Source organism: Pseudomonas fungipugnans, from assembly GCF_029955235.1.
GTDB classification, from domain to species: domain Bacteria; phylum Pseudomonadota; class Gammaproteobacteria; order Pseudomonadales; family Pseudomonadaceae; genus Aquipseudomonas; species Aquipseudomonas fungipugnans.
Genome location: NZ_JARBWL010000001.1, coordinates 170,004 through 400,689, shown reverse-complemented (window position 1 = coordinate 400,689; position 230,686 = coordinate 170,004). Strand labels below are relative to the sequence as shown.

The 230,686-nt window shown below is 58.1% G+C and carries 204 protein-coding genes, 1 tRNA gene and 6 pseudogenes (2 of these 211 only partly in view); 79 read left to right on the top strand and 132 right to left on the bottom strand.

All coding sequences use genetic code 11. The features are described 5' to 3' along the window. On the bottom strand, positions 1–473 hold the start of the coding sequence (locus POF45_RS01885; protein ID WP_282314896.1) for a restriction endonuclease. Its footprint begins 715 nt before the window's first position; the window shows 473 of its 1,188 coding nt (coding positions 1–473); its start codon is at positions 471–473; its stop codon lies off the left edge, out of view. A 225-nt stretch (positions 474–698) separates the two neighbouring features. Between POF45_RS01885 and POF45_RS01880 the strand changes: the two genes are divergently transcribed. Beyond that, a complete protein-coding gene (locus tag POF45_RS01880) occupies positions 699–3,674 on the top strand; it encodes a TrlF family AAA-like ATPase (protein WP_282314895.1) in 2,976 nt (991 codons plus the stop codon). Positions 3,675–3,819: 145 nt separating this feature from the next. Here POF45_RS01880 and POF45_RS01875 read toward each other — a convergent pair whose 3' ends face one another. Further along, positions 3,820–4,122 (bottom strand): hypothetical protein, encoded by a 303-nt coding sequence (locus POF45_RS01875; protein WP_282314894.1) that lies wholly within the window; start codon positions 4,120–4,122, stop codon positions 3,820–3,822. Positions 4,123–4,377: 255 nt separating this feature from the next. On the opposite strand from POF45_RS01875, the gene POF45_RS01870 reads away from it, so the two are divergent. Continuing rightward, positions 4,378–5,409, top strand: a complete 1,032-nt coding sequence (locus tag POF45_RS01870) for a hypothetical protein (RefSeq protein ID WP_282314893.1) — start codon at positions 4,378–4,380, stop codon at positions 5,407–5,409. 531 nt (positions 5,410–5,940) lie between these two features. Here POF45_RS01870 and POF45_RS01865 read toward each other — a convergent pair. The 3 genes from POF45_RS01865 to POF45_RS01855 form a co-directional block, all read right to left on the bottom strand. Beyond that, entirely contained in the window at positions 5,941–7,005 is a 1,065-nt protein-coding gene (locus POF45_RS01865) for a serine/threonine protein kinase (RefSeq protein ID WP_282314892.1), read from the bottom strand. 95 nt (positions 7,006–7,100) lie between these two features. Beyond that, on the bottom strand, positions 7,101–8,954 hold the full coding sequence (locus POF45_RS01860; protein WP_431978582.1) for a DUF7380 domain-containing protein: 1,854 nt from the start codon (positions 8,952–8,954) through the stop codon (positions 7,101–7,103). A 402-nt stretch (positions 8,955–9,356) separates the two neighbouring features. Further along, a protein-coding gene (locus POF45_RS01855; protein WP_431978581.1) for an IS3 family transposase occupies positions 9,357–10,576 on the bottom strand; the annotation gives its coding sequence in 2 pieces (ribosomal slippage) (positions 9,357–10,231 and positions 10,231–10,576; 1,221 coding nt in all). Between the two features lie 298 nt (positions 10,577–10,874). On the opposite strand from POF45_RS01855, the gene POF45_RS01850 reads away from it, so the two are divergent. Continuing rightward, a complete protein-coding gene (locus POF45_RS01850) occupies positions 10,875–11,675 on the top strand; it encodes a Shedu immune nuclease family protein (RefSeq protein ID WP_282314889.1) in 801 nt (266 codons plus the stop codon). A gap of 845 nt (positions 11,676–12,520) precedes the next feature. Then, a complete protein-coding gene (locus POF45_RS01845; RefSeq protein ID WP_282314888.1) occupies positions 12,521–14,572 on the top strand; it encodes a ComEC/Rec2 family competence protein in 2,052 nt (683 codons plus the stop codon). Positions 14,573–14,875: 303 nt separating this feature from the next. Here POF45_RS01845 and POF45_RS01840 read toward each other — a convergent pair whose 3' ends face one another. From POF45_RS01840 to POF45_RS01830, 3 genes are all read right to left on the bottom strand, one after another. Further along, on the bottom strand, positions 14,876–15,835 hold the full coding sequence (locus POF45_RS01840; RefSeq protein WP_282314887.1) for a hypothetical protein: 960 nt from the start codon (positions 15,833–15,835) through the stop codon (positions 14,876–14,878). Positions 15,836–16,919: 1,084 nt separating this feature from the next. Next, the gene (locus POF45_RS01835) at positions 16,920–21,524 is read right to left on the bottom strand and encodes an AAA domain-containing protein (protein ID WP_282314886.1); all 4,605 of its coding nucleotides are present in this window, start codon (positions 21,522–21,524) and stop codon (positions 16,920–16,922) included. Positions 21,525–21,874: 350 nt separating this feature from the next. Next, positions 21,875–23,094, bottom strand: a protein-coding gene (locus tag POF45_RS01830) for an IS3 family transposase (protein WP_431978580.1) whose coding sequence is annotated in 2 segments (ribosomal slippage) — positions 21,875–22,749 and positions 22,749–23,094 — 1,221 coding nt in all. Because the reading frame shifts where the segments join, the coding sequence is not laid out codon by codon here. Between the two features lie 112 nt (positions 23,095–23,206). Here POF45_RS01830 and POF45_RS01825 point away from each other — a divergent pair. Both POF45_RS01825 and POF45_RS01820 read left to right on the top strand, forming a co-directional pair. Next, positions 23,207–23,629, top strand: a complete 423-nt coding sequence (locus POF45_RS01825) for a hypothetical protein (RefSeq protein ID WP_282314884.1) — start codon at positions 23,207–23,209, stop codon at positions 23,627–23,629. Positions 23,630–24,004: 375 nt separating this feature from the next. Continuing rightward, the gene (locus POF45_RS01820; protein WP_282314883.1) at positions 24,005–24,499 is read left to right on the top strand and encodes an ImmA/IrrE family metallo-endopeptidase; all 495 of its coding nucleotides are present in this window, start codon (positions 24,005–24,007) and stop codon (positions 24,497–24,499) included. 248 nt (positions 24,500–24,747) lie between these two features. Here POF45_RS01820 and qatD read toward each other — a convergent pair whose 3' ends face one another. Genes qatD through POF45_RS01800 form a run of 4 tightly spaced genes read right to left on the bottom strand, consistent with a single transcriptional unit; the run spans position 24,748 to position 29,517 of the window. After that, positions 24,748–25,488: a Qat anti-phage system TatD family nuclease QatD gene (gene qatD, locus POF45_RS01815; RefSeq protein ID WP_282314882.1), complete on the bottom strand. Its 741-nt coding sequence runs from the start codon at positions 25,486–25,488 to the stop codon at positions 24,748–24,750. Then, positions 25,488–26,753, bottom strand: a complete 1,266-nt coding sequence (gene qatC / locus POF45_RS01810) for a Qat anti-phage system QueC-like protein QatC (RefSeq protein WP_282314881.1) — start codon at positions 26,751–26,753, stop codon at positions 25,488–25,490. Before qatC ends, qatD begins: the two co-directional genes overlap by 1 nt. After that, positions 26,750–27,589 (bottom strand): hypothetical protein, encoded by an 840-nt coding sequence (locus POF45_RS01805; RefSeq protein ID WP_282314880.1) that lies wholly within the window; start codon positions 27,587–27,589, stop codon positions 26,750–26,752. The genes qatC and POF45_RS01805 overlap by 4 nt, the downstream gene beginning before the upstream one ends. Then, entirely contained in the window at positions 27,589–29,517 is a 1,929-nt protein-coding gene (locus POF45_RS01800; protein ID WP_282314879.1) for a KAP family P-loop NTPase fold protein, read from the bottom strand. Before POF45_RS01800 ends, POF45_RS01805 begins: the two co-directional genes overlap by 1 nt. Positions 29,518–30,278: 761 nt before the next feature. On the opposite strand from POF45_RS01800, the gene POF45_RS01795 reads away from it, so the two are divergent. The 3 genes from POF45_RS01795 (at position 30,279) to POF45_RS01785 (ending at position 33,130) form a co-directional block, all read left to right on the top strand. After that, positions 30,279–31,418 (top strand): AAA family ATPase, encoded by a 1,140-nt coding sequence (locus POF45_RS01795; protein WP_282314878.1) that lies wholly within the window; start codon positions 30,279–30,281, stop codon positions 31,416–31,418. Positions 31,419–31,864: 446 nt separating this feature from the next. Next, positions 31,865–32,473 (top strand): 3'-5' exonuclease, encoded by a 609-nt coding sequence (locus POF45_RS01790; protein WP_282314877.1) that lies wholly within the window; start codon positions 31,865–31,867, stop codon positions 32,471–32,473. A gap of 312 nt (positions 32,474–32,785) precedes the next feature. Beyond that, positions 32,786–33,130 (top strand): hypothetical protein, encoded by a 345-nt coding sequence (locus POF45_RS01785; RefSeq protein ID WP_282314876.1) that lies wholly within the window; start codon positions 32,786–32,788, stop codon positions 33,128–33,130. 149 nt (positions 33,131–33,279) lie between these two features. Here POF45_RS01785 and POF45_RS01780 read toward each other — a convergent pair. The 15 genes and pseudogenes from POF45_RS01780 to POF45_RS01710 form a co-directional block, all read right to left on the bottom strand. Next, positions 33,280–33,495 (bottom strand): annotated as a pseudogene (locus tag POF45_RS01780) (UvrD-helicase domain-containing protein); the annotation flags it as partial. A 127-nt stretch (positions 33,496–33,622) separates the two neighbouring features. Continuing rightward, complete coding sequence (locus POF45_RS01775) at positions 33,623–37,186, bottom strand: NACHT domain-containing protein (RefSeq protein ID WP_282314875.1); 3,564 nt, start codon at positions 37,184–37,186, stop codon at positions 33,623–33,625. Positions 37,187–38,293: 1,107 nt separating this feature from the next. Then, positions 38,294–39,163 (bottom strand): AraC family transcriptional regulator, encoded by an 870-nt coding sequence (locus POF45_RS01770; protein WP_259494118.1) that lies wholly within the window; start codon positions 39,161–39,163, stop codon positions 38,294–38,296. Between the two features lie 272 nt (positions 39,164–39,435). Further along, positions 39,436–40,104, bottom strand: a complete 669-nt coding sequence (locus POF45_RS01765; protein ID WP_282314874.1) for a dTMP kinase — start codon at positions 40,102–40,104, stop codon at positions 39,436–39,438. A 245-nt stretch (positions 40,105–40,349) separates the two neighbouring features. Further along, positions 40,350–40,598 (bottom strand): annotated as a pseudogene (locus POF45_RS01760) (peroxidase-related enzyme); the annotation flags it as partial. 325 nt (positions 40,599–40,923) lie between these two features. After that, complete coding sequence (locus POF45_RS01755; RefSeq protein ID WP_282314873.1) at positions 40,924–42,519, bottom strand: M28 family peptidase; 1,596 nt, start codon at positions 42,517–42,519, stop codon at positions 40,924–40,926. A 12-nt stretch (positions 42,520–42,531) separates the two neighbouring features. Further along, on the bottom strand, positions 42,532–43,305 hold the full coding sequence (locus POF45_RS01750; protein WP_282314872.1) for an amidohydrolase family protein: 774 nt from the start codon (positions 43,303–43,305) through the stop codon (positions 42,532–42,534). Between the two features lie 63 nt (positions 43,306–43,368). Next, entirely contained in the window at positions 43,369–44,157 is a 789-nt protein-coding gene (locus tag POF45_RS01745; protein WP_259494122.1) for an ABC transporter permease, read from the bottom strand. Further along, positions 44,154–44,957 (bottom strand): ABC transporter permease, encoded by an 804-nt coding sequence (locus tag POF45_RS01740; protein ID WP_259494124.1) that lies wholly within the window; start codon positions 44,955–44,957, stop codon positions 44,154–44,156. Before POF45_RS01740 ends, POF45_RS01745 begins: the two co-directional genes overlap by 4 nt. Further along, complete coding sequence (locus tag POF45_RS01735; RefSeq protein ID WP_259494126.1) at positions 44,957–45,943, bottom strand: ABC transporter ATP-binding protein; 987 nt, start codon at positions 45,941–45,943, stop codon at positions 44,957–44,959. The genes POF45_RS01740 and POF45_RS01735 overlap by 1 nt, the downstream gene beginning before the upstream one ends. Before the next feature lie 82 nt (positions 45,944–46,025). After that, entirely contained in the window at positions 46,026–46,859 is an 834-nt protein-coding gene (locus POF45_RS01730; protein WP_259494127.1) for a hypothetical protein, read from the bottom strand. A gap of 69 nt (positions 46,860–46,928) precedes the next feature. Continuing rightward, positions 46,929–47,576, bottom strand: coding sequence for a class I SAM-dependent methyltransferase (locus tag POF45_RS01725; protein ID WP_259494128.1), 648 nt, complete (start codon positions 47,574–47,576; stop codon positions 46,929–46,931). After that, positions 47,573–48,736, bottom strand: coding sequence for an outer membrane protein assembly factor BamB family protein (locus POF45_RS01720; protein ID WP_259494130.1), 1,164 nt, complete (start codon positions 48,734–48,736; stop codon positions 47,573–47,575). The genes POF45_RS01725 and POF45_RS01720 overlap by 4 nt, the downstream gene beginning before the upstream one ends. Continuing rightward, positions 48,727–49,164: a VOC family protein gene (locus tag POF45_RS01715; protein WP_259494131.1), complete on the bottom strand. Its 438-nt coding sequence runs from the start codon at positions 49,162–49,164 to the stop codon at positions 48,727–48,729. The genes POF45_RS01720 and POF45_RS01715 overlap by 10 nt, the downstream gene beginning before the upstream one ends. Next, positions 49,161–50,414: a tetratricopeptide repeat protein gene (locus tag POF45_RS01710; RefSeq protein WP_259494132.1), complete on the bottom strand. Its 1,254-nt coding sequence runs from the start codon at positions 50,412–50,414 to the stop codon at positions 49,161–49,163. Before POF45_RS01710 ends, POF45_RS01715 begins: the two co-directional genes overlap by 4 nt. A 771-nt stretch (positions 50,415–51,185) precedes the next feature. Between POF45_RS01710 and POF45_RS01705 the strand changes: the two genes are divergently transcribed. Next, positions 51,186–53,159, top strand: coding sequence for an elongation factor G (locus tag POF45_RS01705; RefSeq protein WP_259494134.1), 1,974 nt, complete (start codon positions 51,186–51,188; stop codon positions 53,157–53,159). Positions 53,160–53,175: 16 nt separating this feature from the next. Here the strand turns inward: POF45_RS01705 and POF45_RS01700 are convergent, their stop codons facing one another. The 20 genes from POF45_RS01700 to POF45_RS01605 form a co-directional block, all read right to left on the bottom strand. Continuing rightward, the gene (locus POF45_RS01700) at positions 53,176–54,144 is read right to left on the bottom strand and encodes an aldo/keto reductase (protein ID WP_259494135.1); all 969 of its coding nucleotides are present in this window, start codon (positions 54,142–54,144) and stop codon (positions 53,176–53,178) included. An 825-nt stretch (positions 54,145–54,969) separates the two neighbouring features. Beyond that, positions 54,970–55,065: transfer RNA gene (locus POF45_RS01695), tRNA-Sec, on the bottom strand. A gap of 6 nt (positions 55,066–55,071) precedes the next feature. Further along, on the bottom strand, positions 55,072–56,979 hold the full coding sequence (selB, locus tag POF45_RS01690; RefSeq protein ID WP_282314871.1) for a selenocysteine-specific translation elongation factor: 1,908 nt from the start codon (positions 56,977–56,979) through the stop codon (positions 55,072–55,074). 139 nt (positions 56,980–57,118) lie between these two features. Beyond that, on the bottom strand, positions 57,119–58,528 hold the full coding sequence (gene selA, locus POF45_RS01685) for an L-seryl-tRNA(Sec) selenium transferase (protein ID WP_282314870.1): 1,410 nt from the start codon (positions 58,526–58,528) through the stop codon (positions 57,119–57,121). 39 nt (positions 58,529–58,567) lie between these two features. Next, positions 58,568–59,497 carry a formate dehydrogenase accessory protein FdhE gene (gene fdhE / locus POF45_RS01680; protein ID WP_282314869.1) on the bottom strand — a complete coding sequence of 310 codons (930 nt, stop codon included), beginning with the start codon at positions 59,495–59,497 and terminating at the stop codon, positions 58,568–58,570. A gap of 1 nt (position 59,498) precedes the next feature. Beyond that, complete coding sequence (locus POF45_RS01675; RefSeq protein ID WP_282314867.1) at positions 59,499–60,155, bottom strand: formate dehydrogenase subunit gamma; 657 nt, start codon at positions 60,153–60,155, stop codon at positions 59,499–59,501. Beyond that, the gene (gene fdxH / locus POF45_RS01670; protein WP_259494141.1) at positions 60,152–61,087 is read right to left on the bottom strand and encodes a formate dehydrogenase subunit beta; all 936 of its coding nucleotides are present in this window, start codon (positions 61,085–61,087) and stop codon (positions 60,152–60,154) included. Before fdxH ends, POF45_RS01675 begins: the two co-directional genes overlap by 4 nt. Continuing rightward, positions 61,088–64,153, bottom strand: coding sequence for a formate dehydrogenase-N subunit alpha (fdnG, locus tag POF45_RS01665; protein WP_282314866.1), 3,066 nt, complete (start codon positions 64,151–64,153; stop codon positions 61,088–61,090). A 173-nt stretch (positions 64,154–64,326) separates the two neighbouring features. Further along, positions 64,327–64,584 (bottom strand): hypothetical protein, encoded by a 258-nt coding sequence (locus POF45_RS01660; protein ID WP_259494145.1) that lies wholly within the window; start codon positions 64,582–64,584, stop codon positions 64,327–64,329. A 2-nt stretch (positions 64,585–64,586) separates the two neighbouring features. Further along, complete coding sequence (locus POF45_RS01655; RefSeq protein WP_282314865.1) at positions 64,587–65,237, bottom strand: cytochrome c oxidase subunit 3; 651 nt, start codon at positions 65,235–65,237, stop codon at positions 64,587–64,589. Further along, positions 65,224–66,822, bottom strand: a complete 1,599-nt coding sequence (locus tag POF45_RS01650) for a cytochrome c oxidase subunit I (protein ID WP_259494148.1) — start codon at positions 66,820–66,822, stop codon at positions 65,224–65,226. Before POF45_RS01650 ends, POF45_RS01655 begins: the two co-directional genes overlap by 14 nt. Next, positions 66,819–67,763, bottom strand: coding sequence for a cytochrome c oxidase subunit II (coxB, locus tag POF45_RS01645; protein ID WP_282314864.1), 945 nt, complete (start codon positions 67,761–67,763; stop codon positions 66,819–66,821). The genes POF45_RS01650 and coxB overlap by 4 nt, the downstream gene beginning before the upstream one ends. Then, on the bottom strand, positions 67,760–68,560 hold the full coding sequence (locus POF45_RS01640; protein ID WP_282314863.1) for an SCO family protein: 801 nt from the start codon (positions 68,558–68,560) through the stop codon (positions 67,760–67,762). Before POF45_RS01640 ends, coxB begins: the two co-directional genes overlap by 4 nt. After that, complete coding sequence (locus tag POF45_RS01635) at positions 68,550–68,927, bottom strand: hypothetical protein (protein ID WP_282314862.1); 378 nt, start codon at positions 68,925–68,927, stop codon at positions 68,550–68,552. The genes POF45_RS01640 and POF45_RS01635 overlap by 11 nt, the downstream gene beginning before the upstream one ends. Next, positions 68,917–69,927 (bottom strand): hypothetical protein, encoded by a 1,011-nt coding sequence (locus POF45_RS01630; RefSeq protein WP_282314861.1) that lies wholly within the window; start codon positions 69,925–69,927, stop codon positions 68,917–68,919. The genes POF45_RS01635 and POF45_RS01630 overlap by 11 nt, the downstream gene beginning before the upstream one ends. Then, positions 69,924–70,457 (bottom strand): c-type cytochrome, encoded by a 534-nt coding sequence (locus POF45_RS01625; protein WP_282314860.1) that lies wholly within the window; start codon positions 70,455–70,457, stop codon positions 69,924–69,926. The genes POF45_RS01630 and POF45_RS01625 overlap by 4 nt, the downstream gene beginning before the upstream one ends. After that, a complete protein-coding gene (locus POF45_RS01620; protein ID WP_282314859.1) occupies positions 70,454–70,978 on the bottom strand; it encodes a DUF3341 domain-containing protein in 525 nt (174 codons plus the stop codon). The genes POF45_RS01625 and POF45_RS01620 overlap by 4 nt, the downstream gene beginning before the upstream one ends. Then, entirely contained in the window at positions 70,971–72,335 is a 1,365-nt protein-coding gene (gene nrfD / locus POF45_RS01615) for an NrfD/PsrC family molybdoenzyme membrane anchor subunit (RefSeq protein ID WP_259494157.1), read from the bottom strand. Before nrfD ends, POF45_RS01620 begins: the two co-directional genes overlap by 8 nt. Next, positions 72,325–75,231 carry a TAT-variant-translocated molybdopterin oxidoreductase gene (locus POF45_RS01610; RefSeq protein WP_282314858.1) on the bottom strand — a complete coding sequence of 969 codons (2,907 nt, stop codon included), beginning with the start codon at positions 75,229–75,231 and terminating at the stop codon, positions 72,325–72,327. The genes nrfD and POF45_RS01610 overlap by 11 nt, the downstream gene beginning before the upstream one ends. After that, on the bottom strand, positions 75,228–75,884 hold the full coding sequence (locus tag POF45_RS01605) for a cytochrome c3 family protein (protein WP_282314857.1): 657 nt from the start codon (positions 75,882–75,884) through the stop codon (positions 75,228–75,230). Before POF45_RS01605 ends, POF45_RS01610 begins: the two co-directional genes overlap by 4 nt. A gap of 147 nt (positions 75,885–76,031) precedes the next feature. Here POF45_RS01605 and POF45_RS01600 point away from each other — a divergent pair, with 147 nt between their 5' ends. From POF45_RS01600 to POF45_RS01590, 3 genes are all read left to right on the top strand, one after another. Then, entirely contained in the window at positions 76,032–77,180 is a 1,149-nt protein-coding gene (locus tag POF45_RS01600; RefSeq protein ID WP_282314856.1) for a MalY/PatB family protein, read from the top strand. Between the two features lie 238 nt (positions 77,181–77,418). Then, positions 77,419–78,318, top strand: a complete 900-nt coding sequence (locus POF45_RS01595) for a DMT family transporter (RefSeq protein WP_259494165.1) — start codon at positions 77,419–77,421, stop codon at positions 78,316–78,318. A gap of 63 nt (positions 78,319–78,381) precedes the next feature. Beyond that, positions 78,382–78,999 carry a class I SAM-dependent methyltransferase gene (locus POF45_RS01590; protein ID WP_259494166.1) on the top strand — a complete coding sequence of 206 codons (618 nt, stop codon included), beginning with the start codon at positions 78,382–78,384 and terminating at the stop codon, positions 78,997–78,999. 37 nt (positions 79,000–79,036) lie between these two features. Here POF45_RS01590 and POF45_RS01585 read toward each other — a convergent pair whose 3' ends face one another. Next, positions 79,037–79,393, bottom strand: coding sequence for a glyoxalase superfamily protein (locus tag POF45_RS01585; protein ID WP_259494167.1), 357 nt, complete (start codon positions 79,391–79,393; stop codon positions 79,037–79,039). Positions 79,394–79,570: 177 nt separating this feature from the next. Between POF45_RS01585 and POF45_RS01580 the strand changes: the two are divergent. The 4 genes and pseudogenes from POF45_RS01580 to POF45_RS01565 form a co-directional block, all read left to right on the top strand. Further along, a pseudogene (locus tag POF45_RS01580) lies at positions 79,571–79,867 on the top strand (SDR family oxidoreductase); the annotation flags it as partial. A gap of 80 nt (positions 79,868–79,947) precedes the next feature. Continuing rightward, positions 79,948–80,559, top strand: a complete 612-nt coding sequence (locus tag POF45_RS01575; protein ID WP_282314855.1) for a Yip1 family protein — start codon at positions 79,948–79,950, stop codon at positions 80,557–80,559. 34 nt (positions 80,560–80,593) lie between these two features. Further along, the gene (locus POF45_RS01570) at positions 80,594–81,937 is read left to right on the top strand and encodes a cation:proton antiporter (RefSeq protein ID WP_282314854.1); all 1,344 of its coding nucleotides are present in this window, start codon (positions 80,594–80,596) and stop codon (positions 81,935–81,937) included. Between the two features lie 174 nt (positions 81,938–82,111). Further along, complete coding sequence (locus tag POF45_RS01565; protein WP_259494173.1) at positions 82,112–82,408, top strand: hypothetical protein; 297 nt, start codon at positions 82,112–82,114, stop codon at positions 82,406–82,408. 171 nt (positions 82,409–82,579) lie between these two features. Here the strand turns inward: POF45_RS01565 and POF45_RS01560 are convergent, their stop codons facing one another. Both POF45_RS01560 and POF45_RS01555 read right to left on the bottom strand, forming a co-directional pair. Then, positions 82,580–83,116 carry a hypothetical protein gene (locus POF45_RS01560; protein WP_259494175.1) on the bottom strand — a complete coding sequence of 179 codons (537 nt, stop codon included), beginning with the start codon at positions 83,114–83,116 and terminating at the stop codon, positions 82,580–82,582. 75 nt (positions 83,117–83,191) lie between these two features. After that, positions 83,192–85,114: a hybrid sensor histidine kinase/response regulator gene (locus POF45_RS01555; RefSeq protein ID WP_259494177.1), complete on the bottom strand. Its 1,923-nt coding sequence runs from the start codon at positions 85,112–85,114 to the stop codon at positions 83,192–83,194. A 135-nt stretch (positions 85,115–85,249) separates the two neighbouring features. Between POF45_RS01555 and POF45_RS01550 the strand changes: the two genes are divergently transcribed. Beyond that, complete coding sequence (locus POF45_RS01550; RefSeq protein WP_259503185.1) at positions 85,250–86,002, top strand: DJ-1/PfpI family protein; 753 nt, start codon at positions 85,250–85,252, stop codon at positions 86,000–86,002. Between the two features lie 175 nt (positions 86,003–86,177). Here the strand turns inward: POF45_RS01550 and POF45_RS01545 are convergent. Together POF45_RS01545 and POF45_RS01540 are read right to left on the bottom strand one after the other, a co-directional pair. Further along, positions 86,178–88,433: pseudogene (locus tag POF45_RS01545) on the bottom strand (ATP-dependent DNA helicase); the annotation flags it as partial. Further along, positions 88,430–90,088 (bottom strand): VRR-NUC domain-containing protein, encoded by a 1,659-nt coding sequence (locus POF45_RS01540; RefSeq protein WP_349016862.1) that lies wholly within the window; start codon positions 90,086–90,088, stop codon positions 88,430–88,432. The pseudogene POF45_RS01545 and the gene POF45_RS01540, both read right to left, overlap by 4 nt. A 181-nt stretch (positions 90,089–90,269) precedes the next feature. Here POF45_RS01540 and POF45_RS01535 point away from each other — a divergent pair, with 181 nt between their 5' ends. After that, positions 90,270–90,494 (top strand): YgdI/YgdR family lipoprotein, encoded by a 225-nt coding sequence (locus POF45_RS01535; protein ID WP_259494181.1) that lies wholly within the window; start codon positions 90,270–90,272, stop codon positions 90,492–90,494. A 523-nt stretch (positions 90,495–91,017) separates the two neighbouring features. Here POF45_RS01535 and POF45_RS01530 read toward each other — a convergent pair. From POF45_RS01530 to POF45_RS01465, 14 genes are all read right to left on the bottom strand, one after another. Further along, positions 91,018–91,383, bottom strand: a complete 366-nt coding sequence (locus POF45_RS01530) for a hypothetical protein (RefSeq protein WP_259494183.1) — start codon at positions 91,381–91,383, stop codon at positions 91,018–91,020. 287 nt (positions 91,384–91,670) lie between these two features. Continuing rightward, positions 91,671–93,524 carry a polyurethane esterase gene (locus POF45_RS01525; protein WP_282314851.1) on the bottom strand — a complete coding sequence of 618 codons (1,854 nt, stop codon included), beginning with the start codon at positions 93,522–93,524 and terminating at the stop codon, positions 91,671–91,673. A 100-nt stretch (positions 93,525–93,624) separates the two neighbouring features. Beyond that, positions 93,625–95,331 (bottom strand): polyurethane esterase, encoded by a 1,707-nt coding sequence (locus POF45_RS01520; protein ID WP_259494187.1) that lies wholly within the window; start codon positions 95,329–95,331, stop codon positions 93,625–93,627. A 24-nt stretch (positions 95,332–95,355) separates the two neighbouring features. Then, positions 95,356–98,463, bottom strand: a complete 3,108-nt coding sequence (locus POF45_RS01515; RefSeq protein WP_282314850.1) for an autotransporter serine protease — start codon at positions 98,461–98,463, stop codon at positions 95,356–95,358. A 163-nt stretch (positions 98,464–98,626) separates the two neighbouring features. Further along, positions 98,627–101,593, bottom strand: a complete 2,967-nt coding sequence (gene eprS / locus POF45_RS01510) for an autotransporter serine peptidase EprS (RefSeq protein ID WP_282314849.1) — start codon at positions 101,591–101,593, stop codon at positions 98,627–98,629. A 117-nt stretch (positions 101,594–101,710) separates the two neighbouring features. Beyond that, positions 101,711–103,075, bottom strand: a complete 1,365-nt coding sequence (locus POF45_RS01505) for a TolC family outer membrane protein (protein ID WP_259494192.1) — start codon at positions 103,073–103,075, stop codon at positions 101,711–101,713. Between the two features lie 2 nt (positions 103,076–103,077). After that, positions 103,078–104,427, bottom strand: a complete 1,350-nt coding sequence (locus POF45_RS01500; protein WP_259494194.1) for an HlyD family type I secretion periplasmic adaptor subunit — start codon at positions 104,425–104,427, stop codon at positions 103,078–103,080. Then, a complete protein-coding gene (locus POF45_RS01495; protein ID WP_259494196.1) occupies positions 104,424–106,217 on the bottom strand; it encodes a type I secretion system permease/ATPase in 1,794 nt (597 codons plus the stop codon). Before POF45_RS01495 ends, POF45_RS01500 begins: the two co-directional genes overlap by 4 nt. A gap of 225 nt (positions 106,218–106,442) precedes the next feature. Then, positions 106,443–106,865: a protease inhibitor Inh/omp19 family protein gene (locus tag POF45_RS01490; RefSeq protein ID WP_259494198.1), complete on the bottom strand. Its 423-nt coding sequence runs from the start codon at positions 106,863–106,865 to the stop codon at positions 106,443–106,445. 96 nt (positions 106,866–106,961) lie between these two features. After that, a complete protein-coding gene (locus tag POF45_RS01485) occupies positions 106,962–108,419 on the bottom strand; it encodes a serralysin family metalloprotease (RefSeq protein WP_259494200.1) in 1,458 nt (485 codons plus the stop codon). 417 nt (positions 108,420–108,836) lie between these two features. Then, on the bottom strand, positions 108,837–109,922 hold the full coding sequence (locus POF45_RS01480) for a polyamine ABC transporter substrate-binding protein (protein WP_259494202.1): 1,086 nt from the start codon (positions 109,920–109,922) through the stop codon (positions 108,837–108,839). A 44-nt stretch (positions 109,923–109,966) separates the two neighbouring features. Further along, positions 109,967–110,308: a cupin domain-containing protein gene (locus tag POF45_RS01475; RefSeq protein WP_259494204.1), complete on the bottom strand. Its 342-nt coding sequence runs from the start codon at positions 110,306–110,308 to the stop codon at positions 109,967–109,969. Between the two features lie 30 nt (positions 110,309–110,338). Continuing rightward, a complete protein-coding gene (locus POF45_RS01470; protein ID WP_259494206.1) occupies positions 110,339–111,745 on the bottom strand; it encodes an NAD(P)/FAD-dependent oxidoreductase in 1,407 nt (468 codons plus the stop codon). A gap of 50 nt (positions 111,746–111,795) precedes the next feature. Continuing rightward, positions 111,796–112,611: an AraC family transcriptional regulator gene (locus POF45_RS01465; RefSeq protein ID WP_259494207.1), complete on the bottom strand. Its 816-nt coding sequence runs from the start codon at positions 112,609–112,611 to the stop codon at positions 111,796–111,798. Between the two features lie 264 nt (positions 112,612–112,875). Here POF45_RS01465 and POF45_RS01460 point away from each other — a divergent pair, with 264 nt between their 5' ends. After that, the gene (locus POF45_RS01460; protein ID WP_259494208.1) at positions 112,876–113,151 is read left to right on the top strand and encodes a DUF1652 domain-containing protein; all 276 of its coding nucleotides are present in this window, start codon (positions 112,876–112,878) and stop codon (positions 113,149–113,151) included. A 169-nt stretch (positions 113,152–113,320) separates the two neighbouring features. Here the strand turns inward: POF45_RS01460 and POF45_RS01455 are convergent, their stop codons facing one another. Then, complete coding sequence (locus tag POF45_RS01455; protein WP_282314848.1) at positions 113,321–115,795, bottom strand: UvrD-helicase domain-containing protein; 2,475 nt, start codon at positions 115,793–115,795, stop codon at positions 113,321–113,323. Between the two features lie 272 nt (positions 115,796–116,067). On the opposite strand from POF45_RS01455, the gene POF45_RS01450 reads away from it, so the two are divergent. Continuing rightward, positions 116,068–116,763 (top strand): pirin family protein, encoded by a 696-nt coding sequence (locus POF45_RS01450; RefSeq protein WP_259494210.1) that lies wholly within the window; start codon positions 116,068–116,070, stop codon positions 116,761–116,763. A gap of 325 nt (positions 116,764–117,088) precedes the next feature. Here POF45_RS01450 and pgm read toward each other — a convergent pair whose 3' ends face one another. From pgm to POF45_RS01430, 4 genes are all read right to left on the bottom strand, one after another. Further along, a complete protein-coding gene (pgm, locus tag POF45_RS01445) occupies positions 117,089–118,735 on the bottom strand; it encodes a phosphoglucomutase (alpha-D-glucose-1,6-bisphosphate-dependent) (RefSeq protein WP_282314847.1) in 1,647 nt (548 codons plus the stop codon). Positions 118,736–118,850: 115 nt separating this feature from the next. Beyond that, entirely contained in the window at positions 118,851–120,251 is a 1,401-nt protein-coding gene (locus tag POF45_RS01440) for an aminotransferase-like domain-containing protein (protein ID WP_259494212.1), read from the bottom strand. Positions 120,252–120,336: 85 nt separating this feature from the next. After that, positions 120,337–121,809 (bottom strand): hypothetical protein, encoded by a 1,473-nt coding sequence (locus POF45_RS01435; RefSeq protein WP_282314846.1) that lies wholly within the window; start codon positions 121,807–121,809, stop codon positions 120,337–120,339. 568 nt (positions 121,810–122,377) lie between these two features. Next, positions 122,378–123,400, bottom strand: coding sequence for a zinc-dependent alcohol dehydrogenase family protein (locus POF45_RS01430; protein WP_282314845.1), 1,023 nt, complete (start codon positions 123,398–123,400; stop codon positions 122,378–122,380). A gap of 268 nt (positions 123,401–123,668) precedes the next feature. Here POF45_RS01430 and POF45_RS01425 point away from each other — a divergent pair, with 268 nt between their 5' ends. From POF45_RS01425 to POF45_RS01380, 10 genes are all read left to right on the top strand, one after another. Further along, positions 123,669–124,604, top strand: a complete 936-nt coding sequence (locus POF45_RS01425; protein WP_259494218.1) for a LysR family transcriptional regulator — start codon at positions 123,669–123,671, stop codon at positions 124,602–124,604. A gap of 59 nt (positions 124,605–124,663) precedes the next feature. Further along, positions 124,664–124,834: a YhfG family protein gene (locus tag POF45_RS01420; protein WP_259494219.1), complete on the top strand. Its 171-nt coding sequence runs from the start codon at positions 124,664–124,666 to the stop codon at positions 124,832–124,834. Next, the gene (locus POF45_RS01415; RefSeq protein WP_282314844.1) at positions 124,831–125,445 is read left to right on the top strand and encodes a Fic/DOC family protein; all 615 of its coding nucleotides are present in this window, start codon (positions 124,831–124,833) and stop codon (positions 125,443–125,445) included. Before POF45_RS01420 ends, POF45_RS01415 begins: the two co-directional genes overlap by 4 nt. 235 nt (positions 125,446–125,680) lie before the next feature. Beyond that, complete coding sequence (mexE, locus tag POF45_RS01410; RefSeq protein WP_259494221.1) at positions 125,681–126,934, top strand: multidrug efflux RND transporter periplasmic adaptor subunit MexE; 1,254 nt, start codon at positions 125,681–125,683, stop codon at positions 126,932–126,934. 16 nt (positions 126,935–126,950) lie between these two features. Beyond that, positions 126,951–130,130: an efflux RND transporter permease subunit gene (locus POF45_RS01405; protein ID WP_282314843.1), complete on the top strand. Its 3,180-nt coding sequence runs from the start codon at positions 126,951–126,953 to the stop codon at positions 130,128–130,130. Continuing rightward, positions 130,127–131,548 (top strand): efflux transporter outer membrane subunit, encoded by a 1,422-nt coding sequence (locus tag POF45_RS01400; RefSeq protein ID WP_259494223.1) that lies wholly within the window; start codon positions 130,127–130,129, stop codon positions 131,546–131,548. The genes POF45_RS01405 and POF45_RS01400 overlap by 4 nt, the downstream gene beginning before the upstream one ends. A 269-nt stretch (positions 131,549–131,817) precedes the next feature. After that, positions 131,818–132,714, top strand: a complete 897-nt coding sequence (locus tag POF45_RS01395) for a bestrophin family protein (RefSeq protein WP_259494224.1) — start codon at positions 131,818–131,820, stop codon at positions 132,712–132,714. Positions 132,715–132,791: 77 nt separating this feature from the next. Beyond that, entirely contained in the window at positions 132,792–133,847 is a 1,056-nt protein-coding gene (locus POF45_RS01390) for a tetratricopeptide repeat protein (RefSeq protein WP_282314842.1), read from the top strand. Between the two features lie 209 nt (positions 133,848–134,056). Continuing rightward, on the top strand, positions 134,057–135,559 hold the full coding sequence (locus tag POF45_RS01385; protein ID WP_259494226.1) for an ATPase domain-containing protein: 1,503 nt from the start codon (positions 134,057–134,059) through the stop codon (positions 135,557–135,559). Positions 135,560–135,630: 71 nt separating this feature from the next. Then, entirely contained in the window at positions 135,631–137,226 is a 1,596-nt protein-coding gene (locus POF45_RS01380; RefSeq protein WP_431978599.1) for an ATP-binding protein, read from the top strand. A 276-nt stretch (positions 137,227–137,502) separates the two neighbouring features. Here the strand turns inward: POF45_RS01380 and POF45_RS01375 are convergent, their stop codons facing one another. The 5 genes from POF45_RS01375 to POF45_RS01355 form a co-directional block, all read right to left on the bottom strand. Further along, positions 137,503–137,880: a response regulator gene (locus POF45_RS01375; RefSeq protein ID WP_034146554.1), complete on the bottom strand. Its 378-nt coding sequence runs from the start codon at positions 137,878–137,880 to the stop codon at positions 137,503–137,505. A gap of 77 nt (positions 137,881–137,957) precedes the next feature. Further along, a complete protein-coding gene (locus tag POF45_RS01370) occupies positions 137,958–139,139 on the bottom strand; it encodes a hybrid sensor histidine kinase/response regulator (protein WP_259494229.1) in 1,182 nt (393 codons plus the stop codon). Beyond that, the gene (locus tag POF45_RS01365; RefSeq protein WP_259494231.1) at positions 139,133–139,726 is read right to left on the bottom strand and encodes a chemotaxis protein CheB; all 594 of its coding nucleotides are present in this window, start codon (positions 139,724–139,726) and stop codon (positions 139,133–139,135) included. Before POF45_RS01365 ends, POF45_RS01370 begins: the two co-directional genes overlap by 7 nt. Next, a complete protein-coding gene (locus POF45_RS01360; RefSeq protein WP_259494232.1) occupies positions 139,723–140,556 on the bottom strand; it encodes a CheR family methyltransferase in 834 nt (277 codons plus the stop codon). Before POF45_RS01360 ends, POF45_RS01365 begins: the two co-directional genes overlap by 4 nt. Next, on the bottom strand, positions 140,556–144,047 hold the full coding sequence (locus tag POF45_RS01355) for a response regulator (protein ID WP_282314841.1): 3,492 nt from the start codon (positions 144,045–144,047) through the stop codon (positions 140,556–140,558). The genes POF45_RS01360 and POF45_RS01355 overlap by 1 nt, the downstream gene beginning before the upstream one ends. Positions 144,048–144,299: 252 nt before the next feature. On the opposite strand from POF45_RS01355, the gene POF45_RS01350 reads away from it, so the two are divergent. From POF45_RS01350 to POF45_RS01260, 19 genes are all read left to right on the top strand, one after another. Beyond that, the gene (locus POF45_RS01350) at positions 144,300–144,659 is read left to right on the top strand and encodes a response regulator (protein ID WP_259494234.1); all 360 of its coding nucleotides are present in this window, start codon (positions 144,300–144,302) and stop codon (positions 144,657–144,659) included. An 87-nt stretch (positions 144,660–144,746) separates the two neighbouring features. Continuing rightward, positions 144,747–146,066, top strand: coding sequence for a glycosyltransferase (locus POF45_RS01345; protein ID WP_259494235.1), 1,320 nt, complete (start codon positions 144,747–144,749; stop codon positions 146,064–146,066). Between the two features lie 184 nt (positions 146,067–146,250). Further along, the gene (locus POF45_RS01340) at positions 146,251–147,123 is read left to right on the top strand and encodes a phosphatidylinositol-specific phospholipase C domain-containing protein (RefSeq protein ID WP_259494236.1); all 873 of its coding nucleotides are present in this window, start codon (positions 146,251–146,253) and stop codon (positions 147,121–147,123) included. A gap of 65 nt (positions 147,124–147,188) precedes the next feature. Next, positions 147,189–148,094 (top strand): AraC family transcriptional regulator, encoded by a 906-nt coding sequence (locus tag POF45_RS01335; RefSeq protein ID WP_259494238.1) that lies wholly within the window; start codon positions 147,189–147,191, stop codon positions 148,092–148,094. Positions 148,095–148,319: 225 nt separating this feature from the next. Then, a complete protein-coding gene (locus POF45_RS01330) occupies positions 148,320–149,630 on the top strand; it encodes an ABC transporter substrate-binding protein (RefSeq protein WP_259494239.1) in 1,311 nt (436 codons plus the stop codon). 170 nt (positions 149,631–149,800) lie between these two features. Continuing rightward, positions 149,801–150,727: a carbohydrate ABC transporter permease gene (locus POF45_RS01325; RefSeq protein ID WP_431978579.1), complete on the top strand. Its 927-nt coding sequence runs from the start codon at positions 149,801–149,803 to the stop codon at positions 150,725–150,727. 10 nt (positions 150,728–150,737) lie between these two features. Beyond that, the gene (locus tag POF45_RS01320) at positions 150,738–151,568 is read left to right on the top strand and encodes a carbohydrate ABC transporter permease (RefSeq protein ID WP_259494241.1); all 831 of its coding nucleotides are present in this window, start codon (positions 150,738–150,740) and stop codon (positions 151,566–151,568) included. A gap of 110 nt (positions 151,569–151,678) precedes the next feature. Then, entirely contained in the window at positions 151,679–152,782 is a 1,104-nt protein-coding gene (locus POF45_RS01315) for an ABC transporter ATP-binding protein (protein WP_259494243.1), read from the top strand. A 14-nt stretch (positions 152,783–152,796) separates the two neighbouring features. Continuing rightward, positions 152,797–154,269 carry a mannitol dehydrogenase family protein gene (locus tag POF45_RS01310; RefSeq protein WP_282314840.1) on the top strand — a complete coding sequence of 491 codons (1,473 nt, stop codon included), beginning with the start codon at positions 152,797–152,799 and terminating at the stop codon, positions 154,267–154,269. Between the two features lie 147 nt (positions 154,270–154,416). Beyond that, on the top strand, positions 154,417–155,913 hold the full coding sequence (gene xylB, locus POF45_RS01305) for a xylulokinase (protein WP_282314839.1): 1,497 nt from the start codon (positions 154,417–154,419) through the stop codon (positions 155,911–155,913). Positions 155,914–155,926: 13 nt separating this feature from the next. After that, positions 155,927–156,865 (top strand): carbohydrate kinase family protein, encoded by a 939-nt coding sequence (locus POF45_RS01300; protein WP_282314838.1) that lies wholly within the window; start codon positions 155,927–155,929, stop codon positions 156,863–156,865. Positions 156,866–156,913: 48 nt separating this feature from the next. Beyond that, entirely contained in the window at positions 156,914–157,534 is a 621-nt protein-coding gene (locus POF45_RS01295; RefSeq protein ID WP_259494250.1) for a transglycosylase SLT domain-containing protein, read from the top strand. Positions 157,535–157,925: 391 nt separating this feature from the next. Continuing rightward, entirely contained in the window at positions 157,926–159,998 is a 2,073-nt protein-coding gene (locus tag POF45_RS01290; RefSeq protein WP_282314836.1) for a type VI secretion system Vgr family protein, read from the top strand. Further along, the gene (locus POF45_RS01285) at positions 159,995–160,843 is read left to right on the top strand and encodes a DUF4123 domain-containing protein (RefSeq protein WP_259494253.1); all 849 of its coding nucleotides are present in this window, start codon (positions 159,995–159,997) and stop codon (positions 160,841–160,843) included. Before POF45_RS01290 ends, POF45_RS01285 begins: the two co-directional genes overlap by 4 nt. Next, a complete protein-coding gene (locus POF45_RS01280) occupies positions 160,840–161,700 on the top strand; it encodes a hypothetical protein (protein ID WP_282314835.1) in 861 nt (286 codons plus the stop codon). Before POF45_RS01285 ends, POF45_RS01280 begins: the two co-directional genes overlap by 4 nt. Beyond that, a complete protein-coding gene (locus POF45_RS01275) occupies positions 161,693–162,550 on the top strand; it encodes a hypothetical protein (protein ID WP_282314834.1) in 858 nt (285 codons plus the stop codon). The genes POF45_RS01280 and POF45_RS01275 overlap by 8 nt, the downstream gene beginning before the upstream one ends. A 10-nt stretch (positions 162,551–162,560) precedes the next feature. Further along, entirely contained in the window at positions 162,561–164,801 is a 2,241-nt protein-coding gene (locus POF45_RS01270; RefSeq protein WP_282314833.1) for a lipase family protein, read from the top strand. A 397-nt stretch (positions 164,802–165,198) separates the two neighbouring features. After that, positions 165,199–165,462 (top strand): DUF2790 domain-containing protein, encoded by a 264-nt coding sequence (locus POF45_RS01265; RefSeq protein WP_259494258.1) that lies wholly within the window; start codon positions 165,199–165,201, stop codon positions 165,460–165,462. Positions 165,463–165,553: 91 nt separating this feature from the next. Further along, positions 165,554–165,949 carry a hypothetical protein gene (locus tag POF45_RS01260; RefSeq protein WP_259494259.1) on the top strand — a complete coding sequence of 132 codons (396 nt, stop codon included), beginning with the start codon at positions 165,554–165,556 and terminating at the stop codon, positions 165,947–165,949. Here the strand turns inward: POF45_RS01260 and POF45_RS01255 are convergent. Further along, positions 165,946–166,215 carry a DUF1652 domain-containing protein gene (locus tag POF45_RS01255; RefSeq protein ID WP_259494260.1) on the bottom strand — a complete coding sequence of 90 codons (270 nt, stop codon included), beginning with the start codon at positions 166,213–166,215 and terminating at the stop codon, positions 165,946–165,948. The two genes, POF45_RS01260 and POF45_RS01255, sit on opposite strands and share 4 nt — an antisense overlap. Positions 166,216–166,602: 387 nt before the next feature. On the opposite strand from POF45_RS01255, the gene eco reads away from it, so the two are divergent. Continuing rightward, positions 166,603–167,085, top strand: coding sequence for a serine protease inhibitor ecotin (eco, locus tag POF45_RS01250; RefSeq protein WP_282314832.1), 483 nt, complete (start codon positions 166,603–166,605; stop codon positions 167,083–167,085). A gap of 21 nt (positions 167,086–167,106) precedes the next feature. Continuing rightward, on the top strand, positions 167,107–167,412 hold the full coding sequence (locus POF45_RS01245) for an NIPSNAP family protein (RefSeq protein ID WP_259494262.1): 306 nt from the start codon (positions 167,107–167,109) through the stop codon (positions 167,410–167,412). 24 nt (positions 167,413–167,436) lie between these two features. Here POF45_RS01245 and ilvA read toward each other — a convergent pair. Both ilvA and POF45_RS01235 read right to left on the bottom strand, forming a co-directional pair. Continuing rightward, positions 167,437–168,438 (bottom strand): annotated as a pseudogene (ilvA, locus tag POF45_RS01240) (threonine ammonia-lyase, biosynthetic); the annotation flags it as partial. Between the two features lie 404 nt (positions 168,439–168,842). After that, positions 168,843–170,429, bottom strand: coding sequence for a RimK family ATP-grasp domain-containing protein (locus POF45_RS01235; RefSeq protein WP_282314831.1), 1,587 nt, complete (start codon positions 170,427–170,429; stop codon positions 168,843–168,845). Between the two features lie 92 nt (positions 170,430–170,521). Between POF45_RS01235 and POF45_RS01230 the strand changes: the two genes are divergently transcribed. Beyond that, positions 170,522–171,619: a GNAT family N-acetyltransferase/peptidase C39 family protein gene (locus POF45_RS01230; protein ID WP_259494266.1), complete on the top strand. Its 1,098-nt coding sequence runs from the start codon at positions 170,522–170,524 to the stop codon at positions 171,617–171,619. Positions 171,620–171,753: 134 nt separating this feature from the next. On the opposite strand, the gene POF45_RS01225 is transcribed toward POF45_RS01230, so the two are convergent. Further along, the gene (locus POF45_RS01225; protein WP_282314830.1) at positions 171,754–172,905 is read right to left on the bottom strand and encodes a PQQ-dependent sugar dehydrogenase; all 1,152 of its coding nucleotides are present in this window, start codon (positions 172,903–172,905) and stop codon (positions 171,754–171,756) included. 51 nt (positions 172,906–172,956) lie between these two features. Further along, the gene (locus POF45_RS01220) at positions 172,957–173,304 is read right to left on the bottom strand and encodes a hypothetical protein (RefSeq protein WP_259494270.1); all 348 of its coding nucleotides are present in this window, start codon (positions 173,302–173,304) and stop codon (positions 172,957–172,959) included. A 203-nt stretch (positions 173,305–173,507) separates the two neighbouring features. Here POF45_RS01220 and ku point away from each other — a divergent pair, with 203 nt between their 5' ends. Together ku and ligD are read left to right on the top strand one after the other, a co-directional pair. After that, positions 173,508–174,380, top strand: a complete 873-nt coding sequence (gene ku / locus POF45_RS01215; RefSeq protein WP_259494271.1) for a non-homologous end joining protein Ku — start codon at positions 173,508–173,510, stop codon at positions 174,378–174,380. A 36-nt stretch (positions 174,381–174,416) separates the two neighbouring features. Continuing rightward, positions 174,417–176,969, top strand: a complete 2,553-nt coding sequence (gene ligD, locus POF45_RS01210; RefSeq protein ID WP_282314829.1) for a DNA ligase D — start codon at positions 174,417–174,419, stop codon at positions 176,967–176,969. A gap of 115 nt (positions 176,970–177,084) precedes the next feature. On the opposite strand, the gene lpxO is transcribed toward ligD, so the two are convergent. Next, entirely contained in the window at positions 177,085–177,984 is a 900-nt protein-coding gene (lpxO, locus tag POF45_RS01205) for a lipid A hydroxylase LpxO (protein ID WP_259494273.1), read from the bottom strand. Positions 177,985–178,684: 700 nt separating this feature from the next. On the opposite strand from lpxO, the gene POF45_RS01200 reads away from it, so the two are divergent. From POF45_RS01200 to POF45_RS01185, 4 genes are all read left to right on the top strand, one after another. Then, on the top strand, positions 178,685–178,894 hold the full coding sequence (locus tag POF45_RS01200; RefSeq protein WP_282314828.1) for a hypothetical protein: 210 nt from the start codon (positions 178,685–178,687) through the stop codon (positions 178,892–178,894). Between the two features lie 100 nt (positions 178,895–178,994). After that, entirely contained in the window at positions 178,995–179,252 is a 258-nt protein-coding gene (locus POF45_RS01195; protein ID WP_282314827.1) for a hypothetical protein, read from the top strand. A gap of 118 nt (positions 179,253–179,370) precedes the next feature. Continuing rightward, complete coding sequence (locus tag POF45_RS01190; RefSeq protein WP_282314826.1) at positions 179,371–179,721, top strand: hypothetical protein; 351 nt, start codon at positions 179,371–179,373, stop codon at positions 179,719–179,721. A gap of 56 nt (positions 179,722–179,777) precedes the next feature. Then, positions 179,778–180,479 carry an SOS response-associated peptidase gene (locus tag POF45_RS01185; protein WP_282314825.1) on the top strand — a complete coding sequence of 234 codons (702 nt, stop codon included), beginning with the start codon at positions 179,778–179,780 and terminating at the stop codon, positions 180,477–180,479. On the opposite strand, the gene POF45_RS01180 is transcribed toward POF45_RS01185, so the two are convergent. From POF45_RS01180 to POF45_RS01170, 3 genes are all read right to left on the bottom strand, one after another. Then, positions 180,476–180,706: a hypothetical protein gene (locus POF45_RS01180; protein WP_282314824.1), complete on the bottom strand. Its 231-nt coding sequence runs from the start codon at positions 180,704–180,706 to the stop codon at positions 180,476–180,478. The genes POF45_RS01185 and POF45_RS01180 overlap by 4 nt on opposite strands. Positions 180,707–180,884: 178 nt before the next feature. Beyond that, complete coding sequence (locus POF45_RS01175; protein WP_282314823.1) at positions 180,885–181,394, bottom strand: lysis system spanin subunit; 510 nt, start codon at positions 181,392–181,394, stop codon at positions 180,885–180,887. Continuing rightward, the gene (locus POF45_RS01170) at positions 181,391–181,924 is read right to left on the bottom strand and encodes a glycoside hydrolase family 19 protein (RefSeq protein ID WP_282314822.1); all 534 of its coding nucleotides are present in this window, start codon (positions 181,922–181,924) and stop codon (positions 181,391–181,393) included. Before POF45_RS01170 ends, POF45_RS01175 begins: the two co-directional genes overlap by 4 nt. A gap of 147 nt (positions 181,925–182,071) precedes the next feature. Between POF45_RS01170 and POF45_RS01165 the strand changes: the two genes are divergently transcribed. Continuing rightward, a complete protein-coding gene (locus POF45_RS01165) occupies positions 182,072–183,058 on the top strand; it encodes a BstA C-terminal domain-containing protein (RefSeq protein WP_282314821.1) in 987 nt (328 codons plus the stop codon). Positions 183,059–183,186: 128 nt separating this feature from the next. On the opposite strand, the gene POF45_RS01160 is transcribed toward POF45_RS01165, so the two are convergent. From POF45_RS01160 to POF45_RS01035, 26 genes are all read right to left on the bottom strand, one after another. Then, a complete protein-coding gene (locus POF45_RS01160) occupies positions 183,187–183,516 on the bottom strand; it encodes a phage tail protein (protein WP_282315984.1) in 330 nt (109 codons plus the stop codon). A gap of 374 nt (positions 183,517–183,890) precedes the next feature. Beyond that, entirely contained in the window at positions 183,891–184,670 is a 780-nt protein-coding gene (locus tag POF45_RS01155) for a phage tail protein (protein ID WP_282314820.1), read from the bottom strand. A 58-nt stretch (positions 184,671–184,728) separates the two neighbouring features. Then, complete coding sequence (locus tag POF45_RS01150; RefSeq protein WP_282314819.1) at positions 184,729–185,454, bottom strand: hypothetical protein; 726 nt, start codon at positions 185,452–185,454, stop codon at positions 184,729–184,731. 8 nt (positions 185,455–185,462) lie between these two features. Further along, complete coding sequence (locus tag POF45_RS01145) at positions 185,463–185,759, bottom strand: hypothetical protein (protein WP_282314818.1); 297 nt, start codon at positions 185,757–185,759, stop codon at positions 185,463–185,465. Beyond that, on the bottom strand, positions 185,759–189,625 hold the full coding sequence (locus POF45_RS01140; protein WP_282314817.1) for a TipJ family phage tail tip protein: 3,867 nt from the start codon (positions 189,623–189,625) through the stop codon (positions 185,759–185,761). Before POF45_RS01140 ends, POF45_RS01145 begins: the two co-directional genes overlap by 1 nt. A 58-nt stretch (positions 189,626–189,683) precedes the next feature. Next, on the bottom strand, positions 189,684–190,283 hold the full coding sequence (locus POF45_RS01135) for a tail assembly protein (RefSeq protein ID WP_282314816.1): 600 nt from the start codon (positions 190,281–190,283) through the stop codon (positions 189,684–189,686). Between the two features lie 421 nt (positions 190,284–190,704). After that, on the bottom strand, positions 190,705–191,460 hold the full coding sequence (locus tag POF45_RS01130; RefSeq protein ID WP_282314815.1) for a C40 family peptidase: 756 nt from the start codon (positions 191,458–191,460) through the stop codon (positions 190,705–190,707). Positions 191,461–191,462: 2 nt separating this feature from the next. Next, entirely contained in the window at positions 191,463–192,215 is a 753-nt protein-coding gene (locus POF45_RS01125) for a phage minor tail protein L (protein WP_282314813.1), read from the bottom strand. Between the two features lie 11 nt (positions 192,216–192,226). Continuing rightward, positions 192,227–192,568 (bottom strand): phage tail protein, encoded by a 342-nt coding sequence (locus POF45_RS01120; protein ID WP_282314812.1) that lies wholly within the window; start codon positions 192,566–192,568, stop codon positions 192,227–192,229. Between the two features lie 3 nt (positions 192,569–192,571). Continuing rightward, positions 192,572–195,811: a phage tail tape measure protein gene (locus POF45_RS01115; protein WP_282314811.1), complete on the bottom strand. Its 3,240-nt coding sequence runs from the start codon at positions 195,809–195,811 to the stop codon at positions 192,572–192,574. Then, entirely contained in the window at positions 195,808–196,110 is a 303-nt protein-coding gene (locus POF45_RS01110; protein WP_431978598.1) for a DUF1799 domain-containing protein, read from the bottom strand. Before POF45_RS01110 ends, POF45_RS01115 begins: the two co-directional genes overlap by 4 nt. Before the next feature lie 14 nt (positions 196,111–196,124). Beyond that, on the bottom strand, positions 196,125–196,511 hold the full coding sequence (locus tag POF45_RS01105) for a phage tail assembly chaperone (protein WP_282314810.1): 387 nt from the start codon (positions 196,509–196,511) through the stop codon (positions 196,125–196,127). Between the two features lie 9 nt (positions 196,512–196,520). After that, positions 196,521–197,177: a phage tail protein gene (locus POF45_RS01100; RefSeq protein WP_282314809.1), complete on the bottom strand. Its 657-nt coding sequence runs from the start codon at positions 197,175–197,177 to the stop codon at positions 196,521–196,523. 70 nt (positions 197,178–197,247) lie between these two features. Beyond that, on the bottom strand, positions 197,248–197,664 hold the full coding sequence (locus POF45_RS01095) for a phage tail terminator-like protein (protein WP_282314807.1): 417 nt from the start codon (positions 197,662–197,664) through the stop codon (positions 197,248–197,250). Then, on the bottom strand, positions 197,661–198,314 hold the full coding sequence (locus POF45_RS01090; protein WP_282314806.1) for a hypothetical protein: 654 nt from the start codon (positions 198,312–198,314) through the stop codon (positions 197,661–197,663). Before POF45_RS01090 ends, POF45_RS01095 begins: the two co-directional genes overlap by 4 nt. Continuing rightward, positions 198,311–198,676, bottom strand: coding sequence for a hypothetical protein (locus POF45_RS01085; protein ID WP_282314805.1), 366 nt, complete (start codon positions 198,674–198,676; stop codon positions 198,311–198,313). Before POF45_RS01085 ends, POF45_RS01090 begins: the two co-directional genes overlap by 4 nt. Before the next feature lie 50 nt (positions 198,677–198,726). Continuing rightward, entirely contained in the window at positions 198,727–198,975 is a 249-nt protein-coding gene (locus tag POF45_RS01080; RefSeq protein WP_282314804.1) for a hypothetical protein, read from the bottom strand. 38 nt (positions 198,976–199,013) lie between these two features. Then, positions 199,014–199,517, bottom strand: a complete 504-nt coding sequence (locus POF45_RS01075; RefSeq protein ID WP_282314803.1) for a DnaT-like ssDNA-binding protein — start codon at positions 199,515–199,517, stop codon at positions 199,014–199,016. A 62-nt stretch (positions 199,518–199,579) separates the two neighbouring features. Next, positions 199,580–200,152, bottom strand: coding sequence for a hypothetical protein (locus POF45_RS01070; protein ID WP_282314802.1), 573 nt, complete (start codon positions 200,150–200,152; stop codon positions 199,580–199,582). A gap of 46 nt (positions 200,153–200,198) precedes the next feature. Further along, complete coding sequence (locus POF45_RS01065; protein WP_123580849.1) at positions 200,199–201,164, bottom strand: major capsid protein; 966 nt, start codon at positions 201,162–201,164, stop codon at positions 200,199–200,201. Between the two features lie 12 nt (positions 201,165–201,176). Then, positions 201,177–201,905 (bottom strand): hypothetical protein, encoded by a 729-nt coding sequence (locus POF45_RS01060; RefSeq protein WP_282314801.1) that lies wholly within the window; start codon positions 201,903–201,905, stop codon positions 201,177–201,179. An 82-nt stretch (positions 201,906–201,987) separates the two neighbouring features. After that, positions 201,988–203,073 (bottom strand): minor capsid protein, encoded by a 1,086-nt coding sequence (locus tag POF45_RS01055; protein ID WP_282314800.1) that lies wholly within the window; start codon positions 203,071–203,073, stop codon positions 201,988–201,990. Continuing rightward, entirely contained in the window at positions 203,048–204,463 is a 1,416-nt protein-coding gene (locus tag POF45_RS01050; protein WP_282314799.1) for a DUF4055 domain-containing protein, read from the bottom strand. Before POF45_RS01050 ends, POF45_RS01055 begins: the two co-directional genes overlap by 26 nt. After that, on the bottom strand, positions 204,460–205,782 hold the full coding sequence (locus POF45_RS01045; protein ID WP_282314798.1) for a phage terminase large subunit family protein: 1,323 nt from the start codon (positions 205,780–205,782) through the stop codon (positions 204,460–204,462). The genes POF45_RS01050 and POF45_RS01045 overlap by 4 nt, the downstream gene beginning before the upstream one ends. Then, on the bottom strand, positions 205,757–206,233 hold the full coding sequence (locus POF45_RS01040) for a DUF2280 domain-containing protein (RefSeq protein ID WP_259494425.1): 477 nt from the start codon (positions 206,231–206,233) through the stop codon (positions 205,757–205,759). The genes POF45_RS01045 and POF45_RS01040 overlap by 26 nt, the downstream gene beginning before the upstream one ends. A gap of 32 nt (positions 206,234–206,265) precedes the next feature. Further along, complete coding sequence (locus tag POF45_RS01035) at positions 206,266–206,889, bottom strand: putative metallopeptidase (RefSeq protein ID WP_282314797.1); 624 nt, start codon at positions 206,887–206,889, stop codon at positions 206,266–206,268. A 71-nt stretch (positions 206,890–206,960) separates the two neighbouring features. On the opposite strand from POF45_RS01035, the gene POF45_RS01030 reads away from it, so the two are divergent. After that, entirely contained in the window at positions 206,961–207,149 is a 189-nt protein-coding gene (locus POF45_RS01030) for a hypothetical protein (RefSeq protein ID WP_259494429.1), read from the top strand. Between the two features lie 6 nt (positions 207,150–207,155). Here POF45_RS01030 and POF45_RS01025 read toward each other — a convergent pair whose 3' ends face one another. The 6 genes from POF45_RS01025 to POF45_RS01000 all read right to left on the bottom strand — a co-directional run bounded on the left by POF45_RS01025 (position 207,156) and on the right by POF45_RS01000 (position 210,111). Further along, entirely contained in the window at positions 207,156–207,344 is a 189-nt protein-coding gene (locus POF45_RS01025) for a hypothetical protein (RefSeq protein WP_282314796.1), read from the bottom strand. A gap of 413 nt (positions 207,345–207,757) precedes the next feature. Next, positions 207,758–208,105 (bottom strand): hypothetical protein, encoded by a 348-nt coding sequence (locus POF45_RS01020; protein WP_282314795.1) that lies wholly within the window; start codon positions 208,103–208,105, stop codon positions 207,758–207,760. Continuing rightward, a complete protein-coding gene (locus POF45_RS01015; RefSeq protein WP_282314705.1) occupies positions 208,102–208,431 on the bottom strand; it encodes an MFS transporter in 330 nt (109 codons plus the stop codon). Before POF45_RS01015 ends, POF45_RS01020 begins: the two co-directional genes overlap by 4 nt. Positions 208,432–208,608: 177 nt before the next feature. Beyond that, entirely contained in the window at positions 208,609–209,013 is a 405-nt protein-coding gene (locus POF45_RS01010; protein WP_282314794.1) for a hypothetical protein, read from the bottom strand. Between the two features lie 108 nt (positions 209,014–209,121). Then, the gene (locus POF45_RS01005) at positions 209,122–209,961 is read right to left on the bottom strand and encodes a putidacin L1 family lectin-like bacteriocin (RefSeq protein ID WP_282314793.1); all 840 of its coding nucleotides are present in this window, start codon (positions 209,959–209,961) and stop codon (positions 209,122–209,124) included. A gap of 9 nt (positions 209,962–209,970) precedes the next feature. Beyond that, positions 209,971–210,111 (bottom strand): Com family DNA-binding transcriptional regulator, encoded by a 141-nt coding sequence (locus POF45_RS01000; RefSeq protein ID WP_282315982.1) that lies wholly within the window; start codon positions 210,109–210,111, stop codon positions 209,971–209,973. Here POF45_RS01000 and POF45_RS00995 point away from each other — a divergent pair. Further along, the gene (locus POF45_RS00995) at positions 210,055–210,300 is read left to right on the top strand and encodes a hypothetical protein (RefSeq protein WP_282316044.1); all 246 of its coding nucleotides are present in this window, start codon (positions 210,055–210,057) and stop codon (positions 210,298–210,300) included. The genes POF45_RS01000 and POF45_RS00995 overlap by 57 nt on opposite strands. Before the next feature lie 35 nt (positions 210,301–210,335). On the opposite strand, the gene POF45_RS00990 is transcribed toward POF45_RS00995, so the two are convergent. The 12 genes and pseudogenes from POF45_RS00990 to POF45_RS00935 form a co-directional block, all read right to left on the bottom strand. Beyond that, positions 210,336–210,917 carry a hypothetical protein gene (locus POF45_RS00990; RefSeq protein WP_282314792.1) on the bottom strand — a complete coding sequence of 194 codons (582 nt, stop codon included), beginning with the start codon at positions 210,915–210,917 and terminating at the stop codon, positions 210,336–210,338. After that, positions 210,914–211,523: pseudogene (locus tag POF45_RS00985) on the bottom strand (recombination protein NinG). The gene POF45_RS00990 and the pseudogene POF45_RS00985 overlap by 4 nt, the downstream one beginning before the upstream one ends. After that, positions 211,520–212,107 (bottom strand): DUF1367 family protein, encoded by a 588-nt coding sequence (locus POF45_RS00980; protein ID WP_282314791.1) that lies wholly within the window; start codon positions 212,105–212,107, stop codon positions 211,520–211,522. Before POF45_RS00980 ends, POF45_RS00985 begins: the two are co-directional and overlap by 4 nt. After that, positions 212,100–212,282 carry a DUF1382 family protein gene (locus tag POF45_RS00975; protein ID WP_282314790.1) on the bottom strand — a complete coding sequence of 61 codons (183 nt, stop codon included), beginning with the start codon at positions 212,280–212,282 and terminating at the stop codon, positions 212,100–212,102. The genes POF45_RS00980 and POF45_RS00975 overlap by 8 nt, the downstream gene beginning before the upstream one ends. Then, positions 212,279–212,839 (bottom strand): hypothetical protein, encoded by a 561-nt coding sequence (locus tag POF45_RS00970; RefSeq protein ID WP_282314789.1) that lies wholly within the window; start codon positions 212,837–212,839, stop codon positions 212,279–212,281. Before POF45_RS00970 ends, POF45_RS00975 begins: the two co-directional genes overlap by 4 nt. Next, positions 212,836–213,339, bottom strand: coding sequence for a hypothetical protein (locus POF45_RS00965; protein ID WP_259494444.1), 504 nt, complete (start codon positions 213,337–213,339; stop codon positions 212,836–212,838). The genes POF45_RS00970 and POF45_RS00965 overlap by 4 nt, the downstream gene beginning before the upstream one ends. Continuing rightward, the gene (locus POF45_RS00960; RefSeq protein WP_259494445.1) at positions 213,339–214,160 is read right to left on the bottom strand and encodes an ATP-binding protein; all 822 of its coding nucleotides are present in this window, start codon (positions 214,158–214,160) and stop codon (positions 213,339–213,341) included. The genes POF45_RS00965 and POF45_RS00960 overlap by 1 nt, the downstream gene beginning before the upstream one ends. Next, entirely contained in the window at positions 214,141–214,938 is a 798-nt protein-coding gene (locus POF45_RS00955) for an LvrA C-terminal domain-related protein (protein WP_259494447.1), read from the bottom strand. Before POF45_RS00955 ends, POF45_RS00960 begins: the two co-directional genes overlap by 20 nt. Beyond that, on the bottom strand, positions 214,938–215,270 hold the full coding sequence (locus POF45_RS00950) for a hypothetical protein (protein WP_282314788.1): 333 nt from the start codon (positions 215,268–215,270) through the stop codon (positions 214,938–214,940). Before POF45_RS00950 ends, POF45_RS00955 begins: the two co-directional genes overlap by 1 nt. Beyond that, positions 215,267–216,112, bottom strand: a complete 846-nt coding sequence (locus POF45_RS00945) for a phage antirepressor KilAC domain-containing protein (protein ID WP_282314787.1) — start codon at positions 216,110–216,112, stop codon at positions 215,267–215,269. The genes POF45_RS00950 and POF45_RS00945 overlap by 4 nt, the downstream gene beginning before the upstream one ends. A 70-nt stretch (positions 216,113–216,182) precedes the next feature. Beyond that, positions 216,183–216,785, bottom strand: a complete 603-nt coding sequence (locus POF45_RS00940; protein ID WP_259494451.1) for a DUF8585 domain-containing protein — start codon at positions 216,783–216,785, stop codon at positions 216,183–216,185. A gap of 54 nt (positions 216,786–216,839) precedes the next feature. Next, positions 216,840–217,055, bottom strand: a complete 216-nt coding sequence (locus POF45_RS00935) for a helix-turn-helix domain-containing protein (RefSeq protein WP_025804620.1) — start codon at positions 217,053–217,055, stop codon at positions 216,840–216,842. 87 nt (positions 217,056–217,142) lie between these two features. On the opposite strand from POF45_RS00935, the gene POF45_RS00930 reads away from it, so the two are divergent. Continuing rightward, on the top strand, positions 217,143–217,871 hold the full coding sequence (locus tag POF45_RS00930; protein WP_259494453.1) for an XRE family transcriptional regulator: 729 nt from the start codon (positions 217,143–217,145) through the stop codon (positions 217,869–217,871). 36 nt (positions 217,872–217,907) lie between these two features. Beyond that, positions 217,908–218,306: a hypothetical protein gene (locus tag POF45_RS00925; RefSeq protein WP_259494454.1), complete on the top strand. Its 399-nt coding sequence runs from the start codon at positions 217,908–217,910 to the stop codon at positions 218,304–218,306. Between the two features lie 53 nt (positions 218,307–218,359). On the opposite strand, the gene POF45_RS00920 is transcribed toward POF45_RS00925, so the two are convergent. Further along, on the bottom strand, positions 218,360–218,512 hold the full coding sequence (locus tag POF45_RS00920) for a hypothetical protein (RefSeq protein WP_259494455.1): 153 nt from the start codon (positions 218,510–218,512) through the stop codon (positions 218,360–218,362). A 206-nt stretch (positions 218,513–218,718) separates the two neighbouring features. On the opposite strand from POF45_RS00920, the gene POF45_RS00915 reads away from it, so the two are divergent. From POF45_RS00915 to POF45_RS00875, 9 genes are all read left to right on the top strand, one after another. Next, positions 218,719–219,231 carry a hypothetical protein gene (locus tag POF45_RS00915; protein ID WP_259494456.1) on the top strand — a complete coding sequence of 171 codons (513 nt, stop codon included), beginning with the start codon at positions 218,719–218,721 and terminating at the stop codon, positions 219,229–219,231. A 441-nt stretch (positions 219,232–219,672) separates the two neighbouring features. Next, positions 219,673–219,834: a hypothetical protein gene (locus POF45_RS00910; protein WP_282314786.1), complete on the top strand. Its 162-nt coding sequence runs from the start codon at positions 219,673–219,675 to the stop codon at positions 219,832–219,834. 152 nt (positions 219,835–219,986) lie between these two features. Continuing rightward, positions 219,987–220,424 (top strand): hypothetical protein, encoded by a 438-nt coding sequence (locus POF45_RS00905; RefSeq protein WP_282314785.1) that lies wholly within the window; start codon positions 219,987–219,989, stop codon positions 220,422–220,424. Then, complete coding sequence (locus POF45_RS00900; RefSeq protein ID WP_201194765.1) at positions 220,421–220,612, top strand: hypothetical protein; 192 nt, start codon at positions 220,421–220,423, stop codon at positions 220,610–220,612. The genes POF45_RS00905 and POF45_RS00900 overlap by 4 nt, the downstream gene beginning before the upstream one ends. Next, entirely contained in the window at positions 220,609–220,809 is a 201-nt protein-coding gene (locus POF45_RS00895; RefSeq protein WP_282314784.1) for a hypothetical protein, read from the top strand. Before POF45_RS00900 ends, POF45_RS00895 begins: the two co-directional genes overlap by 4 nt. Before the next feature lie 110 nt (positions 220,810–220,919). After that, entirely contained in the window at positions 220,920–221,429 is a 510-nt protein-coding gene (locus POF45_RS00890) for a zinc-finger-containing protein (RefSeq protein WP_282314783.1), read from the top strand. A 42-nt stretch (positions 221,430–221,471) separates the two neighbouring features. Beyond that, the gene (locus POF45_RS00885) at positions 221,472–222,329 is read left to right on the top strand and encodes an ERF family protein (RefSeq protein WP_282314782.1); all 858 of its coding nucleotides are present in this window, start codon (positions 221,472–221,474) and stop codon (positions 222,327–222,329) included. Then, complete coding sequence (locus POF45_RS00880; protein ID WP_282314781.1) at positions 222,326–223,963, top strand: YqaJ viral recombinase family protein; 1,638 nt, start codon at positions 222,326–222,328, stop codon at positions 223,961–223,963. Before POF45_RS00885 ends, POF45_RS00880 begins: the two co-directional genes overlap by 4 nt. Before the next feature lie 81 nt (positions 223,964–224,044). After that, positions 224,045–224,509, top strand: coding sequence for a hypothetical protein (locus POF45_RS00875; protein WP_282314780.1), 465 nt, complete (start codon positions 224,045–224,047; stop codon positions 224,507–224,509). A gap of 4 nt (positions 224,510–224,513) precedes the next feature. Here the strand turns inward: POF45_RS00875 and POF45_RS00870 are convergent, their stop codons facing one another. Both POF45_RS00870 and POF45_RS00865 read right to left on the bottom strand, forming a co-directional pair. Further along, positions 224,514–225,182 (bottom strand): hypothetical protein, encoded by a 669-nt coding sequence (locus POF45_RS00870; protein ID WP_282314779.1) that lies wholly within the window; start codon positions 225,180–225,182, stop codon positions 224,514–224,516. A gap of 58 nt (positions 225,183–225,240) precedes the next feature. Next, positions 225,241–226,011, bottom strand: coding sequence for a hypothetical protein (locus POF45_RS00865; protein ID WP_282314778.1), 771 nt, complete (start codon positions 226,009–226,011; stop codon positions 225,241–225,243). A gap of 95 nt (positions 226,012–226,106) precedes the next feature. Here POF45_RS00865 and POF45_RS00860 point away from each other — a divergent pair, with 95 nt between their 5' ends. From POF45_RS00860 to POF45_RS00835, 6 genes are all read left to right on the top strand, one after another. Further along, complete coding sequence (locus POF45_RS00860; protein WP_259494476.1) at positions 226,107–226,418, top strand: hypothetical protein; 312 nt, start codon at positions 226,107–226,109, stop codon at positions 226,416–226,418. Between the two features lie 4 nt (positions 226,419–226,422). After that, entirely contained in the window at positions 226,423–226,785 is a 363-nt protein-coding gene (locus tag POF45_RS00855; protein WP_259494477.1) for a hypothetical protein, read from the top strand. 39 nt (positions 226,786–226,824) lie between these two features. Then, entirely contained in the window at positions 226,825–228,519 is a 1,695-nt protein-coding gene (locus POF45_RS00850; protein WP_282314777.1) for a DNA cytosine methyltransferase, read from the top strand. Between the two features lie 178 nt (positions 228,520–228,697). Next, entirely contained in the window at positions 228,698–229,657 is a 960-nt protein-coding gene (locus POF45_RS00845) for a GAF domain-containing protein (protein WP_282314776.1), read from the top strand. Between the two features lie 667 nt (positions 229,658–230,324). Then, positions 230,325–230,594 (top strand): hypothetical protein, encoded by a 270-nt coding sequence (locus POF45_RS00840; protein ID WP_282315981.1) that lies wholly within the window; start codon positions 230,325–230,327, stop codon positions 230,592–230,594. A 49-nt stretch (positions 230,595–230,643) separates the two neighbouring features. Continuing rightward, positions 230,644–230,686 carry the start of a hypothetical protein gene (locus POF45_RS00835; protein WP_282314775.1) on the top strand. Its footprint extends 383 nt past the window's final position, so 43 of the gene's 426 nt are visible here — the first part of the coding sequence; the start codon lies at positions 230,644–230,646; its stop codon lies off the right edge, out of view.

Sequence of the window (230,686 nt, the reverse complement as noted above, 5' to 3'; positions counted from 1 at the left end):
CGGTAGAGCAGTATTTCAAATTCGCGATGATGTAGGCTGTATAGCCGCTCCGGGCGCGCCTGAAAATACTGATAGAGTTCAGCGTATACGTCGCCGAAATCTTCGATGATCAGGCTGCAGACCCACTTCCAATGAAAGAATTGGTCGTAGGCTTTCTGCAGTTCTTCGGTAGTAGCGTAAAAGTAGTAGGAGCAGCCGTCATAGTTGTCATACCAGAAGCCATGCGAGTCAGCGATTGCATCAAACTCCGCCCGCAGCTTTGGATCTAGATCTTCATCAAGCAGGCGGGCAAGCTCCCCACTGCTGTAGAGGATGAAAGTCACCGCCTCTTCGCCAGGCTCGCCTTGTACGCGCTTCGCATAGGACGTGAAACCGCTATCGCCCCAAAGGTCGTTGCTGACAGCCCAGACTTGCAAATCCTTCTGGGCAGCTACAATTTTCCGCTCCAGGTCTCTATCCGTATATGTGCTCAATTGATCTCCCTCTTGGTCAGATTAGACGCTCCCTCGCATGGCCTAAAAATGATTACTGAGCATACAGGGTGATCGAGCAGTCAGCTTCAAGTCGGCATCCCCAAGAATCTACCTCGAGAGCCTGGAAAAGCCCACCGCGTTGGCTAAGATCAATGATGCCTAAATAATAGCTCGCGGCTGCTTAGCTTCATTTGGCAGGGAAGCGTAACCGGATGAGGATGCTTGATGATTAGTCGTGGGTCGGAATGGCACCGTTGGGAGCCGCACATCCATGCACCTGGCACCGTGCTAAACAACCAATTTGGATCGGAGGATCCATGGGAGGCATACCTCACTACGCTTGAAAGTTTGACCCCAACAATCGAAGTTATTGCCGTCACTGACTACTACATCACTGACGCCTATGAAAAGCTTCTGGAACATAAGGCTGAAGGTAGGCTTAGCAACGTTCAGCTGCTCTTTCCCAATATCGAATTGCGTCTTGATGTCGCCGCAAAATCCGGATTTGTGAATATCCACCTCCTGGTCAGCAACGAGGACGAAAATCATCTCGTCGAGATCAAGCGAATTCTGAAAAGACTACAGTTCTCCGCCCACAACGATCGATATGACTGCACCCGAGAGGAGCTCATCAGGCTGGGCAAAAAAACGGATGCGAAGATCAACGATGACGGTGCAGCGCTACGGATGGGAGCAACACAATTTAAGGTGAGCTTCACCCAGTTGCGCCAGGTCATCCAGGAAAGCGAATGGGCAAGGAAAAACATTCTAATTGCAGTGGCCGGCGGCGCTGGTGATGGTACGTCCGGTGTACGACTCGCGGCAGACACAACCGTGAGGCAAGAGATTGAAAAGTTCGCGCACATAATTTTCTCCAGCAATCCAGCGCAGCGCGAGTTCTGGCTAGGCTTACGTGCAGTAACTCCCGAAGATCTTCGAGCGCGTTTTGACGGCTGCAAACCTTGCCTTCATGGCAGCGACTCGCACTCCCAAGAGTCGGTCGGCCAACCTGTCGACAAACGATATTCCTGGATCAAGGGTGGCCTTGAATTCGATGCACTACGCCAGGCATGTATCGACCCTGACGGACGAGCTTACGTTGGTGATAAGCCACCTAATTCGGCGATGCCCTCACAGGTGATATCTCACCTAAGCATCGGAAATGCCAGCTGGGCGGCAACCCCCTCTATCCCGCTCAACCCAGGATTAGTTGCCATCATTGGTGCCCGAGGCTCGGGCAAAACCGCGCTCGCAGACATCATTTCAGCAGGCTGTGATGCAGTCTCCCACTTTGGTTCGGGTACGGGCGGAACAATAAGCCCATCGTTTCTTGCTCGCGCTAGCGGCTTACTTGAAGACGCCACCGCAACCTTAACCTGGGGCGGCGGCACGTCTGTTACACGTCATCTGGATGGGCGCGATGCCAATGGGCACCTCTCCTTCCCTCGCGCCCGGTATTTATCCCAACAGTTCGTTGAGGAGCTCTGTTCTGCCCATGGCGTTTCCGACGGGTTGATCGATGAGATAGAGCGCGTGATCTTTGAATCTCACTCGCAGGATGATCAAGATGGAGCTGTCGATTTTCCTGAATTCCGGGAACAACAAACCGCTAGATTCCAGCAGGCCCGTGCTCGAGAGGCTTCAGCGATTTCTGATATCTCCGAGCGAATTGCCACAGAGTTCGAGAAAGAACAGCTCGTAAATACACTTACGACCCAAGTCGAACAGAAGAAAAAACTCATAGGAGGCTACAACGCAGATCTTGCCAAGCTGGTGGTCAAGGGAACCGAGGCTCAGGTTACGAGACATACCCAGCTCAGCCAGGCCGCTCAGAGTCTGAGGAGTAAGATTCAATCGTTCAGTGCCCAACGTCGCACGTTCGTTTCCCTTCAAGATGAAGTGCAGAGCATGAGAGCCACCCAGGCTCCAGAGATGCTACGCCAATCCCAGGCGCGCCACTCCAATAGCGGACTGGGTACTCAACAATGGGCGGACTTTCTTCTCGTTTACAATGGCAATGTTGATGACAGCCTGGTGGGGTATCTGAAATGGGCAGACCAAGAGATTTTGAAGCTGACCGGCACCCCCATCGTGCCTGGGGATCCCAACGTTGAGCTGATAAAGCAAGATGTTCCACTCGACACACTTCCGTTGGGGCTGATTACAGCTGAAATGGATCGTCTGGAAGCGCTCTTCAGCGCGGACAAATTGATCCGCGACCAGTACTCCGCATTAACTAGACGCATTTCCCAAGAGACCGCTGCTCTTCAGACCCTTGAGACTAAATTAACCGATGCGCAGGGTGCGTCAGCACGGCGCAAGGATCTTCAGATGGGGCGTGAAGATACTTACCGCAGAGTCTTCGAGGCGATCATCCACGAGCAACAAGCCCTAGCAAATTTGTACGCTCCCCTGATGGCTCGGCTAGGCGCGTCTTCTGGAACGCTCAAAAAACTCAGCTTCTCAGTTAGGCGGATCGCTGACGTCGACGCTTGGGGAGCGATCGCTGAAGAAAGTCTACTGGATCGGCGAAAGTCCGGCCCTTTCTATGGGCGTGGAGCTTTGACAGATGCGGCAAGGAGGTCATTGAAGTCTGCCTGGGAGGTTGGCACTGCAGCAAATGTCCAAACTGCAATGTCCGGATTTCTGAGCCAGTATCAACAAGATCTGCTGGCGCACGCCCCTTATGCAGCGAGTCAGCAGACTGAGTACCGAGCTTGGTCAAAGCAGATGGCTCAATGGCTTTTCGGCACTGATCACCTCACTGTTCGCTATGAAATTTTGTATGACGGCGTAGACATCCAGAAGCTATCGCCTGGTACACGAGGGATCGTTCTGCTTTTGCTTTATCTCGCGCTGGATGATTCGGATGACCGTCCACTGATCATTGACCAACCCGAGGAAAACCTCGATCCAAAATCCGTCTTTGACGAACTTGTCTCGCTTTTCATTGCCGCCAAGTCAAAACGTCAAGTGATCATGGTCACGCATAACGCCAACCTTGTGATCAACACCGACGCAGATCAAATCATCATCGCAACGGTAGGCCCGCATCAGCCCGGCGGGCTTCCACCTATCAGTTACCAATCTGGAGGGCTAGAAAACGCTGCGATAAGAAAGGCGGTTTGCGACATTCTTGAAGGCGGTGATGAGGCATTTAGGGAGCGGGCGCGCCGGCTTCGAGTACGCCTCGAAAGGTAATCCGCTCTCAGACCGCCGTAACGTTTCATGGCGAAATGAGTACCTGCGAGATCGAGTTGCGGCACTAGCAACACAGGACACTTTTCCTAGTGCCGCTTGCAGAAGTGGGAGCCTTATACCTCGCAGAGTATGGACATTGCGGCCATCAGATGGGGTGGATCGAAACGACTTCGCAATATCTGAATTTTTTATTCTTGGCCGCTTTTTTTGCTTCTTGCTCAGCCACGAGGGTGCTCAATGTATTGGCGTCATATGTGAAGGTCTCTCCTTCCCCCTCGAACTTCTGGGTCACATACAGCGTCACCCTCAGTTTAGGAGACGTTGGCCTGCTGGACGCTCTCTTAGGGGCGGGCGGGCTAACCACAGGTGGCGGCACAATAGCCGTAGCAGGATCTGATGCACCGAACAAGGCGCGACGCATCTCTTCTTCCGTAAGCGTATTACTCATGTAGGCTTCTCATGAAACTATCCAGACGTGATGCGGGCTAAGTGGACATACGCCCTTCCTTCGCTGCGAACATCTGCAAGAGGGCCCGTAGAATATAGGCATATGCCAATGGATTATACCTCGCCCGAAATCCAGAAATAGTTACCGCTGCTGAGAAGCGGCGTGTCAGCGAGGCATATCGCAGAGCCTCAGATTTACCTTTCAAGCTACATCCAATGATTCAGTAACCTCTCAAACCAAGGACGCAAGCACGCCATGGACAGTACTGCCGAAGCATTTTTCTCAACCAGTGATAACCCGGAGGAAATCTTTCCAGAAAAGGCTCTTGGGATTCTTCCTTTTTCGGCGACACCCATTTTGGCTTGGGAGCCAGGTGGTGACCTGTTCACCTTTCTGTTCAACCTGCTGGAGGGTACGGGTTACGAAGATAACGCGGGTTTGAATTTCGTGGACGCCATTGAGCTGGGTAAAACATACGCCGAGCAGTTTCAAACACACGCAAACCATTCAAGTCCCGCCCCAGGCTCTCTGACTCAGGAGCTGACCATCCCGGACTTTGAAGCCGACCCACTGTTTGGACGCGTCGTAAAAGCGCTCGTGGCATGGAATGAGACTGTCGGAAACATTCTGTCTGAAGCAGGCTATTTCTCCCTGGCCCATATGCTCGAGACACGATCCGACCTTCACTGCTCCATGGAGCTGGCCAGCGGCTTCTTCTACCGCCAGTCCCTTCAGGTCTTACGTGGGTTTATCGAGAGCGTGATTTTACCGATTCATCTGTGCAAGCACCCGAGTGAATTCAGCCAGTGGAAGGCCAACAGCTATCGAACGCCTTCCATTGCAGGGAAAAACGGTATTGCGAGACTCTTGCAAAGGGATGGGGTCATCACCGAAAAATTGGCCGAAAAAATATCGGACACCTATTCGCTTCTCAATGGCTACATCCATGGAAGCGAAGAGGCGCTCAACAACACAGGGCTCAATCGGGGCGCTTGGGAAGGGCACGTTTTTCAGCCCGCGCGCTACCAGGCTTGGGCTGAGGTGCTGATTTCGCTAATCGAAGTCTCCCTACCGTTGCTAAAGATCAACTTGGTTCAGTGGGCGACGGTGAAGGCCGGCCGGAATTTGTTTTGCTCAATCTGCCACGGATCATCGCTGGGAGTCGTACAGCGCAAGGGCGATCTTGGTCTCACGCTATACCGATGCGTGCAGTGCACAAACACCTTTTGGAAAGATGATGAGGGTAGCGGGGCCGTCTCGACGAGTGTGGTTTTTGAGGATGATTGAATCACTCCGCTTGGAACCAGCGGCGTGACCATCATGTCACTCCAGGAGTGAAGTCACCTTCAAGTAGCCAGGATTCGAACCTTTACGGCCGTAGGTTCACATCCGTTGATCGGGCCTGGATATGGGCAGCACGATAGAGTCCAGAGAACTGACATCTCAGCCGTCATCTCGAGGTAGTCACCGGGCTCGGAAAGCGGCTCCAATGGGACGGGGCAACGGCGATTGAAAGATATTTAATGCCACCATACGAGGAGCATCCAGCTGAGGGAAACCGATCTCGGCGAAGCCCTGGCACATCGCTTCCGTGCAACCTGGTTGATCTACGCCGGTAGGCGAGATGCTCGGGAGACCCCTGAGTTGTGAACTTTTTCAAGGAGCACAGCGTGGATATACCCTAATGGTAGGAAAACAGAATTGTGGCTGCTACACCGGTCGCTGCTCGCGCACGACGTTGACCGAAATATCCTCATTCAACGTGAAAAAAAGAGGGTCTGACGACCTGAGACTGAGTAAAGGCGCAAGCCATCCCCGTTAACTAAAGCGTTCTTGAAGGCGCTGCCACGCTTTCGCGACATAGGGCCAATCTGTCTCAATAGAGTCTTGGGATGCTTCTCTATCAAAGTGGTCTATGAGGAGTTGCAATTGGTAGTGAGATTCTTCGGATCGCGTCTTGATTAGATCGAGGATTGAGGTTCTCAGCTCGGCCACAGATGGTCTGCTTTCTGGCTCGATGGATAGCGTCAACTCAATCAACCGTTTTACATCCGGTTTCAACTCAACTTGAGCCTCAAGCGGACATTTGCGATCAATCCATTTGCGCCAATCTCCCGGACGCGTCCACTTTTTGGAAACCCCTATTGCGGGTGACGGCCAAACCTCCGCAGTGCGTACGCCGACGGGATGAAATCCTCCAGACAATAATTCATGCAGGATGATCCCAAGTGCAAACACATCAGTTTTCTGAGACAGCGGAGATCGACTCCATTGCTCCGGCGCCATGTAGGGTCTGGAGCCGTCAAAAACTCCTGAGGTGACGGAAGCATTTGCAAGGCCGAAATCAGCAATGAGGGCCACCAGGTAGATATCGAGATCAGGCAGGCCGCTGGCAACACGCCTAAAATCTCTTATGAAAATGTTCGCCGGCTTCAAGTCCTGATGAGCTACAAGCCCCCGCTCATAGCAATGCAGTAGTCCTGAGCAGCAGTACGCGATAAGAGAGAGCTTCGTCACCTCGCCCTGTGATGACATGCAACTTCGGAGGTCGCCGTCCCAGTATCGGAACAACGCAACCGGGACGCCTAGAACCTCCTTCAGATCGAAGCACCAGTGCACGAACATATGATGGTAAAAGCGTAGCTGCAGGCCAAGCTCAACGAGAAACCGCTTGTTCACCTCTTCAGGTGTGACGTCCTTAGGTCTGCGAGGCACCTTTGCGCAAACATAGCGCGGATGGACTTGATGCCCCTGATCAAACACGAAAATATCTCCGCACATGCCGTTCAGCCGATCGACGACCACACCACGGTTGCCAAGCGCGACCTGCAGCATGAGTGCCTGATTTTCATCATCGAAGTCATAGAAGCACACGTTTTGCATAATTTTCGCTTTCCATGCTTGGTCTAAATTTGAACGATCGCGCAACTAACCTTGAGTCCGCGTGCGATGATGAATTTGCCCTTGCTTTGGACTGCTCAAGAGGAGTAACCGCCTGCAGGCGTACCCATTGCCGCCCAGAATGGCCCCGAGATGTACTTAAGCATGAACCACCACGCATAGACTATGGATTCTGAGTAGAACTGGCCGTCATGCATCAATCCATGCGCGAAGGTATTTCTGAGGTTTGGCCCATATGGGCTGCAGAAGACTGCTTTGATCTCAAAGGCTACGTTCTCCCCTAGCAACTCAGTAACACCCTCGACATCCATCAACGTGCTCAGCCCGTTTTCGGTGACGATGCCATCAGTATTGGATGTTGATGTGTTGAGGCCGGCTTCCTTCATGCGGTGGCGGATAATCGCCTCAAGCTGCGGAATAAGAAAATGGGCAGCCATGCCGAAGTCACCTGCAAAACCCCAATACAGCCCTTTGCCGATCATTTGAGTTCGATTCGGAGGAACAAGAGACGACGCCTTGGCCAGTTCGACCATATCGATCTCCTTGACGCAATGCTCCTGGGAGATGATCGCGAGCGCCGGGACAATGCCGCCCTGTACTGTTAGCTTTATAGTGTGCTGATGCTCGCTGACCATCTTGGCTTGGATGGTGTGCTCATCGGCTTCTGATAACTCCGCACCGAAGGATAGTGGAGGACGCCTTGCGATGACCCTCCCGGTTTCGTCAAAAAAAACTGCGCCTGTCAGTGCGCTGACTATCCCTGTCCGCAATGACTGGAGAGCAGCCACTCGCGCGTCGTTCGGCGAGCAAAACGGGTACAACATAGTTAGGTTGTACACCGCATCGCCTAAAGACTTGCCTTGGACAAGAGCTCTGGTATGTGCGACCAAGTCAGTTATGTCAGTGCGGGTAACGACAGTAGCCATTTGCTCGACAGCCCGAGCGCCGGCTTCGGCAATTCTTTGGCGGAGGGCGGGTAATACCGTCTCAACATCTAGCTCAGCGCGAAGCCCCCCCGGAACAGAGCGGTAAATCTGAAGAGCGTTTTCCAAGGCGTTCTGCGCGACAATCGGATGCGTCTGCTCACCTCTCAGCTCAGCCTCTGATACCCACGTCTCTGCGACAGCTACTGTCATTTTCGCCTCCATAAGAGCGCGATCAGACAAGGCGAACCCCCTAGACGCGGCCTCATAGCATGTACGAGCTCTGAATATGTCCTTCCTCTCATCAAAGGAGCGCCCGAGCTCAGCTAGCATTTCGGGAAGCGCAGAAGTGTCGGGATGGTCGAGCCTGAAGTCCATGACCGTCTCAGCGAGGCCGACGGAGAACATAAGCTGCTGTTCAACAGCTAGCTTGATGGCGTCCATGACCGTCTCAGTCAGTGACGTGAGGCGATCCCCTCCCCCGGCCCCTATCTGCCTAGCGAGAGTGAGCGCTCGGTGAAGACATTCCCTACCTTCCTGGTACCAGTAATCATCGTTCAGAGGCGTCGTCGTGTAACTGTCGATAGCAGCTCGGGCGTGCCGAATATGCCTGAGACCAGGCGTAATCCATAGTAGGTCTGAAACCCTAGCCTTTAAGAGCCCCTCAGGGAGGAGATCGACCACGTCACGAAAAAACTCAAGCTCTTCGTCCAACATGCTCGCCGGCGCCATCGAATGCCGGTCACCCATGATCAAGTAAGGTCTGAATGGCTCGTTTCTGTTGGCGTTGTCCAACATCATCGAGCAGAGATCCGCCATTAGCGACCATATCCTCGCCTCTTCAAATGCTTCCGTCTCAGACGCAGTTCTCGCCAGACTGGTTAGCGCTTCAGATAGAGCTGAATAGGTCGGCTCGATCTCGAATAGAGCGTGTTCTAACTCAGCTTGGCGGAACGCATCGACACGCAAAGGAGTAGCTGCAGGATAGCGAGGGAAATGCTCTGACACTACGTATTCACCTGTATAAAAGGAAGCTCATTTGTACGACCACCCATCACTAAAAGCAAAGTCTGTGGAGACTATGTCTGCCGCACACCTACACAATGCCTTTGAAGCCTCAACGGGTTATGCCTTCCCCCTCTTGCCCCCCGCTTCTTTGGAGGTCTGCACCCTCGTCATCAGTGTGTCCAGTGGACGCTTCGAAGCGAGCCTCGAACCGGTGAGCTCATCCTCTCCTTCGCCTTCGAACAGGGTTAGGGCGTAACCGTCCGGGCAACACACCTTCCTGATGCCATCGCTTAGGGCGATGGTGTCCACCTAAATTTAAGTGGACACCATTTTTAACCTATTTAAGCGGACGCCCATGCCCCAAGTGGACTTGCCCCTTCAAAACCGGACACCAACTCCCCGTTAAATTGATGCCACTGCCAAGCGCCTGAACTCCCTCGGTGAACGGTAGTTCAAGGCGCTGTGCGGATGCTGCTCGTTGTAATGTTCGAAGGCAATTACCAAGTTACGCAGCGCCGTTTCTCGATCCGGCTTGGGCATGTGCGCCACGTAATCACGCTTGATCGTCTTCACGAAGCTCTCTGCCATGCCATTACTCTGTGGGCTACGCACCGGTGTGGTCACCGGCTGCAAGCCGATCTGTCGAGCAAACAGGCGCGTCTGTTCGGCGGTGTAGGCCGAACCGTTATCGCTGAGCCACTGCACCGGCGTTGCAGGCAGCTGATCACCGAAGCGCTTCTCCACGCTTTCCAGCATCAAGTCGCGGATGTCATCGCCGCTGTACCCGGTTGGGCTGGCGACCCAGCCGATGGCTTCGCGATCACAGCAGTCCAGGGCGAAGGTCACGCTCAGTTTAGCGCCGTCCTCGCAACGGAATTCAAAGCCGTCCGAGCACCAACGCGTATCGCTGGTTTGCACCGCAATACGGCCTTCGTGCCGACGCGGCACGCCGGGTTGTTTGATCCGGCGTTCAAGCAGCAGGTTGTGATCACGCATCACCCGGTAAACCCGCTTCACGTTGATCGCGGGTAGCAACTGGGTTTCACGGACGCGACGCAGCAATCCCCAGACTCGACGGTAGCCATAGCTGGGCAGTTCGCTGACCTGTTGCTGGATTTCGGCCACCAACTCAGCGTCGTTCACAGGCCTGCTTCGCCGTGTCTTGGGCGATACCGATTGCTTGATTCGAACCGTTAATTGCGAGCGCGCCACACCGAGACATTCGCTGACCAGCTTCACTGGTCGTCCCCCGGCAACAAGGGTGAGTGCGCAATCCATTTTCGCGACCGGGCGATCTCCACGGCTTCTTTGAGGATTTCCGCTTCCATCGTTTTTTTGCCCAGCATCCGTTGCAGCTCACGGATCTGCTTGAGCGCATCGCTCAGCTCGGAGGCCGGCACCACGGCTTCGCCCGCGCTGACCGCCGACAGGCTGCCGTCCTGATACAGCTTGCGCCACAGGAATAACTGGTTGGCATTGATGCCGTTGCGCCGAGCGACGACCGACACACTTTGCCCTGGCTCAAGGCTCTCGCGAACCATGGCCAGCTTTTGCTCTGGGCTCCAGCGGCGCCGCCGCTCCTGGCCCAAAAACTCCCCATTCTTATCGTTGCTGTTAGTCATAAACATAACCGTTTGCCTATCCCTTATCGTAAGGGGGAAACGGTGTCCTGTCTTTCATGGGGCTCGTTCAATTTGTACTCGTGTGGGACTTCCGCAGGCACGAGCTGCGGCGGTAGAGCGGACGTTGATGATAGGTCAAACGTGCACTTTGTTCGTGCAGTCAACACCACACAAATGGCAAGTGGGTGATCGTGTTCTTGCGTTGGAGTTAGCTCCTTTTTTACACGGCGCCCGACTTTATCGAATACATGTCAGTCATGCTGGTGATCAATCGCCAACCCGCATACAGCAGATGGTTATGACGGGGATTCCCGCTCCTAGCAATTCAGAAATAGAAACGGAGTCTGAAAACACGAACGAGTTGGACTTCACTTCAGGGCTCGACCGCATTGGTCCATCGCACCGTCCTATGGACGCAGCTGAGGTTCGCCGGCGTGCGGTGGTAAAAGTGCGAGAGGATCTTCCGGCGCTGGCCGTTGAGCACCCACTTACCTTGATGGCACTGCATGCGGATATCGAGCGGGTCTCGCTGCAGCAAATGATCGACTCATACCGCGACATGCTTGCTCAAGAACTAAGCGAGAACATATGGCAGAAATTCTTCGATCAGAATATTTTTATACTGACGATGTTGTTTTGTGGGCCCGTTCACTTGGTAAGCAGTCAGTTTCATGCTCAGCCCAGTGGAATCAGAGGGACAGGTGCCCAAATAGGTGACTATCTTTTTCGAGGCGCCGGTCAGGTTCTGTCAATTGTCGAGATCAAAAGGCCATCTACGCCTCTGGTACAGAAAAGAGAGTACCGCCGTGGCGGCGGAGTTCATGCCCCAGACTCAGAGTTAAGCGGGGCAGTCAGTCAGGTGTTGTATCAACGCCACTCGCTACAGACGGCGTGGGGGATTCATCGTGATGATGAGGCTCTTGCAGACTCTCGGCCGGACAATACCCGTTGTGTGGTAATCGCCGGAACCCTCCCCGTCGAGTCAAAGCTACTACGTTCGTTTGAGACTTTTAGATGTTCCTACAAGGATGTTGAAATAATCACCTTTGATGAACTTCTGCGAAAGTTGGAGCTTTTTCTGACGCACCTGGCCGAATAGTATTCTTCGGGATATAACGACGCATCGTAATTTAGGGACAACCATGAGCCGGAAGCTTTCATCATATTTGAAACGCGGGCGATTAGGTGAGGTTATCGCACTCATCCAGGTGCTCGCGTATCACCGCAACACTAGTCGAAGTGAAGAGGGACTTAGAAAATAGCTCTGCTACGCTCCAGTCTCAGCAACATCTTGGATTGAGGTAGCGAAGAATCATCCGGAACTCTTTAGGGTACGTTTAAAAGAGTCCGGCGTCGATCGAGTGTCTCTGGTATCACGTTATGTTCTTGTGTATTCACCAGAAAACAACAAACGGATCAGGGAACCGCTTCACCCATCTGTGGTTAACAAACTGATCGAAATTGCGGTCGAACTGCACGACAAGGAGGCCTTGCGGGCCGAACGGTGGAAAGTCTGGGTACCAGTGGTCGCTGCACTCGTCAGTTCAGGTGCTGCAATTTCTGCTGCTTTCCTGAGAAACGAGGTACCAACTCCCCCTCCCTCCCTCGCACCCTATTCAGTACAACCACAAACTGTATCTCCGACTCAGACAGTTGCACCGCGTAAGGAATAGTCACGTTAAGAGAGCGCTTCATACTCGAGTTATTAGTGGCAATACGCCATAGTTTTTTTGAACAATTGGATTATCATTTTCAACCGATCCCTTTCAGCAGGATGCTCGTCGAATGCCTCTCCAGTTCCCCCTCCCCGATCACACCGAATCCTCTGCAACTTCACCGGATGAAGTCCGGGTGTTGTCCTTCAATGTGGGGCACGGTGACTGCACCCTCGTCGAGTCGGTTTCTAATGGCAGCATCCTGTTTAGATGCTTGCTTGACGCAGGAATGAAAGCGCCGCCTGAGCTAATTACTTATCTGGAGGACACTCCCCGTGACCGTCGAGAGCCTGACATTGATGTTTTGGTCTTAAGTCATGTCGACGCAGATCACCAAGGTGGCCTTCCCGAACTGCTCGCCTCAAAAATATCAATTGGGCAATACCTCGGCCCTTGTCTGCCTACCTTTGAACGTCTCAAATGGTTGTTTGCTCCACGCGTCAGTGAAGCCGTTACTAAAGCATCCGAGGTAGAACAAACGCTAAAAAGTCGGGGAGTTTCTATTACCTACCCGCTTGAGGGATTCAAGACCCGCTTTGCTAACGGCCGCATCACACTTTCCATCTTTTCTCCGGCAGCAAAGCTGATGAAGAGTTTGTCACTTGCTTCAGCGAACGACCTTGCAGCGCTCATGCGACGCCGCCCTCTTCCATTGCAGTGGTTGCTTGAAGCACCGGACAATCAAATTGATGACCAAGACGAAAACATGACAGACCTCTTCGATGGCCGAGTCGCACTATCACCTGAGGATTTTGAGAGCTACCCCCTAATTGGAAACCTGCCTCAACAAGACTCGGTTATGCAGGCGACACAAGCGACACAAGCGACACAAGCGACACAGCCGGAGCTTGAACCCGAATTTTTTGGCAACTCAATTTTAAATGACACCTCACTGGTGGTGGTTCTGGACATTGTTCTCGACGGTCACCACCGTAAACGGTTGCTGTTTCCTGGTGACCAGGAAAACTGGACGTACATTGCCGCGCAGCCCCCGGCTGGTTTGGGCATTGACGTTCTGAAGGCGCCCCATCATGGGGGGCGGGTTTATCTAAATGACGGGTGTGAAAGCTTCCACACGCTGTATGCGTGGTTACGACCCAAGACTGTAGTGGTGTCTGCCAACGGGCGACACCATTTGCCAAGAGCCGGATTTCGCGACGCTTTGCGTGCAGTTGGCGGCGCCCTTTTGTGTCCAAACATACGCACGTTCGAACCGCTCTCCGCCGGCGCGTTGCTTCGCCCAGATGAGAAATCATGCTTTGCAGCATTAGGATGTACCCAGTCTCCCAAACCCTTTATCACTATCAAGCTTTCCGCAACTGTAGAATCGGCTGATACACCGACTTGTGTGCAGGGTTCAGGACATTCAGGACTCGCCCCTATTGTGGTGTTACGTCAGGAAGTCGCTATCCCCAGCGAAGGGCTCTTGCGTTATACATACGGCGAGCTTGAGCGTCACTCACGCTGGATTAGCCAGCAGCTAAAACAGCGTCGCAAAGCCTTCTTAACCCGAGCAGGGGCATCCGAACACAGGCACTGTTTGACCGCCGAACAACTGACAACCCCTTGGAGTTTAATCGCAGTGCTAGCGAAAGCTGAAGGTCGTCATGACCTCGTGGCGGATCCTGATCCTGTAATTAAATTTGGTCGTAGTCACTACAACTTTTGGGCAGACAAGCCAGAGAGATATCAGACAGCCGAACGCCAACTTGCTTGCCTTCCTTCGGATGCGGAAATAAAAGCAGCAACCAAATGGCTCAAAACGATCCCGAAAATGTTGTTGGTCGTCGATAAGCCTAAACACTTCAACTTGGGCGTAGATCGACGCAATATTCTGGGTTCGGTGGACTGGAGAATTTTTGATCATTTGTTGGCTGCAGAATTAGCACTGCCATATGAAGTGATTGCAGAAGAGATTAGACCCAAATTGCTAACGCTTATAGAAAAGCGCTTTTTCTTTAAAATTTGCCGTTTTGACTATCAATACAACCGGTATGACGGAAGTCAAGCCTACCTGTTTCTAGATACTGATCCTTCGACGGTTCCAGATCTGGAGAGCACACAATGGAAAGATATTTGGTCATGGGGATCTCACGGAAAAGACTTTAAAGCACCTTGGTCTGAACTGGCATCGCTCGCACAGAGCGAGCTAATGGCCGGCAATTTCTTTCATCCATATGACAAGCGAAACGGGCGATCCTTTTTTCAAGGAGCCTATGAGCATTCTAAGGAATATTCATTCCCTGAAAGATTCCAAACTGCGGTATGGACGACCCTCTGAGTTACAAAAGCTCGACCATGATTTAGGGATACTCTGCATTAAGCATTTCGCGAACAACGCATAGCACGAACCAATGACGCCATCGCCGCGAAGTTTTTCGTGTCCATAATCTCGTGACGATTCGGCGATTTTTTCAGTAGTACATATGCAACAGCCCTTAAGGCTTGCTCTGCTGCAGGATGGTGCATGCTCATCAAGGGGTGTTTTGGTATCAACTTGACCCAAGGCCAGCAACCCCAGTTGCTCAAAAATAAAGGTGTTGTGTGGTCGGCAAGGCCAGCGCGCCATGCGCGGGGTGCTAATTCAACCTAATATTTCAACTCCCAGAGGTTGAGGCGATGCGCAATAGACATATTGGCGAGCCTGCGCGACGCACTGCCTATTATATGTATGAAGTGCGGAGATTTCATTTTTAACCAGCCTAATCTGTCGCCTACCTCTGTTGTCAAAACTATTAATTTCATTTTGGTCGGAAGTGAGCTGTGATATATGCGTAAATCCCACATAAAGAAACGCATTGGCCGATAGATTGAATCCGTGCCGCACCCAGGCGGGGAAGTGCAAGGAGGGTACAATGGCGCCCGTATCAGGCAGTAACACTTGTCCTTTCGTACTCTTATCGTCGTAAAAGTATATCTCAAAATTACATAAGAATTTTGGCTCCTTGAAATACTCCTTAATCATGCCGTCAAATAGGTTTGGCTCGTCCCCCCCCATGTCGATTGAGATAAAAAACAGCCCTTTCAGCCACTTCCAGTAATCGTCACTAGAAATCCCCAGCTGATTGCAAATGTGATGTTGGTGAGGTCTATTGCCGCTGATTATTCTCAAGCAGATTTCGAACATTCGCCCGTCTAGCGGCCAAAGTGACTCTGACTGCTGAAGAATCCGAAGGGTTTTCTTAATATTATATGGATTCCTGAATGAGTTGTACTGCTTTGTAATCAGTATGTACAAAAGGTCATTACTCAGAGACTTGTAATCTTCTTGCGTGATGCCTTCAGGATAAGAGGCGGCGAATCTCTCTAGTCTTTTGGTGGCAGCTGATATTTGAGTTTCATATTTTTTGAAAAGCTCTTCAAAATTGTGGCGTATCACTTTATCCTCAACCTGAAAACTGTAAAGGTCATCTATAGATAAAGTGTTTTCGATTTTGACAGTTTTTTTCTCAAATGGACGAACAGTAAATTTTTCACGATCCAGCACTTCAAAACAATACATCTTTTGCTTGCTTTGCGATGCGGCCGGATTCATAGCATTCAATCGCTGTTCCGTTTGCGATAGGAAATGCTGGTTCCTTGTACTGTTACCGAGCTTCACACGCTGACCTCATAGTTGCTTAATATACGATCCATCGCTCGCAATAGCGGTTAGCTCAAATCGTTTCTCAACAATTCTTCCGCTAAAGCCGGCTGCGCTTAAAAATTTCTAGTACGCCACCAGAGTTTCGGTTTCTCACCGCTCACAGTTTATACGGCCCTGCTGCTGGAGCACCGAGGTTAGCAGGGACAGCAATGGAGTGGCTATATGGTCAATCGCCCCGGATTCTCTAGAGACCTTCGAGCCTCACAATTGAGGCTGTTGGGAGGTGCCATGAGCGACCAGCTCCGGGACAAACCACACTGCTCAATTCTCAGTCTGCCGAGTTCTGCCAGATTTTCAACCAGGTCCCAAAGCATGTTTTTTTGAACGAGCATCCATCAGCCTCTGGACTGGGACTATGAGAGGTCGGGGCGGCGAGGCTAGGGATGTCGGGGAAACTAGGTATATGAACATCAACCGATGAACTGGCGCGTTAATTTCTAGAGCAGTTAGCCAGTAATTTCAGACTCATGAGCTGCTTATGAACATCTGACATCGCCCACTTGTTAAATCATGTATGTCGACCTTATAGCCTTACTGTGAGCGGTATGTGAATACCAGAAAATAAGAACTGAAAACTGTTTCTTTATAAAGAAACGTGTTGTGCTTCAAATTTGCAATCCCCTCGCAACCCGCCATTAGGTAGTCAGCGCGTATCTCCAATGTGGGATCCGCCATGAACGCCATGAAATCTAAAGCCTGATTTTTCGCAACTGCAGGTAGAGAGTCCCACCAGGAGATCCGGATCGCATGGTTCTCGCAACACGCGAGTGAAAACCTGAGCAGCATATCCTCACTCTTTGTTCCACTGTGCCCTGATTTGGCCACGGAGTGGATAAATCGCTGGCAGCTCAGATCGCTTGATTCATGCCATGCCAGAAAAAACGCCCAACCGTATTCGGTCGGAGCTGTAAAGAAGACCAGAAGATCCAGATCATTGGTTTCGGGCCCCAAGTTCTGTAGTTGGTACCCTTGAAAATCAAAGTCAGGAAATATCAACCCCGAGGCCTGCTAGGACTTGCTGCTCCTCGCCGGTAGCCGGTGGCACTATCAACTCGCCGATGTCCTCGTCATCTTCATCCATGGATGTGCTAACCGCGGATGACCATTCCCGTAACTCAACAACAGCCGGGAGCTTGTCCAAGGCGTGAGTTGGTTCGATACCGAGCTCAGCCAGGCGCTGAAGTAGCTCTCCGAAGATTTCTTCCTTATGCATGCTCCAAGATGAAGCAAAGCATCGCCAGAACGTCCAGCCTGCACGTTCGAGGATACGTTGGCGATTCATGTCTGCCTCCCAGCGATCAGGGCCATGGAAAGCATCCCCATCACACTCGATCGCCAGGCGATTATCGTTGGCACCTTCTACGACCATGTCGAGCCTGAATGCCCCACTCTTCACCTGCGGGATGACGCGGTAGCCCCGCTCAACCAGTCTGCTGAAGACCTGCTGCTCAAATCCAGACTCGCAAAGCTTGATGAGGCCATCCTGATCGACCTCCTGCTCTGTGAGTGGTTTGCTGAAGTACTCCAGGAGCGTACGACGAACATCTTTCAGGGAAAGGTGATCCAGGGTCACCGATCGAATCAGGTACATCCTATCGCGTGCACGGCTTGCAGCTACGTTGAACCGCTGTTCAGCAGCAATGCCTGAAAGCGGATGGCAGTTCTCCGGATCTGCGACCATGGAAATGAAGATGATGTCGCGCTCGCTTCCCTGGAAGGTGCTGGCGTCACCACACGCAAATTCGCGAGCGTGGAGCTCCACGGCCGGGCATCGTTCCCGTACTAGCGAATCGATGAATTTGGCTTGTTCCATGCCTCCTAACAGTGTCACCACTCCAATCGAGCGACCCGTATACTTGTCATCCTTGATAAGTGCCTGGATTTCTTCAGCAATGGCTTCTGCCTCAAGCTTGTTGCAGCCCTTTTTGTTCCTTACTCCGTCTTTGACATAGATGTCTACCAGCGGTGGATCGAGGCGCTCGGAGGGACGAGGGATTCGAAGGGGCTGAATCGCACCGCCGTAGAACTGGTTGGAATAGGAAATGATGGGAGGGACGCAGCGGAAGTGCTCACGTAACATGACCATGTGGCCAGCGAACACTCGCGATGCCAAATCGTAGAGCGATTTATCAGGCGTCATGTCGGCGCCATAGGGCTGGTCATTCAGGAACCGGTTACGAAGCTCGCCGATCCTCTTGCCGGATTTGAAGCCGCCATCGGGAGAAACTTGCTTATCATCCCCTACTACCAGTACCTTTTTGGCCCTAACGATAGCCGGCAAAGCCCATAAGTCTGACTGGCTTGCCTCATCCACAATCACCAGGTCGAAGGCGCCAATTTCTGCCGGCATGGATTCGGAAATCTTGGCGTGACTCATGATCCAGCATGGCACGGCGCCGGCAGCATCCTGCATGCACTGTTGAGCATCGCGGCGATAACGCTCCGCGTTCGGCCCTGTCCCCTGCCCTATCTTGCGTATCGCTGTCGAGTAGCCGGCTAATGCTTGCAGTACCATCGGGCTGGCATTGGCTTTAGTGGACAGCCAAGCCGCTCGGCTCACCACTTCCCGATACATACGTGCCAGGCCAGCTTCGAGTTTTACTCGCTTGCCATTTAGCTCGACGAGCTCATGACGCGCTTCGATGCTCTGCAGGTGAGAGCGTATTTGCGCATGCTGCCACGCCTCCTTCCAACTACTTGGGAAAGCCAGGTCTTCAGCTCCGTTTTCAACAGGAACGGTCAGCAACCGACCGGCAAGATTTTCCGCTCCAGCTGTCATCACCCGATGCGCGCCCTCCCTGACATAATTCAGGAGGGCACCGAGTTCTCTGATCCGCTGTAGTTCTGTCAGCAGGTCGACATACTGGCACACGACCCGATGCGTATCCTGATCCGGGCTGCCCAGGCACTCCAGAACGAATGTACGAAGCTGGCAGGCGATCGGGCCGTCGCCCGCGACTTTGGCCTGCAGAATCGCGAGTGAGGCGCCCGCCATACTGAGATCTAATCGAGCAAGGTTTTGAGTGAGGTGATCCCGCAGGCGACGAATCTCGACGATTGTCAGCCTATGCATGTTATCCGGCGCATCTGCGAAGACCTCCTCGCAGAGTGGCTGTACCTTTTCGGCGTACCGTGAGGTGAGCTCGAGAGCAGCCTGAACTGTACTAACGGTGATCTCCAGTTGCCGCAGATGGGCCATTCCCGCTTGAAGTCGCGGGATCCCCAGTGTCTCGGCCAGAGGGTTCCAACGCGCAGTGAAGGATCTCACGTCCGCGTAAAGCTTCAGGTAGTCCTGGACGGTCTTCCACTGCTCGGCAGACTTTGGCGCTGAGCCATTGATCCGGACATTGCTGACGTGTGTCTTGGCTTGGGATGCTCCGAAGCTCATCAGACCAAAAGGCTTTCCTGTTTCGGTAGCTCTATCCACAGCCTCGGATGTTTTGTCGCAATCCAAGGCTTCCTCTGGGAATTCAACAAAGTTTTCCAGCATGACCTTGCGCCGTCGCATCAAAGCCTGGGCGGCTGGAAGCATGCCTACAAGGACTGAGATTTCACTGTCGTACCGTCCACTTGCCGCTTTGAGTCGCAGCTCCTGCGACCAAAGAATTTCGCAGTCCCCGTCGTTGTGCAACGCCACAAGCTTTTCTTCGCACTGACCCAGCTCAAAATCTAGCTTCTTGGCGGCAGCGACAACGGCTTCACTGTCGGATTTCAGGGGTATGAGATCCCCCTGACCTAGAGCATATTCGAGCGACTTTAGCTGGCAGAGTGAGCCGTGGAGCTTGCCGATCTCCGCCGCTGCCGGTAATTGCTCAACCTCAGGCAGACTGGAATTGATGTAGACAAGGTCACGCCCGAGGTCGCGCCGGGCCTGTCTTAAGCTCCTACCGAACTCATCGTCAAAAGGCAGCGAGTGTTCGGGAGACAACGAAAGTTCGTCGTCAAACCAGGCGTACTGGTCGCCGCCCTTCATCAGAAGCTCAGCAAGCTCTTCCGCACGATACTTGGCATCGCCTACTTTGATTTCGGAAAGCTGACTCAGGGCAATCTCATTGACGCGTCGATCAAGCCTCACCAGCTCGGTATGAGCAAGATCAATGGACTGGTGCAGGCGATCAATCTCACTCCGAGCAAGTGATGGATTGATTTGCGAAACTTGGTGTTGGATAGCCTCAATCGAGCCTTGGAATTGCCGGATACCCTCGCGGTCACTGGTCAGCAGCGCAACCGTCAGAGGCCGAACCTCAGCCGGTATTTTTGACTGGAGTACCTTCAGGGCCTGCTCGCCACGAGAGGTAACTAGGACACGTTTGCCAGTCGCCAGATAGTGGCAAATGATGTTGGCGATTGTATGGGTTTTGCCGGTACCAGGAGGGCCCTGAACGGCAACCCCTGGTGCGTGCTCCAGACGCTGAACGATAGTGACCTGCTCGTCATTGTATGGAAGGGGGAAATACAGTTCCTTGGGTTCAGCTCTAGATCCATCCATGCTTCGGCTGGAAAGCCCGCGGAAGTTAACGTGCTGGTAATCGATTGCAATGTTCGAGGCCGGGGTCACCAACGCAAGTGGGCCGGCAGGAAGCTCGAGACAATCCTTAAGCTTCTCCCGAATCTTGCGAAGGTCGTTGATCAGCCAGTTGCTGGGTTTAGGGCGAGCAAACAACACCCACGCATCGCTTATCTGCAGCGTATCACCTGGTTCCGGGAAGCCCTGTGCTCCATCTCCCATCACCTCCAAATATTTGCCTTTGCTGTCGAGGCTTCTGGCCGAGAGCTTGAGCACATCAGCAAAGGTCGATGGCAAGAATGGGTTCAAAGGGGAGTCGACATGTCTGCCTAGATGATCGCGAATAGCTCTTTCGCACTCGCTGGCGCCAGGGATATTGGCGTTGATCAGTGCATCGAACTCGATCATCGGCTCTGTGGCACGCGGGCGAACTTCGACCGCCATGCTCTCCTCGTTCAAAGAGATGTCGAGGGCTTGGGTCAACAATGGATAATTGAATCCCTGCTGCGCATCGTTGATCGTTAACGTCCAAGCGCTAACGCCCACGCCCCATACCAGCTCGCGAGCAGATTTTCCCGTCTCCATCTGCTGCATCAATGCAAACATGTCGCCATAGAGACTAATGGTCTTGCGACGTGGTTTCTCAAGCTCAGCCCATTCGTGCCACAGGACAAGATACGCCGTAAAAGCAGCCGAAGCTTGCGCGCGTACTTCGGACTCCACTGCGGCGATTTCCCCATCCGGATCTTTGTCTTGCTGTTCGCGGATTAACTGGAGGAGCACCTGCTCAGAGAGCAATGGTGGCTTGGTGGGATTGTCACTGGCTTTGATGACGGAGCTATAACCTCCGTCAACTGGTGCTGGAGCACGTGACTCTTCGAGTCGTTCGATTTGCAGCCAGACATTGTCGCCTGGGAACTGGAGATCAAAGTGCAGCCCAGGAAGACCTAGAAGGCCCGTCGGCGGATACACGTCATTGACAGAACTCGAGAGTTGATAGCGCGACGGATCAAGCTCCTTGAGGCTTTCCTCTGCGTACTCGAATAGTCGGCTGAGGAGCTCGTTAGGCGTCCGTTGCATGTTAATACTCCGATAATTCAGGGGGGGCGACTTCAACAGTCAATATAGAGTCAAGGATGCCATATTGCCTCTAGGTGTGGTTTTGAAATAATCGCTTCCTGACGAGTGTCCTTGAGAATCAGGCGGAGCCAAATCTAGCGATACGCAGATGACGTCGGCGGGCCAAACTAACAATGTCGTCAGCTGTTGTCTGGGCGTTAACCTTCTGGGCATTGACATAAAAGTAGGAAAAAAGACCATCATGGTACCGAGCTGAGAGCCAGCATGCCCGGTGGTAATCCTTTTCTCGAGCGCTATCTATTCACGCACGACTTGGACTTGCCCCTTCAAAACCGGACACCAACTCCCCGTTAAATTGATGCTGCTGCCAAGCGCCTGAACTCCCTCGGTGAACGGTAGTTCAAGGCGCTGTGCGGATGCTGCTCGTTGTAATGTTCGAAGGCAATCGCCAAGTTACGCTGCGCCGTTTCTCGATCCGGCTTGGGCATGTGCGCCACGTAATCACGCTTGATCGTCTTCACGAAGCTCTCTGCCATGCCATTACTCTGTGGGCTACGCACCGGTGTGGTCACCGGCTGCAAGCCGATCTGTCGAGCAAACAGGCGCGTCTGTTCGGCGGTGTAGGCCGAACCGTTATCGCTGAGCCACTGCACCGGCGTTGCAGGCAGCTGATCACCGAAGCGCTTCTCCACGCTTTCCAGCATCAAGTCGCGGATGTCATCGCCGCTGTACCCGGTTGGGCTGGCGACCCAGCCGATGGCTTCGCGATCACAGCAGTCCAGGGCGAGGGTCACGCTCAGTTTAGCGCCGTCCTCGCAACGGAATTCAAAGCCGTCCGAGCACCAACGCGTATCGCTGGTTTGCACCGCAATACGGCCTTCGTGCCGACGCGGCACGCCGGGTTGTTTGATCCGGCGTTCAAGCAGCAGGTTGTGATCACGCATCACCCGGTAAACCCGCCTCACGTTGATCGCGGGTAGCAACTGGGTTTCACGGACGCGACGCAGCAATCCCCAGACTCGACGGTAGCCATAGCTGGGCAGTTCGCTGACCTGTTGCTGGATTTCGGCCACCAACTCAGTGTCGTTCACAGGCCTGCTTCGCCGTGTCTTGGGCGATACCGATTGCTTGATTCGAACCGTTAATTGCGAGCGCGCCACACCGAGACATTCGCTGACCAGCTTCACTGGTCGTCCCCCGGCAACAAGGGTGAGTGCGCAATCCATTTTCGCGACCGGGCGATCTCCACGGCTTCTTTGAGGATTTCCGCTTCCATCGTTTTTTTGCCCAGCATCCGTTGCAGTTCACGGATCTGCTTGAGCGCATCGCTCAGCTCGGAGGCCGGCACCACGGCTTCGCCCGCGCTGACCGCCGACAGGCTGCCGTCCTGATACAGCTTGCGCCACAGGAATAACTGGTTGGCGTTGATGCCGTTGCGCCGAGCGACGACCGACACACTTTGCCCTGGCTCAAGGCTCTCGCGAACCATGGCCAGCTTTTGCTCTGGGCTCCAGCGGCGCCGCCGCTCCTGGCCCAAAAGCTCCCCATTCTTATCGTTGCTGTTAGTCATAAACATAACCGTTTGCCTATCCCTTATCGTAAGGGGGAAACGGTGTCCTGTCTTTCATGGGGCTCGTTCACGACTGACATTCTGATCCGTTACCAAGGAGTCCGCCCTACATATGGAAATTGAAGCGCTCAGCACCTATGCCAAGGGCGACCGATTCGAGGAGCAGGTCTTTGAGTTCCTGTCTCGTGAGATCAATGAAGGTCGCTTCTATGCGTTCCAACCTGAGTGCTGCAAAATTTTCAGGAAGAAGGGTTACTTCTCGCGTGACCGAGAGGACTTCATCTTTTTTGACATTTCTGTCGAAGTATTCCTGCCTGGTTTCGAAACCCCATCGTTGCTTGTGCTCATCGAATGTAAGAACTACAGCGGCAAAGTGCCCGTGGGGGACATCGAAGAATTTGGTTCAAAGAGTAAGCCAAGTGGCCGGCTTCAATGCCAAGGGTGTTTTTGCGTCCGCCAGTGCGTTTCAGTCAGGCACGTTCAACATTGCTCGGAATCGAGGTTTCGGTGTCTTGCGTTACTTCGATCAATCTGAGTTTCGATAGGAGCTTCCTCGCGCCCTGCTAACCGGGGCGCGTAGCGCTAAGACCCGTAAGCGCGCAGAGATCGAATACGCCCTAACCCAAACGGATTTTCGGCCTACCGTTTATAGCGCCTATGCCGTAACTCCTGCCGGCTTTACGGATGGCTGGGCATATGGAAAGGCCTCGACCTTGCGAGCGCTTTTAAAGAGAACGATCTGAGTCTGATTCGTCAGCCCGCGCTCATTGCAACACCCAGGGTCGCGTTCATTTCGCGGGACAGAATAGATCGCTTGGCGCAGCAGGCTTTGAAATCCATTTCATACATCCGGGGAGAGGTCGATCTTACTAAGCTAGTGTCCAGGGAAGCTGATGTCAGTGGACTTTCTGTGAGCTTCATTGAGGACTCGAGCTCAGCCCTCGACAGTATCACGTTCAACCCGCTTGAGATCAAAATCTTCGGGGCAGATAGCCAATCCCACTTGGCCCGATTCACACTCGCCCATGAGTTGGGACATCACTTTCTAAATCACAAGCGCTACATGACACGAGAAGCTATCCGAGCGCAGGACATTGACCAGAGCCAGCTCATCACTATTCCTAAGGGGGAAGCCGAGCGGCTGGAGTGGCAAGCAAATACTTTCGCTTCGTGTCTTTTGATGCCCACAGAAGAATTCCAGACCGCTTTTGGTTTGTTATTACAGCACCTTGGCGTCCGGAACCGCGGCCACGGCCCTCTGTACCTAGACAGTCAGAAGGACAGCGTCATCCAGTTTCATGCTGTGTGCAATTCTCTGAGCAATTATTTTGACGTTTCGAAGACAGCGATCCGTTTGCGCATGCGGGTATTGGGATTGCTGGTAGAGGTTTGTCGGCAAGATTGATTGATCTGCATCTGCATGGAAGTCTATGTCGCATTGTCCGCGGGTGCTTAGTCGCCGACTGAGCTGAGTGGCGCCCAAAGACCGTTGAGCCTTGGGAGCACCAGACTTAATGGATAAGGTGATCAAACGCATTGCAGTTTCGCAATCATTCGAACGGTACGTAGAGGCTGCCATTTGTGCAGTGCGAGGCCTGGTTTATCGGTCGGAAGCCTCAGTCATCAACGAGAAACGTGAGGACTCGATCAGAGTCAACCGGCCCCGTGTATCAGACCGATCAGTTGTCTAGCATTGAATTCGAGAGTCATTGCCACCTCACCCACTGGCACGTCCCATGCCTGAGCCAGCAGCTCAGCCGTTTGGCCTGAGCTCCACGGCATGACTGTGGCACCATTGACCTGGGCGAACGGCCCGTCGCTTTCAGGAACCACGCGATCACGAGGCAGCTTCTTGGCAATCGCCTTACCAGATGCCGAGTTGAATGCTGCCGGCCCGACGCTGAACCAGCATCCCTTATCTGAGGCGGATTTGAGCTCAGCAGGCGTACCCGTAAACCAATGAAGAACTGCTGTACCAAAACCCGGGTGGTCATCGAGAATCGCCAGCACGTCTCTCACTGCCTGGCGCGAGTGAATGCTAAGCACGCGCCCACCGACGCTGGCGCATTGCGCGACCACAGCAGTGAACACTTCACGCTGAGCGTCGAAGCTGTGCTTGAACCGTTTTGAACCATCCAATCCCACCTCACCGACAGCAGATGCGTATTTGATCTGCTCGATCAGGGAGTCGAGCTCAGCGTAACGCTCATGGACGATTTCCGGATGCAGTCCCGGTGTGATGAGCACATTTGCATGACCGCCAAGCACCTTACTGGTGGCGGAGAATGCCCGGGGGCTGGTGGTAACCAGCCAGGTGAACATGTTCCTCTCCACCGCTTGCGCGAAGACCTCCCGTGCATTGGGATAGAGGTCGAGATGGCAGTGAAAATCCATCAAAGCAATCCGTCTCCGGTTAAAAGGGCCTCCAGCTCATGGATGCCATTGGTGAGCACAGATCGATACTGAGGTCGTTCAGGAATAGGAGCAAACGCTAGTGATGCTCCCAGGAACCTGTCGATACCCCTATCTCGCGCCGTAAGTACCGCCAATGCTACAGCCATCGGATCATCTGGCCCGCTGGATTTGTCGCTCCCTACCAACCTTGGGAAGACGTAGTCGGTTGCATCGCCCCCCGATGTCCAGGCACCGAAAGCAGCCCTGCGAATCATACAAGGCACGCAGCGACCGCAGTGACGTCGATTGTAGGTACGAAATCGCCCGCAGCTGGTCGTATCGGACGCCAGCGCTTGTAGGCGCGGCTGATCCAGGCACTCATTCATCATCTCGCCTTTGGTCTTGAACCGGTAGGGCAACTCCAGCTGCACCGAGACGCCAATACCATCGAGAACCTGCTGCAGTTTGTTGATGAACAGAGGGTGAGTCGTGCGAGTACTCAGGCTCGATACTCGCCCAGGAACCAGTGGAGGGTTCACGCAAATGAAGCCGTTCTCTGGGATGTAGATTGTCGGGCGCGCGACGCCGAGCCGAGACGCGGCCAGCACGGCGAAGGCATAGAACGCTAGTGAACGACCACGCGTCGACGGTTCACGCGTGCCTTTGAAGCTGATTCCATGACTCCACTGATAGTGGGCATCAGCACCCCCAAGCAAGGTTGCATATCGGCGTTGGCGTTCGGAGTCCTCGTGAGCCAGCTGAGAAACAAACAGAGGCCGCCGGCCCTGGGCCACGAGATCCAAGCCACCGATGAGGCTGTCGAGACCACCAGACAACAAGGAAACGCAATCTTGATCCTTGGCGGTGAAACGTCCTTGAGGGGGTGGCAGGCCTGCATCCGTGAAAATCAGAGTCCAATAGTCCCCGGTCAGTACCTTCAGCAGTTGCTCAAGCTCCACCTTCCACGGATCCCATCGCAATGGCTCGTGAAGCCCCACACTCAGCTCAATTGTACGAGTCCAGCCATCAGCACTTGTACTGCGCATCGCGCAAAGATCGGTCGCACAGACGGCCAAGCAGAACTGAACGAAGTCCCAAGCCGCAGGGGTTGGGCGGAACCCTTTGCGCTTCAGAGAACCGTGCCAACTCTTGGCGATCGTACCGACACCCTCACGCCTGGCGCTTTTGAAATAGGTAAAGGCGCGCTCCCCTTCGGCGAGTTGTGCGGGAAGACGGGCAACGCTGGTACAAATGACCTTAATCATTCTGCAAATACCTCCAGCGCGGTCTGCAGCACATTATGCGCAAGGGTCTGTGGATCGATTCTCTGCGCCGCTAGACCTTCCATGATTCGCTGCACCTCTCCGTGAACCCATTGCTTGATGTCATTACGGAACGCCTGGATCTCGACTGGCGAATACTTGAGCTTTTCATAAGTCTGGCCCAGCTGCAGATCCATCCGGTTGCAGACTTCGTTGGCGATCGTGAACCCGATTACCGCTGTGATCTGCTGATCATCAAGCTGAAAAATATCGACGTTGGGATCCTGCTCGTACAGCTGCGCTAACGCATCGGCGGCGGCGTTTCTCAATGACTCATCGTCGACACTGCCGGTGTCCGGCATGACTTCCTTGATGAGCTCCAGGGCAAGATCGCTGGCCGAAAGGTTCTGGCCTCGAACCCTCTGAATCCAGTCGACTACTTGAGGATCGGTGCCGGCCCTGACCGCTTCGAGGAACGATCCCAGTTGCCCGGCGCCTTGAGCAACCCCACGCATGGTGTTGCTCGCGCGCCCTGCTCCACCCATACCCTTTTTGATCATGCTGCTGGCAGCGCCGCGAAGCGCGTCACGACCACCTCCAGACAGGTATTTGCCCATCTGGGATCGGGCCGGCATAAACCTGCGATCTGGCGCGATGTCCTGATCCTGGGCGGGCTCTAAGCCGGGCTCACCATTTTCAGGTGCATCCTGGGGAATGCCCTCATCACCATCTGGAGCACCATCTGGCGCTGGCCCACCGACAGCATCGCCCTGATCTAACCATTCCGGATCAAAGGGCGAGCCCGCCTTGCCGCCACCACTGGATGTAGAGGTACCCATCAGATTCCATTCCTTTGCGCAGGTCGAGGGGCGCTCTTCAACGCGGCCGTAATAGCATTTTTGGTCGGTTTACCCACTAAGGGATCATCCAGCCACATCGTCAGCGTTTCATGTGACCACTGCTCAGCTCCCAAAAGCGGGATGAATCCCGGCCCGAGCATTTTGGCAGGCGCGAGCCTGATCAATGCTGCAGCGCGCTTTCCAAGAGCTGGATAAACCCTGCACGGCTCGATCAGCATGATGAGCTCGTCCTTCGATTTCCAAGTGCGGCTGGAGGCCGTACCTTGCCATGCCTTTTCCATCGCAAGCTGGGCCTGGTTGGCATCGACTAGCTTGATGGCTTGCGTGAGCTGATCATTCGAACTGGTGGCGACTTTGAGTACATCGCGCAGCTCCCGGGAAGCTGGCGTCATGTTGTCGTCCCCAAAATCTCGCGTAGCCGTGTCACGACTCAGGTGCAACAGGGGGCGCAAGTCCTGAGCACCGAGCGGAGGAGCTAGCTGCAGCCACTCAATCACGAAGGAATCATTGCTGAACGGGGTGGGTAGATCTCCTCCCTGCGCCGCAATGGTCTCGGCGTCCAGCAATTCTCGGATTTCCCCATCATTGTCGGAACTGACCATCCCAGAGAGGGCTTTGGCGAGATCCTCGTTGTAACGCTCCAGCAAATGCCACTTGGCCAAAGACGGGATATCCAGCGTGATGCCCTGGGGCGCGGCTAGCGACTCACGCAGAAAGACCGTGTTTAGGAAACGCTTCATGAGCCGTGGATTCGCGCTGATATTGGATGACTTGAACATCAGGGTCGCCAAACCTTCGGCCAGATCCATCAACTGCTGAAGTCGTGTATCAGTGCCCACCAGATCATGCAGAAATGCTGAGGTGATCGTCTCGCCAAGCCAACTCCTGGCCAACCTACGCGGTATGTCCACTTTGGCTTGGTCGAACTTTTCAGGCGGGAACATTCCATTCCGGGCCTCTCGTTCCAACAGAAGAAGCACCAGATAAGCCTTGGCTTCGTTCACGCCGATACGCGGCACATGTAGAGGCACCTGGATCAGCTTGTCAAAGTAGTTAGTGGCGATGTCGCTCGTGATGCCGGTGCCTTCGAAATGTTTCTTCACGGCACCGTGGATGAATTCATTGTCGGCAGCGATCACGAAAGCCGTGCGCTTGAGAAACAAAAGCAGCCTGATGGATTCTAGGGTCGAGATTGCCGTCTCCGGCAAACACCGATCCAAGTCGTCGACAAACACCACCAAGGTGATGCCAAGCTCTTCTAACAGCTTTTCGAGTGCGGATCTGAAGGCATGAATTTCGTTAGGCAGCGACAGAGGCTTCGCCGGGTTCAACAGACCATCGGCCTTGAGATCCAGCGGCTCTCCCTCTTTCTTGTCTCCCCCCTCAGCCGCGTCGCCGTCTGAGCTGAAGGCGTTCCAGAGACCTGAAACCTTTCCGATAGCCTTGCCGATCGCACCGACGGGCACACCTGTGGTAATCGTGATCGCAGCCTCGCCCCCAAACTGGGCCAACCGCAGAAGATTGATGCGCTTCAGGAGGTCGAGGGCTTTCTTCAGCAGCGTTTCATCACCCTTCGCCAGCTTCAGCACTTCATCGCCGACGATTTGCAGCAATGCACTTCGAGCGCTTTCGAAGTCTTGATACAGCCACGGGTTGAAGGTGATGACAACGTATCGGTGTTCGGGTTGGGCACCTGCGGTAGCAGGTAGTGACGGGGCTGCAGAAGCCACCGGGGTTTCGAGGCGGGCGGCGATCATTTTGACCAGAGAGGACTTACCCGCCCCCCAACCACCTGACACACCTATCGAAATCGGCTCGCCACGACTCTGCCGCAGAAGGCTGGCGCAGGCATCAGCCACCACGCCAAAGTTCAGATAGTCAACCGTTGTCTCGTTGTCATGCCACATGGATTGAAGTCCGTTTCGGGTTTTGTGCGAGGAACGCTTGGCCACTTAATGCTGCCGGCAGCAGCGCCAAAGCAGGGCTGAGAAAACGTCCGTATAATGAGTTAACTGCGCTGAGTTACGTCCAGTGGTGAGGCCGGCAATGGGCTAACTCCCCTTGGGAGCTCCACAGCACGCAAATAGGATCCCAAAGATTCTAAGTCGCTTTCATGGCAACACGCCATACCAAAACCTGATAAATTCGGGCCGTCTACAACCTCTCCATCACCCTAGATGCAGGCCGAGGCCAATGAGTACGGCACTCAGTCGCACTTGGTTCGGTATACAATACACACCGTGTCGCAATTTCCCGTCCTCAGAGGGTCGCACAATCAAAAATCGGACAAAGATCCAATCCTGACGGTGGCAACGGATTTCCTGTGAGCCCTCTCAATAATTAACAGATCAGAAATACAGCATCGTTAGCTCTTATGAATTTTGACCCAAGTTACCGGACTCGATTGACCCACCCTTATGCACTCTAAGCGATTGCCTTGCTTGATATCGCAGAGGCTGCTGACAGATCATTCAAAATCAGCCACCTGGGTCAAAATCGTATCGGCACCAACAATATCGAGTCCACTGAAGAGCTCTTCATCCGACCTAATAGCAGTCCAATCGCGGCACAATGCTCATAGTGAAAAAAAGCCCGGCACTCTGCTCATAATTTTTCGCCATCTCGGATTTGGTTAGTCTTCAGACACCAACAAATTTGAAGGACGATCATGGACAACCAACTACGAAAGCATTCGAAAGAACTCCGCGAGGCTGCCGGCGTCAGCGTCAATCTGGCCGCGATGTGGGCCAACGTTGCCGAGAGAACCTGGAGATCCTGGGAAACCGGTAGCGGCAACGTAACCTCACGCTTACCCTCCCCTGCTGCGCTGTGGAGCTTCCTGGCTCGTTCAGGGATCAACCTACGAAAACTGGATCTTGAGATTGATGTAAAACCACGTGGGCTCGCGCTGGCTATCGCCTGCTACAAAGGAGGTGTTGGAAAGACATCTATCACTGTGAACCTCGCAGTCGCACTCGCTGAGCTGGGCTTTCGGGTAGCAGTCGTGACCAATGACTATAACCACCGTTATGCATGCGAAGATGGCGAACAACCATCCCCAGACAGTTGGGCAAGTCGAGTTGGGTTCTTCGATGAGCGCGACCTCATCACATTCCCATCGGCGGTGAAGCAGCGTCGCAAGCGGATTCGCGATCAACTGGCGGCTTTGCCCCCAAACGAACAAGCGAAGTACCAGTTCGTTCATGCCGATGAATTAGAAGCACTGGAACGAAAACAGCGAGCTACGGAAAAACTTAGTGAACTGATCGCGCGTCATGATTACGTGTTGCTTGATGTGAACGCTGAGCTCGAACTGGTACGGCGCTTTGCAAATCTGGTTGCCGTGGTCGTGGACACCAACTGTTCGATGGCTGTGCGCAGCGCTGGTAGATTCGTCTCGGCGCTGCAGAACATCAAATGCCGCGAGACAACACCTAGCTACTTCGGCTTGCTGACAAACTGTGATGTCGGAGGCGTCAGCACTGAGCTCGAAGAATTCGTTGGCGATTTTGTGGAGCTGAGTGATGAACAGTATCAGGACATCATCGACTCGAAATACACGACCTGCCGGCGCCGCGAGCGAGTGCTCGAGCTGATCGACTCACTGAAGTTTCCTCCTCTGCATACTGAGCTGACCGGCGCGTACCGGATCGCCATCGAGATGCTGGAGGACGCCCCTCCTCCGGCGCAGGAATACGGGTATTTCAGCGCATTCGTGGATTTCGCACCGCGCTCACATGCCGCTCGGGAGATGCGTCGCCTGGCAGATGAACTCATCCATTGGCGACTTCGCAACAACTGGAAGTGATATAGAAAACTCGGTTTGCAGGGCATCCTGCTCCACTCGGCTCTGCCAAGGGACGCGCAGCGACCTGGGAGTTGGATAGTGCTTGGATTGTTCAGCTTGATACTCAGACAAGGTAAGCCTGACGAACGGACGGCCAGATATCCGGCACTCCGAGGGCGTACCAAATCCGCATATAAATCCGCATACTTTGAGTCTGTATCGGGCTGAAACCGTTGTACAGCAGGGGCTCCATGGTTCTGGAAAATCCGCGATCCGATACCGGCTTTTCCTTCCGTCTGAGTCCCGACCTGCTGATAACCCCCTAGAACGATCTTGGTATCCGCTCTCAGCGGATGATGAGCGAAGGCTCGGCACTGCAGCAATGGACGGAGCCTGCAGTCAGAATGGAGCAAAAGCTGGATGGCTCGATGTAACCTGTACAAATTCCAAGTAAGGTTTCCCATGCCATGAGCATCGAAGCAAAACTCCTTCATCTCCAATCCATCCAAAACCTCCTCGCGCCATACCGCTACCTTTATTGCGTTGACCTTAAGGCAACCTGTGATGAGGTCGGTAAGTCGGAATCACCAAGGCAGTTAGCAGTCGTCCCCGCCCAGATGGAAACGATTGAAATTGGCCTGGTGGTGATCGATCTGGAAACGCTTGAGATCGTCGATGAGTTCCAGCGCTTCGTTCGACCGCAGATCAATCCCATCTTCACCGAAAAGCTCACATCCATCCAACAAACGAACGTCGACAGTGCAGGAACCTATGTGGATGTTGGCCAGGAGCTAGGAACCTTTATTGCGCGATATCCAAACGCTGCTTGGGCATCGTGGGGTGACTATGATGCAAGGCAGCTTGAGCGAGACGCAGGGTTTGCTGCGTGCCCTTCCCTACTCCAAGGCTTAACCCATTTCAATGCCAGGAAATGGCATGCAGGCTTGTATGACGATCGGCCGAAATCACTTAAGCAAACGGTAGAGTCGTTGGGCTTGGTTTGGCAAGGTACCTATCACCGCGGAATCGACGATGCCAGGAACGTTGCAGCCATCATTAAGGAAATGCTCGGCTGATTAGGTGAGCCGCGGACGCTCAGGTGAAATCAATGCACCCTACCCACAACCAAGGCGTCGCTAAGTGGTTCGACGACCCGGGATATGCGCTCAGCCTGGATAACCGGATTGAAAGGCACTCCAACCTGATGCTTGCAGGGCCTCGACCAATCGGTACACTGATGGCGTATCGCCAGGCACGCGAACATAAGGGTTGTGCGCGAGGTCGGTGCGAACCCGCATCGTCTGCTGCGGAGTCAACATCAAGGCGACCGTGGCGTCATCTCGATATAAAAGGCATTTTGTGATTAATCTTTGAAGTTAGGGGTTTGTATGGGCATCAAAATGGATCACGCCTTCGACCAGAATGGCGATCGCTGGGAAGCTGACACGTACACGAAGGGAACTGGCGCCGAACCTTTACAGTGCAAACGCGGTACTCCAGTCGCTCACAATCCTCCCTACACCAAAGAAATGTATGACAAGCCGGTCTTTGTCCAAGGCTATTTTCGCCTCTATCCTAAAGGTGCTCACGCTGCAAATTGTCGTTTCGGAGTGGATGAAGAGATCAATGAAATTGCCAGCACCTCCGAAGACCTGATCGAAAGTATCCAGCACAACCGGTACCGGATGCGGTTGGTCATGATCAAGGAGGCACTGGAAAAAGCCGCTTCATGAACATGAAGTGATGAACATTTTTGGTCGTTGTATGCTCGTAGAGCCCCATTGTACTGGGGCATAGCGTGTCATGAACAATAGACATCGCCCATAAAACCTGAAAACCGGACTTTGCTTCTAATTACCATTCTCCCCAAAAATCAACGATATAGGTGGCCTACAGCCATACGGATTGCCGGGTAATCTTGCGCCCTGTTCTCAAGCAGCAGTATTGCCGGGTTATGTCCACTGCGTACCAGAAATTTACTGATCAGTCTCATCGCAAAGCCATCCAGTGTCGCGACCTGATACTTGAAGGTGCGGATACGGGCGCGCTGGTGATGGGCTCGGAGCGCAGCTACGCCGGCGTTGGTATGCGTCAGGATTAACGAGGTGCTATGTCAGAAATGTTCATGAGCGGCTAGCCGCCACTAGACCTGCAAGGCGTCGGTCGCAAGCCGGTCCCCAATAGCCGTATTCTCTCCCCTATTGAAAAAAATTGGGTAGATGTCACTAGGCAGTGGGCGCCGTAACGCCCTCGAGATCCATCGATTCCAGCAGCTCTTTCAGTGAGTCGACCGGTGAGTTGCTTATCATTCGATGCGTTGGTTTCTTACGCCAAAACCATTGATCCAAGGCCTCAGCAACAGGTGTTTTTTCTATCCGCGCGCCGTGACTGAGCCAGTAGCGGAGAAGCTTTATGGCTGACTCCACCGTTATTTCACTATCGGAGCGCAGGCACTCCAAGCTCGAACTGATGAGATCCAGCGATGCGGGCATCTCCAGATTGCGAATAGCCTCAAAAAGGCCGCTGATGTCACCTGCTGAGTTTTCTTTAAGCCGCTGCACAAGCATCTGGGCAATGTTTTCAGGGTTGTGATGCGCAGCCAGCATTATTATGTTCCGCATGGGAACGCCGGTCGCTTCGCTCAAAAGCAATTCGAGCTCATCGCGAGTCATAGGGATCTGTTTGCAAATTTCTACAGCCACTTTACTGATCCAGCCGGATGTATGCAAAAGCGCTCGCTTTACCTCCTCATGCTTGAACTGCAGGCTCGCCACGTTATCCCAGACGGGCGGCGGGACATCTACGCCAGCCAGCATCCTGAATATGGAAGGGGGTGAGCCTTCGTCGAGTCGATTGAGCAGTTCACGTGCCTCTTCGGCCAGCGCGAAAAGGTTGAGCGGCAGTGACCGCGCTACAATTCGCATTGTTGAATGCGCGGCAGCTGCATCATGTGGCCGCACCCAGCTAAAGACATCACTAACAGGTGCGTTCATGAACCCCGATGCCCTCACGAAGGCAGAAAACTGGGGGAATCCCCGCCATAACTTTTGCGGTCGATTCTCGGTGATTTCACTGTGGGCGAACGCCAATGCGATTGAGCGGCACAGTTCGTGGGATGCCTGAACCCATTGAGCATCATTGCCTATAAGCTCTGCTGCCGCCTCGTACGTTTTAGTTTCTCCAATACCGAGCGAAAGCTCTTTGATCCCGCGTGATCGCAGGACTACGTTGAGCTTCATGATGAACCCTACGGTTAGGAGCCCTTTATCGCCGAGATCATTCCTCACGAAGGATTCAACGCGATCATCCGACTGTGCTTTCAGAGCCCCCAACGTTAGATGTTGCAGAAGATCACGGTTGCTACCGTCTTTTCTGTCCAGAAGATTACTGAGGCTGAAGGGATTCAGACCTGGTAGCAGCTCCGCAAGCGCTGCTGCCACGGAGATAGCGTCGTAATCTGAGGGCCCACAGGTGACGATCGCTCCCCATGCCACGAGTCTGACGTCGGCATCAGTAGCCTTTAGCCTCAAAGCGGCTTCGTCCGCCACCAGCCGGAAGGCTTTCGCTCCGACTGTAGAAAGCGACATTCCTATGTCGAATCGATCTATAGCTCTCCTTTCCACCGCTATGAAGGACTCTTGGATCAATTGCTTTAAACGACTATCAGAAATCAAAACGTCTTCATTTTGGAGCAAGGCCAGAGCTTCCCGCAGTTGCCCAGGAGTCCCGGCGGCGTGACGGTCGAGGTACAGCCCTACCAACTCGTCGGCTAAGCCCATTGCTACCGCAAAGTCGAGAACCTCCCGCATACTTGGCTGCCCAATGATGTGCGTCATTACCTGTAAGGAGTGGCGTACCGTATAGCGCGCAGCTACGAATTCGCAGAATGTCTTATGGATAAAGGTCAACAGCTCTGTACCACCGTGAAAGACCTTTTCAACCAGCCCTACCCGTTCCCAGTGAGCCACGGCTTTGCGGACGTCACTACGGCAAATCAACGCTGGCTTAGCAATCAGAGGGGCTAGCGTGTCCGCTGATCGCTCAACCAGCGCGTCGAAACTCATCAATGGGTCACACATCAGGTGCCATCCGATGATGTCGAGAACGTAGATAGCAATATCGGCTTGCTCCGGCGCGCCATCGACTGCATGTTCAGTAAAAAGCTTGATGAGTTCGGAATAGAGCCCAAACCGTGTACGGGGAAGTGCCCGGTGGCGATGAATCAGCGCGGCAGACATCCCCAAGAGTTGAGGGCTGATTGCGACAGCTTCGCTGGGCGGAATTTTCTCCGGTGTGTCGGGTAAAACATTAGCATCGCATGGCTGAGAAAATTCGTTTGCTGACTCCTTTACGGCAGTCATCAGCATTGCAAGATTGGCTGCGCCTTCAGATGTGACGGGAGGCAGCAGACGGTAATGAGTCCAGTCCGATAATGCCGCGGTTGCGTAGCCGATCGGCCGAGTGGTTACTATGACCCGCGCATTGGGATGCCCCTGTGCAAAACGATATATATGTTTCGCGACTTCATGATGCTCGGCGCCACACTCGTCAAGCCCATCCAACAGCACAACCCAGTTCAATCGCTTCGGGCCCATGATTTGCTCTGGCGAAATTCCGGATCCGCTCAGAGAATGGCTCAACAGAAGATCATAAAAGGCTCCCCCCGCTGCCATAGCCGCTGCGATGGGCTTGAGTGAAGCACTTAGAACTACGAAACCATCCCGAGCGTACTGATGAGCCAACTCCTTGATCATCGTGGATTTGCCCAACCCCGGGCCTGCTACGACAACAACTCGGGTCCTGAAGCGCCCGGCCCACACAGAATCGTATCCACCGCCACTGTGCTCCCGCTTTGTACTTGAATGATAGAGTTCTAAAGCGGTCGAAACATCAGCTGCCTCCTGGCGTTCGAAGCTAATCTGCCCTAGATGCATCGGAAGCAGATGTGCAATCGGAATCTTGCGCCGTATGCCAGTGATCGAGAAGTGGTTACTGGTCTTGGCAACCCATTCGGAATGGCGGTTGAGTAACGATGCAGGGAAATCATCGTCACGTATGGCGATCATTTCACTTTTCAGCAGGTGCACAAGATCCTGCAAAGTCCATCGACCTCGCTTTGCGATGGACTGGACTGCACGTTGGCACAGCGTATTCCACGCCGCTTCAGCCGCGTCCTTCCTGGCGCAGACATGACGAAGAACCTCCTTCGCAGCAATAACGCTCGTGTCTTCAAAGCTGAGGCCATGAATCACTCTGATCCGCATCGCCTGGCATACCCTCTGTACAGGTATGTTCGCGGCCCTCAATCGTTTGTTCCAGTCTTTGCCTATAGCTGTAAGGGAATCTGTCCGGCCCTGCCCTAGTCGTTCGATATCAACAGCGAGATCCTCTGCAATAGTCTTGCTCGTATCAGATGCCACGACTAAGAGTCCGTACGGGAAGGCACCGGTGTTTATCGCCTCTGCGATTGCCAGCAGTGCTGTCCACAGATGGTCGCCACGCACAAGGCCTTTTTTTACCTGAACTTCAATTGCCTGGTCGTTTTCTAGCTCGATACGAAGATCATCCCCAGGCCCCTCGCTTTCGGCCCACACTGCAATCGGCCTATCGTGGCATAGACCGTCCAACCAACCCAATGCAGTTCCCCGAAGGATATGCACGCCCACGATGGCGGTTACCAAAGCCTGAAAATGAACCCCACCGCCGATAGCGGTGCCTCCGCCGGCTTTTTTGGCACGAGGGGCGCGAGGAGTCTTCGGCTTAGTAGGTTTTCTGGTTTTAATTGCCATCGCTGACCGTCTGCCTGCAGTGTCCAGCGCACGACGCTATTGGCGGCCGAGCAATGGGAAAATGTTCATGAGCGCCAGCGCGGATGGCTAGCGTGTGGCCGCGCAGCGGCGAGTTTTTGCTGGTGGAAGCACATCGTGATGTTGAAAGCCTACACCATGCCGCGACTTTAAATATTGGAAAAACATGCTCGCCCTCCCTACAATTTAACCTTTATTCATCGCGGTGGACTTGCTTGTTGGATGGCCGATCATCTTCATCTATCAATGAGCGCTTGATACAAATAAAGAGGAGCCAGCTCGACTCCTTCTGGTTTATGAGTTGGTATAGTCGGCCTCATCGGATATATGTACGTCAATCACATTGTGATGGGTGCCCCCATCAACTCGAAGCTTGGGGCTTTGCAAAACACTATGCCGCCCTCGCCCCACGAAATCGATCAGTTATTCAGAAATCGCAACAGCAAGCAGCCGGCCCCCCCTCGGTGAGTCCGCGCATGAACTCAGGGGTTCAGCCCCTGAGCGCTTGTTCGTCGAACATTGATGACACCGTTGATCTTCCGAGCATTAGCCGGATAGTCTTCGCGACTTTTGGCATGTTGATTTCAACTCGGAATACACAGCATTCGCTTAGGACATATCGTACGCGATACTCATCTATGGAGCCGCCTTGATCCTGTGCATGGTCACAAACGCCCGCAGTACGACGCGCGGAGTTCATCACGTCGCTGAGTGCAGCTCTTGAGCAGTAAGTAGATCTGGAGCAGCGGACCAGACTCGGATGTCTACTGCTGCGCCGGTTGTGCGCCGGTCCCTACGAGCCCAATCGGCCTCGCCCCCTCATGAACATCAATCTGTGAACACTTGGCTCCATAGACCGAACAAAAACCCAGTACTGGCTGGGGCATGTGGATCGCTCATGAACAGTGAACATCGCCCACTTGTTAAATCATGTATATCGACCTTATAGCCTTACGGGATGGTTCGATGTCGACAAGCTCCTCCGTGCAGCGCGCGTCGGTTGGCTTCTGGCTACCTACCCCTAAGACAGAGACAACCCTGAACGGACATTCATCGACGTCAGTTCAGGGTCGAAGGCTGCTTGCTCCGCTATTGCAGCGGAACATACACATCAGTTTGCCAGTGATCCTGCGGTGTCTCGGGATAGATGCTCAGGTAATGGAAGAACAGCGGCTGGTCACGAAGTTCCTCTCCACTGGCAGGAAGCCAATCGCGGTAAATCGGATAGATCGTTTCGCCGATGTGATCCGGGGACCCCACATGTCGCACCACGACGTAGCGACCGCCGGGAATGACGGTTTCGCGCACGCCGAACTCATTCGGCGCCACGGCCTCGTGAATCTCGCCGCAGATTGCGAAGCGGAATGCTTGCGCAGGTGTCGTATCGGGGTTGCCATAGGGAATGCCAAAGCTGCGACTCGAAGCCACCGGCGACTGTCCGCTCTGCTTACGCCACTCGATGAACTTGCCCACGCTCTCATTGACGAGCCCTGTGGGCCCGCAGTGTTCAAATGCTGCGACCCTGACTTCAGGGAATTGCACGATTCGTATTTGCATGATGATAGTCCTGGAAAAATGAGGGATTGCGAACACCGCATTCCAGACCTGCCAGTTCGGCTCTTTCCTGAACGCACTCGGCGTCATACCGAACGCCCGCCTGAACGCCCTGCAAAATGCCTCCGGACTTTCGAAGGCGGCACCGAGGGCGGCCTCCAGTACCGAGTGATCAGCGAGGGCGGCCAGGCGATGCGCCGCGCGTCGTAATCGCATCAGTTGCACATAACGTGAAACAGGCACGCCTACGAACGCGGTGAATTGTCGATGGAAATGAAATGCCGAAAAGTTCGCCACATGGCTCAACGCATTCACCGACAGATCACCTTCGAGATTCTCATCAATGTAGGCGAGAACGGCGTTGAAGCGTTTTGTGTAAGCGAAGTTGGTCGACATGTCAGACACGGGGAAAAGGCTCCTGGAAGTACGGTCGGCAATAGAGTCGACTATAGCGACGTGAACGCGCCTAGCCGCGTTTGCTCAAGGCACGTTTTGGGCTGGCACATGCGATCCCTTCCAAGGCGATGTAAAGGTCGGGGGCGTTTCAGGTGCCCAGCTCAGGGTCAATGAGCAACTGCCGAGTTAACCCAGGAAATTCCATTTTTTAGCCGCGTAAGGCACTGATTCGACAAACCGCTTCTGGTGCCCACTCTCTCAACGGACCATGTTCAACATGTTCATGGTGAGCCTGAAATAAACACGCTGTCAGCTTCAGACGATGGCAAGGCTTGTAGGCTCACAAGGACTCTATAGATCTCAGAAATCACCTGCATCGTTGCGTCTTCGATCGTTCCTTCATTACGGCATAAAACCCAGCCGTGATCCGCAATCGCTTGCTCGAACGCCTGGGTACAAGCGACATGTTCTTCCAGCCTATGGATCACCGTACTGCTCAGCCCACGCCGTCGTGCCGCCGCCCTCGCCCATGAAATATCAGGGGCGGTGACAACCCCGACATGCAGGTCCGGCACTCGCACGTTTCGATCAATGTTCAACTGTAGAATCTCTGCAAACGGGACTATCCGGCGAAACGCGGCATCAGACGGGTACCAGCGATCGATCAAGATGATGCTGCCTGGTGGCTGTTTAGCCAACACGTGCTGGGAAATCCAGGTACGGCTATCAGCAAAGCGCTCACAAACCCCCAACTCCAAATCCCGGGTGGGATTTCTGACGAGCTTGTTAACGAGGGTCATTGTTTCCCCCCTGTAGGGATCGCTTTTTTTCTCGCAAAGTCGGATCACCTTTTTGTTGTCGGCCCTCAATACTTTCGTAACGGCCTCCAACAGTGTGGTTTTGCCGGTTCCCTTGGGCCCATCTAGAGAAACAAACAGCGAACGATTCATTCTTCACATAACGATTGATAGACGGTTTTTTTAGCCTGTTCCTTCGTAGGAACCCTTGGGCACGACTAAACGAATCGCGTGGAGGGCTCTTATGAACAGACGTTAATGAACACTCTAACCTGATTTCCGGCTGATGGGTCTCAGAATCCAGGGTTACCGCCCTTATGAACATCGGTCATCGTCCATGCGTTAAATCAGATGCCAGATACACCGGCATTGTGGCCGGAATTGGGCAACATGACCGGCTACCCCGAAACCACCGCCTCCCCCAAATTCAACATCAACCGATTCGCCCAAGCAAAAATCGCAACCGCATGAATCAAATCCACCACCTCCCCATCACCCAACCCCTGCCCCCGCAACGCCAAAACATGCCCAGCCCCCAACGATCCCGGCTCCAGCGTCAGGTCAATGGCGAACTGTACAATCGCCCTTTCCCGATCCGTGGTCCCCGCTGTTGCAGGATCTGCGAACACTTCACGGATCACATCGTTACCCTCACATCAGCTACCTCATCGTCGTCACCCGGGATGCTTTCCCGACCACCATGATGAAGAGCGGCCCCCGGACAATCTTGATGAGAAACTGATGACAAGCCCAAAAGAGGCCGACACGAAAGCTCCCTGCCAAACGAATCACCGCTCAAGCCATTCGAAATGTCACGCCCGTACACGATCAGATGGCGATGCGGCACACGTTGCCCGGAGCCTGGCGAACAGGGATGTGCTTGGAATACTCAGGAACAGGCGAGCCAACCCGGCGATGAAAACGTGTTTTCAGGCCGGGTTCACCCAACAGAATTGATCGGTTGTTTGAGCACTACACCTGACGCAATACAGGGCGCCATGACGAGTCGCCCAGCAGGAGCAGCGTTTCATGGAGGACGTCGATATCGGCACAGAGGCTGGCAAAGTCCCAATGCCTGTCGAAGGCATCAGAGGTACTGTGGTACGTGTTCGAGTCGTAGAAATCATGCCGTTTCATGCCGGCCTGCACGCCGCCTTTTATCAGGTCGCTGCCGGTGCTGACCTGGACTGCAGGGATGTCGATCTTGGCAAAGCTCGCCTGGTCGGATCGGTAGAAATAGCCGGCTGAAGGTGCATCATCGAGGCTGATCTGCCGGTTGAGCGGCTTGCCGGCGCGAACGAAGGCGCTGGGCAGGTCAGATTGATCGCCGTCCACCAGGCTCAGGTCGCGGGTTCTGCCGATCGGCACGAAGCCATCGACATTGAGGGCCGCAACCACGTCCAGCCCAGTCTCGCCAATCAACTGTGCGACCCGCGCGGAACCGAGCATGCCCACCTCCTCCGCGGAGGTCCAGGCGAAGAGCACGGTGCGGCGCAACGGGGCCGCGCTTGCCAGCCGTCTGGACAGATCGAGCAACACCGACACGCCGACGGCGTTGTCGACCGCGCCGGGGTAGTAGCCACGGGGCTGCGTCCTGTCTGGCGTCTTGCCCAGATGATCCCAATGCGCGCACAGCAACACGCATTGCCTGGGGAAGAGCTTGCCTTTTTTCATGGCAAGCACATTGCGGCAATGTCGAATCGTGATGTCGAAATCCAGGCGCAATTGCAGGTGGGCGCCAAGCCGGCACGGGCGCTGAGCCATCGGCCACGGGTCGGCCAGGAAAGCATCGAGGTCGACACCTGCCGCGCACAACAACTGTCGTCCGAAGCGCTCGCTGCAAATCCCTTCAAACGCCAAGGCGCTGCGCACCGCCCCTGGAAGAAAACGAAACGGACGGCGCAGCTCGTCTCGGACCAGGTGAAAGGCGCTGCCGAACAGTTCATCGGTGTGGACGATGATCACCCCAGCGGCACCTTGTCGAGCGGCCTCCTCGTACTTGTATTCCCAGCGCCCGTAGTAGGTCATTCGCTCACCCTCGAAGCGCTCGCCCCCCAGGCTGCTGCGTCCGGGATCGTTGGGCAGCAGCACCACCACTTTGCCGACGACATCAAGCCCGGCGTAGTCATCCCACTGGTATTGCGGTGCGACGATCCCGTAGCCCACGAAGACCAGAGACGCGTTGTCGAGTACAACGCTGGCGTGTTGTGAACGAATCAGCAGTTCATCACTCTGCAACAGGTCGTACCGCGAGCCGTCGTCCTGGACGATCGCCTGACACGCGTCCGACCTGGGCCGCGCCGTGGCGCAGCCTAGCGGTACAGACTGAAAGAGGCTCCTGCGACCGTGCCAGGCCCTTAGCCCCAGCGCCTGCACTTTCCTGGCAATCCACAGGGACGCGCGCCATCCTCCGGGTTCCCCTGCCCCCCGGCCGGCGTAAAGCGCACCAGAAAGCGTCCGGCAGCTGTCGGCGAGCGCCGCGCCGTGGGCCTTGTTTCTCAGATAACCGCGAAAGGCCGTGGCGCTCGCTGGCTTATGTTTTGTCTTTTTCGCAAGTGCGCGACGCATGCAAGCTCCCCTCTATCTGGAAACAGATTTGAACAACCGGGCGGCATTATCGAAGAACACCAGCGGGTGGTACTGCGGCTCAATGGCCCTGGCGCACGCGGCGACATACGCCGGGTAATCGACGGATGGCCAACCTGAGCCGAAGACCAGCCTGTCCGGCTTGCCGGTGTAGTCGAGCATCCAGCGGATCGGATCGACCATCAACCTGTCCACGGTGGCTTGGGAGACCTGGCTCAACGACCCCTCGATGATCGAGCTGAGGTCGAGCCAGACATTGTGGTTCTTCGCCGCGAGTACTGCGGCATCGGTGAACCAGGGATTGGCGCTGTGAACCAGGAGGAAGTTCACCTCGGGGTGGTCGACGATGACCTCATCCAGGGTCAGCGGGTGGGCGTACTTGAGCTTGGATCGATGCCAGCCGGTATCGCCGGTGTGGAAAAGCACAGGGACATCGAATTCACGCGCCAGGGAGTACAGCAACTGGAGCCTGGCGTCATCGGCGTGCACGTGCATGAACCCGAGGTTGATCTTGATCGCCCGATAAATACCGCTGGCCAGCCCCTGCGCCAGTGATTCGAAACACCATTCAGGCTGGGCAATGACCGCGCATCGGCCCACGCCCAGGTCCTGCAGCACCTGGGCGCTGCAGGCAGGCTCACGCGAATCCGTCACGCAGGCCTGGATATTGAAGCGTGATTTCAACGCCTGAAAGTCCTGCAGGCTGCCCGCCGCAGCAAACTCGGTATGCACATGTGCGTCGAAAACAGGTCCGGAATAAGTACTCATCGAAAACTTCCCTGTGGGTCAATCACTCTCGCCGCGCGGCATCCGGCGCGGCACCTTGGAGCGCTAGCTGCTGGCGCTGCTGTAGGACCTCAGGGCAAACAACCAGAACACCCTGGACAGGCACAGGAAGGCAACAGCGAATAATGTTGCCCCTAGCACCTGCTGCCATCCGACCATCCCCATCGCTGCGGAAACCGGGACGTTGGAAACGAAATACACCGGGACGAGGAACGTCAGTATCGTGCGAATCGTCTGCGGAAAGGCCGTTACCGGGAACCGCGCGATCTCCATGAGCGTGTAGCTGATGATCCAGACATCACCGATCTTCACGAACCAGATCGACAAGGTGCAGGTAATCAGGAACAACGAGTAGAAGATCGTCACCCCGGCGGCCATCAGCCCAAGGAAGGCCATGAAGTTGCTCACACCCAGCGCACCTTCGCTGTGCATGGCGTACACGACCACGGCAACACCGATCAGCACGCGAGGCAGTTCCCAGAGGCTGATCTTGGAGCACGACACCAGAAACTGACTGTCGACCGGACGCACCAGCAGATAATCCAGGTCACCGGTGCGCACCTTCTCCGACAATGCGTGCAGGCTGGGAAACAACCAGACTTCAAGCAGACCCTCAAGAATCAGCGCCACGCCGAACAACGCCAGCACCTGGTGGAGATTCCAGCCGCCCAGGCTGCTGACTTCGGAGAACATCGCATCGAGGAAATACAGCGCCAGGAGCATCCCGACCACCGTGTTCACCGCATTGGTCAGCGCGTTGATGCGGTACTCCAGTTCCGCGAGCATCGAATGCCTGATCAAGGCCACTAGCACTTTCAATGTTCTGAGTCTCATATGCCGGCTCCGGAAAAGCGCTTCAGGCCCTGACGCCACAGCACCCGGCGCACAGCGACCAGCACCAGCACCCAGAAAACCTGCACCGCGAAACCGTGCATCAGCTCAAGCCCGGCGGCCTTGCCAATCAGCACTTTGACGGGAAAATCCAGCGCCGCAGAGAACGGCAGCATCGCCACGAGGTGGCGGGTCGTCTCGGGAAACAGGTCAACGGGAATGAGCATGCCGCCCAGAACCGTGTACATCGACCACACCAACGCATCCAGCGCCAGGGAGTTGGCCATCCAGAACGCGAGCAGACCGACGCAGTAATAGATATGAAAAATGATGATCCAGGCCAGGACCAGTGAGACCAGGAACAACGGCAACTGCCTGACGATGGCCATCAAGTCGATGGCAAACAGCGATGCGCCGACGCAGAACACCGCCAATACAATTGGCGCGCGTACCACCATCTGCCCCACATGTTCAGCCACATGGAACCAGAAAGGAGCGACCGGTCTGAGCAGTCGGCCCGACAAGGTTCCCTGGCGTATCTCATCGTTGAGCACGAAAATGACCCAGACCGCGGTCAGTTGCCTGACCAGATAGACGCCCAGGAAATACGCCACAAAATCGATGGCCGCATACCCGCCGATCACCTGGTCCCGTGAAAGCTCCCACCAGATCAGCATCATGAACAGCGGTGCGACACCGCTGATGAGCCACACGAACAACTGCGCGCGGTAGATCACGGTCACCAGCACGCTGGTACGGATCAGCCGCCCGGCAATGCCGGGCAATGAAGCCAGGGCGACCATCAGGCATGCTCCCTTGGCATCAGCAACCGGGGAAAGGCTTGCTCGAGGGACGGGCTCTGTATCGAGATATCCGTCACCGGAAAACTCGCCAGCAACTGCGCAACGGTCTTTGCGAACTGCTCTTCGGGCACCAGCAGTTCAGCGCTTTCGTTGTCCAGGCTGATCAGGTTGCCGTAAGCACGAAGGGACTCGCCGCAAACTCCGGAGGAGAAACGCAGGCTCACCCGGCGCTCGGACACGTGTGCCTTCACCAACGCTTGCCGGCCACCGTCGAACACCACCTGACCACGGTCCAGCACAATGACCCGGTTGGCCAGCGCCTCGATGTCCGCCATGTAGTGGGAGGTCAGGATGATCGTTGCACCGAACTCTTTGTTGTAGTCAAAGAGAAATTTGCGGATGGCGACCTGCATTTCCAGATCGAGGCCGATGGTCGGCTCGTCGAGAAACAGAACGCTTGGACGATGCAGCAGTGACAAGATGAGTTCGCATTTCATCCGCTCGCCCAGGGACAGCTTCCTGACCGGGCGATGGATGATCTCGTCGGCCGACAGCAGCTCGCACAGTTCTTTGATCCGGCGCTTGCAATCGGCTGCCGGTATCTCGTAAAGGGCACCGTGCAAGCGCAAGGACTCCAGCGCTGGAAGGTCCCAGGTCAGTTGCTGCTTCTGCCCCATGACCAGGGCGATCGATTTGAGGAACTCCGCCCGTCTCTTGAAGGGTTCAAATCCCAACACCGAAAGGTGCCCGCCGCTGGGCCGTACGATGCCTGAGAGCATTTTCAGGGTCGTGGTCTTGCCCGCACCATTACTGCCGAGAAACCCGACCACTTCACCCTCGTCTATCGAAAACGAGACATCCCTGACCGCAGGGATGTACACCTTCTCACGACGAAAATACCGGAACATGCTGCGCGAATTGCCGTCACGGGCTCGGTACACTTCGTATACCTTGCTGATATCACACAGCTCGATTGCTTTTGACATACCTTTCCTTGAGATTCCCGCATCCTTCGATTCAGTCAACACGCCGAGACACTTGAATGGCGATCCATTTATTTCAGCGTATTCATCGCCGCCGCGCCAGCAGTTGTGCCTGATGCCAATCAGGAGACAACCCCGTGTCGAGCACAAGGCCGATCGATGGCGCGACCCGTGACTGGGCAATCAGGCCCAGGCCTGGCACTTGGGCCAGTGCGAAGTCGGCCGCTTCGAGCATCGACGTTGTCCGATACACGTCAACCGTGGCCAGGTGCACCAGGCACGGCACCTGCGCCAGATCCACCGGTCCACTGTAGCGCTGCGCGTCGCGTTGCAGAAACGCCAGCCACTGGTGACCGATCGACAAGCGCCCTTCTTCTGTTTCGATGTGCTGCGTCACCTCGCCAAGGCCGTCGAAACAATGCCGTTGATCCTGCTCGGGCTGGGCGCAAAGCAGTGACACCCCGACGATCGCAAACAGGCCGTTCTCCGGTACCAGCAGGGCGACATCCGCTCCGATGCCCCGCAGGTACTGAATGACTGACACACGCACATCGTCCGTGCACCGGGCTGGCAGGTTGGCGATCAGCCAGGCCGGTGCATCCTCGCCCAATGGCGCCTTGCGGGTCACCGCCAGCGCCTCACGCCGTGCGGGCGAAAGGCGCTCGACATCCGCCATCAGGTCAGTTGAACAGAGCCAGATAGAACTGGACCGACCATCCTGTTCCTCCCGTTCACCACCCCCCAGGGAACAGAACTCGAGGTAGCCCCCACTCAATCTGAAGAAAGCACTCACACGCCCATCGCTGTGGCGCACTTGTCGCGTGTGCTCCCTGAAGCCCGCCCGGGCAAACTGTGCGATGACGTCGTCGAACAGGCTCGCAGGCAACGGGTAGACGATGTGATCAAGATGAGATATCACCAGCGCCCGTCCCTGCAGTTGCAATCGATAGCCCGTTCACCCGTCGCCAGCCGAAGCGGCCTGATGCGCTCAATCATGAACGTACGTCGACGGTCTCTTTCCCCGAGTGCAGAGCGTCAGGCCGTGCTCATGCACACCCCCACTTTTCACCTCTTGACTGACCGCCTGCAAGCCCGCCTCCTTGAATGCTTCGAGATAGCGGCGTTGCGGCCAGCGCGTCAGACTCACGCCCAACTCTTGCGACCATCCCTGCGACTCATGGCTTTCCTCGTAGTAGTCCACCATCACGATCAGTTCTCCGCCCGGCGCCAGCAGGCTCGCGGCTTTATCGATGGCGGCGGCAATGTCCTCGAAGTAATAGAACACTTCCATGGAGAAGATCAGATCGAATTGCATGCCCGCTGGCGGGCGCCAGTTCATGAAGCTTTCGACGTCAATGTCGACGTTATCCCGGCCCTGCACCCTGGCGGCGCACATGCGCGCCATTTCCTGGCTGAGCTCCACGGCATGGGAATATCCGCCTGCGAACTTCGATCCGGCCATGTACTCGAGGGCGTAACCATTGCCGGGCCCGATCTCCAGGTATCGCCCTGTGCAGGGTTTGAGGGCAGACAGTACAGGCTCGACCCGGGCCCAATGTTCACGGGCCATGTCCACTGCGCCATCCTCGATGGCCCACTCGTCGAAGAGCGCCTCGACTTCCAGTTCGTGACTCATCCAACACTCCTGTTTGCAGCTGGGTTCCATTGATAAAAGTGCACGGCGTTGCGATGGGAGCCGATCACAAGGTGACCGTCATCGGTGAGCAATGGCGAGGAATGAAAGCCTCCACTGTGTTCCAGGCACCACAGGGTCTCGCCCGTGCGTTGCGCTAGGCAATGCAGACGCTCATCCGTACCGACCAGCAAGGCATCGCCGGTAGGCAGCACGGTAAAAGGCGTGTACCTGAACTCGCAGTTGAGGTTTACCCGCCACAGGCATTGCAGGTTGTGCAGGTCAATCCCGTACACGTACCCGTCATTGCTGCCGACATACGCCACGCCTTGCGGAGACAGGCTGGGGCAGGACACCACGAAGCCATCGGTGTGGAATTGCCTGAGGACCTCACCGCTTTCGACCTCGAAAATGATGATCTTGCCGTCGACTTCCGTGCCGATTACGCCACGGCCTGAGGTATGGTCGATGGCCGCAGTGCCTTCGAACCGGCTCGTTTCGGTGATTCTCCAGCGCTCTTCGCCGTCCGGGCTGAAGCACATCAGGATATTGTCCGTGCCCACGATGACATTGCCGTGCACATCCAGCGCCGGCGAACTGTAGAGGTCGTCTTCCACTCGCTCATCGAAGGATTGCTTCCACAGCAACTCACCCGAAGCATGGTCCAGGGCGTACAGCGTATGGTCATAGCTGCCTGCGTAGACGATGCTCCTGGTGGCATCGATGGTCGCACTGGCATGAAACGGCCCGTTGGCGTTGAAGGACCAAAGGCATTCGCCATCCCGGCTTATCCGGCGCAAGACATGGTCCTCGCACCCCACGACAAAACTGCCATCGCTCGACACCGCAGGCGAGCTGTAGACCGGCCCTTGCGTCGCGAAACGCCACAGGGGTTCGCCATCACTGAGACTGACACACTGCAAACTGTTGTCCCAGCACCCAAAGACGATGCGGTCATCGCCGATCCTGCATGGAATGCTCCATACCCGTTCGGCGCAGGCAATCGTGCGTTGATGAATCGGCCTGGCCTGCCAGTCCATCGACGGCGAATCCCGCCAAGGTCTGTGAGAGCGCAGCACCTGGTTGTTCTTGTACCAGGTGGCTTGCAGGTGCTCGGCGTACCCTGAGAGCGTTTCCCGGCCCGTCATGCGACCTATTGGCATGTCGTCCACCCGGCGTCTTCTATGCCGCCGCCGTACTTCTCGGATATCTCGATCTTGTAACCATTGGGGTCGAGAAAATAAACGGAACGAGAGGAGTGGTAGTTGACTTCATAATCGGGAAGCAACTTCACGCCGTGATCGCGCAAACGCGACAGCACATGATCGAAGTCTTCCACCAGAATCCCGAAGTGGGTGATTTCCAGACCGTCGTTCTTCACACCCCGCCCTTCGGCATATTCATGCATGCACAGATACAGGGTCTGATCCGCACCGATAATCATCCAGCGGGTAAAGGCACGAATGCCCACTTCCTTGACTTCGAAACCAAACACCCGGGCATAAAATGCCTGGCTTTCTTCAATATCGGCCACATCGAGTTGAATGTGATCGATGCCCACAATTTTGATCCTGTCGAGCAATGCGTTCATTGCACCAGCCCTCGATATTCATCCGCCAACAGGCCCTCGGCTTCCCAAGTGTCGATATAGGACTTGAAGAAAGGCAACGCTTCGGGCAGGTGTTGCCTGGCCACGCCATAACCGGCGACGCCGGCCGATATATTCGTCGCATCCAGCAACAGGGTGCCCTTGAACGCTTCCAGCGCCTGGTCGAAGTTCCCGAGTTGCTGATGGCAGGCGCCAATCATGTATTGGGAATAAGTCAGCCGTGGGAAGCCGATCGTGTAAGCCTGCTGGAAGTGTTGCAATGCACGCTGCCATTGCCGGTCAGTCACCTCGACCTCGGCGGCCTCGTGATAGGAAATACTCCAGTGGGGATCGTAGGCGATCAGTTCCTCGGCCACACGCCGGGCACTGTCGACGTCGCGGGCAACGTAGAGCATTTCCTTGAGTTTCGACTCGTAGACGGTCTTGCGCGCTTCCCTGGCCGGAATACTGCTGCCTTTTTCGCCGCGTATGACCGCGTTGGCATAGTCTTCGGCCAGCAGCATATATTGCCGCGTGGTGGCGGCATCGCCCCGGGCTGCTGGCACCATGGCCAACCCGCGATAGAACGAAGACAGTGAAACGAGATCAACCGGTGCATCACTTGAAGCAATCTGCCTGGCTGCCATCTCGCCTGTTCCGATGAACCATTGGTTCAGCTCATCATCGATGGCATTGCCCTTGAGTTTCCAGACGATCGCTTGCGAGCAGACATCCAGCACCCTGGCTGGTGACAGCCGATGGGCCTGCATCAGCGCCTTGAGCGCAGTGAAGTCGTCCTGATGCGACGCCGTGATCTCAAGACGGTTATGAATGGCAAAGCGGGTCAGATGATAAGTCACCCGTTGATCGGGAAAGAGCGCGTCATAAGGAATTTTCGCCAGCACCTGGTTGGCGAAGCGGTACCTGCAACTGGCCGCCAGGCATTGAGCAAGGCTCAGTTTCTGCACCGGCGGAGCCCATTCCAGCATCTCTGCCAGCCACTTTACCTTGGCAACCGGGCCGTCCATTGCGTACGAGAAAAACTCGAGTTCGTCGACTCCGATGGCATGCCGCTGCGCCACTTCAACCAGCGTCGAAGGTTCAAGAAGTTGAGGCACCCGATAAGGCACTTCGTCAAAGTTCTGTTCTGCCAACCCCGCACAAACGGAACGGGACCAGTTTGTCTGATGCACGCCCGAATCGTCGTAAAAGAACATGGCGCGTGAAAAGGCGTCGTCCAGTTTTCTGTGCATATCACTTTCCCTAATGACATGTGGACACTTCGCTGTCTGATCAAATACGGCCGAAGCCAGGCTTCGGCCGTACCCCACAAGACACCGGTATCTTGTGTACAGCGGACAATCAGAGGATGAACAGCGCCGAAAGAATTCGGTTTTGAACGCTATTGAACTTAATCATTGTGAAACTCCTTCTTTAAGTGTGCATGGAACACCCATGCGATTTCGTTACTTCATTCATGATCGAACGTATTCCAGTTCGGCCCGAGCGAAAGTTACCGCTTATCAGAGGATGAACAGCGCCGAGAGCATCCGATTTTGCACGCTATGGTATTTGATCATTTCACTATCTCCATGTGATTAAACGTTGCTGCCAATTGCAGCGCTGTAAGATCTAGCCGCCATCCTTAAAAACGTCAAGGCAACTCATCCAAAACTTTGCCCGACCAGAAAACGAACTTTCTAGTTAGTTCCACTATGGATTTTTCATTGAGATCAACAGGTTACCTGATATCAACCACAAAACGGTGATTTTACATTTTTGCCCTCGCCGTCAAACAGAGACGAACTGTTCGCCTTGTAATTTCAATACCTTCACGCCAAAAGTGTATTGCCGAAACAAATTGCAACACTCCATGTTTATTTGACGCCCTCACAAACCTAAACTAATTTAAACACTCTTCCAGAGCGGTACATGAACTTGTCCGCCGATGGAAACTGCAATCGAATGGAATTCGACCGGCTGCTGCCCTCCCCGCCAGCCGCAACGATCAGGAGCGATCGACGATGAAATCCCTGAATCTGGGTATCCTTGCGCATGTCGATGCCGGCAAGACCAGCCTGACCGAACGGATACTTTTCGACGCTGGCGCCAGACTTCGCCTGGGCAGCGTGGACTCGGGCAACACCTACACCGACAGCCTGCTGCTGGAGCGTGAACGGGGCATCACGATCAGGTCGGCGGTGGCCTCGTTCGAGCTGAACTCGATACTGGTGAATCTGTTGGATACCCCCGGGCACCCGGACTTCATTGCCGAGGTGGAGCGCACGCTCGCCTTGTTGGACATCGCCATTATCGTGGTGTCGGCGGTCGAGGGTGTCCAGGCCCAGACCCGCGTACTGGTAGGCGCCCTGCAACGGCTGGCAATACCTCATATGTTCTTCATCAACAAGATTGATCGTAAAGGGGCTGACTTCCAGCACACCCTGCAAGCGCTCGGCAGACTTCTGAAAAGCCGGCCACTGGCCCTGGTCACCGTGCGCGATGCCGGCACGTGCCTGGCGGCGGTCGACACCTGTGATCCGGCATCCGCACAGGTGATGTCACAGTGGCTGGATGTGCTGTGCGAACACGACGAAGCATTGCTGCACGACTACGTCAGTCATCCCGAAGCGATTGACACGGCGCGCCTTGAACAGGGGTTGCGCGAGCAACTGGGCAAGGGCCTGGTCAACCCGGTGTTCGCCGGATCCGCTATCACCGGTGTCGGCGTTGCACAGATGATCGAGGCGATTACGCGGTTGTCCCCGATAAAGTCCCACGACGCCAGTGCCCCGGTGCTCGCCTCGGTGTTCAAGATCGACAGAGGCTGGGGTGGGCACAAGCGCTTTCATGTCTCGATGCTGGCCGGGACGTTGCACCTGCGGCAAACCATCGACACGCCGCTGGGCGCGTCCAGAATCACGGGTATTCATGTGTCCGCAAGCGGTGGCTTGCAGTCTGCCACCCACGCCAGCGCAGGTCAGATCGCCTGTATTACCGGGCTCGAAGGCGTTCGTATCGGCGACCGCATCGGCGTTCGCAGTGAGCGCCACCAGAGCGCTCAAACCTTTACGCCCCCGGCAATCGAAACCCATGTCGCCCCCGTTTTGCCAGCGCAGACCAAAGCACTCTGGGAAGCGTTAGGCGCACTCGCCGAACAGGATCCGTTGATCGACCTGCGAAGAAATGCCGCTGGGCTGGTTTTCGTCTCGCTTTACGGCGAGGTACAGAAAGAGATCATCCAGGCCACGCTGGCGGATGAGTACGACATCCAGGCCATCTTCGAGGAGAGCTCGGCCATCTGCGTCGAAACGTTGATCTCGACGGGCCAGGGGCTGGAGTCGCTCGAGGATGCGTCCAATCCGTTCCTGGCCAGCGTTGGTCTTCGTGTCAGTCCGGGCGCGCCGGGATCGGGGCAGACGTTCACCCGCCAGGCCCATGCCGGACTGATGCCGACGAGTTTCTACAAAGCCATCGAAGAGTCAGTCTTCGAGACCCTCAAAGAAGGCAAGCACGGGTGGGCAGTGCACGACTGCGAGGTCACGCTGACAACCGTCGACTACGAGTCCCCGTCAAGCACGGCCGCTGATTTTCGCCATCTCACCCCGCTGGTGCTCGCTGCGGCAATAGAAAGCGCCGGCACTCAGGTCTGTGAGCCACGCAGCGCGTTTCGAATTGAGGTGCCGGCAACAATGAGCAGCCCCGTCCATGCGTTGCTGGCCAAGGCTGGCGCCACGATCAGTGGCGCAACCCTGGGCGCAGAGACGGTCCGCATTGATGGCTCGATCGTCACCACCCGCATCTACACGTTGCAGCATGAAATACCGAACGTGACCAGTGGCCTCGGTTTCATGGAGAGCGAGCTCGCCACCTATGCGCCGGTCGTGGGAACCGCTCCTTGTCGGGAGCGGACCATGGCCAACCCTTACAACCGGCACGAGTACCTTCGCCAGGTAAGGCTCGGCCCGCGCATGGGCAGGCCGGCCAGCAGTGCCTGAGACGCCAGCGAGGTAGTCAGGCAACGGGCACTTCGCTGATTGTGTTCAACTGGACCAGATCTTCCGGCGGCAGATTCAGTTGCGGGGCAGCCATGATCTCTTGCAATTGCCCGACCGTACTTGCACCCACCACGGGTGCGACCACCGCGGGGCGAGACAGCAACCAGGCCAGCGCAACCTGCGTGCAGGTACTGTCGCAGTCCTGTGCAATCCGACGCAGCACTTCGAGGATCTGCCAGTTCCGGTCGTTGAAATACACACTCTGTACGCCGGCTGCGCGGGGAGAATTCGGCAATACCCCCTGCGGGTGGTAACGGCCGCAGAGGAAGCCCTTGGCCAGCGGGTTGTAGGGCAGCAAACCAATCCCTTCCTCCACGCATAGCGGCTGCAGTTCGGATTCGATTCGACCCCGCTCAACCAGGTTGTAGCGCTCCTGAACGCTGACATAGCCCACTTGGGCGCAGCGTTCGCTGATCCCCAACGACTTCATCAGTCGCCAGGCCTTGAAGTTGGAGCAACCCACATAACGCACCAACCCGCGCTGCACCAGATTGTCGAAGGCCCGTATCGTTTCCTCGATCGGGACATCGTCGTAGTCGTCATGCGCCTGATACAGATCGATGCAGTCGACTTGCAATCGGCTCAGCGAGCCTTCGACAGCCTTGACGATATGCCGCCAGGAAAGTCCCTGGTCATTCGGCCCTGGCCCCATGCGCCCCGACACCTTCGTCGCCAACAGCACCTCGTGACGCTTTGCCGTGCTTTTCAACCAGCGCCCCACGAACTCCTCCGAGGCCCTGCCGCCCACCCCGTCGCCAAACACCGGATAGACATCAGCGGTATCAATCAGGTTGCCACCCAACTCGACATAGGTATCGAACAACCTGCGCGATGTCGCTTCATCCACCCACCAATCGCATTGCGCGGTGCCAAGCGCGATGGCGGAAACCTTCAGCCCTGAGCGTCCAAGACGTCTGTAGTTCATAGTGATCCTGCCTTCCCTGTTCCAGTCGTTCCTTGCGTGCGCGAAGCAGTATAGCCAAGGCTTTTCGAAGCCCCTGCCGGGTTGATGACAGGGCGCTCGCCAAGTCAGGATCTTTGGCTACGCTTGGCTTCTGGGTGGCACAGGCACAGTCGTTACCCCCTGTGTTGCGCCGCACAGTGGTCATACAGAAGAACGGGGAGCGGTACTAACTCGGAGGGATTGCCCAAATGGCACTTTATCAGTGCAAGCCATGTGGAGAAGTATTCGAAGGCGAAGGCAACACCACCTATATATGTCCTTTTTGCCACCGCCACGTAGCGGCTTATAACGGTCAGCCCTCAAATCAGACTCCGCCAGTCAGGTATGGATTGCCGTTGCAACTTTCGGCCGAATATCTGGCGACGTCTCAATCTATAAAGCCTACCTGAATATTGAAATGTGCATGACCGTGACAACCCACCCGGACGTGGAGTTTTCAACGCACATGGGCATATTCCGCTCCCCCGTGCGCATGGTCGAAACATCAAGACTGAAGGAGTTAGCTGGCAATATAACGGTTGGGAGTGTCAATACAAAAACGCTTTTCAAGCACTTGCAAAAGGAAAGTGCTCTATCTCGGCCGGTTCTTAATCTCTCGGGACAGCTTCATGCGTATGCAGCCAGGAAGTGCATGATGTGCGGCCAAAAATCGCCTTGAAACTAAGGCCCCTGGCGGACTCTCTTGACGAAAGTACACACGTTGAAGTGGTCTTGGACTGGCTCAAGAAATGGCATTGAAAATGGCCGCCACCCCAGGCAGCCTTTCAAGCGATGTTGAACAGAAATTGGCGGAAGGCAGCCGGAGTCGAACCTGCCCGGGAACGGATGCCGTCCCCAACCGGGTTTGAAGCCCGGCCGCGCCACCGGGCGCGATTGCCTTCCTTGAACTCAGTGCTCGCTTTGTCGAGCCAACGCGTTGTCGAGCCGGATCTGGCGCTTGTTGCCCATGCGCCGGGTAAGACCGATCCGGTCGAAGTATTCGAGAATCTGGATGCTGCGCTTGCGACCCAACCCCGCAGCGTCGCGAAAGTCGGTGACCTGAATCACCGGATTCTGCGCCGTCAGTTGCAACAGCATAGCCGCCAATTGGCGCAACATTGTGTCGGTGTAGAACAAGTCGCGAACCACTTGATGCAGCAGCCCCAGCCGCGCCATTTTCCGTAGCAGCAGGCGCACGGTCGCTTCGTCGTGCCCCAGGTCGCGCACCCATGGCGGATCGAAACCGGGTTGTTCGAACAGTGGCTGCAATTGCTGCCACAGTGCATCGTCAGCAGGGCTCAGGCGTACTTCGTGAGCCGGCAAATGCAGCCACGGCCCGTTGGCGACGATCTCACCACTGTCCATCAGTTCGTCCAGCAAACTGAGGAAGGTCGCGCGCTCCAGCGCTGTCCCGCTGAAACGTCTCAAACGATCCCGATCAGGACCAAGCTGATCGGGCTCCAGTTGATGGAACCGCCCCAGGTGCCCGAGCAGCGACGCCTTCATCGTGTGCCAACGCTCGCGTCCAAACAGCAACGGCCTCAGGCGCGTCTGGATCAAACGCACATCCGCTGGCAGCACCCACGAATCGCGTGGGCGGTTGAACTGGCGCTCCAGGCGTTGTGGATCAAGGCCGGTGTCGCTGTTGGCCAGCAGCGCAGGCAATGCCTGTTCCAGAGAATCTGTACCGGACAGCGCTTGTAGCTGCACAAGTCGTTCGCCGCTGCGCCGTTGCCGACTCGGTGCGAACGGATCAAGCACCCGCCCGCCGCCGAGGGTCCTTTGCGCGCTTTGATCCCGAAGAATCAGCGGATCACCCTTCACTGCCTGCACCGGCACATTCAGCAGAATTTGTGCAAACATGCGACCGCCAGGCGGCAGGCTGGTGCCCTCCAGCAAAGCCACTCGCCCGGTCACGTCCTGGGTGCCGATGTGCACATGCACCGGATGAAAATGTTCGAACGCGGCGCATTCGCTGGCCAGCAAGTGCATCTCGATATCCAGGCGCCGGGTCGGTGCATGCAGCCACTCACTGAGCAGCCATTGGCCACGGTGAATCTGTTCCAGCGAGAGACGTTCAGCGCTCAGATTCAACGCCACACGTTGCCCGGCAAATGCCGTGGCCGTCGCCTGATTTTGCGCATGCAGGCCCCGAACCCGGACCGATTTGCCGAGCGCACCCAGCATCAGCGTATCGCCCAACGCGACCTGCCCGGACAACGCCGTGCCCGTCACCACAATGCCGGCGCCGGCGACGCTGAACGCGCGGTCGATGGCCAAACGAAATCCGCCGTCACGATTGCGCGGCACAACCTCATGCTGCGCACTCGACAATGCCTCGCGCAAGGCATCGACGCCCTGCCCGGTCACGCTCGATACGGCGGTTATCTGTGCACTGGCAAACGGGCCAGGTGCGAGCAGCACTTCAATCTGATCGCGCACTTGCTCGACTCTGAGCGGATCGACACGGTCGCATTTGGTGATGGCGACCAGCGCCCTGGGAATGCCCAGCAATTCGACAATCGCCAGATGCTCGCGGGTCTGCGGCATCACACCGTCGTCGGCGGCCACCACCAACAGCACCAGATCAATGCCTTGTGCGCCGGCCAGCATATTGTGGGTGAAGCGCTCATGACCGGGTACGTCGATAAACCCGGTCAACGGCGCATCGGGCGCCAGTGCCGCGTAGAGGTAGCCGAGGTCGATGGTCATGCCGCGCAGACGCTCTTGCGGGCGACGATCGCCGGCCTGCCCGGTCAGCGCCTGCAGCAACGCCGTCTTGCCATGGTCGATGTGTCCCGCCGTGCCGACGATCACCCTGCACCACCCAGCATCAACACGCCCGTGGCGAGGGAGCTTGCTCGCGCTGGACTGCGTAGCAGGCCCCTTCTTCTGGACGGACAAAAAGGGGCCGCTTCGCGTCCCAGCGCGAGCAAGCTCCCTCGCCACGGGTTATTCATGGGTGTTCAACTTTCAACTGATCAAGTTGCGCCAGCCAGGCCGGCTCGTCGTCCAGTTGCCGCAGATCCAGCCACAACGCGTCATCGTCGATACGGCCCAGCAGCGGAATCGGCAAGGCGCGAAAGGCGCCCTCCAGATTCAGCAACTGACGCCCCCGCAGACGTTTCGACACTTGAGGTCGCAGGCACAACGCCGCGCTGGGCAAGCGCGCCACCGGTTGGCTGCCGCTGCCGATCATGCCCAGCGACGGCACGGCGCTGACGTTCCAGCCGTCACCCAACGCTTGCGCCAGTGACGGTTGCAAGCGCTCGGCCTGCGCGAGAATGTCGGCTTGCGGTCGAGTCAGCAGACGCAGGCTCGGCAGACGCTCGGCCAGTCGGTCCGGATCGCGGTACAAGCCCAGCACCGCTTCGAGCGCCGCCAGCGTCAGCTTGTCGACCCGCAGCGCGCGTTTGAGCGGGTTCTTCTTGATCTTGGCGATCAGCTCTTTACGCCCGACAATCAACCCCGCCTGCGGGCCGCCGAGCAATTTGTCGCCGCTGAAGGTGACGATGTCGGCACCATCAAGCAACGCCTGACGCACCGTCGGTTCGGCGGGCAAACCCCAGCGGGTCAGGTCCAGCAAACTGCCGCTGCCAAGGTCTTCGAGCAACGGCAAGCCATGCTGGTGCGCCAGTGCCGCCAACTCGGCGGTCGGCACCCGCGCGGTAAATCCTTCGATGCTGTAGTTGCTCGCATGCACGCGCATGATCAAACCGCTGCGCGGGCTGATGGCCGCTTCGTAGTCACGGGCATGGGTGCGATTGGTGGTGCCGACTTCGTGCAGGCGTACGCCGGCGCGGGCCATGATGTCGGGAATGCGAAAGGCGCCGCCGATCTCGATCAGTTCGCCCCTTGAGATGATGCCTTCCTTGCGTGCGCCGAGACTGTTGAGGGTCAGCAGCACGGCGGCGGCATTGTTGTTGACCACGGTGACGGCTTCGGCGCCGGTCAGTTCACGGATCAGGCCTTCGATCAGATCATCGCGGTCGCCGCGCTTGCCGCTGCGCAAATCAAACTCCAGATTCAGCGGATAACGCGCTGCCATTTGCACGGCCTCTATCGCTTCCTCGGGCAACAACGCCCGGCCGAGATTGGTGTGCAGTACCGTGCCGGTGAGGTTGAACACTCGGCGCACCTGGCTGCGCTGTTGCGCGACAAGGCGCTCACTCACCCTGCCCGCCAGCGCCTCGGGAGCGACTTCAAGCGCATCAAGTTCGCCAGCGAGAACGCCTTCGCGCAAATCATCGAGCAGTTGCCGCAGGCTGGCCAGCAGCGCATCTCGTCCATAACGGGTGGCCAGCGGCTGGCACGCAGGATGACGCAGCAGACTGTCGATGGAAGGCAAGCGCAGAGGTGACGGCATCGGGGCTCCTGAAAGCAGTGAACTGCGGCCTCAGTGTAGTCAATCGCCTCCGGGCGCAAGCAGCAGATTGGGCGCGCTGCGCTGATAGCCTTCCTGCTCCAGGCGCATGTCCAGTATCAGGCTGCTCAAGTCCGCCGACAGTGCTTCAGCCTCGGCGTCGTTTTCCAGGTAGATCTGTTTGAGGTAGCTGTTGCAGCCGGGACAGACCTCGGCGCGCAACGGTGCATGACCGGCAGCATGGCGGTCATCGTCGAGGCTGACGTATTGCAGGCCCTTGCTCTGTTCGCAATACACGCACTTGACCCGCACCACATGCCATTCACAGGCGCACAGCGAACACACCAGATAGCGCAAACCGTTGTATTTGCCGCGATGGCGAATGACCCCGGCCATGGCGGGCGAACCACAGCTCGGGCATTGGCTGAGACTGTCGCCAGGCTTGAGTTCCGGGTTCGGCGTTTGCAGCAGCCAATGACTCCAGGCCGCTTGCAGTGCCGCGCCCAGAAACGGCACCAGCGCCGCCGGCACCAGCGCGTATTGCCCACTGATCAGCGCAACCGCCCAGGCCTTGAGTTGACCGACATCCGCAGCCTCCAGCCTGGCCAAAGCCTGTTCCACCGCTGATTGAGGCGGTGCCGGACAGCGCTCCAGCAGGGCTCGCAGATACGGCAACCAACCCTCTTCGCGCACCAGCGTATCGGCAGAAAATGGCGGCAATCCGTGTTGGCGGCAGACTGTCATCCGTTCAGGATCAGGCATCACTGCGGTGTGCGGCGGTTCATCGATCAGGCTCTGCTGAACACGGCACACGGCCGCCATCAAGTGCAAGTAATCCGCCAGCGGATGCCCCTCAGCCAACAGATCCAGACGTAACGCCCGCACACTGAACAGGTTGTACGGTGGCCTATACAGAAAAGGCGGAGAACTGGCCGCCGCCTCTATTTCCCCAGGTTCAAGAATCGTCGCCAAGTCATCCTCCTTTTTTGCTGATGGACTGGTCCACCGGTTCTTCGCGGGTCACTTCGCGATACCACAATTCATGGTGTTTTTTCGCCCAGGCGCGGCTGACCCAGCCGTGCAACATCGCGTCCACCGAGCCCTTGATCCAGAGGCCGGCGTAGATGTGGATGATGATGCTCAACACCAGCACAAACCCCGCCAGTGCATGCAACAACATCGCCCAGCGAATCACCGTGATGCCGAAATACGCGCTGAAATAAGCGCGCCAGATCACCAGCCCGGTGAACAGCAACCCCAGCATGCAGGCCAGCAACGTCCAGAACAACAGCTTCTGCCCGGGGTTGTATTTGCCGATCGGTGGCACGCCTTCTTCCTGGTTCTGAATCACCCGCCCGACCCGCCGCAGCCACAGCCCGTCGTTGTGAATAAAGAAGTTGGCGCGCCAGAAGCGAATCACCAGGCCGAGGAACAGCACGAACATCAGCACGCCCATGAACGGGTGCAGCACCCGCGTCCACGGCCCGCCGCCGAACAGATTGCTCAGCCAGAACAGCGCCGGATGAAACAACGCCAGCCCCGACAGTGCCGCCATGAAAAACAGGATCGCCACCAGCCAGTGATTGGTACGCTGGTTGGCGGTGTAGCGCAGGATCTGCTTGCGGATCATGGTCTGTCCTCCCCGCGCGGATCATAGGTGTGTACCGAGGGGTCGACCTGATGCACCGCTGGATCGGGCAGCGTCGGCTGCTCGTCCTCTTCGACCCGCTGCGGCCCGATGCGCACGTAGTGGAAGAACCCGGCCAGCACCGCCGCGCCCATCGCCAGCAGCGCCAACGGCTTGCTCACGCCTTTCCACAGGCCCACCAACGGACTGATCGCCGGGTCTTTCGGCAAACCGGCGTAGATTTGCGGCGTGTCGGCATGGTGCAGCACGTACATCACATGCGTGCCGCCGACGCCAATCGGGTCATACAGCCCGGCGTTTTCGAAACCACGGCTTTTCAGGTCGACGATGCGTTCGGCGGCGTGCTCCTTCATGTCGTCCTTGGTGCCGAAGACGATGGCGCCGGTCGGACAGGTTTTCACGCAGGCCGGCTCCAGCCCCACCGCAACGCGGTCCGAACACAGGGTGCATTTGTAGGCCTTGTGGTCCTTTTGCGAGATGCGCGGGATGTTGAACGGGCAACCGGTGATGCAATAACCGCAACCGATGCAGTGATCCTGATCGAAATCGACGATGCCGTTGGCGTGCTTGATGATCGCGCCGGGGCTGGGGCACGCCGCCAGGCAACCGGGCTCGTCGCAGTGCATGCAGCCGTCCTTGCGGATCAGCCACTCGAGATTGCCGGCGTCGGTTTCGTGCTCGGTGAAGCGCATCAGGGTCCAGGTTTCGGCGCTCAGGTCGTGGGGATTGTCATAGGTGCCGAGGTTGTGGCCGACCTCGTCGCGCAGCTCGTTCCACTCCGAACAGGCGACCTGGCAGGCCTTGCAGCCGATGCACTTGGTGGTGTCGATCAGCTTGGCCACTTCTTCCTGATGGCGCACGGACGGCGGCACAGTGGTGGTGGCCGAACGGGCAATGATGTCTTGGCTCGCCATCTAGACTTTCTCCACGTTGACCAGGAATGACTTGGATTCCGGGGTCTGGGAATTGCCATCACCGAGAAACGGCACCAGGGTATTGGTCAGGTAGCCGTGGCGCGTCAGCCCGGTAAAGCCCCAGTGCAGCGGGATACCGATGTGGTGCACCACCTGGCCGTTGACCTGCAACGGCCGAATACGCTTGGTCACCACCGCCACCGCTTCAATGAAGCCACGCTTGCTGCTGACCCGCACCTTGTCGCCGGCCACGATGCCTTTCTCCTTGGCCAGCACCTCGCCGATCTCGACGAATTGCTCGGGCTGGGCAATTGCGTTGAGCCGGCAATGTTTGCTCCAGAAGTGGAAATGCTCGGTCAGCCGGTAGCTGGTGGCCGCGTACGGATAGTCCTTGGCTACGCCCAGGCTATCCCAGACCGAATCGAAGATCCGCGCCGCCGGGTTGCTGGTGGCTTTCTTGTTGGTCGGGTGCAACGGGTTGATACCGATCGGCGTCTCGAACGGCTCGTAGTGTTCGGGGAATGGACCCTCGTTCATCTTGTCCACGGCGAAGAACCGCGCCACGCCCTCGGGGTTCATGATGAACGGATTCATGCCGGCCTCGGGCGCCGAATCGACCTTGAAGTCCGGCACGTCGGTGCCGCCCCAGGCCTTGCCGGTCCACCACACCAGTTTTTTATTGTCGGCCCAAGGCTTGCCCTGGGTGTCGGCGGAGGCGCGGTTATAGAGAATCCGCCGGTTCATCGGCCACGCCCAGGCCCAGCCCAGGTGTTGCTTCATGCCGTACGGATCGCTGTTGTCACGCCGCGCCATCTGATTGCCGGCCTCGGTCCAACTGCCGCAGAAAATCCAGCAACCGGAGGCCGTACTGCCGTCGTCCTTGAGTTGGGCGAACGCCGTCAACTGCGAGCTGCCCTTGACCGCCAACCCGCTCGCGTCGGTGAAGTCGGTGGTGGCGTAGCCATTGATTTCCTTGGCCAGTTCTTCCGGCGACGGCTCGTCGGTGATCTTGTACGGCCACGACAACTTGAGGATCGGGTCGGGGAATGCACCGCCCTGCTCCTGATAGCGTTTGCGCAGGCGCAGGAACAACTCGCTCATGATCCGCACGTCGGTCTGCGCTTCGCCTGGCCCGTCGGCGCCTTTCCAGTGCCATTGCAGCCAGCGACTGCTGTTGACCAGTGAGCCGTCTTCTTCGGCAAAACAGGTGGTGGGCAGGCGAATGACTTCAGTCTGGATGTCGGCACTTGTCACGTCGTTATACGGCCCGACGTTTTTCCAGAATTCCGAGGTTTCGGTGGACAGCGGGTCCATCACCACCAGCCATTTGAGCTTGGCCAGCGCCGCCATCACCCGGTTCTTGTCCGGCAACGCGGCAATCGGGTTGAAGCCCTGGCACATATAGCCATGGACCTTGCCCTGGCCCATCAGGTCGAACATTTTCAGGATGTCGTAGCTGGGGATGTCGAGTTTGGGCAAGTAGTCGTAGGCCCAGTGGTTTTCGGCCGTGGCGTTGGCGCCGTACCAGGCTTTCATCAGGCTGACGTGGAATTTGCCGTAGTTCTGCCAGTACGACAGCTGCCCCGGCCGCAACGGTTTCAGCGCACGCTTGGCGATGTAGGCGTCGTAATCCTGCTCGGCGTCCACCCCCAGCGTCAGGTAACCCGGCAGCGAGTTGGAGAGCAAGCCAAGATCAGTCAGGCCCTGAATATTGGAGTGCCCGCGCAAGGCATTGACGCCGCCGCCGGGCATGCCGACGTTGCCCAGCAGCAGTTGCACCATCGCCGCGCTGCGGATGATCTGCGAGCCGATCGAGTGCTGCGTCCAGCCCAGGGCATAAAGAATCGTCATGGTCTTGCCCGGTTGCGAGCAGGTGGCGATCTCTTCCCAGATTTTCTTGATCGCATCCACCGGCATGCCGCAGATCTGGCTGGCCAGGTCGATGTTGTAGCGGCTGTAATGCACCTTCATCAGTTGATAGACGCAGCGTGGGTCTTGCAGGGTCGGGTCGACCTTGGCAAAACCGTCCTCGCCCATTTCATAACCCCAGCCGGACTTGTCGGTGTAGCTGCGCTTGGCCACGTCGTAGCCGCTGAAAATCCCGTCCTCGAAGCTGAACCCGGCTTTGATGATGAACGATACGTCGGTGTACGCGTTGACGTACTCGTGCTGGATCTTGTCTTCAGTCAGCAGGTAATTGATCAGCCCGCCCATGAAGGCGATGTCGGTGCCGGTGCGAATCGGTGCGTAATAGTCGGCCACCGAGGCCGTGCGGGTGAACCGCGGATCGACCACGATCAGCCGCGCCTTGTTGTGCGCCTTGGCTTCGGTCACCCATTTGAAACCACAGGGGTGCGCCTCTGCTGCGTTGCCGCCCATCACCAGGATCAGATTCGCGTTGGCGATATCGGTCCAGGTATTGGTCATGGCACCACGGCCGTACGTCGGGGCAAGACTTGCCACCGTCGGGCCGTGTCAGACACGCGCCTGGTTATCGAACCCCAGCATGCCGAGACTGCGAATGACCTTGTGGGTCAGGTAGCCCGCTTCGTTGGACGCCGCCGAGGCCGCGAGGAACCCGGTGGTCAGCCAGCGATTGACCGTCTGGCCCTGGGCATTCTTCTCGACGAAGTTGGCGTCGCGGTCGGCCTTCATCAGGTCGGCGACGCGGTCCAGCGCTTCATCCCAGGAAATGCGCGTCCACTCGCTGCTGCCGGGCTTGCGTACCTGCGGGTACTGCAAGCGGCTGGGGCTGTGGATGAAGTCCAGCAGGCCTGCGCCTTTGGGGCACAAGGTGCCGCGATTGACCGGGTGGTCGGCGTCACCTTCGATATGGATGATGCTCTGGGCGACGTTCTTGGCGTTATCGCCCTGGCTGTACATGATCAAGCCGCAACCGACCGAGCAATACGGGCAGGTGTTGCGGGTTTCACGGGTGTGGGTGAGTTTGAAATGACGCACTTGCTCGGCGAAGGCCGTCGCGGGGAGCATGCCCAGCGCGCCCAGACTCGAGCCCGCAAGGCCGATACCGGCGACCTTGAAGAATTGACGACGGCTGAGGTCCATCGTGCACTCCTGATCAGTGGAAACCCGATACTTTTGCCGGGGTTCCTGGACAAACACGGTTGTGGCAGCGTGGCTACCGACACTCAAACTTTAGTCAATGTGACAGTAAATGCGCTGCCAACCGACCGTCGGCAGGCAATGCACATTCCCGCCCCTGTGGGAGCGAGCCTGCTTCAGCGAGTCTGCAACTCGCCGAGGATGAACACCACCATCACCAGCATCCAGCACAGGTACACCCAGCCAAACAACTGCACCCAGCCCTTGTGGCGATACACCCCCAGGTAAAACAACAGCAACAACGCGAACTGCCCCGCCGCCACCGACATGATCAAGCCATTGCGGTATGGCCAGGAAAACGCTGCCGCAAGCACTTCGATCAGCAGCAGCACCAACAGCACGGCATAGATTTTCAACGCTTGGGCATTGTTCATGATCAGCGCCCCACCAGGTACAGCGTCGCAAACAGCACAATCCAGATCGCGTCCACCAGGTGCCAGTAGAGCGTGGTCATCTCGATCCGGGTACGCGCCTGATGGGGCGCCAGGTGTTTGAGTCGGGCCCACAACCACAGCACCAGCCCGACGGCCACCAGCACGTGCACGCCATGCAGCGCGGTGGCGATGAAATACAGGTTCATGAACAGGCGCGCCGACGGCAAGTACAACGGCGAGTCGGCGCTGAAACCGGGCAGCAGGCCTTCGCGATATTCCAGCGTGTATTCGATGCCTTTGCAGGTCAGGAACAGCAGCCCCAGTGCTGCCGAACCAAGCAAACATCGCCGCACCCGAAGCAGTTGCCGAGGCTGCGAAAACATCTGTTCAGAGGCAATCAACGCCAGGCTCATCAACAGGCTGCTGCTCAACAGCATGAAGGTGTTGGCCGTCGCCAACCCGTAATGCAGCCCTGCCACCGCTTCGGCCACACCGTCGGCATGTTCGATCCGGTAGAACCACGCCACCATGATCAGGCTGCCGAACATCATCACTTCGCTGGCCAGAAACAGCCACATGCCCAGCCGCGCTGCCTCGCGCTGCTGCGCCCAGGCCGCGAACTGTTCGGCCGGCTGTTCGTCAGAGCGGATCACGGCGCGCCTCGGGGGAATAGTCATAGGCTTCGAAATCCACGATCACTGGTGCCTCGAAGTTGTGCGTCGGCGGCGGCGACGGAATGCGCCACTCCAGCCCTGCCGCTTCCCACGGGTTCATCGGCGCCCGCTCGCCCCAGCGCAGCGAACCCAGCAGGTAGAAGAATGGCAACGCATAGGCCACGGCGAGGATCGAGGCGCCGGCCGAGGACAGCACATTGAGGAACTGAAAGTCCGGGTCGTAGGTGTGATATCGCCGGGGCATGCCCAGGTAGCCGAGGATGAATTGCGGAAAGAACGTCAGATTGAAACCACAGAAAATCATCACCGCGGTGATCTTGCCCCATAGCTGCGGGTACAGCCGGCCAGTAATTTTCGGCCACCAGAAATGCAGCGCACCGAAGTAACCGGCCACCGCCGCGCCGACCATGATGTAGTGGAAATGCGCGACCACGAAATACGTGTCGTGGGCATGCAAGTCCGCCGCCAGCAGTGCGAGGAACAACCCGGTGACGCCGCCGATGATGAACAGGCCGATAAAGGTCAGGGCAAACAGAAACGGCGCCGTCACCGTCAGGTCGCTTTTATACAGGGTCGCGCTCCAGTTATAGGCCTTGATCGCCGACGGGATCGAGACCATGAAACTGAGCAGCGAAAACGCCAGGCTGGCATACATCGACTGCCCGGCGACAAACATGTGATGCCCCCACACCAGAAAGCCGATCACCGCGATGGCCACGCTGGACGCAGCGACAAAGCTGTAGCCGAAGATACGCTTGTGCCCTGACGCGGTGATCAATTCGCTGATCACGCCCATGGCCGGCAGGATCATGATGTACACCGCCGGGTGGCTGTAAAACCAGAACAGGTGCTGAAACAACAACGGATCGCCGCCCAGGCGCGGGTCGAACACGCCGATCTGGAACAGGTGCTCGGCGGCCACCAGAATCAGCGTGACCGCCAGCACCGGAGTGGCCAGCACCAGAATGATCGAGGTTGCGTACATCGACCAGACGAACAGCGGCAGGCGCATCCAGGTCATGCCCGGCGCGCGCAGCGTGTGCACGGTGGCGATGATGTTGATGCCGGTGAAGATCGACGAAAACCCGGCGATAAACACCCCGCAGATCACCGCCACCACATGGCCGTTGCTGAACATCGTCGACAGCGGCGTGTAGAAAGTCCAGCCGGTATCGACCCCGCCGAGCAACAGCGCGAGCAAGGTGAACAACCCGCCGCCGAGCAGCAGATACCAGCTGAACAGGTTCAACCTTGGAAAGGCCATGTCCTTGGCACCGATCATGATCGGCACCAGAAAATTGCCGAACACACTGGGAATCGACGGGATCAGGAAAAACCAGACCATGATCACCCCGTGCAGGGTGAAGGCGCGGTTGTAGCCGTCGGCGGTCAGCAAGTCACCGTTCGGCGTCACCAGCTCGATACGGATCAGGCTCGCCGCCAGCCCGCCGACAAAGAAAAAGAAGGTCACGGTGATCATGTACAGCACCGCGATGCGCTTGTGGTCCTGGGTCAGGAACCACGACATCAAGCCCTGTTTGTGCAGATAACTGGGTGCGCTCATGGGTTTTCCTTGGCTGGGCCGGCAGGTAAGGCACGCAGATAAGCCACCAGTCGTTGCACGGCTTCTTCATCGAGCAGATTGCTGTAGGTCGGCATGATCGGCGCGTAACCGGCGACCAGTTTCTGTTGCGGCAACATGATGCTTTCGCGCAGGTAATCGTCGTCGGCCAACACCTGGCTGCCGTCGGCCAGTTTCACCTGCTGGTTGTAGAGCCCTTCCAGCGGCGGCGCCGAGGCCGTGCCGTGGCAGCTGCCGCAACCGAACTGGCGATACAGGGTTTCGCCCTGGCTGATCAGGTCGGCCTGGGTGCCGTTGGCTTGCAGCCAGCGTTCGTAATCGGCGGGATCGAGTACCACCAGTCGCGCCAGCATGGCGGCGTGGTCGGTGCCGCAATACTGGGCGCAGTACGCCTCGTAGGTGCCGCTGTGTTCGGCCTGGAACCAGAGCATGCTGTAGCGCCCCGGCAGCACGTCCTGCTTGATCCGCAGGGCCGGGAAAAACAGGCTGTGGATCACGTCCTCGGAAATCATCGTCAGCTTCACCGCCCGCCGTGCCGGGACATGCACAGTATTGATCTCGCGCTGGCCACCCGGATGCTGGAACTTCCACATCCATTGCCGCGCCGTGACCTGGATCTCCATGGCATCAGCCGGTGGCGTGCGGGCGATGAAAAACAGCCGCGCCGAGAACAGAAACACCACCAGCGAGCCTATGAACGGCAGAATGATCCAGGTCAGCTCGATCGGCAGGTTGCTTTGCGCACGGTGGTCGCGATCCGCCTTGCGCCCGCGCCGATAGCGCCAGATGAACAGCCACAAGGCGACGAACACCGGCACCACGAACAACACCATCATCGCGGTGAAGCCGATCACCAGCCAGTCGACCGACACCGCGTAGTCCGAGGCCTGCTCAGGCCACAGGCGCAGCAAATGCTCTTTCATGGCTGCACCTCACGCCGACGTTTGTCCCGACGCAACGCCAGAAAGATAAACCCGCCCAATACCAACACGGTCGCTGACCCCGCCACTTGCAACAGCCCGATGATGCGGCTGCTATAGGTGCCGCTTTGCGGATCGTAGTGATAGCAGAGCAGCAACAGTTGTTCCTTGAGTTCGCCCAGCTTGCCCTGCCCCGCCTCGGTCAGGGCCAGACGCAGGTCTTCGGGCTGATAGCCCAGGCCATAGAGCCAGCGCGACAGTCGGCCATCGCCGGTAATCACCGCCACCGCCGAACTGTGGGCGTACTGCTGCAGTTGCTCGTCGAAGCGATAACCGAAACCCAGCGCGGCGGCCAATGCCTGGCTGGACGCGGCGTCGCTGGTCAGCAGGTGCAGCGCGGGTTCGTTTTGCAACTGCGGCCAGTGTCGGGCCAGCTTTGTCAGTTCCTCACGGGCGGCACCGGCGTCTTCACGGAGGTCGAAGCTGAAAGCGATCACCTGAAAGTCGCGGCCCAGGCGGTACGGCTGATTCGCCAGTTGATTGAACAGGGTCGACAGCGCGGCGCCGCAGACATTCGGGCAGCGGTAATACAGCGGCACCACGACCGTGGGCTGGCCGTGCAGCAGATCGCCAAGACGCACCGTTTGCCCGTGCTGGTCGGTGAAGCGGGTGTCCAGCGGCAGTTTGGCGCCGACGTGAGCAACGTCGATGCCGGCGGCGGCAAACGGGTCGAACGCCGTCGCGCCGGCACAGGGCAGCCAGATCAACAGCAGGATGAGGAGCAGACGTTCAAGGCTCATGGGGCACCTGCGCAGGCGTTGGCCAGCCGCGTTGCAGCAAGAGCGGACGCGCCTGATCCAGCGGCAAATGCACGATGCCGCGCTCGCGATCAACCCAGCCGAAGCTGTCCAGGTGTTGCCGGTCGGCGGCCATGTGCTGCTCGCCGTCGCTCCACGGATCGGCTTGCAAGCGTGGCGCTGGTGGCAGCAGGCGTTCGCTTTCCCTGGCGCTCAACGGCGGTTGCTGCGCGGCGAACTGTTGCTGGTGGCTGATCAGCAGCCACGCCACGCCGCTCAGGCACAGGACGATGGCCGCCAGCAACATGGCCAGCAACGGCCAGACCTTGCTGCGGTCGAGATCGTCGGGTTGATAGCCGTCAGGTTTCATGGCGCCTCCGTTGCCAAAGTCGCTGCCACCAGGCCCACAGGCCGAGTCCGTAAACAACCTGGCATAACAGCGCGATCAACAGCGGACCGACCTCCATCGAGGTGAGTACCGACGGCAAGCTCATCCAGATCGACTCGACAGCGCCCAGCAGCAAAATCACACAGCAACCCCGGATCAGCATGCGTTCGCGATGCCCCACGGGCGAAGCCAATACCAGCAGACACAGCAACTGAGCGACCACCAGCAGCCCGGTCAGAACGCCCCAACCGCCCTGTTCACGCACGCGATACCACTGGGTTTCATGCGCCAGGTTCACCGACCAGACGATCAGGTACTGCATGAACTGCACATACACCCAGAACGCCAGCGCGCTGACCAGCAAGCCGCGCAGCACCGTGCGTTGTTGCACCGGCAGCGGCAACGGGTTCCAGCACAGCACGCACAACCCACAGAAGGCCAGGCCCGCAAGCAATTGCCGGGCAATCAACAGCAGGCCGAACAGGCTGGAGGCAAAGCCCTGTTGCAGCGACATCAGCCAATCCACGGCGCTCAGGCTGCTGACCAGCACAAAGATGATCAGGCCCGGCCCGCAGCGTTTGCGCCGCTGCTCGACGACCCAGCGTTGCAGCACGATGAAGACCACGCCGTACAACAGCGTGCGCAGCATGAAGAAGCCCGGCGATAACCACACGCCGCGAAACCCCACGTCGTGAACGTGAAACCACGGGTACAGCCATGCCATGCCCAGCAGCACCGGCAGCAGCATCGGCACGATCAGCCAGATACCGCTCAGGCCCAGGCGTGTGCCGGGGGCCAACAGTAATTGCCAGCGCCCGCGAATCAGCGGCGTGATCAACCCCAGCAGCAGGCAACCGAGAATCACGCTGCTGGCATTCAGCGCCGCCGCCAACGTCCCGGCAGCCACCCAGCCCGGTTGCCAGACCGCGAGCACCAGCAGCACCAGCGCGCTAATGACAAAGGCTACGGTCAGGCGCCTCATGGCTGCGCCGCCTCGAACGCCTGACGCAGGGGCGGCGGCAGGTTCGACAGTTCAGCGTGCTGGCTCAGTTGCAACAGCCGCAGATGGGCGACGATGGCCCAGCGATCAGCCGGTTTGATGCGCGAGGCGTAGCCGTACATCAAGCTCTGTCCCTGGGCGATCACCTGCATCAGGTGTTCGTCGGTGGCGTCGAGCAAACGCGGTTCGGTGAAGGCCGGCGGCTGGGGAAAGCCGCGACCGACCACCAGCCCATCGCCCAGCCCGCTCAAGCCGTGGCACGGCGTGCAGTAGATGCGGTATTCGGTTTCGCCCCGGGCCAGCAAGGCTTCGGTCAGCTCGGGACGCTGTTGTACTGTCGCTTCAATCTGCAACTGGCCACGCGCAACGCTGCCGACGGGAGGCTGCAAACTGCTGGAGCTGTTGACGAACAAGGTGCCGGGGCGTTGTTCCTTGACCTTGGCCTGATGCGCCATGTCATCGCAGGCGCTGCACAACAGCACCAGCATCAACAACCAGGGCCGCAGGCTCACGCTGCCACCTCGCGCACGGCCAGCGCCCGTTGCTGCAACCAGTCACGCGTGGTGACGGGGTCGAACAGCGGGTCCGAGGCGGCGATGAACAGCAGAAAACGATCATCGCCGCCGCGCTCAAAGCCTTCGACCGCAAACAGCGGATGATGCAAACGCGGCAAGCGGCTGCCGATCAACAGCGCCAACACGGCGGCGCCAGCAGCAAACACCACGGCGAACAGAAACGTCACCACCATGAACGCGGGCAAGGCAACCATTGGCCGCCCGCCGATATTCAGCGGGTAAGCCAACACCGTGCCGATCTGCATCAGCAAGGCCAGGGCGATCCCCGAGACGGCACCGACACTGGCCATCCACGGCACCCACGAAGCCTTGGGCGCCAGCAGCGCTTCCAGGGATTCCAGTGGGAATGGCGCAAACGCATCCAGCTGTCGGTAACCCAGGGCACACGCTTGCCGGGTGGCCTGCTCCAAGGGCTCGGCGGCATTGAATTCGGCGAGCAACCCCAGCGCTTCACTCATCGCCGCGCTCCTTGTGCAGCGCCTGTTTCACCTCGAATGCCGAGACCATCGGCAAGAAGCGAATGAACAGGCTGTACGGCACCAGGAACACGCCGAAGCTGCCGATGAACAGCGACCAGTCCCAGAAGCTGGGGCTGTAAGCCCCCCAGGCCGACACCAGGAAATCGCGGGTCTGCGGCGGGATCAGCAGCATGAAACGCTCGGCCCACATGCCGATCAACACGGCGACAGCGACAGCCGCAAGGCGCCCCGGACGCTGACGCACCGTGCGCCACCACAAGGCTTGCAGCACGCCGACATTGCATATGATCGCCAGCCAGAAACTCCAGGCGTGCGGGCCGCTCAGGCGCGTCATCAGCACTTCGATGTCATGCGCATCGCCCGTGTAGAACGGCAGGAACAGGTCGGTCAGGTAGCCGTAAGCGGTCATCCAGCCGGTGGCCAGCAACAGCCGCCCGAGCATGTCCAGATGGCGCGGGGTGATCAGCATTTCGATGCGCAGCAACCAGCGCAAACCGATGGCCAGCAGCGACACCAGTGCGAACCCGGAGAACACCGCACCGGCGACGAAATACGGCGGGAACACCGTGGAGTGCCAACCGCTCTGCGGGCCCATCGTCAGCAGGAACGAATAGCCGCTGGACACCGCGAACACCAGGGGAATCGCCAGCATCGCCAACACCCGCGTGGCCCGGCGCCACAACGCCCAGTGCCGTTGCGAACCGCGCCAACCCAGCGCCATGACGCCATACACATAAGGCGCAATTGAGCCCTTGGCACGGTCGCGCGCCGTCGCAAAATCGGGAATGGCGCCGACATACAGAAACAGCAGCGACACGCTCAGGTACGACAGGATCGCGAACATGTCCCATGCCGTCGGGCTCTTGAACTGCGGCCACAGCCCCATTTCATTGGGGTACGGCATGGTCCAGTAGAACAGCCATGGCCGCCCCAGGTGCAGGATCGGGTACAGCGCCGCGCAGATCACCGCCATCAGCGTCATCAGTTCCGCGAGGCGGTTGAGGGTGTGGCGCCAGGGCCGTTCGATCAGCAGCAGCAAGGCCGAGATGAACGTGCCGGCGTGGCCGATGCCCAGCCACCAGATGTAGTTGAGAATGCCAAAGCCCCAATGCACCGGCTGATTGTTGCCCCACATGCCCACGCCATTGGCCAGCAACACAGCGGCGGACGCCACGTACAGCAACAGCAAGGCGATGCCCAGACCGAACAAAGCGCGCCACGCGTTGGGCCGGGGCATGTGCTGCAACGGGCCGAAGACCTGGCGCGACACTTGCTGATCGCTCAGGTCTGCCGGCAGGAAATGCGCGGTATCGTGCAGCAGCGGTTCAGGCTTCATCGGCGCCCTCCCCAGTCGATTGTTCTTCAATTCGCGCCAGGTACGTGGTGCGTGGCCGTGTGCCCAACGCTTCGAGCAGTCGATAGTGACGTTTGCCGCCACGGGCCTGGCTGACGGCGCTGGCGGGGTTGGCGATGTCACCGAAGTGGATTGCCTGACTGGCGCAGGTCTGCTGACAAGCCGTGACCACGGCACTGGTATCGAAGTCGGCACCTTGCTGTTTGTCGTCGATTCGCGCCGCGCTGATGCGTTGAATGCAGTAGGTGCATTTTTCCATCACCCCCCGTGAGCGCACCGTGACTTCGGGATTGCGCTGGGCCTGAATCGACGGCGCAGCGTTGGCGCTCCAGTCCAGCCAGTTGAAACGCCGGACCTTGTACGGGCAATAAGAGGCGCAGGTGCGGGTGCCGATGCAACGGTTGTAGACCATCTGGTTCAGGCCATCGCGGCTGTGCACCGTGGCGTTGACCGGGCAGCCACTTTCGCACGGCGCCTGTTCGCAATGCATGCACGGCAACGGCTGGAAGCGTGAGCGCGGCGCCTCCAGTGGCCCCTGATAATAATGATCAATGCGCAGCCAGTGCATGGCGCGGCCCTTGGCAACTTGCTCGGCGCCGACCACCGCGATGTTGTTTTCCGCCTGGCATGCCGTGACGCAGGCATTGCAGCCGGTGCACAGGTCCAGATCAATGACCATGCCCCATTGCGGCCCGCTGTCGGCAGCGGGACTGTAGAGCGACACGGGTATCGACTGCGCGGGCAATGCCGGGGAGTCGCGATTGACCACTCGGATCGGCGGCTCCTCGTCGTCGGGCAATTGATGATGAGTCTGGGTTGCCGCCAGCACAAAGTGCTGATTGAAGCGGCGCAGGCTGGCGCCGGTCACGTAACGCAGGGTCGGACGCACGGCATGCCCCAGGCCGTTGCCCACCCGCCCGGCATGGCTGCGACCGTAGCCGGCGTACAGGGCGACCACCTGCTCGGCCTGGCCCGGTTCGATCCACACCGGACCGCGTATCAACTGCCCCGGCAGCGCCACTTCAATCCCTTCGCCATTGCCCACGCCCAGGCGTTCCGCCAGTCGTGGCGACAGGCCGATGACGTTGGTCCAGGTCAGGGTGCTGATGGGTTTGGGCAATTCCTGCAACCAGCCGAGGTTGGCGAAGCGGCCGTCCCAGACACACGGATCGGGACGCACGATGACGTCGAGGCCTTCCGGTGGGTCCAGATTCAGCGCAATGACTGCCGCTTCAGACACCGATAGCGCATTCGCTGGCGGGCTTATCCAGCCGTTGGCCAGGGCCTGACGCCACTGTGGTTCGGGCAGCGTTTTCCAGGTGTCGCGCACCAGTGCCAGCGCATCGGTTGCCGGGGCATTCATCAGCCCGGCCAGCAGCTGGTGCAAGGTCCGGGTCGCGTACATCGGTTCGATCAGCGGCTGAACGATGCAGGCGCTGCCGTCAGCCGCCAATGCGTCGCTCCAGCCGTCCAGCGCATGATTGAGCGGCAAGTGCCAATGGCTTTGCGCCGCGCTTTCATCGTAATAAAGCCCGGCATGCAAGACGAATGGCACGCTCTGCAACTGATCCGTCAGCGGCAGCTCTGCCGGTGCCGTGAACAACGGGTTGCAGTCGAGCATCAGCAATTGCTCGACCTGGTTATCGGCGAGGGCGCTACTGAGTGAGTTCAGCGGCAGCCAGGGGGTGTCCGGGTCATGTCCCAGCAATAAGGGCGGCAGCCAATCGAGGGTTTTACCGTGATGGCCCAGCTGCTGATTAAGTCGCAGCACCGTCGCCTGAATATCCGGTGACACCTGCGTACCGACGCAGATCAGCCCGCGCCCGGCGTAGTTTTTCAGCGCGGCAGCAGCGCGGGCCACCCAGCGCATTTGCCGAGCATTTAAGCGGGGTGTGTCGCTGACGTTTTCACCCAAGGCCTGACACAACGCCAATGTCAGATCGCCAAGGCTTGAGGGCGCAATCGCCAAGCGCTCACTGGCCGCCGCCCCCGATAACGTCGGAATGCTTTCGGCAACAAACATCAGTGCCGCGCCCTGCCCTTGCGCCGCCTGCCGCCGACGTTCGGCCCAGCCGCGCTGCAACAGGGTCTGGCGCGGGCCGGCGCCGAGCGGATCGTCTTCCAGACAGACCAGCACCTCGGCGTGTTGCAGATAACGCCGCTGATCCAGCGGCTGACCGAAGATCTGCTGGCTGACCTGCAGCGCTTGCGTCTGGGCAAAGGCTTCACCGTGATACAGCCGTGCGTCGGGCCAGCGCTGGTGCAACTCGGCGAGTTGACGCTTGAGGGTCGGCGAACTGCTGGCGCCGCAAACGATGTGCAGGCCCCGGCCCTTGGCCGCGTCGATCTTCAGCGATTGCGTCTTGAGCGCCACATCGGCGTCGGCCCAAGCGCTCTCGCGGCCTTTGAAACGCGGGGCCTGCGAGCGATCCGGGTCATACAGTTGCAGAATCGCCGCCTGGGTAAACACATCACAGGCACCCGCGGACACCGGGTGTTCGGGGTTGCCTTCGAGTTTGATCGGTCGCCCGGCCCGGGTTTTACCGAGCACCGGCTGAGCAATGCCGCAGAACGGGATGGCGGTGGCGTACCAACTGGCGATGCCCGGCGTCAGTTGCTCGGCCTGCCGCACCGTCGGCACCGCTTGATCCGGCGTCTTGCCACAGGCCGCGAGCCCGGCCATGGCCAGCGATGCCGCCATCAACTGCAAGAAGCGGCGCCGATCCATTGACGTTGCCGCTTCGGGAAACTCCGCCTCCAGCAGTGCTCGGGCTTCGGGGGTGGCGGCCAGCGCTTCCAGACCGCGCCAGTACGCCGCGCCCTCAAGCCCTTCGAGCTGCGCCCGCAGGCCGGCGAAATCCAGTGGCTGGCGGCTCATCGGTGGCACGTCCCGCAGTCGGTAAGCCCGGCCGTATCGATGTGCCGCGCCTTCATCAGCCGCTCGCCCAGCACCCGGCGGTCTTCATCGGTGTGCCAGTGCTGGTTGGTCACCTGATCCAGCGGCCGCAGGTGCGGCGCCGGGTCACGGTGGCAGGCCAGGCACTGGCCCATGTTCAGCGGCTCGGCCTTGAACAGCAGCTGCATGCGATCAACCTGGCCATGGCATTCACTGCAACCGACCCCGGCATTGACGTGTACGCCATGGTGAAAATAGACATAGTCCGGCAGGTCGACCACGCGGTTCCAGTGCAGCGGCTGCAGGTCGCGCAGGCTTTTGCGCAACGGCTCCAATACGTCGGACTGTTTCCATATCTGCGAATGGCAGGTCATGCAGGTTTCGGTCGGGGGTAAACTGGCCATGGCAGAGGACTCCACCGAAGCATGGCAATAACGGCAATCGATTTGCAGTTGCCCGGCGTGGTGGGCGTGGCTGAACGGCAATGGCTGATCGATCACCCAATCGCGGCCGGTACGGTAATCGGTGCTGTCCAGAGTCAACGCCACCAGCAAGCCTCCCAAGACAGCGACCAACAGCATCAGCAGCCCCAGGCGCAGCCAGGTGTCGGCCGAGCGGCGGAAGATCTGTGCCATCGCCGAATTCCCGTTATCAGGTTCTCAAGCATAGAGCCGTCGGCACGCTCGGGAGTTCTGATTATTTTTGCGTTGCTTCGCCTTCAGGCGAACGTGGGCGATTATCATGGCCGACATGATTAACCGCCGCCTTCTATGAGACAGAGCATGACTTTCGATTTCGATCAGGTGTTCGACCGCGTTGCTACCGGCAGCACCAAGTGGAGCCGCTACCCGGCCGATGTGCTGCCGATGTGGGTCGCCGACATGGATTTCGCCGCGCCCCCGGTGATCATCCAGGCCCTGCAAAAGCGTCTGGAACACCCCATGCTTGGCTACAGCGTAGCTCAGGAGGCATTACGCACAGCCATCGTTGCCGATCTGTGGAGCAAATACGCCTGGCGTGTACAACCGCAGGAGCTGGTGTTCCTGCCAGGGATCGAGTCGGGCTTCAACATGGCCTTGAATGCTTTGGTCACGGCCGACCAGAACGTGGTGGTGCAGGTGCCCAACTATCCGCCACTGCGCCAGGCGCCGGGGCACTGGGGGCTGAACAAGGTCGAACTGGAGTTTGTTTCTCAAGCAGACGGCACCTATGCCACGCCGCTGGACGTGTTGCGCGAATCACTGGACGGTGGCGGCGCGCTGCTGCTGAGCAACCCGCACAACCCGCTGGGCAAGGTGTTTGCTCGGGAGGAGTTGCAGGCGGTGGCGGATATCTGCCTGAAGCAAGACGCCTGGATCATCTCTGACGAGATCCACGCCGAGCTGTGTTACGACGGCCGCGTGCACATTCCGACGGCGTCGCTGAGCCCGGAAATTGCCCGGCGCACCATCACCCTGATGTCCGCCAGCAAGGCGTACAACATTGCCGGGCTTAAAACCGCATTCATGATCATTCAGGAGCCGGCGCTGCTGGCGCGGGTCAATCACGCCCGTTGCGGGCTGGTCGACAGCGTAAATCCGTTGGGGCTGGAAGCCACCCGTGTCGCCTATAGCGAGGGTGGCCCGTGGCTGGCCGAGTTACTGCCTTATCTGCAAGGCAACCGCGATTATCTGGTGGACGCCGTGCGCAACCGTTTGCCGGGCGTGACCATGAACATCCCCCAAGGCACTTACCTGGCGTGGCTCGATTGCACAGCGCTGGGGCTGGACGATCCGCAGCAGTTCTTCCTGGAACAGGCCAGGGTCGGACTGAGTGCGGGGCTGGATTTTGGTGATCGGAACCAGCAGTTCGTGCGGCTGAACTTCGGCTGCCCGCGAGCGTTGCTTGAGGAAGGCCTGAAGCGGATGGAAAACAGTTTGCGCAAACGTTGAATGCAAAAAGATCGCAGCCTGTCGAAGGCTGCGATCTTTTAATCGGCGCGTTGAAAAGCCGTTACAAGGATATGCTAAAAAGTTATATAAACACTGATTGGATCCAACCCTTTATTTTTAAAGCGTATTTGTTAAATCAATAACGCTCTACCTGAGAAATATTCGGAAATATTTAGATTGACCGCCAAAACAGCCTGTCTATAATCAGCGACCTCTCAGCTGGACGGCATTGGTTTCTATGGATAGAAAAGTTGTCACGTCAAATATGCTATTGCTCGCGGCCGCCATTATCTGGGGTTGCGCATTTGTTCCGCAAAAGATAGGCATGAGTTCCATTGGGCCATTCTGGTTTACCGGATTGCGCTTCGCGCTGGGCACTTTACTGATCATTCCACTGCTGCGATTCGAAAAAATCGACCGGACACTTTCATGGAAGGACTGGTCGGCCGGCATCGTCATCGGTTTGATATTGTTTGGTGGCATCAACCTTCAACAGATAGCACTTAAATATGCGTCGGTGGCCAATACCGGATTCATTACCGGGTTGTACGTCGCACTTGTCCCCATCGTTTGCAGCTTTTTAGGACATCGTTACTCCAGCGGTGTCTGGATGGGTGTATCGATGGCCACGGCGGGTTTGTACTTGCTGAGTGTCCATGGCAACTTCGAGATCAATCCCGGCGATTTGTTGACATTGGCCAGTGCATTTTTCTGGGCCTTCCAACTCATCGCATTATCAACGTTCGGGCACCGACTTCCCTCCATCAGGCTGGCCATTGTCCAGTCCGGAACTTGCGCAGTATTGTCGCTGGCCATCGCCATTGTGGCCGAGCCGATATCACTGAACATGATTTATCAGGCGGGCATACCGCTGCTTTATGGAAGTGTCTTGTCGGTTGCTATCGGGTTTACGCTGCAGATACTTGCACAACGGCATATCAAAGCCGCTCACAGTGCAATCATCCTGAGCATCGAGTCGGTATTTGCCGCTTTTGCCGGATGGCTGATTCTGGGTGAGTCCCTCGGCTCCAAGGAGATCATCGGTTGTGCGTTGATATTGATCGGCACGATTCTGTCTCAGCTGTCACCGGAAAAACAACGTAAAGAAAAACGGAATCTGGCCCAGGAAGCGGCCTGATTCAGGGCTGCTGTTTCCTGAGTCCGGCCCCTGGCATTGTGCAATTCAACCAAGGAGAGGGTAGTGAGCGTGACAGAAAAAGTGCAGCTTTCGGACGACGAACGCGAGGCATTGACCGCTGATCCAGAGCGCCAGGATGAGGCCCACACCAAAGGCGCCTACGATTATTTGTCTGATAACACCCTGGCTGCGCGGTACTCGGTTATCTCCGGCCTGATCGAGCAGTACGACTGCGACAGTGTGCTCGATATCGGATGTTACGTCGGTGGACTCAGAGGCGCGATCAATCGCAACAGAGGCTACCACGGCATCGATATCTCCGCGCATGCGATCAAGGATGCCGTCGCCAGATATGGCGACTATGAGCGAACTCGCTTCAGTGTTGGTGATATCCGCAGTGAGGCGGTGAAGTTGGCGCAATACCCCTGCGTGGTGTGGGCGGGCATCGGTTTTGGTTATTCCGATAAAGACAGCAAGTCGTTTGCCGACCTGTTTCAGAAGGCCTGGGAGTTGTGCAGCGATGATGGCTTGTTGATTTTTGAATGCATTGAAGACTATGCCTGGGTGCAATCTCACATTGAAGCCACCAGCCGACTGTTGACCGCCTTTCACGTGACCTACTCGCTGGCGTCGGTGCACAACCGCAGAGCGGTGTTCGTGGCGCGCAAAGTACTGAAGTAAATAAAAAAGCCGCTGCAGTGTTCACTGCAGCGGCTTTTTAGTGAGTATTTCCAACAAACCTTATGTGATTGCCAAACGGATCATCTATTTGCAGCACCTGGTTCTTGTTTGAAATCGACCTGGATATCTTGTTGGTCGGCAGTCTGGACTTCAGTTCGACATACAAGTCATCTATCCCGTTGACCGAAACCATGATAGTGGTTCCAGGCTCCGCATCTCCCTCATGTTCCGTTAGATGAAGGACCAACTCGCCGCTGCTGACTTGCAGGTAGGCCGGGTAATTATTCTGCCGATGTTCCCAATCAATCGAAAAACCCAGGCAATCCACATAATATTCACGCGCCAGTTTTTCAGAAGAAATCTTGAAGATTGGAATTGCTTTTGCCAGCTCCATGCTTGCGTTACCGGGTCGGTTGGAAGTGCGCTAAAAATACAGTTCGGTCTTGATGGGGTCAAGGGTCTTACTTGCCAGATCCAACCATCAGACAAACAACAAGGCAGTGATATTTAAAATATAAATCAGCCCGCAATACTGCTGGCGGCTCACTGATTTATGCCCACTGCAAATCCCCTGCTCGCCTACGCCACCACCAAGGGCGCCATCGCCAACTTCACCGGCGGGCTGGCGCAGATGCTCGGGCCGAAGAACATCCGCGTGAACAGCGTGGCGCCGGGGCCGATCTGGACGCCGTTGATTGTCTCGACGATGACCGAGGAAGAAATCTGCAACTTCGGCGCAGAGACCCCACTGGGCCGTCCGGGTCAGCCGGTGGAGGTGGCACCGATCTATGTGTTGCTGGCCTCGGATGAAGCCAGTTACATCACCGGCCAGCGCTATGGGGTGACGGCCGGCAAGCCGATTCTTTAAATTGAACCCGCCAGCGATTCCAGAACTCAATCGTTATATAGGCCCCCCAGTGGGAGGCCTTCGGATATCTGGAGGTCGTCATGTCCGCGCCCATCGTCAAGCTGTTCACCCAACCCAATTTCGCCTGGACCGACATTCGCCGGGAAGAGGAAGCGCACCCCCGCCACTACCTGGCGCATTTGCTGCTGCTGGCGTTGATTCCATCGGTTTGCCTGTTCATTGGCACCACGTATGTCGGCTGGAGCCTGGCCGCCAATGAAACGGTCAAGCTCAGCAGCGCCAGCGCCCTGCAACTCTGTGTGCTGCTGTATATCGCCACCCTTGTTGGCGTGGCCGTGATAGGGCTGTTCATTCGCTGGATGTCGCGCACCTTCGATGCCCGTCCTACGGTCAATCAATGCATCGGCTTTGCCGCCTACACCGTCACGCCGTTTTTCATCGCCGGTATCGCCGGGCTGTATCCAAGCCGCTGGCTGGCGATCATCGCGTTGGGCGCAGCCTCGGTGTACTCGACTTTCCTGCTGTTTGTCGGCCTGCCGACCTTCATGCATGAACGCAAGGAACAAGGCTTGCTGTATGCCGCCAGTGTCTGGGGCGTCGGCCTGTTGGTGCTGGTGACTATCCTGGTGTCGATGATCCTGCTGTGGTTCAACGTGCTGACGCCTGAATACCTGCGCGCGACGGTTGGTTGAGTCGCCGCATGCAAGCACCCGGCGAGTACCGCGCATGAGCTTCATTCTATGGACGGCGGTGCTGGGCGCCGTGTTGCTGACCCTGGCTCTGACGTCCTCCTACCTGCGATGGATGCCGGTGACCACCTCGGCGGTGTGTCTGATACTGGGCGTCGGTATCGGGCCGGCAGGGCTCGGGTTGTTGAAACTTGACATCGACAACGCATCCCGATGGATGGAGCACCTGACTGAAGTCGCGGTGCTGTTCTCTCTGTTCGTCAGTGGCCTGAAATTGCGCCTGCCACTCAAGGATAAAAACTGGCGCATCGCCTTTGGCCTGGCCGTGCCGGTCATGGTGTTGACCATCGCCGCTGTCTGCCTGCTGCTGCATTACGTTTTTCAGTTGTCGTGGGGCGTGTCGATGCTGATCGGCTCGATCCTGGCCCCTACCGATCCGGTGCTGGCGGCACTGGTACAAGTCAACGACGCCCGAGACGACGACGCCGTGCGCTTCGGCCTGTCCGGGGAAGCCGGGCTCAACGATGGCATTGCCTTTCCTTTCGTCATCCTCGGCCTGTTGCTGCTGCAGCATGACGGCGACTCAGGCTGGCTTGGCGACTGGGCGCTGCAAAGTCTGTTGTGGGCGGTGCCGGCCGGGTTGCTCACCGGTTACTGGATGGGCCGGGGCATTGGCCGGCTGACCCTGACCTTGCGCATCAGGAATGACGACAGCACCGTTTCCCCCAACGATTACCTGGCCCTGGCATTGATCGCGCTGGCGTATGTCGCCGCGGAATCGATCCACGGTTTCGGCTTTCTCTCGGTGTTCGCCGCAGGCTTGGGGTTGCGTCAAGTGGAAGTCAAATCCACCGGCACCGAGCAACTGCCCGCCGAGCATCTGGTGCAACCGGTGGTGGGTCATCAGAACGTCGAGCCGAAACTGGCCTTGCATGGCGACATCGACAAGCTGGAAGACACCCAGGTGGCGGCGGGCATCATGATGGGTGACATGCTTGCCTTTGGTGGTCTGGTGGAGCGCGCCATGGAGGTTTTTCTGGTGACGTTGCTGGGCGTGGTGCTGGTGGCGCACTGGGACTGGCGCGCCTTGCCCATCGGCCTGGCGCTGTTTTGCCTGATCCGGCCTCTGAGCGTGGTGGCAATGCCGTGGGGGCGATTGCTCGACTGGCGGCAACGGCTATTGATCGGCTGGTTCGGCATTCGCGGAATCGGCAGTCTTTATTACCTGTTCTATGCCTTGAACCACGGGCTGGGGCATTCAGTGGCGAACTTGTGCGCCGACCTGACGCTGTCCATCGTCGCCCTGAGCATCCTGCTCCACGGTCTCAGCACCCAACCAACGCTGACTGCGTACGAGCGGTACAAGAAACGGTTTATTTGATTTTTTTCGCCGATAGAGAGTGACCAACCTATCGATTTTTCACCTGCGAATTTTTGAAATCCCTCAGCGGTCTGGCAGTCACAACCATAACCCCCCTTGCAGTCCCGTCAGGTCGGGTTTCTCCCACGGCCATGAGCCCACACATTGGGACCTCCGGAAAATAAGGTACAGGTCATGAAATACTGCTCCCCCTCTGAACAAGCCAATGCCTGCCGGGCATTTGCCCTTGAACGGAACAACCATCTGTTCGAAGAAGCCCAGGCCCTGAACCTCGCTGCCTACGAGATGCTCGAAGGCAAACAGCTGGATGCGCAAGTGTTTGATCACTATCAGGCGATGCGCCGTAAAGCCGATGTGAAATTCGAGGAAGCAATCGAGCATTTGCGCTTGCTCAACGAGGACTTCGCACCGATGCCGATGTCGGCGAACAACTCGCAGGCACTGCGCGAACGTCTGCGCGCCGGGGCCTGATTCCCTGAACACCCTGTGGGAGCGAGCCTGCTCGCGAAAGCGCTCTACCCGTCAACAATGATGTTGAATGTGCAGTCGTCTTCGCGAGCAGGTTCGCTCCCACATTCTTTGCATTTATGTCACCGGCAACGCGCCGGCCTCGATGCTTTGCGTCAGTGCAAAGCGACAGGATCAGCCGCCCGGATTACTCACCTGGATGTAAAAAGAATAGCCGCCCAGCAACACCCAGAACGTGGCGAAGATCCAAGGCGTGCGCACCGAGAACAGCAACGATTTGCGATAGCCCTTGTGGCTCGATTCGGTTTCGCAAAACAGGGGAGAATCGTCGTAGGCCAGGCCCATCAACGGCTCGCTGTGCAACAACTGGCTCTGCTTGAAATGCCAGTGATCGATGATGTCGTAGGCGGCGCGGATGCCGGGCCAGGCATTGAGTGAACTGAGCAGCCCCAACAGTGCCAGGAACGGCGGCACGACGATGGTGAACAGCTTGCCCCACTCCGGATTGAGATTGGACATGCACGAGGCAAAGGCAATCACCAGAAACGATTGCGCCGCCAGATAGGCGTCGGTGCGGTTGGCGAGGATGCTGGTTTCGTACTGGATCTCACGGCGATAGAAGTCCAGGCGTTCCTTGGGTGAGCCGAACATCTTGGCGTTGTGTTCGGTCAGGGTTTCGTCAGCGGTTGGCTCGGTCAGTATTCTGGGCACGGGTCTGCACGCGATGGTCTGGAAAGTGTTTAGAAGTCATCGACGACAGACAAGTTCAGCCCGATATAGCACCGCTCACTTCATGGCAACCGCGATCACTTCCACCAGATTGAGCTGGGTGAAGGGTTTGGACAGACGCGGCAGATCACTGACAATCCCCTCAAGACGTTCGGCGTAGCCAGTGGCCAGGACGATGGGCAGGTCTGGTTTGAGGAGCCGTATTGATTGCGCCAGCTGAGCGCCATTCATGTGCGGCATGGCCATGTCGGTGATGACCAGATCCACCGCTCGCCCGCTGTCAAACACCGCCAGCGCCTGCGTGCCCGATGCCACGCCGATCACCTGATGTCCCAGGTCTTCAAGCAGCAGGCAGGTGCTGGTCAATACCAGGCTGTCATCATCCACCACCAGTACGCTCAAACCGGGCACCGGCAAGGTGGCTGGCGCATGAATCGAAGGTTTGGCGACGGCACCGGCCGTGACCTCCGGCAACCAGAGCTCGGCGGTGGTGCCATGGCCCTTCTCGCTCTTGAGAATGAACCGGCCACCCAGTTGCTCGATAAAACCATGGACCATCGACAAGCCAAGGCCCGTGCCTTTGCCGACCCCCTTGGTGGTGAAGAACGGGTCCATGGCCGACGCCAGCGTCAGCGGGTCCATGCCTTCGCCGGTATCGGTGACGCTCAGGCACACGTAACGACCGACGGGCAACGACGCCCGCTCCTGATGGAGCACCACTTCGGGGGTGGCGCCGATCACGATCTTGCCGCCATGGGGCATCGCATCACGGGCGTTGGTGGCCAGGTTCAACATCGCCAGTTCGAGCTGATTGACGTCGGCCAGCACCGGCGCCAGTTCCGGGGCGAAGTGAGTTTCGAGCTTCACCGACGGTCCGAGGGAGCTGCGCAGCAGGCCGGTTATACCTTGCACCAGCGCCGGTATTGCCACCGGCTCGGTCTTGAGCTCCTGACGGCGGGCAAAGGCCAGCATGCGTTGGGTCAGGGAGACGCCACGCAAGGCGCCCTGGGTGGCGTTGTCCACCAGACGAATGATTTTTGGCTCGTCCGCCAGGCGTTTACGCATGATTTCCAGGTTGCCGAGAATCACCGTCAGCAGGTTGTTGAAGTCATGGGCGATGCCGCCGCTGAGTTGGCCGATGGCCTGCATTTTCTGCGCCTGGAACAGCGCTTCGCGGGTTTGCTCAAGCGCCTGTTGGGCTTCAGTCATTTCGGTGATGTCGCGGGTAATTTTGGCGTAACCGAGCAATGTGCCAGTGTCCCCCCAGATCGGGTCGACCACCACGTGGGCCAGGAAACGCGTCCCGTCCTTGCGCACGCGCCATGCCTTGTTTTCAAAACGCCCTTCTGTCGCCGCGATGCTCAAGGCCCGTTGCGGCTCGCCGGCTTCGCGGTCCTCAGCGGTGTAGAACAGCGAAAAATGTTGGCCGATGATTTCTTCTGGCCGGTAGCCCTTGATGCGCTGGGCGCCCTGGTTCCAGTTGGTCACGCGCCCGTCCGGCGCCAGCATATACAGCGCGTAGTCGGTGACGCTTTGCACCAGCAGGCGAAATTGCTGCTCGCTTTGCTTGAGGGTTTCTTCGGCCATCTTGCGGTCGGTCAAGTCGCGGGTGATCTTGGCAAACCCCAGCAACGTACCCGCAGGGTCGAAGATCGGGTCAATCACCACATGGCACCAGAACCGTGTGCCGTCCTTGCGAATCCGCCAGCCTTCACCTTCGAAACGCCCTTCGCGAAGCGCCGTGTCCAGGGCCAGGCGGGGGCGGCCGGCCTGGCGATCTTCCTCGGTGTAGAACCGCGAGAAATGCTCACCGAGAATTTCCGCTTCCTCATAGCCCTTGAATCGCTTGGCGCCCGAGTTCCAGCTGGTGATGATGCCATCGGGATCAATCATGTAGATCGCATAGTCGACCACTGCGTCGATCAACAGGCGAAAACGCATGTCTTCAATGGCACCAGTCTTGTTCTGATCACCGCTCATTGATCCCACCGCTCATTGTTGTTTGTTCGAGTATGCGACAAACCACGGGTTTGGAAAGACACAATAGTGGAGCGAAGTTCGCAGACCACCTATTCTCCAGATTACGGCCACTCCCGGCCAGGGAAGATGCCCGCGATGATTCTGATTCTGTTGCCGTCCGCCGATTACGATCCCACCGAAAGCAGCGTGCCTTGGCAGGCCCTGCGCACAGCCGGTATTGAAGTGCGCTTTGCCACACCCGAAGGCTTGCCCGCCTATGCCGACCCACGCCTGGTGAGCATCGGTTTCGGCCTGTTGAATCCGCTGCTGATGACGCGCAAGGCCGACCTGGCCAGCTACGCGCAAATGATCGAGGACGAGGCGTTTCGCCAGCCGCTGGCTTATGCCGATGTCGACCCGGCCCAATTCGCCGGTCTGTTGATTCCCGGCGGCCATGCCAAAGGCATGCGCAACCTGCTGGAGTCCGGGCACGCCCAGCACATCGCCCTGCAGTTTTTCAAGGCCGACAAACCGGTGGCGGCAGTCTGCCATGGCGTGCTGCTGCTGGCCCGCACCCTCGACCCTGATACCGGGCATTCGGTGCTGTTCGGGCGCAAGGTCACTGCGCTGGTGGCGGCGGCCATGGAATTGCCGGCCTGGCTCATGACCGCCACGTGGCTGGGCCGTTATTACCGCACTTATGCGCGAACCGTCGAGTCGGAAGTCACCGCCGCGCTGTCCCACAAAGCAGACTTTGTGCGCGGCCCATTCATGGCCAAGCGCGATAGCGCCGAGTCGCCACAACTGGGTTTTGTGGTGCGTGACGGTAATCTGCTGACGGCCAGATGGCCGGGTGATTGCCATCGTTTTGCGGCGGAGTGGGTTCGGATGATAGGCACTGGGGCTTGATAAAACGGTGTGAACGACCTGACTGGGCTGGTCACTGAGTTTGCGTTCCACCGGGAACCAAAAATGGGAGCGGGCTCGCTCGCGAAGAGGCCATGTCAGTGGGTATGTCTGTGAATGACACGCCGCTTTCGCGAGCAAGCCCGCTGCCACAGGGGGTGTCCAGAACTGACGGGGTCTGATCCACCGACCACCAAGCCGGCAGCAACTGCCTGACCTTGCTCTCGCCAAAACGATCGTCGATCAGCATGACCACGCCTTGGTCCTGCTGGGTGCGGATCACCCGACCGGCCGCTTGCACGACTTTCTGTATGCCGGGATACAAATAGGTGTAGTCGTAACCCGCACCGAAAATCGCCGCCATGCGGTGTTTCATTTGCTCGTTGACCGGGTTCAGTTGCGCCAGCCCCAGCGTGGCGATGAATGCGCCGATCAGTCGCGCGCCCGGCAAGTCGATGCCTTCGCCGAACGCGCCGCCCAGCACCGCGAAACCAACGCCCTGGCTGCTGGCGGTGAACTGGTCGAGAAAGGCCTGTCGCGGCCCTTCGCCCATGCCTCTGGACTGCTGCCACAAGGTGATGTGCGGGTACTTTTCGGTGAGCAGCTGCGCCACTTGCTGCAAATAATCGAAGCTGCTGAAAAACGCCAGGTAGTTGCCGGGCTTGCGCGTGAATTGCCGGGCGATCAGTTCGACGATCGGCTCAAGGGATGCCTGGCGGTGAACGAAGCGCGTCGATATCTGGCTGACGATGTGCACCTGTAACTGATCGGCATGAAACGGTGATTCAACGTCTATGCATACGGTCTGCGGCGGCGTGCCCAGCAGGTCGGCGTAATAGTTTCGGGGGCTGAGGGTCGCGGAAAACAGCACGGTGCTGCGCGCCGCCGTCAGGCGCGGCCGGATGAAACCGGCGGGCACCACATTGCGCAGGCACAGCTGCGACAGGTTGCGCTTGCGCTCCAGGTCGCGCTTGCTGATGTCGAACAGGAACTGCTCATCGAACAGTTCCGCCACCCGACTGAACTGCAACATGTCGAAGTAGAAATTCTGCAAGGCGCTGTCCAGGCCCTGAGGGTGATCGTTCAGGTAATCACCGATGCTCGCGCTGCACGAGGACACGGCCTGCAGCAGTTTTTCCGGGGCCTTGTCGTAGGCCTGATAGGCGCCGGGTTGCGGGTCGTGCAGGGCATTCCATTCCCGATTGACCCGCTGCAGCGGTTTTTTCAGCGCGTCCGGGGCGGTTTTGCGCACCACGTTCAGCGTGCCCTGATCCAGCGTGGCGCTGTACATCTGCCGGCCGCGCTCCACCAGGTTGTGGGCTTCGTCGACCAGCACCGCGACCCGCCAGTTATTGGCCTGGGCCAGACCGAACAACAAGGCACTGAAATCGAAATAGTAGTTGTAGTCGGCGACCACAACGTCTGCCCAGCGCGCCATTTCCTGGCTCAGGTAATAGGGGCAGACGTCGTGGGCCAGCGCCACGTCGCGCAAGGCGCTCTGGTTCAACAGGCTCAGTTCGCTGGCGGCCAGTCGGGCGGCGGGCAGGCGATCGTAGAAGCCCCGGGCCAGCGGGCAGGATTCGCCGTGGCAGGCCTTGTCCGGGTGTTCGCAGGCCTTGTCCCTGGCGATCATCTCCAGAATCCGCAGGGGTGGCGCATTGTCGCGTTGCAGGATCACCTGCGCGGCGTCCAGCGCCAGTTTGCGTCCTGGGGTTTTTGCGGTGAGGAAGAACACCTTGTCCAGTTGCTGTGGCGCCAGGGCCTTGAGCATCGGGAACAGGGTGCCGAGGGTCTTGCCGATTCCGGTGGGCGCCTGGGCCATCAGGCAACGCCCGGTGCTGACGGCCTTGAACACTGATTCGGCCAGATGCCGTTGCCCCGGCCGAAACCCGGCATGGGGAAACGCCAACTGCTGCGCGCCGTGATTGCGCGCCTCGCGATGGGCCATTTCGCGCTCGGCCCAATACAGGAACAGCCCGCAGTGGTGCTCGAAGAATGCCTGCAGTGCCTCGGCGCTGAAACTTTCCAGCAGGCAGGTTTCCTTTTCACTGACGATGTCGAAATACACCAGCGCCAGATTGATCTGTGCCAGCTCCAGCTTGCAACACATCAACCAGCCGTAGATCTTTGCCTGGGCCCAGTGCAACTGGCGGTGGTTGTCGGGTTGCTTGCTCAGGTCGCCACGGTAGGTCTTGACTTCCTCAAGGCAGTTTTGCGCCGGGTCGTAGCCGTCTGCCCTGCCCTTGACCGTCAAGGTCTGAAACGTGCCTTGCAGCACCACTTCGCTCTGATAGTTGTCGCTGCGCCGTGACGCCACCGTGCGGTGGCCGACGATGCCTTCCAAAGCGGTTGGCGACGGGGTGAAGCGCAGGTCGAGGTCGCCGACCTTGGCGGTGAACTCGCACAGCGCCCGTACCGCAATGCTGTAGCTCAAGCGATCTGCTCCGCTTCGTGTTCCGCCCACTGCACATAACAGACGGCAATCGGCATCTGGTGTTCGTGGCAGAAATCCAGCCAGCGCACCTGGTTGTCCTGCAAGCGATCGCCGGGGCCCTTGACTTCGATCATGCGGTAGGTGCGCTCCTGCGGCCAGAACTGGATCAGGTCCGGCATGCCGGCGCGATTGGCCTTGATGTCCAGCAGCAAGCGGTTGAACCAGTGCTTGAGGTGCTCCGCCGGCAGGCAGGCCAGGGCCTGATCGAGCAGCGCTTCGGTCAATACGCTCCAGAACACGAAGGGCGACTGCACGCCCCACTTGGCGGCATAACGCTCGCGGATGGTCTGCACATAACGCCCGTCATCCAGCTCACTGAGGCAGGCCTGGAACAGCTCGGCGCGACGTTCATGGAAGTCCTCGTTGAGCAGGTCCACCGGCCCGCGCTGGAACGGGTGGAAAAACGCCCCCGGCAGCGGCGCGAAAATCGCCGGCCAGCACAGCAGGCCAAACAGCGAATTGATCAGGCCGTTCTCGACGTAGTGCACTGGCGCTGCCTCTTCTGCCAGATGCGCCTGCACATGAAATTCCACCGACAGGGCTGGGTCGGTGCGTGGCAGTTGCAGGTCCAGACGCTGCACCGGCCGGGGCGCCGCACGCTTCAAGGGTGGCCCGCCCAGCTTGCGCCGAAGCCTGGGCATGATGCGCAGCAGTCCTTGCTGTTCGGCGGCGCTTTGTGCGGGTTGCGCGAGCGCAAAGTCCAGCGCCTGCTGATAATCGCCACTGCGTTCCAGCACCCGAATCAGGCGCAACCTCGCGCCGGGGTAGGCGCATTCGCGGTAGATGCTCTGGGCGTTGGCAAAGTCGGCGAGTCGTTCGCAATATTGCCCGATCTGGAACAACAGTTTGGCCCGACGGCGTTGCAGCCAGGGATTGCTCGGGGTCAGACGGCTGATGTCGCCGATTACCACCTCCAGTGCTTCACCGGCCTCCAGTCGCAACTGGCAATCGTGGAAAAACAGGCATGCGTCCACGTCTTCGCGACTACGCAAGCCACGGGATTGCGCGCAGAACTCGACTTTTTCATAGGTGAAGATCCCCAGGTCCGCCAGCACGAACTCCGACCAGTCCTGATAAAGATTGCCGAAGAACATCAGGCGCAACCGGTCGCACAGGCCCATGATGGTCAGGCTGAACAGGCGCTCATCCAGCGTCGGGCACCAGTGGCTGAAACAGCGGGGGTCGGGAAACTGCTCGACCAGGGTTGGCAACCAATCGGTTTTCTTGCCTTTGGGCTGATCAATGGCCGGGCCCAGGCACTGGAGAATTTCGCCCTTGAGCAAGACGTCGAACAACTCCTCCACAGACAGCAGCGTCTGTTCGTCGATCCAGCCCAGCTCCAGCAACGGCGCAGCGGCGCTGTCAATGTCGCCGATCTCGACGTAACTGAGCTTGCCGGCCCGAAAATGCACGCCCTTGCGCATCACCATTCGCACCAGCAGCGCCCGGGACTCCTGGGGCAGACATTTGAATTGCTCAATGAAATGCTGCTCTTGATCGCTCAATACATCGGCGTAACGATGCTCAAGCCAATCAAGCACTTGCATAAAATTGTTCAAGTAGTAGAACGGGTCGTCGAGCGGGTTTTCAATCACGGGGAAACGGGGCCATGGCGAGCGAATACTGGTTATGCGTACAGATAACAGCTACGCCCCATCTCGTGCAAATGGAAAAGGATGGGCGGTGTATTTTCCATGGCTCATCGAACTTTCTGCCGATCCGTGGCACCAACCGGCATAGCGAATCAGTTACTTTTATGAATGACGAGAGGTCTGTATGAACATCAAGAATCTGGGCTTGCCCCTGGCGGTCGCAGCATTCCTGGCCCTGGCCGGTTGCTCGACGCCAACGGTGGTGACCCTGCAGAACGGCACCCAGTACCTGACCAAGGACATGCCGAAGACCAAGACCAAGGATGGCTTCTATGAGTTCGAAGACATTTCCGGGGCCAAGGTGAAGGTCAATGAGAAGGATGTGGCGACGGTGCGCAAGGAGGACTGATACCCGTAAGGCTGGACACCGCGTTATCGTTCTTCGCGAGCAGGCTCGCTCCCACAGGGAAATGCATTCCAAATGTGGGGCTTGCCCGCGATGGGGCAATATCAGTCACCATCATTGCTGATGACCCACCGCTATCGCGGGCAAGCCCGGCTCCCACAGTTGATCTTCAGTGAACACAAAATTGGCGCTCGATAGCGGTCCAGTGTGGGAGCCGGGCTTGCCCGCGATGGGGCCGTATCAGTCACCATCCTTGCTGATGACCCACCGCTATCGCGGGCAAGCCCGGCTCCCACAGTTGATCTTCAGTGAACACAAAATTGGCGCTCGATAGCGGTCCAGTGTGGGAGCCGGGCTTGCCCGCGATGGGGCCGTGTCAGCCACCATCATTGCCCAATGACCCATCGCTATCGCGAGCAAGCTCGCTCCCACAGTTGATCTTCAGTGAACACAAAATCGGTGTTCTACCGCGATCCACTGTGGGAGCGGGCTTGCTCGCGAAGAGGCCTGTCAATTCACCAAAAAATCAGGGCATCCACGGGATGCTGCTGTCACAGCTGATGTACTTCCCGCCCCGGCGCTTCAACTCTTCATGAATCGCCTGGCAGCGCTGGTAATCCTGCTGCATCGCATGATCAATGCTGATATTGCCGGTGATTTCCGGTGCATTCTTGTCCCCCGATCTGAACGTCACAAACGGCTGCTCCGGTTGAATCTCGAAACGGCTTTTTGCTTGCTCGGGCTCCTGGACTTCGATCGTCGCCGGTTTCGGCAGTTGATCCGGCGTCATGCCGTAACGGCTCAGAATCGAGCTATGAGGCAACTCTGCGGCAGCACTGCCCGATATCAGGGCCAGCGCCAGGCCGATGACGTTCCTCTTGTTGTTACTCACTGTATTGAATCTCCTGTACTCAATGGCGGCATGCCGCGCCTGCGTTATGGGGAATAACGTGTGTGCGGGCGACTGCTTTAGTGCCGATTGCTGATTGGTGCAGGTATTGGAGACAGGAAGTGACCGACTAGTCACTGTTTCGGGCAGGTTTAGCGCGTTATCGTTCATCGCGGGCAAGCCCGGCTCCCACAGGTTTTTTGGGTGTGAGATAGAAAGTATTCACACCTCAGAACCCTGTGGGAGCCGGGCTTGCCCGCGATGGGGCCGCTACAGGCGCCCAATCAACATCAGGCGATCACCACCCCCGAACTCGACAGTGTATTGAGCCCTACCCCCACCAACGTCACAGAGTCCCCGCCAAACGTCAGCACGGTGTCATGCCCCACCGCCGTGGCATGCGCCCGATAATCATCATTCGGCGCCACTCCCTGAACCCCCATGAACACCAGTTTGTCGCCCGCCTGATAACCGATGACCCGGTCCTGGCCAAACGCGCCGGTGAACAGGAACGTATCGACGCCACCACCCGATTCCATCAGGTCGTTGCCGGCGCCACCGACAAACACGTCGTTGCCCTTGCCGCCGATCAAATGGTCGTTGCCGTCCAGGCCAAACAACCAGTCACCGCTGGCGTGAGCCGTGAGTGTGTCGTTGCCCGCGCCGCCCTTCACCGTCGAGGCATAGGCGGTCAGGTTGTTGCCCACTTTCAGGCCGTCGGTGCTGACGCTGTGGGTGACATCATCCTTGAACACGCCCCAGAGAAACCCCGGTTCCTTGGTGATGATGCTGGCGATGTCACGGGTGATGCTGATGCCGCCGTTGGCGTCGCGCACATAGAGATTGCCGGCACCGTCATTGGCGAAGTCGAAGTTTTTCACCGACTGCTGCAAGTCCAGCACGTTGCTGCCCTTGCCGCCCAGGATGATGTTGTAGCCGCCGCTGTCGCGGAAGGTGTCGTTGCCGTCGCGGCCTTCCAGATAGTCGTTGCCCTTGCCGCCCTGGATCAGGTCATTGCCGTCGCTGCCGATGATGAAAGTGCTGCCCTTGTGGGTTTCGGCGTTGCGGTTGAGGTCTTGCACCCAGGTATTGGTCCGTGCCGGGTCCGAGAGGTTGGCGACGATGATGGTCGAATCTTTGCTGGTCAGGTCGTAGAACTTCGACTCGATCACCCGGTTCATGCCGTCGCCGTAAGCGGTTGGCAAATGCGAGATCCAGGTCGGCACGTTGGCGATGGAAAACGGCAGCACGTTCCACGCGGCCGAGGCGTAGTGATCGTTGAAGCTGACGATGTTGTCGGTGGCCGATTCCTTGGGTGCATCGTGCACGCCCAGCGACGCCGCGGTGAAGGTCGAGCCGTCGAGGGCGCGGAACACCGGGTCGTTTTCATAGCCGACGTTGAGCACTTTGTCGGTGCTGCTCTGGGTCGGCGAGGCGTAGGCGATGTAGTTGGAGTCCTTGAAGAAACCGCCCCACTTGTCGGTGCTCAAGTCCGCCAGGCTGTTGACCGCCAGGCCGCCGAGGCTGTGGCCGCTGACCAGTACGTCCTTGCCCGACAAGCCGTTGGCCTGGGCGAACGCCACCACGTTGCCGAACAGTTTGCCGAAGGCTTCGCCGGCATAGTTTTTTGCATAATCCTTGGGGCCGAATGCCGCCAGCAGATCGTTGATCACGTCACCGATGGAGTCGCCAATCTGGATTTCCCGTGGGCCGCTGGTGCCACGAAAAGCGATGCCGATTTCGGTCAGATGACCTTTGACGTCGTACTTGCCGAGGATCTCAACTTGCGCCGTGGTGTAACCGGCCTTCTCGCCGTAGAACGTCCCACGCACGTCGGTCTTGCCGTCATAGCCCAGTTTCGAGGCGCTGATCGGTGTCCAGCCGGCTTTTTGCACGGCCTCCAGCGCGAGCTTTTCCGAGTCGGGGTTCCATGGCACGCCGGGGATGACGCCTTGGGAATCGGTGCTGCCAATCAGCGCGGTGATCAGCGTCGCCGGCAGGCCGAGGCCGAAACCGTTGTGCTGATAGCCGACGGAAAAACCGTTATCGAGGTTGTGATAGGAGTACAGCGTGATGGCCATGGCGTCGCTGAACAGCGCCTTGGAGTCGGCTGTGCTGAAGTTTTTGTAGTCGTACACACCCATTGCTATTGCCTCTGTTTTGTTGGAATTAGTCAGAGATAGCTCACAGCCAAAGCGCCTCAGACATGAGGCGCTCCGGAGCTTACAGCGTTGTTGCCAGTACTTACGCGAACGTAAAACTTGAAGCCGACAGGTTGTCCAGACCGACGCCGACCAGGGTCACGGCAAAGTCGCCAACCTTGAGCAGCGTGTCATGGCCCGATTGCGAAGCATGCTGCTTGTAGTCATAGCCCTGCCCCGCGCCCTGCACCCCCATGAACACCAGTTTGTCGCTGCCCTGATAACCGTTGATGGCATCAAAACCAAAGGCACCGCTGAACAGGAAGGTGTTGTTGCCGCCACCCGTGGCATGCATTACGTCATTGCCCGCGCCACCGACGAAGGTGACGTGGCTCTTGTCGCTGCGCAGCACATCGTTGCCGGCGTTGCCAAACAGCCAGTCACCATCAAGCGTCGCCACCAGCGTGTTGCCATAGGCATCGCCGTTGAGCGAGTGGTTGTACTGGGTCATTTCGCCGCCGTTTTGCAAGCCGTTGGCGGTGACGCTGTAGGTGATCTCCTTGCTGGTCATGCCCCACCAGCCGCTCGACTCCTTGCTCACCAGCGCGCCGATGTCACGGGTCATGCTGATGCCGCCGTAGGCGTCGCGCACGTACAGCGTGCCGTCGCCGTCATTGGCAAAGCTGAAGTTCTGCAATGGCTTTTGCAGCTCGAAGACGTTGCTGCCCTTGCCGCCCAACAGGATGTTGAAGCCACCGTCATCGCGGAAACGGTCGTTGCCGTCGCGACCTTCGAGGAAGTCATTGCCGGCGCCGCCTTTTAGCAAGTCGTCGCTGTCAGTGCCGATGATGAAGGTACTGCCGGTGTGCGGTTCGCCGCTGCGGCCCAGGTCTTCGACCCAGGTTTTACTGCGCGAGGCGACTTCCAGGTTGGAAACGATCACCGTCGAATCCTTGCTGGTCAGGTCGTAGAAGCGCGAGTCGATCACCCGGTTCAGCCCGTCGGCATAACCGAGCGAGCCATGGGCCGACCAGTTCAACGGGTTGATGATGCTGAACGGCACCAGGTTCTGCGCGGTGGACGCGTACTGGTCGTTGAAATTGACGATGTTGTTGGTCGCCGATTCCTGATGACCGTCGTGCTTGCCCAGCGAGCCACTGCTGAACGTGGTGCCGTCGAGGGCGCGAAACACCGGGTCGTTTTCGTAACCGATATTCAGCACGTTGTTGCCGGTGGAGCTTTGGGTCGGCGACGCGAAGGCGATGTAGTTGGCGTCCTTGAAGAAACCGCCCCAGTTGCTGCTGCTCAGTTCCGCCAGGCTGTTGACCCCCAGACCGCCCAGGCTATGGCCGCTGATCAGTACGTCCTTGGCATTCACGCCGTGGGCGATGGCGAACGCGGCAACGTCCTTGAGCAAGTTGTCGAAGGCGTTCTTCGTGTAGTTTTTCGCATAGTCCACTGGGCCAATCGCGGCCAGCAGGTTGTTTTTCATGTCGCCGAAGGTGTCGCTGTAACCCAGGCCACCGGTGCCGCGAAACGCCACGCCGATGCCGATCAGCTTGCCAGCGGCGTCGTACTTGCCGAGCACTTCGGCTTCGGCGCTGGCATAGCCGTCCTTCTCGCCATAGAACGTGCCCTGTGCCCCGACCTTGCCCTGGTAGCCCAGGGCCTTGGCGGTAATCGGCGCCCAGCCGGTGGCCGGCAGCGGCTGACCGGTCGGGGTATAGGCGTAGAGCGTCAGCGCGATTGCATCGCTGTAAAACGCCTTGCCGGCTCCACTGCCGGCGTTCTTGTAATCAAACAGTCCCATGTTGTTCGCTTCCTATGCGCTAAATCAGAACTGCCAGTCCAGAGTCAAACCAACACCGTGGTCTTTTTCATTGGAACCCAGCAGTCCGTTGTAATCCAGGTTCAGGTGAACGTCACGCGCCAAAGCCAGGCCGGCCCGGGCGCCGATCACTGCGGCGTTGCGGTCAAGCGACACGCTCTGCACGCTGAACCCGGTGTTGCCGTTGGCGAAGGCCAGATGATCTTCGGAACGGGTGTTGCTCAGGTTGTGCTGCCAGCCGAGGCTGCCGGACAGTTCCAGCTTCTGGTGATCGGACAGTGCAATCGCCCTGCCCGCACGCAGGCCCAGGGTTGACAGCACGGCGTCACGGTTGTCTTCACCGCCCTTGAGTGCAGCGCCATCGCCTTTCTCGGTGAAGCTGTCGCTGTTCACATGCACGTAAGCCAAATTGGCGAATGGCTCCAGGGCCAGCGGTTGCACGTCCAGTTTGTACGCCGCTTCGGTGAACAGTTGCGCGGTGCTCGCATCGCGTTTGACTTTCTGCTTTCCGCTGACATCGCCCAATTGCAGGTCACGTTTCACATCGATACGGTTCCAGCTGTAGGCACCGCCGACGCTCAAACGCCATGCATCCATTTGATGCCCCAGGTACGCACCCAGGTGATAGCTGTCGACCGACGCCGACGAATGCGTGCCATCGCCCATGCTCAACGAGCTGTCGCTATAACCAGTAACGAAACCCAGACGGGTATTTTCAGCAATCAGACCATCGACACCGGCCAGCAAGCCGCTGATGGAGCTGGTGGAACTGGCGTTGTCGTTGCCGCCATCGCTTTTGCCCCAGGAACCGAGGACTTTGACCCAGGCGTTGTTTTGGTCGTTGCCGTCGGAATTGCGCGGGGCAGCGGCGTCGAACAGATCATGCTCACGCAGACGCTCACCCACGGCATCACGCACGTAGCGACTGTCATTGATCAGCAGTGTGCCGATGGCCGGATGAATCTCCCCGGACAGCTGCTGGAACGCTTGTTGTGCAACGGCTGCGGTGGGCGATACCAGCAGGGTTTCGTACAGCGCATTGCCGGCGCCCAATTGCTCGGCAGCAGCGGCCACGGAGCGCTGGTTAGGCGTCAGGCCGACATCGGCGAACGACGTTGCGTTGCGCTGCACTGCCAGTTCAATGCCGGTGGCCGAATAATCCAGCGTGCCGCCGATGAACAGGTAGTTCGGCAGTACGGCCCCGAACTGGCCCTGAATGCCACCGGCTGCTTGCAGGATGTTGTACTGATGCCCCAGCAGGCTTTGCACCTCAGTGGTGGTCAGCAAGGTCGGGCTGTTCTCCAGTGACAGGCTGACCGTCGCGCCGTCGATGATCGCCTTGCCGCCAGCGATAATCCGGTCGCTGCTGGTCGGCGACAACTCAACGGCATAGGTCGAGCCGGGTTCGAAGGTCACATCCCCCGCCACCTGCATCGTGCCGATGGAGTTGCCCGGAGCCACGGTACCACCGCTTTTGGCCAGCAACGCGCCGATGTGGCCGTTACCGCCGAGGATGCCGCTGTCGTTGACCGTGACCGCCGACATCAGCGAACCATTGATCGCCAGTCGCCCCTGATTGACCAGGGTCGGACCGGTGTAGGTGTTGGCGCCGGTCATTACCAGGGTGCCGATGCCTTGCTTGGTCAGGCCGCCATGGCCGGAGATGTCGTTGCGCCACACGTCGAGTCCGCAGTGCACGTCGTTACACACCCGCTCGGTCGGCTTGCCGGCGTCGACAATCGCGCCGATACCTGGCAGGTCCGCGACAAACTGGCTGGAACCGTAGGCGCCCTGAATGCGGAACTCCGCCGGAATGTCCTGCTCGGTGACCAGCATCGCCGGGCCATCAATGCCTTTGCGCAAGTTGATCATGCCCCAGCCGTACAGCGCATCGACGCCAGGAGCGCCGAGGTCGGTGGCGGTGGTGCGCAATACGCTGGCGACCTGCGCGCCGGTCATGTACGGGAAGCGCTCCATCAGCACCGCCATGGAACCGGCCGCATGCGGCGCAGCCATCGACGTGCCGTTGTAGTTGGCGTAGCCGGTGGTCAGGTTCTCGATGCTGGTGCCGCTGATGATCGAGCTGTAGATCTTGGTGCCCGGTGCGGCCACGCAGAAACTGGCGGTGTAGCCACAGCGCGAGGAGAACGTACTGATGTTGTACAGCTGGGCACTGGTCAGGTCGGGGTTCTGTTGCAGCGCCGCCACGGTGATCCAGTTCGGCGCGATTTCCGGTACGAAGTAGCCGAGGCCTGCAATGGCGTCAGGGTTATTGAGGTTGTAATCGTTGCCGGCAGCAAAGATGGTCACAATACCGCTGCGACCTGCTGCGATGGCGCCGTCATAGGCACCGCCGGGCTTGGTGCCGAGCAGTGGACGGATCTGGTCGAATTGCAGTTGTGCGTCCTGCACGGTGAAGTGCGGGAACGAAGGATTGCGCCCGCCCTTGCCGAAACGGTCGGTGATGCCGATGCCCCAGCTGTTGTTGATGATCCGTGCGCCACTGGCGATCTCTGCGTCCCAACCGGCCTTGTACACCGCGCCGTCGTTGCCGCGAATGATGCCGTCTTCAGGGCCTGGGTCACCGTTGTCGGCGCTGATGATGTGCGCGCCGAAGGCCACGCCGTGCATCGGTCCGCCATCGCGGCTGCCGGCAGCGATGCCGCCGACGTGCGTGCCGTGCGCGCCGAGCTTGCCGTCGGAACCCACCGACGGTGAGCCGTCATAGCGAAACGCATCGCCGGCTTTGACCGGGATGTACGGGTCGGTGTATTCGCGGATGCCGCTGGTGACCAGGTTGGTCACTTTGTTGGCCCCGGAAAACTCCGGGTGCGCCGCATACACCGGTTGGTCGAAAATCCCCAACTTGATGTCTTTACCGGTGTAACCGGCAGCGTAGGCGTATTGCGCATTGATCGCGCCGACGCCCCAGTCGGCATTGAACTCGGGGCTGCGCCAGCTGTTCGGATCACCGATCTTGCCGTTTTCCACATAGGGTACGGCTTGGGCGGTACCCACCGTGGCCAGTGCGCAAAGCAGCGCCCGGTTGAGGGTTTTCAAAGTAAACGTGGCACCCGTTTGTGCGGGCGAATTGTTGTTGTTTTCGACTTTCATCCAGCGACCTTCCTTAGTTGTGTTGCCAAAATCCTTGTTGAATCTGTGCGCAATCCATGTGGGAGCAAGCCTGCTCGCGAAGGCGCAGGGTCAGCCAACATCAATGTTGACTGTGAAGGCCTCTTCGCGAGCAGGCTCGCTCCCACAGGGATTTGCTTTGCGTTTAAAACTGCCAATCCAGGCTCAGCCCCACACCATGGCTCTTCTCGCGGCTGGCCAATTGGCCGTTGTAATCGAAGTTCAAGCGAATATCGCGGCTCAACGCCAGGCTGGCGCGGGCCCCGATCAGCGCGGCGTCGCGTACCAGTGGCGAGCTCTCGACGGTGAACGCCGGTCCGCCGCTGGCAAACGCCAGGTGCTGTGCTGAATCGACGCTGCTCAGGTTGTGCTGCCAGCCGAGGCTGCCGCTCAGGTCCAGCTTCTGCTGGCCGGAAATGTTCACGGTTTTCAGCGCGCGCAGGCCCAGGGTGCTGAGCACCGCATCGCGTCTGTCATCAGCACTGGTCAGCGCGGCGGCGTCGCCTTTTTCGGTGAAACCGTCGGTATCGAGGTGCACGTAAGCCAGGTTGGCAAACGGCTCAAGGTTCAGCGGTTGCAGGTTCAGGCGATACGCCGCCTCACCAAACACCTGAGTGGTGCCGGCATCGACCTTGGCTTTCTGTTTGGCGCTGACATCGCCGTATTGCAGGTCACGCTTCACATCGGCGTGCTGCCAGCTGTAGGCCGCGCCGGTACTCAGGCGCCAGGCGCCGATCTCGTGTCCGGCATAGGCGCCCAGGTGATAACCATCGACCTGTGCCGACGAATGCGTGCCCGAGCCCATGTTGACCGAGCTGTCGCTGTAACCGACGACCAGGCCGATACGGGTTTGTTCGTCCACGGCACCATCGACACCGGCCAGCAGGCCGCCAATCGAGGTGGTGTAGCCGGCCGTGTCATTTCGGTCATCGGTTTTGCCCCAGGCACCAAGTGCCTTGACCCAGCCGTTAGCGCCCGAGCCTTGTGCCTCATGCAGACGTTCACCCACCGCATCACGCAGGTAGCGGCTGTCGTTGATCAGCACCGAGCCCAGCGCCGGGTAGAGTTCGCCGCTGAGTTGCTGGAACGCCTGTTGCGCCGAACTTGCCGTCGGCGACAGCAGCAGGCTTTCGTACACCGCACTGCCCGCCCCAAGGGCTTCCACGGCACCGGCCACGGCACGCTGGTTTGGCGTTTGACCGACGCTGGCGAAGGACGTGGCATTGCGTTCAATACCCAGCTGCACGCCGGTCGCGGAGTAATCGAGACTGCCGCCGATAAACAGGTAGCTGGGCAACACGGTGCCGAACTGGCCTTGAATACCGCCCGCCGCTTGCAGGATGTCGTACTGATGACCCAGCAGGCTTTGTACTTGTGTGGCGCTGAGCAAGGTCGGGCTGTTTTCCAGGGACAGGCTCACCGTGGCGCCGCTGAGGGTGGCGGTGCCGCCGGCGACAATCCGGTCGCTGCTGGTGGACGACAGTTCCACCGCATAGGTCGAGCCCGGCGCGAACGTGACGTTGCCGGCGACCTGCAAGGTGCCGATGGAATTGCCCGGTGCCACGGTGCCGCCAGCATTGGCCGTCAGTGCGCCGATGCGCCCGGAACCACCGAGGGTGCCGCTGTCATTGACGGTCACGGCAGACGCCAGCGAGCCGTTGACGGACAGCAGACCGCCGTTGACCGTGGTTGCACCGCGATAAGTGTTGTCGCCGGTCAGCATCAGGCGACCGGCGCCGGACTTGACCAGGCTGCCTTCATAGACGCGTGCAGCGGCGGCCGAATCGCGCGCCATGCCGACAGCGTAGTCGGTTTGATCCTGTTGACTGGCGCCGGCCGCAATACCGTTCTGCCAGCCTTTGCTGACCAGCGTCTGTTGCCAGGCGCTGTGCTCGGCGGCGTCTTCACTCTGGCGCTGGAGCAAGGCCTTGTCACTGAGGCCGTTGCTCCAGACATCGCTCTGCCCTGCTCCGAGATTGGCGTCAAACGCGCCGAGCAATTGCCCCGGCCCGCGCATCGCCCGGTCAAGGTTGGCCACACCCCAACCGACATTGGTGTTCGGTGCGCTGGTGATCGAGCCATCGAGCTGAGTCGCGGTGGTCAGCAGCACCTGCAGCGCCTGCTGGTTGTTCATGTACGGGTAGCGTTCCATCACCAGCGCCAGCGCGCCGGTGGCATGGGGCGCGGACATGGAGGTGCCGGACTTGATCGCATAATCGCCGCCAGGGATGGTGCTGTCGATCTTCGCCCCCGGCGTGGCAATGCACCAGTATTTGGCGAGGCCGCACTGGTTGTAGCGTTGCTGATTGCTCTGATCCAGCCCCGAGACGGCCATCCAGTGGCCTTCGAGTTCCGGCTGAAAATACGGCAGCGCCGAGCGCACGCTGGCGTTGGGGTAACCGGTGTTGCCGGCGCTGAACACGTTGATCACGCCACGACGTGAAGACACGTCAGCGGCGGCATCCAGCCAGGTGCCCTTGTTGAAGTGCTGGGCGTAGGCGGCGTGTAAATCGTCGAGGGTGCGATAACTGACGTCCGGCGGCTGGCTGCCCCAACTGTTGTTGATCGCCCGCACACCCGCGTCCGCCAAGGCGTTGTAGGCCGCAGAGAAATACCGCGGGTCGGGGTTGGGGCCGAACAGGAAACTGTCGTTCTTGTTGGTGTTGGCCACATAGACTTGCGCGTTGAACGCCACGCCGTGGGTGCCGACGCCATCGCGAGACGCACCGATGGTGCCAGTGACGTGGGTGCCGTGGGAGTCGTTGTTGGGGTTGAGCGTGCCGTTGACGTTGAACGGCGTGCCATCGACGTAAGTGCCGCGGGTCATGACCGCGTGATAACGCGCGGGGTCGAATTCGGGGTGGCTGGAATCGAAGCCGGAATCGAGCTCGCCGATTTTCACGCCTTTACCGGTGATCCCGGTGGCGTAGGCCTGATCAGCCTGCATACGAGCCAGGCCCCAGTCGCGCTGGAACTCGGCGGAGCGCCAACTGGCAGGATCGCCGGGTTTGCCGGCTTCCTGATACTGGGCCTGGGCCGCTGCCGGGATGGCAGAAACCATGAGCAGCAGCGTGCCGACCGATATCGGCTTGATTTTAACGTCCTTGTTCATGACTACTCGCTTTGTTTGGCGTTTTTAGAGTTGTAGTCCCCGGCTCCCGGGGTGGTGGTATCTCACGTTGTCGCTATTCCCCTGTGGGAGCGGGCTTGCTCCCACAGGTATTGCGTATTACCTGCTTTTCGGGCCCTGGCCGAAGGCCTCGTCCACTTTGGCCAGGTCCTGCTCGTTCAAGGTCCCCGCGTAGTAATGCAACTTGGTCCAGGCCATCAAATAGTCATAGCGGGCCTGGGCCAGATCGCGACGTGTGGTGTACAGCTGCTGCTCGGCGTTCAACGCATCAAGGTTGACCCGCTCACCGCCGAGAATGCTTTGCTTGGTCGAGATCACCAGCGCCTCGGCGGACGTCAGGGCTTTCTGATAGGCCCGCAGTTTGTTCACCCCCGACAGGCAGGCACTGAACTGGCGGCGCAACTGAATCAGTGTCTCGCGGGTCTTGCCATCCAGATCGTACTCGGCCTGTTCCATGTTGCTGCTGGCCTGACGGACCGAGGCCGACACGCCACCACCGGCATACAACGGCACGTTGACTTCGATACCGATGGTGTTGGTGTCGTAGCGCTGGTTATAGGTATTGCCGCTTTCCGACTCGTTCTGTCGAATCGAAGCGTAGGCGTTGACCCTGGGCAAGTGCCCGGCGCGGTTGCGTTCGACTTCATAGCGCGCCACTTCCACGGCCTGGCGCTGGGACGCCAGGTTCGGGTTGTTGGCCACGGCCATCTCGTGCCAGGTGTCGTAATTGGCCGGTTGCAGGGTGAAGGTCTGGAATTGCGCGTCCAGCGGTGCCAGGTCGCCAATGTTGACGGCTGGCACGCCAATCAGCGCGCCCAGTTCCCGCAACGCTGCATCCTGTTCGTCACGGGCCTCGATTTCCTCGGCGGTGGCCAATTCATAACGCGACTCGGCCTCAAGGATGTCGGTGCGCGTGCCCTCGCCCTGACGGAACATGTGCTCGTTCTGCTGGAACTGCTGCTCGAAGGCCTTCTTCTTGGCCTGCGCGATGTCGATCTGGTCTTGGGCGAACAGCGCCTTGGTGTAGTTTTCCAGCACCCGGACCAGCAACTCCTGGCTCTTGCCGCGAAAAGCCTCGTCGGCAAACAGCGACTGAGCCACGCCCTTGCGATACGCCGCATAAGCCTCGTAGTCGATCAAGGGCTGTTGCAGGCTCAAGGTCGAACCGTAACTGTTGTAGTTGCGGTCTTCAGTGAAGTTGGGTCGCCCCTCATTCATTTGAGTGACCTTGGAAGTGTTACGCCCCTTGTTGTAGGTGTAACCCAGTTTCGGCAGCAGCCCGGCGCGGCCGATGATGCGGTTTTCAAGGCCGGCATCGCGTTCCTTGATGGCGCCGAGGAACACCGGGTCGTTGCGCAAAGCCTGTTCGTAAATATCAAACGGCCCCATGGCCATCACGCTGTTGCACGTCAGCAACGTCAGGGTCGCTGCGAGCATGGAGAGCTTATTCATACAACCGAACATCCTTATTCCTCGGTCAACGCGGAGCCTGCCCGGTCGAGCAGCGGTTTGAACAGATAGTTGAGGAGTGAACGTTCACCGGTGCGCACAAACATTTCCGCCGGCATGCCAGGCTTGATCACCAGCCCGTGCAGTTTTTCCATGGCCTGGTCGCTGACACTGCTGCGCAGGACGTAGTACGGCGCACCGGTTTTCTCGTCGATCATCTGGTCGGCGGAGATCAGGCTGACTTCACCCGGCACCCGTGGCGTGCGGCTCTGGTTGAACGCGGTGAACAGAATATCCACCGGCAAGTGCGTGCCGACCTTGTCGATCAGGTTGACCGGCAGGTGCCCCTCCACTTCCAGCCGAGTGCCTTGCGGCACGATCTCCAGCAGGGTTTCGCCCTGACGGACCACGGCGCCTTCGGTATGAACACCGAGGTTGACGGCAATACCGTCGGCAGTGGCAATGATCTCGCGGTGTTGCAAGTCGAACCCGGCGGAAGTCAGTTGCTCCTTGAGGGTTACGCTCTTGAGCTGCGCGTCGGCCAGTTGCGTGCGGACTTCCTTCTGGTACTCCTCGATGTGCTGTTGCAGCTTGAGTTTCGCTTCGAGGATGCCCTGCTCCACCCGACCGCTTTCACCGGTGTTCTCAGCCAGTTGCTGCTGCACTTGCGACAGCTGACGCTGGTATTCCATCAGCCGGTTGCGCGGGATGTAGCCGTTGTCGGCCAAGGGTTGCAGGTTGCTCAATTGCTGTTGCAGCGAGCTGGCCTGGGCCGTCAGGTCGGTGCGCGCGCGGCGCATGCCGGCCAGTTGCGAACTGGCGCCTTCGATGTTGGCGCGCAGGCCACCCTGTTCGCGGTAATACGCTTCGCGGCGGCTGCTGAACAGCTGCCGCTGACCTTCCATGACCAGTGCCAGTCGTGGGTCGGCATGGCTGCTCAGTTCGGCGGGGAACGTCACCTCTTTGAGGTTGTCGCGTTCGCTCTGCAACCGGGCCAGGCTGGCCCAGGCCATGCGGTATTGCGCCTGCAACGAATCGACATCGGCAGCGGCCTGGGTCGGGTCGAGCTGGAACAACGGCTGACCCTGCTTCACCGCCTCGCCTTCGCGCACCAGAATGCGGCTGACCACACCGTTGCTCATCGACTGTACGGCTTTGCGTTTACCGGAGACGACGACGGTGCCTTGCACCGGAATGCCTTGATCCAGCGGTGCCAGGCTGGCCCAGGTAAAAAAGCTGCCGGCGCCGACGATGGCCAGGATCCAGCCCATACGGGCGAAGTATTTCGCATCTCGTTCAGGACGCTCGGCAACGTAATCGTGTTCCATGGACGCTTCGTTTTGCGTGTTCATACGTGCGCTGCTCATACACCCGAATTCCTTGTCGTGGGCTGATACTGGCGACTCATGCTGAGCCCGCCGGGCGCCGGCGCGGCTTTGGGCTGTTCCTGGTTGGCGGGCTGATTGCCGGCCTGATTTGACGACAAGGCCTTGAGTACGTCGTGACTGGGACCGAACGCCTGCAGGCGACCGTCGCTGAGCACCAGCAACTTGTCGGCCTGGGCCAGCGCCGAGGAACGGTGGGTAACCAGAATCACGCTGGTGCCCTGGGCTTTCATTTGCGCGATGGCGCCAGCCAGCGCCGCTTCGCCGACGGTGTCGAGGTTGGAGTTGGGTTCATCCAGCACCACCAGGCTCGGCTTGCCATACAGCGCACGGGCCAAGGCCACGCGCTGCTTCTGGCCGCCGGACAAACCGCTGCCGTCTTCACCCAGCACGGTGTCGTAGCCTTGAGGCATGCGCAGGATCAGGTCATGCACGCCGGCCTGTTGCGCGGCTTCGACGACTTTCTGCGGATCAGCCTCGCGGAAACGCGCGATGTTTTCCGCGATGCTGCCGCTGAACAGTTCGATGTCCTGAGGCAGGTAACCTATATAAGGACCGAGTTCATCGCGATTCCAGCGATGGATGTCCGCGCCGTCGAGTCGCACTGTGCCGCCGAGGGTCGGCCATACGCCAACCAGCACCCTGGCCAGGGTCGACTTGCCGGAACCGGAAGCACCGAGCACGCCCAGCACCTCGCCGGCCCCCAGGCTGAAGTTGACCATGTGCAAGGTCGCACCGCGTTTGCCGGGCGGACCGGCACTGACCTGTTCGAAGGCGATCTGGCCTTTTGGCGCCGGCAGTTCCATGGCCTCATCGCTGGGTGGATAGCTTTGCAGCAGGTCGTCGAGGCGACGGTAAGCGAGCTTGGCGCCGCTCCATTGTTTCCACACGGCGATCAACTGGTCGATCGGGCTCAGCACGCGGCCCATCAGGATAGAACCGGCAATCATCATCCCGGCAGTCATGTCGCCCTTGATCACCAGCAAGGCACCCAGCCCCAGCACCAGTGATTGCAGGCACAGGCGCAAAGTCTTGCTCAACGAGCTGATGACCGCGCCGGTGTCGCTGGCCTGATTCTGCAGGCCGAGAAAACGCGAATGCACCTGGAACCAGCGCTTGCGCAGCACACCGAGCATGCCCATGGCCTGGATAGTCTCGGCGTTGTGCAGGTGGCTGGTGGCCAGTTGGCTGGACTTCTGCGAGAAGCCCGCCGCCTCGCCCAACGGCTTTTTGGTCATGGCCTCGTTGAGGCACGCCAGCGCAATCAGCAACACGGCACCGGCCGTGGCCAATACGCCCAGCCAGACGTTGAACAGGTAAATCACGAACAGGTACACCGGAAACCACGGCGCATCAAAGAAGGCAAAGAGTGCCGGCCCGGTGACGAACTGGCGGATGTGGGTCAGGTCGCCCAGCGATTGCCCGGCATTGCCTTCGCCGCGAAACAGGTTGCGTTCGAACGCCGCCTGATACACCCGCAGGTTGAAACGTCGCTCCAGCTGGCTGCCAATGCGGATCACGATAAAACTGCGCACCACTTCCAGCAGGCCGATAAACGCAAAGAACCCGACCACCATCAGCGACAACATGGCCAGGGTTGTTTCGTTTTGCGAAGACAGCACCCGGTCATAAACCTGGAGCATATAAATCGACGGGACCAGCATCAGTACGTTGATCAGTGCGGTGAAACAACCGACGCTGATCAAAATGCTCTTGTAGTCACCCAGTGCCTTGATTAACGGTGCGGTGGCTGGGGCCTTCGCCATCTTCATTGTTTTTCCCTGAGATGATATTCCCCCACCTTACTTGGTGGAGTTCGGTTAACTGTCCGTACACGGGTCTGGATATTCTGTTTCAAGTTATTGCTGGCGCACCCAATAACAACGCCTTATATCGATGACAACTATCGAACGGGTGTTTTGGTTATTGATCGACTGCGGATAACCGTTACATCGGGGCAATAGTGTCGGCACCCGGGGCGATTAGGCATTTACCGGTTAATGTGCAGCGCGCACCAAAGTAATGATCAGTCCTGACTTCAGGGTGCTTGTATAAAGCCCCTCCCGCTGTCGGCTGAAAAACACAATTCTTGAGCCTTCTTTTCCGGTAACGGCAATACCATCGGGTTCGGGAAACCAGCCAATCGCCGATTCATCCAGCCAGGCGCTCAGGCACTCGGCCCCTTGCCCCAGGGTTTGCTTGCGTTCGAAATCGATCACGCAGACGTTGGACGGTTTGTCCTGCAGCGCCTGTGATTCAGCGGTGTCTTGCGGGGTATTGAGGGTGGCCTGCCACTTACCGGCCAACTCCGACGGATCTGCTAATTTCAGGCTGCTTGCCATGGCTACATCTCCAAGAAACATGATCAGCGTCGCAAAAAGCCACGCGGTTGCTCTGTAGGTAAAAGCGTTTTGAGTCATAGGACGTGTTACTCCGGCGTGTAGCCTTACTCACAGCGAGCAGCGATGCAAGGACAGAGAGCGGCGCATCGGCGCCGCCCTCCTTTTTGCCTTGAATCAAGCCGCGATATCGGTCACTGCTGCCTGGCCCACGGTGCTGACAATGAAGTCAGCCACGCCGTGCCCGGAGAAGTCCACCGACAGCAGGCTGTTGCCACCGGAGGTGGTCAGCACTGCGTCACCTGCAGCACCCGAGAACGAATTCACGAAGTGCAGGCCTGCGCCTTTGGTGATTGCGGTCAGATCGATTTTGTCCAGACCGCTGACAAAATCCATGATCTGGTCGGACGCGCCCGGCTTGGAGTCGGAGCTTGCAGCGTACACAAATGTGTCCGAGCCCGAACCGCCCCACAGCTTGTCTGCACCACCCGCGCCATAAATGATGTCGTTGCCGGCACCACCTTTGAGCTCGTTGGATGCACTGTTGCCGATCAGCAGGTCGTTGCCCGAACCGCCGATGGCGTTCTCGATGGTCACGCCCTTGGCAATGGACACGTTACCTACCATGCCGCCAACGTCGGAGAACGAGGCTTCATTGAGGTTGATCTTCTGGTTTTGGGTAAAACCGGAGAAATCGAATGTGTCCTTGCCGCCGCCATCCCAAACCGAGAACACCAGCTTGTCCGACGATGAGGTCGCGCCCAGGTAGTCGCGACCGGCGTTGGAGTTGAAGCCGTAGGTGGTGTCACCGGCACGGGTGTTGAAGTTGGCGCCGTAGAGCTTCTGAATGGCGGCAATATCGTCCATCAGCGGACCGGACGAGTAAGCCTCTACACCGCCCTTGCTGAAGTTCTGGCTGGTATTGCTTTCACTCCAGTAGCTCATGAGGCTGTAGCCTCGAGTGTCCTGGCCGTAGGACGCATCGTTGTAAGTCGGGTTGCCTTCGCCGGCGTTGTAGTCGCCAGGGTGAGACAGGCCCAGGGTGTGACCGATTTCGTGAGTCAGGGTCTGACGACCGTAGTTGTTCACGCCCGGAGTCTTGTTGACGTCATAGCCACTGCCAGTCAGGTACCACGACTGACCGTCATACCCAGGCTCGGTCCCTGGCAGGAATGCAAACGCTGCTGCACCTTCCTGGCCGCCACTGTAGTTACCGAAGGTCATGTGGCCGTCGCCACCCTTGGCAGCTTCGGTAAAGGTGACGTTAGCCACGTCGGCCCAGGATTGCATGGAAAGCACGGCCTGGGATTTTTGCAGGGCACTGAACTGACTGAAACCGGTGACGCCCAGGCCGCTGAAATTCGAGGTCTTGGCTGTCAGAAAGGTGTAGGTCAGTTCGATCTTGCCGCTGCCATCGAGATCGTGCCAGGAAGCACCATCACGCAGCAGTTGAGTCGCGGCTTGATCCACAGAGAACGAGGGTTTGCCATTGACCGTGAGATTGCCGCCACGATCATACTGATGGCTGAAGCTATCGATCTGGTTGTACGCAGAACTTGTCGCGCCCAGTGAAGTATCAAATGGCTGGAACGCCTGCTCGGCGGAATCAATAGCGTTGGCTTTAACTTTCGACATAAAAACACTTCCTTGTTTAGCAATGGAACCGATTTTTGTCCGATAAGACGATCTCTGGCGAGATCGTCCAATCACTCGCCCAATGAAGGCGTAAGAAACCTGACACAATTTGAAATAAGACGTCTACACATTTTTTTTGGGCAAACTGTACGGCTGCGCCAAGTGCCCGAAAACAAGGGGCATCGTGGCAAAATATTGTTTTGAGTGATGAGTTTTGAATCAATTGTCTGACAATTTGTTATTTAAATATTAAATAGAGGTAAGTTGTTTTTTGATAAGGGCGTCTCACTTTCCATGTTTGCAAAACCAAGTGCCAGCGCAGTGCCACCCACTAACTCATATGTCCGCAAAGTGGTGTCATGACCTGTGAACAACCCTGTAGGCGCTGCCTGTGGCAGCGCCAGAGGGCGGTGAGCATCAGCTACCGGTACGAATCTTGTTCCATACCCGCGTGCGGATCCGGTCAATGTTGAGCGGCATCGCTTCCAGCGCAAACAATTTGCCCATCATCTCGGGACTCGGGTACACCTTGGTATCGTTCTTGATGGCTGGGTCGATCAGGCTGTCCGCCTGTTCGTTGCCGTTGGCGTAGTGCACGTAGTTGCTGATGCTGGCCATCACGTCCGGGCGCAGCAGGTAGTTCATGAATGCGTAACCGGCCTTCTCGTCCGGGGCATCGGCAGGCATGGCGACCATGTCGAACCAGATCGCCGCGCCTTCCTTGGGAATCGAGTAGCCGATGTCGACGCCGTTCCCGGCTTCCCTGGCGCGATTTTCCGCCTGGAGGATGTCACCGGAGAAACCGACCGCCACGCAAATGTCACCGTTGGCCAGGTCGCTGGTGTATTTGGATGAATGGAAATAGCTGATATATGGCCGGACTTTCATCAGCAAGGCTTCGGCTTTTTTATAATCTTCGGGGTTCTTGCTGTGGTGTGGCAGGCCCAGGTAATTGAGCGCTGCTGGCAACAGTTCCGGGCCGTTGTCGAGAATGGCCACGCCACACTTCTGCAACTTCGCCATGTTTTCCGGCTTGAAGATCAGGTCCCAGGAATCGACGGGGGCGTTGTCACCCAACACCGCCTTGACCTTGGTGATGTTGTAGCCGATCCCGGTGCTGCCCCACAGGTACGGGAAGCCGTGTTCGTTACCCGGATCATTGGTTTGCAAGGCCTTGAGCAGCACCGGGTTGAGGTTCTTCCAGTTCGGTAACTGGCTCTTGTCGAGTGTCTTCAGTGCCCCGCCCTGAATCTGTCGAGCCATGAAATGGTTGGACGGGAACACCACGTCATAGCCGGACTTGCCGGTCATCAACTTGCCGTCGAGGGTTTCGTTGCTGTCGTACACGTCGTAGCTGAAACCGATGCCGGTTTCTTTCTCGAAATTTTTTGTGGTGCCGGGCGCGATGTAGTCCGACCAGTTGTAGATTTTGACCGTGTCGGCGGCGTGGCTGATGGAAGCCACGAGCATCAGTGGGACGAGCGTCAGTGTCTTTCGGATCATGAGTCGATTCCTGTATGGGTTGTTATTGGCAGGCAATCAAGGGATCAAAAAATCAAAACGTAGGTCTTGCGCACGGTTTCCTGAATGTCCCAGATACCGAGAGTGTTGGCTGGCAACATCAGTGCGTCGCCGGCTTCTATGTGCAGGGTTTCGCCGTCGTCCGGGGTGAAGGTGCAGCGACCCTGGATGAAGTGACAGAATTCCTGGGCAACGATCTGTCGGCGCCAGCGTCCGGGCGTGCATTCCCAGACGCCGGTCTCGACGCCATCGTCGCGCTCGACACTGGTGGTCGACGCCACCGCCACGGGCGCGCCCAGTGGCACCGCGACGGGATTGGATTCGTCCAGTGTCAGGGTTGCGGTGTGCTTGAATTGCGTGATGCTCATGGGAGTACCTGTTGAGGGAGAAAACGCCGTTTAGTGCATGAAGCCTTCCATGAACCCCGCCACGCCGCTGGCCAGCTTGCGCCGCCAGGGCGCAGTGGACGGGTCGGCCAGGGTCTGGTCCTCGTGGACGAAGCTGCGGATGATCGCGTTGTAGCCGAGCCAGCGGCATGGCTCCGGCTCCCAGGCACGCAGGGCTTCGATTTGGCCCTGAGGCATGACCCAGGGCTGGCGGACCAGTTCGGTGTCACGTTCAAGGATCAGGTCGGCCAATGTCCGCCCCCCCAGATTGCTGGCACCAACACCCTCCCCGCCGTAACCGCCGGACAGCGCGATGCCGCTGGCGTGATCACAGAGCATGTGCGGCTTGAACTGCCGGGACATCCCCAGATTGCCGCCCCAGGCGTGAGTGATTCGCACGTTCTTGAGTTGCGGGAACAGTTCGCCGAACAGATAGCGGCGCAACTCCACTTCGCTACGGGTCAGGTCGAAGTCATGGCGCAACTTGCCGGCGAACTGGTAGCCGCCACGGGCACCGAACACCAGGCGATTGTCTGCGGAGCGCTGGCCATAGGTGACCTGGCGACTGCTTTCACTGAACGCCTGGCCACGGCTCAAGCCGATTTCATCCCAGGTTGCGGCGGACAGCGGCTCGGTGGCCACCAGCAGACTTTGCACCGGCAACTGGTAACGACCCAGCGGCGGCAGCGTGACCGAATAACCTTCTACCGCCGGCACGATCCAGCGACTGCGAACCGACGCCTTTGCCGTGCGCAGACTGCCCGACTGCCAGTGCGTGACCGGGCTGTTTTCATGGATTTTGACGCCCATGCGTGCAACGGTGTTCGCCAGACCCCGCACCAGCTTTGCCGGCTGGATGGTCGCTACGTGCGGCGCATAGATGCCGCCATAGGGCTTGGCCACCCTGATCTGCTGCGCCAATTGCTCTGGACTGAGCCAGCGGTAGTCATTTTCAGTCAAGCCTTGGGCGTACAGCTTGTCCAGGTACTGGCGCAGGCTGGTTTCCTGCTCGGGATAACGGGCGGCGCAGTACAGCACCCCGCCTTTGCGATAATCACAGTCGATACCCTCGCGTTCGAGGACAATCTCAACCTCGTCCGGAATGCCGTGCAGCAATTCAAACGAGGCGCGGCGTTGCTCGGGGTTCAACTTGGCGAGCAGGCGATCCTCGCCCAACAGATTGCCCATCAGCCAACCACCGTTGCGACCCGAGGCGCCGAAACCGGCGGTTTGCGCCTCGATGATCGCGATATCCAGGCCCGGTGCCAGACGCTTGAGGTAGTACGCGGTCCAGAGCCCGGTGTAACCAGCGCCGATGATGGCGACGTCGACGTCCAGATCCTGCTCCAGCGCCGGACGCGCCAATAATGGCTCGTCGAGCTGGTCCATCCACAAACTGATAGTGCGCCACGCCGCCATGCAAGACTCCGTCACTCAAACTTCGATGAGGACGATCCTAGTGCGCGGGCTCAGAGGCTGTCTTGCGCGCGTGCACGCAAAGAAATTTGTTTGACGTAGGCCTTGGGCGACAGGCCTGTGTGCTGGCGGAAACAGCTGTAGAACGCCGACAGAGAATTGAAACCGGCCGCGAACGCCAGGTCATCGACTTTCAGTGGCGGCGTGGCAGCTTCCAGCGTCGCGAGCAAATGCTTGAGCCGCGCCTGATTGACGTAGCGATAGAAGCTTTGGCCCAGCACCTGATTGAGCAGGTAGGAGATCTGGTTGCGGCTGTACCCGCACTCCTTGGCCACGCGCTGCAGGTCGAGCTCCGGGTCCAGATAAGGTTGCTGACGCTGGAAGTACTGCTGCAAGTCCTCAGCCATGAAACTCAGTTGCCGAGGCGACAGGCCCAGCCGACTCACCGCGGGGCGTAGCGTGCTGGCGGTTTTACTGGGCGGCTGCTCATGCACCAGAGAGGCATATTCATTGACCCGCCAGATCAACCCGTCACGCACGGTGATCGCCTCACTGGAGCGAAAAGACACCAACCCCTCGCCACCGCGCAGTGTCATGCAGTACTGGATGAAAGCCGTGTTGCCGTCCAGGCGGATGCGATCGGAGTGTTCCAGCGCTTCATCGCGATTGCGCGGCATGCTGAGGCGCACGTACTCGCGCAATTCATCCAGCCCCATGACGCGATTCTGGAAAAAGTCGTGGTACTGGATCTGCGGGTGATACAACGCCATGACGCCGTCCAGATCCCGGTGTTTCCAGCACAGGTGATAGCGCATGACTGTTTCGCCCGTCACCGGGGTTTGCTGCGGGCCGTCATCATCGGCGTGCATAGGGAACTCGGCGAGAAAAAAGTCCAGATTGCCCAAGTTCAGTCAAGGCTTCAATGGCCAGGCAGTGATGGCGCTTTGGTCAATAAGCAGCGGACTGTGATCCATATCAAAAAATACCGGGCAATCGCCAAACGGCCTGAAAAAAGCCACCTTTTTTTCACATCCGGATGCTACTTTTAGAGGCAATCACCGGTTGAGCCAATGAAGGCTCTTCCCTCCTCACATGAGCTAAAGGAAGCGCTCGATGACTAAGGCGGGCAACACATGAACAAAGGATCATTCAGCAAGGTCACTTTTCCCAACGCCTGCCAGCTGATGCGCTGGCATTTTCATCCCATGGGTTTTGAGGCGAGCATGGACGCACCGGGCAGCATGATTGCCCGCCTGTTCGATCGGGCCAGCGGCGAAACCATGATCGCCATCGCCGGCATTCCCTGCTCCACCGTCATGAATGCGGCAGATGTGGAGCGAATCATTGAAGCGGTGGAAGATGAGCTGGAAGCGTTCATCCCACCGGTGGCGCTCAGGAGTTTTGCCTGATCGCATTTCGGATACCAAAAAGCCCACAGGATGTGGGCTTTTTAATGCCTTTTGTTTCGGCAACACCATGAATCCCTGTGGGAGCGAGCTTGCTCGCGATGGCGCCTGCACATTCAACTTGTAGTGCCTGACGGACCGCTATCGCGAGCAAGCACGCTCCCACAGGGGGTCAGGTTAACTTCAGGGGTTGGCGGTGATCAGCAAAAAACGCCTTGCCCTGGCCCACCCGGTCCGACGCCTTGGGCATGTTCACCGCCTGATTGTCCTGACCATCGACATACCAATAGCAGTGGCTGACCGCCCGGGTGATCCCCACATAAGCCAGTCGCAGAATCTCGTCCTTCTGCGCATTGTCATAGGCCTCACTGTCGCCAGCCTTGCCCAGACCTGCCATGCGATACACCTGATTCTTGTAAGGCGAGCTGGTCAGATGCTGGCAGTCACCCAGCAGGAATACTGCGTCTGCCTGAAGGCCCTTGGCGCTGTGGTACGTCAGTTGTTTCAGGCGTCGGGCGTCGTACGGCAAGCTAGAGTCAACATTAACTACAGACTGAATATGCTCTTCTATCAATGACTTATCGCTACATCTTCGATAAAGCATCAAGATCGAATCTCCCTGCCGGTAGTGTTCGATCAGCCGTTGCGCCATGTCCTGATCATTACGCTCAAGCACATTCACCGGCCGCAAGACTTGCTGCTCGCCGGCGGCCTTGGCCTTCTTGCCCGGGATTGCCGGTGCAGAACGTACGATATGTTCAGCGGCATCGATGATGTGTTGATGGCTGCGGTAATTGTCGCTGAGCATCACCCGAGTGGTGGACGGTGAAGGGAATTGCTTGTTGAAATCCATGAAGTACGTCGGCGAACTGCCCCGCCAGCCGTAGATGGACTGCCAGTCATCACCCACACACAACAAGGACGAACGCTGGGCACCGCGCCCTACATGCATGGCCGGGCCGCGGCTGCGAATTTCCGCCAGGCTGGCACGAATCCAGGAGACGATTTGCGGCGATACGTCCTGAAACTCGTCGATCATCAGGTGCGACAGCGGTCTGAGCAACTCATCGCTCAGCAGCTTGAGATTTTCCGGTGAATGCTCGCTGAACAGGGCGAACATGCGATTGTAGGTCATGACGGGCGGCTTCTGATCCAGCAAATGATCTTCCAGCGCACGCCAGTACAGGCTCAGGGCCTCGAAGAAAAACCGGTCCGGGTCGTCCTTGGCAAAACTCATTCGGCCCACAGCGTCCGGAACGTCCAGGCCGAGGTTCTCGATAAATCCCGCTGCCGCCACAAAACAATCCAGCAAGGGCGCGGAGCCGAGCTCGCCCTTGACCTTGTAGTCGAAGCCAGGACCGGCACTGGCATCACCGGCCAGCGAGGCCAGGACGCGCTTCGACGACTCATAACTGTCTATCCAAATCAAAGGCTTACGACAGAAAGCTTGAAACAGGGTGCGCTTCACGGCCCATTCGGCGCGCACGCTGAGCTTGGCGTTCGGACGGCTGACTTGCGGGTTTTCACGGGGATCGAACCCCAGCACCACCCAGGCATCCAGCGTTGGAATGTAGCCGTGGCATTGAAAAATCGAGCCGTTGATATCGAACGTCTGACGGTTCGGCTCAATGCCCTTGATCGGCCAGGCACCGGCGCGAAACCACAAGTCCTCAATGACATCGCACAACTCTTCGTCGCGCTTGGCCGCCAACTCGGTCACTGCCATGCGCTTTTGCACATCCGGGTGATCGCGCTCCAGCTCCTTGAGCTGCAAGGCGTGGCGCGACAACGGCTGGATCAGCTCGCGAAAGCGCTCGTCAACGGTAATCAAGCGGTGATAACAGGCGTTTAGCTGCTGACGCTGGGCATCGTTGATTCGCAAGTCGAATGGATTGCTGTCGATCTCCTCGTCGCCGTTTTGCGGGCGGTGACTGAGGTTCTCGAAGGCCTGCAAACGCTCGAACCCCGGCAGACTGCGCACCATGGGCAGAATGCGCGAGTGAAAAGTGCGCACCAGATCCCGCGCCTCTTTGAGGCCCAGCGTCCGTTCCCACAGCGCAAACACCTCGACCAGCTTGTTGATGAAGTCCTTGCGCGACTCCCGGGTGAAGGTCACTACCGTCATCGAGCCAAGCTCGAAGCCCAGGTAATGGCTCAGCAGCAGGATTCGCAGCACCAACGTAGTCGATTTGCCCGCGCCCGCCCCGGCAACCACTGAAGTCGAGGGGGTGTCGCTGAAAATCATCTTCCATTGCGCGGCGCTGGGCTGCGCGTGCGAGGGCAGCAACCGCGCGACATCGGCTTTCATGCGTTTCTTGAGTTCGGCGCTCAACGGCAGACGCCAGTCGTCGAACAGGTTGTCATCGACGTTCGGCGGCCGGTGCTCGGTGCAGCGTGAGTCGCGGATCAGCAACACCTGGCGCCCTTGCTCCAGACCTTCCAGCTTGCCTTCCTTGAACCCGTAATCGACCCCGGCGGTGTGGCCGCTGCGAAAACCGTCCGCCTGCCCATGCAGCCATGACGCACGGTGTTGCGCGCGCAGGCGGGTCAGGCCGTGGCCAAAAAAACGGGCAGCCAGCCGTTTGAGCAATGGCATTTCGGCAAGGGGGCGCAGTTCGGGCGGAAGATCGGGGGTGTGTTGCGGCACGCGGACGGACTCCAGGGTGTGAGGCTGTTGACGGCTATGGTGTCTTTATTTGCCGGCCAGTTCTAGTGAAATGCTTGTAGTTCATTGGCTTGGACGATGAAGTGAAGGCTGGGTGAGAAACTTTTGAGCCGCGCAAATATCGGATTACTCGATCAGTTTGCGGCATTTTTTACGCTTTTTATCGATTGTTGCTTGAAGGATCATACTCACCATCAACCACCGGTTCCGGTTTCGTGGCGCACGGCCCATGACGAACCTTCGAGGAGACGATCATGCTTGAACTCAGACCTTTCAACACCTTGGGCGGTGCCCACCACGGCTGGTTGGATGCCCATCATCACTTTTCGTTCGCCGAGTACCACGACCCAAAGCGCATGAACTGGGGCAACCTGCGCGTCTGGAACGACGACGTGATTGCCGCCGGCACGGGCTTTCCACAGCATCCGCACCGCGACATGGAAATCATCACCTATGTACGTGAAGGCGCCATTACTCACCAGGACAATCTGGGCAACAAGGGCCGTACCGAGGCTGGCGATGTTCAGGTGATGAGTGCCGGCACCGGGATTGCGCACAGCGAATACAACCTGGAGTCGAGCGAGACCCGGATCTTCCAGATCTGGATCATCCCCAACGAAACGGGCCTGGCTCCGTCCTGGGGCGCCAAGCCGTTTCCAAAAGGCCAGCGCGAAGGCTTTGTGACCCTGGCCAGCGGCAAGGCCGGCGATGATCAGAGCCTGCGGATTCGTGCGGATGCGCGGCTGGTAGCGGCCAATCTCAAGGCCGGGGAATCGGCTGAGTATCGGCTCGACAGCGGCCGTCGCGCCTACCTGGTGCCGGCAACAGGCGTCATTGAAGTCAATGGCTTGCGTGCACAAGCTCGAGACGGCGTCGCCGTTGCGAACGAGCAGGTGCTGACGGTGACGGCGATTGAAGACAGTGAAATCGTGTTGGTGGACCTGGCTTGATCGAGTAAATACCGGGCAAAAAAAAACGGCAACCATGTGGTGAATGCCGATCAGTCAAGACACAAACCTGTGGCAGCGAGCCTGCTCGCGAAGAGGCCAGCACATTCAACATTGATGTTGAATATCAGGCCGCCTTCGCGAGCAGGCTCGCTCCCACAAGGTTTACGGTGTTCAAATCCTTAACTGACCAGCATTCACCCTTATGGTCGCCCTTTTTTGACCCAGTGCTTTGGTGTCTGCACCGGCACCTTCGCGGGCAAGCCCGATCCCACAGGGTTCAGCGCAATCCTTGTGGGAGCGGGCTTGCCCGCGAAGGGGTCGTCAGTTACTTCGCAGCAATAGCGCCATCCACCAGCGTCTGGGCTTCTGCAACCAGCTGCTTCAGATGCTCGTCGCTGACAAAACTTTCTGCGTAGATCTTGTAGATGTCTTCAGTGCCCGACGGACGCGCCGCAAACCAGCCGTTTTCGGTCATGACTTTCAAGCCGCCGATGGCCTGATCGTTACCCGGTGCATGGCTGAGGATGCTCTGGATCGCTTCGCCGGCCAATTGCGTCGAGGTGACCTGATCCGGCGACAACTTGCTCAGCAGCGCTTTCTGCTGCGGGTTGGCCTTGGCGTCCACACGTACCGAGAACGGTTCGCCCAGTTCGTCGGTCAACGCACGATACGCCAGGCTCGGGTCGCGGCCGGTGCGAGCAGTCATTTCGGCTGCCAGCAATGCCGGGATCAGGCCATCCTTGTCGGTGCTCCAGACGCCGCCGTCCTTGCGCAGGAACGAAGCCCCTGCGCTTTCTTCGCCGCCAAAGCCCAGCGAACCGTCAAACAGGCCATCGGCAAACCATTTGAAACCGACCGGCACTTCGTACAATCGACGACCGAGGCGCTTGGCCACGCGGTCGATCAGGCCGCTGCTGACCACGGTTTTACCCACGGCGGCATCAGCGCGCCACTGAGGACGATTCTGGAACAGGTAGTCGATGGACACCGCCAGATAGTTATTCGGCGCCAGCAGGCCGCCGGACGGGGTCACGATGCCATGGCGGTCATGATCCGGGTCGCAGGCGAAGGCAACGTCGAAACGCTCTTTCAGGCCGATCAGCCCCTGCATCGCATGGCTGGACGAGGGGTCCATGCGGATCTGTCCGTCCCAATCGACGGTCATGAAACGGAACGTCGGATCGACCTGGGTGTTGACCACTTCCAGGTTCAGGCGGTAGTGCTCGGCAATCGCCGACCAGTAGCGCACCCCTGCTCCGCCCAGCGGATCGACGCCCAGGCGCAGACCGGCATCGCGGATGGCGTCGAAATCGATCACGTTGATCAAGTCGGCGACATACGTGTTGAGGTAGTCATGACGATGAGTGGTGCTGGCCTTCAGGGCCTGTTCGTAGCTGATGCGCTTGACGCCAGCCAGCTTGTTGACCAGCAGTTCGTTGGCCTTGGCTTCGATCCACTTGGTGATGTGGGTGTCGGCCGGGCCACCGTTGGTGGGGTTGTATTTGTAGCCACCGCTTTGCGGCGGGTTGTGCGACGGCGTGATGACGATACCGTCCGCCAGGCCCGAGGTACGGCCGCGGTTGTAGCACAGGATCGCGTGGGAAATGGCCGGCGTCGGCGTGTACTCGTCGCCTTCGGCAATCATCACGGTAACGCCGTTGGCCGCCAGCACTTCGAGGGCGCTCGCACCTGCCGGTGTGGACAGTGCGTGGGTGTCGATACCGACGAACAACGGACCATCGATACCCTGGGCTTCGCGATACAGGCAGATCGCCTGGCTGATCGCCAGAACGTGCCATTCGTTGAAACTCAAGTCGAACGAGCTGCCCCGGTGTCCGGACGTGCCGAACGCTACACGCTGGGTCGAAATGGCGGCATCGGGCTGACCGGTGTAATAAGCCGTTACCAGTCGCGGGATATCGACCAACAGTTCTGCCGGTGCCGGTTTGCCCGCAAAAGGACTGAGTGTCATGCAAAACCTCTGAGAGAGAGTGGTTCAGGAATTGATTGGAACGCAGTTTACTGGCAGTTTGACCGCAACGCGATGGTAACGATCCGTCGGCATCAACGATGCCCAGCAACGTCGTTCAATCGACTGTTTCCATGCGCAGTGCATCGCCCAGCATGCCCAATGCCGCGCCCAGATCGTGGTCGCCGCTGAACGTATGACTCAGGCGCAGATGCTGGCGGTGCAAGCCTTGCAGACTGAACAACTCCCCTGGCGCAATCACCACTTCCTGCTTGAGCAGTCGCTGGAACACCCGGCGCATATCGACCGTACGCGACGAGCGCGCCCAGAGCGTCGCCCCGCCCTGCGGCTCGACCAGTTGCAGCGCCTCCCCCAGCCGTTCATTCAGCAGCTGGATCATGTGCAACTGACGATCCTTGAGCAAACGTCGCAGCACTTGCAGGTGCTGGTCGATGCGTCCGCTGCTGTACAGGCGTGCGATGGCTTTCTGGCGAATGGACGAGAGGCGGAACGAGCGCAGCAGAAAATGCCGTTGCAGTTCGCCGGTCAGCTTTCGCGACAGCAAATACCCGTAAGGCGCCTCTGGCCCGACGATTTTTTCGAAGCTCGAAAACACCATCAGCCGGTCAGGGTTGAGCAGGTCACGAAACCGCGGAACGTCAGCGTCGAAGCCGAGCTCACCCTGACAGTCGTTCTCCAGTACCCAGCTCTCGTACCGTTCCAGCAGGCGCGCAATCGCTTCGCGGTTATCCTGCGGAATCCGGCTGCCTCGCGGCATGCTCAGCCCCGATGACAGCATCACCAGCCGCACCGGCTCGGTCTCAAGCCATTGTTCGAGCTGGTTCAGGTCCAGTGTGCCGTCGATCTGTATCGGCAGTTCCAGCACTCGCACCTGTGCGGCCTTGAGCAAGCGCAGAATCGTCCATTCGCACGGTGATTCGACCACCACCGTCGCCTCCTTGAGACCGTGGACGGCAATCAGTATCTCCAGCACGCCCCGCAGATCCGCGCCGATGTACACCTCGTCGGCATGCCAGCATCGCGCTGGCGAGGTGGTATAGCGGGCTGCCAGTGCCGCGCGCAGCTCCAGTTCGCCACAGGGTTGTGAACCGGGCTGAGGCTGACGCGGATACTGGCGCAGCAGCTCACGCTCCAGCATCAGCAACGGGCTGTCCAGCGGTTGCAACAAGGACGGCTCATCGGCGCTCAGCACCAGCACACCCGGGCGTTTGGCGTTGACATAGACCGTCACCAGCAAGTCATTGCAGCTGGGCGCCGGGGCAATGCTGGAAACCGGCAACGCGTAGTAGCCGGACTTGGCAATCGAATAGACACGCCCCTCTTTCTCCAACAACGAATAGGCGTATTGAATGGTCGAAATCGACACGTTCAGCCGGTCCGCCAACTGCCGTAACGACGGCAGACGAATTTGCGGACCGCTTCCTGGTTCGTTGATCAGGTTGGTCAGATAACGGTAGACCGCCTGATACGCAAAATCGGTTTCTCTGGTGCCTTTCATGACGGGCGTCCAGGCCAACTCGTCGTTTGCATCTGGCCATTGTCATGAGCCCGGGCCAGGCAAACTGTCGAAAATCGCGCCACCTTCAGCGCCCTGCGGACAGTTCGCCAATGATGCCGGAGTCCCTCTGCGGCGAACCGTCAGCATCATCCAGAGGCAGACCAAACTCCCGGTTGTCGACGTCAGGCGACGTCATGCCATACAGCGTGCCGATCAGGCTGACAGGCAATCCGCTGACATCGGTCATCCATTGCAGCACCTGCTCAGGCACCGGGTGGCCTTGCATTGCCCGGTGCAAATCCGGCATCGCCACGAGCATGCCGGGGTGGCAACGGCGCAGGAAGCGTTCCAGCCCGGCACCTTGATCGACAAATGGCGCGAACAGCAGGCAGATCAGTTGCGCCTCACTCAAACCGAGGGTTTTCTGCGCGTCGGCGGCGGCCTGGATACGTTGCTCGGCCATGACAGCCGAATCGGCAAACAACGCCTCGGCCTGCTCGCACAGGCGTTCAGGGACGTGCTTGCGGCGCATCAGGACCAGGGCGCGGCGAATGTATTCGCTCTGGCCTGCTTCGTAGTTGTTCCCCGCCACAAAACAGGCAGCGAGGCCGCGTACATGCGCCGCAATCATCGGACAGATGAATTCCTGAATACTCAGGTGCGTTGCGAGTTCGTCGGAGCGCACACCCAGGAAATCGGTGAGCAGCGGCCAGCGCTCCTCCAGTTTGGCCACCAGCAAGTCGTGAATGTCGATGCAGGTGCTGCGACGACAGGCTTCGAAACTGTCCAGCGGGCGCCAGGGTGCCTGCTCTTGATTGACGTAGAACGCCTGATAGTAATCGCTGCCCAGGTTATCGAGCAGAGCAAACAACCGGTCAATCTCGCTGCTGGTGAAGTTCACCATGCCCAGATCGGCCCTGCGCGCCGCGCGGCTCAAACCGTTGATGAACTGCTTCTGCTGGCGAGGCGAATCGCTGTTGATCAGCGCATTGACGCCGCCGTCCCAACGGGCAATCTGGCCATAGAACTCGCCCGTCGACAGATAGCCGTCGTCCGACAGATCCAACGGTTCAGTCCAGGTCCGGCGATGTGCGAGCATCAACATGTTCAGCCGATTGGCCGCGTGCGCGCCCTCGCCAATCGCTTGCAGATGATTGAACGGCATGACTTCGCGGTTATCGACCATCAACAGCTCAACCCGCGGATCGTCATAGAGAAACAGCGCGCTATTGCTGCGGTGAATATTGTCCAGCGCCATCGGCCCGGTCCCGTTCAGGCGAAGCGTGGCGACGCGCAACTGGAACGTCCCCGGCGCCCGGCCCGCGATACTCAATTGAGCGGCACGCAACAGCGCCAGGGTGTAGCAGCTGTCCAGCGTACCGGACTGAATCACCAGTACCTTGAAGTCAGCGATACGCTCCATGCCACCGGCCGCCACCACCAGGCGCTGAATCAACAGCTGCAAGGCAGTACGCTCGGCACGCGAGAAAAAGCCCAGCAGCCGTTGCAGGACTTGCTGGTAAACATAGTTCATTGCCTGGTCATGAATTGAAGTCATCAGTGGTTTACCTGGTGTTCGTAAGTTCGATATTACGCAAACAGTGACAGACACTGCGCGACTGCTCATCGGTAGTGAGTGCTGAAGCACTTGCATAAAATGCTAGCACTTAAGGTTTTGGTAATTATTTGAAATATTTGCCCGCGCATTAACTCATGAATGCTCTGAGCTCCCCGCAAAGCCTTGCGGAGCAAGGCCCCTCTGAATATGTCAGGCTTCCTAGGAAACTTCCGACAACGTCCCACAGACAACGAGTACAAGAAATAAAGAAAGAAGACACTGATAAACATCTGTCAACTAGACGAGGTGACACTTGCATGTCGTACGTCGGGGGTGCACATGGGAATTTATCGATTGAACGCCCAGCCATGGCTCATTCCTTGAGATGAAAGTAATCATTCAATTATCAGTGCTTATATGATGATTAGAAGATACAGATCGAGAGCAAAAACCAGTTCAGTTGCTGAACCGTTCCATCCGGGTGCCGGTGGAGAGTCTCAAATGGGAGCGAGTAATACAGGCGCAAAGCACAAGAGTCCGTGAAGCACGGACTCTTGCAGAGGGGGAGTTACACGGGCTCGACTTGTAGAGCGACGCGTTCGCGGCATGGGCACTCGTCCATGTAGCGATGAGCTTCGACAAACTCGACAAACGGAAAAACCCGAGTCTTGAGCGGCAGCAGTACGCGGTCGGCGGTCAGCTGGTTGATGTCACGCAAGGCACGCTGCAGGGCAACCTGGTCCTGGATGATGCCCAGTTCCGGCTTGCCGGTGAAATTGCCGATGCAGTGCACGAAAAACTGAATGTTCTTCTGGAACGCCGCACAGGCCGGGAACGGTGTCTGGTTGCCGCCCTGCAAACCGTACAGCACCAAGCTGCCACGCGGCGCCAGGACGTCGCCAAGCAGCGACATCTGCGGCCCGCCAAGGCCATCGAACACTACGTCGACGCCACGGTTGTCGGTGATCTTGTTGATCTGCATCAGCAGATCCTGCTCTTCGGTGACGATGACTTTCTCGGCACCCAGGGACAGCAGGTTTTCCCGCTCTTCAGCAGTTTTGGTTGCGGCAATCACTCGCACACCAAGGGCTTTGCCCAGTTGCACGAAGGACGGCCCGGCACAGTGACTGGCGTCAGTCACCAAGGCGAATTGCCCCGGCTTGACCCGCGCCAGATCAACGTACGCAAAGTAGGCGATCAACAGCGGCGTGTAATGCACACTGGCTTGGATCGGGCTGAGCACGTCGGGATAACGGGTCAGCGCGGTGCGCGGCAGAACGATCTGCTCGCCATAGACCGGATAGTCGTTGGGGCTTTCAGCCGGGAAGCTGGCGACCTTGTCACCGACTGCCAGGTCGTCGACGCCCTCGCCGACCGCGGTCACGATGCCGGCCATCTCATGGCCCAGGCCTGAAGGCAGGCGGGCATGGGATGACGCCAGGTTCTGACGCCAGAGAATGTCGTACCAGCTGATGCCGATTGCTTCGACGCGCACCTGCACTTCACCGGGTGCAGGCAGAGCGGCCGCATGCTCTTCGCATTTGAGCACCTCGGCTGGACCAAACTTGTGAAAACGGATCGTGCGGGACATCGCAAACCTCGTCAAAGTAACCTCTAATGCCATGAACTCTATCTGGGCTTTCTACCCAAGACTATCAGTGGCTATTAATAGTCGACATGCCTGTCATTGATTCCGCAGCACCGGCGACATCCTTGAACGTGATGAAAAACCGTAGCGGCCCTTTCAGGAAAAAATAAATTACACGGTGCAGAGTACCAGCCTTTGCCCGTAAGATTCATGCCGGCCATTGTTCTCATATGGTCGCCCACGTCAAGCCTAGACTCTGCCAGGACTCCAGATGAATCGTAATGACCTGCGTCGTGTCGACCTGAACCTGTTGATCGTATTCGAAACATTGATGCATGAGCGCAGCGTGACCCGCGCCGCGGAAAAACTGTTCCTCGGTCAACCGGCCATCAGTGCGGCGCTCTCGCGCCTGCGCGGCCTGTTCGATGACCCATTGTTCGTGCGTACCGGCCGCAGCATGGAGCCGTCTGCCCGGGCAGTGGAAATCTTCGCCCTGCTCTCCCCGGCACTGGATTCGATTTCCACCGCCGTCAGCCGTGCTGCTGAATTTGATCCGGCCACCAGTACCGCCGTGTTTCGCATCGGTTTGTCCGACGACGTTGAATTCGCCTTGCTGCCAATGCTGCTCAAACGCCTGCGCGCAGAATCGCCAGGCATCGTGCTGGTGGTGCGTCGCGTCAACTACATCCTGATGCCGGGCTTGCTGGCGTCCGGCGAGATTTCCATCGGCGTCAGCTACACCATCGACCTGCCGGCCAACGCCAAGCGCAAGGTCCTGCGCCGCAGCTTGCCCAAGCTGTTGCGTGCCGACACGGTGCCGGGGCCATTGAGCCTGGATGACTTCTGCGCACGGCCGCATGCCTTGGTGTCGTTTGCCGGCGACCTGAGCGGCTTCATAGATGAAGAGCTGGAGAAACTCGGGCGCAAACGTCACGTAGTACTCGCCGTGCCACAGTTCAACGGCCTGAGCACACTGATCAGCGGCACCGATATTGTCGCCACCGTGCCCGATTACACCGCCGAGGCCCTGACCGCTGCCGGCGGCGTACGGGCCGAAGATCCACCGTTGCCGATGCGCAGCTTCGAGCTGCACATGGCGTGGCGTGGCTCGCAGGATAATGATCCGGGCGAACGCTGGTTGCGGTCGCGGATCCAGATGTTCTTTGGGGATCCGGACAGTCTTGAACAACCGGGGGACCAGAGGTAAAAGTACCGCTGCCCCAATCAGCTATAATAACCAGTCACTGATATCAGGAAGTACCAAAGATGGAAAAGCTGAGTTTGCAAGTCAAGAAAGCTCGGTTCGCCAAGTTCCGCAAAGCCAACTTCGCAGCCAGCTTGCGTCTGGAGGGCTTCGAGCCGTCTCCCAGTGAAGGTGAGATCAAGCTGCCTACGCGAGAAGCGGCGCTCCACGCAGTCCGGCACATCAAAGCTTGAGTCGCGACAAATATGGCACAGACCAGGCTCCGGATTGTTATCCGGGTACAGACGTCCTTATAAATCTGCTCAACTTGCGTAACGCGCAAGATCTCGACGAAGCCGAGCGTTATCTCAACGAGGTCGCCGCGACCCGACTGGAGTTCATCGAGCCCCCCTACTCGGCGGCCACTCTGAAACAGATCCATCGCACCTTGTTTGCCAAAATTTATGGATGGGCTGGAGAGATCCGGACAGTGGCAATCAGCAAACGCAGTACGCGGCTCTGCAACCCGGAGTTCATCGAGGCGCAAATCGGGCAGGAGTTTGCACGGATTGCCAAGGCGGGCTGGTTTGAAGGCTATTCCCGTGACGTACTCGTTTCCTCTATTGCCGAATCCTACGGCACGCTCAACGTTGCGCATCCCTTCAGAGAAGGCAACGGGCGGACCCAACGCATTCTTTTCGAATGGCTCATCTTCAACACGGGTTACACAATCGACTGGAGCCTGGCTGAAGCTCAAGAGTGGACCAACGCCTGCATTTACTCCTACCACGGTGATGATGCACCGCTCACTCATATTTTTGATCAATGTATCGGGACAACAACCCATGAAGAGGCGGTATTTTAAGCAAATCGATGCCGGCGACAATGCTGCTATCTCTTCCCAAGCTGATCGTTGCATCCCCCGCAACACACAATTGTCATCAGGCAGATTGATAGCACCCTAACGAAAGGTGCACGCTAGAGGGCTCGCTTCACGCTTATATCATTCCGAATGATAGTTACCTTCGCCTCATTCGATTCGTGCGATATCACCCCGCCGAGCATCATCCGCCCATCTCAATACATTGGCGGATGCATCCATGGAACAGTCACTCAAACATTTGCGCTTCCCGTTGGCCGTGTTGGCCGTGCTGGTGATGAGCGCCTGCGGCAAGACGCCGGAGACCGCCGCTGCCATGCCCGCTGCCAAAGTCAGTGTGGCCAAGGTGCTGGAACAACCGGTCAACGAGTGGGACGAATTCACCGGGCGCCTCGAAGCGCCGGAAACGGTCGAGATTCGTCCGCGGGTTTCCGGCCAGATTGATGAGGTCGCGTTCACTGAAGGCGCACTGATCAAGAAAGGCGACCTGCTGTTCCAGATCGACCCGCGCCCCTTCCAGGCCGAGGTCCGCCGCCTCGAAGCCCTGGTCGCACAATCGCGCGCCAACGCCACCCGCAGCGAGAACGAAGCCCAGCGTGGCGAGCGTCTGCGCACCAGCAATGCCATCTCCGCCGAACTGGCCGACTCGCGCACCAGCGCCTCCCAAGAGGCTCGCGCCGCTGTTGGTGCCCTGCAAGCGCAGCTGGACCTGGCCAAGCTGAACCTGAGTTTCACCCGCGTGACTTCGCCAATCAGCGGCCGTGTCAGCCGTGCGGAAATCACCGCTGGCAACCTGGTGACCGCCGACACCACCAACCTGACCAGCGTCGTTTCCACGGACAAGGTCTACGCCTATTTCGACGCTGACGAGCGCGTGTTCCTCAAGTACACCGCACTCGCCCGCCAGGGCAAACGCGGCGCTACCACGCCGGTGTACATGGGCCTGTCAAACGAAGACGGCAACCCGCACCTGGGCCAGATGAACTTCGTCGACAACCAGGTCAACCCGAAGACCGGCACCATTCGCGGTCGCGCCGTGTTCGACAACAGTGACGGCACCTACACCCCGGGCCTTTACGCTCGCCTGAAACTGGTGGGCAGCGGCACCTACTCCGCCGTGTTGATCAACGACGAAGCGGTCGGGACCGACCTGGGCAAGAAGTTCGTGCTGGTGATGGATGCCGACAATAAAACGGTTTACCGCGCCGTCGAACTGGGCCCGAAAATCGAAGGTTTGCGCATCGTGCGCAGCGGCCTGAACAAGGATGACACCGTCATCGTCAAGGGCTTGCAACGGGTTCGCCCAGGTTCGCCGGTCACCCCTGAAGTGATCCCGATGGCAACCAAGGAAACCCTGGCAGCTTTAGCTCAACAACGACAAGCGCTGGAAGCCAGCAACCTGCCCCAAGTCGCACCTGCCAAGGTCGCGCCGGGTACGGCTGTGAAACTGGCTGCTGCGACTCCACGCGGTTAAGGGACGACAAACTCCGATGAATTTTTCCCAATTCTTCATCTCACGGCCGATCTTCGCAGCGGTGCTTTCGCTGTTGATCCTGATCGCCGGCGCCATCTCGCTGTTCCAGCTGCCGATCAGCGAATACCCGGAAGTGGTGCCACCGACCGTAGTGGTCCGCGCCAACTTCCCGGGTGCCAACCCCAAAGTGATCGGTGAAACCGTGGCCGCTCCGCTGGAGCAGGCCATCACTGGCGTCGAGAACATGCTGTACATGTCCTCGCAGTCCACCGCTGACGGCAAGATCACCCTGACCATCACCTTCGCCCTGGGCACAGACCTGGACAACGCGCAGGTGCAGGTGCAGAACCGTGTGACCCGCACCGAGCCGAAACTTCCAGAAGAAGTGACGCGCATCGGTATCACCGTGGACAAGGCCTCCCCGGACTTGACCATGGTGGTCCACCTGACCTCGCCGGACAAACGCTACGACATGCTCTACCTGTCCAACTACGCCTTGCTCAACATCAAGGATGAGCTGGCGCGTCTGGGCGGTGTCGGTGACGTGCAACTGTTCGGCATGGGCGACTACTCACTGCGGGTATGGCTCGATCCGAACAAAACCGCTTCGCGCAACCTGACAGCGACCGATGTGGTCAACGCCATTCGCGAACAGAACCGTCAGGTCGCTGCCGGTGCACTGGGCGCGCCACCTGCGCCGAATGCCACCAGCTTCCAGCTGTCGGTCAATACTCAGGGCCGTCTGGTCTCTGAAGAAGAGTTCGAGAACATCATCATTCGCGCAGGCGATAATGGTGAAATCACTCGCCTCAAAGACATCGCTCGCGTCGAGCTGGGTTCCAGCCAGTACGCCCTGCGTTCGTTGCTGAACAACCAGCCGGCGGTGGCGATCCCGATCTTCCAGCGCCCTGGCTCCAACGCGATCCAGATCTCCAACGAAGTGCGCGACAAGATGGCCGAGCTGAAGAAGAGCTTCCCCGAAGGCATGGACTTCAGCATTGTCTATGACCCGACGATCTTCGTGCGTGGTTCCATCGAGGCAGTGGTTCACACCCTGTTCGAGGCGCTGATCCTGGTGGTACTGGTAGTGATCCTGTTCCTGCAAACCTGGCGCGCCTCGATCATTCCGTTGGTGGCGGTGCCGGTGTCGCTGATCGGTACGTTTGCGGTGATGCACCTGTTCGGCTTCTCGCTGAACGCCCTGTCCCTGTTCGGTCTGGTATTGGCCATCGGGATCGTGGTGGACGACGCCATCGTGGTGGTGGAGAACGTCGAGCGAAACATCGAACTGGGCCTCAACCCGGTGGACGCGACCAAGCGTGCCATGCGTGAAGTGACCGGTCCGATCATCGCCACGGCGTTGGTGCTGTGTGCAGTGTTTATCCCGGCCGCGTTCATCTCGGGCCTGACCGGTCAGTTCTACAAGCAGTTCGCGCTGACCATCGCGATTTCCACGGTGATCTCGGCCTTCAACTCGCTGACCTTGTCCCCTGCCCTCGCGGCGGTGTTGCTCAAGGGCCACGATGCGCCCAAAGACCGCTTCTCCCGCGTGCTGGACAAGATCTTCGGCGGCTGGCTGTTCCGTCCGTTCAACCGCTTCTTCGAACGTGCCAGCCATGGTTATGTCGGCACCGTGGGCCGGGTCATCCGCAGCAGCGGCATTGCCCTGCTGCTGTACGCAGGCTTGATGGTGCTGACGTTCTTCGGTTTTGCCCACACCCCGACCGGTTTCGTACCCGGACAGGACAAGCAATACCTGGTGGCCTTCGCGCAACTGCCGGACGCCGCAAGTCTTGACCGCACCGAAGACGTGATCAAACGCATGTCCGACCTGGCGCTGAAACAGCCAGGCGTGGAAAGTGCGGTGGCGTTCCCGGGTCTGTCGATCAACGGGTTCACCAACAGCCCGAACGCCGGCATCGTGTTCGTGACCTTGAAACCGTTCGATGAGCGCAAAGACCCGAGCATGTCTGCCGGTGCAATTGCCGGTGCGTTGAACGGCAAGTTCTCCGGGATTCAAGAAGCCTATATGGCGATCTTCCCGCCGCCGCCGGTACAAGGCCTGGGCACCATCGGTGGTTTCCGCCTGCAAATCGAGGACCGGGGCAACCTGGGCTACGACGAGCTGTACAAAGAAACCATGAACATCATCAACAAGAGCCACAGCGTGCCGGAACTGGCGGGCCTGTTCACCAGCTACACCGTGAACGTGCCGCAGGTTGATGCCGCCATCGACCGCGAGAAAGCCAAGACCCATGGCGTGGCTGTCAGCGACATCTTCGACACCCTGCAGATTTACCTGGGTTCGCTGTATGCCAACGACTTCAACCGCTTCGGTCGCACCTATCAGGTCAACGTTCAGGCCGAGCAACAGTTCCGCCTCGAATCCGACCAGATCGGTCAGCTCAAAGTGCGTAACAACAAGGGCGAGATGATCCCGCTGGCGACCTTCATCAAGGTCAGCGACACCTCGGGTCCGGACCGCGTGATGCACTACAACGGCTTCATCACCGCTGAAATCAACGGTGCGGCAGCCCCCGGCTACAGCTCGGGCCAGGCCGAACAAGCGATCGAGAAACTGCTCAAGGAAGAACTTCCGAACGGCATGACTTACGAGTGGACCGACCTGACCTACCAGCAGATTCTGTCCGGCAACACCGCGCTGTTCGTGTTCCCGCTCTGCGTGCTGCTGGCGTTCCTGGTACTCGCGGCGCAGTACGAAAGCTGGAGCCTGCCATTGGCGGTGATCCTGATCGTACCCATGACCTTGCTGTCGGCCATCACCGGCGTGATTGCCTCCGGCGGTGACAACAACATCTTCACCCAGATCGGCTTGATCGTACTGGTGGGGCTTGCCTGCAAGAACGCGATTCTGATCGTCGAGTTTGCCAAGGATAAACAGCAGGAAGGCATGAACCCGCTGGCTGCGGTGCTCGAAGCCTGCCGTCTGCGTCTGCGGCCGATCCTGATGACCTCCTTCGCGTTCATCATGGGTGTGGTGCCTCTGGTGTTCTCCAGTGGCGCCGGTGCCGAGATGCGTCATGCCATGGGCGTGGCGGTGTTCTCCGGGATGCTCGGCGTGACCTTCTTCGGTCTGTTGCTGACGCCAGTGTTCTACGTACTGATTCGTAATTTTGTGGAGCGCGGTGAAGCGCGCAAAGCGGCCAAGGCCCTGAAACTGGAGGCGCAACAATGAGCCTGAAAGCCTTCCTGCCGAGCCTGCTGGTGCTGGCCCTGAGCGCCTGTGCTGTCGGCCCGGACTACAAGACCCCGGCGACGGAGGCGGCCAACATCACGACGGCCACCGACGGCGCCGCCGGCCAGAAGAACTTCGACCGCTCGCGCTTTGAAGGCATCTGGTGGCAACAGTTCGACGATCCGACCCTGAACCAGTTGGTGACGCAATCGCTGCAAGGCAACCGCGATCTGCGCGTGGCGTTCGCTCGCTGGAAAGCGGCGCGGGCAATTCGTGATGACGTCGCCACGGACCAGATGCCAACCATCACCAGCCGCGCCAGCAGCGACCTGGCCAAGGGGCAGATTCCCGGGACGACCAGCCAGCGGGTCAATAGCGAGCGCTATGACCTGGGCCTGGACATGGCCTGGGAGATCGACCTGTTTGGCCGTATCCAGCGCAACCTGGAATCGGCCAACGCCGAGCAGCAAGCTGCCGAGGCCGATCTGTACCAGTTGCAAGTCAGCATGATTGCCGAACTGGTGGACGCCTACGGTCAACTGCGCGGCGCACAGCTACGGGAAAAGATCGCCCTGGCCAACCTGAAGAATCAGCAGGAGTCGAGCCAGATCACCGTCACCCTGCGTGATGCGGGCGTCGGTGATCAGCTGGACGTGGTCCGCGCCGATGCGCGTCTGGCGGCAGTAGAAGCCAGCGTGCCGCAACTGCAGGCGGAACAGGTTCGGCAGAAAAACCGCATCGCCACCTTACTGGGTGAACGGCCGGACAAATTGACCGTGGACCTGAGCCCCAAAGACCTGCCAGCGATTGCCAAGGCCTTGCCGATCGGTAATCCCGGTGAGCTGCTGCAACGTCGCCCGGACATTCTCAGTGCCGAACGCAAACTGGCCTCGGCCACGGCGCGGATTGGCGTGGCCAAGGCCGACCTGTTCCCTCGGGTCAGCCTCAGCGGCTTCCTCGGCTTTACTGCCGGGCGTGGTTCGCAGATCGGCTCCTCGGCGGCCAACGCCTGGGCGCTGGGCCCAAGCATCACCTGGGCCGCGTTTGACCTGGGCAGCGTGCGTGCCCGTTTACGCGGCGCCAACGCTGATGCCGAGGGCGCCCTGGCGACCTACGAGCAGCAAGTGCTGCTGGCACTGGAAGAATCGGAAAACGCCTTCAGTGACTACGGCAAACGCCAGCAACGCCTGATCTCGCTGATCCGTCAGAGCGAATCAAGTCGCGCCGCCGCCGACCTGGCGGAAATTCGCTACCGCGAAGGCACCGCCGACTTCCTCGTCCTGCTGGATGCCCAGCGTGAACGTCTGGCCGCCGAAGACTCCCAGGCCCAGGCCGAAGTCGATCTGTATCGCGGCATCGTCGCCATCTACAAAGCCCTGGGCGGCGGCTGGGCACCGGACACGGTCGCCAGCAAGTAACGGTATCAAAGAGCTCCTTTGGTTGGCCGCAACCAACCAATTCTTTGCCCCGCGTCTCATTCGGTCGCGGGGCTTTTTTTTGCCCGGGATTCAGCCACACCCCATACCCCCCTGTGGGAGCAGGCTCGCTCCCACAGGGTAGACAGTGATTTGCGGATGAGTGATCAATCAGATCGATCACCCCGTCAGCCATAGCAATTGGACAGACCCCGCGCAAACTCCTAGGCTTCAATACGCTGCGAAAGCGTCCCTCGAAAAAGCCCCCGTCCATGATTGTGCGTCCCAAGCCGAACCTGATCGGCATTCTGTTTTCCCTCAAGGGCTCGATTGCCAAGCGTATTGCCTTGCGCAGCCTGCTGGTCACGCTGCTCGCGTCGGTGATTGTGCTGGTCGAAACCTGGCACCCGGCCTATTTCTCCAAGGTCAACGCCACGCCCTTCACCTTGCTGGGATTGTCGTTGTCGATTTTCATGAGCTTTCGCAACAACGCCTGCTACGACCGCTGGTGGGAAGGCCGTAAACAGCTCGGGCAGTTGATCATCGAGGTGCGTTCGTTGCTGCGCCAGACCCAGGACCTGATGAGCGCTGCCGAACGTGAACGCCTGTTGCGCGAGCTCTGCGGTTTTGCCCATGGCCTGATCGCTCGCCTGCGCCATGAAGACGAAGTGGCCGCGATCAGCGTCTGGGCCGAGCCGGTCGACAGCGCTCATCCGAACATCACCGACGCGCTGTTGCAACGCATCGGCGCCCGTTGCTCACAGCTGGCGAAAAACGGCCAGATCAGCGAATGGCGCTACACCCAGCTGGAATCCCGACTGGTGAGCCTGAGCCAGGTCCAGGCCAGTTGCGAGCGGATCAAAAGCACGCCACTGCCCTTCCCTTACACCTTGCTGCTGCACCGCACCATTTACCTGTTCTGCATTCTGTTGCCGTTCGCCATGGCCGAGCCGCTGGGCTGGCTGACTCCGGTGTTCACCGCCATCGTCAGCTACACCTTTTTCGGCCTGGACGAAATCGGCGACGACCTCGAAGACCCGTTCGGCTTCGACGAGAACGATCTGCCCTGCAATGCAATTTTGCGCACCGTGGAGCGCGAAGTGCTGGCCGCGCTGGGGCAAACCGTGCTGCCGCCAGCCCTTGAGCCAGACGACTACGTGCTGAACTGAGAGCGGGGTTTGACTCGACGCGCCACCTGACCGAAGCTGATGGCTTTGCCAAAGCCTGCCAGCTTCCGGAACCCTGCATGCCTCAGTCCCGCCGCTACCTGCTTGTCAGCCTCTGTGTGGTGTTTGCCATCGCCCTCGCCTGGTTTTTCCTGCGCAGCACCACGCCGAAAATTCCGGAAGCGATCCTGCATGGTTATAGCCCGGCACTGTCCAAGGCACGCGCCGGCCAGCCAGGCGCGGCGCGGGTGCTTTATCAACAGTTGGCCCGCCCTGACCTGACCGCCAAACGGCGCATCTGGCTCTTGGCCGAACTGCCCAACTACCCCAGCCCCCAGGCCTTGAAGTTTGCCGATGTGGACCTGCACGACGCCTCGGCAGACGTGCGCGAAGCGGCGATCAAAAGCATCGTCGGACTCGTACCAAGCGGTCAGCGCAGTTTGCTGTTGGGGCCGATGCTCGATGACAGTGAACAGTCTGTACGCTTTGCCGCGATCAATGCACTGCTGGGCCTGTCACCGGATGATCTGGGCCTGTATTTCGGGCCGTTGCAGCAAGCCATCGATGGCTGGGAGCTGGTCCTGCGGGCAGCACCCCAAAGTGCCGAGACCCAATACCAACTGGCGCGCCTGCATCTGCACAATGCCGAACTGAAAGCGGCGCAACAGGCGCTGGAGCAGACTCTGCAACTGGAGCCCGGCAACCTGCCGGCGCTGGTGATGCAAATCGAAGTGCTGGACAAACAGGGTCAAAGCGACGCCGCCCGGCAGTTGTTGGCCAGACAGCTGCAAGCCCAACCCGATTCGGCGTATCTGCAACATGCGTTGGGGCTGTGGTTGCTCAATCACGGGCAGAGCGAATATGCACTGCTCGGTCTGTCGAAAGCTGTGGAGCTGGAGCCGGATAACAAAAACTATCGCTTCGACCTGGCCACCACCCTGCACGGCCAGCAAGAACTGGAAGCGGCGCAGAAACAGTTGCAGGAGATCGTCGAGCGCCACCCCGCCGACCGCAAGGCGCGAGTGCTGCTGATCAGTTACTGGAAGGAAAGCGGGCAATTGCAGAATGTGCAGGTCCTGCTGGCGCAGCTGGAACAGATGAACCCGGATGATCCGGCGTTGCAGCAGGGTCTTTAAACCACCGCAATCTGCAGCAAGACGCAAAACCCGTGGGAACTGCACTCGCCTGACAGAAAATTGCCATTCTCAAAAATCTTGTACAAAAAACCTGTACAACAGCAAAACCTCGGAACCCCCGTCTCGGCCAACGGTCAAGTGAAACAGGCAGTTCATTCAGGCGCTTGACGCCTGCTGCCGCACTTCCCCTGTTCATGAGAGGGCATTTTTTGTCTACATCTAACGAGTTGTTCAGTGCAAAAGCCGCCACAGGCATCGAAGGTCTGGATGACATCCTGGCCGGTGGATTGTCTCGCGGCCATGTGTTTTTGCTGGAGGGTGAACCCGGAACCGGCAAAACCACCGTTGCCTTGCATTTTCTGCTCGCCGGTGCCCGTGCCGGGGAGCGCTCGTTGTACATCACCCTGTCGGAAACCGAGCGCGAGCTGCGTCAAGGCGCGTTGTCCCACGGCTGGGAGCTGGATGAGAACATCCATATCTTCGAGTTGACCCCGCCGGAAAGCCTGCTCAACGCCGAACATCAGCAAAGTTTGCTGTACTCATCCGACCTGGAACTGGGCGAAGCCACCAAGCAGATTTTTGAAGTGGTGGAACGGACCAAGCCGACGCGAGTAGTCCTCGACAGCCTCTCGGAAATCCGCCTGCTGGCGCAAAGCTCGTTGCGCTATCGCCGGCAGATCCTGGCGATCAAACACTACTTCGTGCGCTATGACGCCACTGTAGTGCTGCTGGATGACCTGACCACCGAATCCCTCGATAAAACCGTACACAGTGTGGCCCACGGCGTGATTCGCCTTGAAGAGCTGACGCCCAACTACGGCGCAGAGCGGCGGCGGATTCGCGTAGTGAAATACCGTGGCCAGAAATACCGCGGCGGTTATCACGATTTCACCATCATGGGCGACGGCGTCCACGTCTTCCCGCGGCTGGTGGCTGCCGAACACCGGGGCAAGTATGTCCGTCAACAATTGACCAGCGGCATTCGGGAAATGGACGCACTGCTCGGCGGCGGTATCGAGACCGGTTCCAGCACGCTGATTCTCGGCCCGGCCGGTACGGGCAAATCGCTGATCTCGATGATCTTTGCCGCTGCCGCCGTGATCCGTGGCGAAAAAGCCGCGCTGTTCATTTTCGATGAAGAGTTGGGACTGCTGTTCGAGCGCATGAAAAACATGGGCATCGACCTCAAGGCCCTGCAAGACACCGGCAACCTGCTGATCGAACAGGTGGACGCGGCCGAACTGTCTCCCGGCGAGTTTTCCCACCGGGTTCGCCGCTGCGTCGATGAGCGCAACATCAAGACCGTGGTCATCGACAGCATCAACGGCTATCAAGCGGCGATGCCGGAAGAAAATGCGTTGGTGCTGCACATGCACGAGCTGTTGCTGTACCTCAACCGCCAGGGCGCTGCGACTTTCATGACCGTCGCCCAGCACGGACTGGTCGGCGACATGCAGGCGCCGGTGGACATCACTTACCTGGCCGACACGGTCATTCTGCTGCGCTACTTCGAAGCCCTGGGCAAAGTGCGCCGGGCAATCTCGATCATCAAGAAACGCACCGGCAGCCATGAATCGACCATTCGCGAGTACCGCATCAGCGGCCACGGCATGACCATCGGTGAACCGCTGGATGCCTTCCAGGGTGTGCTGCGTGGCGTGCCCACTTACCTGGGCGCGAGTAACCCGCTGCTCAAGGAAGATGACCAGTGAACGCGGTCACAGCGATTTCCGAGCGCGCGATAATTCTCGCGCCGCTGGGTCGCGACAGCCAGATTGCGCTGATGATGCTCAACGAAGCGGGTTACGAGGGCATTGTCACTCGGAACTTGCCGGCGTTGTGCAACGAACTTGAGCACGGTGCCGGCTTGCTGCTGATTTCTTCCGAGGCGTTGCTCGGCACCGATCTTGAACCGTTGTTTGGCCTGATCGAACAGCAGCCGGCCTGGTCTGATATTCCCATCGTCCTGATGACTCACCACGGTGGTCCGGAACAGAACCCGGCGTCGCGCTTCAGCCCACAACTGGGCAACGTGACGTTTCTGGAACGGCCTTTTCATCCGGTCACCCTGATCAGCCTGGTCAGCACCGCATTGCGCGGGCGACGACGACAATATGAAGCCAGGGACCGGCTGATCGACTTGAGCCAGAGCGAACTGCGCCTGCAAAACACCCTCGAAACCCTCGAACAACAGGTCGAGGAACGCACCGCGCAACTGCGGCATAACGAGGAAGTCCTGCGCCAGTCGCAAAAAATGGAAGCCGTCGGCCAACTGACTGGCGGCATCGCCCACGACTTCAACAACATGCTGACCGGCATTATCGGCAGCCTCGAATTGTTGCGTCGCCGGCTGGCCCGTGGTCGCACGGAGGATCTGGACAGCCTGATCGACCTGGGCGTGACCTCGGCCAACCGCGCCGCCGGTCTGACCCATCGCTTGCTGGCGTTTTCCCGTCGCCAGTCACTGGACTCCAAACCCGTGGCGATGAATACCCTGGTGGTGTCCATGGGCGAGCTGCTTTTGCGCAGCCTTAACGAAAGCATCAAGCTGGACATGCAGCTGGGGGAGCCGTTGTGGATCGCCGAGGCGGACCCCAATCAGCTGGAAAACGCCTTGCTCAACCTCGTCCTTAACGCCCGGGACGCCATGCCCAACGGCGGCCAGTTAGCGGTCAAGACCTTCAATCAGCATATGGATGAGACGTTCACCGAAGCCCACGGCAACCTCCAACCGGGAGATTATGTGGTGCTGAGTGTCACAGACAGTGGTTGTGGCATGCCACAAAGCACCATAAACCGGGCCTTTGATCCATTCTTCACGACCAAACCCATCGGCCAGGGCACCGGGCTGGGGTTGTCGATGATTTACGGCTTCAGCAAGCAGTCCGGTGGTCATGTGACCATTCAAAGCGAAGTGGGCACAGGCACGACGGTGACTCTTTATCTACCCCGTTATAGCGGTGATGTGGCGCAGGACTCACCGCAAGATACCCAGCAGGCGCCTTATGCTCAGGATGGCGAAACCGTTTTGATCGTCGAGGACGATCCGGCGGTTCGGGTATTGGTCAGCGCGGTGTTGAGCGAGTTGGGTTACGCGTTTGTCGAGGCGGGTGACGCTGACAGCGCGGTGCCGATTCTGGATTCGGCGCAGCGTATCGACCTGCTGATCAGCGACGTCGGCCTGCCCGGCATGAACGGCCGGCAACTGGCGGAAATCGGCCGCCAGTACCGCCCGGACCTGAAGGTGCTGTTCATTACCGGCTATGCCGAACACGCGGCGGTGCGCGGTGGCTTTCTCGACCCCGGCATGCAGATGATCACCAAGCCGTTTACGTTCGACCTGCTGACCGCCAAAGTGCGGGAGATGATCAAAATCTGAAAAACTACCAATGCCCAGTGTGATCAAATTTGAAAGCCGGCACTGGCCAGCTTGATCAAATCTGAAAGCTGCCACTGGCCAGCTTGATCAAATCTGAAAGCCGCCACCGTCTCGTGGCGAGGGAGCTTGCTCCCGCTGGGTCGCGAAGCGGCCCCAAAAACCTCTAGCCGGGTGTGCCTGACAGGCCCCACTTGCAGGTATCACGACTGCTGCGCAGCCGAGCGCGAGCAAGCGCCCTCGCCACAGGAGCAGTATCTCCGAACGGCTGAGGGGCGCTTATGAAAGCATGTCCTGCATGATCTCCTGCAACACATCCAGATCGAACGGTTTGCCCAGTATCGGTGCCTTGCGCGTGATCGGGCTGTCGGTCTCGCGGATTTCCTGCGGGTAGCCGCTGATGAAAATCACCTTGAGTTCCGGTCGCAGCTTTACCGCGGGCTCGGCAATCTGCACACCGGAGATGCCGCCAGGCAGGCGGAAGTCGGTGATCATCATGTCCAGGTGCGGTTTGCTCGCCAGGATTTCAAAGGCCTGCTCGCCGTTTTCGGCCTGCAGCACCCGATATCCCTCACCTGACAGATAGGCGGACAACACCATCAGAATCGAGGGGTCATCCTCGACGATGAGTACTACGTCTTGTGCATCTTCACTCATGGGAAGCCTTTGTTCGGTCATTAGCTGCTGATACGACCGTGCGGTCACTCAGAGGTTGCGTCCATCCGGCTGTTTTCCTACAGCGGCAGACAAACGCGAAATAAGGCGCCTTCGTTGATTTTGCTCTCGACGGCGATGGATCCGCCATGGGCGGCAACGATTTGTTCAGAAATAAATAACCCCAGGCCCAGACCGGCGACGACTGTCTTGGCCGAAACCCGTTCGAACTGCTGGAAAATACGCTTCTGGTTCTCTTCGCTGATGCCAATCCCGCGATCCTGAACCTCGACCCGCGCCTGACCATCCTGGCTGTAAACGCGCACGTCGATCGGGCTCTTGCCACCGTAACGCAGGGCGTTGGTCAGCAGATTGGAGATCACCTGCTCGATTCGGAACTCGTCCCAGTTGCCCTCCACCGGCGCGTCGGCGGTGAACGTCACCGATGACTCGGCGGCGGCGACTTGTGGCGCAAAGTTTTGCAGCAGGTTGTCCACCAGCTTCACCAGATCGAAGCGGTTCGGCCGGATCGATAACTTGCCGGTGCGGATACGCGAGACGTCGAGCATGTCTTCGATCAGGCGGATCAGGCTTTTGATCTGCCGCTCGTCGCGGTCGACCATGGCGTGCATCTTGTCCAGCGTGAACGCTGCGGCGTTGTCCCGGGCCAGGTGCATCTTGCGCAATTGGGTTTCGAGGATCAGCCCGTTGAGTGGCGTACGTACTTCGTGGGCCACAATGGACATGAAGTCATCGCGCATGCGTACCGCCTGCTCCAGTTCCGACTGGGTGCTCTGCAATTGCTTGAGCAGCGCTTCCTGCTCGCGGCGGCTCTGCTCCAGCGCTTCGACCTGCTGCTTCATGGCCTTGCTTTGGCGGTACAGCTCAACGAACACGTTGACCTTGCTCTTGACCGCATGGATGTCCAGCGGCTTGTGCAGAAAGTCGACGGCACCGCTTTCGTAGCCCTTGAAAGCGTAGTTCAGCTCACGGCCGGCGGCACTGACGAAGACGATCGGGATGTTCTTGGTTCTCTCCATGCCGCGCATCAGTTCGGCCAGTTCGAAGCCGTTCATGCCGGGCATCTGCACGTCGAGAATGGCCATGGCGAACTCGTGTTGCAGCAGCAGCGACAGCGCTTCATCCGCCGACAGCGCCTTGTACACCGTGCGGTCTTCACGCTTGATCAGCGCTTCGAGGGCCAGCAGGTTCTCCGGCAGATCGTCGACGATCAGCAGTTTGGCTTGAATATGACTTAGCATGCGTTTCGTTCCAGCTCGACAAGCAGACGGCCGATGCCGTGAATAGAGAGAATATGGTCAGGCTGGTGCAAGTCCAGCGCCGCCTTGGGCATGGTTGCGACCTGGGCTTCATCCGGGTCCTGTACCACTGTCATGCCGCCACGCTGTTTGACCTGGGCCAGGCCACGCGCACCGTCGCGGTTGGCACCGGTCAGCAAGACCGCCGCCAGCGTCGGGCCATAGGCATCGGCGGCTGATTCAAACAGGTAATCGATAGCGGGTCGCGAGTGATGCAGGCGATCTTCCAGGCTCAGCGAAAAGCTGCGGTCCTGTTCCACCGACAGGTGATAGCCGGGTGCGGCAAAGTACAGGGTGCCAGGCTCGACAACGATCTTGTCGCCCGCCTCTGTCACCGGCATTGCCACTCGCCGGGCAAACACCTCGGCCAGATGACTGCGACGCTCGTCCGGCAAATGCAGCACCACGATGATCGGCAGCGCAAAACCTTCACGCAGCGGGCTGAGCATGTTCAGCAACGCCTCTACGCCGCCCGCCGAGGCACCGATCACAATGGCCTCGACACGAGGCAGATCCATGGCTGTACTCATGATTTACGGTAGATCCGCTCTTGTTTGACCAGCGGCACGAACTGACTGCCGAATGCGGAAAAATCCGGGGTTTCCTTGCTGCCCAACACCAGGAAACCGCGATGGCAAAGGGATTCGTGAAACAGCCCGAATGCCCGATCCTGCAATTTTTTATTGAAATAAATCAATACATTACGGCACGAAATCAATTGGGTTTCTGAAAAGACGCTGTCGGTCGCCAGGCTGTGATCGGCGAACGTCACGTTCTCGCACAGGCTCTTGTCGAAAATCGCATAACCGTAGGCCGCCGTATAGTAATCGGCGAATGAATGCTGACCTCCGGCCTGCTGATAATTAGCCGTGTAGGCCCGGACATTTTCCATGGAAAAAATGCCCTGCTTGGCCTTGTCCAGCGAACGCGGATTGATGTCGGTGGCATAGATGATGGTGCGATCCAGCAGGCCTTCCTCACGCAACAGGATGGCCATCGAATACACCTCTTCACCGGTGCTGCAACCGGCGATCCAGATCTTGATCGACGGGTAGGTCTTGAGCAGCGGCACCACTTCCTTGCGAATCGCCAGGAAGTGCGACGGATCACGAAACATCTCGCTGACCGGGATGGTCAGCAATTGCAGCAACTGCATGAACGCAGTCGGGTCGTGCAGGACTTTTTCCTGCAGGGCCGAGATCGTCGCGCACTCGAACTGGCTCAACGCATGACTGACCCGTCGCTTGATCGACGCGCCGGAGTAATCGCGAAAATCGTAGCTGTACTTGAGGTAAATCGCCTCGATCAACAAGCGCAGTTCGATTTCGCTATTTCGCTCCACTGAATGATTGCGTTCCACTAAATGCGTTCCATCTTCGGTAACCACACACGAATCAGCGAGAACAGGCGATCCAGGTCAATCGGCTTGGCCAGATAGTCGTTGGAACCGGCTGCCAGGCAGCGCTCCTGATCGTCCTTCATGGCCTTGGCCGTGACCGCGATGATCGGCAGCTTGCGCCAGCGCGGATCCTGGCGGATCAAGGTGGTGGCCTCGAACCCGTCCATCTCCGGCATCATCACGTCCATCAGCACCAGGTCGATGTCCTCGACTTCATTGAGTCGCTCGATTGCTTCACGACCGTTGCGGCCAATCACCACAACAGCCCCCTTCTGTTCCAGGGCACTGGTGAGGGCGAAAATGTTACGTACATCGTCGTCCACCAGCAGCACCTTGCGGCCCTCGAAGACCTTGTCGCGGCTGCGCGCGGTCTTGAGCATCTTCTGCCGTTCATGGGACAACTGAGATTCGACTTTGTGCAGAAAGAGTGTGACCTCATCCAGCAGCCGCTCCGGTGAGCGCGCACCCTTGATGATGATCGAGCGCGAATACTTGCGCAGCTCCGCTTCTTCGTCGCGGGTCAGGTTGCGCCCGGTGTAGACGATCACGGGCGGGAACGAGCAGATGTCTTCGGTGGACATGCGCTTGAGCAGGTCATTGCCGAGCATGTCCGGCAACTTCAGGTCGATGATCATGCAGTCGAAAATCGTTGTGCGCAGCAGGTCCAACGCTTCCTGAGCGAAGCCCACGGCGGTGATTTCGATGTCTTCGTCGCCGATCAGGCGAGCGATGCTGTCGCGCTGCAAATCGTCGTCTTCGACCAGCAACACGCGCTTGACCTTCTGGGTCAGCTTGGCTTCGAGACGGGCGAACACGTCCTTGAGCTCTTCACGGGTGGTCGGTTTGACCGCATAACCGATGGCGCCCATGTGCATCGCCGCTTCGACACGGTCTTCGACCGAAATCACGTGAACCGGGATGTGACGGGTGGCGGCGTGTTCTTTCAGGCGCTGCAACACTGTCAGCCCGGAGTGATCCGGCAGGCGCATGTCCAGCAAGATGGCGTCAGGGATGAACTCGGTCGCCAGGTTATAGCCTTCGTCCGCGCCATGGGCCACCAGGCATTGGTAGCCCAGTTCGTGGGCCAGGTCATAGAGGATGTGCGCAAAGTTCGGCTCGTCTTCCACCACCAGAATGCAACGGGTGGCGAACGGCGCCTTGGCCCGGTCGTCTTCAAAACGCGGAATATCAACTTCGGCAATCAACGGCACCAGCGCCACCGGAACCGGTCGTGGCGTCAGCGCTACCGGCGCTACCTGCATCGGCGCGACAGGCTCCTCACCCGGTTCGACGTATTGCTGCGGCAGCACCAGGGTAAATGCGCTGCCCTGCCCCGGCTCGCTGGTGACGCTGATGGATCCGCCGAGCAAGTGGGCCAGATCGCGGGAGATCGACAGCCCCAGGCCCGTGCCGCCATAACGCCGGTTGGTGGTGCCATCAGCCTGGCGGAAGGCCTCGAAAATGCTTTCCTGCTGATCCGCAGCGATACCGATCCCGGAGTCACGCACGATAAAGGCAATGCCTTCATCCGGCTGCGCAGCCACTGTCAGGCTGACCGTGCCTTTTTCGGTGAACTTCACCGCGTTGGACAGCAGGTTCTTGATCACTTGCTCCAGGCGCTGGCGGTCGGTAAACAGCATCATTGGCGCGCCAGGCTGCAATTCGACGTGGAACTCAAGGTGCTTGTCAGTGGCCATCGGCTCGAACATGCCGCGCAGCCCGTCTACCAGACGGGCGACGCTGGTGTTCTCCGGGCGCATCTCCAGCTTGCCGGCTTCTACTTTGGAAATGTCGAGAATGTCGTTGATCAGGTTGAGCAAATCATTACCGGCCGAGTAGATCGACTCGGCGAACTTGACCTGTTCGGCACTGAGATTTTCCTGCGGGTTCTCCGCCAGCAACTTGGCCAGAATCAGCGAGCTGTTCAGCGGCGTGCGCAGTTCGTGGGACATGTTGGCGAGGAATTCGGATTTGTACTTGCTGGAGCGCTGCAGCTCTTCGGCACGCTCTTCGAGCTGCACCTGAACCTGATTGAGCTCGGTGTTCTTCAGGTCCATGGCGTCGCGCTGGTCTTCGAGGATCTGCGCCTGTTCGGCCAATTGCTCGTTGGTCTGCTCCAGCTCCACTTGTTGGGTTTCCAGGTGTGCCTGAGACTCTTTGAGAATCCGCGACTGCTCTTCGAGCTCTTCGTTGGCAGTCTTGAGTTCTTCCTGCTGAACTTGCAGTTCTTCGTTGAGCTGCTGGGTTTCGGCCAGCACTTCCTGTAAACGCTGACGATAACGTGCGGCTTCGATGGACGTGCCGATGTTGCCGGCGATCAGTTCCAGCAGTTCGATATCGCGCTCGGACAGTGGACGCAGGAAACCCAGTTCGATCACGCCGTTGATCCGGTCATCATCGCTGGTCGGCACCACCAATACGCTGTGGGGCAAGCCTTCGCCAAGACCGGAGCTGACTTTGAAGTAGTCGGCGGGCACGTCGTCCAGGCGAATCAACCGGCCCTGCTGCACCGCCTGACCGGCAATGCCTTCGCCGCTGTAGATCGATTGATCCTGCTGTTCCTGTTCTTGGGACATGCCGTAAGACGCCACGCGCTTGAGGCCACCATGATCTTCACGCACATAGATGGCTGCTACGGCGGTGCCCATGTACTGCGCACAGAACTGCAAAATGTTGCGGCCCAGCAGATTCAGGGTCAGTTGCCCCAGCACCTGCTCGGCCAGTTCGGTCTGGCCACTGCGCAGCCAGGCTTGCTGCTCCAGACGCAGGGCACTGGCCTGTTGTGCGGCGAGATTGGCGCCGTAGCTCTGCGACAGGTTGAGCAGGTCGCGACGACCGACGTAGGCCAGCAAACCGCTGAGACCGGCGACGAACAGCAGGTACAGGGTAATGCTCCAGATCGTGGTACGGCGCACGTCTTCGCTGCGCGTGACGCGCAACTGCTGCTCCATGTCGACCACGTCCTGGAACTGGCTGCGGATTTCATCCGTCAAGCGCTTCCCGCGCCCGGCCTTGACCGCGCCTCGGTAATCGCCGCTGGAGCGCTGCAAATCGATCATCGATTGCGCGTAGGTGGCCCATTCCACCTGCAACGCCTGAAGCCTGCGCAGACGGTCAGTCTGCACCGGGTTGTCGGCGGTCAGTTCAAGCAGCGTATTGAGGGCAACCGCGATTCTGGGCTTCGCCGTTTCATACGGGTCCAGAAAATGCTCATCGCCGCTGAGCAGGAAACCGCGCATGCCGGTTTCCAGATCGACGGTCAGTTTCACCGCTTCATTGGCGTTATTGATCACCCGGTCGGTGTGTTCGACCCACTCGATGACCGACAACAAATAAGTGATCAGGCACACGAAAAAAACTGCGCTGATGGCCCCCACACCCAGTGGCAGGCTGACGTTACGGCTCAGGAGTTTGCGGAATCGTTGTTCATCAACCGAGGACGCGGAGGTCATGGCGAAGCCTTGTTCAACTGTTGAAAACCACGGAGTTTGCCCCAAAACCGCCGGTTTGATCCAACTTTCTGACATGTCGCGACGCAATTTCCTGCATTTATCTGCCCCGGGACAAGGGCACGCGTTATCCTTGGCGGCTATTGTTTTTTGTAGTCGCTGGGGAACTTGTCGGGGTCCGGCATTTACTCAAGCATGAACCCGGCGATTTTGATCGACCGACCACCGCGAATCCCACTTTTGAGAGCCCTTATTATGTCCGCCAACGCCTCCATCATCCTCGTCGTCGAAGACGATGACATCGTGCGCATGCTGATCGTCGATGTACTGGAGGAACTGGAGTTCAAGGTGCTGGAAGCGGATGGCAGCGAAAAGGCACTGGAGTTTCTCAATGATGAAGACCAGTACATCGACCTGATGATGACTGATGTCGGCTTGCCGGTCATGGACGGCCGCGAACTGGCCACCCAGGCGCGGATGCTGCGCCCGGAATTGCCAATCCTGTTTGCCAGCGGTTATGCCGAGAGCATTGATGTGCCCAGCGGCATGCATGTGATTGGCAAGCCGTTCTCCATTGATCAGTTACGCGACAAGGTTCGCGGGATTCTTGGCTGACGCCGGGTTTTCCAGATGTCCTGAAACGGCTGTGGTTTAATTGCGCGCCATTTTCGCAGCCCCGCCCGCCTCAAGGATCACCTAGATATGAGTCTGCCCCACGCAACCAAAGTCCTGGTCATTGGTTACGTCTGGCCCGAACCCCGCTCCTCAGCGGCCAGCGGGCATGTGATGCAAATTCTTGAAAGGTTCTTGCAGCAAGGCTGGGACATCACCTTCAGCAGCCCGGCGGGCGTCGGCGAGCACAAGGCCGACCTGGCCGCGCTGGGCATCCACGAATGCCCGATCGAACTGAACAACAGCAGCTTCGACACCTTCATCAGCCAACTGGCCCCGGATATCGTGCTGTTCGATCAGTTCATGATGGAAGAGCAATTCGGCTGGCGTGTGGAGAAGCACTGTCCCGACGCATTGCGTGTGCTGGAAACGTCCGACCTGCAAAGCCTGCGGCACGCCCGCCATCAACGTCTCAAGGATCGCCTGAAAACCAGTGCCGATGACAACGACTTCAGTGATCTGTTTGCCCCGGCTTTACGCGAGGAGTTCGAGTTGATGGCCGGCACCGATCTGGCCAAGCGCGAAATTGCCGCGCTGTATCGCTGCGATCTGAACCTGATGATTTCACCCGTTGAGATCGAATTGCTGGTGCAGCAGTTCAAATTACCCCGAGAGCTGCTGCATTGGTGCCCGTTGATGCCGGATATCCCGGCGACAGGTCACACACCGTTCGAAAATCGTGCGCACTTTCTCAGCATCGGCAACTTTCGCCACGCGCCAAACTGGGACGCCGTGCTCTGGATGAAAAACGCGTTGTGGCCGTTGATCCGCCAGCAACTGCCGGGTGCTCAGTTGCATCTATATGGCGCATACACCCCGCCTAAAGCCACCGCGTTGCACAATCCGGCCCAAGGCTTCCACGTCATGAACTGGGCTGAAGATGCCTTGCAAGTCATGTCCGCCGCCCGCATCTGCCTGGCGCCCCTGCGGTTTGGCGCTGGCATCAAAGGCAAGATCGTTGATGCCATGCTCTGCGGTACCCCCACGGTTACGACACCTATCGGCGCCGAAGGCATGCATGCCGGCGAGCCATGGCCTGGCGTGATCGGCGAGTCCGCCGAAGCGCTGGCGGCCGCGGCCGTCGCGTTGTATCAGGACCAGACACTCTGGACCCAGGCGCAACAGCAGGGCGACCAGTTGCTCGCTGCCCGATATCGCCGCTCGGAACATGGCCCTGCGTTGATCGAATGCCTGCAAGCCTGCCGCCGCAACCTGACGCAACGCCGTCGCGACAACTTCACCGGCGCCATGCTGCGCCATCATGCGCATAAAAGTACGCAGTACATGGCCCAATGGATTGAAGCGAAAAATCGCCATGGCGAGTCATCCACTTCGGATACTCGGGGGTGATATTTCACCTAAAAATCATGGCCCAACGCTATGTTTATAAAAATGTTTCGATCGCTTGAAAAACTCCGCCCAGCTTATAGGCTTGAGTCATGAGCCATCGCCCGCAACCTTGCGGGCCTCCATGAAATGAGCAACGCCTCGCTCCCACGGATGGGAGCCGAGCCAACGGCAGGAGCCTGTAACCATGTCATCACCCCCGACTTCCAATGTCGACAAACGCTGCTGGATGAGCAAAGTCACCGACATCGATTCATTAAAACTCAACAGCCTTATCTGGCCCGGCACGCATAACAGCGGGATGGATAAAAAAGCCCCGAATTACGAAGTCATCCTCGGTAACTGGACCACTTGCCAGAACGATTCATTTGCCTGGCAACTGGAGCAAGGCGCCCGCGCCTTCGATCTGCGCCTGGGTTTCCACCCGGGCTCTCCCAGGGGCACGTATTACTTCCATCACAACGGCTTCCAGTCCCATCGGGTGCTGGACGAGCTGATTGACGCAGTGAACAGCTTTCTTGATCGTAATCCGGACGAGTTCATCCTTCTCGACTTTCATCAGTTGCGCGATGGCGAACAGCATTTCGATTTCGCTCAATTCAACGAACTGCTGGTACGGCGCCTGGGGGAACGGGTCATATCGCCGTGGGACGATGACAAAACCATCGGCGAACTCAAAGCCGCCAGCAACAAGAAGCGAATCCTCATGGCCGCCAGCGGCTCGGTGGAGTTGGACATGGCGTATTTCCAGAGCCAAATATTCCACCGCTGGAGTGGCAACCGCGTGACCGATATCGAAGATTTGCGCCGGCATATCATCCAGACCCTGGACACTCCACGCATCGCTACGCCCTTATGGTCATTGACCGCCACCAGCTATTCGTTTCTCGGCGGGCCCGTCGATATCAAACAACACATCAACGAATGGTTTCATTACTCGCGTGACTGGATTACTCGCTGCAGCATCATCAGTACCGACTTCTTCGACGAGTCAGCGATCGTCAGCTATTGCTGGGTGGCCAACAGCATGAAAGCGGTCTACGGCGACGCGGCGCGCTGAGCTCTGGCATTACGCGCCCGGAAAGAGGCATGATCAGGGCGCGATAACAATAAAAGCGCCTAGCCATGACCCGGACTGCCAGAGTTACCGACCCCTCCTACGAACTGATGGACGACCACAACGGATTGTCCATCATCTATCGCCAGCACGGTTTCCCCTGCCCGCTGGTGCGCTGGCATTTTCACAAGGAATACGAGCTGCACCTGATCGTCGCCAGCTCCGGCAAGGTGTTCATCGGCGACTACATCGGCAACTTCTACCCTGAAACACTGTTCCTGACCGGCCCAAACCTGCCCCACAACTGGATCAGCCAGGTGGCCGAGGACGAAGTGGTGCCCAAGCGCGACATGTTGGTCAATTTCACCGACGAACTCTTCGACAGTGGTCATCTGGTGTTTGCCGAACTCAAGACCCTGGCGCCATTACTGGAGCGCGCGCAGTACGGCATCGAGTTTCATTGCAAGCGCACCATCCGCCAGGCCATGGCCTTGATGCAGCGCATTGCCGACAGCAAGGGCATTACCCGCTTGGGGCATTTCCTGATCTTGATGGAGTTGCTCGCCGCGTCCGACGACTATCAGTTGCTGTCCGGCGCCACGACCCCGCAATTGGCCGACGAGCACAACATCGACCGCACCAACCGGGCGGTGGATTACATCTTTGCCCATTACGCACGGGAACTGCCGCTGGAGGAAGTCGCTGAACATCTGGGCATGAAGCCGACCTATTTCAGCCGCGTGTTCAAACAGGCCACAGGGCGCTGCTTCATCGAATTCGTCAATCGCCTGCGGATCAGCAAATCCTGCGAGCTGCTGGCCGATGGCGACAAACCGGTGACCGATGTGTGTTTCGAGTCGGGTTTCAACAATATTTCCAACTTCAATCGGCGCTTCCAGCAGCTCAAAGGCATGACGCCCTCGCATTATCGGCGGTTGGCGGTGCAGCGTTTGACCGAGCAAAACCTCGGTTAAATCAAGATCAAGGATCGCAGCCTGCGGGATCGATGCAGGAGCGGCCGCAGGCGGCGTTCTTCTGATCTTTACCCGAGTGCAAAAAAGTATCAATCCAAGTGCGACGGATGATTTGTCAGTTCGTCAATTGAAGGCTGTAATCAGTGCACATTCTTCCCTCATCAGGAAGACACAAAAACAATAACCGTCCTTCTGTTACCTCTGGGTGCAGAAAAGGAGTGCACGATGCAACGTTCTGTAAAAGCTCTGCTTGCCCTCACCTGCCTGACTGTCAGCAGCGTCAGCCTCGGCGCTCAGACCCTGACCATCGCCACCGTCAACAACAGCGACATGATCCGCATGCAAAAGCTCTCGAAAACCTTCGAGGCCGAGCATCCAGAGATCAAGCTCAACTGGGTGGTACTTGAAGAAAACGTCCTGCGCCAACGTCTGACCACCGACATCGCCACACAAGGCGGTCAGTTCGACGTGTTGACCATCGGCATGTACGAAGCAGCACTCTGGGGCGCCAAGGGTTGGCTGGAACCGATGAAAGACTTGCCGGCCAGCTACGCCCTCGACGACGTGTTCCCGTCAGTGCGTGAAGGCCTGTCGGTCAAGGGTTCGCTGTATGCCCTGCCGTTCTACGCCGAAAGCTCCATCACCTATTACCGTACCGACCTGTTCAAGGACGCCGGGCTGACCATGCCGGAACGTCCGACCTGGGAACAGATCGGCGAGTTCGCCAGCAAACTCACCAACAAGGACAAAGAGCAGTACGGCATCTGCCTGCGCGGCAAGGCCGGCTGGGGCGAAAACATGGCCCTGATCACCACCCTCGCCAATGCCTATGGCGCGCGCTGGTTCGATGAGAAGTGGCAGCCGGAATTCAACGGCCCCGAGTGGAAGAACGCGCTGAATTTCTACGTCGACACCATGAAAAAATCCGGCCCGCCGGGTGCCTCCAGCAACGGTTTCAATGAAAATCTGGCGCTGTTCAACAGCGGCAAGTGCGCGATCTGGGTCGACGCCAGCGTCGCCGGTTCGTTCGTGACCGACAAGAGCCAAAGCAAAGTCAGCGATCACGTGGGCTTCACCTACGCGCCGCATCAGGTCACTGACAAAGGCTCGGCGTGGCTCTATTCCTGGGCGCTGGCAATTCCGACCAGCTCCAAGGCCAAGGACGCCGCGAAAACGTTCAGCGCCTGGGCCACGTCCAAAGAGTACGGCGAACTGGTGGCCAAGACCGACGGCATCGCCAACGTGCCGCCTGGCACGCGGGCCTCGACCTACAGCGAGGCTTACATGGCCGCAGCACCGTTCGCCAAGGTGACGCTGGAGTCGCTGAAAGCGGCGGACCCGAGCAAGCCGACCCTCAAACCAGTGCCTTACATTGGCATCCAGTTGGTGACCATCCCTGAGTTCCAGGGCATTGGCACCCAGGTCGGCAAGTCGTTCTCGGCAGCGCTGGTCGGCACCACCACGGTCGACAAGGCCTTGGCCGATGCGCAGGAGTTCACCGTGCGAGAGATGAAACGCGCCGGTTATCCGAAGTAACCCGCACTAGCCTGCTCCTGCTTCCTGTGGGAGCGCGCTTGCTCGCGATAGCGGACTGTCAGTTGATACAGGTGTTGGATTTGACGGCCTCATCGCGAGCAAGCTCGCTCCCACAGTGATCTCCACATGGCTCGCGTCATGCGTCTTTGCATTCAATCGGTTCTATTGCCATGAATACTTCAACCGTCAAAGCTCACATGGACATCCCGCAACCGGTGCGAAAAAACCGGTTGGCCAATCCCGGCTGGTTTCTGGTCAGCCCCTCGGTACTGTTATTGCTGCTGTGGATGATCGTGCCGCTGGGCATGACCGTCTACTTTTCGATGATCCGCTACAACCTGCTCAATCCCGGCGAAAACGAGTTCGTCGGGCTGGACAACTTCACCTATTTCCTCACCGATTCGGGCTTCCTGCCCGGTGCCACCAACACCTTGTTGCTGGTCGGCAGTGTGCTGCTGATCAGCGTGGTGTTTGGCGTGTTGATCAGTGCCCTGCTGGAGGCCAGCGAGTTTCTCGGGCGCGGCATTGTGCGGGTGATGCTGATCTCGCCGTTCTTCATCATGCCCACCGTCGGTGCGCTGATCTGGAAGAACCTGATCTTCCACCCGGTGTCGGGGATCCTCGCCTACGTCTGGCGACTGTTCGGCGCACAACCGGTGGACTGGCTGGCGCATTACCCGTTGCTGTCGATCATCATCATTGTCTCGTGGCAATGGCTGCCCTTCGCGATCCTGATCCTGATGACCGCCATGCAGTCCCTCGACCAGGAACAGAAAGAAGCGGCACGCCTGGACGGTGCCGGCCCGATCGCCATCTTCTGGCACCTGACCCTGCCGCACCTGGCTCGCCCGATTGCGGTGGTGGTGATGATCGAAACCATCTTCCTGCTGTCGGTGTTCGCCGAAATCTTCACCACCACCAACGGTGGCCCCGGCTACGCCTCGACCAACCTCGCCTACCTGATCTACAACCAGGCGCTGGTGCAATTCGATGTCGGCATGGCGTCCGCGGGCGGCTTGATCGCGGTGGTGATTGCCAACATCGCGGCCATCGTGCTGGTGCGCATGATCGGCAAAAACCTGACAGACAACGCCTGAGGCCTGCGCCATGACTCTCCAACAATCCCGCCGTCTGCAAAGCCTGCTGCTCGGCACCCTGGCCTGGGCCATTGCGATCCTGATTTTCTTCCCGATCTTCTGGATGGTGCTGACCAGTTTCAAAACCGAAATCGACGCTTTCGCCACGCCACCGCAGTTCATCTTCACGCCGACGCTGGAGAACTACCTGCACATCAACGAGCGCAGCGACTACTTCAGCTTCGCCTGGAACTCGGTGGTGATTTCCTTCAGCGCCACGGCGTTGTGCCTGCTGATTGCAGTGCCGGCGGCCTATTCCATGGCGTTCTACGAAACCAAGCGCACCAAAGGCACGCTGCTGTGGATGCTTTCCACCAAGATGCTGCCGCCGGTGGGCGTGCTGATGCCGATCTACCTGCTGGCCAAGACGTTCGGCCTGCTCGACACGCGCATCGCGCTGATCGTGATCTACACGCTGATCAACCTGCCGATCGTGGTCTGGATGGTTTACACCTACTTCAAGGACATCCCCAAAGACATCCTCGAAGCCGCTCGCCTGGACGGCGCCACGTTGTTGCAGGAGATGATTCGGGTGCTGCTGCCGATTGCCAAGGGCGGCCTGGCGTCCACCGTCTTGCTGTCGCTGATCCTGTGCTGGAACGAAGCGTTCTGGTCGCTCAACCTGACCTCATCCAAAGCCGCACCACTGACCGCGTTGATCGCCTCGTACTCAAGCCCCGAAGGCCTGTTCTGGGCCAAGTTGTCGGCGGTCTCGACCCTGGCCTGCGCGCCGATCCTGATCTTCGGCTGGATCAGCCAGAAACAACTGGTTCGCGGCCTGTCGTTCGGCGCCGTGAAATGAATCAGGCGCTCAAGGTTCACGCGATCTACCTGTAGGAGCTGGCGCAGCCCGCGATCTTTTGATCTTGAAGGCGCGCCCAACTGAATAACGACAAGCGGAGGCCCACCACCATGGCCAACCTGAAAATCAAGAATCTGCAAAAAGGCTTCGAAGGCTTCTCCATCATCAAGGGCATCGACCTGGAAGTGAACGACAAGGAATTCGTGGTCTTCGTCGGCCCGTCGGGCTGCGGCAAATCCACCCTGCTGCGCCTGATCGCCGGCCTGGAAGAAGTCAGCGGCGGCACCATCGAACTCGATGGCCGCGACATCACCGAAGTCAGCCCGGCCAAGCGTGACCTGGCAATGGTGTTCCAGACCTATGCCCTGTACCCGCACATGACGGTACGTAAAAACATGTCCTTCGCCCTCGACCTGGCGGGCGTCTCCAAGGCTGAAGTGGAGAAAAAAGTCGGCGAGGCGGCACGCATTCTCGAACTCGGGCCGATGCTTGAACGCAAGCCGAAACAACTGTCCGGCGGCCAGCGTCAGCGCGTGGCCATCGGCCGGGCGATCGTGCGTAATCCGAAAATATTCCTGTTCGACGAACCGCTGTCCAACCTCGACGCGGCCCTGCGGGTGCAGATGCGCCTGGAGTTGTTGCGTCTGCACAAGGACCTGCAAGCCACGATGATCTACGTGACCCACGATCAGGTCGAGGCCATGACCATGGCCGACAAAGTCGTGGTGCTCAATGGCGGCAAAGTGGAACAGGTCGGCTCGCCGCTGGACCTGTATCACCAGCCGGCCAACCTGTTTGTCGCCGGGTTCCTCGGCACGCCGAAAATGGGCTTCCTCAAGGGCAAAGTCACCCGCGTCGAAAGCCAGGGCTGCGAAGTGCTGCTGGACGCCGGCACCCGCATCACCTTGCCGCTGAGCGGCGCCAACCTGAGCGTCGGCGGCGCCGTGACGCTGGGCATCCGCCCGGAACACCTGGAACTGGCACAACCCGGCGACTGCACGTTGCAGGTTACTGCCGACGTCAGCGAACGGCTTGGCAGCGACACCTTCTGCCACGTTATTGCCGCCACTGGCGAAGCGCTGACCATGCGCGTTCCAGGTGACCTGGCCAGCCGCTACGGCGAAACCCTGAGCCTGCGCCTGAACGCCGAACACTGCCATTTATTCGATGCCGACGGCGTGGCGCTGACCCGCCCGCTGCGCGCCGCCGCCTGATTCGAGACCCGACAATGAAGCTCAACAAGCAGAACCTCAACCGCCTCGCGCCCGAAGTGGCCCTGCCCGCCTATGCCTTGAACGGCACCCGCCAGGGCATCGCCCACATCGGCGTCGGCGGCTTTCACCGCGCTCATCAGGCGTATTACACCGACGCCCTGATGAACACCGGCGAAGCGCTGGACTGGGCGATTTGCGGGGTCGGCCTGCGCGCCGAAGACCGTCGTGCCAGAGACGATCTGAAAGAGCAGGACTACCTGTTCACCCTGTTCGAACTGGGCGACAGCGACGACACCGAAGTGCGGGTGATCGGTTCGATCCGCGACATGCTCCTGGCCGAAGACGGCGCTCAGACGCTGATCGACAAACTCGCCAGCCCCCAGATTCGTATCGTCTCGCTGACCATCACCGAGGGCGGTTACTGCATCGACGACAGCAACGGCGAGTTCATGGCGCATCTGCCACAGATCCAGCACGACCTGGCCAATCCGAGCGCACCGAAAACCGTGTTCGGCTTTCTCTGCGCGGCGCTGGCCAAACGGCGCGCTGCCGGTACGCCGGCGTTCACCTTGATGTCCTGCGATAACTTGCCACATAACGGCGCCGTCACCCGCAAGGCACTGCTGGCGTTCGCCGCTTTGCGTGATGCTGATCTGCGCGACTGGATCGAAAAAAACGTCAGCTTCCCCAATGCCATGGTCGACCGCATCACGCCAATGACCAGCACCGAACACCGCCTGCAACTGGCCGACCAGCATGGCGTCGACGATGCCTGGCCAGTGGTCTGCGAGCCGTTTGTGCAATGGGTGCTGGAAGACAAATTCGTCAACGGTCGCCCGGCCTGGGAAAAGGTTGGCGTGCAGTTCACCAACGACGTCACGCCGTATGAAGAAATGAAGATCAAACTGCTCAACGGCAGCCATCTGGCGCTGACGTACCTGGGCTTTCTGAAGGGCTATCGCTTCGTCCACGAAACCATGAACGACCCATTGTTCGTGCGTTACATGCGCGCCTACATGGACCTCGACGTCACTGCGCAACTGGCGCCAGTGCCGGGGATCGATCTGACCGAGTACAAAGACACGCTGGTGTCGCGGTTTTCCAATCAGGCAATTGCCGATCAGCTGGAGCGCGTGTGCTCGGACGGCTCGTCGAAGTTTCCCAAGTTCACCGTTCCGACGATCAACCGCCTGATTGCCGATGGCCAGGAGACCAAACGTGCAGCGCTGGTGGTGGCGGCCTGGGCCCTGTATTTGAAGGGTGTGGATGAGAATGGCGTGACCTATGCCATTCCCGATCCACGGGCGGCGTTTTGTCAGGCGCTGGTGACGGATGATGCGTTGATCACCCAGAGAATGCTGGCGGTCGAGGAGATTTTTGGCACGGCGATCCCGCGTTCGGCAGCGTTTGTGGCGGCGTTTGAGTGGTGCTGCAATAGTTTGCGGGAAGTGGGGGTGACCAAGACGCTGGAGCGAGTACTGGCTTAAGCGCACTGGAGCGGCGACTACCGTCTTCGCGAGCAAGCCCGCTCCCACAATTGACTGCGTTCATCCTGACAACCCGGATCAAATGTGGGCGCGGGCTTGCTCGCGAATGGGCTCACCCGGATCGAACTGACACACCAAGGATCCACCATGGCCAACCAACAATTATTCCTCGGCATCGACTGCGGCACCCAAGGTACCAAAGCCATCATCCTCGATGCCGTCAGCGGCAAAGTCCTTGGCCTGGGCGCCGCCGCCCATAGCATGATCAGTGGCGCCAATGGCCGGCGTGAACAGGACACCCTCCAATGGCTGGACGCCTTCGCCCTCGCCACCCGCCGTGCCCTGCTGGCGGCCCATGTCGAGGGGCAGGACATCCTCGGTATCGGCGTCTCCGGCCAGCAACACGGCCTGGTGCTGCTCGACGATCAAGGCCAGGTACTGCGCCCGGCCAAGCTGTGGTGCGACACCGAAACCACCCCGGAAAACGACCGCCTGCTGCAACACCTCGGCGGCGAAGCCGGTTCGCTGGAACGCCTCGGCGTGGTCATCGCGCCCGGCTACACCGTGTCCAAACTGCTCTGGACCCAGGAGCAGCATCCCACGGTATTTGCCCGGATCGCGCGGATCCTGCTGCCCCACGACTACCTCAACTTCTGGCTCACGGGCCGTGCGTGCAGCGAATACGGCGATGCCTCCGGCACCGGCTATTTCAACGTGCGTACCCGCCAGTGGGACTTGCAACTGCTGCGCGACATCGACCCCAGCGGTCGCCTGCAGGCAGCCCTGCCGGAACTGATCGACGCCCATCAAGCGGTCGGCGAGATTTTGCCGAGCGTCGCCGAACTCCTGGGCATCAACCCTCGGGCGCTGGTGTCCAGTGGCGGCGGCGACAACATGATGGGCGCCATTGGCACCGGCAACATCAAGCCCGGCGCAATCACCATGAGCCTCGGTTCATCGGGCACGGTATACGCCTATGCCGAACAGCCGAAAGTCAGCCCGGACGCCTCGGTCGCGACCTTCTGCTCCTCCAGCGGTGGCTGGCTGCCGCTGATCTGCACCATGAACCTGACCAACGCCACGGGTGTGATCCGTGAACTGCTCGACCTCGATATCGATCAGTTCAATGCACTCGTCGCGCAAGCCCCGATTGGCGCCGAAGGCGTGTGCATGCTGCCATTCCTCAACGGCGAACGCGTGCCCGCCCTGCCCCACGCCAGCGGCAGCCTGAGTGGCCTGACCATGACCAACCTGACCCGCGCCAATCTGTGCCGGGCGGTGGTCGAAGGCACGACATTCGGTTTGCGTTACGGGCTGGACCTGCTGCGCCAAAATGGCTTACAAAGCCGCAGTGTCTGCCTGATTGGCGGCGGCTCGAAAAGCCCGGTGTGGCGACAGATCGTCGCCGACATCATGAACACCCCGGTGATCTGCACCGAACAAAGCGAAGCCGCGGCACTGGGCGCGGCGATTCAGGCGGCGTGGTGTAAATCCTGGTCCAATGGCCACGAAGACAGCCTCGCGGATTTGTGCGAGCGTTGCGTGACGCTCGACCTGGCCAGCGAAACCTGGCCAATTGCCGAAAATGTAGCGGCCTGTCAGCAGGCCTTTGAACGCTATCAACAGCATGTCGCAACCCTTTGACGAGCGAAGAACAATGTACCTAGTGTGTGGCGAAGCGCTGTTCGATTTCTTCAGCGAAGACGATGCCAGCGGTCTGGCTTCAAAAGTGAATTTCAAGGCGATTGCCGGGGGTTCGCCGTTCAACGTCGCAGTGGGTTTGCGCCGTTTGGGCGTGCAATCGGCGCTGTTTGCCGGGCTGTCCACCGACTACCTCGGCCGGCGCTTGCAGCAGGTGTTACAAGATGAAGGCGTGAGTCCCGCCTACCTGGTGGATTTCGCCGCGCCAACCACCCTGGCGATGGTCGCTGTCGGCGCCAACGGCTCGCCGCACTACAGTTTCCGGGGCGAAGGCTGCGCGGATCGGCAACTGAGCCTGGCGCACATGCCGGCGCTGGGGCCTGAGGTGCGCGGCTTGCATATCGGCTCGTTCTCGCTGGTGGTGCAACCGATTGCCGACACGCTGCTGGCCCTGGTGCAGCGCGAAAGCGGCAAGCGCCTGATCAGCCTTGATCCGAACGTGCGCCTCAATCCCGAACCGAACATCGACCTGTGGCGCTCGCGGATTGCCACGCTGGTCGAGCTGGCCGACTTGATCAAAGTCAGTGACGAAGACTTGAGCCTGCTGTACCCCGAACAGGATCCGCAGCGCGTTATCGAAGGTTGGTTGCAGCACCGCTGCCAAGTGGTGTTCCTGACCCGTGGTGGCGAAGGCGCGACCGTATTCAGCCGCGCCCATGGCTCGTGGTCCGTACCGGCCTGCTCGGTAAAGATTGCCGACACCGTCGGCGCTGGCGACACCTTTCAGGCGGCGTTGATTACCTGGCTGACCGAGCATCAGCTGGATTCGGTCAACGGCGTTGAACACCTGAGTCGCGAACAAATCGACGGGATGTTGAAATTTGCCGTGCAAGCGGCGGCATTCACCTGCAGCAAGACCGGCCCTGACCTGCCATATCGCCATCAGCTGTCCTGAGTGCGTAAACTGTCGCCCTTTTTACGCGCATGACAGGAAGACGAGCTTTTGAACGCAAGGCAATCGGCTGGACTTTTGTTACTCACGACGTTACTGGCCGGTTGCGGTACATCGCCGCCACGCTCGCCCAACGATATCTGCGAGATCTTCCGGGAAAAAAGCGACTGGTACGACGCCGCCCAGGTCACGCAAAAGCGCTGGGGCGTGCCGATCCAGGTGCCTTTCGCGATCATGTATCAGGAGTCCGGCTATCGTTACGACGCCAAGACACCGCGTAAATACCTGCTCTGGGTTATCCCGTGGGGCCGGGTGACGACGGCGTCGGGCTACGCCCAGGCCAAGGACGAGGTCTGGTCCGACTATCAGAAAAGCACCGGCAGAAACTGGGCCGACCGCGAGAAATTCAATGACGCCATCGACTTCGTCGGCTGGTACATGGACAAGACCACCAGCATCAATGGCGTGTACAAATATGATGCTTTCGGCCAGTACCTCAACTACCACGAAGGCTGGGGCGGCTATCGCCAGAAAACCTATGGCAGCAAAGCCTGGCTGGTGACGACGGCGGGCAAGGTGCAAGGTCGCTCCGATATGTATGCGCAGCAATACGCGGGGTGCAAGGAGGATCTGAATCGGGGCTTCTGGAGCCGGTTCTGGCATTGGCTTTGAGTCTTGAACCGCTGAATTTTCGCTGAATGTGCAGGCCTCTTCTCAAGCCAATCGAATCGTCGCACCGGCATGGGATCGAGGTCGCCTGGATCACCGCACCGAAAAGCATCACCCACCATCCGGGCGAATTTCTCGTGGCATGTCCAGCACGTCAAATAAAGACGACCGCAGTCTGAAAATGACTGCCAGTTCTTCGTGCCAAGTTGTTTCAACATCCGCCATGACCAGCCCCCACCCCGCCAATACTCCCCGTACTTATTGGTCGAAACCCTGTAAATAGGGGTTTGCCTGATGCTTTTCGGGCACCCCGCCTACGGCATTTGCGCCTTGAACGAGGCGGTTTAATCCTGCACCATCCGCCCCTGCTTATTCGAAGGACGGAATTCACGGCATGCTGGACGCAAACGCAATCCATATCTCCCTCACGCTGGAAGGCGTTTCCACTGACCTGCAAGTGCTCAGCTTCGTCGGTCGCGAAGCCCTCAATCAGCCGTTCTGTTTCGACATCGAACTGGTCAGCAGCCGCCCCGACCTCAAGCTCGAAGAATTGATGCACAAACCCGGCAGCCTGTCCTTTGGCGCCACCGGCAAGGGCCTGATCCACGGCCTGGTGTATCGCATCGAGCAAGGCGATTCCGGCAAAAGCCTGACCCGCTACAGCATCAGCCTGGTCCCGCAACTCGCCTACCTGCGGCATAACCATGACCAGCAGATTTTCCAGCACCTGAGCGTGCCGAAGATCATCGCTCAGGTCCTGGAAGCCCGCGGCATTCTGGCTGACGCCTACAGTTTCCAGCTGGGCGCCACTTACCCGGAACGCGATTACTGCGTGCAGTACGACGAATCCGACCTGCATTTCATCCAGCGCCTGTGTGAAGAAGAAGGCATTCACTTCCACTTCCAGCACAGCGCCAGCGGCCACAAACTGGTGTTCGGCGATGACCAGACCGTGTTCCGCAAACTGGCGCCGGTCAGCTACCAGCAAGACTCCGGCATGGCCGCCGAAAAACCGGTGATCAAGCGTTTCAACTTGCGCCTGGAAACCCGCACCACTCGCGTCAGCCGCCGCGACTACGATTTCGAAAAACCACGCCTGCTGCCCGAAGGCGCGGCCAAAAGCGCGTTCGCCCCGGACCTCGAAGACTACGACTACCCCGGCCGCTTCACCGACCGCGAACGCGGCAAACAGCTGGCGACCCGCGCCCTGGAACGCCATCGCGCCGACTACACGCGGGTCGAAGGCAAAGGCGACGAGCCGAGTCTGGTCAGCGGCCATTTCCTGACCCTGGCCGAACACCCGCGCGCCGAATGGAACGATCTGTGGCTGCTGCTGGAAGTCATTCACGAAGGCAAACAACCGCAAGTGCTGGGCGAAAACACCACCAGCGACGTGACCGACCACAAGGACGACTTCCACCAGGGCTATCGCAACCGCTTCCTCGCCACCCCGTGGGACGCGCACTACCGTCCCGCCCTCGAACACCCGAAAGCCAAAGTCCTCGGCAGCCAGACCGCGGTCGTTACCGGGCCCAAGGGCGAAGAGATCCACTGCGATCAGTACGGCCGCGTCAAAGTGCAATTCTTCTGGGACCGCGAAGGCCAGTCCGACGACAACACCACCTGCTGGCTGCGCGTCGCCACCGGCTGGGCCGGCAATGCCTACGGCGGCATCGCCATCCCGCGCATCGGCATGGAAGTGCTGGTCACCTACCTCGAAGGTGATCCCGATCAACCGCTGATCACCGGTTGCCTGTACCACAAGACCAACGTCGTGCCCTACGACCTGCCGGCAAACAAGACCCGCAGCACCTTCAAGACCCTGAGTTCACCGGGCGGCAAGGGCTACAACGAATTTCGCATCGAAGACAAGAAAGGCGCGGAACAGATCTACCTGCACGCCCAGCGCGATTGGGACGAAAACATCGAGCACGACCAGAAGATCCATGTCGGCAACGAACGGCATGACACGGTCGAGGCCAATGTGTTCAGCGAGTTCAAGGTCGAAGAACACCGCATCACCCATCTGGACCGCAAGACCGAAGCGCGAGCCGATGAGCACCTGACCGTGGGCGTGACCCAACATGTGAAGGTCGGCACCGCGCAGTTTGTCGAGGCCGGGACCGAGATTCACTACCACGCGGGTGAGAAGGTGGTGATCGACGCCGGGATGGAACTGACGGCCAAGGCAGGCGGGAGTTTTATCAAGATCGATGCCGGTGGCGTGACCATCAGTGGTGCCGAGGTCAAGACCAATTCCGGGGGTGCGCCTGGGGCGGGTACGGGGATTCAGATTCTCGACCCGGTCATCCCGTGGGCTGCCGCCAAAGACAAGGCCGGCGCCCTGCTCGTCCCGGCCGCCGTGCAAATGGCCATGGCCAAAGCCGCCCGTGCGGCCGGCGATACCCGCTGCCCGATTTGCGAAGCCTGCCGTGAAGGCAAATGCGACCTGGGGACAGCCGCATGAGCGATGTACTGAACAACTGGCTCGGCGAACAGGCGCAACACAACCGGGTCCTGATCCTCGCCCTGGACATCCTCGCCGAACCGAACCCGGTCACCTCGCTGTACAGCGCCGGCCTGATGCATCGCTCGGTGCAACTCTATCGACGCACCCCCTACGCCGACTTCGCCGCAATCAGCCCCTGGCTGACCGAACTGCACAACCCCGGTGCCGAGGCCTTCCGCCAACTGCTGAGCGACCCACAGCGCAACTGGGGCTGGATTGGCAGCATGGACAAGGCCGATCTCGACGCCCTGACCCAGCACTGGCAGGCACGAATGGTCATCGATGAAGACGGCGAACGTTCATTGTTCCGTTTTCAGGACAACCGGGTGATCGCGCGCTGCCTGAATAACCTCAACCAAAACGAATATCCCCTGCTCCTCGGCCCGATCAGCAGCGTGCTGTATTGGGATGAAGACCAATGGAAAAGCGCGGACAACGCCAAACCTGGGGTCTACGCAGCGCCGGATCCGGCGCCGTGGTTGCGAACCCCGGAGTCCGGCGAACAAGCCCGCAGCATCCTGCGCGACAACCTCAAACGCTGGCTACTGACCTACCACGTCGAAGCCGCCGCGGAACTGGCCGAAACCCGCGTGGTCAGCGAATGGCTTGAAGAGCAGATTGACCTCATGGACCAGTGGCAATGGCAAACCCCGGAACAGCGTGAGCTGATGCTCAGCCGCCGATTGCATCCCCAATGCATGGCAGATGTGGCGTGGGAGCCGTTGCCGGGTGAAACGCCGGACCTGCATTTTGCGCGGTGTCAGCGAGTGTTTGCTGATTCGAAAGCGGGCGCTGACGTTTGAGTGCCAGCCAATGGGCAGTGCTCGGTTTGGGGCTTACGCTGGGTGGATGCAGTGGGGTTGGGCAAGTTGCGCAGGACAGTGTCGAGGGAGCGGCCAGTTATTACAGCTCAGACCACTTCACCCTGGTGGTGACGATGCCTGCGAATTTCGGATTTGCCTCCAAAGCGCAGTACTCGCCTAAAGAGGGCCAGGACTGCAAGGTTTACAACCCGGGCTTGGGTGGTTGGGTGACTCGGCATCAACAGAAGTCCGATAAAACGGCTGCGAAAGATACAGAGCAGACGATCTCAACGAAGATCCCGCTGGAATATCACATTGCGGGGTGCGCGATGGAGGTTACCAGCGTGAATTATGAGGTTGATGCCACTTATGGTCCTGATGCTTGGGACCATGATCTCGATCATGCAGGTGGATTGGCTATTGTAGACGCTGGGTCGGCAACAGCTACCAGTGGCACGGAACAGAGAGGTTTGTGTACGTGGCTTTTTCAGATAAGCACTGAGAAAGCTAAGAAGGGAGAGATTGAGAAGATATTGTCTTGTAGTGCTGCTGACGAGAAATGGCAGGTTCCAGAGAACAGACCTGTGCGACGTAAGCCCGGCGGCGCATTCGAAAGAATTACCCTTTCAGGAAAATCTATAAAGCTTGTACTTCGTCTGTTATCCGAAGAACGCCCCGCAATTGGCGATACTTGGCAGCAGTTTCCTGAGGGATGGAAACCTTGCGTCGGTAAAGGTGTCGACGATCCTTACGGATTCTGTCGTGGAAACACAAAAAACTTTAAGACTTTTAGCCTGAACGGACGCGAATGCACCGTCTACCCAAATTGCACAGAGCAAGGAGCATTTGATGAGTAACAATTTTCTTTCATGCGGCTTCAGGTCTGTATTTTTTCTTACACTGCCGCTGATGGGGGCTTGCAGTTGGGCTGGCCAAATGGCCAAGGATACAGCTGAGGATGTAACCGGTTATTATGGACCCGAACACTTCACGCTGATTGCAACGACTCCAGCTAACTTTGATCTCACTTCGAAAGCCCAATATGCACCAAGAGCAGGCCAAGACTGCAACGTTCATGTTGCCGCATTAGGTGGCGAGGTAGCTAGACACAAACAAAAAACGGAACAAATATCCGCCAAAGAAACTGCGCAAACTGAGAGTTTTACAATACCTCTTGAGTATCATATAGCTGGATGCGTTATGGACTTAACTCGTGTCAGCATTAGTGTCGATGGCAGATACGGGCCAACATCACTAGATATTGGTGGGGACAGTGGCGGGATAACCATCAGGGACATGCAAGAAAAAACCGATTTAGGCGATATTAATTTTCGGGGCGTATGCAGTTGGTTGTTTCAGATGAGCGTTGCAAGAATAAAAAAAGACGGCATATCAAAAATATTATCGTGTAGTGGTGCAGACGAGCAATGGAAGGTACCCGAAGATCGTTTCAGTAAAAGTAAACCTGGCGGCTCTCTAAACCGTAGAGATTTGCCGGGAAAAGTAGTCCATCTTGAAGTGCGCTTCTCTCCCGATGAACAACCGACATTCGAAAGTAAGTGGCAAAAATTTCCAAACGGATGGAAGCCGTGCCTAGGCAAAGGAATAGATGATCCTTATGGTTTTTGCAGAGGAAACACTAAGGATTTCAGGACGTTCGATATGAATGGTCGTAAGTGCACCATTTACCCTGGCTGCACGGATTAAGGAGTACAGAATGGATCACAGGGAAAAGCAATCGCTTAGCGACCAAAAACGTTCATGCCCAGCAATCGGGGACTGGATCAGCTTTCGGCTAGTGGATGAGTTTGGCGAAGGAAAACCATACGCAGGTTTGGCATATGAACTCTTCGATAGTGAAGGGATCAAGCACAATGGCTCCTTAGATGGCGAAGGCTTTTCCAAAGTAGATGGCCAATATGCAGGACCTCTTATTCTAACAATCAGTAAAGACTATCAAGGCGCAGATGACTTCTATTCTACAATCTCAACGCGCTCAAGCTATCCAATTAAGCTGACACAATTACAAGTAGCGGCCGAAGAAACTCTTCACCGCCCTATCGGCAGTAGCACAAAGACAGGCGCTTATAGAGCAGCATCAGAAAAAGCCGAATTTTACAACGTCGAAGTTCGTCAGTTTGTTGAACATACGCGCCATTTACCGCTTCCTGCAAAACTGTCCAAGCCTGTGCCTGAGGGATGGAAAAAAATCGCATGCGACTTTGGAAAGGGAAAAGCACCAACCTATGGAGTCGGGCTGTTACCAGAAAAACACTACGTCCTTGAAGTCCGCGCCCTGCGCGCATTCAGACCTATGTTCTCACTGACGCCAGCCTTTAGTGCGGTAAACTTATATAACCTTTCGCTATTCGCGACACTCAGTTATGGCGATTTCGGCCAAATTCCGAAAAACCCTAACGCACCAAAAGATCTGAAGGATCCAACATCCCAAGAGCTCGGCGAGGAGCTAAAATACCCAGTAGTTGGAACAATAGGCCATGTACTTCAGACATGTCTGGCGTGCTATCAAGAGCCAATGCGTTATGCCGACGCAAAAACGGTAAATTTTCCAATTGTCGAGGACATACCCTACTCAAAACGTCTTGAGATAGTCCCGTACGATCCAGACATCTATAAAAACGCAGATGAACAAGACACCCCCTCAGATGTTCACTTCTTCAATGATGAACGCCAGGGTCCGCACGACTGGAAAAATACTGATACTCAAGCCTATGCGACTCATGATGACCGCATGATTCTCATTGGTGTCCGAGGCACGGCAGAGAAATGGGATGCTTGGCGTGATGGAGATGCAGAGCAAGTCCCCGTCAAAGATGGCGTTGGTAAAGCACACCAAGGTTTTCACGAAGGCTACGTAGCGGTGCAATCCTTCGTGACCAAATACGTTGAACGGTTCCGTACTAGCGAACAGCGAATTCTTGTTTGTGGCCATAGCCTTGGTGGAGCGATCGCGCTTTTACTGGCTGAATGGATACGTCGCAACTATGATCCCGACGTCATTCTTTATACGTTTGGCTCTCCACGGGCCGGCGATGCCGAATTTGTTGAGGGTGCCAAATCTCTGGTCCACCATCGAATCGTGAATAATAATGATCCGGTGCCAAGCGTTCCGGCCGCATGGATGGACACGAATAAAGCAGTCTGGATCCCCGGCATCGCCGCTACAGTAACCGGAGGCGTTGCGCCCATCGTAGGAGGCGTTGTATTTGGTGCTGGCTTGAGTAGATTCGGCGGTGAGCCGTACAGGCATCAAGGTGAACAACGTTACTTCACCCCGTTGAGATTGCCTGGAAATCAAGTTTCTTCTGTTTTGTGGACCCCAGGTTGCGAGGGTTATGAAGAATCAGCAATGACCCAGCTTTGCTATGCGAACGTAAAAAATAGTGATACCCCCGAACGTAGCAACTTTGGCGTGCAGGTAATGAATGGCGCCGACCACACAATGTTAGGCGGATACATACCCGCCTGCTGGGCAACTCTGCGTCGTTGGCAAGATACTCAGACCAGCGGTGGAACAGTGCTGACTCCGAGAGAGGCAGACAACATGCGCACGCAGATAAGCAACTATCGTACTGCACTTCAGAAATGGCAATTGGCCGCTGATACTGAGTTCCCGGGTGGAACTATCGAAAGCCGAAAGAACGAAAGGGCAACGGCGGTTCAACGTAACGCCTCAATGAGCGATCTGCAGACTCGTCAGAAAGAGATCCATTTGGCGATTAAACACAACAAGAGAGAGCTTGAGGACATCGAAGGCACACTCCAACGCGTCAAATTGCTGGAATCGACCACTTTGGAATTGGCGGACGTATATGGCGACCGCGCTGAGCTACCGGAACTCAAGAAAAATATTCAGCGTTGGGTGGAGCATAAAGAAAACCAGGCAGCAGTGCGCATAGCGCAAATTCCATCGTCACAATCAACCAGCATGGCTTGAGTCTGCGCCTCACTCGATACCTTCACTTCGAGTTTTTTTCACCCTGTAGCGCCTTCTCAACAAAAAATCCAGCTTCCATAAGGGGCTGGATTTCTATTTGTGCTATCAGTTCCCAACTCACGAAGAGGCCATCACATTCACCATCAGCGTTGGCTGACCCACCGCCTTCGCGAGCAAACCCACTCCCACATGGAGGGTGCTTGACCGACGGGCATCACCACCCCAGCCCCGCCAACATGTAAATATTTTCATTAGCCTGCTATTTAATCTTCGATTAATCCCGCAGTCCAAAGCTGTACTGGACCGCACGCCTCAGAGACTTTTTCTGACTCCCTGTGCGGCAATGTTCGACGCGAATCGCGTCGGGCTGACTTTCCGTCTGCACCGGAGTACGACCATGAACATGCGCACATTGCTGATTACATCTGCCCTCGCCTGCGCCGCATTTGCCGGCGTTGCTCAGGCCGCTGATACCGCCACTACACAACCTGTGCCCTACACCGGGCAGGCCTACCACGTGAAAAAGGTCATCTCCATGACCGAACAGCCAACGTCTCGCTGCAAGGTGGTTGACGCTGACATGAAATACATCGATGACTCTGGCAAGACCAGTGATCTCACCTATAGGAAAATGGCTACAGCCTGCGACTTCCAGAACTGACAGACGTTTCTGATTTGCCACGTTGCGGTATTCCTGTGAGGGATCTGGCGCTATGCTCGGGTGCCCTCCCTCACTGCCGCAAGGATCCGCCATGCAGTTGTCCTTTCGTTCTTTGTCGACGTTCACCGCCGCCCTGTGTTTTCTGCTGGCCCTGATCTGGGGCTTGATGCCGGACCGTTTGCTGGCGATATGGAGTATCGAGTTTTCGTCAGGGGCAGGTTTTGTGGCGCGACGCAGTGCAGTGCTGTTCGCAGCCCTGGGTGTGATGTTTTATCTGGTGCGTAACGAGGCGCCGTCCCCGACACGAAATGCACTGAGCAGCGGCTTCATCGTCGGTTGCTGGGGCTTGGCGTTGCTGGGATTTGGCGAATGGCTCAACGGCCACGCCGGGCCGACCATTTTGCCAGCGGTGGTGGTCGAGCTGGCGCTAGGCCTGGGATTTCTCCAGACCCGGCGCGCATCGGTAGAACTCGAACGTGCGAGTTAGAACATCCGGCCACTGACATGACGCGGCTGGGCAACAGCGCGCAGTTCAAGGTCGGAACGCAATTCGGCGATCAGATCGTTTATTTCCCGACAACCATTCAGACGTTTGGCGTTGATGCCGGTGACCATCAAGTCCAGTTGATCGGTCTCGCGGTCGGTGTAGACCTTGACGGTCATCGACAGATCCGGCGACAGCGTGCATTGACAGCGTTTCGGGAGAAAACTGCTTTCAATGATATTGCGTAGTTCCAGGGCAGAAAGAAACATGGCGACCCTCTCCTTAGTGTGAGACTGCCAATCGAATTTCAATGCTGATCTGTGCTGAATCACCCCGGTTTCGTCCTTGGGGGTGTACCGCATTGCAACAGCAGATCGCTCTCTCGTAGCAACGCCAACTCGATGTGAAACGCAGGTTGGCTTAAGAACAAGCTACAGCATAAAACATGCCTGAAATTCCGCCGTGCAGCTCATCGGTAAATCAAGGCTTTAGACGAAATGCCAGCAAATGGCCTCATGCAAGATGCAAGAACGGCCAGTTTCAGCGCTGCAATTTGCAACCTCAAGATTCCGGGTTTGCATTGACAGGCCAGCGCAGTAAAAATGCGGCTATACCGTTCAGTATCCGCTGACCCCAAACGCACGCAAGGAGGCAACATGGGTTCTTTGACCTTAAACACGACCGTCGGGCTGATAGTTGCCGGGCTATCGACAATGGCCAACGCTGAGAAGCTCGAAGACGTCGCGCCATTTCCCAAAGCTGAAAGCGGATTTACCCGTCAGGTCATTCATCTCGCGCCACAAACCGCGGAAGACAGCTTCAAGGTCGAAATTCTGGCCGGCAAGACGCTGACCGTGGACTGCAACCGTCAACGCCTGGGTGGCATGCTCGAAGAGAAAAATCTGGAAGGCTGGGGTTATCCGTTCTACCGTCTGGAAAAAGTCATTGGTCCAATGAGCACGCTGATGGCCTGCCCCGATGGCAAGAGCAAACAGGATTTTGTACCGGTGGTCGGCGACGGTTTCATGCTGCGCTACAACAGCAAACTGCCAATCGTGCTCTATGTGCCCAAGGATGTCGAAGTCCGCTATCGCATCTGGTCAGCGTCGAGCACGGTCGAGAAAGCCGTTCAGGAATAAGCCACCACAAGGAGCGCCGTGTTGATTACCTGCCATGTCAAATACGTGATCGATCCCTATCAATTGGCCGAGTTCGAAGCCTATGCCAAGGCCTGGCTGGGCATCGTCGAACGCCTGGGCGGCACGCATCACGGGTACTTCCTGCCGTCCGAGGGCGCGAGCAATATCGCCTATTGCCTGTTCAGCTTTCCTTCGCTGGCGGACTACGAAAGTTACCGCCACATCGCGATGACCGATCCAGAAAGCGCCGCGCTGGTGGACTCGCTGCTGCAGAAGAAGTTTATCGTCAGCTATGAGCGCACGTTCCTGCGCCCACTGCTGGCCTGACTTCTCTTATGCCGGGACGCCGCACAATGCGGCGCGCTCGGCAACATGGCGCAAACTGTCGAAATTGATGTTGGCACCCGAATCGATAGCGATCAGGGTCTGGCCTAGGGCACCGGTTTGCGCCACGTATTTCTTGATCCCCGCCACTGCCAGCGCGCCGGAAGGCTCGGTGATAGAGCGCGTGTCGTCGTAGATGTTCTTGATGGCGGCGCACAGTTCGTCGTTGCTGACCGTGATCACTTCATCCACGCAAAACCTGCACACTTCGTAACCAAAAGCACCGATCTGCGCCACGGCCACGCCATCGGCGAAGGTGCCCACCTGAGGCAGGATTACCCGTTCACCCGCCTGCAAAGCCGCTTGCAGGCATGCAGAGTGTTCTGACTCGACGCCGATGATGCGCACCTCCGGTCGCAGGTATTTGACGTAAGCCGCAATGCCAGCGATCAGGCCGCCGCCACCCACCGGGACGAAGATGGCGTCCAGCGGGCCTTGATGCTGGCGCAGGATCTCCATGGCGACGGTACCCTGGCCCGCGATCACGTCCGGGTCGTCAAAGGGCGAAACAAAGGTTCGACCGGTTTGTTCGGCAAGGCTGAGCGCGTGCGCCAGGGCAAACGGAAAACTTTCGCCATGCAGCACCGCCTCGGCACCCCGAGTGCGTACGCCGATCACCTTCAACTCCGGGGTCGAACACGGCATGACAATGGTCGCTGTGATCCCCAGTTCACGGGCCGCCAACGCCACACCCTGGGCATGGTTACCGGCCGAAGCGGTGATCACACCCCGCGCCTTCTGCTCGTCACTGAGCTGCACCAGCTTGTTGTAAGCACCGCGAATCTTGAAGGAAAAGGTCGGTTGCAGGTCTTCGCGCTTGAGCAGGATCTGGTTGCCCAAGGCTTCAGACAGCGCCGGCGCAGCTTGCAATGGCGTGCGCACGGCCAGTTCATACACCGGCGCGGCGAGGATTTTTTTGACGTAGTGCTCAAGCAACGTTTGCTCGGCGGCGGTGCTGTTCATACTCATCTCCTTGGCGAACCCCGAATTCCCCGTAGGCGCTGCTGCAGGCTGCGATCTCTTGATCTTTAAAAATCAAAGATCGCAGCCTGCGGCAGCGCCCACGCGCAAAGCGTCAGTTCAAAACCCAGGAGACAGAAAGTAAAAACCCGCCTCTAGGGCGGGTTGGGTGCTGCAGTCGTGAGCTAGCCCGCCAAATAAGGAATGGCGGTAATAATGCTTGGCTGGCAGCGCAATACGGTGGAAGTCATGGCTGGAAATTAGCCGGGCGTTGCGGGCAAGTCAATGGCCAATTTTCTGCGGGCTCTGTAGGGCCAGCGATACTACGGTTTTTGTCTCGCTCGGACCGTTGTTGTATCTGGTCGTGCGGGGGCTCCGGGATCGCAAAGCGTCAGGAAGCCCCGCTCAAGCACTTACCAGGCCTGGCCGCGACGCTTGAGCTCCAGGCGCCGGACGAACTCTTCCAGCACCAGTGAGTACAGATCGTCCTGTAGATAGGCGTCTTCGATACCGGCGTCCATGTTCGGGTTATCGTTGACTTCGATCACCACCACCTTGTCGCCGGACTGTTTGAGGTCAACGCCGTACAGGCCGTCGCCGATCAGGTTGGCGGTCTTCACCGCCAGTTCCACCACCGCTCGCGGCGCTTCGTGGACCGCCAACGTACGACATTCGCCGTTGATGTCCTGACCCTTGGCCTTGTGGTTGTAAATCTGCCAATGGCCCTTGGACATGAAGTACTGGCAGGCAAAGATCGGTTTGCGGTTGAGCACGCCGATGCGCCAGTCGTATTCGGTGTAGAAAAACTCTTGCGCCAGCAACAGCACCGAGTGTTCGAACAGTTCGGCCGTGGCTTCGAGCAAGGCTTGCTGGCTTTCGACCTTGATCACACCTCGAGAGAAACAGCCGTCGGGGATTTTCAACACCAGCGGAAACCCCAGCCGCTCGCCGACCCGCTCGAAGTCTTCCGGTCGTTCCTTGTAAAGAATTTCAGTGGCAGGCATGCCCAGATGATGGCTTTTGAGCAGATCGGTCAGGTAGACCTTGTTGGTGCAGCGCAGGATCGACGCCGGATCGTCCATTACCACCAGCCCTTCGCTCTCGGCTTTCTTGGCGAACCGGTAAGTGTGGTTGTCAACACTGGTGGTCTCGCGGATCAGCAAGCCGTCGTATTCAGCGATACGGGCGTAGTCCTTGCGCTCGATCAGATCGACATCAATGCCCAACGTCTTGCCGACACGGACGAAGTTATCCAGCGCCTTGGCATTGGAGGGCGGCAATGCCTCTTGCGGATCGTGGAGGATGGCCAAGTCATAACGGGCCAGTTGTCGGGAACGGGGGACGCGCCAGATCTTGTGACTGAAACTGTCCAGTGAGTTAGCGAATTGATCTTCCTGATCTTCGCGCAACTTGTGCAGGGCACCGGATTTTATGCCTTCAATGTGCCAGCCATTAGTTCGCCGAAACTCAACTAACAAAATCGGACAGGGAAACACTTCAAATAACTGCCGCGCCAGATCCTGCAACGGCTCGATATTGGTCTTGCCGAAATAAAGCGTCAGGGTAAAGCCTTCAGTGTCACTGTAGAGGTGATTACTCAGGGCTTTTTCCAAGGGTTTATCCAGGTCATCCAGCGCCAGACCGTACAGCGATTTTCGGGTCAGTTCGCTGATGGTCCGTACCGACGGAATCACCTTGTGCCCTCGCGCCTCGGCCAGCAACGAGCAGTAATAACCGTGGCCCAGGTACTTGTAGCTGCGGCACAGATTGATCACCTGAACCCGCTTGCCCTGCTGGTCGTCACGAGTCTGCTCAAGGTATTGCTGTGCGGTGACGATGTCTTCACTGGGGAAGTAAGAAGCCCAGTCTTCCTTGCGTTCGACAATGATAATCAGCCGACTGGAAGCCCTGCTCGCGTCATTCAAATAAGTTGCAGAAGTGATTGCTGTCGGCAAAGTTTGCTCGGATACTTCGCGCCAATGACCTTGTACCGCTGACATAGTGATTGATCCGTTGGAGAACAAGACCATTCCTATTAAGCACGAAGTTTTTCGAAAGTCCCGTTTCGTTACGCAACTTTTACGGTGGTCATATGAATCCTGTCTTTCGCCTGGCAGTCATTGAAGACCTGGCGGCGCTGTTGGAACTTGAAGCGCAATGTTTCACCACGGACCGGCTCAACGCCCGCAGCTTTCAGTGGATGATCACCAAGGCTCACGGGCAACTGTTGGTGGCTGAAGTCGACGGTCTGTTATTGGGCTATGCGTTGGTGTTGTTTCACCGTGGTACCTCGCTGGCACGGTTATACTCGATTGCCATCGCCGAGCAGGCCCGGGGCGGCGGGCTGGGCAAGCAACTGCTGCAACGCATCGAAGTCTGTGCGCTGGAACACGATTGCGCCTATTTGCGCCTGGAAGTTCGTACCGATAATCCGGCAGCACTGGCCCTGTATGAACGCAATGGCTATCGGCGTTTTGCGCGGGTACACGATTATTATGAGGACCACGCCGACGCGCTACGGCTGGAAAAACGCATCCTCCAGCACCGGGATTCGCGCAACATCAAGGTGCCGTATTACCCGCAAACCACCGAGTTCACCTGCGGTCCCGCCTGCTTGCTGATGGCCATGGGCGCGCTGCAACAGCAGCGTTTACTGGAGCGCCGCGAAGAACTGCAAATCTGGCGAGAGGCAACCACTGTGTTCATGACCTCAGGCCATGGTGGTTGCAGCCCACAGGGCTTGGCGCTGGCCGCTTGGCGACGAGGGTTTCGTGTGGACTTGCAACTGAGTATGGCCGGGCCGTTGTTTCTCGACGGCGTTCGTGATGAGCATAAAAAAGACGTCATGCGCCTGGTTCACGACGAGTTCACCGCGCAATTACGCGACACCGATGTAGCGCAGGTCATCGGTGGGCTGCTGGACCTGCCCCGATTACTGGACGACGGCGGTCAGCCGCTGGTACTGATCAGCAGTTATCGGCTGACCCGTTCCAAAGCCCCACATTGGGTGATTGTCACCGATTGCGATGATGAGTTCGTCTACCTGCACGACCCTGATGTGGACCATAGCCAGCATCGCCAACCGATGGATTGCCAGCACCTGCCGGTCAGCCATGGAGAGTTCGAGAAGATGTGCAGTTTTGGGCGGGGAAAGCTCAGGGCGGCGGTGATTCTCTATCACCGTGCCTGAGTCTGGCGCAGAACCAAATGTGGGAGCGAGCCTGCTCGCGAAGACTTTGCATCAGCAAACATATAGGCCGGCTGACACTACCTCTTCGCGAACAGGCTCGCTCCCACAGATTTTGCAGTGTTCAATGCATAAAGTTACTTCAATCCCACCTTATAAAGCCCGCCATCCTTCTCATCTGTCAACACATACAAATACCCGTCCGGTCCCTGCCGAACGTCACGAATCCGCTGTTTGAGCTCACCCATCAAGCGCTCCTCGTGAATCACCTTGTCGCCATCGAATTGCAACCGGATCAGCTCCTGGCTGGCCAGCGCCCCGATAAACACGTTGTGTTGCCACGGTTTGAACCGGTCGCCATCGTAGAACGCCATGCCACTGATGCCCGGAGACACTTCCCACACATGGTGCGGCGGTACGGTACCATCAACGGTCTTGCCCTTGGCTTCCGGGATCGGCTCGCCAGAATAGTTGATTCCATTTGTCGCCAGCGGCCAGCCATAGTTTTTGCCACGTTCGATGATATTGATTTCATCACCGCCCTTGGGACCGTGTTCGTTTTCCCACAACGTACCGCTCCATGGATTAAGCGCAGCACCCTGCGGATTGCGATGGCCGTAGGACCAGATTTCCGGGCGCACGCCGTTCTGACCGACAAAAGGATTATCGTCCGGCACGCGGCCGTCAGAGTAGATCCTCACGACCTTGCCTTGGAGTTTGTCGAGGTCCTGAGCGGTGGGACGGTCGTTGTTCTCACCCAGGGTGATGAACAGATAACCGTCGCGGTCGAAGACCAATCGTGAGCCAAAGTGATTGCCGACCGAGAGCTTGGGCTCCTGCCGGAAGATCACCTTGAAGTCCTTGAGGCTGGTCAGGTCATCAGACAAACGCCCGCGTCCAACCGCCGTGCCGGCCTTGCCGCCCTCGCCACCACCTTCGGCGTACGAGAGATAAACCATACGGTCCTGCTGGAAGTCCGGTGACAGCACCACGTCGAGCAAACCGCCCTGCCCCTTGGCCCAGACCTCGGGCACGCCGCTAATCGGCGCCGACCGTTTGCCGTCAGCCGTCACAACCCGCAGAGTGCCGGGCCGCTCGGTGACCAGCATGCCCTGGCGATCCGGCAGGAACGCCAGGGCCCATGGATGCTCCAGCCCCTTGGTGATCGGCGTGACCTCAAGGGTGCCTTGTTCGCTTTTCAGTTCTTGGGAAGGCGCCGCGAAAACGGGCGCCGTGGCGGTGATCAGGGCGCTGGCAAAGCAAGTTGCCAGCAGGGTTTTACGCAACATGCACGATTCCTTTTGTCGTTGGAATGACTGACAAGACCATCGTCCTGCGGTTCAACGGTTGCTGCTGTCAGAGTCTCGGGGTGGCGGGTTGGGGATGAACTTCGGTGGTGTGTCCGGCACCGAGCGGTTTGGCGGATAGCCGTTGCCGATGCCACCGTTTTCGAGGGTCGGCGCACTCGGCGTCGGTACGGTATTGGGCCCGCGAATTGCCGGGGTGTTGGGCTGGGTGCCCTGCATGCTGTTGGGATTGGCCCGGCGAATCGGGCTGTTGTACGGATTGTTGTTACTGCTCGTCGGACTCTGCGCCAGCACCCTCGAAGACGACGTATCGGCAAGCGCCGCCTGGCCCAGCACGCCACTCAATGCCAACACGGTGCAGCCAAGCACATATCTGTTCATGGGGCGCCTCTGCGGATATGCATCGTCAATGTCTTCGATATCACGCTACCCCCTGGGCTGGCGTTTGTTAACTGAAACCTCTTTCACAAGATGTAACACGAGTTGACCAAGCCGCCGATCCCCCCACAGGACCGGGCCGCAGCTCGCTGAAACTTTTGCTCAAGACCGCAGGTCACCTGATCATCACCTGCGAGTAGACGACGATGGCACGGGCAATCTGGAAAGGCGCAATCAGTTTCGGCTTGGTGCATATACCCGTGGCGCTGGTCTCGGCGACCTCCTCCCAGGGGGTCGACTTCGACTGGCTCGATAACCGCAGCATGGACCCGGTGGGCTACAAGCGGGTCAACAAGGTCACTGGAAAAGAAGTCACCAAGGAACACATCGTCAAAGGTGTGGAATACGAAAAGGGTCGTTACGTGGTGCTCAGCGAAGAGGAAATCCGCTCGGCGCACCCGCTGTCGACCCAGACCATCGACATCTTTGCCTTTGTCGACAGCCAGCAAATTCCGCTGCAAAACATCGACACACCCTACTACTTGGCACCCGACAAACGTGGTGGCAAGGTCTACGCATTGCTGCGCGAAACCCTGCGCACAACCGACAAGGTCGCCCTCGCCCATGTGGTTCTGCATACCCGTCAGCATCTGGCGGCGGTCATGCCGCTGGAATCGGCCATGGTACTGGTGATGCTGCGCTGGCCGTCAGAAGTACGCAGCCTCGACGAGCTGGCGCTGGGCAGCGAGGTGACCAAACCCGAACTGGTCAAGGGTGAACTGGACATGGCCAAGCGACTGGTGGAGGACATGAGCGCCGACTGGAAACCCGAGGATTATCGCGACGAATTTGAAGACAAGATCATGGCGCTGGTCGAGAAGAAAGCCCATGAAGGCAAGATCGAAGACGTCGAAACCAGCCCTGGCGAAGAAGAACGTAAGACAGCGGATGTCATCGACCTGACTGAACTGCTTAAACGCAGCCTCGGCGGCAAGTCCGGCAAACCCGCAGCCAAACCGCGCAAGGCCGCCGCCAAACCTGCGGCGGCGAAAAAAGCCACGAAGAGTTCCAGAGGCTGACTGCCTGTATGAACTCGTAACACAAGGTAGTCGGCCATGGCTAAACCGGTGAGTGAATACACCCGCAAACGCAACTTCGAGATCACTTCGGAGCCGCCCGAATCGGCCCCCGCCCGCCGTGGAAAAAAGGCCCCGTCAGCGTTGCGCTTCGTGATCCAGAAGCATGACGCACGCAACCTGCATTATGACTTTCGGCTGGAGCTCAATGGCACCCTGAAAAGCTGGGCGGTGCCCAAGGGCCCAAGCCTGGACCCTGCACAAAAGCGCCTGGCGGTGCACGTTGAAGACCATCCTGTCAGTTATGGCACGTTCGAGGGCAGCATTCCCGAAGGGCAATACGGTGCGGGGGATGTGATCGTCTGGGACCATGGTGTCTGGCAACCCCACGGCGACCCCGAACAGACCTACAAGGCCGGCAAGCTCAAATTCACCCTGATCGGTGAAAAACTCTCGGGTGACTGGACTCTGGTGCGCACCCATCTGCGTGGCAGTGGCGACAAGGAACAATGGCTGCTGATCAAGGAGCGCGACACGCAGGCCCGCGCCATCAGTGACTATGACGTGGTGGTCGAACGGCCCAACAGCGTGTTGAGCCATGCAACGGTCGGTGAAAAGAAAGCCGTCAAGACGGCCTCAACCGCCGCTAAAACCCCAGCCAAAGCCAAAGCGCCCGCCAAATCCAAAGCTGCAAAGCCCGCGGTGCTGCCCGATCAACTCACCCCGCAGCTTGCCACTCTGGTGGACAAGGCCCCCTCTGGCGACTGGCGTTATGAAATCAAATTCGACGGCTACCGAATCCTCGCCCGCATCGAAAACGGCGAGGTGCGCCTGCTGACGCGCAATGGCCACGACTGGACCGCCAAACTGCCGTTGCAAGCCAAGGCGCTGGCAGAGATGAAACTCGACGGCAGTTGGCTCGATGGCGAAGTGGTGGTGTTGAACGACAAAGGCTTTCCGGACTTTCAGGCCCTGCAAAACGCATTTGAAATTGGCCGCTCCGTCGACATCATTTATTTCATATTCGATGCGCCGTTTCTGCACGGGGTCGATCAGCGCGAATTGCCAGTGGAAGACCGTCGTGCGGCATTGAAAAAAGCCCTGGGACGTAAATCCCGACACGTATTGCGCTTCTCCGAAGCCTTTACCGCCAACCACCGCGACATCGTCGAAAGTGCTTGTGCGCTGGAGCTGGAGGGCGTGATCGGCAAGCGCGCCGGCAGCCCTTATGTGTCACGGCGCAGTCCGGACTGGATCAAGCTCAAATGCCGTTTGCGCCAGGAGTTCGTGATCATCGGCTATACCCAGCCGCAAGGCTCGCGCAGCGGATTCGGCGCCCTGCTACTCGGGGTGTATGGCGATGGCGGGCTGGTGTATTCAGGTCGGGTCGGCACCGGATTCAATCAGGCCAACCTGAAACTGTTTCATGGGCAACTGCAACAAATTGAGCGCAAGGCCTCCCCCCTTTCCAAGCCACTGACATCGGCGCAGGCCAGGGGCGTGCATTGGGTCGAACCGAGCAGCGTGTGCGAAGTGGAGTTTGCCGAATGGACTCGCGAAGGCGTGGTGCGTCAGGCGGCGTTCATTGCCATGCGTACCGACAAACCGGCCGGGGAGATTACTCGTGAACGACCCCAGTCACCCAAAGCAGACAACCCCGCGAGCGAAAAGAAAACCCGTGAAACCAAAGCCGCCGACGCCAGCATTGCCGGGGTCAAGATCAGCCACCCTGATCGGGTAATCGACAAGCAAAGCGGCACTCAAAAACTGGAACTTGCGCAGTTTTACGAGCGTATCAGCGACTGGATATTGCCCTGCCTGCGTCATCGACCGGTGTCCCTGCTACGCGCGCCCGATGGTGTGGAGGGCGAGCAATTCTTCCAGAAACACTCCGAGCGTCTGGCGATCCCCCATATCAAACAATTGTCTCCCGAACTCGATCCCGGCCATGCGCGACTGATGGAAATCGATACACCGGCGGCGCTGATCGGCGCGGCGCAAATGGGTACTATTGAGTTGCACACCTGGGGCGCTACCAGCGACCGGATCGAAACGCCGGATCGGTTTATTCTCGACCTCGACCCCGACCCGGCGCTGCCCTGGAAGAGCATGGTCGAAGCCACGCAACTGACCTTGTCGGTGCTGGATGAACTGGGCCTGGAGGCGTTTCTGAAGACCAGCGGCGGCAAAGGCATGCACATTATTGTGCCGCTGGTGCGCAAGGATGACTGGGACACGGTCAAGGCATTTGCCAAAGCCATCGCCCAGTTCATGGCGCAGCAATTGCCGGAACGGATCACCGCGACCATGGGCCCGAAAAACCGCGTCGGGAAAATATTCGTCGATTACCTGCGCAATACTCGGGGCGCCAGCACGGTGGCGGCTTATTCGGTCCGCGCGCGGCCGGGGTTGCCGGTGTCAGTGCCGATTGCTCGGGACGAACTGGCCGGACTGCATGGCGCTCAGGAGTGGACGGTGGCTAACTTGCCGGAACGACTGGAAGGATTGAAGGCTGATCCGTGGGCGGGGTATGCCAATCGGCAGCGGATAACAGCGAAAATGTGGAAGCAGTTGGGGGTCAAGAAGCCTTGAGCATTGCGCCGGCTTTTCTGGCCCCTTCGCGAGCAGCCTCGCTCCCACATTTGAAGTCGATATTCCTGTGGGAGCGAGCCTGCTCGCGAAAGAACCATCCGCCCCGATACAAAACTCAGATCAGCACAAACACCGCCAACAACCCACCAAAAATCGCCCACTTCTCCAGGTAATACCGGGTGCGATTGCGTTTCTTGAGTTCTTTGCCACGCAAACGAACCTTGTAGATTTTGGTAAACAGACGGTTGATGCCACCGGTACGGTCGCCCGCATCATTCGGCGCGCCGGCCGCTGACATCACGTTGCGACTGAACCAGCGATTGCAGGCCTCTGCCCAGCGATACTTCAAAGGCCGCTCGACATCGCAGAACAGAATGAGACGGTTCTGATCCGTGGTGTTCTCGGCATAATGGATAAAGGTTTCGTCGAACATCACGGCTTCGCCATCACGCCAGTGGTAATCCTGACCATCGACATTGATATGGCAACCGGCATCGTTCGGCGTATCCAGGCCCAAGTGATAGCGATACGAACCGGCATACGGGTCACGGTGGCGTACCAGTTTGGAACCCGGTGGCAATTCGGCAAACATCGCCGCCTTGATCGAGCCGATGCTTTGCACCAACTCGGTCGTGCGCGGACACAGTTTCATGGCCGAGGGGTGACTGTCGCCGTACCACTTCAGATAGAAGCGTTTCCAGCCTGATTTGAAGAACGAGTTGAAACCTACGTCGTCGTACTGGTTGGAACGCTTGATCTCTCCGGCACGCAACAAGTTCTGGCCTTCGGCACGAATTTCTTCCCAGTGGGCCTGCAGCGGGCTCAGGTCAGGAAACTGCGCAGGGCTGAGAAACGGTTTGCCGGGGATTTTCGAGAACAGATAAAGGAAACAGTTCACCGGCGCCAGAAACGTCGAATGGTCGCTGAGTTGGCGGCCCAGTTTGTGGCGTACCCGACCGCGAAGATGAACATACGCGATGGATACAACATAAATTGCGGCAATGATGAGTTTCACGGAAATCGTCACACTTCAAAAGTTAACAAACTGCGTGCCTTGCCAGCCAAGAGGCCCAAAGGTCGGTGCAGAGTCAGAGATACAAAAACGACAGGTTGTGGACCCCGTCGACGGTCGAAATTCGATTGATGGATGGCATTTTAGCCACAGTTTGTAACTAATAGTTAATGTTCAACTGTGAAAATGTGTCCGCTGATCCTGCCAAAACGGGGGTACGGCCTCAACACCCTATCGTTTAAAGAGCCAGACCAGTACAATCGCCGCCAAACATTACGCGCCCCCCTTGGTTGATGACGGGAATGAACCCCGCCTCAGCGCACTTCCACTCGGGCCAAGCGCTCCATTGCTGCTGTCCACTTGTTGCCAGATGGACCTTCCGCTTCTGACCGGGATGCATTTGCCGTGGTCTGAATACCGGAACCGGGTACTGATTCGGTACTGCCGCACCCTTAGCTACTCTGAATGCTTCGCAGGAAAAACCTTTGATTTCTACAGCTAACATCACGATGCAGTATTGATCGGGGTTTTCTGAGGGTTCCAGCCAGCATTTACAGGGGGTTAACACCTCATCAACCCCCTCCTTTTCACACCATTGGCCCAAAAATTGGCCCAAGATCTCCGGCGTTCTGCCGACATGAAACACACCTCTCCCCAACAAGTTTAGCCCCTGCTACGCTGACCTCCAAAATGAGGATTCGCGATGCCAAATTCCGACCTGCTCCCTTCCCTGCTTTTCAAGATAAACGAAAACCAGCTCGCTCTGGAAGCTGCCATTCTGGAGTTATCGAACTGGGTCGAGGCCCGGGGTTCCGCCGATGTCGCCGACAACGTTCGCGGCGCTCTGGACACTATCGACAAGAACGAGGAATTCATCAAGCTGACCCTCGCGGTCCTGATGACGCCAGAGTGACGCATTGAGTGCAGTCCCCGGGCTAACCTCAATCGCATGAATATTTTTGGTAAATCAATTGTTGCTCGACTAGGCTTTAGCTCCCAGCAGGAGCTTAATCATGAAAGACAGGGATCAAGTCTACTGTGCGCTCTATAACCTAAATCTGACCCAGCTCGCTATTGGTGCGGCCTTGGAAGATTTGATCGCGATCATTGAACAGATGGGTGATATAGAGCCGCAGACGTCAGAATCGTTAAAACGCCATTTGTCTGCGATTGAGAGAAATTCTGACCGCTCCTGTGAAGCGATTTACTCGTTAGTCAGCTCACTCCCAGCGCCCGAAGATCTTTGGTCCCCTCCTCCTGCTTGGCCGTGAAAGCCCGGACATACACAGCGCACCGCCCAATCCCCTACAGCTCGTCGCATCACCCTCGCCGCGTCCTTCCGCCTCGACTACTGTATGTCCAAACAGTACATAGTAAAGGCGCCTCTCTGTGGATCCCTACGAAATCGAAGACACCAGCGACTGGCTTGGAAGCCCGACCGAACTGGAAACATGCCGTCACTTTCTGTTGATGGCTGAAAATGAAATCCAGGAGCTCACCCTGCAGCTACGCAAAGCCCGCGAGGATGTCTTCGGGCTGGTGCAGATGAACAGTCAGTTGAGCGATGAAAAGTCGAAACTGAGCCGAGAACTCAAGGAGACTCTGGCGCATATCAGCCGACTCAACAGTGATGCTTCGGAGCTCAATAGAGCACTCGGCAGCCTAAAGGAAATTAAAGCTCAACGTGACAGGTTGCTCTGGGAGCATCAGGAACGCTTCAGGCAATCGCTCAATGAGTAGCCCGTCAATGGTTCGGTGCCGCAGCTACGCTTCCATTTCAGCCGGAGGAATTGAACGTGTGCGGACGACTCTCGCAATACAGCGGCATTCACGACTTCGTTACAGCCTTGAGCATGCCGAATACCATGATCAACAACACCGGCGATCAGCCTTTCGAGCGCTACAACGCAGCGCCCACAACACAGCTGGCCATCTTCCATCAGGAAGGCCAGTACCTGCACGCCGACATGGTTCGCTGGGGATGGCGCCCGCACTGGGCCAAGGACCGCGCCGCACCGATCAATGCCAGGGTCGAGAAAGTCGCCCACGGTCCGTTCTTTCGAACGATCTGGCCGCACCGAGCAATCATCGCCATCGACAACTGGTTTGAATGGGTGGACGAAGGCGGCCCGAAGAAGCAGCCCTACCTGATCCGCCGACGGGACCGGACGCCAATCCTTTGCGCCGCTATCGGCCAATACCCAAACGCTGAGCATCCGCCAGGCGAGCACGATGGTTTCGTGATCATCACGGCTGACAGCGCCGGTGGCATGGTGGACATACACGACCGACGGCCGGTGACGCTTTCGCCTGAGCTGGCCCGCGTATGGCTTGACCCGGACACGCCGAAAGAGCGCGCCGAGCAGATGGTACTGCTCCAGGGAGAGCCAACGGAATCGTTCGAGTGGTTCAAGGTGGACCGGCGCATTGGCAATGTGCGAAATGAGGGGCCTGATCTAATCAAGTCGATTGAAAGTGCAGGCGATGACTTGTTCTAATTCAGGGCCAGCGATTTGAGCCGATTTTCCAGCGCTGCTTCGAAAATGATGTTGAGGTTGTTCGCGTCCCCAGCCCCCAAAGAGCCAGCAGTTTCAAGGCCGAGGACAAAGCCCTCTGCCCGTATGCCCGCCTTTATGGCAATGACCATGGAATCAGCTCGACCAATTTGCTCGAGCAGCCGATCTGATTCTCGCCTCATATTGTTGCTCATTAGAATACGTTCCATGATGCAGTCTCTGTCAGCTAGTCGCTATCGAATGCATCACAAATAACACAACCGCCACCCAAGCGAGCGTTATCAAAAAAGAAAGACCGGCCAGTTGTTTGTTCATGGGTATCTTTTCAGTTTGGTGAGACAGAGAATGAATCGGCTGCCGATCACGCACCAGAATAGTTCAGTGCTGTCAGCGGGAGAGCGATTGCGCATATGACTGACAGGCGGCAAGCGCAATCATTCCGTCGTCGCCGTCGTCGGTGATGGCAATAATTCGTTGAGCATGCGCCGGGTCAAGTCGGGCGCGCGCTCCTCCATGAACCACGCCGCCGGCGCTGGGGGTGGCAGGCATTGAACAGCCACTGGCTGAATCCGCAGCGTCGAGGAGGACTGACAGCCGCAGATCAGCAGTGGCAAGGCGATCGCGCAGGCGAGCCTGATTGGTTTGAGCATCGGTCAATTCCTTGTGATGGGTTTGGTCGCTGGCAGTCAGGCGCTGTTCGAGCGCCAGGCGCTTGTCTTGCTCGGCCTGCTGCTGGGTCCTGGTGGCCACGGCCAACTGGTTGAGCGTTTCGGTGTGCAACCTGGCCTGCTCGGCGAGCTGGTTGCCGTAGCGCCACTCCTGCACCTGCCATGTGCCAGCGGCGGTGACCAGCACCACCACCAGCAAACCGGCCAATTTCCATGACAGGAGACTCACGCCAACACCTTCAGCGCCGTGGCGTACAGCGCCCTTCGATCAACGACGCCGTTCTGCCCGCCATTGATCCGCTGCGTGATCTTGTCGAAGCTCCCGGCATCGGCCAGGGTGTTCAGGCCTTTGATCGCCCAGAACCACGCCGCCGACAGGCACGCGTACTGCGGTTGTTCCAGCAGTTCAGGCTGCTTGATCAGGTCCAGGCCCAGGGCTTCACCACAGGCCGCGTAATTGGCCCTGCCGGTGATCTGGATCAGGCCGCGCCCACGGTATTTGGAGCCGTCCCCCGCCGCGGTGTTGCCCAGGTCCTTGCGGCCTTCGTACCCGGCCTGTTGCGCGGTCGGCCCCCAGATTTCACGGACGTAACGGAGCTGGCCAGACTCATGACCAACCTGAGCAATGAACGCGGCGACCCGCTGGAGACCCACGATCTGGTAGCGCTGCATCGCGGTATTCAGGACAGAAACAAAAACGCCGGCTTTGGCGCCGGCGTTCGGGAGGATCTGTTGTAGCTGCTGTTGCGTGATGGGCATACTTTCTCCAAACGAAAAAGCCCACACTTGGCGGGCGCTTGAATAGCTGAAATCTGTAAGCGATAGATGAGAGGCCATTATCTGTGGGACGATGTGACTCGGCGCTTACAAAGGCGCCATCAATAACAACCCACAGGGAGCGTTGGCATGGCTAAGGATTTGGTTTCAGGTCCCGGATCAATACATAATAAAAACAATGGCTTAGCTGATAAACATGGAGGTTTAGGCCCACCCCCATTGCAGACAGAGCTTTTCCATGTCGAAAAGCAAATCGAGATTGATGGCGTCGAAATGGGCGTTCTCGAGAACGGAATCCCCTACCTAACTGAAAGCGGCTTGGCGCGGATGTGCGGTATCGATCGAAAAGTCTTGAATCGGCTTGCTATTAATTGGCCAGATGAAAAGCTAAAGGATCGAGGCAGTGCAATAAACCAAATGCTTGAACAGGCAAACTATCTAGAGCCTGGACTTTATCTCAAGTCAGAGATGAATGGCTCTGAAGTAAACGCATATACCGAGCCAGTCTGCATGGCTCTATTGGAGTATTACGCCTTCGTCACAAAGGAGCCTCGAACTGAGGCTGTAAATGCATTTCGAAGACTTGCGCGAGAGACGTTCCGAACTCTGATCTATACGGCGGTAGGCTACTCTCCAGAGCAGAAGATGCTAGATAGCTGGAGGCACTTTCACGACCGCATGGACATGACTGTAAGCTCGGTACAGTTTGGATACTTCAGTGTTTTCAAAGAAATCGCCGTAATGATAGTGCCAATGATACGGGCAGGTATTCTAATTAGTGACCGGGTAGTGCCTGATATATCTGTCGGAAAGGCTTGGAGCGATTACTGGAAAACGATGGACTTCCAATCTACTCATGGAGAGCGACAAAAGTACGATCACGAGTACCCCCTGTATTATCCACAGGCCAAAAGCAACCCTCAGCCGTCTTTCGCATATCCTGATTCAGCTCTCGGAGAGTTCAGGGCGTGGCTGGTCCGGCATTACCTCTCTAGCAAGTTTCCGACGTACCTTCTTGGCCAAATCAAAAAAGGGACTGTAACACCTGCAATAGCGAACAAAGCCATTGAGGTATTTTCGGACAAGAGGATTGAGGCCCAAAAATCCAAAAAGTAGTATTTCCGTATTTCCACAACGTGTGAGGCTGAACTCCGAGATGCCTCACACCTAATAGCTGAAGATTAATCAATCGTCAGGCAAAAAAATCCCGCTCAATGGCAGGTGCGTTGTGCGAGTTCGACGCGCTACATCAAATCGGCAGCGTGAACTTCAGGGTCGGCGGCGATCACCGGAGCGTCCGGCTCGGCCGGCCATACCGGTGCGGCGTACCAGGTCGGTTGGGCGGTGACCTTGCCCAGGGCAAACTTGTAGGCCTTCCAGGCTTTCAGACTCAGCAGCAACGCGGCCTGCTCCACCTCGTCCTCTTCAGTCGCCTCACCGGCATCGATGCCGTACCCCAGGGTGTCGACACGGTCCTGAATGCGCGCAATCTGCACCACGGCCCTTGCGTTCTTGGCAGCCAGCTCTGTTCTGGCCTCAGCCAGTCGCGCCGCTGCCGTCGTTTCCGCCTTCATTTCAGCGGTGACCAACAGAGCCCAGTTGATTGCACCAACACCTCCCTGCACGGGTGCCCACTCCGGCGCCGGCGTATCGACCGGCGACGGCGGAAGCCTTACTGCGCCATCGGGCACATTTTCCAGAGGCGCCGGAAAGGCCTGCTCCTGGGTGTAGTTCGCCGGGATCGGTAGGAACATGGCCAACCTGATTTCCCCGTCCACCTTATCGATGTCGCCCATGAACCACCTGCTGGAGACGGCACCACCCGGCAGCGTGCCGCCGTCGGCGAGCCGGGTGAAATCAAATACCTCACCATTCACTGTCAGCACGTCGCCACGCTTCTCGATGCGCAAAACATCATCGCACCGCGTCGGCCATAATTTGATCCGCATCAGAACCACCTCCCTATACACAACATTTTCAAATTAACGATGCTTTGCCCAACCGGGCCGTTCCTGTACACGAACGACATACTGGTCTGCGATACCGAGTACGCGCTGACCACGCCGGACGTATCGTTGGTTGCGGAGGGGGCGGCTACGGCATAGCAAAAGAAATCCCCACTCGCGAACGCCACAGGGACTGCAAAAGGACCCACTACCGTCGCAGCGTTTGCCGCAACAGGAAAAGGGCCGACATTTTTAATAATACTGATCAGCGTCCCATCAGCGAACTTGGTGTAGGAACCGGTGGAGGTGCTGCCTGACTCAATAATGGCACCGGTCGGGACACCGCCCGACTGAGCCACCGTGCCGACGATATCGGTGATGGCGGTTCTCTTCAGCTCAAGCGCTGCCCTTGCTGCCGCTGCCGTCGTCGCGCCCGTACCACCTTTCGCGATGGGAACGACATTTTCAGTCGAGACCGCTCCCAGCCCAGCCAGTGTCGAGCCCCACTGCTGAACCATCTGATTGACCGCATCAGCCAGCGCTTTGGGGTAACCATTCACAGGCACAATGCCGTACACCGCCCCTGCCGTTGTCGCGCCGCGATAAGCCGGTGAGATTGACACCGCTGTATCGCTCGACGGATTGGTCACTTGATAAATAGCGCTGTCAGGCCCTACAAACATATCACCCGACCGGCAGTTGGAAAACTTGGTATTGGTGCCAGTGACGACTGTTGAGCCGTTGGTGACGGCTACATTTCCTTCTGTGAACCAGGAAGCCATGGGTTTCCTCCAGACAATAAAAAGCCCACACTGGGCGGGCCTTGGGTAATTTTCAGTTTTACAGCGGCCGCATTGGCCTGGCTGCGAATGTGGTTCTGCCGTTCTTGTCGAAGCCCGTTTCCGTCCCGATCAGCGCACCCATGTAGCCATTCAAGGTGTTGCGCACTCCGGCATGAAATCCGCAGGGCGTTTCACGCGTGGTGTTGCCGTTATTGCTTTTCCCACCCAGCAAGGTGGAGGCAAGAAAGTAATCATCAAACGAGCCAGTCCACGGCATCTGAAAGCCGCTCCACATCACACCGGACTGCGATTGGCCACGGCGATCGTGTGACCACCCCTCATTGACCGGGAATCCGGTCATCAGCAGCAAGTTGTCGGCGCCGACAAATATCTGCTCACCTGCCGCATTGCGCAGCCGAAGGTCGTACTGGTTCGGGGGCGATGTAGAGCTGAATGTCGCCACCAACCATTTGCCGCTGCAATCCGAGCCGTTAAATGGCGGCATCAACTGCAACAAGAAGTAGAACCCGGTCCAGTTACCGGGGCCGCCGGTGTGCATCAGCGTGTGGTACATGCCCTGGTTCGTTGGATTGAGGAATACATGGGGGGCTTCCGTGGTTGTGATTGGCGCCGGGTATGTAATCACTGCCTGAGTAATTGTCTTCGGCGCCCAGGCTGGTTTGCCGATCGTGTAACTACCCGACGCGGCTACGTTCAAAACTCTGTTTTCGCTGTCGATCTGGAACAAGTTCAGTCCATTGCGTGACCTGAAGCCGTAAGTCATGACCACTCCTATTGATAGGTCAGGATAAACACATTGAGCACAATGCCCTGCCCACGCCTGACCCTGAGCTGACCGGTCGACCAAAAAACCGAAGGGAGTACCGCCCCTCTACTCGTTTGATTGGCAAGCGTCACGCAAACAAACGACTGCGCGGTGATCTCCGGCATGTTGATGAAGCTGGTGAAGTCACTGGTGATGGGGGGAACGGTCACTTGCTTCGTCAAAATGGATCGGACCGTCATCGTTGAAGTGTCGAGCGTTACTGCGCCTGCTGCGTTTCTTGTCCTTGCCCCGTAGTAAGCCATTAACCAATCTTCCCGAACGCAGCGCGTTCCACGTAATTGCCGTCATAGGCAAACATCCCGTAGTTGTTGAGCAACATCGAGCCATCAGCCGTTTGTCCACGAAGCGTCAACGTCCCGGCCGGCAAGTTGATTTCCAGCAGCGGCAGCCCTTGAGAGTTCAGGGCCGCAGACCGAAGCGTCATGCCGAGCACCAGCTCTTTGATGAACGCCGTATTGATCAGTGCGGCATTGATGAACACCTGACCGCCCTCAACAACCAGCGGCGTTACGATCTGACCGGACACCTCATCCACCACAGCGAAGCGCTGGGCGAAGGCCAAAAACTCCGACGTTTCACCATCGGAGCCCAGCGACAGGCCCGCGACCACTTTCCTCCCACCGGCGATGGTCTGGGCCTTGATGGTAGTCATGGCCGACACCTTGCCGTTGACGTTGACCAGCGTCTGGCTCACCTGCTGAACCGAGGCGTTGGTCTGGCCGATGCTGGATTGCAACAACTCCGACGTTCTGGCCTGCGCTTCGTTGGCCGTGGCCTGAACGCGCTTCTCGGCGGTGAAACTCGCCGTTGACTCCCAGGACTTTACGGCAGATGCCAGATCGCCGGCCCCGTCGTCGCCACGCACGGAGGCGCGCAGTGATTCGTTGCTCGAGGACTGCGCCGTGACCTGCCCGTCCAGACTGGTGACCTTGGTGTCGAGGCCGGTAATGGCCAGGGCCTGGCCAGCAATCTCGTCTGCTTGAGCGGCGATCTCACTTTTGAGCTGCGTTACCTGGGTGGCCGCCGTCTCCTGATTCGTCGCCACCACCTGCTCCAGCACGGTCAGCCCGGACTTGTTTTCGCCGACCTGCGCGCCGAGCGTCGTCAGTTGTTGCGACATCGCCTCGTTTTCCGTGGCGCGTGTGCGCCTCTCGACCGCGATATCTGCGGTCGATTGCCAGCCCTTCACCGCCCCAGCCAGATCGCCCGCGCCATCATCACCCCGAGCAGCGGAACGCAGCGCCTCGACCGAGGTAGCAGTCGCAACGATCTGGCCGTCAATCTCCTCGATCTTGGTTGCCACCAACGCCACCTGCTGGGCGAGCGCGTTGGTCGTTTGCAGGATTGTTCCGATGTCCTTCCAGTACGCAGCGTTCGGCGGCGTGATGCCGGCCGGCACGGCGTCAATCGCCTGGTAGAGATGCTCGCCCTGGCGCACGAACTGGCCGGCTGAATACGGTTTCTCTGGATCGTAGGCCTCGGCACCAGTGATCTGGCCGAGCAGCCCTTCAAGCTCCGCCTTGGCCTCTTTCAGCCGCTCATTGACCGACTCGGGGCCATCGCCGGAGATCAGCTCAATTTCCTCGCGCAGGCTTTGGTAGAGCGCGCCCTTGCCGATCTTGTCCCTGAAATACTCGTCGTACTCGGACTGATCAGAACTCGACTGGCCGTTGATGCCGTTGACCGCCGGGAACCATGGCCCGACGTTGCCAGTGCGATCTACCAGGCGCGCCCAGAAAAACAGACTCGTGCCAGGCACGATGTTCTGCATATCGTGATTCGCCTGCGGATAGGCGAAATCGGCCAGCTTCTCGGCGGTGGCCAGGTCGTTGACCTTGTTGTTCCAGATCTCCGTGCGTTGCGTATCTTCCGCACCAGATGGGAAAGCCCACTCGAGCCCGATGCCGTAGACCTTGCTGGTGGTTTTCAGATACGACACCGCCGGCGGCAGGCCTTCCTTACCCTTGAGGTTGGTCAGCATCGAGCTGCGCCAGATCGACGAGATGTCGAAGGCGCTGACGGCGCGGACACGGGCCAGGTAGGCGCCGGCGTAGATGCCAACCACGTCCACGCTGGTCGTGCCGACACGCTGCAGCTTGATCCAGTTGCCGCTGTCTTTGCGCCACTCGACGTCATAGGCCACCGCGCCGTTCACCGCTGGCCAGGCAATGGTCAGGGTGGCGACAGCAAGGCCCTGGGATACGACCGAGTTCGACGTGAGGGTGACGCCGGCCGGCGCCGGTACAACGGTGATCGGGATGACGCTGATCGGGCGCTCTTCCAGGCGCGCGCCGGTGTCGATGTGAGCAAACTTGCTTGGGTCGTACTGGACGGCCGAGATTTCGAACACGCCGGGCTCTGGCCGGGACACGCTGGTCACCCGGTACAGCGGCACGGCCAGGTCGTCGGCATCCAGCGCCCAAACGAGCTCAGGCTCTGGCGCCGCTGAGTAAGCGACGGTGACGGTCAGCACGCGGCCCGCCACGGACTGCACGGTGCGGCCTTCGCACTTACCATTGGACAGGTTCAGGATCAGCCGGTCCCCAGCCTTGGCCTGCGTGTCGCGATCCAGCGTGATGGCGCGTCCGGCCACCGCCGAGATACGACCGCCGATTGCACGGCCAGCCAGCAGCTCGTCAGCAATCGGAATCACGTAGCCGGGCAGCGGGATGCGGCCATCGAGACCTACACGGAAGGTGACCGCGCGATCCTTGGAGTTGGTGAGCAATGCCCACTTGCCCCGGCGTTGCGCTTCCGACTCGCGGGTGCAGCCGATCGCGCTAATCTCCAGCGGATTGTCGCCATAGCGCCGCTGCAACTTGGCGTCAGTCACTGCGGTGACGTCGGTGTCGTAGTTGTTCGCCGGGTTGTCGTAGCTGATCAGCGCGCGACTGTAGCGGGTGCGCTCCGACGCGCTGGAGTAGGTGAACTTGCCGTCGATGACATTCGCCCGGGTATAGGCAAAGTCGAAGTCCGTGGCGCGCGGCATATCCGACAGCGAGAAGACCTGGCCCTGGGCCCAGTAAGTCATGCCGCGATAGATAGCTGAGATATCCCGCAACAGCGACCAGGCGTCTGCCTTGCCCTGCAAGTTCAGGTTGCAGATGAAGCGCGGCTCCTGGCCACCCTTTCCGTCGGGTACCAGCTGGTCGCAGTACTGGGCGATCCGGTACAGCTCCCACTTATCGACCTGCCACGGCTTGATGCGGCGGCCGAGGCCGAAGCGGTCGCTGATGGTGATGTCGTAAGTGACCCAGGCAGGATTGTCCGTCCAAGCCTGCTTGAAGGTGCCGTCCCAGATGCCGGTATAGGAACGACTGTCCGGATCGTAGTTGCTCGGCACCGGCATCTTTTTTAGCTTCGTATCGACAGTCACCGCAGGAATGTTGCGAAACTGCTCCGCCGAAAACTCGATATACAGCAGCGCTGTGTTCGGATAGCGCAGCTTCGCGTCAATGACCTCAGTGAAACCGGCAATCTGCATGGTGTCGGTGATTTTGTTGTTGTTCTGGTTTGGCGTGAGACGAGTCACGCGGATCAGCCAGCCACTGGTCGCCACCGGCAGATCAATGCGCCGAGTACGCTCATAGGTACTAGTGGTCTTGCCGTCCACTGCTTCGCTCAGCACCTGTTGATAGGAGCCGCCGTCAGTAGCCAGTTCGACCTTGTACTCGATGCGGTAGCCATTCACGTTACCGCTGGCATCGACCGATTGCAGGGCTGGCCAGGCGAAACGCAGCCGCACGGCTGATAGCTCGGTGTTGTTGATTGCACGAACCCACGGCGTGCCGCTGCGCAGCTCGATACCCAGGCTCGTTTCGTTCTCTACCGAGGGAATACCCTGGATGTAACTCTGCTCGATGGAGCCATTGCGATATTCCCACTTCACATTGGGGAAGTTCATGTTGCCCTGAGGATCTTGCAAGGGCGTGTTGTCGAGGTAAATGTCCCGTGCGGTCGGGTAACCGGCAAACTCCCCTTCACCCATCGCGATCAGTATCTTGGCCATAGCCACCGAGCGCAGGCTGTCGGTGGCTTCGGTTGGGCTCTTTGGCTTATCCGATCCGCCCTTGGCGCCGTAAATATCGAGCTGCTGTGCTGCGCTCATGCTTATCTCCAGGCAATAAAAAACCGCCACATGGGCAGCTGTCGTGTTCGAAAATTGGCTACATCCGGTCTTCGGCGTAAATCGCAGCACTGATGATAGCCCCGCCTATCCGCCGCCTGCCGTAACAGAGCGGGACCGGGTTGCCGGAAGCTGTTGTGTTCTTTGCACTACCAAATGCATATCCAGGTGTATTCTCGGGCGCAGCACTGGTCTTCAAGCCTTTGGGTTGGGGGCTGAGCATTTGAATTACGCCGCCGGCGACCATTGAGATACCGACCGGCACTAGGGCGAGGCTCGCACCACCAGTGGGCCCCGCAAGTAAATATCCAGCCACGATGAGTACCACTCCAATCACCGTCTGAATTGCACCTGCCCTCTTGCTACCTGTCAGGATCGGAGCGATCCGAATTTCACCACCCCCCCCGTAACACAGCTCTTTCTCCACAAGATTTTTCGATCCGCGAAAGATGGCAAACTCTAAACCCCTGGATTTTGCATTAGAAATGAAGCGCTCGAAGCCCGGAACCTGAACACACAAAGCTTTGACGGCCTCTGCCGGCGTTCTGACTGATAACTTGAACTCCCGACCGAACTGCCGCAAAGCGCCATAAAGTTTGATTGTTGTTACTGGCTGATAGTCGGCTGCAATAGCGGTCATAAATTTTCTCTAGACAATAAAAAACCGCCCGAAGGCGGTCTTGTGAGCGTGACTTATAAGCAGTAACGGGCTGCTTCAACCCATCTCCCGCCCATAATAGCGCTAGACTTGTATACTTGAATCTGCGAGCCGCTAGAGGTTTGATCAATGTTAGCCAGCGCTGCCGCTCCAACATAATCCAGATTAAGCAGCAATCTGTAACCCTTTTCTGTTTCTGTTGAGGTGGTTGCAGCATTAATTTCTTGCCACTTTGGCATTAGACATTTTGCGTACGCCGCAGGTGATTTCGTCGTCGACCCGGACAACTCAGGCCTCCTCTCCTCAAGAGAAGAAACTGACGAGCAGCCCGCCAAAACCGTCACAGCCACAGCCCCTATCAAAATCCGCATGACTCTTCCTCGTCCTTAAAGGGGTGACTGTATCACTGAGCGTTGTTGTGTCGAAGGATCAGGCGTGCCCGGTCCATCCATGGCCCACCGAAGACGATGATCTCGCTGGGCCGACCGTACAGGTGGTGCAGCAGGAAAGGCCCAGGCCCGAACGTCGCGCCATCTTCATCCGGCAGCGAGGGCTCGGTGCCCAGGAATATCCCGGCATGGTTCGGATGAACCGTCCGCCCTACTTCCATCACAACCATGTCGCCGCGCTGCGGCTGATCAACTCGAAAGAAGCCGGCGGCATCGTAGTTGGCCTCGTACAGGCTGGCGTTCTCTGCGCTCTCCCACCAGCCGTCGGCGCGCTGGAAGGCTTCGAACTCCAGCCCCCACTCACGCTTGTACCAATCCGCGCAGACCTGCCAGCAGTCCCAGGCGCCATGCACGAACGGTCGATTCAGCAGGGGCGTGCTATCGGTCGGGACGATGGTGCGCAGATCCGCTTCGGGCCAGCTCAGAATGTGCCAGGGCAAGGCCGTGGCCTCGCACATGGCCAGGTCGCGCGGTGACGGTCTGCTGTTCGCGTCTGGGTGCGAATGGACAATCCCAATGATCTCGCCCAAGTCTTCCGCTACCGCGTAGTCCTCCGGGTCAATCCGGAACTCTTCGTTCGGCTCGGCGGCGATATTCCGGCACGGGTAATACTGCTGCTTGCGCCCAATACCTAGCACCAGGCCGCAGCACTCTTTCGGGTACTCGGCCGCTGCGTGAGCCTGGATCGCGCTCAGGATGTGCTTGCGCATGGTCAGCTCCTAGCAATGAGGGATACGGCGGGGAACCCCCCATGACTTAACTCTTGATTCTCGCCAAAGCGCAATTTGCAGGACTTGAGCCCGCCCTTGCATTGGTCCTTGCTGGGGTCATCCGTGGGGTTGTCGTCGTCATCGAACATCGCGCCGCCGGTGTAGCCGCAGTTTGGCCCACGAAAACCACCGGTCATCGCCCAGTGGCAGTAGGTCGTCATCTGGCGCCCAGGCAGGCCGTGATTGTCGATCTCGCCAGGGGACGACAATTCCCACTGCACTAACTCGCCGTCTTCACCGGTCTTCTGGTCAATGAACCAGATTTCCAACGCTTCTTGGGTTGGGTCTGCCGTCGGATTGCCTTCGGGAAAGTTGGCCGCATCCAGGTACTGGGCCAGGGTTTCGCGAACGGTCAGTTGAAACTTCAGCAGGTCATCGAAAGCCAGGCACAGAGCGGTGATCCGCCCATTGACGTTGCCAGCCATGAATGTCGGCCGGGTGGCACTGCCGTTACTGTCCGCGCCGATGCCTTCAATCTGCACCGGCCAGGCCGCGTACTCGGCTCCCTGCCAAATAATCGACTTCGCCGGCAGCTCGTCAGGCGAACCTTTGTAGGCCAGTAGCTCCTCCGGCGTGTGCGGGATCGCGTGGGCATGGAAGCGCAACACATCGGCGCCGTATTCCGTGCCGTCGATTTCAAACAGCCGCACTTCCCCGCCGGGCTCCAGTTTCTGGATGTCCGCGATCAATGCCATTTGGGATTACCTCAGGGGTGAAAGGTTTGTTCGAAGGTGGCGGTCAGGGTGTAAACCGAGCCGCCTTTGTGTGATGGCTGGAAGCCGGCGGGGCATTTGTATAGGCCGAGTTCGCCGAGCGGAGGCGTCCACAAGAATGCTTGCGCTCCCTTGTGGCGACGCAAGAAGTCGATGATCTCCTTAATCTTCGCTGCGCTGCCCGTGAAGCTGACTGGCCAGGACTGCTGCTCATTGTTGATGCCGTCCGATACCGTCTGACTGTAGCCATCGCCGAACTGCTTGGTCCGGGTGCGCTGTTTGATCTCGCCAGCCACACCCTTCTCTGTCGGCCAGGTGAATCGCTCAATTGCCATAGTTCACCCCTTGATGGCCCGGTTGATTTTTCCGCCTTGCCGCAGGTCCTGGCTCACCAGTTTCTGGTAGCGCTGGTCGACGAAGTCAGCCAGGTCTTTGCCAAACTGCTCGTAAGCTGGATCATCGGTTTTAGAGCTGGTCGAGCCGTCGCTGGCCACCACGACCTGCACGCTGATGGTCGTGCCGCCGCCCGAGCCGCCGCCGAGCGCCCGAACACCGAGCGCGCCGCTAGCAGTCCGAGTCAACGGCATGATTGCTTCTGGCCCAGCCTCCCCCATGACACCGGTTTTACCGCCAGCCATACCGAACGATGTCGGCGTATTGACCACGCCATTGGTGAAGGCGCCGCCGTTGGCAAACATCTGCACGCCGCCGGACCATGCACCACCATTGGCCTGGACGCTCCCGGGCGTGAAGTTCGACAGATCCGTACCGGTGTATCCGGCTTGCGTCGAGCCCGCCGATGAGCCACCTGTAAAATAGCTCGTCGCCGCGCCAACCAAACTGCCGAGCAACGCCGAACTGGCCTGCCGTGTAGCAATACGCGCCATGTCCGCCAGAATCGACTTGGTGAAGTCCGCAAACGACAGCTTCCCGGTCATGGCGAAGTTGACGATCGAGTCTTCCATCGAGCTGAAGGCGTTGCCGAACAGGTTTTTGGTCTGCCCGGCAACATTCCGCGCCGAGTCCAGGTAATTGGCCCAGGCCGATGTCGCGCCTTTGGTCCAGTCACCCTGCGCCGCTTCGACGTCGGCATAGTTCTGCCGGATCTGGTCGGTGGCTTTCTTGTTTGCGTCGGCGAGCGCCTGCGATTTGTGGGTGAATTCCTCGTCCGACATATTCCGCGACGGGTCGGAGCGCTGGTTTTCCAGATCCAGTGCCTGCTGAGCAAACCGATCCTGCTGGCTGTTCAGCTCGCCGTTGAGCGCATTTTGCCGATCACCCTGCCCCACGCCGTTGACCGCGCGCTGCCCGGCCAGCTCCAGCGCTTTCTGCTGCTGCCCAAGGGCTGCTACGTACTGGCTGATTGCGTATGTCTGCTTGTCGAGTCGGCCCTTCTCGGCGGTGGCCAGCACTCCCTGCTGGCTGTCGGCATCCTTCTGCGCCTTGACCATCGCTGTGCGCGCATCAGCGATCTTCTGATCCAGTTGAATGCGCTGCGCTGCCGTGGTGCTGGATTTGTTCTTCACTGCCTCCAGCGCCGCGATCTCGGCCTCGTAGGCTGCTGTGACCTCATCCCGTTCGTTGCCGATCAGGCCGTCACGCTTTTGAGCGTACTCGGCCTGTGAGATGAGGCCGGCTTTCTGCGCTGCATCGAGCTGCTTTTGGGCGTTGCTGTATTCGGCCACGATCGAGGCGAGCTGGTTTTTGGCGTCGTTGAAACCGCTCAGGTCGACACTGCCTGCTGCTGCAGCTGGATCCTTATTTTTGTCCTTGATGTTTTGAAGTGTCTTGGCGACATAGTCGGCCTGGACTTTCGGGTCATCCGGGTTGGCCTTTCTCAAGGCTTCGACGTCGCGCAGATAAGCCTTGGTCAGCTTGTCGCGCTTCTCGGCATTGGAAAGGTTGGAATCGCTGATTTGCTTCAGGCGCTGCTCAGCGTCGACGCCCTCTTTCTGGATTCGGGTTCGATCGCCCAAGTAGCCGTTACGGGCTTTCTCGGCATCGATTTGAAGCTCCAGGTAAGTCAGGTCACCCTGGTCCTTCGCGGTGTCTCTTGTCTCAAGTCCAAGTGCCGCAGCTCGCCCGCCCCGCCCCTTATTGGTTGCCAGCCGATCGCGTATGACCTGGGCTTGTTGCTCCAAGGTCATCGCACGGCCAACATTCAGCGTCGCATCGAGCGCATCGGCAGCCGCATCCTTTATCCCTTTCCAAGCTTTCTCAATCGTCCCAAGATTGTCAGTGACCTGCCGCGATCGCTCCTGAATCGTATCGGCGTAAGTCTTGGTAAGCAGGTCGGCAGCACCGACGGTGTCGCCCTGTTCCTTCAATGCCACGATCTGCGAGTAGACCGCAGCAGTGAGGAAGTTGTACTGATCGTTCAGCTCTTTCGCGGCACCCACCGGGTCCTTTGCGATCTTGACGAATTCCGCGACGGTGGCGTCTACCGACTTGCCTGTGGCGTCCTCCATTGCTGCAGCAGCATCCGCAATTTCTTTGAAGCTGCCGCCGGCGACAACCCCGCTCGCCGCCAGCTTGGCCAGCGATGCCGCCGCCTCACCGGTAGTGCCGTTTGTAGCGCTGACCTGCCGTGCCATGTCGCCGAGCTGTGCAGCGCTCACTCCGGCAAAATTACCGGTGAGAATCAGGCCTTTGCTGTATGCATCCTGCTCTTCACTGCCCTTGTAATAGGCATAGGCCAGACCACCAACTGCGGCAGTGGCCAGAGCCAGAGGCGCCAGCACGGCAAGCAGCCCAGCGGCCGAAGCTCCTGCGCCAGCACCCAGCTGAGCCACGGCGCGCACGCCGCTACCCCAGTCACCAGACGATAACGCGTTACCGAGTTGAACGACGTTTTCCTGCGCCTGGCGCGTGCCGAGTTTCAACTTGTCGAATGCGCTGGCCGCCTCGCCCATGCTGGCCCGGTCCTTACCAACCTTGGCCAATGCCACGTTATAGGCATCAACGTCGATTGCGCCAAGCCGAAAAGCCTCATGAGCTGCTTTTTCCTGCGCCTCCAGCTTGGCCAGCTTCGCGGTCACCGGGTCGATACCGTTGACCGTGCGCTTCAGCGCCTCGATCTGGCGGTTTTCCGCGTCGATCAGCTTCTGTTTCTGCGCGATTTCCTTAGCTTCAGCCTTATCGATCTTGTCGTAGGCTTTGCCGAGTCGGTCTTGGTACGCCTCCTGCTGCTCAATCGTGACCAGGCCGCCCTTGCGAGCGCGCTCAAGTAAGCCTTCTGCCTGGGTCAGTTGCTCGATGCTGCCAATGCTGCCGGACATCGCCTTGTCGAGCTGACTGATGATCGCGATTTCACTGGTTGCGCTTGCGCCTGACTTCCGTCTTGCATCGGCCTGGCGCTGCGTGGCGCCGGTCGACTTATCGATCTCCTGGGCGACTTCTTTCTCGGCCTGAACGATCTTCTTGCCGGTGTCGGCCAACTCGGAACCGGTCTTGCCGAGATCGTCGATTGCCTTCTCGGCGTCCACCGCCGAATCGACCAGTTTGTCCAAATCGTCAGCGGCCTTGACCGCTTGCGACGAATTGACCTCGATGCCGAGAGACGCGAACGTGGTGCTCATTTATTGCCCCTCTGCTCTGCCATCACCCGCAGGGCTTCGGCCTCCATAACGCGGAGATCGTGGAAAATATCGGTGACCTGGGCCCGGGTTAAACCGAGGAAACCGGCGACATCGCGGATTGACGTGTAATCCAGGCCGGTAGCGCCGCACGCCCCTGTACGCCACTGGGTGCTCATGGCTTCGAAGACCTGAAAGGCAGGCCAGACATCTGGCCAGACCTCGCAGATTTCTTCGGGCAAGTCGCGAAGAGAAAGCCCGAAGGCCGCCAGCGCTTCAGCCGATGGTCCGGGTTCGTACAGCTTGCGTGAGACGCTTAGGAGTTTCCCAGGCGAGCGTTGCAGAACGCCTCGGAATAGGCAGCCAGTACCGCGCTCGGAGTGGCAGCGATTGAGCGGACCAGGATGCGGAGGTTTTCGTCGTTGAACTCTTCGCCGATGTCCCAGCCAGCCACAACGGCCTTGAGCTGTTCGACTTGGAGATCAATCAACAAGGCCGTGAATTGCTCAATGCCCACCACTTCGGATTGCTCCGACAGGGCCTTGTGCCGCTCGCCCCATTCGGCGTAGAGGCTGGCCAACTCGATTCGGTCGCGATATTTGAATTCGAACCCGACAGGAACAGGATCGCCGCCCACATCAGGAAGCAAGACATCGGTTTTGAAGGTCGGATTCCGTGCCAGGGTGAACTTGGACTTTGCCATGAGCCTTCCTTACGCCGATGCGCTGTAGCGGGTTGGACGGCCAGTCAGCGCGATGCTGATGACGCGGGTCATCAGGTTGTTGCGCGACATGGTTGGAGTCGAAGTGATCGACACGTAGCCGTTGTAGATGATGCTGCTGCCACCGGGAAGGTTCAGGCGCAGAACTCGTGCCTGTTTGTCGTCGTCCGCAGCCTCGCAGACATCGACATAGGGCTTGGACGGATCGTCAGCGACCGTGATGGTCAGGGTGATTGGGTTCTTCGTGGTCGGCATCTGGCGATCATCGTCGTCAGCCAGGAAGCCAAAGGTCAGGAACTGCTGGTCACCACCGGTGGAGTTCAGTTCGGTGATTTGCGAGATTTCGGTGAACGAAGTCACCTCGCGCGCTGAACCAATGCCGGAACCCGCCGGGTACTGCTGAACGTTGGTAGTGTTCACGCCGCCCAGCGCAAAGGTGCCACTGGCGATATCGGCAACCCGAATGGCGCGGCCGTCGAGGCGCGTCCAACCCGAGTTAACCGCGATGATGTCGCCCTCTGCCAGGCCATGTGCAGCCGCCGTGGCTACCGCCGGGTTCGCATTGGTCAGCGCGGTGAATGGGATTGCGGTGCCGTAGGCAGATGCAATTTCGAAGGTTGCGCCGTTGGGCATTTGAATGCCGGCCATGGGGGTTTCCTCTTTTCAGAAATGACAAAACCCGCTCAACGGCGGGTTCTGGGTTTGCCCAATGGGCGATTTAATTGGTGTCAGCGCGGTACATGAACGACACGGGCACGGTGAACGTGGTGTCATCGGGAATGCCGGGGCCAGGGTCTACCGGGCTCATGGTCACCACGGTCAGAGCCCCCTTGGTGTTCCGCTCGTACAGTGGGAACAGTGCGGCGATCTGGTCAGCCAGCGCGCCGGCGGCGCCGCGATACTTACCCGAAGGCGTCACGATGCTGACCTGAAACACGCCTGTGTACAGCTTGTGGTCGCCGCCGAGCGTGTTGCTCGCTGTGTCGCCTGGCAGAGTGAAGGCTTTAAGGTACGTCTCGCTGTCTTTCAGCTTGTAGGTCTCATTCTCGACGACGACCTTCAGCGGCACCGGTAGCGTTTTCGCCCAGGCGATCAGCTTGGCCTCGTAGATTGAGGCGATTAAATTGTGGCTCATACCTGGTGCGTCCTGATGGCTTCATCAACAATCTGCTGGAAGCGGGCCAAGGTGATGCGGACCATCCCGCCAGGTGCTTGTCTGGAGTGCCCATATTCCAGCGGCACGGCGTACGGCAGGTTGTTCACGATGTACGCGGTCTGGCCCATGGTCAGTTGCTCGACCTGCAGCTTCAACTTCGCGAGCGTGACGCCACCTGCCGGATCGATCTGATCAAGGACGCCTTCGGCCGGGGCATCGATAGAAAACTGCCAGTTCCCGCGAAACCGCCCGCCGACGTAGCCCTTGCCGGCGACCAGGCCGTTCACGTTGAAGTTCTGGTCGCGCTCAGTCTTGGTCAGCGGCTTGGCGTACTTCACGCCGCGCTTCAGCTGGCCGGCCTTGTTGAAGTTGCTGTCGGTCAGGTTGATGACCGTATTGCGCACGGCCACCTTGAAGTCGTAGGCATCAGCCGCCGCCGTATTGGCCTGGCGATGCGCAACGTTCGCCGTCCAGATCTCGGGATTGCCCACCGGCGACATGCGGATCACGCTGCTGCCGATCTCGATCACGATTTCGCGGAAAGTGGCGTCGAGCCCGGCCTGGGCCTGTTCAGCAAACTGGCGGATGTTCTCGGCAAAGCTGCCGTTGAGGCCTGCGTATTTGCTCATGACCGAACCTGCAGCTCGTACAGGATCGGGGTGCCGGACGGGTTGATCTCTTTTAAAGGCGGGACGATTGACCAGGTGCGGCCTTGGACGATGACCTTGTTCAGCAGATTGGGCACCCATTCAAGCCCCTGTGCGGCGATCTTGAGCTTCTTGTCACCAACCTTGATCAGGCTGTTGTTCTGGAAGTCTTGGCCGGTGAAGTCGAGCAAGATGCCTTGAGCAGTCTGCTCGGCGATGGTTTCGGGTGCCGTTCCGGTGTCCGGATCATACTCGCCGACAGTGACGGCCCGAATGGTCACGGGCTGGCCGAACTCTGTGATCATCTCCAGAGCCATCACGGCCATTTCGTCGTAGAAGGCCATGGTGGCTCCAGATGTGAAAAGCCCAGCTCGATGGCTGGGCAGAATTCTTTCTATCGATCGACCCTGGCAACGATATTGTAGCCGCCAGCGCCATATCCTTTCGATGTGATCTTTGCGCTACTGAAATAACTCTTCAGACGCTGATCAAACAGTCGATAAATTTCAGGTCCGGCTTTAATTTCTTCAGGATCAGTGAGAGTGAATGAGTAACTAATAGTCCGCCGACCTGGTTCCCGTAAATCACCGTCTTCGACCTGTTTCATTATGTCTTCAACTATTCTTTGAGCTAAGGCACTCATCAGTCGCATCCTTTCAAATTAAAGCGCAGACGCTACCATCAAGCTCGAACAGCAAACAACCCGCGCCACTGTAAGTAATCCGCAAACTGCGTGGTGCTGGGCCTATCAGGCGCAGCCGGCAACAGCCTGTTACTGGTGTTTGGGATTGCAGCGTACTGCCGCGTCACCGCCCCCTCGACGCGATCCAGCAGAACCGCACCTTTGCGCTTCTCCAACGGGTCAATATCGTCCTGATGAATCTCCGCAGCCAGAGCCATCTGGCCGTACTGGATTCGCGCCGGGAGATAGTTGTCAGGCTTGATCTGCTGGTCCAGCAGAACGCCTCGGCGCGGCCAGGCCAGAGCCTGATCGCTATCCGTCTTCTGTCCCTTCCAGGTCTTGCCATCCATTGCCAAGGCGGCCCGGCGCAGCAACGCTTCCTGCGCGACGACATCGACAGGAATGACCACGCCGAACTTCACTGCGTACATGGCCAGGTCTTCGGCGCTCGCGTAGCTTTCGGCGTCTGGCTTGCCGGTGCCGTCCTCGATGATGAGTGTCATGGATCAACTCGCTGGATTGAGTTTTGAATGATTGGCCACCGGATTACCGGCAGCCGGAAGTATTACGCCTTGGGTAGATCAGCGACGAGTTTTTCCAAGGATTCTTTCGAGGCGTTGGCCCGGTAAGGTACGCCGGCAGCGTCGAGTTTAGCCTTCATGGCTTCGACTTCCACGCCCTCGCCCACCTTCAGCTCAGCGAGTTCGTTGCGCAGCGTCTGGTTTTCCGTTGCGAGATCATCGCGCGCGCTGGCCAGATCAGCCATCTGAAGGCGAATGCCGTCGAGCGCATGATACAGGCGGATTGCGAGCTCGCCGGCTTCAGGCTTTTCAATCTCGCCGGCGTCGAGGCCGTCGATTACAACCCGAACCGTATCGCTTTCGATGCGCAGCTTGCCGATCAGCGCTTCCAGTTCAGCCTTGTCAGCGCCCGAGTCGACAACCAGCACCTGCAGCGACTCAGCTTCTATCGCCGTCACTTCGACACCGATATTCTCGTAGGCTTCAACCACCTTCGGCCACACGCCCACGACGACAACACCCGTCACGCCCGCTTCTGGGTGATCGAAGTGCTGCGGGTTCCGATAGCGCTTGTCTGGGTCAAAGCCAGAACTCTGGGTGGAATAAATCAATTCCATGGAAATCTCCGTGGCGGCCATTGCTGGCCGCTGTCCTGGATGAGTTTTAGCCGCCAGTTACCGGCGGGGTGGCTGTGAGGGTGATCATCACGCCGGCAGTGACTTTGTCGCTGCCAGCATGCTTGGCCCAGTTGGCTGCCGAACCGACAGCTGCCAGCGTTGGGTTTGCACCGCCGGCGGACTCCTTCCAGCTGTAGCCCAGCACATCAATGTTGACAGTGCCCTCGGCGCGATAGCCGATACCCAGGTTCACTTCGTCGTTCACTTCGTATGAGCGGAAACCGGGGGCCTGAGACTCGGTGATCACCACGGCGTTTGGCAGCAGGCCGAAGATCACGTCCGAAGGCGCGGTGTCGGTCACCAGTACTGGCTTGCCGAGGGTGCCCGGCAGGCCGCCGTAGATCACAACGCCTGCTTCTTCGTAGATCTTGCTGGTGATCGCCTCGTCGACGATGTCGAAGTAGGCGCTGGAGTGCATGACCCAAAGAGAGATGCGGCCGAACTTGTCGCCAAACTTGCGCATGCCGCGCGTCAGGGTCTTCTTGCCGTCGGTTTCAATATTGGCCGAAACCACCATGCCGGCGTTGGAGCTGATGGAGGCGCGCAGAGCGGCGGTGGCGTACTGGATAAAACCTTCCAGGGTGGCATCAGCCACATCGACGCCGATGATCTGGGAGAACTCTTCGACCGGACGACCACGACGCTTGAACGCCTCTTCGGTGGTTTGGTACGGGCCGTACATCCATGGAGCCTTGACGCCTACCGCTTCACCAGAGCCAATCTTCTTGGCGGTCACCTTGCTGGTGGAGTTGACGTCGCGATGCTCCAGCGATCCGCCGATTTTGTAGAAAGCGCGCTTGCGGAAGTCACCTTCGATCATCTCGTTGTCGAGAACGATAGCGCCGTTGGACGATGCGTTGAACACGTCCAGGTTGTCCTGAACGCGCTCCAGGTACGCGGTTTGTGCCTCGTCGTTGTAGATGACCAGGTCACTGTTAGTGGTTGTTGCCATGACTAATTCCCCTTACTTGGGCAGTTGCAGATATGCGGTTTGGCCGTGCTTGCGCTGGTAGTCGCGCTTTTGCTCGGAGGTCATTTCGGAGCGTTTGAATGCAGCCTGGCCGCCACCCCCGCCCGGGGCCTGTGTCCCTGAAGCCCTTGGCCACAGGTGAGGTGCGCTTTCGCGTAGAGATTCCGCCCATTCGAGCGGGGTCAGAGGGGTTTTGCCGTCTTTGCCGAAAATGGTCTCTCCAGACTCATCAACAGCGACCGCTTCGCCCTCTTCGTTCAGTGAGAACACGCCCTTGGCGCGCAGGATGATGTCGTCGGTTGCTTCCGGCAGAGCGCCGGCCTTCAGTGCTGCGCCGCGCACTGAGTCGCCCAGGACTTTGCCCTGAAACTTGGCGGCGAAGGCTTCTGCCTTCTCGGCGCGCACGGTGATGGCCTTCAATTGCTTGTCGGTATCGGCACGCAGTCGCTCCGTGCGCCGGTTGAAAACTTCGTCCACCTTGCCCTCCGTCAGCAGCTTGGTTTCTTCGTCCTGGCCGGCACGGCTCAGCAGTCCTTTGACGGCGTCGATGTCGATACCTTCAAACTGGGTTTCGAACTGGGTCAACTTGCCAGCGGTGTCTTTCAGCTTGCCCAGCAACTCAGTGTTCTTCGACTTCAGCCCGGTAACGGAGGCTTCAACGGCAGTCGCGATAGCGGCCTTGATTGCCGGGTTGTCCAGGTCGATTTCGTTTTCTTCTGCCACGTTGATGCACCCCTTGGGTATGTGTTGCCCGCTTCGCAGGCAATAAAAAACCGCCCGGAGGCGGCTGATTGAAAGTGTTTGATCAAATTCCGGACTTAGCGAATGCGAGTGGTTCTAAAGCCTTCATCTGCGCCAGGGTCAGCGGTGCAAAGTTGCGATCAAGCTGCAGCTCGGCGAAGCGCTGGACGCTCAGCCCGCCCTCGCGAAACAGCTTTGCCCGCATCGGGCCGATAGCCACATCCTGAAACGTCGCCGGCTGCTGCTGGAGCCAGTGGTAATAGTCGAGGCTCGCGCTGACTTGCCCAGGGCCATTAGCACCGACCGAAGCCCGCGTAGCGCCCTTGGCGAACATCTCGCTCAGCTTGGTCAGGAATATGAACGTGGTGCGGCAGTTCGGGTGAAACGGCGGTCTTGGCCCGGAATCAACCGGGAATCGGCGACCATCCATAGAGCGACATTGCTGGCTGGTCTTGCTGTCCAGCGTGACGACCATTTCAATTTCGGCCACGATATCCGTGTTGGCCTTGGCCACCTCCATGCGCGCCTGGGACGAAACATGCTGAATCGCCGTGTGCACGACCGTGCTGGCATTGCGGTTGGTGGTGGCCAGGATGCCGTCTTTGTACCCTGCCGCCTTGGTACCGCGAATGTTGCGGATGATCTGGAAGTTCGTCTGCCCTTCGAAGAAGCCCTGCCGGACCTTCCCAGTGACGCGCTCGCGCTCAGCGTTGCTCCAGCCCTTGATGAACGCCTTCAGCAGCTTGCCGCCGCCGGTGCCGCGCACGCTGAATGGGTTCGTCAGCACCGCCGCCCTGATGGCCGCCGCCGTCGGCGCCGCAACGTCCAGTGACACGCCGACCGGCGCCGACCTGGCCAAACTCGTCACCTCGAACTCAGCTTCGTAGTTGGCAATGTCGATCAGGTCGAGGTTCAGCTGCACGCTGTAGCGGTCAAAGATTCCCAGCAGCAGGCTGTCGACCTCCTTCAGCAGCGCCTCCAGGCGCTTGACGTTGTACTCAGTCAGATCTGATTGGGTGAGCCGGTCCCGGATCGACCGGTCAATCTCCTTGAGAAACGGCGCGAACTTGCCGACCTCTCCCGCCTTCAGCTTTTCGAGGAAGACCGCGTGGCGGATCGTGGCATCAAGGATTGCCTGGTTTGCTGCCATTCGGTGTTACCTCATCATCCAGGCCCAGGCCATCGCCCTGCTCTTGAAGCTCGCCGTCGATCTGCTGGTCGGTGCGCTCCGGTGCAATCAAGCCCAGCTTGCGTAGGTAGGACCGCAGATCCGCCTTCGCGAACCCGCCGTTCTGCCATAGGCCAACCAAGGCTGTGATCATTTGCGGATCAGCCGTCAGTTCGACGAACTCCTGATTGACCTGGTACGCGACTTTGTCGGAAACGCCCATGTACTGGCCGCACCAGATGATTGCTCGGGTGTAGGCCTCGCTGACGTTGGCCACACAGCCGGCCAGCACCGATGTGGATGCCGACTGATCGCCGCGCGCCTCGGTTGCCGTCTTGGACGACAGTGACGCCACAACCATGCGGGCGCCCAGCTCGATCATCATCTGGTTCTTGTCGCCCATGGCCTCTTTGACCAGAGTGTTCGGCAAAGGCTGCGCATAGGCGAAAGCGCCACCTGCAGGCAGCAACATTGGCGCCCGAGAGCCGACGTAGACGCCGTTTTTCTCCATGTGGTCGCGCCAGTTTTCATCGAGCCCGGAGATAAATGGCTGCGCTTGGCCACACCAGAAGACGCTGTCTTCATAGTCGGCGCTGTTGCGGTAATGGCCCAGGTTGATCATTGCGATGTCGTACAAGGGCGACTCATCGATGGTCGGGTCGTTGTTCTGTGCCCCGACGAAGGTGAACGGGATTTCCTTGAGGCGCCCGGTGACCCCTTTCGGGGCAAATTCTTTCGTGACTTCAAGCGGCCCGCCACCTCTTGGGCCGGATCGGCGCCAAACCCGACAAACGAAACCGTCCGGCTCAAGAGCAAGCTCGCGGAACTGCTCGACAGCCTTGAACCCGAAGCCGTCCTCAATCTCCAACATCTCACGCAGCACGACCAGAGTCAGCACGTTGTGGCCATTCACCATGCCGGTGCGCCAGTTGATGATGTCCTCGGCGCAGTACGACAGGATCACCGAGTGCCCGCCGGCGCCTTCGTCCTGGTGATAGTCAACGTACAGACCGTGACGGCCCGCCTCGAGCACCTTTTCCAGCGTGCCCTGGGAGTGCTGGTAAATGCTCACGCCGGAACCGTTGGCGTTGTCCTGCAAGTACTCCAGCTTCTTCGGTACGGTCAGCGTCGGGTCTTTGTGGAAGGCCAGGCCCAGCAAACCGTTGCGGGTATGTCCCGTAGCGTTTTTGAACACAGCTCGCTCGCGGTAGGCCTTGTTCCGGTCCACGTTCTCGGGCGACTTGTCGTGTGCATTGATGTACGGCAGGCGCGATACCACCCGGTGCTGGCCGGCGCAGACATCGCGGACGGTTGCCCAGCGGTCTAGCACTTCGATGTAGTCCGCCCGCTTGAAGGAGACGTCGTTGCTCATCGGGCGTATCCCATTTTGATAGAAGTGACGATCGCTTTGATCGGATAACGCTTGGCGATGAAGTAGCCGGCAGCGTCGTTCATGTGGTCGTGCCCCTTCTTCGGATCTTTATCCGGCTCACCCTTGTCGGTGTATGTCTGTCGCTCCAGGCACAAGGTGAGCTGAGGGCACTGATCGATGTTCACCTTCAGGCGGCGTTCGCCGTAGGCGTTCAGGAACATGGAATTGACTGAATTGACCCGGTCTTTGACGCCCGGGCTTGTCGAATCAACGATCACCGTAAAGCCGGCCTTCTTCAGCAGCGATAGGTCCGACTCACTGGCGTTTTTGCTGCTGGTGTTCTGGCCGCTGGCATCGGGATAGACCGCAACTGCGTGGCCCGGGAATCTGGCTTTGATTTTCTCGATCATCTCCGGCGTATCGCGCACCCCGTGGAACTCATCCAGAGCCAGCGGCAGGTCGTCGCGCACGACATAGACGACTGACGCCATCTTCATGACGTTGAAGTCCATACCGATGTGCAGGGCCTCGCCGGGCTTGATTCGCTCGGAGGTACGGCACTCATCACGGCTGAATGTGTAGTAGACGACGCCCGCATAGTTTTCGAAGCCGGCCTCATACTCTTGCCGGAACGTTCGGGGATCCATCTTGCGACGGGCCGCATCCAGTTCCTCCGTGGGTACGTTGCCACCCTGCAGCGATGTGTACTGCCAACTCTTGTGGTCTGGCTCGCCGCCAGGCTTACCATCTAGGTATGTGTCGTAGCAGTGGTTGAAGCCTTTCGGGGTTCCAATGCGCAGCGCGTGACCACCCTTGCGCACCCCCAAACCCGGAATCGTGTACTGACAGGTCGAAAGCATCGGCCTCAGAACTTCTTCCCATGCAGCCCATGGGCAATCCGCCCACTCATCCACCAGGACGAAGAACAGACCAGAGCCCCGCAGGTTGTCGTAGTTGTCCAGTCCAACCACGCGCATGACGTGACCTGACTTCAGCGTGATTGAGCATTCCGTCTCGTTGGGGCGGTGCGAACGCCAGGCTTCTGGGATGGCCTGTTTCAGCCTCCGCCAGAACACACGCTTGGCCTGCTTGAAGGTCGGTGCGCCGTACCAGATTTCATCTTCAACGCTTACGCCCCACTCAGCAGCAAGACGGGCCGCTCGGCGCATCTCGGCCTTGCCCAGGAACGTCTTGCCGAACCGGCGACCACACACAGCATCACGAAAGCGTGCTTCAGGCTGAAACCCCCAGCAGTAAATGTTCGCCTGCTTCGGCGTCAGCTTTACCGGCGGGTCATAGGTGCGGGGTAGTCGGGACATTCTCATCAGGCTCCAGGGTGTACTCAGCAACTGCGTGCTGCTGGTCCGCCTGGGAGCCCAGGGGTTTTTCAGGTTCGATCCGGCGATTCACGTAGACGTCGCCCACTTCTTTGGCGGCCTGCTCATAAAGCTGAGCGGTCAGCGCCAGGTTGCGCATGTTCTCGGCCTTCTCGGCCATTCGACCCAATCCCCTCAGCCTGTAAGCGCGGTTGGCGATCGGGATATCCGCTGTCTCTTCGCGGAATCGCTTGCGGGCGGCATGGAACAGGTCAGCCCAGTTCTTGCCCAACTTCTGCCCGGCATACTTCGTAGGGTCGTGCGTTTCGCACTGCTGTCGAGTGATCTCAATTCCGAATTCTGTCTTGACCGCTGCTACCACCTGGGATGGCGTATCGAAGCAGGCCAGCGCCTGAACGATGAAGGCTTTGACCTCGCTTCGTAGTACTGCCATATGGTTTTCATCCGTCAATACCTGTCATGGAATCAGGCCGACTTGAGCAGACAGGTTCCGCAGGCCCTCGATATGTTCAATTTCCCCACCTCAGCAGGACTGTTTGCAGCATCCACCAACGCTTGAACGTCAGGGCTTGCACCGTAGCGGCGGACCACACCGACGAACTCTTCGACGTCGTGACCGCGCAGCTTCAGTTTGGGTGCGCCTTCTTCGGTGAAGGCTGGTTGACCGTACTTATCGGTCGCCTGGGCGATGTGATAGAGCTCATGCTCAATCAGGGCGCAGAAGTCAGCGTCGGAACACTGGGCGCAGTAATCAGCGGCCAGGGTGATGATGAAGGCCGGCACATCGCCAAACCAATCGCGCATCTGTTGTTCCATCCGGGCCTTCTGCCAACCGCCGGCGCGGAACGCTACCTGCTCGGCCTGGCCCAATACTGTGCGGCCCTGCTTCTCGAAGTGGGACGATGCCCACATAACCCGGATGTCTGCATCCAGTAGATGGGCATGGTCTTCGTTGTGAATGCTGCCGGTGCCGGCAAGAATCTCGGTCTGGAGCCATTCCCATACCTCGGGAGCTGGTATCAGTTGCATACTGAAGCTCGATAGTTCGGACAGCTCAAGCAAAGACGCAGGCGGATATGGCCGCTTCATCGGTGCGCCCCTCTCACTACTAGTTACTGGTCTATGGTTAGGCATCTGATCAACTCATAGAGGAAATTTGAATGATCGAGCGCATCACTGAGAGCTTGGTAATACAGGCTGCCCGGGAATGGGCAGCACGAAAGAACAAAAGTGATGTGACTGCCGCAGCCAACGCAAGCGAAACAATGGCCGCGCTCAAGGTCAAGCTCACCGAGGAAGAGTACGGCCAAGCATTGGAGAAGCTTTATCGCGATTACGAGCAGTCGTAACGCGTTTCAACCCACCATGACGTTGGTCTGCACCTGGGCATGCCCGTGCAACAGAGATACGACCAAGCCCTGAGGCAAGCCAGCATCCTTGGCAGCACTCACCGCCTTGGCGATGGCGCCATCCAGATCGGTCAGCGCCTTGTTGATATCTGCGCCCATCGGTAGAGCGCGGCGCAGGCGGGTGACGTTGCTCATGCCCTTCTCCAATGTCGCGACACGTTTTGTTAATTCTCGAAACGTGTCGCGCTATAGCAGTCAGTTATTCATTTGCTGGCTGATAACGCGCATAATCGGCAATCTCTATTTCTTTGATTTTTATCGAGCAAGACATGCCCACTGACGCAGCCACCGCCATGTCACAGGCACGCGCAAACTACAGGTATCTGGCTGTAGCCCAAGATAAAGCCCACCTTTTAACGCTGAAGAATGGGGCTTCCGGCTATAACCAATCGTTAAAGAGAGCGGGCATTATCAATGAGGAGCAATTGGCTCTCCTGACAGATGAGCTCGAATCAGTGTGCACGACATGGCACGCGTTGCGCTCATAAGCCGGTCCGCTACACCACCTCTGCCAATAAGCACAGAAGAAAAAAACTGCACGCTCCGACTTATGATTTCCGGCGGTCGCTCTCGCCCGGGCCGTGCTTGTCACACGCCAGGCAGTGCTCACAGTTCAGCGTCCGACAGAGCCATACCTTCACCAGCTTCCAGAACGTGACCATGAAGATGTGGCGGGCGCCGGCCAGGGCCAGGGACACATGCAGCGTCAGCCCGGCGGTGGTCGGACCGAAGAAGATGTTCTGGCTTCGGGCCATGACTACAAACCCGCTGATGGCGATGGTCGAGTAAATCAGCTTCCCGAGGATGCCGTCCCTCACCTTCCCGCTCAGTACACACCAGGTGGCCCAGAGCGAGATCAGGCCAACGGCGATGGAATTGATCAGTTCGTAGTTCATGGTGGATTGCCTCCCCCGAACCGCTGGCGAATGAGAGCCCAGAGGTCAGCGGCATTGATCGCTCGATTGACGGCCAGCAGAAGCGAACCGCCGAATGTGCCCAGGAGAAAACCAATCCCGGCAACGATGCTCGGCTCGGTTACGCCAAGGTAGGCGCTCACCATGCCAGTGAGGTAAAGCGCGCAGACAATGCCGGTGAATAGAAACTTGGCCCAGGCACGCCAGTCGGTTAGGTCTTCCTTGTGCCACCAGCTGGCGACGATGGCACCAATGAGGCCCGCGATGACCCACTCGATCTTGTCGAGCAGGCGGTGAAATAGATCCATGCGCTCGACTCCGTGGGTGCATGTTTGAAATAGGTCGGCCCCAGCAGCACTCCCAGCTCAGAGCGATGGGTGTGGTGGAGCTGAAAACGAAAAAAGCCCCGGCAAATGCCGAGGCCTGAACCCTGTCACGTAACCACAGGGCAAAAACAAGTGGCTGCTTATGCAGCCCTTCGCTCCTTAAGGAAGCAGATCGTAAGTCACGCAAGCGCGACTCGGGCTGCTGCTGTTTGCAGTGATCCACAGGCCATAGCCAGGCGGCAGTTGGATCGGATACGAAAGATTCTGAGAGCCACTACCAAGAGTCATCAGGATGGGCTTCCCTGCATAGTCAGAGCCATGCTTCGGAGCCACGGTGCCGGTGATAAGACCGGAAAGCACCGTGCCGCTGACAGAGGCTGTACGAATTACGGCGCCTGTGACGTTGTCAGCTGGCTTGATAATCGCGTCAACGCCATATACGTCCGCGCTGTAGAACTTTGCACCAATAGTAACTGGTTCCATTTTTTCACCTTTTAAGTCGATTGATTGGTCGCGGAGAATTCCGCTTGCATGTCGCTCAGAGGCGATGGATTCGAAGCTCAAGGCTTTCTTGCTGAGCGAAAGGAACTGGTGCCTTCCGCTCAGTTGAAAAAGGCCTTGTCAAAAACGAGACCGAAGAGGGAGTTATGTTCCGTTGTTAAACAGCACACATCACCACTTGTAGGAGAAAACTGTGTAAGGGCCGTACTCGATCAGGAATCGAACAGGCTTGAGTGTCGGGGTATAGCCGAATCGAGCCCAAGCGGGTAGCTCCGCCGCAATCGAAAAACTGCCATTGGTTTGGATGCGGGCGTATGCATTGGGCTGACCCGCCGTACCTGTCTGCCACAGCGGGACGTTGCTCGCGTTGTAAATGACAAAGTTCCCGTCAGTTTGCATGACAGCACGTGTGGCGCCCTTATTCTGTGTCCAGCTCGCCCAAAGAACGCCCAAAGGGCCATTCGATACGACAAGGTTACCGTCAGACTGAAAAATCAGGGTGGTGCCGCCCGAGACATAACGCTTATCGACTTCGAGTGTGGTTCCGGCAGGAATGATGATGGCCGGCTGATCCGGGGTCACGGGGATTGCACTGTTGCTTGCCCAGAATACGGTGGAGTCGATAATTACCAGGTTGCCATCATCCTGCAGCTGCAAATAGGAGCGCTGCGCGGCGATATCAAAATACTTGTCGCCGCCTGGCGGAATGGTATTGGTAGTTTGCCAGATACGCTGTCTCAGAAAGTCGTTAACGACCAGCCCGTAGTTCATAAACACTTCGGGACGCTCTACAGCTTTCCACTTGTAAGTCATCTGGCCGGCGTAAGCACTGCTTGCATCTGCCACCCAGGCAGCTTTATCGCCATCGTACATGACGAGATTTTGGTCTTCCTGAAAAATGAGCCGATAGCGCTTATTCGGCGATTGCAAAAACTGGTTCACGCTCATGACATGGCGCGGGGGCAAAATCGCGGTACCGCTACCTGTGAAGGGGGTCATTGTGTAAGACATAAATTTCACCTATTGAGTCGAATGATTGGTGCGTGCGGCCTTAGCTGCACTCATGTCGCTCAAAGGCGATTGCTCGAGGCTCGTGGCCTTCTCATGATTCAACGTCCCGCATCGGGAACATTTGATCTGGAGCTCGGTAAACTCACCCACGCGGGCGAGAAGTCGTTTGCAATTTCCACATCTGCATTCTTTCAACATCTGCAAATTCCTTTTGCAAATTGCTTTATTCAGGTAACAAAAAGCCCCGAACTTGTCGGGGCTCTGTGCTTTCTGGCGGGCATAAAAAAACCGGCTCTATGGCCGGCTTTTTCGAGTAAGTTGCCGAAGGCAAAATACTAACTATGGGGAAATCATGCCCTCAGCCGTGCGGGAAGTCAAGCAGCCTCTTTCATCTTGTTAATTACCCCGCCAATTGAGCTCAACGCACGAGCGTCAATGTCGTGACAGGCGTCGAAACAAAGCTGTACGAAAGGCGCCCAATCTCTGCCCCATGCGGCGGATGGAAGCTCTACCTCGTACTCCTCTTTCATCCAGGCGCGGAACACTTCCGGCTTGATCAGCGGATCAGGATTGGATGACTGCCCTCCTTGGTGCATGTACCGGTAACGACGAAACACACCCTTGGCGACATACTCGGCCCGCTCCCGCTTACTGGCGGTCATGCGTTCTACCCACGAACAAGCCAGATTGAAAACTGCCTCTTCGGCCTCCTCCTGGTCATCATCGCTCGGCTCGGCCGCATACATGGCGTTGCCGAAGGCGCGCAACTGAAATTGAAGCCGCGCTATCGCTGACTGAATATGACCGGCCAGTGCCCCATGGATCGCCGGATTTGCAGTTGGGCCGCGCTCTGTCTTTTGAACAACGACACCCAACTCTGCGGCGTCCGAAGTTTGGCCAGGAGCCGGATTGTAGTTACAGTCGTGCCATGCCTGGCGCGCGGAATTTATCTTCATGCTGCCCCCTTCAATTCCTTGATTAGTGCCCGGCATTCGGACTTTATGGTCTTCAGTTGTTCAATGGTGTAGCGCTTGGGCTCGTGTGGCCCTTCAAGCCGTTCAACGTTCGCGGCGCCGATCCGCTGTAGGAGCGAGATCCGGTAATTCACAACGTTGCCAGACAGGTGGTTATTGCAGGGAGCGCACTGCTTGTGGACGTTGAGCGGATCGAAGCGCAGCTCCGGGCTCGCTCCCACAGTCCGGTAGTGCCCGGCATGCCACTGACCTTGGTGGTGCCGGCCACAGCTCACACATGGCAGCGCAGCGTCACGCAAACGAATCCACTCGTTGAACACGACCTGGGTTTCGCGCATGTGGTCGGCCCGGGTCTTCAGCTTTTCTTTGCGAACCTTGATCTCGCGACGCCCGACATCCGCCAAGGCTTTGCGCGTGGTTGCCCGCCCCCCTCTCCGACTGCCCATAAGCAATGGCGCACTTGATCTCTCCGCATACGGCTTGGCCATTCCGCGCAGGTACGAACATCATTCGACACTCTGGGCAGCGCTTTCGCCGTGAAGCGCCAGACCTGAGCGGGGTTTTGCGCTGTAGTGGAGTGCGCTTCATGCGTAACTCCCCAACTGATCAGCCGCGGCAAGCGCGTCAGCTTCACTCTCAAAATGCGCAGACAGCACCAACCGCCAGCAGGCGTTGAAGACGTCGCGGTAAAGCGGCTCGAACGCGGTGTCATCCATGTTGGCCCAACTGATCGACTTGGCTTCCTTGCGGATGCCTTCGGGCGTGTGCACCAGGTGGAAGTGGCCGGCCTCGATCGTCACCCATTCACGGAAAGCTTCGCGGGACTTGTCCACGCACTGGAAGCGTTCGGCGCGGGCCGACTCAAGGCCAGAGATGTACGCCGCGACCGCGTGCGACAGTTGCCCTGGCTTGCCGCTCTGCGCTTCGAAGAACTTGGCCAGCCCCCGAATGCCGCGCATCTCCTGGCGCGGGATCAGCCCGCCGACCGGCTCCCAGTATTCCCACGCCAGATCGAGCATCGAGAAGAACTTGCCGTGGAACTTGCCATTGCGCATGCGGGTGAACTTGCCGTGAATGACCTGGCCAGCTTTCCATTTCTGGACGGTTTCACGATCGGCTTCAGTGGCTGGCACAAGGCCCTGGGCCGTGCGTATCAGTGCGAGCTCAGCCATGAGGCGCATCCTCTGCTTCGTCGGCTAGCTTCCCAATGCGTTCCTTCGCCAGATGCACGAGATCGGAATAATCGCTCGCATTCATCGCAGGGACGCAGACGAAAAGCACTCCGGCTTTGGCGAAAGTTTGCGCAGTCTCCATGGACTTATGCAGATCTTTTGGGTGAGTCTTCATGACTGCTCTCCCTTGTCCGTGGCGGCAGCACTCAGCTCGCCCACGACTTCGCAGGCAATTGCGAAGACGGGATCACCAAGCCGGGCGGAATGCATTATTCGCGTCACGGCATCGAGCAGCGCCTCGTTCTGGGCCTTAAGCCGCCCCGCTTCCCGCTGCACAGTTTCCAACTGCGAACGCAGCGCAGCGTTCTCCGCACTGACGTGGCTGAACTGGGTCGCAATGTGTTCTTCCAGCGACACCTGATCTCGCTGCCAGTCGATATCGTCATGGAAATAACCGAAGCGCGCGCAAAGGCTGCGGTGGAAGTTTTTGAAGTCGGCCTTATGCTGGTCGCAGTTCGCCACTAGCACCTGGCAGTCACCACGCAGCGAGCGGATAGCGCGACTTGAAGCATCTTCGGCAAGGCGCTCGTTTTCGGCGACCAAGCCGGCAATGGTTTCAATCGTGCAGACGTCAAACAATTCACCGACGGCCTTACTGAATTCACGCGGGCCATTGCAGTTTTCGGCACGGCAGGCGTCGAGCAGGCGCTTCAGTTCGGTGTGATCACTCATTGCGTGATCCCCTTCAGCAGGGCTTGGAGCTGCTTGAGCTTGCCGGCCGCCTCTGCATTACCTTCGCGCTCGGTTTCGACGGAAAGTGCAACCTCCTCGATGCGGGCGGACAATGCCTTCATGCGCTTGCCGATCTCGTCGGACAGGCTGATCACCTCACCAGAAAGCGCAGCCAGTGCGTCCAGAGCGCCGATCTCGGGCTTTTTGATCGATACTACGGCCTGATTCGATTCCTTCGACATGACTTGCTCTCTCTTCGGTTTTGGGGTTGCTGCCGTACGCTGGAAATGGCCGTTGACCGGTTCGCGGATCAGGCCCTGATCTTTCAGTTGACCAAGGCAGGCGCGCACAGGACGGAACTCGGCACTACTGGTTTTGGCTATGAGCGCGTTGTAAATATCAAGGGCGGTCCAGCACTGCTGGATGGGGACGAACTCGAATACTTTGCGTGCCAGGGCCGTTTGCCCGGCGAGCATCTGCTGCTGTCTTGTTGCGTTCATCAAGCGCCCTCCCCGTTGCCGCGCTGCGACTCCCAGCTGAACAAGATCAGCTTCCCGCCGTTCTCGCGCAGGCGATCCACGACGCGGTCACCCATGTACGTCGGCAACTCATCCCGGCCACGGTTGGAGATCACGATCGTCGGCTTCATGGCTTCGTAACGGGAGTTGACCAGCTCGAACATTACGGTCCGCTCGAACTCCGTGGCGTTCTGCACGCCGACCTCGTCGAGGATCAGCAGGTCCGGTGCCGCGAAGAGTTGGTAGGCCTGCACCTCGTTGTGCGCGGTGTCCCGGTCGAACGATGCCTTGACGTGACGGATCACGGCGCCGGCGGTGACATAGAGCGCAGTCATGCCGAACTCACGCATGACGTGGTTGCCGATGGCGGCGGCCAGATGCGTCTTGCCGGTGCCGACATTGCCCAGGAGCATCAGGCTGCGGCCACGCTGGGCGTGCGCCGGGAAGCTCTCGGCGTATTCGGCGCAGATGGCCAGAGCGCTCTTTTGCCCATGGTTGCCGGCGCGGAAGTTGGTGAAGCTGCGCTCAGCGAAGCGTGGCGGAATGCAGGACCGGCCAATCCGGGATTCGATAGCGCGCCGAGCGTTCTCGCGAGTCAACGCCTCCTGCTCGACACGATCGGCTTCAACTCGTTTTTCATCAGCACAGAGCTGGCAGCCAGACCACGCCGCCGAGCGAGCCTTGCCAAGACCAGTCAGGAAGTCTGTGAATTCGCCGTGGGCTGGGCACTGGCGCTTCTGCGACTCCAGGATCTGGCCGAACACGCCGATGACGCTCACGATGTTAGATGCGATACGAGCCATCGGCATTCACCTCAAGATTCGCAGCGTGGTCGATCTGGTCCAGTTCGGTGTGGCGGGACTTGCTCGGGAACTGGTGCACATTGCTGGTGGTCTTGACCTCGTCCTCCCAGCGCTTGCCGTTGAGCCAGGTTGTCGGGTGCGGGACGTACTTGCCGTCCTCCTTGGTCCAGTCAATGCAAACGACCTGCTTTGCCAGGCCCCCGACGATTTCAGTGAACAGGTCGTCGGTGATTTTGAGTTTCATCCACGACTTCAGAGCATTGGCCTTGCCCACCTTCAGCGGGTAGAGCGCCCAGAACTTCGAGAAGAGTTCTTCCTGCTCGCTTGCCGAGCAAGTCTTTTGATCTTGTTCTTTCTTCTCTTCTCTACTCTTCTCTTCTCTGGTCCGCTTTTTGTCCGCATCACTAGCGGACATTTTTAGGACAGGTTCACCATTACGAGAGTTGCGCTTGCGCTCATTGTCGTTCGCGCGGCGCTTTGCACTCTTGCCGTTGTGCTCGTCAAAGCGAGGCATTACAAGGCTTCCGGTGTCATCGAGCGCGGCCCATTCGACGTCGATCATGGCCTGAGTGAAGCCAGGCCAGCCGATTACGGCATCCATCGCATCGGTGGTGTAACCGACCAGCACGCCATCATCACAATGGGTGTCGAAGATGCTCCAAGCGATGTGCAGTCCGCCGATGATCCGAAGTCTGTCCGCTTGCAATGCGGACACCATGCGGAAAACTTTCGGATGTGTTTGAAGATCTACGCGCATTTTGATCCAGTCTCCAGCCATTACGCGGCTTCCTGTGTGAAGGTGTGCGCGTCGTAACGCTCGACAGCACGAACGGCCAGCTTGAGCTTGCGCTTGGCGGCGTTGGCGGCTTGGCGAGCGTTGCAGCGGGCGATATAGAGGTGACGAGTCGCTTCGATGACCGGAAGGAACTCTTCGGCTTCCGGATTGATCGGACGGCGATCGTCAAAGGGGCGGCCATGCTCTTCGAAGAAGTCGGCATAGCGTTGATCCAGGCGGCGCTGAGCTTCGGCCAGATCGTCGATGGCGCGCTGATGGGCCATTGCGCGATCAGCAACACGAAGTGCCAGTTGAAGGCGTTCGGTGGTGATCACAGCGGACCTCCGAGCAGATCGGCTTCACGGCGCGCCCACAGAGTCTGGAGCTTGGTCAACCCCTTGCCGGTTACACGCGGAGTGGAAACGATCGTCTTGCCGTTCTCGGGGTGTTCAAAGGTGCTGAGCTTTGCAGTCAGGTAGCCGGATTCAATCTGGCTCTGCATCGGTTCGTTTTTGCGGATGGTGACCCAGCGGCGCTGACGCAAAAACGCCATCAGGCGGTTCTGGCCGGTTCCGATCAGCTTTGCGGCCTCGGCCACCGAATAGGTTTCGTGCGTGACGGTTACTGCGTCGAAGAAAGCTGTCTTCGGCGCGTCGGCGGCGACCTTCTGCTCGAGCATCAGGTTTTCGTGGGAAAGCTCGGTGTTGTCCGCTTCCAGGGCAACAACCTTCTTCACGTTGTCAGTGAGCAAGGCCAGCAAGGTGCGTGGATCATTGAGAGCGGCGGCGTAGTCGAAGGCTGGCTTGGCGTGAACTAGGCGCCAGAAGCCTTTAACGAGGCGCTTCTTGAATTCGCGAACAATCGCGCTGTTGCGCATATAGGTAAGGATCAGCGTCGACTGCTGCTCGTTGAGGAGAGCGAATTCTGTGGGGCGCCCTCCTGTACTTTCGGATTTGAAATCCAGAAGTCCGAACTCTTGAAGATCGGACTGGTAGGTACGGGCAAGCTTGATAACGCTGGCGTGATCCACTTCACAGCCTGCAGCGATGGCGAGAGTGGTTGTGACCGCCTCACCATCTACAAGGCTAACGATTTCGGTACGCGACACGTTTTCAGAATTTACAAAACGTGTCGCGACATGGTTCGGGGTATTGCCGGTGTTGAGTTGTGTGTGCATACTCGGCTCCACAAGTTGTGTTGCTGTTGAAAAAGCCGGGATTGCGCCCCGGCTTTTTTGTGCCTCGAATTTAGTGAACCTGTGAACCCACGATGGCTGCTCGATCGGCCATAGCAACCGCGTGGGCGGCAAGTGAACGGCAGAAGGATTCGAAAGATCCGGCGTAGCCTTTGTCTTTGTGGTCAAACACGCCGTCGGCGAAAACCTTTCCGCCCAGGCCAGCGACAAGACCGAAGCTTGTCGAGATGCCTGCAAACACCTGAAGAGCGTCATCGATGTTCGAGCCGATCTGCTTCACAGCGAGAAGGCCGTAACGGTTCGATAGCTCGATGAGTGCGCGGTCGCGCCAAGGCTGATCGAGAGCGCCGACCCACGACTCTTCAATCCACGAAGGAATTTCAATGCGGTCACCGCTGTCATCGAGCCAGCGCTCAACACGCTTGCTCCACGCCTTGTAGGCGCGACCATAAGCCTGCATGTCTGCGGTTTTGGTCATCCCCTGCAGATCAGGAAAGCCCTTTTCCTTGCAGCGCTCCGGCGCGCGGTCAAAGAGCTGATGGTTGAGTTGCTCCGCAAAGCCATCCTGGCTCATGCTCGTCCGAGCGATCATGTCTCGCGCAACGGCGACCAAGACCGCATCGCGTGTTTCGTGTCGCAAGTTCGACGTTTCCATGGGAACTGCTCTCTTCTAATCTGGCTTCAATGGATCGGCGGATACGGATGTCGCTTAGGCGGCCATCTCGGCCCAAGGAAACGACGGACATAGGGATTCTTTTTTGAAAGCACCTTCGGTCAACGCCTCCGCTCGCTTGGCAATCACTGGAGACATGCCGTGCTTTCCCCGAACCCAGCCGGAAACGGTGCTTTGATCAACCTTGAGCTTTTCGGCGGTGGCCTCCTGGGTGCCGAAGTAGTCAACGAGGCCCTTATAAATAGCGTTCATGATGCCCCTCCATACGGGAATACCCATATAGTAGGTTATGGGAATGCCGATTTGCAAGGGTATGGGAGCACCCGTAATACTTCGCGGATGGAATTTAAAGAAAGACTCAAAGCAGCCCGCCGCCACGCCGGTTTAAATCAGACCGAGCTTGCCGAGCGTGCCGGCCTCACGCAGACATCAATCTCCGACCTCGAGCGCGGCAAGTCGAAGGCGACAGCTTTTGCCGCCCAAATCGCTTCGGTGTGCGGCGTATCGCCTATGTGGCTCGCTGAAGGCACTGGCGACATGCTTAAGGGTGTCGCGGCACACGCTGAGCGGATTCAGCCAAGCGTGGCAATGTCTGACATCCAGAGTTGGGATGACGAAACCCCGCTTGATGACGACGAGGTTTACGTGCCCTTCCTTCAGGAGGTGGAGCTGGCAGCGGGCTCAGGCCGGTTTGCGATCGCAGAAAGCGATACCTCGAGGCTGCGCTTCTTCAAGAAAGACCTTCGCCACAACAACGTGCAGTTCAACAACGCAAAGTGCGTGGTCGTTAGCGGCAACAGCATGCTGCCGGTGCTTCGCGATGGCGCCACGGTAGGCGTGAACGTCGGCAAGAGTTCGTTGGGCGACATCGTCGACGGCGACATGTACGCGATCAACCACAACGGGCAGCTCCGCGTGAAGCAGGTTTATCGGCTGCCAACCGGCATTCGTCTGCGAAGCTTCAACCGTGACGAACACCCGGACGAGGACTACACCTTCCAGGAGATCCAGGATCAACAAATCGCAATCCTGGGTCACGTGTTCTGGTGGGCGATGTATTCACGATAAAAAGGATTAATTCTGTTTACACACAAGGAGCAAGTAATGATAAAAAAAATCACCACCATTCTATTTTTGTCGGTTTTTCTAGTGGCTTGCGCGGGAAAGCCCACACAAAAAGAACTTGATAATGCTGACTATGGACAACCTGTTGAGCAAAGCATCGCAGAGGATTTGACGAAAAGTTTCTTTGCTCAATATTTGAAAGATCCCTACTCGGCCCAGTACTCATTCGGAGGAATTTACAAGGGCTACAACGTTGGTAGCGTCTTTGAAAATAGGAAAATCACAGCTGGTTACCTTCTTGACGTCAGCATCAACGCCAAGAACAGTTACGGCGGCTATGTTGGCACGAAGACTTATAAGTTCATTTTCCACAACGGAAGAATGGTTCGAGGGTATGAAATTTTGAAAGCGAGTGGTGCTCCGATTACGATTTATTGAGAACGATACTCACTGAAAGTCCGGCTCTGCGCCGGGCTTTTTCATTCTTGTAGTTAGGGCCCACCCTCCAGCCCTTCGACCGCATGCGCATAGAAGGCGCTGGCCTCCTCCGCCAGCTCCCGCCACTCATCTCTGTCGATTACACCGGTGCGCTTCAGTTCGTCCGACATCATCATCAGGGCTTCGAACCGTTTTTCGACGCTCATGCGGATCTCAGGCTCTTCCAGCAACCTGCGCCAGGTAACTATTGCCTTTTCTTTCTGATCGTCGCTCCTTGCAGCTCACCTGATTGTCTGTGAGCTGTAGAGTCGCTGCAGTCATTGATGTTCTGCGGCGCCGGCGTGCGGCATTCGCGCGTGGTGGCTGTGCGCCACGGATGGTAAGGTGCGGGCTCAATTACGGGAGGGATACCATGGGCTTGAAAACGTGCACTCTGCTTGCCGCCTTGGCGATGACCTTGGCTGGCTGCGCAGCACCTCAACATAGGACGGCGGCGGCTCCAGCCATCGCGCCCGCGATCAAGACGCCGCACGTATTTAAGCCAATCGATTTCAAATATGACCCAAAGTCACCGGAGGCCATCAACTTTTCTCGCCAGCTAGATCTCCCGGCATGGCAATGTGACCTTGAGGCAACAACCGGCAACACGATGGTGCGATATGCGAATGCCCAAACGATTTCCGTGTACAGCAACTCGCTGATGGATTGCTTCAAACATGCCAGGGCGCAGGGCGACGAGGCCGTGAATCGACTCAAGGCGGCCAAGGTACCGGCGAAGCAGGCAGAACTGAGCAAGGACCTATACACGAAATGGTCAGCCTATCTCACCACCATGAGCCCGTATCGCACCACGGACCAACAAGCTAAATCCGCGTACCAGGCCGCCAAAGAAGCGCTGGCAACCGAGATTAAATTTTCTAACTAACCTCCCCTCTCTCATCCAGGCCCGCAAAGCGCGGGCTTTTTTATGACTACAAATATCGGCAGTTATATTTTTTATGGGAATACCCGTTGACACTAAATATGGGAGTGCCTATATTTGCATCCAGGCCAACGCAACACCGGCCCAGCAGCGAAAGCCGCGCCGCTCTTTAGCTCCACCGCTTCACCTTGCCGGATCACCACCGGCCCAGATTCAAAGGCAGCGATGAACCGGCCTCAACGGTTCAGAGGGTTGGCAACTGACCCGGGCGTGCAGCGTAAAACGCCAAGAACAGTTATCCAGCGGGAGAACAAGCCGAAAGGCCCGTGGCTGGAGGAACAATTTGAGTTAGGCCGGTGATCGACGCCAGTAGCGGATCCCTGCGGAAAGTTTCACTGATGCACCTGGCGACGGGTGCATTGGGAAAACAACCGGAGCGAGACAATGAACGAAGCCCAGACAAAACAGATTCAAGACATTGTTCAAGACATCGCGACCGACGAAAGCATCAGCTTTGATGAAGCTTTCGCAATCGCGATGGGAATGTTGAAGTTTCATGCCGACGGCATGCCTAAAGGGAGAAAGGCGTTCGGCTGCGGAGGATGATGCTGCAAACCCAGGCCGTCGCCAGTAGCGGGCCTGGGCACCCTCCCCCGACACCACCCGCATGCACTCCCCTCCGCGCCCAACGGCAACCAGCGGAGCGGGTGAGTGCATCCGAGTTTTGTTGGATCAACACCGCCACTTGGGAGCCGACCATGTCAGCACTACGCAAAGCTCAGTTTGAGTACGACGAACTTCTGCCACCGCCAGTGAGCGAGCGCGACCCGGCGGAAACGGAGTGGCTTGAGCACTCCGCTGAACAGTTGGTATGCGGCTCGGACGTAACGTGGAAGCGCCGATCTAGCCCGGAGCGGAAGGTGACCAAGGCGGAGTACGCCGCACACCTGCAGCTGCACCTGACCGAGCGGCAGATCGACGGACTTGATGATCGTGACTCGTTCGCCAACCTCGTGTTGGCGGTGGTCGTAGGCAGCCCGGCCGAGGCGCTGACCCACGCCAAGCACCTGCTGGGCAGTAACAGCCCGGTCACGCAACTCGAAGCGATCGCAGCTATCTTCCTTCGCCCGCACGCCGCCGATGCGGTGGCCGCCGAGCAGGAAGCAGCCGAGGACGACGTGGACGCTGATCTGTGAGCCCTCACATCCTGATCGACCAGGCGCTCGAAGGCGTTGCCACGCCATTCGGCGCAGAGGACATCAGCCTGCTAGTCCAGGCCCTGATCACCCGCCTCTTCACTGACGGCGCAATCACCATTGACGAGTTCAACCACTACTGCAAGCGGCTGCGTGACATTTGTCAGCGGCGCAAGGAGACGGCATGAGTACGGCACCGGTTAAATCGCTGATTGACGAGCAGCTTGAGGACATCAGCGCTCATAACTTGCGCGAGGCGTATGGCCTGGCCGAACGGCGTGGGTTCTTCGGTGCACCTGTCGAGCAATACGCCGAGCCGGGCTACGGTGGCCGGGTTCTCCAGGTGCTGCGATATCGAGTGCAGAAACAAGAATCGCAGCAATGAGTTCTCGCTTCTTCGTCTTCTGGCGCAGTTCATTCCTACCGCTCGCCACCTGCACCGCCCTTATGTTGTTCGGCGCCCTCGCCGGTCGCATCACCCAATAAGGAATCGCCATGCAAATCGATCCTCGGGCCAACGCCCCCGAGCGCATTGCTGCGCCTGCACCGCTGCCCCACGTCAGCCGTCGCGCACTCAAACGCGTGAAAAACCCCATCCCCGCGCCGACGGAATGCCGCTACTGCGGTGGCGAAGTCCACTTGGTGTGCAATTCGGAAATCTACAGCGGCCGTAGCTATGGAGATTGGCCATATGCCTACCTCTGCGTCGGCTGCCGGGCCTATGTAGGCCTGCATCCAGATACTGATATTCCTTTGGGCACACTGGCCGACGACAAGCTCCGCGCGGCGCGCAACCGCAGCAAGGCTGCCTTTCATGACCATATGAAAAAAGCCGGCCTGAGCCGCACGCTCGCTTACCGATGGCTGGCCGGGAGCATGAATATCGAGGTCGGAAAATGCCATTTCGGATGGTTCGAGCACGAGGAATGCACCGCCGCCGAGCAGGCGGTGAAACTCGCGCCCCCTCAAACAGCCGTGGCCCAGGCATTCGCCAAAGCTCAATAAACATTCCCTCAAACGCTGCGTACATCGCGGCAAGGAATCCGTATGTCCGCAGAGCGCAAACCCAGCCCAGTTGTAGAGGGGATTGAGTCGAGCGTGGTCACCACCATCGAGCAACGCCGATCACCCACTGCCGTAACTGAGGCGGCAGCTCAAACCAACGACGCTGCCAGCATCATGTCCGTGATCATCCAGGTAGCGGCCAATCCAAATGTCGATGTCGGCAACATGGAACGACTGATGCAGATGCACGAGCGCCACGTCGACCGACAGGCTTCGGCAGCGTTCAGCATTGCAATGGTCAGCGCGCAGAAACGAATCAAGCCGGTGACGCGTAATGCGGTCAACAAACACACCGCCAGCACTTACGCCACGCTCGAAGATATAGACCGGAAGATCAGCCCGATCTTCACCGAGGAAGGTTTCTCGCTGTCCTTCGGCACCGCCGATTCACGCCTGCCTGGTCATCTGCGCATCACCTGCGACTGCATGCACGCCGGCGGCCATACGAAGCTCTACCAGCTAGACCTGCCGATTGATGCCGCAGGATCTGGCGGCAAGACAAACAAAACCGGTGTTCAAGCGAACGGCTCGACGATCAGCTACGGCCGGCGATACCTGACCCAGATGATTTTCAACGTCACCACGACCGATGACGACGATGACGGGAATTCGGGGCCGCTACCCACGGAGGTCTCGCCGCCGGAACCTGAAGCCCTTCCTCCCTACCCTCCCGAAAAGTTCGCCGAGAACTTCCCCAAATGGGTCGGCATGATTTTGGGTGGGCAAAAGACAGCCGAATACATCGTCTCAATGCTCGGGGTCAGAGCTTCGCTAACCGAGCATCAGAAAAAAACCATCCTCGCAATCATCGCACCATCACAAGAAGGGGACGCATCTTGATAATTCACTCGGTAATCCAAGGCTCCGCCGAATGGCACGCACTGCGAGCTCAGCACTTTACCGCTTCGGAAGCCCCCGCAATGAAGGGCGCCTCCAAGTACCAGACCCGCACCGATCTGCTGACGCTGAAGAAGACCGGCATTCCGCCGGACGTCACGCCGCCGCAGCAGTACATCTTCGATAGAGGCCACGCCACAGAGGCATCGGCCCGACCTCTGGTCGAGGGCCTCATCGGTGAGGAGCTGTATCCGGTCGTTGGCACGCTGGGTAACCTGCTCGCGTCCATGGATGGTATGACGATGCTCGGCGAGACATTGTTCGAACACAAACTCTGGAACGAATCGCTCGCCGCCCAGGTAAAGGCTGAAGATCTGGAGCCGCACTACTACTGGCAACTTGAGCAGCAACTGCTGGTGAGCGGTGCCGAGAAAGTGATCTTTGTTTGCTCCGATGGCACCGAAGACAACTTCGTGAGTATGGAATATCGCCCAGTCGCGGGCCGCGCAGATCAATTGGTTGAAGGCTGGAAACAGTTCGAGGCGGATCTTGCTGTCTTCACTCCGATCGAAGTCGTGCCCGAGGCTATCGGAATAACGCCGGACAGCCTGCCCGCCCTGCGCATTGAAGTCACCGGTATGGTCACTGCCAGCAATCTTGAGCAGTTCAAGGCTCATTCGATGGCAGCACTCGAGTCGATCAATACCGTCCTGGAAACTGATCAGCACTTTGCCGATGCCGAGAAAAGGGTCAAATGGTGCATCGATGTTGAAGAGCGTCTTGAGGCGGCCAAGCAGCATGCGCTGAGCCAAACCGAAAGCATCGACGTACTCTTCCGAACCATTACCGATATCGGCGCCGAGGTTCGCAGAAAGCGGCTTGAACTGAAAAAACTGGTCGAGGCGCGCAAGGTCAGCATCCGCGAAGACATCGTCATGAATGCCGCCAAGGCGCTTCAGACGCACATCGATCAGATCAACAGCTCGTTGGGCGATAAGGCCCGAATGCCCGCGGTGCCCGCCGACTTCGCCGGCGCTATCAAGGGCAAGAAGTCCATCAGCAGTCTGCGCGATGCCGCCGACTTGGAACTGGCCCGGGCGAAAATCGAAGCCAGCCGGATTGCCGACGGCATCCGCACCAACTTGGCCAGCCTGGTCAAACTCGCCGCTGACCACCTGTTCCTGTTCAACGATACCCAGCAGTTGGTGCTCAAAGCCAATGACGACCTGGTTGCGCTGATCAAGGTGCGGATTTCGGAGCATCAGGCGGCCGAGGCTAGGAAGGAAGAAGAGCAGCGCGAGCGGATTCGCACTGAAGAGCGCCAGCGCCTGGAGCGGGAGCAGCAAGAGGCGGCGCGTGTTGCGGCGGCCAAGGCGGCGCAGGCCGAATTGGTGTCGCCTGCCCCAACGAAAGCAGTCCCCGCCGTTGCAACGATCGTAAAGCCTGCCACCTCAGCGAAACCGGTGAGCTACCGCGCCAAAGTCACCGATCTGGAGGCTCTGGTACACGCGGTTGCCGGCGGACTGGCGCCGCTCAGCGTGCTGACTGTCGACTGGGATGCATTGAATGCACTGGTCGCCCAGCAGGGTTCGCTCTTCAGCATGACTGGCGTAACCCTGGTGAACGCCGCGGCATGAGCAAGATGAAGCGAGTAACAAGTCAACGACGCCGGCAGGCCTGGCTGGGCCTGCCGGCCAGCGGCATTGAAGAGGTTGGCCATGGCCAAAAGTGGGCAAGAACGATCGGCCAAGACGGCGCTGAAGCGGCAGGAAAAGAAGGAAGTAGAGCTGCGCCACAAAGTGCGTCACGGCATCACAGAGATGCTGGCCGACCTCATGCGTTGGAACGAGATCGAGGAAGCTGGCGAGGCGTTGCAACTGCTGATATTGAATGCTGATCCAGTTGCGGCCCTATCTCAGGCTGCCGCTGACCTTCCCCTTTCGCCGTCTGGACTGATTCGGCATCACGTCAGGCCTGGCATTCTTGACCGGCTGGATGATGTTGCCCAGAGCCTACGCGGGGCCAGCCAGAAACATGCGATTGAGCTGCTGATTCTGTGCGCTCATACGGCCGGACCGGAAGGCTCTGCAAGGCACCTGCGTATTCCGCGACACGAAATCACGATCAGTGAAAACGTGTCGCGACAGCTTGAAGAGTTCGCCAACACCGGTATCGAAACATAAAACCCTACCTGATCAAGCACTCCCTAACACACTTCGTCAATTTTTTATCGTCTATAATTAATGGTTCAATTTCTACCGTATTTACAGGCGTCCAAATTGCACGAAGTTCGTACTGACCAGAAAATTTAGTTCTTTTTTTTGTCACTGGGGCGCCACCCCAATCCTGCTGATTCCACACTTCGTCAGCATCGGTATATTCAACAGCATGTATACCATGATACTTTACAAGAACCTTAGTGGTGATAGCTTTTGTTAATCGTGCAATGAACCCCTGCGGCTTTATGATCTCAACGCATGTTTCAGACCCTTCAAGTTGAGCAAAAACCTTAGAGGAACACACTGCAGACAAGCTAAGAATAAAGCAGTCTTGGGACTCTACATTTTGTCGCAGAGTCAAACTCCCACTTCCTTGAATTCGAAAACCAAGTCCATCACAGTTACTAAAGTCGCCCATCCCAAAATCAGTAAGCGCTTTTCTTCCGACGGGATCATTATCCTCGGATGAAAAACTATCTATTTTATGAGAAACAAATTTTTTGCCTTCATATGAGTCTGCCACCCCGCGCTTATGCTCTGACTTTCTGAAGTCGTACAACGTGCCTATTCGCAAATTCCCAGACCTCAACAATGAGTCGTTGTACTTCTTACTTTGATACCGAAAAAAGCCGTCCATACCCACTCCTTTTATTGGCTATTTCAGACACTAGAAATTTTAAAACAGAACGATACAACTAATTTCTTCTAAACATAAATTCGGCCTCCTTTAACATGGCACGACATTGCTTATCTACAGCTGTCAAAAGTTCTAAAATATTCCAGTTATTTTGCACAGCTAAATATGCTTTGAAACTTCCTGTAATCGCATATTTCACATCTAACCCTTCAAGATCAACCTTAAACCGAATCACTTCCGTACCTACATCGATTACGTCAGGCAGATCAAAAGCAACTGGTGTCATTCCGCGATCTGATGAGTTGATAAAATTTGATGACCTTGCTTTTGCAATCACAGGATACAAATTCCGGTGCTTATCGTGATTTGAAATTTCACGCAGCCCCTCAAGAGCGGAGCAGCCTTCAACACCTTGGGCAAACGGTTGATATTTTTTTATGAAGTATACCTTGTCGAGAGGCACGAATTTAAAATAGCGCTGACTGCCCCAATCATTCTCATTGGAGAGAATTGGAAACTGTATTTTAGGGGCTTGCTGAATAGTAGGCTCGTCGCCAATATGAAGCGTAGCAATCTGCCACCAAAGATAATCCAAGCAAGAGCGATAGTTATGAATCGCATCGCCCAGCACTAACCCTACACCAATGGAATCAACTGGTAACTCCTTCACGGCGACCGATATACAACCTCGTTGATGGTCTGCCTTGTTGAGGATGGGGATATCCAGCAAGTCCCCATCAATGAAACCATCAAAGCTTCTATAGACCTCTGAAAGATGAAATGCGGCCCGGTCAACTTTCGCCCATGAGTCTTTTAAAGAAAACACCATAGCCCCCCCATCTAGCTCAACGCTGGAATCTCTTATTACCCTACTTCAACGAATCACGCCAGCCGGCGAGGCAGGCGTCTGCCTGGAGATAACCCATGAGCATTCCCGCAAACGCTTTGAGCGACGAAGAGTGCCTGCACTACGCCGCGCTTGAGCCGTCCGCCGCCGCAGAGCTGACCCGACGCCTTACTGCCCAAAGCATCGACCCAGGCGCTGAAAGCGAAGAGTTGCGAGAGGACATCCGTCGACTGGAGAGCCAGGCCGAGGATGATTCAGAGGAGCTGGACAAACTGCGGGACGGCGCTGGTGAAGCCTGTGAGCTGATCAAGCGCGCAATGAATCACGACGAAGATGAAGAGCTGTCAGTGAGCGTGCTTCTTCAAAAAGCCCTCGACTGCCTGGAGTAATGCCATGAGCACATTTGCCGTATTCGGAATGAATGAACACTTCGCCCGCGAAGAGGCGAAGCGCAAGGTTCGTGACTTCAAGATCGAGAGAGGTCAGCGGATCGAACTGTCTATGAGCCAATGGCTCCAGGCGGTCGAGGATCGCGTAGTAAAGATCATGGACGGCAAGCGTGTCGCCCAGCTCAGCAGCATGTTCGATGCCCCCCAGTACGCCGCTGATTACGCCGACCGCATCCGTAAGCTGGGCCGATGCCGCGACGTGATTATCAGGGCAAAGATCAAGCTGCCGCAGAACGATACAAGGCGCAAGTCAGCGACAAAGCTTTCATGGATGGACTACTCACCGGAGTCGACCGCGGCTGCCTGAGTATCCACCACTTACCGCGCCAGCTGACGAGAATGTCTTATGGAAATCACTTACGGCTCGGTCTGCTCGGGCATCGAGGCGGCAACGCTTGCATGGAAACCTCTCGGCATGCGTGCCGCCTGGTTCGCCGAGATCGAAGCCTTCCCCAGCGCGGTACTGGCCCACCACTACCCCAATACGCCGAACCTCGGCGACATGACCCAACTCGCAGGCAAGGTGCTGGGCGGAATGATCGCGGCGCCAGACATACTTGTCGGCGGAACCCCGTGCCAGGCCTTCAGTGTCGCCGGCATGCGCCAGGGCCTGCTCGACCCGCGCGGCGCCCTCACCATCAAATACGTGGAGCTCGCAGATGCAACTGACTATGTTCGAACCAGTCGCGGCAAGCCGCCCTGTGTCATCGTTTGGGAAAACGTCCCCGGCGTCCTCAGTGATAAAGGGAACGCCTTCGGATGCTTTCTTGGCGCGCTTGCTGGGGAAGACTGCGAATTGCAGCCTTCAGGGAAGAAATGGCCAAACGCTGGTTGTGTGTATGGACCCAAAAGAACAATCGCGTGGCGGGTCCTGGACGCCCAATATTTCGGATTGGCCCAACGACGCCGCCGTGTGTTCGTTGTCGCAAGTGCTCGAGACGGATTCGATCCCACCGAGGTACTTTTTGAGCGAGAAGGCGTGCGCCGGGATACTGCGCCGCGCCGAGGCGAGGGGCAAGACGTTACCGGAACAGCTCCTTTCGGCCCTGCGCTCCAGTGCGGATGCGGATACGTGTTCGGAGAAGAGCTCGGACCGTACGGCTGCGTGAACTGCGAGGGTGATGAAGGCCCTGCGGTGACGATGTTCGGCGGTATCCCGGCGTTCGGTGCGGGCAATGCATCAGGCTCTATTGAGCGATCAGGCACCCTCACCCACCATGGTGGCAGGCAGGATTTTGAAAGCGAGACGTTCTTCGTCGCGCCGACATTGGCCGGCGGCGGACGCAAGTCCGGAGGATACTCGCTCGACGACATCCCCATCACCGCCCCCGCACTTCGCGCCCAGGCGCAGAGCAGCCACCGCGCCGACTCAGAGGCCTTTATCGTGGCCGGGACACTCAACGCCAACGGCAAGGCCGCCGGCAGCGCAACCCAGCAAGACGCCGAATCTGGACTGCTGGTAGTGCACGGTACGCAAGACCCTGTGATTAGCGACTCGACAGCCTTCGCGCTCGGGCGAAACAATGGACAGGAAAATGCAGTACTCGCTTTCTCCTGCAAGGATCACGGCGCAGACGCTGGGGCGATATCGCCGACGCTTCGTGCCATGAACCACTCAGGGAGCCACGCGAATGCTGGCGGTCAGGTAGCGATTGTCGCCGCACTATCACCAACGCTTAGATCCAGCAACGTGCGCAACAACAGCAACCCAGTCACTGAAGCTGACATGCTGGTCGCTTTCACCCAGAACAGCAGGAGCGAGGTCCGCCAGATAAACGGCGACGGCCAGATCATCGGAGCTCTCGCCGCCGAAAGTGGAGCCCAGCAACAGAACTACCTGGCCAGTACCTCAATGGTACGCCGCCTCACCCCCCGCGAGTGCGAACGCCTCCAGGGTATGCGGGACGACTACACACTGATCCCGTGGCGTGGCAGGCCGGCAGATGAATGCCCTGACGGCCCACGGTACAAGGCGATCGGTAACAGCAAGGCGGTTACCGTCGTTCGATGGATCGGCCGGCGACTTTTGCAACAACTCTGAACTCCCCCACTCCACCGCCGGGCATGTCCCGGCAAGGACGATAATCAATTGAAAGACCGTGACATGCGTGCGCTGGACAGGGACAAGGATTGGTAAAGGCACGCCACACCACATGTGGCTTGACTAAACCTCGCTCATACACCATAAAGCCATAGGTAGGCCATCAGAGTTTCAATAAATGGATTTAAAACAAGTAAACCAAGCCAACAAAAATATTGAATACAGCATTGTGTCAGCGAGTATATTTTGCGCCAATACTTGGATGACGTTGATTGCTCCGCTAGTAATCGGCCTGTTTGCCAGTAAGCTATTTGCAAGCCAAGACTTCACCCCAACGGAAATCACTCTTTACTCTATCTCAATTACGATCCACATAATTTTTGCCGTCATAATTTTTTATGCCGGAAACAGAAGATCTACAACTCTCGCAGTGGAAGAATCATTGACTGAGACTGAAAAGTACAAATCAGAAATAATCCCCAAAGCCAAAGCAGTATATGAAGTATCCAAGACCCAACAGAGCGTCACATACTTAATGACACTGGAGCTTGAGTCGTTAATCGACGAGGTTAGGTCGCGCCCAGTAGACTACCCACTCGCACAAGGATTGAAAGATTGGGAGGCCGGACTTAATCGAATTCTCTGGCACTTGGTAGATCACCGCACACAACTATTTGGGTACAAAGGCGACTCTCTATATAACTTTGCCCTATATATGTATGACGAAACAAGTGAAGAGCTATGTATAAAATGGCGCAGCCATGACAACCGACTTAACACTTCTAATAGACGATGGAAACCCGGGTTCGGACATGTGGGTCTAGCCTTCATCCAAGGTGAAGCAAAAATTTGTCAAGATATTGCGATTAGCTCAGAGCTATCCGATAGCGCCACTATAGAGTCTGACAAAAAGAATTATAGATCATTCATCTCCGTACCGATAAAGGACTCCTACAACATATTGGGTGGAAACAAACCACTAGGTGTGCTAGTATTCACTAGCAATCACGTTAGCCAGTTCTCTTGGGAGCGTGACAAGATATTTACTTTGACAGTCGCAAAGATACTGTCTATGTATATCGAACGTCACATGATTTCGCTAGTGGAGGGTACAAAAAATGAAAGGGAAGGAAAATAAACTTTCTGGATTGGTTGGCCTAGTGGTGCAACCACCCTCCATTAATACAGGCATAATTTCCGAAAGCTTGAGCTTTGAAGACTGCATTATTCAGAGTTCAAAGCATAGCGGATCTTTTTCCCGGGAATGGGTTGAGTCTGAAGTAGAAAAAAGCTCTGATTATTTCACTAAAGAAATTTACAGCAACGCTTAGTATTTAGCTTCAGCCCACAAATCAAAATAAGCTCGCTCTGGCGGGCTTATTTTTTGCCCGCGTTTCAATAGCATCAGCCCCTTAATCGATGTAACTCCCTCTCCCTTCAAAGTCAGCCGCTATAGCGGCAAGGACGAAGTCATGCCTGTAGAAAATGAAATTCGCCTCAACAGCGCGGCGCGGGATGTCATCGCCGAGCGGCAACGCCAAGTATCAGTCGAGGGCTTCTCGCTGTATCGCGACGATCTGTACGTGAATGGCGAACTTGCCGAAGCAGCATCCACCTATGCAAGCCTCGCCGGGAATCCGCGCAGCATGAGTTCGGCCTGGCCCCGTGTGATTGGGGAGTTCAAGCCGAGTGCTGATCGGCGCCGCAACCTTGTGAAGGCGGCGGCACTGCTGCTGGCAGAGATTGAGCGCGTCGATCGCGCCCGCTTGATCAAACACTGGCCGGTAAAGCGAGATGAAAACGGGATGTTCCAGCACCCCGACATGCCCGACTTCGACGAGGGTGACGGAGACAAGTGCAAAGCCTGGCTTGCTGAACAGGGCCTGATCGTGGCCATGGTAAGCCTGGAGTCGGCAGAACCCGCAATTGCCGACCGCTACTTCGAATCACACGACCCGAATTGCAGCTACTGGGAGCCTGAGCGGCCTGAAGGCGAAGGCTGGTTCTGCCTGGCAATTCACGACACTGACGATGGCCCGGTCTGCTGGTGGGCGCGCCGCGAGGTGACGCCATGATCTTCGCCCCGCTCTACATGGCCTACCTCATCTACAAGGGGCCGTGGCGATGATCGTCAAAATCGCATTTGACCCAGCCAAACTGAAAGCCG

What these genes read in the sequence shown, in the direction of transcription:
- POF45_RS01880 (WP_282314895.1), top strand. Translation starts at nt 699, where the DNA reads ATGATTAGTCGTGGGTCGGAATGGCACCGTTGGGAGCCGCACATCCAT.
- POF45_RS01875 (WP_282314894.1), bottom strand. Translation starts at nt 4,122, where the DNA reads ATGAGTAATACGCTTACGGAAGAAGAGATGCGTCGCGCCTTGTTCGGT.
- POF45_RS01870 (WP_282314893.1), top strand. Translation starts at nt 4,378, where the DNA reads ATGGACAGTACTGCCGAAGCATTTTTCTCAACCAGTGATAACCCGGAG.
- POF45_RS01865 (WP_282314892.1), bottom strand. Translation starts at nt 7,005, where the DNA reads ATGCAAAACGTGTGCTTCTATGACTTCGATGATGAAAATCAGGCACTC.
- POF45_RS01850 (WP_282314889.1), top strand. Translation starts at nt 10,875, where the DNA reads ATGACGGGGATTCCCGCTCCTAGCAATTCAGAAATAGAAACGGAGTCT.
- POF45_RS01845 (WP_282314888.1), top strand. Translation starts at nt 12,521, where the DNA reads ATGAAAGCGCCGCCTGAGCTAATTACTTATCTGGAGGACACTCCCCGT.
- POF45_RS01835 (WP_282314886.1), bottom strand. Translation starts at nt 21,524, where the DNA reads ATGCAACGGACGCCTAACGAGCTCCTCAGCCGACTATTCGAGTACGCA.
- POF45_RS01825 (WP_282314884.1), top strand. Translation starts at nt 23,207, where the DNA reads ATGGAAATTGAAGCGCTCAGCACCTATGCCAAGGGCGACCGATTCGAG.
- qatD (WP_282314882.1), bottom strand. Translation starts at nt 25,488, where the DNA reads ATGGATTTTCACTGCCATCTCGACCTCTATCCCAATGCACGGGAGGTC.
- qatC (WP_282314881.1), bottom strand. Translation starts at nt 26,753, where the DNA reads ATGATTAAGGTCATTTGTACCAGCGTTGCCCGTCTTCCCGCACAACTC.
- POF45_RS01805 (WP_282314880.1), bottom strand. Translation starts at nt 27,589, where the DNA reads ATGGGTACCTCTACATCCAGTGGTGGCGGCAAGGCGGGCTCGCCCTTT.
- POF45_RS01800 (WP_282314879.1), bottom strand. Translation starts at nt 29,517, where the DNA reads ATGTGGCATGACAACGAGACAACGGTTGACTATCTGAACTTTGGCGTG.
- POF45_RS01795 (WP_282314878.1), top strand. Translation starts at nt 30,279, where the DNA reads ATGGACAACCAACTACGAAAGCATTCGAAAGAACTCCGCGAGGCTGCC.
- POF45_RS01790 (WP_282314877.1), top strand. Translation starts at nt 31,865, where the DNA reads ATGAGCATCGAAGCAAAACTCCTTCATCTCCAATCCATCCAAAACCTC.
- POF45_RS01785 (WP_282314876.1), top strand. Translation starts at nt 32,786, where the DNA reads ATGGGCATCAAAATGGATCACGCCTTCGACCAGAATGGCGATCGCTGG.
- POF45_RS01775 (WP_282314875.1), bottom strand. Translation starts at nt 37,186, where the DNA reads ATGGCAATTAAAACCAGAAAACCTACTAAGCCGAAGACTCCTCGCGCC.
- POF45_RS01765 (WP_282314874.1), bottom strand. Translation starts at nt 40,104, where the DNA reads ATGAATCGTTCGCTGTTTGTTTCTCTAGATGGGCCCAAGGGAACCGGC.
- POF45_RS01755 (WP_282314873.1), bottom strand. Translation starts at nt 42,519, where the DNA reads ATGCGTCGCGCACTTGCGAAAAAGACAAAACATAAGCCAGCGAGCGCC.
- POF45_RS01750 (WP_282314872.1), bottom strand. Translation starts at nt 43,305, where the DNA reads ATGAGTACTTATTCCGGACCTGTTTTCGACGCACATGTGCATACCGAG.
- POF45_RS01745 (WP_259494122.1), bottom strand. Translation starts at nt 44,157, where the DNA reads ATGAGACTCAGAACATTGAAAGTGCTAGTGGCCTTGATCAGGCATTCG.
- POF45_RS01740 (WP_259494124.1), bottom strand. Translation starts at nt 44,957, where the DNA reads ATGGTCGCCCTGGCTTCATTGCCCGGCATTGCCGGGCGGCTGATCCGT.
- POF45_RS01735 (WP_259494126.1), bottom strand. Translation starts at nt 45,943, where the DNA reads ATGTCAAAAGCAATCGAGCTGTGTGATATCAGCAAGGTATACGAAGTG.
- POF45_RS01725 (WP_259494128.1), bottom strand. Translation starts at nt 47,576, where the DNA reads ATGAGTCACGAACTGGAAGTCGAGGCGCTCTTCGACGAGTGGGCCATC.
- POF45_RS01720 (WP_259494130.1), bottom strand. Translation starts at nt 48,736, where the DNA reads ATGCCAATAGGTCGCATGACGGGCCGGGAAACGCTCTCAGGGTACGCC.
- POF45_RS01715 (WP_259494131.1), bottom strand. Translation starts at nt 49,164, where the DNA reads ATGAACGCATTGCTCGACAGGATCAAAATTGTGGGCATCGATCACATT.
- POF45_RS01710 (WP_259494132.1), bottom strand. Translation starts at nt 50,414, where the DNA reads ATGCACAGAAAACTGGACGACGCCTTTTCACGCGCCATGTTCTTTTAC.
- POF45_RS01705 (WP_259494134.1), top strand. Translation starts at nt 51,186, where the DNA reads ATGAAATCCCTGAATCTGGGTATCCTTGCGCATGTCGATGCCGGCAAG.
- POF45_RS01700 (WP_259494135.1), bottom strand. Translation starts at nt 54,144, where the DNA reads ATGAACTACAGACGTCTTGGACGCTCAGGGCTGAAGGTTTCCGCCATC.
- selA (WP_282314870.1), bottom strand. Translation starts at nt 58,528, where the DNA reads ATGCCGTCACCTCTGCGCTTGCCTTCCATCGACAGTCTGCTGCGTCAT.
- POF45_RS01675 (WP_282314867.1), bottom strand. Translation starts at nt 60,155, where the DNA reads ATGATCCGCAAGCAGATCCTGCGCTACACCGCCAACCAGCGTACCAAT.
- fdxH (WP_259494141.1), bottom strand. Translation starts at nt 61,087, where the DNA reads ATGGCGAGCCAAGACATCATTGCCCGTTCGGCCACCACCACTGTGCCG.
- POF45_RS01660 (WP_259494145.1), bottom strand. Translation starts at nt 64,584, where the DNA reads ATGAACAATGCCCAAGCGTTGAAAATCTATGCCGTGCTGTTGGTGCTG.
- POF45_RS01650 (WP_259494148.1), bottom strand. Translation starts at nt 66,822, where the DNA reads ATGAGCGCACCCAGTTATCTGCACAAACAGGGCTTGATGTCGTGGTTC.
- coxB (WP_282314864.1), bottom strand. Translation starts at nt 67,763, where the DNA reads ATGAAAGAGCATTTGCTGCGCCTGTGGCCTGAGCAGGCCTCGGACTAC.
- POF45_RS01640 (WP_282314863.1), bottom strand. Translation starts at nt 68,560, where the DNA reads ATGAGCCTTGAACGTCTGCTCCTCATCCTGCTGTTGATCTGGCTGCCC.
- POF45_RS01635 (WP_282314862.1), bottom strand. Translation starts at nt 68,927, where the DNA reads ATGAAACCTGACGGCTATCAACCCGACGATCTCGACCGCAGCAAGGTC.
- POF45_RS01630 (WP_282314861.1), bottom strand. Translation starts at nt 69,927, where the DNA reads ATGAGGCGCCTGACCGTAGCCTTTGTCATTAGCGCGCTGGTGCTGCTG.
- POF45_RS01620 (WP_282314859.1), bottom strand. Translation starts at nt 70,978, where the DNA reads ATGAGTGAAGCGCTGGGGTTGCTCGCCGAATTCAATGCCGCCGAGCCC.
- nrfD (WP_259494157.1), bottom strand. Translation starts at nt 72,335, where the DNA reads ATGAAGCCTGAACCGCTGCTGCACGATACCGCGCATTTCCTGCCGGCA.
- POF45_RS01610 (WP_282314858.1), bottom strand. Translation starts at nt 75,231, where the DNA reads ATGAGCCGCCAGCCACTGGATTTCGCCGGCCTGCGGGCGCAGCTCGAA.
- POF45_RS01605 (WP_282314857.1), bottom strand. Translation starts at nt 75,884, where the DNA reads ATGGCACAGATCTTCCGCCGCTCGGCCGACACCTGGCTGCGCCTGGGG.
- POF45_RS01600 (WP_282314856.1), top strand. Translation starts at nt 76,032, where the DNA reads ATGACTTTCGATTTCGATCAGGTGTTCGACCGCGTTGCTACCGGCAGC.
- POF45_RS01595 (WP_259494165.1), top strand. Translation starts at nt 77,419, where the DNA reads ATGGATAGAAAAGTTGTCACGTCAAATATGCTATTGCTCGCGGCCGCC.
- POF45_RS01585 (WP_259494167.1), bottom strand. Translation starts at nt 79,393, where the DNA reads ATGGAGCTGGCAAAAGCAATTCCAATCTTCAAGATTTCTTCTGAAAAA.
- POF45_RS01575 (WP_282314855.1), top strand. Translation starts at nt 79,948, where the DNA reads ATGTCCGCGCCCATCGTCAAGCTGTTCACCCAACCCAATTTCGCCTGG.
- POF45_RS01570 (WP_282314854.1), top strand. Translation starts at nt 80,594, where the DNA reads ATGAGCTTCATTCTATGGACGGCGGTGCTGGGCGCCGTGTTGCTGACC.
- POF45_RS01565 (WP_259494173.1), top strand. Translation starts at nt 82,112, where the DNA reads ATGAAATACTGCTCCCCCTCTGAACAAGCCAATGCCTGCCGGGCATTT.
- POF45_RS01555 (WP_259494177.1), bottom strand. Translation starts at nt 85,114, where the DNA reads ATGAGCGGTGATCAGAACAAGACTGGTGCCATTGAAGACATGCGTTTT.
- POF45_RS01550 (WP_259503185.1), top strand. Translation starts at nt 85,250, where the DNA reads ATGATTCTGATTCTGTTGCCGTCCGCCGATTACGATCCCACCGAAAGC.
- POF45_RS01535 (WP_259494181.1), top strand. Translation starts at nt 90,270, where the DNA reads ATGAACATCAAGAATCTGGGCTTGCCCCTGGCGGTCGCAGCATTCCTG.
- POF45_RS01525 (WP_282314851.1), bottom strand. Translation starts at nt 93,524, where the DNA reads ATGGGTGTGTACGACTACAAAAACTTCAGCACAGCCGACTCCAAGGCG.
- POF45_RS01520 (WP_259494187.1), bottom strand. Translation starts at nt 95,331, where the DNA reads ATGGGACTGTTTGATTACAAGAACGCCGGCAGTGGAGCCGGCAAGGCG.
- POF45_RS01515 (WP_282314850.1), bottom strand. Translation starts at nt 98,463, where the DNA reads ATGAAAGTCGAAAACAACAACAATTCGCCCGCACAAACGGGTGCCACG.
- eprS (WP_282314849.1), bottom strand. Translation starts at nt 101,593, where the DNA reads ATGAACAAGGACGTTAAAATCAAGCCGATATCGGTCGGCACGCTGCTG.
- POF45_RS01505 (WP_259494192.1), bottom strand. Translation starts at nt 103,075, where the DNA reads ATGTTCGGTTGTATGAATAAGCTCTCCATGCTCGCAGCGACCCTGACG.
- POF45_RS01500 (WP_259494194.1), bottom strand. Translation starts at nt 104,427, where the DNA reads ATGAGCAGCGCACGTATGAACACGCAAAACGAAGCGTCCATGGAACAC.
- POF45_RS01495 (WP_259494196.1), bottom strand. Translation starts at nt 106,217, where the DNA reads ATGAAGATGGCGAAGGCCCCAGCCACCGCACCGTTAATCAAGGCACTG.
- POF45_RS01490 (WP_259494198.1), bottom strand. Translation starts at nt 106,865, where the DNA reads ATGACTCAAAACGCTTTTACCTACAGAGCAACCGCGTGGCTTTTTGCG.
- POF45_RS01485 (WP_259494200.1), bottom strand. Translation starts at nt 108,419, where the DNA reads ATGTCGAAAGTTAAAGCCAACGCTATTGATTCCGCCGAGCAGGCGTTC.
- POF45_RS01480 (WP_259494202.1), bottom strand. Translation starts at nt 109,922, where the DNA reads ATGATCCGAAAGACACTGACGCTCGTCCCACTGATGCTCGTGGCTTCC.
- POF45_RS01475 (WP_259494204.1), bottom strand. Translation starts at nt 110,308, where the DNA reads ATGAGCATCACGCAATTCAAGCACACCGCAACCCTGACACTGGACGAA.
- POF45_RS01470 (WP_259494206.1), bottom strand. Translation starts at nt 111,745, where the DNA reads ATGGCGGCGTGGCGCACTATCAGTTTGTGGATGGACCAGCTCGACGAG.
- POF45_RS01465 (WP_259494207.1), bottom strand. Translation starts at nt 112,611, where the DNA reads ATGCACGCCGATGATGACGGCCCGCAGCAAACCCCGGTGACGGGCGAA.
- POF45_RS01460 (WP_259494208.1), top strand. Translation starts at nt 112,876, where the DNA reads ATGAACAAAGGATCATTCAGCAAGGTCACTTTTCCCAACGCCTGCCAG.
- POF45_RS01450 (WP_259494210.1), top strand. Translation starts at nt 116,068, where the DNA reads ATGCTTGAACTCAGACCTTTCAACACCTTGGGCGGTGCCCACCACGGC.
- pgm (WP_282314847.1), bottom strand. Translation starts at nt 118,735, where the DNA reads ATGACACTCAGTCCTTTTGCGGGCAAACCGGCACCGGCAGAACTGTTG.
- POF45_RS01440 (WP_259494212.1), bottom strand. Translation starts at nt 120,251, where the DNA reads ATGAAAGGCACCAGAGAAACCGATTTTGCGTATCAGGCGGTCTACCGT.
- POF45_RS01435 (WP_282314846.1), bottom strand. Translation starts at nt 121,809, where the DNA reads ATGACTTCAATTCATGACCAGGCAATGAACTATGTTTACCAGCAAGTC.
- POF45_RS01430 (WP_282314845.1), bottom strand. Translation starts at nt 123,400, where the DNA reads ATGTCCCGCACGATCCGTTTTCACAAGTTTGGTCCAGCCGAGGTGCTC.
- POF45_RS01425 (WP_259494218.1), top strand. Translation starts at nt 123,669, where the DNA reads ATGAATCGTAATGACCTGCGTCGTGTCGACCTGAACCTGTTGATCGTA.
- POF45_RS01420 (WP_259494219.1), top strand. Translation starts at nt 124,664, where the DNA reads ATGGAAAAGCTGAGTTTGCAAGTCAAGAAAGCTCGGTTCGCCAAGTTC.
- mexE (WP_259494221.1), top strand. Translation starts at nt 125,681, where the DNA reads ATGGAACAGTCACTCAAACATTTGCGCTTCCCGTTGGCCGTGTTGGCC.
- POF45_RS01405 (WP_282314843.1), top strand. Translation starts at nt 126,951, where the DNA reads ATGAATTTTTCCCAATTCTTCATCTCACGGCCGATCTTCGCAGCGGTG.
- POF45_RS01400 (WP_259494223.1), top strand. Translation starts at nt 130,127, where the DNA reads ATGAGCCTGAAAGCCTTCCTGCCGAGCCTGCTGGTGCTGGCCCTGAGC.
- POF45_RS01395 (WP_259494224.1), top strand. Translation starts at nt 131,818, where the DNA reads ATGATTGTGCGTCCCAAGCCGAACCTGATCGGCATTCTGTTTTCCCTC.
- POF45_RS01390 (WP_282314842.1), top strand. Translation starts at nt 132,792, where the DNA reads ATGCCTCAGTCCCGCCGCTACCTGCTTGTCAGCCTCTGTGTGGTGTTT.
- POF45_RS01380 (WP_431978599.1), top strand. Translation starts at nt 135,631, where the DNA reads ATGATGCTCAACGAAGCGGGTTACGAGGGCATTGTCACTCGGAACTTG.
- POF45_RS01375 (WP_034146554.1), bottom strand. Translation starts at nt 137,880, where the DNA reads ATGAGTGAAGATGCACAAGACGTAGTACTCATCGTCGAGGATGACCCC.
- POF45_RS01370 (WP_259494229.1), bottom strand. Translation starts at nt 139,139, where the DNA reads ATGCTAAGTCATATTCAAGCCAAACTGCTGATCGTCGACGATCTGCCG.
- POF45_RS01365 (WP_259494231.1), bottom strand. Translation starts at nt 139,726, where the DNA reads ATGAGTACAGCCATGGATCTGCCTCGTGTCGAGGCCATTGTGATCGGT.
- POF45_RS01355 (WP_282314841.1), bottom strand. Translation starts at nt 144,047, where the DNA reads ATGACCTCCGCGTCCTCGGTTGATGAACAACGATTCCGCAAACTCCTG.
- POF45_RS01350 (WP_259494234.1), top strand. Translation starts at nt 144,300, where the DNA reads ATGTCCGCCAACGCCTCCATCATCCTCGTCGTCGAAGACGATGACATC.
- POF45_RS01345 (WP_259494235.1), top strand. Translation starts at nt 144,747, where the DNA reads ATGAGTCTGCCCCACGCAACCAAAGTCCTGGTCATTGGTTACGTCTGG.
- POF45_RS01340 (WP_259494236.1), top strand. Translation starts at nt 146,251, where the DNA reads ATGTCATCACCCCCGACTTCCAATGTCGACAAACGCTGCTGGATGAGC.
- POF45_RS01335 (WP_259494238.1), top strand. Translation starts at nt 147,189, where the DNA reads ATGACCCGGACTGCCAGAGTTACCGACCCCTCCTACGAACTGATGGAC.
- POF45_RS01330 (WP_259494239.1), top strand. Translation starts at nt 148,320, where the DNA reads ATGCAACGTTCTGTAAAAGCTCTGCTTGCCCTCACCTGCCTGACTGTC.
- POF45_RS01325 (WP_431978579.1), top strand. Translation starts at nt 149,801, where the DNA reads ATGAATACTTCAACCGTCAAAGCTCACATGGACATCCCGCAACCGGTG.
- POF45_RS01320 (WP_259494241.1), top strand. Translation starts at nt 150,738, where the DNA reads ATGACTCTCCAACAATCCCGCCGTCTGCAAAGCCTGCTGCTCGGCACC.
- POF45_RS01315 (WP_259494243.1), top strand. Translation starts at nt 151,679, where the DNA reads ATGGCCAACCTGAAAATCAAGAATCTGCAAAAAGGCTTCGAAGGCTTC.
- POF45_RS01310 (WP_282314840.1), top strand. Translation starts at nt 152,797, where the DNA reads ATGAAGCTCAACAAGCAGAACCTCAACCGCCTCGCGCCCGAAGTGGCC.
- xylB (WP_282314839.1), top strand. Translation starts at nt 154,417, where the DNA reads ATGGCCAACCAACAATTATTCCTCGGCATCGACTGCGGCACCCAAGGT.
- POF45_RS01300 (WP_282314838.1), top strand. Translation starts at nt 155,927, where the DNA reads ATGTACCTAGTGTGTGGCGAAGCGCTGTTCGATTTCTTCAGCGAAGAC.
- POF45_RS01290 (WP_282314836.1), top strand. Translation starts at nt 157,926, where the DNA reads ATGCTGGACGCAAACGCAATCCATATCTCCCTCACGCTGGAAGGCGTT.
- POF45_RS01285 (WP_259494253.1), top strand. Translation starts at nt 159,995, where the DNA reads ATGAGCGATGTACTGAACAACTGGCTCGGCGAACAGGCGCAACACAAC.
- POF45_RS01275 (WP_282314834.1), top strand. Translation starts at nt 161,693, where the DNA reads ATGAGTAACAATTTTCTTTCATGCGGCTTCAGGTCTGTATTTTTTCTT.
- POF45_RS01270 (WP_282314833.1), top strand. Translation starts at nt 162,561, where the DNA reads ATGGATCACAGGGAAAAGCAATCGCTTAGCGACCAAAAACGTTCATGC.
- POF45_RS01265 (WP_259494258.1), top strand. Translation starts at nt 165,199, where the DNA reads ATGAACATGCGCACATTGCTGATTACATCTGCCCTCGCCTGCGCCGCA.
- POF45_RS01260 (WP_259494259.1), top strand. Translation starts at nt 165,554, where the DNA reads ATGCAGTTGTCCTTTCGTTCTTTGTCGACGTTCACCGCCGCCCTGTGT.
- POF45_RS01255 (WP_259494260.1), bottom strand. Translation starts at nt 166,215, where the DNA reads ATGTTTCTTTCTGCCCTGGAACTACGCAATATCATTGAAAGCAGTTTT.
- eco (WP_282314832.1), top strand. Translation starts at nt 166,603, where the DNA reads ATGGGTTCTTTGACCTTAAACACGACCGTCGGGCTGATAGTTGCCGGG.
- POF45_RS01235 (WP_282314831.1), bottom strand. Translation starts at nt 170,429, where the DNA reads ATGTCAGCGGTACAAGGTCATTGGCGCGAAGTATCCGAGCAAACTTTG.
- POF45_RS01230 (WP_259494266.1), top strand. Translation starts at nt 170,522, where the DNA reads ATGAATCCTGTCTTTCGCCTGGCAGTCATTGAAGACCTGGCGGCGCTG.
- POF45_RS01225 (WP_282314830.1), bottom strand. Translation starts at nt 172,905, where the DNA reads ATGTTGCGTAAAACCCTGCTGGCAACTTGCTTTGCCAGCGCCCTGATC.
- POF45_RS01220 (WP_259494270.1), bottom strand. Translation starts at nt 173,304, where the DNA reads ATGAACAGATATGTGCTTGGCTGCACCGTGTTGGCATTGAGTGGCGTG.
- ku (WP_259494271.1), top strand. Translation starts at nt 173,508, where the DNA reads ATGGCACGGGCAATCTGGAAAGGCGCAATCAGTTTCGGCTTGGTGCAT.
- ligD (WP_282314829.1), top strand. Translation starts at nt 174,417, where the DNA reads ATGGCTAAACCGGTGAGTGAATACACCCGCAAACGCAACTTCGAGATC.
- POF45_RS01200 (WP_282314828.1), top strand. Translation starts at nt 178,685, where the DNA reads ATGCCAAATTCCGACCTGCTCCCTTCCCTGCTTTTCAAGATAAACGAA.
- POF45_RS01195 (WP_282314827.1), top strand. Translation starts at nt 178,995, where the DNA reads ATGAAAGACAGGGATCAAGTCTACTGTGCGCTCTATAACCTAAATCTG.
- POF45_RS01180 (WP_282314824.1), bottom strand. Translation starts at nt 180,706, where the DNA reads ATGGAACGTATTCTAATGAGCAACAATATGAGGCGAGAATCAGATCGG.
- POF45_RS01170 (WP_282314822.1), bottom strand. Translation starts at nt 181,924, where the DNA reads ATGCCCATCACGCAACAGCAGCTACAACAGATCCTCCCGAACGCCGGC.
- POF45_RS01165 (WP_282314821.1), top strand. Translation starts at nt 182,072, where the DNA reads ATGGCTAAGGATTTGGTTTCAGGTCCCGGATCAATACATAATAAAAAC.
- POF45_RS01160 (WP_282315984.1), bottom strand. Translation starts at nt 183,516, where the DNA reads ATGAAGGCGGAAACGACGGCAGCGGCGCGACTGGCTGAGGCCAGAACA.
- POF45_RS01155 (WP_282314820.1), bottom strand. Translation starts at nt 184,670, where the DNA reads ATGGCTTCCTGGTTCACAGAAGGAAATGTAGCCGTCACCAACGGCTCA.
- POF45_RS01150 (WP_282314819.1), bottom strand. Translation starts at nt 185,454, where the DNA reads ATGACTTACGGCTTCAGGTCACGCAATGGACTGAACTTGTTCCAGATC.
- POF45_RS01145 (WP_282314818.1), bottom strand. Translation starts at nt 185,759, where the DNA reads ATGGCTTACTACGGGGCAAGGACAAGAAACGCAGCAGGCGCAGTAACG.
- POF45_RS01140 (WP_282314817.1), bottom strand. Translation starts at nt 189,625, where the DNA reads ATGAGCGCAGCACAGCAGCTCGATATTTACGGCGCCAAGGGCGGATCG.
- POF45_RS01135 (WP_282314816.1), bottom strand. Translation starts at nt 190,283, where the DNA reads ATGACCGCTATTGCAGCCGACTATCAGCCAGTAACAACAATCAAACTT.
- POF45_RS01130 (WP_282314815.1), bottom strand. Translation starts at nt 191,460, where the DNA reads ATGCGCAAGCACATCCTGAGCGCGATCCAGGCTCACGCAGCGGCCGAG.
- POF45_RS01125 (WP_282314813.1), bottom strand. Translation starts at nt 192,215, where the DNA reads ATGGCATTGATCGCGGACATCCAGAAACTGGAGCCCGGCGGGGAAGTG.
- POF45_RS01120 (WP_282314812.1), bottom strand. Translation starts at nt 192,568, where the DNA reads ATGGCAATTGAGCGATTCACCTGGCCGACAGAGAAGGGTGTGGCTGGC.
- POF45_RS01115 (WP_282314811.1), bottom strand. Translation starts at nt 195,811, where the DNA reads ATGAGCACCACGTTCGCGTCTCTCGGCATCGAGGTCAATTCGTCGCAA.
- POF45_RS01105 (WP_282314810.1), bottom strand. Translation starts at nt 196,511, where the DNA reads ATGGCAAAGTCCAAGTTCACCCTGGCACGGAATCCGACCTTCAAAACC.
- POF45_RS01100 (WP_282314809.1), bottom strand. Translation starts at nt 197,177, where the DNA reads ATGGCCGGCATTCAAATGCCCAACGGCGCAACCTTCGAAATTGCATCT.
- POF45_RS01095 (WP_282314807.1), bottom strand. Translation starts at nt 197,664, where the DNA reads ATGAGCCACAATTTAATCGCCTCAATCTACGAGGCCAAGCTGATCGCC.
- POF45_RS01090 (WP_282314806.1), bottom strand. Translation starts at nt 198,314, where the DNA reads ATGAGCAAATACGCAGGCCTCAACGGCAGCTTTGCCGAGAACATCCGC.
- POF45_RS01085 (WP_282314805.1), bottom strand. Translation starts at nt 198,676, where the DNA reads ATGGCCTTCTACGACGAAATGGCCGTGATGGCTCTGGAGATGATCACA.
- POF45_RS01080 (WP_282314804.1), bottom strand. Translation starts at nt 198,975, where the DNA reads ATGAGTGCCTTAGCTCAAAGAATAGTTGAAGACATAATGAAACAGGTC.
- POF45_RS01075 (WP_282314803.1), bottom strand. Translation starts at nt 199,517, where the DNA reads ATGACACTCATCATCGAGGACGGCACCGGCAAGCCAGACGCCGAAAGC.
- POF45_RS01070 (WP_282314802.1), bottom strand. Translation starts at nt 200,152, where the DNA reads ATGGAATTGATTTATTCCACCCAGAGTTCTGGCTTTGACCCAGACAAG.
- POF45_RS01065 (WP_123580849.1), bottom strand. Translation starts at nt 201,164, where the DNA reads ATGGCAACAACCACTAACAGTGACCTGGTCATCTACAACGACGAGGCA.
- POF45_RS01055 (WP_282314800.1), bottom strand. Translation starts at nt 203,073, where the DNA reads ATGGCAGCAAACCAGGCAATCCTTGATGCCACGATCCGCCACGCGGTC.
- POF45_RS01050 (WP_282314799.1), bottom strand. Translation starts at nt 204,463, where the DNA reads ATGAGCAACGACGTCTCCTTCAAGCGGGCGGACTACATCGAAGTGCTA.
- POF45_RS01045 (WP_282314798.1), bottom strand. Translation starts at nt 205,782, where the DNA reads ATGTCCCGACTACCCCGCACCTATGACCCGCCGGTAAAGCTGACGCCG.
- POF45_RS01040 (WP_259494425.1), bottom strand. Translation starts at nt 206,233, where the DNA reads ATGGCAGTACTACGAAGCGAGGTCAAAGCCTTCATCGTTCAGGCGCTG.
- POF45_RS01035 (WP_282314797.1), bottom strand. Translation starts at nt 206,889, where the DNA reads ATGAAGCGGCCATATCCGCCTGCGTCTTTGCTTGAGCTGTCCGAACTA.
- POF45_RS01030 (WP_259494429.1), top strand. Translation starts at nt 206,961, where the DNA reads ATGATCGAGCGCATCACTGAGAGCTTGGTAATACAGGCTGCCCGGGAA.
- POF45_RS01025 (WP_282314796.1), bottom strand. Translation starts at nt 207,344, where the DNA reads ATGAGCAACGTCACCCGCCTGCGCCGCGCTCTACCGATGGGCGCAGAT.
- POF45_RS01020 (WP_282314795.1), bottom strand. Translation starts at nt 208,105, where the DNA reads ATGAACTACGAACTGATCAATTCCATCGCCGTTGGCCTGATCTCGCTC.
- POF45_RS01015 (WP_282314705.1), bottom strand. Translation starts at nt 208,431, where the DNA reads ATGGATCTATTTCACCGCCTGCTCGACAAGATCGAGTGGGTCATCGCG.
- POF45_RS01005 (WP_282314793.1), bottom strand. Translation starts at nt 209,961, where the DNA reads ATGTCTTACACAATGACCCCCTTCACAGGTAGCGGTACCGCGATTTTG.
- POF45_RS00995 (WP_282316044.1), top strand. Translation starts at nt 210,055, where the DNA reads ATGATTCAACGTCCCGCATCGGGAACATTTGATCTGGAGCTCGGTAAA.
- POF45_RS00990 (WP_282314792.1), bottom strand. Translation starts at nt 210,917, where the DNA reads ATGAAGATAAATTCCGCGCGCCAGGCATGGCACGACTGTAACTACAAT.
- POF45_RS00980 (WP_282314791.1), bottom strand. Translation starts at nt 212,107, where the DNA reads ATGGCTGAGCTCGCACTGATACGCACGGCCCAGGGCCTTGTGCCAGCC.
- POF45_RS00975 (WP_282314790.1), bottom strand. Translation starts at nt 212,282, where the DNA reads ATGAAGACTCACCCAAAAGATCTGCATAAGTCCATGGAGACTGCGCAA.
- POF45_RS00970 (WP_282314789.1), bottom strand. Translation starts at nt 212,839, where the DNA reads ATGAGTGATCACACCGAACTGAAGCGCCTGCTCGACGCCTGCCGTGCC.
- POF45_RS00965 (WP_259494444.1), bottom strand. Translation starts at nt 213,339, where the DNA reads ATGAACGCAACAAGACAGCAGCAGATGCTCGCCGGGCAAACGGCCCTG.
- POF45_RS00960 (WP_259494445.1), bottom strand. Translation starts at nt 214,160, where the DNA reads ATGGCTCGTATCGCATCTAACATCGTGAGCGTCATCGGCGTGTTCGGC.
- POF45_RS00955 (WP_259494447.1), bottom strand. Translation starts at nt 214,938, where the DNA reads ATGGCTGGAGACTGGATCAAAATGCGCGTAGATCTTCAAACACATCCG.
- POF45_RS00945 (WP_282314787.1), bottom strand. Translation starts at nt 216,112, where the DNA reads ATGCACACACAACTCAACACCGGCAATACCCCGAACCATGTCGCGACA.
- POF45_RS00940 (WP_259494451.1), bottom strand. Translation starts at nt 216,785, where the DNA reads ATGGAAACGTCGAACTTGCGACACGAAACACGCGATGCGGTCTTGGTC.
- POF45_RS00935 (WP_025804620.1), bottom strand. Translation starts at nt 217,055, where the DNA reads ATGAACGCTATTTATAAGGGCCTCGTTGACTACTTCGGCACCCAGGAG.
- POF45_RS00930 (WP_259494453.1), top strand. Translation starts at nt 217,143, where the DNA reads ATGGAATTTAAAGAAAGACTCAAAGCAGCCCGCCGCCACGCCGGTTTA.
- POF45_RS00925 (WP_259494454.1), top strand. Translation starts at nt 217,908, where the DNA reads ATGATAAAAAAAATCACCACCATTCTATTTTTGTCGGTTTTTCTAGTG.
- POF45_RS00920 (WP_259494455.1), bottom strand. Translation starts at nt 218,512, where the DNA reads ATGAGCGTCGAAAAACGGTTCGAAGCCCTGATGATGATGTCGGACGAA.
- POF45_RS00915 (WP_259494456.1), top strand. Translation starts at nt 218,719, where the DNA reads ATGGGCTTGAAAACGTGCACTCTGCTTGCCGCCTTGGCGATGACCTTG.
- POF45_RS00910 (WP_282314786.1), top strand. Translation starts at nt 219,673, where the DNA reads ATGAACGAAGCCCAGACAAAACAGATTCAAGACATTGTTCAAGACATC.
- POF45_RS00905 (WP_282314785.1), top strand. Translation starts at nt 219,987, where the DNA reads ATGTCAGCACTACGCAAAGCTCAGTTTGAGTACGACGAACTTCTGCCA.
- POF45_RS00895 (WP_282314784.1), top strand. Translation starts at nt 220,609, where the DNA reads ATGAGTACGGCACCGGTTAAATCGCTGATTGACGAGCAGCTTGAGGAC.
- POF45_RS00890 (WP_282314783.1), top strand. Translation starts at nt 220,920, where the DNA reads ATGCAAATCGATCCTCGGGCCAACGCCCCCGAGCGCATTGCTGCGCCT.
- POF45_RS00885 (WP_282314782.1), top strand. Translation starts at nt 221,472, where the DNA reads ATGTCCGCAGAGCGCAAACCCAGCCCAGTTGTAGAGGGGATTGAGTCG.
- POF45_RS00875 (WP_282314780.1), top strand. Translation starts at nt 224,045, where the DNA reads ATGGCCAAAAGTGGGCAAGAACGATCGGCCAAGACGGCGCTGAAGCGG.
- POF45_RS00870 (WP_282314779.1), bottom strand. Translation starts at nt 225,182, where the DNA reads ATGGACGGCTTTTTTCGGTATCAAAGTAAGAAGTACAACGACTCATTG.
- POF45_RS00865 (WP_282314778.1), bottom strand. Translation starts at nt 226,011, where the DNA reads ATGGTGTTTTCTTTAAAAGACTCATGGGCGAAAGTTGACCGGGCCGCA.
- POF45_RS00860 (WP_259494476.1), top strand. Translation starts at nt 226,107, where the DNA reads ATGAGCATTCCCGCAAACGCTTTGAGCGACGAAGAGTGCCTGCACTAC.
- POF45_RS00855 (WP_259494477.1), top strand. Translation starts at nt 226,423, where the DNA reads ATGAGCACATTTGCCGTATTCGGAATGAATGAACACTTCGCCCGCGAA.
- POF45_RS00850 (WP_282314777.1), top strand. Translation starts at nt 226,825, where the DNA reads ATGGAAATCACTTACGGCTCGGTCTGCTCGGGCATCGAGGCGGCAACG.
- POF45_RS00845 (WP_282314776.1), top strand. Translation starts at nt 228,698, where the DNA reads ATGGATTTAAAACAAGTAAACCAAGCCAACAAAAATATTGAATACAGC.
- POF45_RS00840 (WP_282315981.1), top strand. Translation starts at nt 230,325, where the DNA reads ATGTTCCAGCACCCCGACATGCCCGACTTCGACGAGGGTGACGGAGAC.